At 62.0% G+C, this 205,769-nt stretch carries 194 protein-coding genes (1 of these 194 running past the window's edge); 98 read left to right on the top strand and 96 right to left on the bottom strand.

The window, feature by feature from the left end; all coding sequences use genetic code 11:
• The 9 genes from ACFT1A_RS14685 to ACFT1A_RS14645 form a co-directional block, all read right to left on the bottom strand.
• A partial coding sequence (locus tag ACFT1A_RS14685) for an ABC transporter transmembrane domain-containing protein (RefSeq protein WP_378447594.1) occupies nt 1–907 on the bottom strand: 907 nt, incomplete at its 3' end.
• 129 nt (nt 908–1,036) lie between these two features.
• Nucleotides 1,037–1,930 carry a hypothetical protein gene (locus ACFT1A_RS14680; RefSeq protein ID WP_378447593.1) on the bottom strand — a complete coding sequence of 298 codons (894 nt, stop codon included), beginning with the start codon at nt 1,928–1,930 and terminating at the stop codon, nt 1,037–1,039.
• A gap of 46 nt (nt 1,931–1,976) precedes the next feature.
• A complete protein-coding gene (locus tag ACFT1A_RS14675) occupies nt 1,977–3,749 on the bottom strand; it encodes a sulfite reductase subunit alpha (RefSeq protein WP_378447592.1) in 1,773 nt (590 codons plus the stop codon).
• A 34-nt stretch (nt 3,750–3,783) separates the two neighbouring features.
• Nucleotides 3,784–9,252, bottom strand: coding sequence for a glutamate synthase-related protein (locus ACFT1A_RS14670; RefSeq protein ID WP_378447591.1), 5,469 nt, complete (start codon nt 9,250–9,252; stop codon nt 3,784–3,786).
• Nucleotides 9,253–9,434: 182 nt separating this feature from the next.
• Nucleotides 9,435–10,478, bottom strand: coding sequence for a ParB/Srx family N-terminal domain-containing protein (locus ACFT1A_RS14665; protein ID WP_378447590.1), 1,044 nt, complete (start codon nt 10,476–10,478; stop codon nt 9,435–9,437).
• Between the two features lie 184 nt (nt 10,479–10,662).
• Complete coding sequence (locus ACFT1A_RS14660; protein ID WP_378447589.1) at nt 10,663–11,523, bottom strand: 3-hydroxyacyl-CoA dehydrogenase; 861 nt, start codon at nt 11,521–11,523, stop codon at nt 10,663–10,665.
• An 18-nt stretch (nt 11,524–11,541) separates the two neighbouring features.
• Nucleotides 11,542–12,153: a TetR/AcrR family transcriptional regulator gene (locus ACFT1A_RS14655; RefSeq protein WP_378447588.1), complete on the bottom strand. Its 612-nt coding sequence runs from the start codon at nt 12,151–12,153 to the stop codon at nt 11,542–11,544.
• 84 nt (nt 12,154–12,237) lie between these two features.
• Nucleotides 12,238–12,834: a hypothetical protein gene (locus ACFT1A_RS14650; protein WP_378447587.1), complete on the bottom strand. Its 597-nt coding sequence runs from the start codon at nt 12,832–12,834 to the stop codon at nt 12,238–12,240.
• A 4-nt stretch (nt 12,835–12,838) separates the two neighbouring features.
• Nucleotides 12,839–13,297 (bottom strand): hypothetical protein, encoded by a 459-nt coding sequence (locus ACFT1A_RS14645; protein ID WP_058038394.1) that lies wholly within the window; start codon nt 13,295–13,297, stop codon nt 12,839–12,841.
• A 101-nt stretch (nt 13,298–13,398) separates the two neighbouring features.
• On the opposite strand from ACFT1A_RS14645, the gene pip reads away from it, so the two are divergent.
• Nucleotides 13,399–14,358, top strand: coding sequence for a prolyl aminopeptidase (gene pip, locus ACFT1A_RS14640; protein WP_378447586.1), 960 nt, complete (start codon nt 13,399–13,401; stop codon nt 14,356–14,358).
• Here pip and ACFT1A_RS14635 read toward each other — a convergent pair.
• Entirely contained in the window at nt 14,346–14,489 is a 144-nt protein-coding gene (locus tag ACFT1A_RS14635) for a hypothetical protein (RefSeq protein ID WP_378447585.1), read from the bottom strand. The genes pip and ACFT1A_RS14635 overlap by 13 nt on opposite strands.
• A gap of 146 nt (nt 14,490–14,635) precedes the next feature.
• On the opposite strand from ACFT1A_RS14635, the gene ACFT1A_RS14630 reads away from it, so the two are divergent.
• Nucleotides 14,636–14,959 carry an alpha/beta hydrolase family protein gene (locus ACFT1A_RS14630; protein WP_378447584.1) on the top strand — a complete coding sequence of 108 codons (324 nt, stop codon included), beginning with the start codon at nt 14,636–14,638 and terminating at the stop codon, nt 14,957–14,959.
• On the opposite strand, the gene ACFT1A_RS14625 is transcribed toward ACFT1A_RS14630, so the two are convergent.
• A complete protein-coding gene (locus tag ACFT1A_RS14625) occupies nt 14,930–16,051 on the bottom strand; it encodes an endonuclease/exonuclease/phosphatase family protein (RefSeq protein ID WP_378447583.1) in 1,122 nt (373 codons plus the stop codon). The genes ACFT1A_RS14630 and ACFT1A_RS14625 overlap by 30 nt on opposite strands.
• 132 nt (nt 16,052–16,183) lie before the next feature.
• Here ACFT1A_RS14625 and ACFT1A_RS14620 point away from each other — a divergent pair, with 132 nt between their 5' ends.
• Nucleotides 16,184–17,476 carry an MFS transporter gene (locus ACFT1A_RS14620; RefSeq protein WP_378447582.1) on the top strand — a complete coding sequence of 431 codons (1,293 nt, stop codon included), beginning with the start codon at nt 16,184–16,186 and terminating at the stop codon, nt 17,474–17,476.
• Here the strand turns inward: ACFT1A_RS14620 and ACFT1A_RS14615 are convergent.
• Complete coding sequence (locus tag ACFT1A_RS14615; RefSeq protein ID WP_378447581.1) at nt 17,451–18,464, bottom strand: ABC transporter substrate-binding protein; 1,014 nt, start codon at nt 18,462–18,464, stop codon at nt 17,451–17,453. The two genes, ACFT1A_RS14620 and ACFT1A_RS14615, sit on opposite strands and share 26 nt — an antisense overlap.
• Nucleotides 18,465–18,552: 88 nt before the next feature.
• Between ACFT1A_RS14615 and ACFT1A_RS14610 the strand changes: the two genes are divergently transcribed.
• Both ACFT1A_RS14610 and ACFT1A_RS14605 read left to right on the top strand, forming a co-directional pair.
• Nucleotides 18,553–19,380, top strand: coding sequence for a transglutaminase domain-containing protein (locus tag ACFT1A_RS14610; RefSeq protein ID WP_378447580.1), 828 nt, complete (start codon nt 18,553–18,555; stop codon nt 19,378–19,380).
• Between the two features lie 13 nt (nt 19,381–19,393).
• Nucleotides 19,394–20,188 (top strand): 2-phosphosulfolactate phosphatase, encoded by a 795-nt coding sequence (locus tag ACFT1A_RS14605; protein WP_378447579.1) that lies wholly within the window; start codon nt 19,394–19,396, stop codon nt 20,186–20,188.
• Here the strand turns inward: ACFT1A_RS14605 and ACFT1A_RS14600 are convergent.
• The 4 genes from ACFT1A_RS14600 to ACFT1A_RS14585 form a co-directional block, all read right to left on the bottom strand.
• A complete protein-coding gene (locus tag ACFT1A_RS14600) occupies nt 20,143–20,934 on the bottom strand; it encodes an ABC transporter permease (RefSeq protein WP_378447578.1) in 792 nt (263 codons plus the stop codon). The two genes, ACFT1A_RS14605 and ACFT1A_RS14600, sit on opposite strands and share 46 nt — an antisense overlap.
• The gene (locus tag ACFT1A_RS14595) at nt 20,931–21,872 is read right to left on the bottom strand and encodes an ATP-binding cassette domain-containing protein (RefSeq protein WP_378447577.1); all 942 of its coding nucleotides are present in this window, start codon (nt 21,870–21,872) and stop codon (nt 20,931–20,933) included. The genes ACFT1A_RS14600 and ACFT1A_RS14595 overlap by 4 nt, the downstream gene beginning before the upstream one ends.
• Before the next feature lie 14 nt (nt 21,873–21,886).
• Nucleotides 21,887–22,762 (bottom strand): DUF4097 domain-containing protein, encoded by an 876-nt coding sequence (locus ACFT1A_RS14590; RefSeq protein ID WP_378447576.1) that lies wholly within the window; start codon nt 22,760–22,762, stop codon nt 21,887–21,889.
• Nucleotides 22,763–22,827: 65 nt separating this feature from the next.
• Nucleotides 22,828–23,343 carry a toxin-antitoxin system HicB family antitoxin gene (locus ACFT1A_RS14585; RefSeq protein ID WP_378447575.1) on the bottom strand — a complete coding sequence of 172 codons (516 nt, stop codon included), beginning with the start codon at nt 23,341–23,343 and terminating at the stop codon, nt 22,828–22,830.
• A 131-nt stretch (nt 23,344–23,474) separates the two neighbouring features.
• On the opposite strand from ACFT1A_RS14585, the gene ACFT1A_RS14580 reads away from it, so the two are divergent.
• Complete coding sequence (locus ACFT1A_RS14580; RefSeq protein ID WP_378447574.1) at nt 23,475–24,071, top strand: CHAP domain-containing protein; 597 nt, start codon at nt 23,475–23,477, stop codon at nt 24,069–24,071.
• Here the strand turns inward: ACFT1A_RS14580 and ACFT1A_RS14575 are convergent.
• Complete coding sequence (locus ACFT1A_RS14575) at nt 24,062–24,910, bottom strand: acyl-[acyl-carrier-protein] thioesterase (RefSeq protein ID WP_378447573.1); 849 nt, start codon at nt 24,908–24,910, stop codon at nt 24,062–24,064. The two genes, ACFT1A_RS14580 and ACFT1A_RS14575, sit on opposite strands and share 10 nt — an antisense overlap.
• 48 nt (nt 24,911–24,958) lie before the next feature.
• Between ACFT1A_RS14575 and ACFT1A_RS14570 the strand changes: the two genes are divergently transcribed.
• Nucleotides 24,959–25,303 carry an ArsR/SmtB family transcription factor gene (locus ACFT1A_RS14570; protein ID WP_378447572.1) on the top strand — a complete coding sequence of 115 codons (345 nt, stop codon included), beginning with the start codon at nt 24,959–24,961 and terminating at the stop codon, nt 25,301–25,303.
• The gene (locus ACFT1A_RS14565; RefSeq protein WP_378447571.1) at nt 25,303–25,974 is read left to right on the top strand and encodes a cation transporter; all 672 of its coding nucleotides are present in this window, start codon (nt 25,303–25,305) and stop codon (nt 25,972–25,974) included. The genes ACFT1A_RS14570 and ACFT1A_RS14565 overlap by 1 nt, the downstream gene beginning before the upstream one ends.
• Nucleotides 25,975–26,028: 54 nt before the next feature.
• On the opposite strand, the gene ACFT1A_RS14560 is transcribed toward ACFT1A_RS14565, so the two are convergent.
• A complete protein-coding gene (locus ACFT1A_RS14560; RefSeq protein WP_378447570.1) occupies nt 26,029–26,502 on the bottom strand; it encodes an SRPBCC family protein in 474 nt (157 codons plus the stop codon).
• Between the two features lie 145 nt (nt 26,503–26,647).
• Between ACFT1A_RS14560 and ACFT1A_RS14555 the strand changes: the two genes are divergently transcribed.
• Nucleotides 26,648–27,070 carry a hypothetical protein gene (locus tag ACFT1A_RS14555; protein ID WP_378447569.1) on the top strand — a complete coding sequence of 141 codons (423 nt, stop codon included), beginning with the start codon at nt 26,648–26,650 and terminating at the stop codon, nt 27,068–27,070.
• A 95-nt stretch (nt 27,071–27,165) separates the two neighbouring features.
• On the opposite strand, the gene ACFT1A_RS14550 is transcribed toward ACFT1A_RS14555, so the two are convergent.
• A complete protein-coding gene (locus tag ACFT1A_RS14550; RefSeq protein WP_003943015.1) occupies nt 27,166–27,378 on the bottom strand; it encodes a hypothetical protein in 213 nt (70 codons plus the stop codon).
• A gap of 258 nt (nt 27,379–27,636) precedes the next feature.
• On the opposite strand from ACFT1A_RS14550, the gene ACFT1A_RS14545 reads away from it, so the two are divergent.
• The 3 genes from ACFT1A_RS14545 to ACFT1A_RS14535 are packed head-to-tail and all read left to right on the top strand — an operon-like array spanning nt 27,637 to nt 30,722.
• Nucleotides 27,637–28,296 (top strand): GAP family protein, encoded by a 660-nt coding sequence (locus tag ACFT1A_RS14545; RefSeq protein WP_378447568.1) that lies wholly within the window; start codon nt 27,637–27,639, stop codon nt 28,294–28,296.
• Between the two features lie 15 nt (nt 28,297–28,311).
• Complete coding sequence (locus ACFT1A_RS14540) at nt 28,312–29,025, top strand: GAP family protein (RefSeq protein WP_378447567.1); 714 nt, start codon at nt 28,312–28,314, stop codon at nt 29,023–29,025.
• Nucleotides 29,022–30,722: a SulP family inorganic anion transporter gene (locus ACFT1A_RS14535; RefSeq protein ID WP_378447566.1), complete on the top strand. Its 1,701-nt coding sequence runs from the start codon at nt 29,022–29,024 to the stop codon at nt 30,720–30,722. Before ACFT1A_RS14540 ends, ACFT1A_RS14535 begins: the two co-directional genes overlap by 4 nt.
• Here ACFT1A_RS14535 and ACFT1A_RS14530 read toward each other — a convergent pair.
• The 3 genes from ACFT1A_RS14530 to ACFT1A_RS14520 form a co-directional block, all read right to left on the bottom strand.
• The gene (locus tag ACFT1A_RS14530) at nt 30,714–31,535 is read right to left on the bottom strand and encodes a hypothetical protein (protein ID WP_378447565.1); all 822 of its coding nucleotides are present in this window, start codon (nt 31,533–31,535) and stop codon (nt 30,714–30,716) included. The two genes, ACFT1A_RS14535 and ACFT1A_RS14530, sit on opposite strands and share 9 nt — an antisense overlap.
• A 14-nt stretch (nt 31,536–31,549) precedes the next feature.
• Nucleotides 31,550–34,249: a LuxR C-terminal-related transcriptional regulator gene (locus tag ACFT1A_RS14525; protein WP_378447564.1), complete on the bottom strand. Its 2,700-nt coding sequence runs from the start codon at nt 34,247–34,249 to the stop codon at nt 31,550–31,552.
• Nucleotides 34,250–34,436: 187 nt separating this feature from the next.
• Entirely contained in the window at nt 34,437–35,075 is a 639-nt protein-coding gene (locus ACFT1A_RS14520) for a TetR/AcrR family transcriptional regulator (protein ID WP_378447563.1), read from the bottom strand.
• 88 nt (nt 35,076–35,163) lie between these two features.
• On the opposite strand from ACFT1A_RS14520, the gene ACFT1A_RS14515 reads away from it, so the two are divergent.
• From ACFT1A_RS14515 to ACFT1A_RS14500, 4 genes are read left to right on the top strand one after another with little or no spacing between them, the layout of a single operon-like run.
• Nucleotides 35,164–35,946, top strand: coding sequence for an SDR family oxidoreductase (locus ACFT1A_RS14515; protein ID WP_378447562.1), 783 nt, complete (start codon nt 35,164–35,166; stop codon nt 35,944–35,946).
• Nucleotides 35,947–35,995: 49 nt separating this feature from the next.
• Complete coding sequence (locus ACFT1A_RS14510; protein WP_378447561.1) at nt 35,996–37,063, top strand: dihydrodipicolinate reductase; 1,068 nt, start codon at nt 35,996–35,998, stop codon at nt 37,061–37,063.
• Entirely contained in the window at nt 37,060–37,995 is a 936-nt protein-coding gene (locus tag ACFT1A_RS14505; protein WP_378447560.1) for an NAD-dependent epimerase/dehydratase family protein, read from the top strand. Before ACFT1A_RS14510 ends, ACFT1A_RS14505 begins: the two co-directional genes overlap by 4 nt.
• Nucleotides 37,996–38,033: 38 nt before the next feature.
• On the top strand, nt 38,034–38,783 hold the full coding sequence (locus ACFT1A_RS14500; RefSeq protein ID WP_378447559.1) for an ankyrin repeat domain-containing protein: 750 nt from the start codon (nt 38,034–38,036) through the stop codon (nt 38,781–38,783).
• Here ACFT1A_RS14500 and ACFT1A_RS14495 read toward each other — a convergent pair.
• Nucleotides 38,768–39,784, bottom strand: coding sequence for a helix-turn-helix domain-containing protein (locus ACFT1A_RS14495; protein WP_378447558.1), 1,017 nt, complete (start codon nt 39,782–39,784; stop codon nt 38,768–38,770). The two genes, ACFT1A_RS14500 and ACFT1A_RS14495, sit on opposite strands and share 16 nt — an antisense overlap.
• Nucleotides 39,785–39,883: 99 nt before the next feature.
• Between ACFT1A_RS14495 and ACFT1A_RS14490 the strand changes: the two genes are divergently transcribed.
• Complete coding sequence (locus ACFT1A_RS14490) at nt 39,884–40,690, top strand: alpha/beta fold hydrolase (protein ID WP_378447557.1); 807 nt, start codon at nt 39,884–39,886, stop codon at nt 40,688–40,690.
• A 30-nt stretch (nt 40,691–40,720) separates the two neighbouring features.
• Here ACFT1A_RS14490 and ACFT1A_RS14485 read toward each other — a convergent pair whose 3' ends face one another.
• From ACFT1A_RS14485 to ACFT1A_RS14470, 4 genes are all read right to left on the bottom strand, one after another.
• Nucleotides 40,721–41,911: a lipid-transfer protein gene (locus ACFT1A_RS14485; protein WP_378447556.1), complete on the bottom strand. Its 1,191-nt coding sequence runs from the start codon at nt 41,909–41,911 to the stop codon at nt 40,721–40,723.
• Nucleotides 41,908–42,381 carry a Zn-ribbon domain-containing OB-fold protein gene (locus ACFT1A_RS14480; protein ID WP_378447555.1) on the bottom strand — a complete coding sequence of 158 codons (474 nt, stop codon included), beginning with the start codon at nt 42,379–42,381 and terminating at the stop codon, nt 41,908–41,910. Before ACFT1A_RS14480 ends, ACFT1A_RS14485 begins: the two co-directional genes overlap by 4 nt.
• Before the next feature lie 211 nt (nt 42,382–42,592).
• Nucleotides 42,593–44,320, bottom strand: a complete 1,728-nt coding sequence (locus ACFT1A_RS14475) for an FAD-dependent oxidoreductase (protein WP_378447554.1) — start codon at nt 44,318–44,320, stop codon at nt 42,593–42,595.
• Between the two features lie 33 nt (nt 44,321–44,353).
• Nucleotides 44,354–45,361: a diiron oxygenase gene (locus tag ACFT1A_RS14470; protein WP_214880718.1), complete on the bottom strand. Its 1,008-nt coding sequence runs from the start codon at nt 45,359–45,361 to the stop codon at nt 44,354–44,356.
• 277 nt (nt 45,362–45,638) lie between these two features.
• Between ACFT1A_RS14470 and ACFT1A_RS14465 the strand changes: the two genes are divergently transcribed.
• On the top strand, nt 45,639–46,481 hold the full coding sequence (locus tag ACFT1A_RS14465) for an SDR family oxidoreductase (RefSeq protein WP_378447553.1): 843 nt from the start codon (nt 45,639–45,641) through the stop codon (nt 46,479–46,481).
• Nucleotides 46,482–46,547: 66 nt separating this feature from the next.
• Here the strand turns inward: ACFT1A_RS14465 and ACFT1A_RS14460 are convergent, their stop codons facing one another.
• The 3 genes from ACFT1A_RS14460 to lanKC all read right to left on the bottom strand — a co-directional run bounded on the left by ACFT1A_RS14460 (nt 46,548) and on the right by lanKC (nt 51,872).
• Nucleotides 46,548–47,786: a DUF222 domain-containing protein gene (locus ACFT1A_RS14460; protein ID WP_378447552.1), complete on the bottom strand. Its 1,239-nt coding sequence runs from the start codon at nt 47,784–47,786 to the stop codon at nt 46,548–46,550.
• A 59-nt stretch (nt 47,787–47,845) separates the two neighbouring features.
• Nucleotides 47,846–48,868, bottom strand: coding sequence for a hypothetical protein (locus ACFT1A_RS14455; RefSeq protein ID WP_378447551.1), 1,023 nt, complete (start codon nt 48,866–48,868; stop codon nt 47,846–47,848).
• 421 nt (nt 48,869–49,289) lie between these two features.
• Nucleotides 49,290–51,872 (bottom strand): class III lanthionine synthetase LanKC, encoded by a 2,583-nt coding sequence (gene lanKC, locus ACFT1A_RS14450; protein WP_378447550.1) that lies wholly within the window; start codon nt 51,870–51,872, stop codon nt 49,290–49,292.
• 372 nt (nt 51,873–52,244) lie between these two features.
• On the opposite strand from lanKC, the gene ACFT1A_RS14445 reads away from it, so the two are divergent.
• From ACFT1A_RS14445 to ACFT1A_RS14435, 3 genes are read left to right on the top strand one after another with little or no spacing between them, the layout of a single operon-like run.
• Nucleotides 52,245–53,438 (top strand): thiolase family protein, encoded by a 1,194-nt coding sequence (locus ACFT1A_RS14445; RefSeq protein WP_378447549.1) that lies wholly within the window; start codon nt 52,245–52,247, stop codon nt 53,436–53,438.
• A gap of 28 nt (nt 53,439–53,466) precedes the next feature.
• Nucleotides 53,467–54,228, top strand: a complete 762-nt coding sequence (locus tag ACFT1A_RS14440) for a 3-hydroxyacyl-CoA dehydrogenase (RefSeq protein ID WP_378447548.1) — start codon at nt 53,467–53,469, stop codon at nt 54,226–54,228.
• Between the two features lie 13 nt (nt 54,229–54,241).
• Nucleotides 54,242–54,868, top strand: coding sequence for a TetR/AcrR family transcriptional regulator (locus ACFT1A_RS14435; protein ID WP_378447547.1), 627 nt, complete (start codon nt 54,242–54,244; stop codon nt 54,866–54,868).
• Between the two features lie 72 nt (nt 54,869–54,940).
• Here ACFT1A_RS14435 and ACFT1A_RS14430 read toward each other — a convergent pair whose 3' ends face one another.
• Nucleotides 54,941–56,563 (bottom strand): long-chain fatty acid--CoA ligase, encoded by a 1,623-nt coding sequence (locus tag ACFT1A_RS14430; protein WP_378447546.1) that lies wholly within the window; start codon nt 56,561–56,563, stop codon nt 54,941–54,943.
• 101 nt (nt 56,564–56,664) lie between these two features.
• Complete coding sequence (locus ACFT1A_RS14425; RefSeq protein WP_378447545.1) at nt 56,665–58,350, bottom strand: dihydroxyacetone kinase family protein; 1,686 nt, start codon at nt 58,348–58,350, stop codon at nt 56,665–56,667.
• A gap of 54 nt (nt 58,351–58,404) precedes the next feature.
• On the opposite strand from ACFT1A_RS14425, the gene ACFT1A_RS14420 reads away from it, so the two are divergent.
• Both ACFT1A_RS14420 and ACFT1A_RS14415 read left to right on the top strand, forming a co-directional pair.
• Nucleotides 58,405–59,268 (top strand): patatin-like phospholipase family protein, encoded by an 864-nt coding sequence (locus tag ACFT1A_RS14420; RefSeq protein WP_378447544.1) that lies wholly within the window; start codon nt 58,405–58,407, stop codon nt 59,266–59,268.
• A complete protein-coding gene (locus ACFT1A_RS14415) occupies nt 59,265–60,119 on the top strand; it encodes an LLM class flavin-dependent oxidoreductase (protein WP_378447543.1) in 855 nt (284 codons plus the stop codon). The genes ACFT1A_RS14420 and ACFT1A_RS14415 overlap by 4 nt, the downstream gene beginning before the upstream one ends.
• A gap of 1 nt (nt 60,120) precedes the next feature.
• Here ACFT1A_RS14415 and ACFT1A_RS14410 read toward each other — a convergent pair whose 3' ends face one another.
• A complete protein-coding gene (locus tag ACFT1A_RS14410; protein ID WP_378447542.1) occupies nt 60,121–61,131 on the bottom strand; it encodes a threonine aldolase family protein in 1,011 nt (336 codons plus the stop codon).
• A gap of 334 nt (nt 61,132–61,465) precedes the next feature.
• Between ACFT1A_RS14410 and ACFT1A_RS14405 the strand changes: the two genes are divergently transcribed.
• A complete protein-coding gene (locus ACFT1A_RS14405) occupies nt 61,466–62,005 on the top strand; it encodes an HNH endonuclease (RefSeq protein ID WP_378447541.1) in 540 nt (179 codons plus the stop codon).
• A gap of 19 nt (nt 62,006–62,024) precedes the next feature.
• The gene (locus ACFT1A_RS14400; protein ID WP_378447540.1) at nt 62,025–62,282 is read left to right on the top strand and encodes a WhiB family transcriptional regulator; all 258 of its coding nucleotides are present in this window, start codon (nt 62,025–62,027) and stop codon (nt 62,280–62,282) included.
• 4 nt (nt 62,283–62,286) lie between these two features.
• On the opposite strand, the gene ACFT1A_RS14395 is transcribed toward ACFT1A_RS14400, so the two are convergent.
• The 7 genes from ACFT1A_RS14395 to ACFT1A_RS14365 all read right to left on the bottom strand — a co-directional run bounded on the left by ACFT1A_RS14395 (nt 62,287) and on the right by ACFT1A_RS14365 (nt 68,581).
• The gene (locus ACFT1A_RS14395) at nt 62,287–63,708 is read right to left on the bottom strand and encodes a DUF2252 domain-containing protein (RefSeq protein ID WP_378447539.1); all 1,422 of its coding nucleotides are present in this window, start codon (nt 63,706–63,708) and stop codon (nt 62,287–62,289) included.
• An 80-nt stretch (nt 63,709–63,788) separates the two neighbouring features.
• Nucleotides 63,789–64,112, bottom strand: a complete 324-nt coding sequence (locus ACFT1A_RS14390; protein WP_283306201.1) for a DUF6292 family protein — start codon at nt 64,110–64,112, stop codon at nt 63,789–63,791.
• 69 nt (nt 64,113–64,181) lie between these two features.
• The gene (locus tag ACFT1A_RS14385; protein WP_378447538.1) at nt 64,182–65,462 is read right to left on the bottom strand and encodes an NAD(P)/FAD-dependent oxidoreductase; all 1,281 of its coding nucleotides are present in this window, start codon (nt 65,460–65,462) and stop codon (nt 64,182–64,184) included.
• A 47-nt stretch (nt 65,463–65,509) separates the two neighbouring features.
• Complete coding sequence (locus ACFT1A_RS14380; RefSeq protein WP_372472416.1) at nt 65,510–65,992, bottom strand: acyl-CoA thioesterase; 483 nt, start codon at nt 65,990–65,992, stop codon at nt 65,510–65,512.
• A gap of 131 nt (nt 65,993–66,123) precedes the next feature.
• The gene (locus ACFT1A_RS14375) at nt 66,124–66,927 is read right to left on the bottom strand and encodes a class I SAM-dependent methyltransferase (RefSeq protein ID WP_378447537.1); all 804 of its coding nucleotides are present in this window, start codon (nt 66,925–66,927) and stop codon (nt 66,124–66,126) included.
• Complete coding sequence (locus ACFT1A_RS14370) at nt 66,924–67,583, bottom strand: FadR/GntR family transcriptional regulator (RefSeq protein ID WP_378447536.1); 660 nt, start codon at nt 67,581–67,583, stop codon at nt 66,924–66,926. The genes ACFT1A_RS14375 and ACFT1A_RS14370 overlap by 4 nt, the downstream gene beginning before the upstream one ends.
• 95 nt (nt 67,584–67,678) lie before the next feature.
• Complete coding sequence (locus ACFT1A_RS14365) at nt 67,679–68,581, bottom strand: Lrp/AsnC family transcriptional regulator (RefSeq protein ID WP_378447535.1); 903 nt, start codon at nt 68,579–68,581, stop codon at nt 67,679–67,681.
• Nucleotides 68,582–68,805: 224 nt separating this feature from the next.
• On the opposite strand from ACFT1A_RS14365, the gene ACFT1A_RS14360 reads away from it, so the two are divergent.
• Together ACFT1A_RS14360 and ACFT1A_RS14355 are read left to right on the top strand one after the other, a co-directional pair.
• Entirely contained in the window at nt 68,806–70,521 is a 1,716-nt protein-coding gene (locus ACFT1A_RS14360; protein ID WP_378447534.1) for an amidohydrolase, read from the top strand.
• On the top strand, nt 70,521–71,855 hold the full coding sequence (locus ACFT1A_RS14355; protein WP_378447533.1) for an MFS transporter: 1,335 nt from the start codon (nt 70,521–70,523) through the stop codon (nt 71,853–71,855). The genes ACFT1A_RS14360 and ACFT1A_RS14355 overlap by 1 nt, the downstream gene beginning before the upstream one ends.
• 177 nt (nt 71,856–72,032) lie before the next feature.
• Here ACFT1A_RS14355 and ACFT1A_RS14350 read toward each other — a convergent pair whose 3' ends face one another.
• The 3 genes from ACFT1A_RS14350 to ACFT1A_RS14340 form a co-directional block, all read right to left on the bottom strand.
• On the bottom strand, nt 72,033–72,566 hold the full coding sequence (locus ACFT1A_RS14350; RefSeq protein ID WP_378447532.1) for a hypothetical protein: 534 nt from the start codon (nt 72,564–72,566) through the stop codon (nt 72,033–72,035).
• A gap of 168 nt (nt 72,567–72,734) precedes the next feature.
• Nucleotides 72,735–73,601 (bottom strand): alpha/beta hydrolase family protein, encoded by an 867-nt coding sequence (locus ACFT1A_RS14345; RefSeq protein WP_378447531.1) that lies wholly within the window; start codon nt 73,599–73,601, stop codon nt 72,735–72,737.
• Between the two features lie 71 nt (nt 73,602–73,672).
• The gene (locus tag ACFT1A_RS14340; protein WP_378447530.1) at nt 73,673–74,737 is read right to left on the bottom strand and encodes a LacI family DNA-binding transcriptional regulator; all 1,065 of its coding nucleotides are present in this window, start codon (nt 74,735–74,737) and stop codon (nt 73,673–73,675) included.
• Between the two features lie 410 nt (nt 74,738–75,147).
• On the opposite strand from ACFT1A_RS14340, the gene ACFT1A_RS14335 reads away from it, so the two are divergent.
• Nucleotides 75,148–76,749, top strand: coding sequence for a N,N-dimethylformamidase beta subunit family domain-containing protein (locus ACFT1A_RS14335; RefSeq protein ID WP_378447529.1), 1,602 nt, complete (start codon nt 75,148–75,150; stop codon nt 76,747–76,749).
• A gap of 86 nt (nt 76,750–76,835) precedes the next feature.
• On the opposite strand, the gene ACFT1A_RS14330 is transcribed toward ACFT1A_RS14335, so the two are convergent.
• Nucleotides 76,836–77,522, bottom strand: a complete 687-nt coding sequence (locus ACFT1A_RS14330; RefSeq protein ID WP_378447528.1) for a nucleoside/nucleotide kinase family protein — start codon at nt 77,520–77,522, stop codon at nt 76,836–76,838.
• A 124-nt stretch (nt 77,523–77,646) separates the two neighbouring features.
• Between ACFT1A_RS14330 and ACFT1A_RS14325 the strand changes: the two genes are divergently transcribed.
• From ACFT1A_RS14325 to ACFT1A_RS14305, 5 genes are all read left to right on the top strand, one after another.
• The gene (locus ACFT1A_RS14325) at nt 77,647–78,240 is read left to right on the top strand and encodes a TetR/AcrR family transcriptional regulator (RefSeq protein WP_378447527.1); all 594 of its coding nucleotides are present in this window, start codon (nt 77,647–77,649) and stop codon (nt 78,238–78,240) included.
• Between the two features lie 45 nt (nt 78,241–78,285).
• On the top strand, nt 78,286–79,164 hold the full coding sequence (locus tag ACFT1A_RS14320) for a crotonase/enoyl-CoA hydratase family protein (RefSeq protein WP_378447526.1): 879 nt from the start codon (nt 78,286–78,288) through the stop codon (nt 79,162–79,164).
• A 14-nt stretch (nt 79,165–79,178) separates the two neighbouring features.
• Complete coding sequence (locus ACFT1A_RS14315; protein ID WP_378447525.1) at nt 79,179–80,822, top strand: AMP-binding protein; 1,644 nt, start codon at nt 79,179–79,181, stop codon at nt 80,820–80,822.
• Between the two features lie 81 nt (nt 80,823–80,903).
• Nucleotides 80,904–82,457 (top strand): acetyl-CoA hydrolase/transferase family protein, encoded by a 1,554-nt coding sequence (locus ACFT1A_RS14310; protein WP_378447524.1) that lies wholly within the window; start codon nt 80,904–80,906, stop codon nt 82,455–82,457.
• 37 nt (nt 82,458–82,494) lie between these two features.
• On the top strand, nt 82,495–83,718 hold the full coding sequence (locus ACFT1A_RS14305; RefSeq protein ID WP_378447523.1) for a PucR family transcriptional regulator: 1,224 nt from the start codon (nt 82,495–82,497) through the stop codon (nt 83,716–83,718).
• On the opposite strand, the gene ACFT1A_RS14300 is transcribed toward ACFT1A_RS14305, so the two are convergent.
• Nucleotides 83,719–84,546 carry an SDR family oxidoreductase gene (locus ACFT1A_RS14300; RefSeq protein ID WP_378447522.1) on the bottom strand — a complete coding sequence of 276 codons (828 nt, stop codon included), beginning with the start codon at nt 84,544–84,546 and terminating at the stop codon, nt 83,719–83,721.
• Between the two features lie 183 nt (nt 84,547–84,729).
• On the opposite strand from ACFT1A_RS14300, the gene ACFT1A_RS14295 reads away from it, so the two are divergent.
• Nucleotides 84,730–85,962, top strand: coding sequence for a PucR family transcriptional regulator (locus ACFT1A_RS14295; protein ID WP_378447521.1), 1,233 nt, complete (start codon nt 84,730–84,732; stop codon nt 85,960–85,962).
• Nucleotides 85,963–85,966: 4 nt separating this feature from the next.
• Here ACFT1A_RS14295 and ACFT1A_RS14290 read toward each other — a convergent pair whose 3' ends face one another.
• Nucleotides 85,967–86,314, bottom strand: a complete 348-nt coding sequence (locus tag ACFT1A_RS14290) for a hypothetical protein (RefSeq protein WP_182261544.1) — start codon at nt 86,312–86,314, stop codon at nt 85,967–85,969.
• 225 nt (nt 86,315–86,539) lie between these two features.
• Between ACFT1A_RS14290 and ACFT1A_RS14285 the strand changes: the two genes are divergently transcribed.
• Both ACFT1A_RS14285 and ACFT1A_RS14280 read left to right on the top strand, forming a co-directional pair.
• Entirely contained in the window at nt 86,540–87,625 is a 1,086-nt protein-coding gene (locus tag ACFT1A_RS14285; protein WP_378447520.1) for a TerC family protein, read from the top strand.
• A 175-nt stretch (nt 87,626–87,800) separates the two neighbouring features.
• A complete protein-coding gene (locus ACFT1A_RS14280; RefSeq protein WP_378447519.1) occupies nt 87,801–88,730 on the top strand; it encodes an alpha/beta hydrolase in 930 nt (309 codons plus the stop codon).
• Here the strand turns inward: ACFT1A_RS14280 and ACFT1A_RS14275 are convergent.
• From ACFT1A_RS14275 to ACFT1A_RS14255, 5 genes are all read right to left on the bottom strand, one after another.
• The gene (locus ACFT1A_RS14275; protein ID WP_378447518.1) at nt 88,713–89,366 is read right to left on the bottom strand and encodes a Dabb family protein; all 654 of its coding nucleotides are present in this window, start codon (nt 89,364–89,366) and stop codon (nt 88,713–88,715) included. The genes ACFT1A_RS14280 and ACFT1A_RS14275 overlap by 18 nt on opposite strands.
• A 10-nt stretch (nt 89,367–89,376) precedes the next feature.
• Nucleotides 89,377–89,724 (bottom strand): hypothetical protein, encoded by a 348-nt coding sequence (locus ACFT1A_RS14270; RefSeq protein WP_378447517.1) that lies wholly within the window; start codon nt 89,722–89,724, stop codon nt 89,377–89,379.
• A gap of 60 nt (nt 89,725–89,784) precedes the next feature.
• A complete protein-coding gene (locus ACFT1A_RS14265) occupies nt 89,785–91,275 on the bottom strand; it encodes an MFS transporter (protein ID WP_378447516.1) in 1,491 nt (496 codons plus the stop codon).
• Between the two features lie 154 nt (nt 91,276–91,429).
• Nucleotides 91,430–92,893, bottom strand: coding sequence for a benzaldehyde dehydrogenase (locus tag ACFT1A_RS14260; RefSeq protein ID WP_378447515.1), 1,464 nt, complete (start codon nt 92,891–92,893; stop codon nt 91,430–91,432).
• A gap of 92 nt (nt 92,894–92,985) precedes the next feature.
• Complete coding sequence (locus ACFT1A_RS14255) at nt 92,986–93,876, bottom strand: LysR substrate-binding domain-containing protein (RefSeq protein WP_378447514.1); 891 nt, start codon at nt 93,874–93,876, stop codon at nt 92,986–92,988.
• 124 nt (nt 93,877–94,000) lie between these two features.
• On the opposite strand from ACFT1A_RS14255, the gene ACFT1A_RS14250 reads away from it, so the two are divergent.
• From ACFT1A_RS14250 to ACFT1A_RS14240, 3 genes are all read left to right on the top strand, one after another.
• Nucleotides 94,001–95,368 (top strand): NAD(P)/FAD-dependent oxidoreductase, encoded by a 1,368-nt coding sequence (locus tag ACFT1A_RS14250; protein ID WP_317826081.1) that lies wholly within the window; start codon nt 94,001–94,003, stop codon nt 95,366–95,368.
• A 134-nt stretch (nt 95,369–95,502) separates the two neighbouring features.
• Nucleotides 95,503–96,255 carry an IclR family transcriptional regulator gene (locus ACFT1A_RS14245; RefSeq protein ID WP_378447513.1) on the top strand — a complete coding sequence of 251 codons (753 nt, stop codon included), beginning with the start codon at nt 95,503–95,505 and terminating at the stop codon, nt 96,253–96,255.
• A gap of 99 nt (nt 96,256–96,354) precedes the next feature.
• The gene (locus ACFT1A_RS14240) at nt 96,355–97,542 is read left to right on the top strand and encodes a 4-hydroxybenzoate 3-monooxygenase (protein ID WP_378447512.1); all 1,188 of its coding nucleotides are present in this window, start codon (nt 96,355–96,357) and stop codon (nt 97,540–97,542) included.
• A gap of 30 nt (nt 97,543–97,572) precedes the next feature.
• On the opposite strand, the gene ACFT1A_RS14235 is transcribed toward ACFT1A_RS14240, so the two are convergent.
• The 3 genes from ACFT1A_RS14235 to ACFT1A_RS14225 form a co-directional block, all read right to left on the bottom strand.
• Nucleotides 97,573–97,929 carry a DUF4440 domain-containing protein gene (locus ACFT1A_RS14235; protein WP_378447511.1) on the bottom strand — a complete coding sequence of 119 codons (357 nt, stop codon included), beginning with the start codon at nt 97,927–97,929 and terminating at the stop codon, nt 97,573–97,575.
• Nucleotides 97,930–97,977: 48 nt separating this feature from the next.
• Nucleotides 97,978–99,297: a ClC family H(+)/Cl(-) exchange transporter gene (locus tag ACFT1A_RS14230; RefSeq protein ID WP_378447510.1), complete on the bottom strand. Its 1,320-nt coding sequence runs from the start codon at nt 99,295–99,297 to the stop codon at nt 97,978–97,980.
• Nucleotides 99,298–99,403: 106 nt separating this feature from the next.
• A complete protein-coding gene (locus tag ACFT1A_RS14225; protein WP_378447509.1) occupies nt 99,404–100,024 on the bottom strand; it encodes a LysE/ArgO family amino acid transporter in 621 nt (206 codons plus the stop codon).
• Between the two features lie 75 nt (nt 100,025–100,099).
• Here ACFT1A_RS14225 and ACFT1A_RS14220 point away from each other — a divergent pair, with 75 nt between their 5' ends.
• From ACFT1A_RS14220 to ACFT1A_RS14200, 5 genes are all read left to right on the top strand, one after another.
• A complete protein-coding gene (locus tag ACFT1A_RS14220) occupies nt 100,100–100,993 on the top strand; it encodes a LysR family transcriptional regulator ArgP (protein WP_378447508.1) in 894 nt (297 codons plus the stop codon).
• Between the two features lie 132 nt (nt 100,994–101,125).
• On the top strand, nt 101,126–102,598 hold the full coding sequence (locus ACFT1A_RS14215) for a class I adenylate-forming enzyme family protein (protein ID WP_378447507.1): 1,473 nt from the start codon (nt 101,126–101,128) through the stop codon (nt 102,596–102,598).
• Between the two features lie 85 nt (nt 102,599–102,683).
• Nucleotides 102,684–104,531, top strand: coding sequence for a DUF3556 domain-containing protein (locus tag ACFT1A_RS14210; RefSeq protein ID WP_378447506.1), 1,848 nt, complete (start codon nt 102,684–102,686; stop codon nt 104,529–104,531).
• Nucleotides 104,528–105,961: a phytoene desaturase family protein gene (locus tag ACFT1A_RS14205; protein WP_378447505.1), complete on the top strand. Its 1,434-nt coding sequence runs from the start codon at nt 104,528–104,530 to the stop codon at nt 105,959–105,961. The genes ACFT1A_RS14210 and ACFT1A_RS14205 overlap by 4 nt, the downstream gene beginning before the upstream one ends.
• Before the next feature lie 35 nt (nt 105,962–105,996).
• Nucleotides 105,997–107,277, top strand: a complete 1,281-nt coding sequence (locus ACFT1A_RS14200; protein WP_378447602.1) for a PucR family transcriptional regulator — start codon at nt 105,997–105,999, stop codon at nt 107,275–107,277.
• 102 nt (nt 107,278–107,379) lie between these two features.
• Here the strand turns inward: ACFT1A_RS14200 and ACFT1A_RS14195 are convergent, their stop codons facing one another.
• Nucleotides 107,380–108,681 carry a DUF222 domain-containing protein gene (locus ACFT1A_RS14195; protein ID WP_378447504.1) on the bottom strand — a complete coding sequence of 434 codons (1,302 nt, stop codon included), beginning with the start codon at nt 108,679–108,681 and terminating at the stop codon, nt 107,380–107,382.
• Between the two features lie 295 nt (nt 108,682–108,976).
• Here ACFT1A_RS14195 and ACFT1A_RS14190 point away from each other — a divergent pair, with 295 nt between their 5' ends.
• The 7 genes from ACFT1A_RS14190 (at nt 108,977) to ACFT1A_RS14160 (ending at nt 120,480) form a co-directional block, all read left to right on the top strand.
• Nucleotides 108,977–110,278, top strand: coding sequence for an SWIM zinc finger family protein (locus ACFT1A_RS14190; protein ID WP_378447503.1), 1,302 nt, complete (start codon nt 108,977–108,979; stop codon nt 110,276–110,278).
• On the top strand, nt 110,275–111,759 hold the full coding sequence (locus ACFT1A_RS14185) for a DUF5691 domain-containing protein (protein ID WP_378447502.1): 1,485 nt from the start codon (nt 110,275–110,277) through the stop codon (nt 111,757–111,759). Before ACFT1A_RS14190 ends, ACFT1A_RS14185 begins: the two co-directional genes overlap by 4 nt.
• Nucleotides 111,760–111,836: 77 nt before the next feature.
• On the top strand, nt 111,837–112,907 hold the full coding sequence (locus tag ACFT1A_RS14180) for an AAA family ATPase (protein ID WP_283305493.1): 1,071 nt from the start codon (nt 111,837–111,839) through the stop codon (nt 112,905–112,907).
• Nucleotides 112,886–115,090 carry a DUF5682 family protein gene (locus ACFT1A_RS14175; RefSeq protein ID WP_378447501.1) on the top strand — a complete coding sequence of 735 codons (2,205 nt, stop codon included), beginning with the start codon at nt 112,886–112,888 and terminating at the stop codon, nt 115,088–115,090. The genes ACFT1A_RS14180 and ACFT1A_RS14175 overlap by 22 nt, the downstream gene beginning before the upstream one ends.
• A complete protein-coding gene (locus ACFT1A_RS14170; RefSeq protein WP_378447500.1) occupies nt 115,087–116,250 on the top strand; it encodes a VWA domain-containing protein in 1,164 nt (387 codons plus the stop codon). The genes ACFT1A_RS14175 and ACFT1A_RS14170 overlap by 4 nt, the downstream gene beginning before the upstream one ends.
• 42 nt (nt 116,251–116,292) lie before the next feature.
• The gene (locus ACFT1A_RS14165) at nt 116,293–117,915 is read left to right on the top strand and encodes an MFS transporter (RefSeq protein ID WP_378447499.1); all 1,623 of its coding nucleotides are present in this window, start codon (nt 116,293–116,295) and stop codon (nt 117,913–117,915) included.
• 237 nt (nt 117,916–118,152) lie between these two features.
• A complete protein-coding gene (locus ACFT1A_RS14160; RefSeq protein WP_378447498.1) occupies nt 118,153–120,480 on the top strand; it encodes a putative bifunctional diguanylate cyclase/phosphodiesterase in 2,328 nt (775 codons plus the stop codon).
• Nucleotide 120,481: 1 nt separating this feature from the next.
• Here ACFT1A_RS14160 and ACFT1A_RS14155 read toward each other — a convergent pair whose 3' ends face one another.
• Both ACFT1A_RS14155 and ACFT1A_RS14150 read right to left on the bottom strand, forming a co-directional pair.
• Nucleotides 120,482–121,606 carry a GGDEF domain-containing protein gene (locus ACFT1A_RS14155; RefSeq protein ID WP_378447497.1) on the bottom strand — a complete coding sequence of 375 codons (1,125 nt, stop codon included), beginning with the start codon at nt 121,604–121,606 and terminating at the stop codon, nt 120,482–120,484.
• Nucleotides 121,607–121,874: 268 nt separating this feature from the next.
• Complete coding sequence (locus tag ACFT1A_RS14150; protein WP_378447496.1) at nt 121,875–122,681, bottom strand: alpha/beta fold hydrolase; 807 nt, start codon at nt 122,679–122,681, stop codon at nt 121,875–121,877.
• Nucleotides 122,682–122,756: 75 nt separating this feature from the next.
• On the opposite strand from ACFT1A_RS14150, the gene ACFT1A_RS14145 reads away from it, so the two are divergent.
• Entirely contained in the window at nt 122,757–123,518 is a 762-nt protein-coding gene (locus ACFT1A_RS14145) for a DUF2127 domain-containing protein (protein WP_378447495.1), read from the top strand.
• Here ACFT1A_RS14145 and ACFT1A_RS14140 read toward each other — a convergent pair.
• Both ACFT1A_RS14140 and ACFT1A_RS14135 read right to left on the bottom strand, forming a co-directional pair.
• Nucleotides 123,502–124,641 (bottom strand): cation:proton antiporter, encoded by a 1,140-nt coding sequence (locus ACFT1A_RS14140; protein WP_378447494.1) that lies wholly within the window; start codon nt 124,639–124,641, stop codon nt 123,502–123,504. The two genes, ACFT1A_RS14145 and ACFT1A_RS14140, sit on opposite strands and share 17 nt — an antisense overlap.
• A 7-nt stretch (nt 124,642–124,648) precedes the next feature.
• Nucleotides 124,649–125,107 (bottom strand): hypothetical protein, encoded by a 459-nt coding sequence (locus tag ACFT1A_RS14135; RefSeq protein WP_378447493.1) that lies wholly within the window; start codon nt 125,105–125,107, stop codon nt 124,649–124,651.
• Nucleotides 125,108–125,256: 149 nt separating this feature from the next.
• Here ACFT1A_RS14135 and ACFT1A_RS14130 point away from each other — a divergent pair, with 149 nt between their 5' ends.
• Both ACFT1A_RS14130 and ACFT1A_RS14125 read left to right on the top strand, forming a co-directional pair.
• On the top strand, nt 125,257–125,706 hold the full coding sequence (locus ACFT1A_RS14130) for a cupredoxin domain-containing protein (RefSeq protein WP_378447492.1): 450 nt from the start codon (nt 125,257–125,259) through the stop codon (nt 125,704–125,706).
• Nucleotides 125,707–125,788: 82 nt separating this feature from the next.
• Entirely contained in the window at nt 125,789–127,579 is a 1,791-nt protein-coding gene (locus tag ACFT1A_RS14125) for a CocE/NonD family hydrolase (RefSeq protein WP_378447491.1), read from the top strand.
• Nucleotides 127,580–127,612: 33 nt separating this feature from the next.
• Here the strand turns inward: ACFT1A_RS14125 and paaI are convergent, their stop codons facing one another.
• The 4 genes from paaI to ACFT1A_RS14105 form a co-directional block, all read right to left on the bottom strand.
• Complete coding sequence (gene paaI, locus ACFT1A_RS14120; RefSeq protein WP_378447601.1) at nt 127,613–127,981, bottom strand: hydroxyphenylacetyl-CoA thioesterase PaaI; 369 nt, start codon at nt 127,979–127,981, stop codon at nt 127,613–127,615.
• 66 nt (nt 127,982–128,047) lie between these two features.
• Nucleotides 128,048–128,359, bottom strand: a complete 312-nt coding sequence (locus ACFT1A_RS14115) for an EthD family reductase (RefSeq protein WP_378447490.1) — start codon at nt 128,357–128,359, stop codon at nt 128,048–128,050.
• 6 nt (nt 128,360–128,365) lie between these two features.
• Nucleotides 128,366–130,408, bottom strand: coding sequence for a phenylacetic acid degradation bifunctional protein PaaZ (gene paaZ / locus ACFT1A_RS14110; protein ID WP_378447489.1), 2,043 nt, complete (start codon nt 130,406–130,408; stop codon nt 128,366–128,368).
• A gap of 88 nt (nt 130,409–130,496) precedes the next feature.
• The gene (locus ACFT1A_RS14105; protein WP_007730612.1) at nt 130,497–131,108 is read right to left on the bottom strand and encodes a TetR/AcrR family transcriptional regulator; all 612 of its coding nucleotides are present in this window, start codon (nt 131,106–131,108) and stop codon (nt 130,497–130,499) included.
• 107 nt (nt 131,109–131,215) lie between these two features.
• Between ACFT1A_RS14105 and ACFT1A_RS14100 the strand changes: the two genes are divergently transcribed.
• From ACFT1A_RS14100 to paaK, 9 genes are all read left to right on the top strand, one after another.
• Nucleotides 131,216–131,944 (top strand): enoyl-CoA hydratase/isomerase family protein, encoded by a 729-nt coding sequence (locus ACFT1A_RS14100; protein WP_378447488.1) that lies wholly within the window; start codon nt 131,216–131,218, stop codon nt 131,942–131,944.
• Nucleotides 131,941–132,798: a 3-hydroxyacyl-CoA dehydrogenase family protein gene (locus ACFT1A_RS14095; RefSeq protein WP_378447487.1), complete on the top strand. Its 858-nt coding sequence runs from the start codon at nt 131,941–131,943 to the stop codon at nt 132,796–132,798. Before ACFT1A_RS14100 ends, ACFT1A_RS14095 begins: the two co-directional genes overlap by 4 nt.
• Before the next feature lie 27 nt (nt 132,799–132,825).
• Entirely contained in the window at nt 132,826–133,611 is a 786-nt protein-coding gene (locus ACFT1A_RS14090; RefSeq protein WP_378447486.1) for an enoyl-CoA hydratase-related protein, read from the top strand.
• Nucleotides 133,612–133,702: 91 nt separating this feature from the next.
• Nucleotides 133,703–134,671, top strand: a complete 969-nt coding sequence (gene paaA, locus ACFT1A_RS14085; RefSeq protein ID WP_378447485.1) for a 1,2-phenylacetyl-CoA epoxidase subunit PaaA — start codon at nt 133,703–133,705, stop codon at nt 134,669–134,671.
• Nucleotides 134,668–134,970 carry a 1,2-phenylacetyl-CoA epoxidase subunit PaaB gene (gene paaB, locus ACFT1A_RS14080; protein WP_378447484.1) on the top strand — a complete coding sequence of 101 codons (303 nt, stop codon included), beginning with the start codon at nt 134,668–134,670 and terminating at the stop codon, nt 134,968–134,970. Before paaA ends, paaB begins: the two co-directional genes overlap by 4 nt.
• Before the next feature lie 29 nt (nt 134,971–134,999).
• Nucleotides 135,000–135,917 carry a 1,2-phenylacetyl-CoA epoxidase subunit PaaC gene (gene paaC / locus ACFT1A_RS14075; RefSeq protein ID WP_378447483.1) on the top strand — a complete coding sequence of 306 codons (918 nt, stop codon included), beginning with the start codon at nt 135,000–135,002 and terminating at the stop codon, nt 135,915–135,917.
• A gap of 65 nt (nt 135,918–135,982) precedes the next feature.
• Nucleotides 135,983–136,441 (top strand): 1,2-phenylacetyl-CoA epoxidase subunit PaaD, encoded by a 459-nt coding sequence (paaD, locus tag ACFT1A_RS14070; RefSeq protein WP_378447600.1) that lies wholly within the window; start codon nt 135,983–135,985, stop codon nt 136,439–136,441.
• A 4-nt stretch (nt 136,442–136,445) separates the two neighbouring features.
• Entirely contained in the window at nt 136,446–137,525 is a 1,080-nt protein-coding gene (paaE, locus tag ACFT1A_RS14065) for a 1,2-phenylacetyl-CoA epoxidase subunit PaaE (protein WP_378447482.1), read from the top strand.
• Between the two features lie 43 nt (nt 137,526–137,568).
• On the top strand, nt 137,569–138,903 hold the full coding sequence (gene paaK, locus ACFT1A_RS14060; RefSeq protein WP_378447481.1) for a phenylacetate--CoA ligase PaaK: 1,335 nt from the start codon (nt 137,569–137,571) through the stop codon (nt 138,901–138,903).
• A 3-nt stretch (nt 138,904–138,906) separates the two neighbouring features.
• Here paaK and ACFT1A_RS14055 read toward each other — a convergent pair whose 3' ends face one another.
• From ACFT1A_RS14055 to ACFT1A_RS14000, 12 genes are all read right to left on the bottom strand, one after another.
• The gene (locus ACFT1A_RS14055) at nt 138,907–139,530 is read right to left on the bottom strand and encodes a LysE family translocator (protein WP_378447480.1); all 624 of its coding nucleotides are present in this window, start codon (nt 139,528–139,530) and stop codon (nt 138,907–138,909) included.
• 92 nt (nt 139,531–139,622) lie between these two features.
• Nucleotides 139,623–139,820 (bottom strand): hypothetical protein, encoded by a 198-nt coding sequence (locus ACFT1A_RS14050; RefSeq protein WP_378447479.1) that lies wholly within the window; start codon nt 139,818–139,820, stop codon nt 139,623–139,625.
• 11 nt (nt 139,821–139,831) lie between these two features.
• Nucleotides 139,832–141,025 (bottom strand): globin domain-containing protein, encoded by a 1,194-nt coding sequence (locus ACFT1A_RS14045; protein WP_378447478.1) that lies wholly within the window; start codon nt 141,023–141,025, stop codon nt 139,832–139,834.
• A gap of 31 nt (nt 141,026–141,056) precedes the next feature.
• A complete protein-coding gene (locus ACFT1A_RS14040) occupies nt 141,057–141,506 on the bottom strand; it encodes an Rrf2 family transcriptional regulator (protein WP_003943059.1) in 450 nt (149 codons plus the stop codon).
• 119 nt (nt 141,507–141,625) lie between these two features.
• On the bottom strand, nt 141,626–142,756 hold the full coding sequence (gene galK, locus ACFT1A_RS14035) for a galactokinase (RefSeq protein WP_378447477.1): 1,131 nt from the start codon (nt 142,754–142,756) through the stop codon (nt 141,626–141,628).
• Entirely contained in the window at nt 142,756–143,856 is a 1,101-nt protein-coding gene (gene galT, locus ACFT1A_RS14030; RefSeq protein ID WP_378447476.1) for a galactose-1-phosphate uridylyltransferase, read from the bottom strand. Before galT ends, galK begins: the two co-directional genes overlap by 1 nt.
• A complete protein-coding gene (locus tag ACFT1A_RS14025) occupies nt 143,853–144,479 on the bottom strand; it encodes an SMI1/KNR4 family protein (protein ID WP_378447475.1) in 627 nt (208 codons plus the stop codon). Before ACFT1A_RS14025 ends, galT begins: the two co-directional genes overlap by 4 nt.
• A 21-nt stretch (nt 144,480–144,500) precedes the next feature.
• Entirely contained in the window at nt 144,501–145,085 is a 585-nt protein-coding gene (locus tag ACFT1A_RS14020; protein WP_378447474.1) for a TetR family transcriptional regulator, read from the bottom strand.
• On the bottom strand, nt 145,082–146,131 hold the full coding sequence (locus ACFT1A_RS14015) for a saccharopine dehydrogenase family protein (protein WP_378447473.1): 1,050 nt from the start codon (nt 146,129–146,131) through the stop codon (nt 145,082–145,084). The genes ACFT1A_RS14020 and ACFT1A_RS14015 overlap by 4 nt, the downstream gene beginning before the upstream one ends.
• Nucleotides 146,132–146,202: 71 nt before the next feature.
• Nucleotides 146,203–146,556, bottom strand: coding sequence for a VOC family protein (locus tag ACFT1A_RS14010; RefSeq protein WP_378447472.1), 354 nt, complete (start codon nt 146,554–146,556; stop codon nt 146,203–146,205).
• Between the two features lie 106 nt (nt 146,557–146,662).
• Nucleotides 146,663–147,430, bottom strand: a complete 768-nt coding sequence (gene lepB / locus ACFT1A_RS14005) for a signal peptidase I (protein WP_378447599.1) — start codon at nt 147,428–147,430, stop codon at nt 146,663–146,665.
• A 57-nt stretch (nt 147,431–147,487) separates the two neighbouring features.
• On the bottom strand, nt 147,488–148,039 hold the full coding sequence (locus ACFT1A_RS14000; RefSeq protein ID WP_378447471.1) for a transglycosylase family protein: 552 nt from the start codon (nt 148,037–148,039) through the stop codon (nt 147,488–147,490).
• Between the two features lie 588 nt (nt 148,040–148,627).
• On the opposite strand from ACFT1A_RS14000, the gene ACFT1A_RS13995 reads away from it, so the two are divergent.
• Nucleotides 148,628–150,115 carry an anion permease gene (locus ACFT1A_RS13995; RefSeq protein WP_378447470.1) on the top strand — a complete coding sequence of 496 codons (1,488 nt, stop codon included), beginning with the start codon at nt 148,628–148,630 and terminating at the stop codon, nt 150,113–150,115.
• Nucleotides 150,116–150,118: 3 nt separating this feature from the next.
• Here ACFT1A_RS13995 and ACFT1A_RS13990 read toward each other — a convergent pair whose 3' ends face one another.
• Genes ACFT1A_RS13990 through ACFT1A_RS13980 form a run of 3 tightly spaced genes read right to left on the bottom strand, consistent with a single transcriptional unit; the run spans nt 150,119 to nt 153,567 of the window.
• On the bottom strand, nt 150,119–150,868 hold the full coding sequence (locus ACFT1A_RS13990; protein ID WP_378447469.1) for a succinate dehydrogenase/fumarate reductase iron-sulfur subunit: 750 nt from the start codon (nt 150,866–150,868) through the stop codon (nt 150,119–150,121).
• Nucleotides 150,865–152,817: a fumarate reductase/succinate dehydrogenase flavoprotein subunit gene (locus ACFT1A_RS13985; RefSeq protein WP_378447468.1), complete on the bottom strand. Its 1,953-nt coding sequence runs from the start codon at nt 152,815–152,817 to the stop codon at nt 150,865–150,867. Before ACFT1A_RS13985 ends, ACFT1A_RS13990 begins: the two co-directional genes overlap by 4 nt.
• The gene (locus tag ACFT1A_RS13980) at nt 152,818–153,567 is read right to left on the bottom strand and encodes a succinate dehydrogenase cytochrome b subunit (RefSeq protein WP_378447467.1); all 750 of its coding nucleotides are present in this window, start codon (nt 153,565–153,567) and stop codon (nt 152,818–152,820) included.
• 156 nt (nt 153,568–153,723) lie between these two features.
• On the opposite strand from ACFT1A_RS13980, the gene ACFT1A_RS13975 reads away from it, so the two are divergent.
• A complete protein-coding gene (locus ACFT1A_RS13975; RefSeq protein WP_378447466.1) occupies nt 153,724–155,052 on the top strand; it encodes a lipase family protein in 1,329 nt (442 codons plus the stop codon).
• Between the two features lie 2 nt (nt 155,053–155,054).
• Nucleotides 155,055–156,305 carry a Tat pathway signal protein gene (locus ACFT1A_RS13970; protein ID WP_378447465.1) on the top strand — a complete coding sequence of 417 codons (1,251 nt, stop codon included), beginning with the start codon at nt 155,055–155,057 and terminating at the stop codon, nt 156,303–156,305.
• 50 nt (nt 156,306–156,355) lie between these two features.
• On the opposite strand, the gene ACFT1A_RS13965 is transcribed toward ACFT1A_RS13970, so the two are convergent.
• Both ACFT1A_RS13965 and ACFT1A_RS13960 read right to left on the bottom strand, forming a co-directional pair.
• The gene (locus tag ACFT1A_RS13965; protein ID WP_378447464.1) at nt 156,356–157,732 is read right to left on the bottom strand and encodes a spinster family MFS transporter; all 1,377 of its coding nucleotides are present in this window, start codon (nt 157,730–157,732) and stop codon (nt 156,356–156,358) included.
• Nucleotides 157,733–157,784: 52 nt separating this feature from the next.
• Nucleotides 157,785–158,660 (bottom strand): SGNH/GDSL hydrolase family protein, encoded by an 876-nt coding sequence (locus tag ACFT1A_RS13960; RefSeq protein WP_378447463.1) that lies wholly within the window; start codon nt 158,658–158,660, stop codon nt 157,785–157,787.
• A gap of 136 nt (nt 158,661–158,796) precedes the next feature.
• Between ACFT1A_RS13960 and ACFT1A_RS13955 the strand changes: the two genes are divergently transcribed.
• The 3 genes from ACFT1A_RS13955 (at nt 158,797) to ACFT1A_RS13945 (ending at nt 162,290) form a co-directional block, all read left to right on the top strand.
• Nucleotides 158,797–160,080: a PucR family transcriptional regulator gene (locus ACFT1A_RS13955; RefSeq protein WP_378447462.1), complete on the top strand. Its 1,284-nt coding sequence runs from the start codon at nt 158,797–158,799 to the stop codon at nt 160,078–160,080.
• Between the two features lie 23 nt (nt 160,081–160,103).
• A complete protein-coding gene (locus tag ACFT1A_RS13950) occupies nt 160,104–161,504 on the top strand; it encodes a serine hydrolase domain-containing protein (protein ID WP_378447461.1) in 1,401 nt (466 codons plus the stop codon).
• Between the two features lie 147 nt (nt 161,505–161,651).
• Nucleotides 161,652–162,290: a YdcF family protein gene (locus tag ACFT1A_RS13945; RefSeq protein ID WP_378447460.1), complete on the top strand. Its 639-nt coding sequence runs from the start codon at nt 161,652–161,654 to the stop codon at nt 162,288–162,290.
• Nucleotides 162,291–162,292: 2 nt separating this feature from the next.
• On the opposite strand, the gene ACFT1A_RS13940 is transcribed toward ACFT1A_RS13945, so the two are convergent.
• Nucleotides 162,293–163,201: an AraC family transcriptional regulator gene (locus ACFT1A_RS13940; protein ID WP_378447459.1), complete on the bottom strand. Its 909-nt coding sequence runs from the start codon at nt 163,199–163,201 to the stop codon at nt 162,293–162,295.
• 175 nt (nt 163,202–163,376) lie between these two features.
• On the opposite strand from ACFT1A_RS13940, the gene ACFT1A_RS13935 reads away from it, so the two are divergent.
• The gene (locus tag ACFT1A_RS13935) at nt 163,377–164,069 is read left to right on the top strand and encodes an alpha/beta hydrolase (RefSeq protein ID WP_378447458.1); all 693 of its coding nucleotides are present in this window, start codon (nt 163,377–163,379) and stop codon (nt 164,067–164,069) included.
• Between the two features lie 53 nt (nt 164,070–164,122).
• Here ACFT1A_RS13935 and ACFT1A_RS13930 read toward each other — a convergent pair whose 3' ends face one another.
• Together ACFT1A_RS13930 and ACFT1A_RS13925 are read right to left on the bottom strand one after the other, a co-directional pair.
• Nucleotides 164,123–164,554: a MarR family winged helix-turn-helix transcriptional regulator gene (locus tag ACFT1A_RS13930; RefSeq protein WP_378447457.1), complete on the bottom strand. Its 432-nt coding sequence runs from the start codon at nt 164,552–164,554 to the stop codon at nt 164,123–164,125.
• A gap of 209 nt (nt 164,555–164,763) precedes the next feature.
• Nucleotides 164,764–165,432 (bottom strand): DsbA family protein, encoded by a 669-nt coding sequence (locus ACFT1A_RS13925; RefSeq protein ID WP_378447456.1) that lies wholly within the window; start codon nt 165,430–165,432, stop codon nt 164,764–164,766.
• Between the two features lie 139 nt (nt 165,433–165,571).
• Between ACFT1A_RS13925 and ACFT1A_RS13920 the strand changes: the two genes are divergently transcribed.
• Nucleotides 165,572–166,399: a helix-turn-helix domain-containing protein gene (locus tag ACFT1A_RS13920; RefSeq protein WP_378447455.1), complete on the top strand. Its 828-nt coding sequence runs from the start codon at nt 165,572–165,574 to the stop codon at nt 166,397–166,399.
• Here ACFT1A_RS13920 and ACFT1A_RS13915 read toward each other — a convergent pair.
• Together ACFT1A_RS13915 and ACFT1A_RS13910 are read right to left on the bottom strand one after the other, a co-directional pair.
• Nucleotides 166,386–167,381: an ABC transporter substrate-binding protein gene (locus tag ACFT1A_RS13915; protein WP_378447454.1), complete on the bottom strand. Its 996-nt coding sequence runs from the start codon at nt 167,379–167,381 to the stop codon at nt 166,386–166,388. The genes ACFT1A_RS13920 and ACFT1A_RS13915 overlap by 14 nt on opposite strands.
• Nucleotides 167,382–167,387: 6 nt before the next feature.
• The gene (locus tag ACFT1A_RS13910; protein ID WP_378447453.1) at nt 167,388–168,782 is read right to left on the bottom strand and encodes an MFS transporter; all 1,395 of its coding nucleotides are present in this window, start codon (nt 168,780–168,782) and stop codon (nt 167,388–167,390) included.
• 119 nt (nt 168,783–168,901) lie between these two features.
• Here ACFT1A_RS13910 and ACFT1A_RS13905 point away from each other — a divergent pair, with 119 nt between their 5' ends.
• Nucleotides 168,902–169,564, top strand: coding sequence for a TetR/AcrR family transcriptional regulator (locus tag ACFT1A_RS13905; RefSeq protein WP_378447452.1), 663 nt, complete (start codon nt 168,902–168,904; stop codon nt 169,562–169,564).
• 7 nt (nt 169,565–169,571) lie between these two features.
• Here the strand turns inward: ACFT1A_RS13905 and ACFT1A_RS13900 are convergent, their stop codons facing one another.
• Complete coding sequence (locus tag ACFT1A_RS13900) at nt 169,572–170,792, bottom strand: SfnB family sulfur acquisition oxidoreductase (RefSeq protein ID WP_378447451.1); 1,221 nt, start codon at nt 170,790–170,792, stop codon at nt 169,572–169,574.
• A gap of 98 nt (nt 170,793–170,890) precedes the next feature.
• Here ACFT1A_RS13900 and sfnG point away from each other — a divergent pair, with 98 nt between their 5' ends.
• Nucleotides 170,891–172,015, top strand: a complete 1,125-nt coding sequence (sfnG, locus tag ACFT1A_RS13895) for a dimethylsulfone monooxygenase SfnG (protein WP_378447450.1) — start codon at nt 170,891–170,893, stop codon at nt 172,013–172,015.
• 12 nt (nt 172,016–172,027) lie between these two features.
• On the opposite strand, the gene ACFT1A_RS13890 is transcribed toward sfnG, so the two are convergent.
• Nucleotides 172,028–173,548, bottom strand: a complete 1,521-nt coding sequence (locus ACFT1A_RS13890) for an aldehyde dehydrogenase family protein (RefSeq protein WP_378447449.1) — start codon at nt 173,546–173,548, stop codon at nt 172,028–172,030.
• A 127-nt stretch (nt 173,549–173,675) separates the two neighbouring features.
• Between ACFT1A_RS13890 and ACFT1A_RS13885 the strand changes: the two genes are divergently transcribed.
• Together ACFT1A_RS13885 and ACFT1A_RS13880 are read left to right on the top strand one after the other, a co-directional pair.
• The gene (locus tag ACFT1A_RS13885; RefSeq protein ID WP_378447448.1) at nt 173,676–174,818 is read left to right on the top strand and encodes an acyl-CoA dehydrogenase family protein; all 1,143 of its coding nucleotides are present in this window, start codon (nt 173,676–173,678) and stop codon (nt 174,816–174,818) included.
• Between the two features lie 9 nt (nt 174,819–174,827).
• Nucleotides 174,828–175,520, top strand: coding sequence for a GntR family transcriptional regulator (locus ACFT1A_RS13880; protein WP_378447447.1), 693 nt, complete (start codon nt 174,828–174,830; stop codon nt 175,518–175,520).
• 27 nt (nt 175,521–175,547) lie between these two features.
• Here the strand turns inward: ACFT1A_RS13880 and ACFT1A_RS13875 are convergent, their stop codons facing one another.
• Complete coding sequence (locus tag ACFT1A_RS13875; RefSeq protein ID WP_378447446.1) at nt 175,548–176,237, bottom strand: TetR/AcrR family transcriptional regulator; 690 nt, start codon at nt 176,235–176,237, stop codon at nt 175,548–175,550.
• Nucleotides 176,238–176,281: 44 nt separating this feature from the next.
• Between ACFT1A_RS13875 and ACFT1A_RS13870 the strand changes: the two genes are divergently transcribed.
• The 3 genes from ACFT1A_RS13870 (at nt 176,282) to ACFT1A_RS13860 (ending at nt 179,764) form a co-directional block, all read left to right on the top strand.
• Entirely contained in the window at nt 176,282–177,190 is a 909-nt protein-coding gene (locus ACFT1A_RS13870) for an oxygenase MpaB family protein (protein WP_378447445.1), read from the top strand.
• Nucleotides 177,191–177,294: 104 nt separating this feature from the next.
• A complete protein-coding gene (locus ACFT1A_RS13865) occupies nt 177,295–178,434 on the top strand; it encodes a serine hydrolase domain-containing protein (protein WP_378447444.1) in 1,140 nt (379 codons plus the stop codon).
• Nucleotides 178,435–178,669: 235 nt separating this feature from the next.
• The gene (locus ACFT1A_RS13860) at nt 178,670–179,764 is read left to right on the top strand and encodes a GGDEF domain-containing protein (RefSeq protein WP_378447443.1); all 1,095 of its coding nucleotides are present in this window, start codon (nt 178,670–178,672) and stop codon (nt 179,762–179,764) included.
• Between the two features lie 9 nt (nt 179,765–179,773).
• On the opposite strand, the gene ACFT1A_RS13855 is transcribed toward ACFT1A_RS13860, so the two are convergent.
• Nucleotides 179,774–179,986 (bottom strand): DNA-binding protein, encoded by a 213-nt coding sequence (locus tag ACFT1A_RS13855; RefSeq protein ID WP_378447442.1) that lies wholly within the window; start codon nt 179,984–179,986, stop codon nt 179,774–179,776.
• A gap of 32 nt (nt 179,987–180,018) precedes the next feature.
• Nucleotides 180,019–181,449, bottom strand: coding sequence for an MFS transporter (locus ACFT1A_RS13850; RefSeq protein WP_378447441.1), 1,431 nt, complete (start codon nt 181,447–181,449; stop codon nt 180,019–180,021).
• A gap of 63 nt (nt 181,450–181,512) precedes the next feature.
• On the opposite strand from ACFT1A_RS13850, the gene soxR reads away from it, so the two are divergent.
• Complete coding sequence (soxR, locus tag ACFT1A_RS13845) at nt 181,513–181,953, top strand: redox-sensitive transcriptional activator SoxR (RefSeq protein ID WP_283305409.1); 441 nt, start codon at nt 181,513–181,515, stop codon at nt 181,951–181,953.
• 12 nt (nt 181,954–181,965) lie between these two features.
• Here the strand turns inward: soxR and ACFT1A_RS13840 are convergent, their stop codons facing one another.
• From ACFT1A_RS13840 to ACFT1A_RS13830, 3 genes are all read right to left on the bottom strand, one after another.
• Nucleotides 181,966–182,772, bottom strand: a complete 807-nt coding sequence (locus ACFT1A_RS13840; RefSeq protein ID WP_283305408.1) for an ABC transporter ATP-binding protein — start codon at nt 182,770–182,772, stop codon at nt 181,966–181,968.
• Nucleotides 182,773–182,787: 15 nt separating this feature from the next.
• The gene (locus tag ACFT1A_RS13835; RefSeq protein WP_095972837.1) at nt 182,788–183,492 is read right to left on the bottom strand and encodes a FadR/GntR family transcriptional regulator; all 705 of its coding nucleotides are present in this window, start codon (nt 183,490–183,492) and stop codon (nt 182,788–182,790) included.
• Nucleotides 183,493–183,595: 103 nt separating this feature from the next.
• Nucleotides 183,596–184,156, bottom strand: coding sequence for a QsdR family transcriptional regulator (locus tag ACFT1A_RS13830; protein ID WP_378447440.1), 561 nt, complete (start codon nt 184,154–184,156; stop codon nt 183,596–183,598).
• A gap of 158 nt (nt 184,157–184,314) precedes the next feature.
• On the opposite strand from ACFT1A_RS13830, the gene ACFT1A_RS13825 reads away from it, so the two are divergent.
• From ACFT1A_RS13825 to ACFT1A_RS13800, 6 genes are all read left to right on the top strand, one after another.
• Nucleotides 184,315–185,286 carry a phosphotriesterase gene (locus tag ACFT1A_RS13825; RefSeq protein WP_378447439.1) on the top strand — a complete coding sequence of 324 codons (972 nt, stop codon included), beginning with the start codon at nt 184,315–184,317 and terminating at the stop codon, nt 185,284–185,286.
• 3 nt (nt 185,287–185,289) lie between these two features.
• On the top strand, nt 185,290–186,945 hold the full coding sequence (locus tag ACFT1A_RS13820) for an AMP-binding protein (protein WP_378447438.1): 1,656 nt from the start codon (nt 185,290–185,292) through the stop codon (nt 186,943–186,945).
• Nucleotides 186,946–187,196: 251 nt separating this feature from the next.
• The gene (locus ACFT1A_RS13815; protein WP_378447437.1) at nt 187,197–188,588 is read left to right on the top strand and encodes an MFS transporter; all 1,392 of its coding nucleotides are present in this window, start codon (nt 187,197–187,199) and stop codon (nt 188,586–188,588) included.
• Nucleotides 188,589–188,656: 68 nt separating this feature from the next.
• On the top strand, nt 188,657–189,331 hold the full coding sequence (locus tag ACFT1A_RS13810; RefSeq protein ID WP_378447436.1) for a TetR/AcrR family transcriptional regulator: 675 nt from the start codon (nt 188,657–188,659) through the stop codon (nt 189,329–189,331).
• Nucleotides 189,332–189,369: 38 nt separating this feature from the next.
• Nucleotides 189,370–190,002, top strand: a complete 633-nt coding sequence (locus tag ACFT1A_RS13805) for an HAD family hydrolase (protein WP_378447435.1) — start codon at nt 189,370–189,372, stop codon at nt 190,000–190,002.
• 56 nt (nt 190,003–190,058) lie between these two features.
• Nucleotides 190,059–190,346: a putative quinol monooxygenase gene (locus ACFT1A_RS13800; RefSeq protein ID WP_230817338.1), complete on the top strand. Its 288-nt coding sequence runs from the start codon at nt 190,059–190,061 to the stop codon at nt 190,344–190,346.
• 96 nt (nt 190,347–190,442) lie between these two features.
• Here ACFT1A_RS13800 and ACFT1A_RS13795 read toward each other — a convergent pair whose 3' ends face one another.
• A complete protein-coding gene (locus ACFT1A_RS13795; protein ID WP_378447434.1) occupies nt 190,443–191,945 on the bottom strand; it encodes an AMP-binding protein in 1,503 nt (500 codons plus the stop codon).
• 104 nt (nt 191,946–192,049) lie between these two features.
• Between ACFT1A_RS13795 and ACFT1A_RS13790 the strand changes: the two genes are divergently transcribed.
• Nucleotides 192,050–192,775: a TetR/AcrR family transcriptional regulator gene (locus ACFT1A_RS13790; protein ID WP_378447433.1), complete on the top strand. Its 726-nt coding sequence runs from the start codon at nt 192,050–192,052 to the stop codon at nt 192,773–192,775.
• A 74-nt stretch (nt 192,776–192,849) separates the two neighbouring features.
• Here the strand turns inward: ACFT1A_RS13790 and ACFT1A_RS13785 are convergent, their stop codons facing one another.
• Entirely contained in the window at nt 192,850–193,326 is a 477-nt protein-coding gene (locus ACFT1A_RS13785) for a MaoC family dehydratase (protein WP_003942878.1), read from the bottom strand.
• Between the two features lie 158 nt (nt 193,327–193,484).
• Here ACFT1A_RS13785 and ACFT1A_RS13780 point away from each other — a divergent pair, with 158 nt between their 5' ends.
• The 12 genes from ACFT1A_RS13780 to ACFT1A_RS13725 all read left to right on the top strand — a co-directional run bounded on the left by ACFT1A_RS13780 (nt 193,485) and on the right by ACFT1A_RS13725 (nt 205,615).
• Entirely contained in the window at nt 193,485–194,306 is an 822-nt protein-coding gene (locus ACFT1A_RS13780; RefSeq protein WP_347874960.1) for an SDR family oxidoreductase, read from the top strand.
• Nucleotides 194,303–195,106 (top strand): enoyl-CoA hydratase-related protein, encoded by an 804-nt coding sequence (locus ACFT1A_RS13775; RefSeq protein ID WP_378447432.1) that lies wholly within the window; start codon nt 194,303–194,305, stop codon nt 195,104–195,106. The genes ACFT1A_RS13780 and ACFT1A_RS13775 overlap by 4 nt, the downstream gene beginning before the upstream one ends.
• On the top strand, nt 195,093–196,313 hold the full coding sequence (locus ACFT1A_RS13770) for an acyl-CoA dehydrogenase family protein (RefSeq protein ID WP_019745701.1): 1,221 nt from the start codon (nt 195,093–195,095) through the stop codon (nt 196,311–196,313). Before ACFT1A_RS13775 ends, ACFT1A_RS13770 begins: the two co-directional genes overlap by 14 nt.
• Nucleotide 196,314: 1 nt before the next feature.
• The gene (locus tag ACFT1A_RS13765; protein ID WP_378447431.1) at nt 196,315–197,097 is read left to right on the top strand and encodes an SDR family oxidoreductase; all 783 of its coding nucleotides are present in this window, start codon (nt 196,315–196,317) and stop codon (nt 197,095–197,097) included.
• Nucleotides 197,090–198,124: a phosphotransferase family protein gene (locus tag ACFT1A_RS13760; RefSeq protein WP_378447430.1), complete on the top strand. Its 1,035-nt coding sequence runs from the start codon at nt 197,090–197,092 to the stop codon at nt 198,122–198,124. The genes ACFT1A_RS13765 and ACFT1A_RS13760 overlap by 8 nt, the downstream gene beginning before the upstream one ends.
• A 45-nt stretch (nt 198,125–198,169) precedes the next feature.
• Nucleotides 198,170–198,928 (top strand): 3-oxoacyl-ACP reductase FabG, encoded by a 759-nt coding sequence (fabG, locus tag ACFT1A_RS13755; RefSeq protein WP_378447429.1) that lies wholly within the window; start codon nt 198,170–198,172, stop codon nt 198,926–198,928.
• Nucleotides 198,929–198,962: 34 nt separating this feature from the next.
• Nucleotides 198,963–200,156 (top strand): acyl-CoA dehydrogenase family protein, encoded by a 1,194-nt coding sequence (locus ACFT1A_RS13750; protein ID WP_378447428.1) that lies wholly within the window; start codon nt 198,963–198,965, stop codon nt 200,154–200,156.
• Nucleotides 200,153–201,250 carry an acyl-CoA dehydrogenase family protein gene (locus tag ACFT1A_RS13745; protein WP_378447427.1) on the top strand — a complete coding sequence of 366 codons (1,098 nt, stop codon included), beginning with the start codon at nt 200,153–200,155 and terminating at the stop codon, nt 201,248–201,250. Before ACFT1A_RS13750 ends, ACFT1A_RS13745 begins: the two co-directional genes overlap by 4 nt.
• Before the next feature lie 31 nt (nt 201,251–201,281).
• On the top strand, nt 201,282–202,265 hold the full coding sequence (locus ACFT1A_RS13740) for an NADPH:quinone oxidoreductase family protein (protein ID WP_378447426.1): 984 nt from the start codon (nt 201,282–201,284) through the stop codon (nt 202,263–202,265).
• Between the two features lie 80 nt (nt 202,266–202,345).
• Complete coding sequence (locus ACFT1A_RS13735; protein WP_378447425.1) at nt 202,346–203,545, top strand: acetyl-CoA C-acyltransferase; 1,200 nt, start codon at nt 202,346–202,348, stop codon at nt 203,543–203,545.
• Complete coding sequence (locus ACFT1A_RS13730; protein ID WP_378447424.1) at nt 203,542–204,327, top strand: RhlG family 3-oxoacyl-ACP reductase; 786 nt, start codon at nt 203,542–203,544, stop codon at nt 204,325–204,327. The genes ACFT1A_RS13735 and ACFT1A_RS13730 overlap by 4 nt, the downstream gene beginning before the upstream one ends.
• 172 nt (nt 204,328–204,499) lie before the next feature.
• Entirely contained in the window at nt 204,500–205,615 is a 1,116-nt protein-coding gene (locus ACFT1A_RS13725) for a DUF4185 domain-containing protein (protein WP_378447423.1), read from the top strand.
• A 6-nt stretch (nt 205,616–205,621) separates the two neighbouring features.
• Here the strand turns inward: ACFT1A_RS13725 and ACFT1A_RS13720 are convergent, their stop codons facing one another.
• A protein-coding gene (locus tag ACFT1A_RS13720) for a YhgE/Pip family protein (RefSeq protein ID WP_378447422.1) crosses the window boundary here: on the bottom strand, nt 205,622–205,769 show its 3' end. Its footprint extends 1,895 nt past the window's final position; 148 of the gene's 2,043 nt are visible here — the last part of the coding sequence; the start codon falls outside the window, past its right edge; its stop codon occupies nt 205,622–205,624.

Here is a 205,769-nt window from a genome sequence, read left to right as displayed (position 1 = left end):
CTGCGAGTCGGACTGCAGCAGAGCGTCCCGCCGCGACGTAGTCGAGGCCGTGCCCGAGCCGCAGGGCCGGTGTCACGACTGCGAGGCTGAAGAGGATGGTTGCGGCTAACGTCGTTGCATCCCAGCGGAATCCGACGGCATAGGCGATCGCGAACGTCGCCGTCGCCTGCATGAGGGAAACTGCGACGGCCGCAGGGGTAGCCACGAGTCGAACGCGCTCCTGCATTCCGCGAGTGAACCGTGCCGTCGATGCTGCATAGTCGGCGGCAGCGCCGGTCTGCGCGCCGTAGATCCGACAGACGCGGATGCCGCGGGCATAGTCATCCACGGAGGTCACGATGTCGCCCATGACATCCGCGCTTTCAGCGCTGTGGCGCGCGGCCATTCGGGGGATCACGATCAGGTAGAACAGCGCGGCCACGATGCCGGGGACCAGAGCGAGAAGCGCCACGGGGCCGGCTGAGATGACCAGCACCGTGATCGTGACCGCGGGGACCACGATCAGCGTCGCGAACTCGGCCGGTAGGTGCGCAGTCATATGGTGCAGCGCCGAGATGTCGTCCGAGACGAGCCTTCTCAGTGCGTCGCCGCTGTAGCGGGACAGCGCACTTGCCGGCAGACGAACGAGGTGGGCTGCGAGCTGGCGTCGGAGCCTGGCCTCGAAGAGCGACTCGGCGTGGTGCGAGAGCCACGACGACGTGGCCGCGAGCGTTACGCCGACGAACCAGAGCGCACATGCCCATCCAGCCCAGCTCATCGACGGCTCACCGATGAGCTGCACGACGCACCAGAGCGCACCGAGCATCGCGATTCCCGACGCCGCCGCCGAGACCACCCCGGCTGCCAATGCAGGCAGCGCCGGGCGCAAGGCCGGGACCAGCGACGGTTCGACGAGAGGGCGGGGCATGGATAACTCCTTGAATCAGCGTCAGGATGCAGGCACGACAAGTGACCGAAACCCAAGGCTAGGCTTCGGCCATCCTGTTTGGTTATCGCGGTACGCCGATTTCTTACACTCGATCAGCAGCTGTCGGTGTCAGGACGCGGCCGAAATCGAACTCATGACGTCTTCCCACACACCCATGACCGCGGATTCGGTTGGGCCAGTCTGAGTGAGTACGGCTACGCACTTGCGGCGGAAGTCGTACACCTCGATCGAGCTGGTCAGTCCGTGAACGCCGTGGGTGCGGGTCAGCCAGCACTCCGAGACGCCGTTCAGATCGATCATCGTCCGGCAGGTGTCCGACGCCAAAGTCAACGTCCCCCCGAACATCGCTGCGGCGTCGAGATCGCCACGGTGGATCTGCAGGCAACCGTTGCCTGCGACGACGGTCGTGACGGGCAGTTGGTGGTAGGACAGGTGCTCCATCCCGGCAGCCATGAGGTGTGGATCGATTCGCCGGTAACCGAGGGCGCCCAGAGCGACCAATCCGCTGCGGCGTTCGCTACCGCCGTCCGCGAGGATGAAGTCGAGTTGTGTCAGTTGATCGGCTTCGGCCCAGAAAGCGGGTGTATTCACTGACTGGACGGGAGGGCTTGTCTCCCTTGCAGTCTCCGGTGCGGCTCGCATCGCCTCGAAGGCGAGACGATCTGACGTCGGGGTCAAATAGGTGGTGTGTGAACTGGATCCGTGGGCATCGAACATCCGAAGTGTTGGCGGGAGGTACTGCTCTGCATCAGTGGTCACCACCGAACCGAGGGCGGAAGGGTTCAAACGCAGAGAGACAAGTCCGGGCGTGCAGACCAGTGGATCACCGAGAAACGTGGGAACGGCGTACTTGCCCGAGTTGTTGACAGCCACTGGCCCCGCAACGGTGATGGCTACGACGTCGCCCAAGAGTGGCAGTATTTCGCCGACTACCGCGGGTGCAGTGTCGATCAGGCCACCGCGGAATCCTGGACGCGCAAGCAGCACGTCCAGGTCCGACATGCGCGCCAAAGCGGCGCAACGACATTCGCCACGGTGCGGGCACATCTCAGTAGACATCCCGTAGGTACCGCTTCGATCGTTTGAGGTTGTTGACATAGTCCTCAGCGGCATCCGCATCCAATCCGCCGTGCTCCGCGACCACTTCGTGCAACGCGTCGTCGACGTCCTTCGCCATCCGCGTGGCGTCGCCGCACACGTACACGTGCGCGCCCTTTTCGAGCCAGGCGAACAACTCCCGGCCCTGCTCGCGCATGCGGGTCTGGACATAGATCTTCTCGGATTGATCACGCGAGAAGGCCAGATCGAGACGCGTCAGGACGCCGTCACGGGTCAGCCCGGTCAACTCGTCCTCGTAGATGAAGTCGCTCGACTGATGCTGATCACCGAAGAAGAGCCAATTCTGCCCCGACGCGTTGCGTGCGCGACGCTCGTGCAGGAAAGCACGGAAGGGAGCGATTCCGGTGCCCGGGCCGATCATCACGACGGGAGCCGTATCATCCGCGGGTAGGCGGAACGAATTGTTCTTGGAGACAAAAACTCCGACCCGATCGCCCTCGGAGACACGATCTGCCAAATAGGTCGAGCAGACGCCACCGCGATCCCGCTCGCCGGAGCGGTAGCGCACACTCGCTACCGTCAGATGCACGGTGCCGTCGTGGGCCAGCGGACTGGACGAGATCGAGTAGACCCGATGCTGGAGCGGACGCAGAAGAGCAAGCAACTCTTCGGGGTTCAGGCGAATGCTGCTGTCCAACTGCAGGAGATCGAGAACGTCCTTGCCCCACAGCCACGCGTCGAGTGCTTCCCGATCTTCGGTGTCGAGAATGTGTTGCAGTTCGGCGTCTCCGCTGCGTCGGGCGATGTCGTCGATCAAATCGCGCGAGGGAATCGAGATCTCGTAATCGCTGGTCAATGCCTGGTCCAACGGTGCGGAAGAGCCGTCTTTCGCGGTGACGACGTAGTCACTGCTGACACCGAGCTGATGGATGATCGCCTCGACGAGAGCGGGGTCGTTGATCGGGCGGATGCCCAATCCATCTCCGGCCTCGTAATCCAGACCGTCCTCGCCGAGTGCAAAGGTGAAGTGGCGGACTTCCTTGGCGGAGTCCTCGCCGGACAACAGTCGGTTGTCGAGGACTGTTGCAGGATACGGGTTCTTGCGTGTCCATTGGGACTTGGTCTTCGTCGGAGCAGGCGCAACCGGCGAGACAGCCGCCCCCGCATCACCGTCGACGCCGGCCACCGCAGCGACTGCACGAACGATCCACTCGGCAGCGGCATCCTCGTAGTCGACGTCGCAATCGGTGCGGTCGACAACCCTGGTCCCGCCGAGCGCTTCGAACCGGGCGTCGATGTTCTTGCCCGACTGGCAGTAGCCGTCGTAGCTGGTGTCACCGAGCGCGAGCACGCCGAAGTAGAGACCGTCCAATCTGGGTGCACTCGCGGATTCGACTGCTTCCCAGAACAGTTGCGCGTTGTCAGGCATTTCGCCCTCGCCGTACGTCGAGGTGATTACCAGTACTCGGCGCATCGCCGAGAGGTCACCTATGTCCACGGTATCGAGGCCGGCGACGAGCGGTTCCAAACCGTGGGCACGGGCAGCAGCGGCTACGTCTTCGGCGACGGACTCCGCATTACCGGTCTGGCTTCCGTAGAGGATGTGCACGGCTGCGCCGGCGGTTCTCTCCACTGTTGCTGTTGCAGTACCGGTTTGACCGGGCATGACGGTTCGTGAGTGTAGTCCGGCTAGGAATCCGGAAAGCCACGCACGCTGGTCGCCGGTGAAGGGTGCGTATTCGGGGATGTACGGAATTTCCATGATGTGAAGCTCACCTACGTTCGGGGGGAGGAGGTCAGGAGACCAGGTCGGGGATCGCACGCGAGGCGAACAACTCGTCGAAGTTCGGCAGCGATCCGAGCTTGTCCCGGTTCTTGTTGTCTTGAAACAGAATCCACCCGTACGTCGCCGGGCTGTCCATCGCCAGCACGTTGCGCAGACTCAACGCCTGCTTGTAGTCGTCGACCCGCTTGGCTGCAATCAGCGCTGCCAATTGTTCGTCGTCGTAGCCGGCCAGAATCTCTTTCGAATACTTGACCAGGTGCTGGACGAGTGCGAAGTCCTCGGTCAGCACCAGGTTGCGGGCAGCTTTCTGCAGCGCCGGATCGTCGGGTCCGGAGGCACCCGGTGTGCGGGCGGCGGCGAGTTGTTGCGCAAAGTGAAGCACGGTGTACTCACTGAGCAGCGCATACATCGTCGCAGTATCGGTCTCGCCGTAGCCGGGGACCGCACCGCCCAGTGCAGGGCGCCCGTCGCGCACAGCGAGTTTGAACGTTCGAACCTGCCGTGCCGCGATGGCGGACGCCAATTCTTCGAGAAGTTCCTTGTGCGTTTTGGCAGCCAGGATGGAGTCGCTGTCCTGGTAGAGCATCAGCGCCTTGGGCATCGCGTAGACAAACGAGTGCTGTTCGACTTCCCAGTTCTCGAGCAGCCGGGTTCCGAGCGCGGATCCCGTTGCCTCCACATGCAGTTCGAGCAAGAGTTGCACTGCGTGGTTGTGGACGGCGGCAAGAGGGTCGGTCGCAGCGGTGATCGAACCCAGTAGCACGGAATCGGTACTTGCTCGCAGTGCCAGTTCGCCGCGAGGGTCGTACTGATAGAAGAACCCGCCACTCATGCCGTTGCCGACGCCTTTGCCGAACTCGCCGAGATTCACGACAGCACCGTTTGTCATGTATTCGCCGGCGAAGTCGCCGACACCTTCGACGACAGCACTGGCGCCAGAATTGCGGACCGCAAAGCGATCGCCTGCTTCACCTTCGACGAACACTCGTCCACCGGTGGCGCCGAAGAGCGCGAAGTTGCCGATCAACACGTTGCCGCCGGCGTCACTGGAGCCGCCGCCTGGGCTGCGCACGGCAATCACTCCGCCGCTCATGCTCTTTCCCACACCGTCGTTGCACGTCCCGGTGTGCTCCAGGTGCATGCCGTCATTGCAGAATGCGCCGAACGAGAGGCCCGCAGATCCGGTCGTCAGGACGCGCACGCTGCCTGGAGCCAGATACCGTCGCCCGCGCTCGTCGGTCAGTACTCCCGGAGCGAGAAGTCCGGCCGCTCCGTAGTTGAGTTCACGTTCGAGGTCGACCGCCAACTGCCCGCCGACGCTCTTGTTCCCGTTACCCAGGTGCAGTGCACCTTCGGCGAATTCGGGTCCGGACACGGTGACCGAGGCCTCGCCGCGGTCGAAGAGCGCCGCGCGAACCTCGTCCATGATCTTTTCGTCGAGCGCGTACTCGCGCTCGAGGTACACGGGATTGGCGATAGTGATGTCCGGCGCCGACGCGAACATCGCGTCCAGGTTCAGATTTCCGACGATGGACGGGTGATCGATCAGATGCAGGAGATCGGTTCGGCCTCGCGCCTCCTGAAGGGATCGCATTCCGAGATTTGCCAACAGTTCCCGAGTTTCGTGGGCGATGTTGAGAAGGTACTGCGCCATGGCGCGGGGATCGCCGTCGAACAGTTCCGGGTTGGTGGTCAGTCCTGCCGGGCACTTGATGTTGCAGTTCTTGGCCATGACGCAGCCCATCATCATCAGCGCCGACGTACCGAACTCGAAGCTGTCCGCGCCGAGTAGTGCAGAAGTGATGATGTCGCTACCGGTCTGATGCGCGCCCGAGCATCGCAGAACAACCTTCTGGCGAAGTCCGTTGGCGCACAGAGCTTGATGGACCTCGGCGATACCGACCTCCGCCGCACGGCCCGCGTACTTGAGGCTGGTGACCGAGGCAGCACCGGTGCCACCGGTGTTTCCGGCGACATTGATGACGTCCGCGCCGGCCTTGGCAACGCCGACGGCGATGGTGCCGATTCCTTCCGAGGACACCAACTTCACGATCACTCGGATGCGCGCTGCTTTGCAGTCGTGGATGAGCTGAGCGAGGTCCTCGATGGAGTACGTGTCATGGTGCGGCGGTGGAGAAATCAGTTCGACGCCGGGCGTTCCGCCGCGGGCCGCAGCGATGTCGACGGTGACCTTGGCGGCCGGAAGCTGTCCGCCCTCACCGGGTTTTGCACCCTGGCCGAGTTTGATCTCGATCTCTTCGAGCATCGGATCGGCGAGGTATCCCGCCCAGATTCCGAAGCGGCCCGATGCAAACTGCTTGATACGCGAAGCTCGAATTGTGTTGTAACGAGACAGGTGTTCACCACCCTCGCCGCTGTTGGACATCGCGCCGACCATGTTCGTGCCATGTGCGACTGCTTCGTGTGCCGGAGCATTGAGAGCGCCGTGACTCATGGCTCCCGATGCCAACTTCGGGGTGATGTCGCTGGCACTCTGTACTTCGGAGAGTGGCACGCCTGCCGGTGCGACCCTCAGCTTGGACAGGAACTCTGCCGCAACACCGGTTGCCTTCAGCATCAGATCCGGCGCGGTGGCTTCGATGGTGACGTCGTCGGCAAAGGCGACGGAGAGAGCATCGCCGAGTGCTACCACTCGAGCGGCGTCGTCGGCCAGGGGACCGTCCAGGCCAAGCGTGTACCGGTCGTCTGCGTCGGATTCGCACTGGATTCCGCGCATCACGATCGTTGTGTTGCCGTGCACCGAGAATCGGCTGATCTGCTCGGCGAACTCGGCTGTCGTCACTGCAAACGTGACATCGGCGGGAACGGAGATGACGTCGCGCAACGCTGCGGGACGACGCGATCGTTCCGCAGCCATAACTGTGGAAAAGTCTCGGTACCCGGCGGTGATGTCGAAGTCGTCGATCTGCTCGGTGGTCAACCGGTCGAAGCTCGTCGCCCGGTATGCCCCGGCGTCGAGGCGGAAGGCGTCGTCGAGCCGTCCGAGGGGAAGGAGACGCAGAGCCTCGAATTGTTCTGTTCCCGAGGGGCTGTCGAACGCGATCTTCTCCTCGGTGAGCTCGACGTACTTGCGGACCGCGGTGGTACCGAACGAATGCCCTGCGCCGTCTGCACGCTCCTTGAACAGGCCGAGCAGTGGCAGGTCCTTCTCACCCCCGACTTCGCTCGCACGCTCGTGCCACTGCTTCGAGGTCACCGCAACCGTCTCGAATCCGACGCCGCCCACCGGTGACTTCATGTTGGGGAACCACTGGCGCAGAACAGGGTCGGACGTATCGAGGAAGTTGGGTTCGAAGAATTCGCCGCCGATGTAGCTCTCGACGGTGCACAGGCCGACGCGTCCCATCGTCTTCATGAGGGATTTTTCGGCAGCTTTCGCGAAGCGCCGGAACGCGGCATCCGGGTCGGCCGCGAACTTCTCCTCAGCCCGTAACTGAACGGAGAGCGGGTAGACAGCGGAAGCGCCGAATCCGAGTGCAGCCGCAACGTGGTGTGAGGACTCGATCTGGCCGCTCTCCACGATGAGCGAGACACGCAATCGCAGGCCTGCGTCGATGAGGCGCTGGTTCAGTGCTCCGACGACCATGATCGCGGGAAGTGCTGCACGCTCGTGAGATACGTGGCGGTCGGTCAGGACTGCGATTCCGCCCTGCTCGGCCGCGAAAGCCACAACTGCGTCGCCGAGTGCGGTCATCGCGTCGACCATCGCCTGCGCGTCACCCTCGGCGGGGTAGAGCATTTCGAAACGGCGGTGCGGCGTGTGGTTCTGCTCGCGGATCTTGAGCATGTCCAGATGCCCGAGGATCGGTGACGAGATGACGATCTGCTTGCCTTGTCCGGCCGTCATCTTCGCTCCCAATGCGACCCGGAGAGTCATACCGTCCGCCTCACGGATGCTGTCCAGCGGAGGGTTGGTGACCTGGGCGAATCGTTGCGAGAAGTACCGTGCCACACCACCTTCACGGTCGCTGAACGCGTTGATGGCGTTGCCGTACCCCATGGCCGATACCTTCTCGGCTCCGTGCGTGAGCATCGGATCCATCAGGAATTTGAAACTCTCCTGATCCAGGGAGTACGCCATGTAGCGCTGATGAACCTCGAAAGTGCCGTTGTAGCGCGTCGGAGAGCTCACCTTCTCCGCAGGTACGGCGGGAATGTCTTCGATCAGGATTCGCGAGTGTGCGAGCAACGACTGGTAGTCACGCTGCGCGGCAATCTTCTCCAGAGCTTCACGAGCGGTGTAGGTATGGCGATCTCGATGATCGAAGTAGAGCATTCCGCCGGCTTCGACGCGGCCACGGTGGATCACCGTCTCGGGTGGGAATGCGATCTGACCGGCTTCGGAGAATGCGCATACGTAGTCGTGTGTCTCGATCGTGCGCAGTGGACGCAGACCGAGGCGATCCAGGCGCGCACCGATGATGGTGCCGTCGCCGAACACCAGCGCTGCCGGTCCGTCGTTCTTCTCCTCGTACAGCGAGAAGTACTCGAACATCGACCGCACTGCGGGGGAGAGGGTGGTGTCGTTCTCCCAGGCCGGCGGCATCATCGAGACCACAGCCGTCACCAGGTCGACGCTGTCCTCGATGACGCGAGCTTCCAGAGTCTGATCGAGTCGGCAACTGTCGGACTGGCCGGGCGGACGGACGATCGCACGTCGTTTTGCGCTGGCGACTGCAGCTTCGGAGAGCCGATTCTTCTTGTCGGTGTTCAGTTCTCCGTTGTGAGCCATGAAGCGGAACGGCTGCGCCATCGTGGGATGCGGGTCCGTGTTGGTCGAGAATCGCGTGTGGAAGTACATCGTGTGCACCGCGTGATCGGGGTCGACCAGGTCGCGGAAGTACGGGAGCACTTCGTCGGAGTTCAAGCGGCCCTTGAGAACCTGAGTTCTCGCGCTGAGTGACAGCGGGTACAACCCGCGCAGCGCAGGCGTGTTGTACGCGATGGCTTCGATGGCGAGCAGAGCTTCGTGCACGAGGCGATCGACGACCGCAGGTTCGGGACGCGGAGTGGGGACCTCGAAGATCCACTGCCTGATCGGAAGCTGATGTGCGATCGCGGCCGGCCGAATCGCCGAGTTGTCGACCGGAACGTCGCGCATTGCGAGAGGGGTGAATCCTCGGTCGAGTAGTTCGCGTTCCACCAGTGCTGCTGCGCGAGCATGCTGAGCGTCGTCGTCGGGAAGGAAGAAGTTGCCGACGCAGAAGCATCCGGCACGTAGGTCGGAGCGCCCGGTGACCTTGCGGAAGAACCGGAGGGAGAGGTCCACCGAGACGCCGCCGCCGTCGCCGACGCCCTCGGAGGACATACCGCCGCGGTGCGGAACCGAGCAGAGAGCTTCGCTGCCCTTGATCAGGACATCGTGGGTCTGCACGCCGTCCTTGCGCGTGATGAACCCGACCCCGCAACTGCTCTTGTCATCTGCGGGGTCGTACAAACCGACGATGGACGTGCTCACTGCAGCAACCTTCTCCCTGTCCTGGTTGCCCGGAGATTGTTCGACCGGGCAGATACGACGGCATGTATTCCGTCAGGGCAGGGCGTCGCTGCTTCGATGAAGCGGCACCCGAATGGGATCAGACTACTGAGTAGAGGCTTACCTTAGTCAAGTCTGTTGGGTGTGACTTGGATCCGAGCAGGTCAGAGGGTTGCTTGGTAGGCAAGTGCGTAAGCGATCTTGCCCGGCTTGTCGTCGGTGTACGGCTTCGACAGCTTTGCGAACTCTCCCTTGGACTCGGCTTTGCCGTCGTTCCAGGCCGACAGGACGCCAAGATCGGTGGCCGTGAACCCGCTGTCGACGACGGCATCGCCCGTCAACGCAGTCTGTGCTTTGGTCACCGACTTCACGGTGCTCAGGTAGCTGGAGAGATCGTCGCGATTCCAGTTGGTGAGGTCGACGGGCGCGGTGTCGCGGACCCACGCACCCCAGTAGAACTCCTGGAACGGGATCGAACCAGCGGCAAATCCGATGTCGCGGGAGAAGTACATCAAGCTGCGGTACTTGTCGTCGGCGAAGTTCGCGAGGCCGACGCCCTTCGGCAAGGACTGGACCGGTACCTGGTTTCCGTCGACGTCACGTGACCAGACCCACTTGTTCTTTTCCATCTCGGTCCAGAAGGCGCCTTCACTCAGTCCGCTGAGGTTACCGAGAACTCGAAGTCGCACGTGAAGGTCGGGACCCCCGTCTGCCGTCTCGATGAAGGACGTGAGGGTGTGGTGGCCGTCGGTCAGGTAGAGATCGCCGCGGGGGCCGACGACCACGGTCTTCACGGGTGCGATGCTCTCGGCGGTTTCCTGACCGACCGGGAGCTGGCAGGTGAAGGACGACGGGTCCTTCAGCGTCGACGCCGCAGTGGCGGTCGCGGCCTGGAGCTGGCCGTTCGCCTCACACCAGTCGTCGAACTTCTTGTTGATCGTGTCTTTTCCGAGCGTGTATCGCCCGAGCTTGTAGTACACCTCGTCGTAGCCGAGGGAAGGTTGCGTCGCGTGAACGTCGCCGATGCGCACGTCCAGGAGGTCACCTTCCTTGGCGCACAGGTACTCCGAGCCGCCGGCGGACCCTGAGAACGAACCGGTGGAGATGCCGCCACACGCGAGGGGAGCGGCGACGGCGGGTGTACCGGCCAGTGTTCCGGCACCGAGCAGTGCCAGTGTTGTGAGTGCCGAGATGGCGGAACGACGCATGTGGGGATCTCTCCTGAGGATGGGTTCGCACGTGAAGAAGCTTGCGTCACAATCGCTCAGGGTGGTTTCGGACTTACTGACAACAGACGTCCGCGCGGTGGCTACCACGTGAATTCACGTCGTAGCCACCGCGCGGTGAGCCGGTAAGTCGGTCAGCCCTGCAGTCGGTCAGCCCTGCAGTCGGTCAGCCCTTGTAGTTGTAGAAGCCCTCGCCGACAGCAACGCCGAGCTTGCCTTCGTCGATGTAGTTCTTCTTGATGTAGTCGGCGAATTCGCGCTGCTTCTCGCCGCCCTGGGAGGAGATGTTGTAGACGGTGGTCAACCCGACGACGTCCATGATCTGGAAGGGGCCGAACGGGGCTCCGGTGCCGATGCGCCAAGTCTTGTCGACCATGTCGGGATCAGCGATGCCGTCGATCAGCAGGTCGGAGGCCGCGTTGAGGAGCGGGACCAGGAGCGAGTTGAGTACGTAGCCCGCCTTCTCCTTCTTGAGTTCGATCGGCACCATGCCGATGTTCTTCGCGAACTCGACGACCTCGCGGTACACGGCGGGGTCGGTGGACTCGGTGCCCATGACCTCGGCAGTGTTGTTGACCCACACGTGATTTGCGAAGTGCAGTGCGAGGAACTTCTCGGGGCGGCCGGTGAACTCCTTGAGGTCGCTCGGCAGAAGCGTCGAGGAGTTGGTTGCGAACACCGTGTGCTCAGGGGCTACTGCGGCGAGCTTCTCGTAGGTGTCGCGCTTGATGGCGATGTCCTCGGGAATTGCCTCGATGATCAGATCGGCCTTGGCGACGGCTTCGGTGAGATCGTACGAGTACGTAATCCGTTGCAGCGCTTCGTCGGCCTTGCCGTCCTTGGCGCCCTCGACGTTCTCGGCCTTGTAGGCCGCGGCCAACGAATCGAACCGAGTCTTGGCCTTCTCGATGACCTCCGCATTGATGTCGTACGCGACGACGTCGAAGCCGTGGTAGGCGGTCTGATAGGCGATCTGCGAGCCGAGAACTCCGGTACCCAGAACGGTGATCTGCTTCAGTTCAGTCATTTTCGATCCTCAATCCTTTTAGGTGGGTAGTCCGGCAAGGGTCAATCGGACCTGTGCGGCAACGATGTTCGTGAGCTCGTCTGCCGTGATCCGGTCCAATGCCGCGCGGGCTATTTCGAAGTGCAGCACGTTGGAAATCGTTCGCGCTGCAGTGGTGGTTCGGGTGGGGTGGTGGGGGTGACCCTCGTGCAGGATTAGTGCAATCCGCGTTTGCAGGCGTTGCGAGAGTTCGAGGCCTTCGGCCCGGAAACATTCGCTGGGCTCGCCGAACAGCACTTCGCGTTGGTAGATGCCGGTGTTCTCGTCGTTTCGGCGACTTGCGATCAGCAGGGGTGAAACAAGCTCGAGCACACGGTCTTCTGTGCCCGTCGACTTGGCCTCACGCTCTTCTCCCAGTTCGATCTGCTTGCGGTACTCCGCGTTGTACACCATGAGGAGTAACTCGGCTTTGCTTGCGGCGTAACGAAAGAGTGTGCCGCCGGCTACATCGGCGCGGTCGGCGATTTCTTGAGTTGTGACCGCGCTGTAGCCCTTTTCTGCGAACAGTTCGGCTGCGGCGTCGAAGATGCGTGTCTGCTTCTCGAGCTTGTTGCGTTCGCGACGGCCCAACTCCTGGTCCGGCTTCGTCATCCCGCTCACCTCGCTTCATTTCGGATCACGCTCATAAATGAGTCTACTCCGAAATGTCGGGAGGGTGGAGTCTCCTCCGTCACATCACCGCAGTCCGCTGACCCAACCGGCGAACACGTCGGAGAACACGTCCGCTTCGCACGCATGCGCCGATTCGGGGTAGGCGCATTCCGGGTATCCGGCGACGACGGTGGCAAGTTCGACGTTGCAACACTGTGCCAAGAGGCCACGCAGGAGATCTGCAGCCGACCAACCGGCAACGGATACCGCAGGGATCCCCTCTTCCTCGTACACCTTCACCAGATCGGCGTGCCTCCAGGACAATTCCTCGGCTACCAGTGCATCAGGGTTGAAAGACATGGCGCGGTCGAGTGATCCGCGCAAAAGTGAGTGTGGATCGTCCTCGCCGCGAAGCCTGGTCGCGAGATCGGCCGGCGCCTTCTGCATGACGAACATCCAGGGTTTGCCGTCGGGAAAGACTCCGCCGAAGCCTGCCACGTTGAACGGTAGGTGGCTACTGAGAAAATCGGTCTCCACGTCGACGTGCTGATCGTCGCCCAGATGAATGAAGTGACCGGACGCAATCTCCTCGCCCATTGCCGGCTCGGTCCATGTGTTGTTCCACAGATCGGTCATCCGACTGCCGTCGGGAAAATCGAGTACCTCGAAGAGAAAACCCATGTCTCTACAACTCCCCGTCGAAGTGGGTGGTTACTCCACCGGTCAATCGAGAAACCGTCTGCGCCGAGGTCGCGAGGACGACTCGGCTTGTCTCGAAAGTCATCTCGTCGCGTTCGGTGTCCTCCGATTCGGGATCCTCGGCCAGTGAGAAGTCGAGTTCCACCTCTCGATCAGTGCTGGAACAGACCGAGATCATCAGCCCGAGTCGTTCGTCGGTGAACGACGGGAGCGAATTCTCGGGATGGAAGTCTGCAGCCGCGTGAAAGAAGAACGCCGCCAGCCGTTCGACAAACCCCTCGTCCGTGTGCCGGCTGAGGTACTGATTGAACCGATCGGGGCTGAGCAGTCCGACGTCGAAAACAAGTGTGGGCACGTCGGATTCGAAGACAGTGGCGGGAACCGCATGACTGCGAAGGAAGACCGCGGCGCCGCCGTACCCCGGCAACCTGAACCCATCACGCATCTGGTGTACTCCCGTCGCAGAGGTGTCCTGTCCACGCTAGGCCATTGCCCGGCTGCGTGCTGCCTACTCGAGTAGGGGGCTTGATGGAAGAATCACCGCCTATGAGTGCTGTCCTGTACCCGCCTGTCGAACCGTACGAGTCCGGTCTGTTGGAAGTGGCGGATGGTCAGAGCCTTTACTGGGAGACCGTCGGCAATCCGACGGGCATTCCTGTTCTCTATCTCCACGGCGGTCCAGGTTCGGGATGCACTGTCGGTGCCAGGCGCTTCTTCGATCCCGAAGCCTTTCGCGCAGTTCTGTTCGATCAGCGGGGCTGTGGGCGCAGTCTTCCGCTTGCGAGCAGTCCGGACGTCGATCTGACCGTGAACACTACGGCGCACATCCTCGACGATATCGAGCGTCTTCGTGAGCATCTCGGTATCGAGCGATGGATCGTCACGGGACTTTCCTGGGGCGTCAGTTTGGGTCTGGTGTACGCCCAGGCGTTTCCCGAGCGGGTGATCGCGATGGCCTTGGGCGCGATCACCGGCGGGACGAGGGTCGAAATCGAGTGGATCACCCGCGCTATGGGCAGAGTGTTTCCGCGCGAGTGGGAAGAGTTCGTTGCGCCGCTGCCCGTGGACGAGCGTGACGGAAACCTCCCCGCGGCATACGCGCGACTGCTCGCCGATCCGGATCCTGTTGTGCGGGAGAATGCTGCGTTGCAGTGGTGCCGTTGGGAAGACGTGCACGTGTCGCTGATGCCGGGTTGGACTCCGAGTGTTCGTTACCAGAATCCGGACTTCCGCCGCGTGATGACCAGGCTGGTCACGCATTACTGGGGTAACGACTGCTTCCTGGCGCCGAATCAGATATTGGACGGAATGGACCGTCTCGCTGAGATTCCCGCGATTCTCGTGCACGGACGCTATGACATTTCCGGGCCACTGGACACTGCCTGGGCGATCCACCAGCGGTGGCCGGGTAGTCAGTTGGTGGTGCTCGACGACGCCGGGCATGGCGGTGGCGGATTCAACGAGGCAATCGTGGAAGCTCTGAATTCACTGGCTCATTCGGTCTGATCGAGTGCACCGGCGCGGGCCGCGGCGAGCGCGCCGGCAGCAGCACGATCGGCAACCGACTGGTCGACGGGTAGATCGGCGACCAGCAGGCGATAGTAGATGGGGGCGGCGACAGCTCGCGCTCTCGGCAATGGCCAGGTAGCGCACCTGGGAGTCTCTTCGGTGGCAACTTCGCCGTGCGGTCGGGGCTGACCGGTGCCGTCGATGCGGGATCAACATCGGCGCCCCGGTCAAGGGTGCATTCGAGACCGCGAACGCGGAGCGCCTGGTCTACGGCATGGGTGACATCGTCGGAAACGCACTGGGTTTCGATGCACCGGCAACCAAAGAGGCACTGGTACAGGGTCTCCGCGCATTCGATCGCAGTGCATTGATGGCCGCAGACGACGGCCGGACCCCGATGCTTGTGGTCAACGGGGCCGACGACGTTCACATTCCGCTCTCGGACACCACTCTCTTCGAGGAGCGTCCGAACACGCAGGTACACGTCATCCCGGATGCGGGGCACTGCGCAGTGACCAAGCTGCCCGAGTTGACGCCGATGATGATCGACTGGCTACGAGATGCCCTGTCAGGAACCGCTCCACGAGCCGGTAGATGATCCGCCGCCGAACGTGGCAAAACGATACGTCGCGAGAACGGCCTTGTGATCGGTCGGCCACGGCGTCGGCGAAGCGATGAAGTTGTCCTGGGAGTTCTCTTCCACTCTTTGGTTGTGCACGATCGTCTTTCGCGGACCGATGATTCCGACAGATCCCAGCTTCAGGTCGGAAGCGCGGTCGGCGAAGATGTAGTCGATCCGATCGCGTTCGTCCGCCTCGGGTGCCCAGGTGAGCTGTGATGTGTCGACGTCGGGATTGTCGGACGGCCAGGTGAAGCCCGGGTGTGTGGCCGGGTTCGGATACTTACTGCGGTAAGCGTCGGCAAATCCGGCTTGGTCGAGTAGACGAGTGGATTCCCAGGGAATGACGACACCGTTGTGGTCGAACAGATTTCGCGTGCCGTCGGTCCAATCCAGGGCCGACGGTTCGTTGAAATCGCCACCGAGGATGACGGATCTTCCCTTGGCCCGTTCTTTGGCCGCATCGTCGATGAACGTCGAAATTGCCTTGGGTCGTCCGGAATTGACGTTCACACGCTGAACCGTCTCGGGGTCCGTGACCGGACCGGACGGCATCTTGTTCCAGCCGAACTCGGAGAACTCTCCTGGCTTGGGAACGCCCGCGCCGTATCCGCGCGGTAGATACGTCGCGTAGGACGTGTAGGCCAGATGTGCCGAGTAAGCAGCGATTTGTTTGCCGTCGACCGTCACGACTGCCTTGATCATCGAGTTCAGGTCAGCTGTTTCCTCGATCGGAAACTTGGAGAGAATCCCCACGTCGGAGGACGCTGCTCCGTAGAAGGTGGTTCCTGATTTGGTCAGCATGTCGGCCAATACAGTTGTCGCAGTGCCGGCTTCCGACAGGAGAACTATCGACGCCTGTGTCGAGATGATCATGTCGGCGATCAGCTGCAGGCCACCGTTGATCTTGGTTCCGCCGTGCCAGGTATTGAGGGAGAGCACTTTGATCTCCTGTGCGGGGTTCGCCCCCGCGACGGAGGTATTGGCACCCAATGTAAATGCGCTTGCGGTGACTGTGCCCGCGGCTACCGCCATCGCCTTGACCATCTGGCGGCGCGTCAATCCATTCATCAAATCCCGGCTCTCGTTGTTGTGTGCTCGAACCCCCGGAAGATGATTACCATCGCTACCTAAACGGACAGTTAACCAATTGCAAAATGGTAGATTTCCACAGAACGCCGTGCGGGCAATAGTCTTCTGATCGTGGTACTCAGTGAGCGTTTCCCCGGTAACAAGACCTTCGCGAAGGTTCGTGTCCTGCCGCCGGTGGTGAAGCTGCTCCTGCTCTCGATGGTGCTGTTCAACATCGGGTTCTATCTGGTTGTCCCCTTTCTGGCGGTGCACCTTTCGGAGGACCTCGGATTTGCGGCCTGGATTGTCGGCCTGGTCCTCGGGCTTCGGATGTTCAGTCAGCAGGGCATGTTCTTCATCGGTGGAAGCCTCGCCGACAGGTTCGGCAAGCGTCCGATCATCCTGCTGGGCATAGCCGTTCGTGTGGTCGGTTTCCTGATGCTCGGTCTGGCCGAAAGCATGACCGCCGTGATCGTCGGCGTGCTCCTGGTCGGCTTTGCTGCCGCGCTCTTCGCACCCGCAGTGGAGTCGGCCAACGCGGAATACGGACGCGAACTCGAGTCCGCCGGAGTTATGCGTCGTACCGATTTGTTTGCAGTGGAACAGATGTGCAGTCGACTGGGAACCGTGATCGGTCCCGCGCTGGGAGCTGCTCTCCTGATGTTTCCGTTCTCGTGGACGGCGTCGAGCGCCGCGTTGCTCTTCGCGATCATGTGGGTCGGGTTCTTCATCTGGTTCCCCCGACCGGGCGATGCACACGACGGCCCGGTGTCGACCTATACGCTGCGCGACGTCTGGCGAAGCGTCCTGACCAACAACAACTTTCTGCTCTTCGCGACGCTATGCAGCTTTCAGCTGGTCGCGTACAGCCAGCTGTACCTGATGCTTCCGGAACAGCTCGAGCGCGGAGTCGGTTCGCAGGCGGCGCTGGGATGGTTCTACGTGGGCGCAGCGGTGTTGGTGATCGTCGGGCAAGGACCGACGGTCGCGGTTGCCCACCGCATCGGCCATCGGCGCGCGATCACCTTCGGGCTTGTACTCATTTCGGTGTCGTTCCTGGTTCCGCTGGTCACCGGCGTCAGCGCCGCAGCTTCGGCGTCGACGCAGATAGTTGGTCTGGCGGTGTGGATCGGGCTGCTGCACCTGGGACAGATGTTGATGGTGCCGCCGATGAGGGACACCATCGCGATTCTCGGTCGTGAAAGCAACCTCGGAGCGCACTTCGGCATGCTCAACACGATCGGCGGTCTGCTCGCGCTCCTGGGAACGGTGGGAGTCGGATTCGTGTACGACCTTGTCGACAACGGCCGCGCAGCGCCGGCGTCACCGTGGGTGATGGTTGCGCTCTGCGTGGCCGTGTCGGCTGTGGTGTTGTGGGTGTGGTCCGGCCGAACGAAGGTTATCGACCCGCGATCGTCTGATTGATCTTTGCTACGAAATCTTCCAGCACAAACGGAATGGTGAGCGGGTTCGGCATGGACACCGCGTCGCTGACGATGGGGTCCAAGCTGATCAGGCCGCCGGTCTTGACCACGTTCAGATTGGTGAATGCCGGCTGCGACTCCATCTCGGGACGAGCCTTCTCGTAGTTGTCGAAGAGCAGGTAGTCGCACTCGAGAAGGTCGTAGTTCTCCGCGGAGATCTCGTAGTTCAGCTTGCCCGCGAACCGATCCTTCAGTGCGGCAGGCGCCGTGAACCCCAGTTGCGTGAGCAGCTGAGCGCGGGCTGCCTCGGGGCTGAACGCTCGAAGATTTCCGTCACTCCAGCGAATGACGAGAGCTGCTGTCTTGCCCTCGAACTGGGGGTTTTCCGTGCGGGTACGGACGATGAGGTCCTCCACTTCCCGGACCTCCTGCTTCGCCTGCGCGGGTACGCCGACAGCGGTGCCGATGCGGGTCGTGACCTCTTGCCAGGGCAGAACCCAATCCGTCTGATCGGCGGCGTGCAGCACTGTCGGCGCGATGGCGCTGAGTTGCTTGTACAGATCCTCGTCGATCGCATTGTTGACGGCGATGATCAGGTCAGGCGCTGCGGCGACGATCGTTTCGATGTCGAAATCGGTGGTGGCGTTGGCCAATGGCGTCGGCTCGGCGCCCTGGACGGCCGAGTCGGCCCAGACGCCGATTCCGTCGTCGGTCGATCCTTTCCACACCGGGACCAGGACGGGAGTCAGTCCGAGGGAGAGCAGTACGTCTGCGTCGCCGATGCCGACCGCTGCGATGCGGCTGGGAGCTTGCTCGATGGTGGTGGAGCCGAACTTGTGGTCGATGGTCACCGGGAAGGCATTCGCCTCGGCGTGCCCGCTCTCGGCACCGGGAGCGGATTCGTCCTTCGCGCTGTCGCCGCAGGCAGCAAGGGCAAAACCTGCTGCCGTGGCGAAGGTGACGGACAGCATGGCACGGCGGCTCAACATGGGATTCACAGCAACCTCGGGTTTCATTGTTATGGGACCCTAACCATAGTGGAATGGCTGTGTCGGCAGTGTTTGTTAACCTCCGCCCATGACGGCGGTTTTCGACTACGCAACAGCTGGACCGTTTACCCGCGTCGACGGGGTAAATGTGCTCGCCCTCGAACCGCTCGCCGCCGATCCCGTGGACATTTGCGGGGTGGTCCCGTTCCTGGTTGTCCAACCCACCGATGCTCAGTCGCTGAATCTGCCCGCCGACCGATTCGACGAAAACCAGATCCGGCCTGCAAGCGTTCTGCTCGAACGGTTGCTTGCGCTCGATCCGGCACCGGTCACCACCGCCCGAGAACCCGACAAGCGGGTTGTCGGAACCTGTCGGCACTTTGCTGTCTTGAGTTGTGCGTTTCTGCGTTACCGCGGTTTTGCCGCCCGGGTCCGTTGTGGTTTTGCCACCTACTTTCAACCGGGACAGGGCGTCGACCACTGGATCACCGAGTACTGGGACGACGCGGGCAAGCGGTGGATCCGCATCGATTCCGAGATCCTCGGACAGAACGTCCTTCCTCACGCCCATGACCTGCAGCCTGGAGAATTCCTCAGTGGCGGCGAGGCGTGGCTGGCGTATCGACGCGGCGAGATCGACGCGTCCCAGTTCGGGGTGTACGGAACCCAGAACTGGGGAGCAGCCGAGATCCGCGGCAACGCTGTGAAAGATCTTGCCGCGGTGAACAAAGTCGAAACTCTGCCGTGGGACGAGTGGGGCCGGATGACCGATGCCTACGACGGAAAGACCGGTGAGGAGTACGACGCACTGCTCGACGACATCGCCGCCGTGTGCGCCACCGACGATCCTGTGGCCGTGCGAGCACTGTACGAGCACGAGGATTTACGCGTGCCGGAGAAACTGCTTACTTTCTGAGAGACTTGCCCACATGAATCAGGAGCACCGCCAACTCGAGTACGGACTTCGATTCGACTGGGGCCTGCGCGGCGCCGAGGCGATCGCGGCGGGCGTCGATGTAGCCGTCGTGGTCGACGTCCTCTCGTTCACGACCACGCTGAGCGTCGCCGCCGACGCGGGAATCGACGTACTTCCCTTTTCCTGGAATGACGAGAGTGCGGTCGACTACGCACGCGATGCCGATGCGGTTCTGGCTGTACGACGAAGTGTGGCCAGAGAGGGTCAGATCAGTCTGTCTCCCAGGACGATTCGCGAGACCGAGGCGCCAAGTCGGCTGGTACTGCCGTCTCCGAACGGGTCGACTATCGCGTTTGCGTTGGCGTCCGTGGTTGCGGTGTGTGTCGGCGCTTCCTTGAGGAACGCTTCTGCCGTCGCGGATTGGATTGTGCACGAACATGGTCCGGGATCGCGGGTTGCGATAGTCGCATCCGGGGAGAAGTGGCCCGGTGGAGAGTTGCGCCCGGCGGCGGAGGATCTGTGGGGTGCCGGTGCGGTTGTCACGGCGCTGACCTCTGTTGGTTGGGACGGCCACGTATCGCCCGAGGCTCGGATGGCGGCGGATGCGTGGGCGGCGGTGGCGGATTCGTACGAGGACCGCCTGCGGGACTGTGCCTCAGGACGCGAGTTGATCGTCATGGGGTTTCCACACGACGTCGCCATCGCCTCGGAACTCGACGACAGCGACACCGTACCTGTTCTCGAAGAACGTGTGTTTCGCGGTCAGCGCACCGGGCGTCGGTTGAACAAACTCCGCGCCCAGAGGTAGGAGAGGAAGGTTATTGCGACGCACCATCCGATCGCGAGTATCGCGTTGTTCCCGATAGCTTCGCCGAGAAGAAGTCCTCGAAGCGTCTCGATGATCGGAGTGAACGGCTGATACTCGGCGAACCATCGCAACACGGTCGGCATCGAGTCGGTGGGGACAAATCCGCTTCCCAGGAAAGGTAAGAGGATCAACACCATCGGGAGATTGCTGGCCGTCTCGACGCTCTTGCTGACGAGGCCGAAGGCAACCGACAACCAGATCATGGCGATGGAGACCAGGATGAGAAGTGCAAACGTCGCGGCCCATTCCACGAAGCCTGCAGTCGGCCGGAAGCCGACGGCTATCGCCACGGCGATGACAACAACGAGGCTGACAATCGTCTGAAGGAGACTGCCGATAACGTGACCGGTCAGGACGGACGTGCGCGTGATCGCCATCGTGCGGAATCGTGCAATGATCCCCGCGGTCATATCGGTTGCGACGGAGATGGCCGTACCTTGTGCCGCTGATGCCACGGTCATCAGAATGATCGCCGGTGCAACGTAATTGACGTATTCGGCTCGGCCACCACCGCCGGGGCCGAGGCCGTTCCCGAGAGTCCCACCGAGCACGTAGACGAACAGCAGCAGGAAGACGATTGGCATCCCGACAAGCATCACAGTCATCGACGGATATCGAAGGATGTGTCGAATACTGCGACGCAGCATGGTTTTCGAGTCCTGATAGGCAAGCGTCATGGTGGTCATCGCGCGTCGGTCCTTTCGGTGGCGGTCAGAGTCAGGAACACGTCGTCCAGGTCCGGTGTGTGTACGGAGAGTTCCTTGACGTCGATCGAGTGGGCGTCGAGTTGGTCGAGAAGAGAACGCAGCGAGCGGACACCCCCGTCGCTGGGGACCTGGAGGACATAGGCGGCGTCATCACGCGATGATTCGTCGAAAACGGCTGCAGCAGTATCAAGTTGATCTCGGTCGAAGAAATGGAGTCGAATGTGGCCGCCGGGGATGTGCCGCTTGAGTTCCGCCGCCGTACCTTGGGCGACTATCCGTCCCTGGTCGAGGACGGCGATGTGGTCGGCCAACTGATCAGCTTCCTCGAGGTACTGCGTCGTGAGGAAGATGGTGACACCGCCCTTGACCAACTCCCGGATGATCTGCCACATGGTGCGTCGACTCCGGGGGTCGAGACCGGTGGTGGGTTCGTCCAGGAAGATGATCTCCGGCCGCCCGATCAACGTCATTGCCAGATCGAGCCGTCGGCGCATTCCGCCCGAGTAGGTCGAAGCCAGCTTGTCTGCGGAGTCGACCAGATCGAACTTCTTCAGGAGTTCGTCAGTGCGAGTTCGGCGTTCGTCCTTGCCGAGATGATGTAGGTCCGCCATGAGGAGAAGGTTCTCCTCACCGGACAGATAGTCGTCGACCGCCGAGAACTGCCCGGTGACGCCGATACGCGAACGCACCGCGTCGGGATCGTCGGAAGGGTTGTACCCGGCGATGCGGATGTCACCCCCGTCTGCGGGAACGAGGGTCGAGAGGATTTCCACGATGGTGGTCTTGCCGGCGCCGTTGGGACCGAGGAGCGCAAAGACGGTTCCGCGGTCGACGGAGATGTCGATTCCGTCCAGTACCGTCTTGTCGTCGTAGGCCTTCTTCAGGCCCGTCGCGGTGATGGCTGGTTTACGGGACATCAGCGTTCCTTTCGCTAGATCTTCTTGGTGGATTCTTCTCGAGGCTCCGAACGTCGAATGACGATGTCGCCGTAGCTGGTGTGCGCCCGGACGTCTACCCGGCGTTCGGTCGAAGCCGGTCCGTGCGTGGCATTCATCTGGTTGTCGACGCGACCGAAGGACGTGTGAGCGTCGAATCGCGCGGCGGTTCCGGATCGAACGCCGATATGGATTCGCCCGGCAGCCGTCTTTGCAGATACGACTCCGCTCTCGACGGTCTCGAAACGTATGTCGCCGTTGGCGGTTGCGGCCGTTGCGTCGGACTCGGCGTGCTCCACGGCGACACTGCCGTTGGCGGTCTTTGCCTTCAGCGCGCCTGTGATCGTGCCGATGTTGATGTCGCCGTTGGAATTCTTGACCTCCGCGTTGCCGTCGACACGGCCGATGCGGATGCTTCCGGACCCGGTGCTCGTGTCGATGTCGCCAGCCACATGCTCGACGGTGATCGCGCCCGCCCCCGTGCTGACATTGAGCGGTCCCGTGGTGTCCAGTGTGCAATCGCCGGCCGAGACCTTCACGCGGGATCGTCCGAGAGTGCCGTCGGCGCGGAGGCTGGCAACTGCGGCAGTGCCTTCGAGTTCCGAAGCGGAGGGAAGTTGAACGGAGATGTCGACAGATCCTGTCTTCCCGAAAATGCCGAGGCCGCGCTGTTTCGGAGTCTTGATCTGCAGCCGGCCACCCGCGAATTCGACGCGCGTTTGTTCAGCGATTCGAACGTCGACCTCGCGAGACGAGTTGCTGGGCAGCACTTCCACGACAGTGTCGTTGCGGTCGCTCGCCGTGATCCGGATGTGCCCGACTGCCACGTCGAAGCTCAAGGTGATGGGGTCAGGTGTGCTGAATGTAGGCATGGTGATACTCCCGATGAGGTTGTCTCGGTTGGTGAAAGAGGGTGGAGCGAAAAAGTAGGCCGGTGTCAGTGCACCCAGCCGGTGAAGCTTTCGGAACCTTGGGACGTGCGCTGTCTCGGAATGCTTCTGTTCATGCCGCCTTCCAGAGCGGTCGCAGCCGAGCGAACCAGCCACGCGTTGACGGAGATCCCGGCTTCCCGGGCCGCCGCCTCGATCCGGTCTTTGAGGTCTTGCCCCAGACGCAGGTTGATTCGAGTCATCGAGGCGTCGTCGGACTCCGTGACAGGGCGCGGAGTCGGGGTCGGTTCTTCTTCGACGGGAGCCGGCGCCGGTTCGCTGATGGCCGGTGCCACCACGAATTCGGGTTCGCGTCCCCGCAGGCGCAGGTCCACCGAACCCGGGGCGAGGTCACGCGTGATCTCGGCCGCTGCCGCAGACAATGCGTCGAGAAGGGTGAGTCGCACTGCTGATTCCAACGGTGCGGTCAAACGATCGGCGAGTGCCTTTGCGTCTTCTCCGCCTGCTTCGGCCGCCACCGCGAGTTCGTGGCGAAGGTTGTCGACGTACGGTGTCAAATCCATGGCATCACTATGGCACCACTTTGGTGCCATGGCAATAGTCCGGTGGCACCTTCGTGTGGGTTTGTTGTGAATGGCCAGGTCAATCGCACGGTCGGGGATTTAGTGCGAGGCTAACTGGCACACTCGTAAGGGTGAGTCCTGCCGAACCCAATCGTCGCCGCCGTATCTTGCTCTGGATTGCCGGAGTGCTCGGCGTCGTCATCGTGGTTGGTGCGGTGGCCGTCGCGGTCGCGCCATCGCGATATCTGCCCTGGGATACCGCCGAGTTCCCGACGGTCGACGCCAGTTCGGTGACTTCGGACCAGGCTCGTGTGCTCGAACTACTCCGATCCGAGCACGAGCAGGATCGTCCGGGCACCTTCTATTCCGACGGTATCGACGAAGAGTGGTGCGCCGATTTTGTCAGCTGGATCATGAGGGAAGCGGGTCGACCTTTGTCCAACCCGAACTCCGGCAGCTGGCGCGTCCCGGGGGTGTACACCTTGCAGGAGTACTACCAGGGGATCGGTGCCTACGCCGAGAACGGCAGCGGATACACCCCGAACGTGGGTGATGTGGTGATCTACGACAGTTCGAGATGGGTCGGTCAGCACACCAACATCGTGGTGGCAGTGGACGGCGATACAGCGATCACGGTTGGCGGCAACGAGTTCGGCAAGGTGAGGGTGCACGATCTGGACTGGCAATCCGACTCTGCCGTTGTGGGATTCGGAAAACTTCACCCCTGATCGCTGCTCTTCGGAGTCAAGGCGAACCAGCGCGCCGACGCACGTGCCTCGCCGCCGGCGTCGATGTGCAGGATGTTCGTGCCCCCTCGCGCAGTTACCTGCTCACCTCTCTTGATGGGCTGCGTGTACTCGAGGATCGCCCGAAAGGGTCCGCGCCTCAGGTCGTCGGTCAGCGCGTCTTCCACAGGCTGCCAGTAGATCGCGTTGTTCACGTGATCGAAGGGGTCGAAATCGCTCGAGCGCAATGGGAACGGCGTATCCGTTGACGGCGTCGTGTCAGGGGCCGGGTCGATCCACCGACGCCAGTGGAGATGCTGGTCGATTGCGGTCGACGCCAGCGCGGCGGTGAACTTTTCACTGATGGTTGCGGGCATTCCCGTCTTCGGGTCGATGTTGATCCAGAACGCCTCGGTTTCGATCAATCCGCCGGCATCGGACCTGATGCGAACCCGCATCGAACACCACTTGCTGGAGAGTCCGGAACACCAGCGCTGCAGGTGAACTCGATCCGGCCAGACGACGGGTTCGAGTACGTCGATCACCGTCCTCCGCACCATCCACAGTGGATGGGTCTCCATGGCGCCGCGGTCGACAAGATTGTCGAAGCCCGCGTCTTGGAGGTATCGCGCGATCGCGTCGAGGCGCAGGCTTTTGTCGGTGTGAATGTCCCCTGTTCGCACCGGCCAGGAGGCATGAAAGATGCTGCCGGCCGTCGGAAGTTCTGGCATCGCCATGTGATCGTCGATTTTTGTGCGGTTCATCTGATGCGGGCTCCCGCTGGTCGAAGTCTGGTCGAGCGTTCCAGGCTTGCGGTACCCGATGGCCGGATCTTGAATCATTGGAGTTCACTGTTTTCTGAATACAGATTTCGATGTACTGTCGTTCGCATGGATGTCGAGGGCATGAATGTGGTGACCAACGTGGCGGTGCTTGCGAGGTTTGGGCATGCTCTTTCCGACGAGACTCGAACACGGATACTGCTCGAGCTGAAGATCGCGCCCCGGTATCCGTCCGACCTCGCCGAAACATTGGCTGTGACCAGGCAGAAGCTGTCCAACCATCTGGCCTGTCTGCGTGGCTGCGGCTTGGTGGTGGCCGTCCCCGAAGGGCGCCGGACCAGATACGAACTCGCCGACGCACATATCGGTCAGGCTCTCGACGACCTGCTCGGGGTCGTTCTCGCGGTGGATCCGTCGTACTGCCCGGACAGCGAAGCAGAGGGGTGCTGCTGATGGTTGCGCCGCTCGATCACGTCGGTCAGTCGGCTGCCCGACGAGCGCTCTTGTCGAGAAGAATTCGCATCTTCGTGGCGATCACGATCAGCTACAACGTCGTCGAGGCGATCATCGCGTTGACGGAGGGGACGCGAGTGTCTTCCGCGGCCCTGTTCGGGTTCGGTCTTGATTCGGTGATCGAAGTGTCCTCAGCGGCAGCGGTCGCCTGGCAGTTTTCGGCTCCGGATCCGGCGAGTCGTGAGAAGACGGCACTGCGAGTGATTGCCTTCTCGTTCTTCGGGCTCGCTGCGTATGTGTCGTTCGACGCGATTCGGTCACTGTTCGGTCTGGGTGAAGCGCAGCACACAACTGTCGGAATAGTCTTGGCTGCAGTGAGTTTGGCGATCATGCCGGCCCTGTCCTATGCGCAGCGCCGAGCGGGTCGGGAGTTGGGTTCGCTCTCGGCGGTCGCGGACTCGAAGCAGACGTTGCTCTGCACTTACCTCTCGGCGGTGTTGCTCGTCGGGTTGTTGCTCAACTCGCTGCTCGGCTGGTCGTGGGCGGATCCGATTGCGGCACTGGTCATCGCCGTCATCGCGGTGAAAGAAGGCATCAACGCGTGGAAGGGTGATCCGTGCTGCCCGGTTGTGGCTGTGCCTGAGAGCGGACACGAGTGTGACTGCTGCTGAGTGGCCACTGGTTCTATCGAGTGAGCACTCTCTGCGGCGCGTCAGAGAGGGTGCTCACTCGGTGAAAGGGGTGCCGGCTTCTGCACGGCTCTTGATGTGCGCGGCCCGTTGCTCGAGAAGACGCCGCAGATAGGGGGCGACAGCCAACCTCAGTGCCAGGTGCCCGAGCACGCCGAAAGGGGCCGTAACCGTGAAGCGGTCATGCATCCGCGTCCAGTCGCCCGGCTGACTGTCGAAGATATGCTCGTGCTGCATTGCGGCAAATGGCCCTCGGACCTGCTCGTCTGTGAACGAGTGCGGACGGTTGTACTGCGTGATCCGGCTTGTCATCGAGAATCTCCACCCGAAGTGCCGAGCAGTGAAAGACACCTCGTCGCCCTCTCCGAGCGTTGATCTACCAGTACTGGTGACGGCCACCTCATCTGTTGCTCGGAGCGAGGCGGAGTGTTCGTCCATGTCGAGTTCGAGATCGAAGATCACCGCAGGTGGAGCGTAGATATCGGTGATCACGACTACGGTGTGTTGCACAGTGCCAGTCTGCCAACATTGGTTTGCATTGCCGACAAGCGGGTAGGGGTCGGTGACCTGCGGTTCATCCGCGACGGGTGATGTTTTCGCTTTCCAGCCCCTCGAGACTGAGTAAGGGAAGTGCATTCTGTCGAAAGGAACGCTGATGACTGCTCCACCGCGGGAACCCGCGAATCACCCTGTCCGGCAGGGTTTCGCGGTCGGTACGACGTTTGCAGCAGCAATTCTGCTGCTCACCGCAGGCATTGTCGCTCTGCTTCAGGGCATCGCGGCCGTCGCCGACAACAATCTGTTTGTCGTGGGTATCAACTACACGTACAAGTTCGACATCTCGACGTGGGGTTGGATCCACATCATCTTGGGCATCATCGGAATCTTGGTGGCCCTCGGCCTCTTCACCGGTGCAGTGTGGGCCAGGGCGGCGGCAATCGTCATTGCGTCGCTCTCGATCATCGCCAACTTCTTGTGGATGCCGTACTACCCAGTGTGGTCGATCCTTGTCATCGCACTCGATGTCGTGGTGATCTGGGCCGTCGCGACCTGGGACAGGGACAGGGACAGGGTCTAGGCACCGAATAACTGCGAGAGCTGTTGGTCCCGACCGAATCGACTCGGTCGGGACCATCGCTCGTGCGCGGGCAATCCGTCGGATGGCGTCTCGGATCAGTCTGGGAGTCGACGCATTTCGGCGACGGTCAAGCCGAGGGAATCGAGGCGGGCCATGATGCTTCGCATAGCCGTGTGGTCCGCGACGGGTCCGTACAAACTGGTGAATCCGCCGGCCGCACTGGCAACACTGAGTTCGGGAAACGCGGCTTTGACGCGGTCCGACACTTCGCCGTCGATGAGGAATTGATACCGAGTGGGAGCATTCATCAGTGTCCGCTCCATTTCGTAGGGCCATGAGGTCCGGGACGGCACCGCTCCGAGCCTCGAAATCACATGTCGTCAAATGTAATCGGCGTCGCTGCCCGATCCAGGACTCCGCATCCGTGAGATCCAGTCTTACTCCCGCACGCTTCCGAGGCGTCATCCCCAACGGGTGAAAGTCGTCGCGGTTCCGTTCATCCCTTTTGTGTGAGGCTCCGCAGAGCCGTCACCCCTAGTGTCGACCGGGAGAGAGAAGAGGTCGGCATGGGATCTGTCATCGGGGATCTGTTACCCCTCGCGGTCGGCGTTGCGGTATCGCCGATCCCGATCATCGCGGCAATCTTGATGTTGTTGTCCAAGCGTGCCGGCAGTACCAGCGTCGGATTCGCCTTGGGCTGGATACTCGGAATCATCGTCGCCACTGTGATCTTCGTGCTCCTGTCCAGCAAGCTCGGCGACTCCGAGGGCGATCCGTCAGCGACGGTGTCGTGGATCAAGCTGGCGTTGGGTGTGCTGCTACTTGCGTTCGGAGCCAAGCAATGGCGCGGCCGCGGAGGTGAGCACGAAACCCCGAAGTGGATGCAAGCCATCGACGACATGACTGCTGCCAAGGGCCTGGGCTTGGGCTTCGCTCTGGCCGCGATCAATCCGAAGAATCTCATGATGTGTATCGCGGCCGGAATCTCGATCGGATCCGCCTCGCTTGGATCCGGAGAAGTGATTGTCGCTGTTGTGGTCTTCACGATCATCGCCGCCTCCACGGTATGCGTACCCGTGATCGGCTATCTCGTTGCCGCGGAGCGACTGCGCAGTCCGTTGGCGAAGCTGAAGGTGTGGTTGCAGGACAACAATGCCACCGTGATGAGCGTGCTGATCCTGGTCATCGGCGTCGTTCTCATCGGCAAGGGCATCGGCGGTCTCTGACAACTGGAGGTAGTTATGGGATCGCTGCTACTGCAACAGATCCCGCTGGCACTCGGGATCATCATGAGCCCGCTGGCGGTTGTCGCCGTTGTCGCCGTGCTCTTTTCCGAACGAGCACGCGTCAACAGCATTGCGTACCTGATCGGGTGGTATCTCGGAATAGTTGTCGCGCTGGCCGGTTCGTACATCATCTTGACCGCACTCCAAGTTCACCAGCGCACACACCCGCCGCTGTGGGTCCCCATCCTCCATCTCGTTCTCGGGGCGACGCTGCTGGCCGGAGCCTGGTTCGTCTACTCGCGCAGTCGCCGCGGCGTCCAGGCGATGGCGGCCGCAGTGGCGCCCGGCGACGTCGTGGCTGCGGCCCCTCAGCTGCCGAAAATGCTCCAGTCGGTGGAGCATTTTCAACCGGCGCGGTCAGGTGTGCTCGGTTTCGCTCTCTTCGTTCTCAACCCCATCGACATGTCGTGTGCCATCGCCGCCGCCATGAACTTTCGTCTCAGCACCGTGGCGCCCACGTCGCAGATCGTCTCGGCTGGGATCTTCTCGCTGGTGTCCGTGACCTCTGTTGCGGTGCCCGTCGCCCTCCTTCTGATCAAGAAGGAGGAGGCAACCGAACCGTTGCAGAAGATCCGCACCTGGATAGCCACCAACACGCACTTGCTGAACGTCGGGCTCCTCGTCCTGATCGCAGCGATGCAGATCAGTAAAGGAGTGCAAGGACTATGAGTGCTCCGCATAGACGGACGTGGTGGGTCTTCGGATCGCTGTCCGACTACCAACGCGCTTGGCTTCGCCCCGACATCATTGCGGGCCTTACGGTGTGGGCTGTCCTTGTCCCGGAAGCGCTCGCGTACGCCACCATCGCCGGAGTTCCACCGGTGGTCGGACTTTATGCTGCGGTGCCGTCGTTGATTTTGTATGCAGCAGCCGGCAGTTCGCGCCATCTGATCGTCGGGCCGATGTCGGCGACCGCAGCCCTGTCCGCGGCGATGATCGCGCCACTGGCCTCGGGTGACGACGAGCGTTTCATTGCGTTGTCGGCCGGGTTGGCGATCATCACCGGGCTCGTCGGGCTGCTGGCGGGGTTCATGCGCCTCGGATTCATCGCCTCCTTCATCTCCGAACCGGTTCTGAAGGGATTCATCGTCGGTCTGGCGCTCACGATCATCATCGGTCAGGTACCCAAACTTCTGGGCGTGGACAAAGGTGAGGGAAACTTCTTCGTCCAGGCATGGACAGTGGTGAAGGAACTGGGCGAGGTCGACCTACCGACCATGATCATCGGATTGCTCAGCCTGGCAATGGTCCTGGGCGTCAAACGATGGCTTCCGCTCGTGCCGGGTTCGCTCCTCGTTGTACTGCTGGGCATTACCGCAGTAGCGTTGTTCGGCCTCGATGATCGGGGCATCGACATCGTCGGGCACATCGACTCGGGCCTGCCGTCGATGGGTCTACCGAGCGGGGTGGGAGCTGAGGACTACCTCGATCTGGTCGGACCGGCGGTCGGCGTTCTGCTCATCGGATTCGCTGAAGGTCTGGGCGCTGCAAAGACATACGCGGCTAAGGCTGGTTACACAATCGACGCCAATCGTGAACTGACTGGACTGGGCGCGGCAAACCTCGGATCGGGCCTCTGCTCGGGAATGGTGGTCAACGGCAGCCTTTCGAAGACTGCTGTCAACGGGGGAGCGGGGGCCAAATCCCAGGTCAGTGGATTGGTGGTTGCCGCACTGACTCTGGTGACGCTGTTGTTCCTGACCGGGTTGTTCGAGAAGTTGCCAGAGGCGACGCTCTCGGCGGTGGTCATCGCAGCAGTGATCGAACTGGTCGATTTCTCTTCTCTCGCAGCGCTGTACCGAGTGTGGACGAAGCGGTTGGGCAGCATCTACGGGCATGCCGCGCGGGCCGATTTCGCCGCGGCGATCGCGGCGATGTTCGGAGTCCTGCTGTTCGACACCTTGCCCGGACTGATCATCGGAATCGCCGTCTCGATGTTGCTGCTCTTGTATCGAGTCTCCAAACCACATGTGGCAGCGCTGGCCAAGGACGGCACGCGCTGGGTGGACACCAGCAGTCATCCTGATCTGAAGACACTCGACGGCGTCGTAGTGGTCAGGGTTGAAGCGGGGATGTTCTTCGCCAATGCCGACCACGTGCGTGATCAGATCACCGGTCTGGTGACTGCCGGCACCACCATGGTCGTCCTCGACGCCGAGACGTCACCGTTCATCGACGTCAGCGCGGCTCAGATGCTGGCCCAGCTTCGAGATTCGTTGGCTCGCAAGAATGTGAGTTTCCGTGTGGCACGCGACATCGGACAATTCCGGGACGTTCTTTCCGGCGCCGACCAGGGCGCGCTGAAGGTCGACGTCTACCCGACCGTCGCGCAAGCGCTTGCAGGTCGGGACAACACCTCAGCGTGAGGTTCGCAGCCAGATTCCCAGCGGACCGGAATCTTTGGCCACTGATCCGACGATCGACGACGCGACAACCACGATGGCCGAGAAGATGAACAACCAACCGATGACGGTGAACATCACGCCCAGGAGGCCAAACTCGTCCTGAGACGTCTTGGTCATCCGCGGCAGAAAAAGAGTGCCGGCCACGTGCAGCCCGGTCAGACCCGTCGCGGTGAGCAGTCCGGACCCGACGCACATACGAGTGGTCATGCGATTGGCCGTCAGCAGCATGGGCACGGCAGTCCACACGAGTGCCCACACCACATAGACCGCAACAAATTCCAGGAGATTGCCCACTCCCGGAACGCTGTTCAGTTCGCGGCACAGGGCCGCGCCGACCACAGACCCGGCCACGACGAAGACGACAGCGATCCACCGCCACGCCTGACGAAGCGTCGCGGTCGGCACGCTCCAGATACGCCCGTACATGCGGCCGAGAGCGCGCGCGTAGGACGTGGAACTGATCAGCAGCATGAGCAAGCCGACGATCCCGAAGGCGGCCGCAGTAGAGGTACTCGTGATTTCGGCGTCGGGGAGTTGGACGCCGAGGTCGTCCTTGGCCGCATCAGCCAACGGCTTCAACTTCTCCAGGGTGGACGCCGCGATCATGACCGGGAGCAAGGACGTAAAGGCCTGGGCTGCCAACGTCATGGCGCTGTCCACGAGTCCGACTTCGAGGACCCCGACGGTTGCATCGGTCGCCAACCGTCGACTCGGTGTACGTCTCGCCCACACGGTCAATCGATCGCGCGTATCGGAATACAGCTTCGAGGGCATGGAAGCAGTCTTGCTCAGATGAGTCCGCCGCGTCGCGCAGCCTTGAGTGCGTCGCGTCGGTTGCTCACTTCCAACTTGCGATAGATCCCGCGAAGATGCGTCTTGATGGTGTTGACGGAAAGGAACAGTGTGTCGGCAATCGACTCGGTGGTGTCTCCCGAAGCGAGTTCACGCAGCACGGTGTATTCGCCCGGCGTGAGGATCGGTGCACTCACCAATTCTTGTGGACGAATGCGGTTGCGTACCTGTTCGGCGAATGCTTCCTGATCGCCGAAATGTCCACTGAACTCGTCGAACACCGGCCGCAGGGATGCGCCGTAGTCGAGGAAGGGTCGCAGCAAGTTACCGGCTTCCGCGGCGCGCAGCGCTTTGTGGAGGGAACGAAACGACTTGCGCTCGTGACCTGTTGCAGCGTGGATCCCGGCTTCGAGTGTCCAGGCGTAGACGTGATGTGCGAGCAGCGGGATCTCCGAAGACCCGAGAGCTTCGGAAACTTCGGCGAGTGCTTCCGCGAACTTGTTGGACGAGAAGGCGACGGCACCCCGCGCGAGATGTATCTCCGCGGTCTCGCCGAACCGATCGGCCGCATCCCGTACGAGTCTGCCGGCCCATTCCACTTCGCCGACGGAAAGGCACGCGTTGACGACGGGCGGTAGAAGAGCCAAGGTTGCGAACGCGAAGGTACGTAATTCGATCGCGCTGAGCATCGCGTCGCGGACATCGGCGGCGGTCGAGCGTCGGTCGGTCGAGCCGTCGAGACTGTGAAGGCCGAAGGTTACGACGGAGTGCCACCCGAAGGCAGGAGCGCTGGCGCCGAGAACGTCTGTGCTCCGGTAATTTCCGATGGTCGGGATGCGGTACGGAAGCTCACTCGAAGCGCAGAGATATGCAGCAAAAGCGGCCACCGACGCGGACAACTCGTACTCCGCAGTCGTCGTGATGCGATGTTCGACCGCGTAGTCCAGAGCGTAGATGGAGTGAGCCCTCATGGCCCCGATGTCTCCGCTGAGGGAAGCGACGTAGCCCAGTCCGGTCAGCGACTTCAAGACGAATCGCGCCCTGCCCCGTAGCGTCCCAAGTGCGACGGCTTGAGTGTATTCGACAGTCGCCCTGTCGAACTCACGTCGCAGTAAGTGCGCCGTCGCCAACTCCATGTGTGCGTAGGCTTCGACGTCGGAGTGGGTGCTGTTCTGACGCCGCTCCAGACGTGACGCCAGCGGTTCGCTGTCGGAAGTTGCCGTAACGCAGGAGATTTCCAGGCTCATCGCCTGAAACAGTGGGTCGTCTGCAATCGGTGGATGAGTGGCTTCGAGAAGATCGAGGCACGTCGTCGCCGAGGTCACGTCACCGGAATGGAGGGCGGCCGCCGCCAGCACCAGGCGGGTGATCGGGGATTCCGAGACCTGCGTCGAGACCGATTCGAGGATCCGCACTACGTCGCCACAGTGCCCGTCGAGTACGAGGCCCAGCCCGCAGCGTTCGAGAAACGCGATAATGCGGCGTGGGTCGCCGATCGACACCTCTAGTTCGAGCGCTTCGAGTTCGAGGTGATTGCTTTCGAACCAGGACGCGGCTCGCAGGTGTGCGCGATTTCTCTCGTAGTGATCGACGCGACGGAACTCTGCCCGAAGATGTTCGCGCAACAGCGGGTGATAACTGAACCACGTTGTGTGATCGGCGGAATCGGTACGGGTGACAGGGAAGTTGAACTGAATCAGCGAGTCGATCTCGGACCGTGCGTTCGAGTCGGTCAGAGTTTCCGCCAGTTGGGCTGAGAAAGAATCGACCACCGATGTCCGCAGCATGAACGAGGTGACATGTTCGGGCAAGGACGTCAGTACCTCGTCGACGAGAAAGTCTGCGATCGGGCGGGGCGTGTGCGTGAACTCGTCGAGCGCATCGCCGATGTCGGTGCGGCCCGCCAGAAACGCTGCGGTGAGGCGAACGACGGCGCCCCACCCCTTGGTGAAGTTCTCGACGATTGCAAGCTCGTCGTCGCCCAGCGTGATGTTGTACTCACCGAATATCGCGGTGATCTCGGAGCGGTCGAAAGCAAGATCGGTGGATGCAAAGCGGGTGAGTCGGCCGTCGAGAGCCAGGCGATGCCACGTGAGCGGTGGTTCGTAGCGGGCGGCGACGATGATCGACAGGTTGCCCGGCGTCTGGGTGAGTATCCGATCGAGAAGACTGATCGACATCGGATCGTGGAGGGTGTGAACGTCGTCGAGGATCAGCGTTGTTCGGCGCTCATGCGTTTCGAGGGTCTCCGCGAAATGCGCGAGCCATTGATCGACAGGTTGCCTGGATCCCGTCTGCGCGGGAAGCCTCTGGCCTGACGTATCGACGGAAGTAGCGATCGCTTCGGCGAGGGATTCACACAGTATCGACACGTTGTTGTCGCGTTCGGCCAGTGTCAGCCAGGCCAGCGCAACATCAGGGGAGGCTCGCGAATGTTCGCGAGCCCAATCAGCCAGCAGCAAGGTCTTCCCCGCCCCGGCCGGAGCCGACAGCAGTCCGACGGGCCCGGGTCCTGAGCCTGTGGTGGCAGTGGAGGCGGTGAGTTTGCGATGCAGGCGCGGACGCGGGACCAGTCCCGTGACTGCAGATGGAGGGTGAAAACGACCGTTGAGTACGGCACCTGGCACGTGCGCTTGCCCGACGCGGTGTGACGCGTCGAGCGTTACTGCAGCGGCATCACGAAATGGGCTGCTCATCCGACTCCTGTTCGACTGGCTGCACTGGACGTGACCGCTGGATCGAAATTTTGAACGAGTTAGATGATGTGAAACTACCCAATTCGGACACCGGTTAAGCGTCCAAATCAAAAATTCGGACCAAAGTCCCTGATTTAGCGAGTCCTGACTTCGAACTCCAGGAAGCGTCCGTTCGGCTCTGCCGCGCTCAGGTGATCTCCGGGTCCTTCGGCGTGACGCCATGGAGCAATATGTCCGGCATTCGTTCGACCAGGGGTGCGGATTCGTCCTCGGGCATCAGCATTCTCAGGACCATCGTGCCGCCGACGATGAACAGCATCGTTGCCTGAGCGTCCCGCATCGCGTCGGCATCACCGTCGCCGCGGTTCAGCATCTGCGCGAGCATGGCGATGCCGGGGCCGCCGAACTCCGACCACAATGTCGACGGCAGGTCGCCGCGCTCGGCGAATGCGGAAAGTAGGCCCGGCAATGCGGCCTTCACCTCCGGCTTTGCAAAGAGTTCCAGGGTGTAGTTGCACGAAGCCCGTACCCATTCTTCGGGGTCGGTGGCGTCGGCGACGGGCGGAGACTCGTCGACCCAACCGAAGACTGCTTCGAAAACCAGGTGAGTCTTGGACGGCCACCGACGGTACAGGGCGGGCTTGCCGACGCCGGCGCGCTCCGAGATCGCCACCATCGTCGTCTTGTCCCAGCCGACCTCGGCGAGCAACTCGCGTGCTGCGGCCAGGGCTGAATCACCGATGGCGGGATCGCGGGGCCTCCCGCGTAGCCGTTCGGTGTCTTCGTCTGGGGTGACGATGTCTGGGGTGACTTCTTCGAAATCCATTGTGAATAGCGTAACGCAGTGTTACGTTTCTCCATATTCGTAACACGGCGTTACGTTATCCCTCGGGTGCCCTGTGGAGGTGCGCGTCATGACTCAATTGCTCGAAGATTCGACCGTGGTAATTTCCGGCGTCGGAACCGGTCTGGGGCGTGAAATCGCTTTGGCTGCAGTCCGTGACGGGGCCAATGTGGTGCTCGGCGCAAGAACCGAAGAGAATTTGAAGTCCGTCTGCGAGGAGATCGATCCGACCGGCGCTCACGTCGCCTATTCAGTGACGGACATCGCCGATCCGGAGTCGTGCTCGCGCTTGATCGATACTGCCACCGAACGTTTCGGCCGGGTGGATGCGCTGGTCAACGTCGCGGCCAAGGAAGACGTCTTCGGCGGACTCGAAGGCGCTGATCTGAGTGCCTGGAAGGCGATGCTGGACGTCAACGTCATCGGAACTCTCACTTTGACGCAGGCGGCGTTGCCGGAATTGAAGAAGCGCGGCGGAGCCGTCGTCATGATCGGCTCGCAGGCCATGTTTCATCCGCAGTTGCCCCAATCGGCATACGCGACGTCCAAGGGTGCGCTGTACGCAGCGATGTGGTCGCTGGCAAAAGAGCTGGGACAGTATCGAATCCGTGTCAACACCGTAGTTCCGACGTGGATGTGGGGACCGCCGGTACAGCTCTACGTCGGCCTCGCGGCGGCCGACCGTCGGGTTCCTGAAGAAGACATCATCGCCGAGATCAGCAAGAACATGCCGCTCGGTGAAATCCCGGCAGACGACGACGTAGCGGATGCCGTGGTCTTCTTCGCGTCCAATCGCGCGCGAATGTTGACCGGGCAGACGCTGTTCGTCAACGGGGGCGAGTTCTTCCGCTGATCGTCGATACACCATCCGTTGACTCTGCTCTGGAAAGGACTGTACTGCAATGAAACACAAGGTCATCGTCTGGGGAACGGGCGTCGTGGGGAAGTTGGTCATCCGCGAACTGCTCGATCATCCCGAATTCGAACTGGTCGGCGTGATCGTGCACAATCCGGAGAAGGACGGCGTCGACGTCGGCACACTCATCGGAGTCGAGCCGGTGGGGTTGGCCGCCACGATCGACAGTGAGGCAGCACTCGCCGTCGATGCCGACGCGGTTGCATACTTCGGTCCGACTGCGGAATTCGCCGTCGAGAACATCGCGAACATGTCTCGCTCTCTGCTGTCGGGTAAGCATGTGGTGTCGACGTCGATGACGCCGTTGGTCTACCCGCAGGTGTGCCCGAAAGAAATGCTGGAGGAACTCGAAAAGGCTTGTCGTGAAAGCGGAAAGTCGTGCTTCACCACGGGAATCGATCCGGGATTTGCCAACGACCTCTTCCCGATGACGCTCATGGGTGTCTGTGGCCGAGTGGACAGCGTCCGTGTGCAGGAACTGTTGGACTACGCGAATTATGCAGGCGACTACAGCTCCACGATGGGAATCGGCGTGTCGGTCGACACTCCAGCGGTACTCGAGATTCCCGAGGTGCTGATCTTCGCCTGGGGTCACACCATTCCGATGATCGCCGACGCCGTCGGAGTCAAGTTGGACCGTATCGACACCGTGTACGAGAAGTGGGCGGCCACCGAGCCGATCACATATCCGTTCGGTGTCATCGAACCCGGTCAATGTGCCGCAGTGCGATTCGAGATCCGCGGTTGGGTGGGTGACGAGGCGAAGATCGTGATCGAGCACGTCAACCGCATCACCAACGACGCGGCAACACACTGGCCCAGAGCAACTTCCGTGGAGAACGACGTCTACCGCGTGATCATCAAAGGCAATCCGGACATCACGCAGGAGACCGCGTTCCGTGGGGCGCTCGACGGTGATCCGATCACCGGAGGTTGCCTGGCGACGGGAATGCGAGCGATCAACGCCATTCCGATGCTCGACGACATCGAAGCCGGGCTCGTTTCAGCGCTGGATCTTCCCCTCATCGCCGGGCGAGGCACCATCCGATCATGAAGGTGCTCTTGACGGGAGCCTTTGGGAACATCGGTTCGCACGTTTTGGTGGAGCTCGTGCGCAGAGGTCACGACGTTCGTTGTCTTGCGCTGGCAACTCCCGAGGATCGCAAGCGGGCGAGCGCCTTTCACGGAATCGAGACGATCTGGGGCGACATTCGTGACTACCGGACCGTCGAGGCCGCGGTGGCAGGGGTAGATGTCGTAGTTCACTTGGCCGCAGTCATTCCGCCTGCCAGTGAACTCGACGTTGCTGGTGCGGCGAAGGTCAATGTCGAGGGAACTCGAAACGTCGTCACGGCAGCGCTGGCGCAGAGCGGTCCACCGAAAGTTCTCTTTGCGTCGACATTCGATGTTCACGGCCGAACGATGCATCGGAAACCGCCTCGTAGAGTGGATGATCCACTCGAGGCGACGGATGGCTACACCGCCCAGAAGATCGAAGCCGAACGCATAGTGCGAGAGTCCGGTCTGACGTGGTTCATCCCGCGGTTCGCCGACGTTCCGATCATCGCCGCACGTGGGGCCGATCCCATCATGTTCGAGATCGGCTTGGACAACAGGATCGAGGTGCTGCACCCAGACGATGCGGCCGTCGCTCTCGCCAACGCACTGGAGACGCCACAGGTGTGGGGCCGGGTGCTGTTTGTCGGTGGTGGTGAGTCATGTCAGGTGACCTACCGTGACTATCTGGCGAGGATGCTTGGCGCCATAGGGTTGGAACCGTTGCCCGAGAGAGCTTTCAGCGGCAACGAATATGTGACGGACTGGGTGGATACCGAGGAGAGTCAGCGGCTGTTGCGGTATCAGAGCCGTAGCTTCGACGACATCACCGCCGACATCGCAGCGACGGTCGGATGGAAACGGTGGATCATTCCGGCGATCAAACCGGTGGTGAGACGATCGATGTTGAAGATGTCGCCCTATCTGTGATTCTCGGGCCATTCGGCCGGCTGTGGAAGACTGGTTCCATGAAGCGGATGTCGAGAGCTGTCCTCGCAGGCGGAATAATCGCAGCGTCGGTAACCGGAGCCTTGGTGGGTTGCAGTTCTTCCGACACCTCGGTTGCGCCGACCACCGCGTCGTCGTCAGCGACGGCACCGCCTGCAGATGCCAAGCCGCCGTCGACGCCGGAATCCGAACGGGCACTCTTCGATGCGGTGGACCGCAATGATCCGGCAGCGATCACCGCTGCCCTGGCTTCCGGTGCGAACATCGAAACCCGCGATCAGGACGATCGGACTCCGCTCGTCGAGGCCACCAAGAACAACGCCGTTGCTGCGGCGTCCACGTTGATTCTTGCTGGGGCAGACGTGAACGCGAAGGGTTCCATGCAGGATTCGGCCTTCCTGTATTCCGGAGCTGAGGGATTGAACGAGATTCTGGCGCTCACGCTCGCCCACGGCGCGGACGTCGACAGCGTGAACCGTTACGGCGGTACGGCTCTGATTCCCGCGAGTGAACACGCGCATGTCGAGACCGTCCGGATGCTGATCGCTGCCGGGGTCCCGGTCAATCACGTCAATGATCCGGGGTGGACGGCGCTACTCGAAGCTGTTGTCTACGGCGACGGTTCCGCGCGCTATATCGATGTGATCACTCAACTCCTGGACGCTGGGGCAGATCCCTCGATCCGGGATGCGTCAGGAAAGACTGCGTTGGACAATGCCGAAAGTCGTGGTCAGTCAGACGTTGTGGCGCTGCTTCAATCGCGGAGCTGACGCCAACGAGTCGGGCTGATTCCGTAGGCCAGGCGAAAGCGTCGGCTGAAGTGGCCGGCGTCGACAAAGCCCGCCCGGTGCGCGATGGTCGCGATCGGCAGGTCGGCGGTGGCCGGTCCGCGAAGTTCTTCGCGAGCTTTTTGCAGACGCTGGGTGATGATCCACTGCTCGATCCGAAATCCGTTGTCCGAGCAGATCTTGTACAGCTGTCGCAGTGAGATGTTGTGGGCGTGAGCAATTCGTGCGGGATGCAGCGCCGGATCGTGAAGGTGTTCGCGGATGTATCGACGGATCGAAGCCGCGGCGAGTGTCGATCTCGGGGCCGAAGCGTCGGGATTGGAATGCACGATGGATGTGACCAACGCGCGCGCGAGTTCGATCGAAGCCTCACCCAGTTGTTCGGCCGCGGGATCGGTGTCCAACAGGTCGGCGCAGCGGAACAATTCGCGAACGTGCGCGATCATCAAGGGGTACAGATTGCTGTGATGAGGCCGGGTCGCTGCGTCGCGGACGGTGTCGATCGGCAATCCCAGACGATCCATCGGAACGTAGAGGCACTGGGAAGCGCCCGTTCCCGACCAGGAGAAATCGTAGGTCGACGTCAGGTCCGTCATCAACAGTTCACCGGCGGGCACTCTGCGTTGTCCGTCGTGTTGGTCGAGATGGCCGATCCCGCTCTCCTGCAGGGCAATCGCAAGGACGGGCATCGACGCGGACCGGACGTGGCGTGGTGTTCGGGTCAACCGCATACCAGTCGACTCGGAGCGGAACAGTGATGCTGCACCGAGGTTCCAGACGTTCATTCTTGCGCTCACCCGTTCCGGGGTCTCCAAGTGGATTGCGCACGGAACCGAGGCACGACCCATCGCGTCGACAAAGGCGTCCGTGCGTTGGTCAGGCTCCAGCACGGATGTATCCAGGAGCAAAGCCATGCAGCCCTGATACCCCGCGATGCGGACGCTCAACCAGAAGTTGTGCAGTGTGAGCCCAGAAGTCTGCACGGACAGTCACGTCCGTCGCACCAGGTATTTCTAGGATCGAAACGGGCATGTCCCGGCTTACCGCAGTTTCTCGCTTTTCGACGAGAGTGAAGGAAACGCATGAAGATCTCACGTGTATTCACAGCAGTTCTGGCGTTGCTCATGACAGTTGCGGCCGGACTGATCTTCGGCTCTGGTGCCGCGGCGGCAAGCCCCATGCCAACTGTCGTGCTCGTTCACGGCGCCTTTGCCGACGCGACCAGTTGGGACGGCGTTGCCGCCGACCTCCGTTCGCGTGGCTATCGAGTCGTGGTGCCGGACAATCCTCTACGCGGGCCCGCTTACGACGCATCCGTGATCGAGAAGACGGTTGCGGACATCGACGGGCCTGTCGTGCTCGTCGGCCACTCGTACGGCGGCGCGGTGATCACCAATGTCCACGACCCAAAGGTTCAGTCGTTGGTGTACATCGCGGCGTTTGCTCCGGTTCAGGGTGAGCCGGTGCAGATCACGATCGATCCCGTCAGGTTCCCGGGCAGTCAATTGCTGCCTCCGGCGTTGGGATTGAAGATAGTGGACGATCCTCACGCGATCGGCGGTAAGAACGTCGACGGCTACGTCACCGACGAGTATTTCCATTCCGTCTTCGCTCAGGATGTTTCCGACGAGACAGCGGCAACGATGTTGGCACATCAGAAGTCCGCGGCTTTGTGGGCGAACCTCGAACTCGGCGGGCCGCCGTCCTGGGCGAACACACCGAGCTGGTATCTGGTCGCCGGCGAAGATCGCGTGATCCCGGCGACGGCACAGCGGTTCATGGCAAATCGCATGGGCGCGAACACCAGCGAACTCCCGACGTCGCATGCCTCGCTGGTTTCAGAGCCAGGGGCAGTGGCAGACGTGATCGTGGCGGCCGCTCACGGTTGAGTGAGCGACCGCCACGAAAGCAGAACAGGGTCAGGCGGAAACGATCACCGAGGAGCCGTGGCCGAACAGGCCCTGGTTGGCGGTGATGCCGATGCGAGCACCGTCGACCTGGCGGCCTTCGGCCTGCCCGCGAAGCTGCCAGGTGAGCTCGCAGACCTGCGCAAGTGCCTGTGCGGGAACGGCTTCGCCGAAGCACGCGAGACCGCCGGACGGATTGACCGGGATGCGGCCCCCGATGCTGGTGTCACCCGCACGCAGTAGGTGCTCGGCCTCGCCTCGCTTGCACAGGGCGAGGTCTTCGATCCAGTCCAGTTCCACCGAGGTGGCGAGGTCGTAAACCTCGGCAACGTCGACATCCTCGGGAGAAATCCCGGCTTCTTCGTACGCGGCATAGCCGATGGATTCCTTGAACGTGCGCTCCGGAGCGGGGACGGCGGAGCTGGAATCGGTGGAGAAGTTCGGCATGTCCATGATCGTCTGCGGGAACGTCGGCGTGACTGTCGAAATAGCCTTGATTCGAACAGGTTCCGCGATGCCCATCTTGCGGGCGTATTCCATCGACGTCAGCAAGATTGCGGCGCCGCCGTCCGAAGTCGCGCAGATGTCGAGCAGGTGCAGGGGATTGGACACCACGGGGGAGGCCAGAACGTTCTCGACGGTGACTTCCTTGCGGTAGCGCGCATTCGGATTGCCCAGCCCGTGCTTGGCGTTCTTGACCTTCACGTTGGCGAAGTCCTCAGCGGTTGCGCCGTAGAGGTCGATGCGACGACGCGCGTTGAGCGCGAAGTACGCCGGGTTGGTCATACCCATGAGTCGGAAGCGCAGCCAGTCCGGGTCGTCCCAACGCTCACCGGCAACGGGAGCGAGGAAGCCCTTGGGCGTGGTGTCGGCGCCGACGACCAAGGCAACTTCGCTGAGGCCGGCCAGGATTCGAGCGCGGGCGGTGTCGAGTGCCTGGGCACCCGTCGCACACGCGGCGTACGACGTGGCGACGCGAGCGCCGTTCCAGCCGAGTGCCTGGGCGAAGGTGGCTCCGGCGACGTATCCGCCGTACCCGTTGCGGACGGTCTCGCCGCCGACGATGAAGTCGACGTCCTGCCAGTCGACACCCGAATCGGCGAGCGCGGCGCGAGCGGCGGCAACGCCGTACTTCACGAACGACTGGCCCCACTTGCCCCAGGGGTGCATGCCCACACCGAGTACTGCGACGTCCTTGCTCATGACTGCGACTCCTGATCGGCGGCGACAGGCTTCCAGCGCCACGTCGTACGAACTCCGGTTTCGTCCGTGTACAGCGGCTCGACAACCAATTCGACGGTATTGCCGACCTTGAGATCGTCGACGCCGTATCCGTCGGCCACCTGGCCGAGGATGACGATGCCCTCGGGCAGCTCGACTGCGGCCAGAGCGAAGGGCTCGTACGGATCCGAGCGCGGGATGTACGGCGGCGGCGGCTGGTACTGCGCGTCGGTGTACGACCAGACGGTGCCGCGGCGGGAGAGTTCCACGTCGTCGAACTCCTCGCTGAAGCAGCTCGGGTTCTTGCAGAACGTCGCCTCACGAGGGAAGGAAATGGTGCCGCAGGATTGGCACTTCGTGCCGATCAGAGCAGGTTCGTCGCCGGTGGTGAACCAACCCTCTACTGCAGGTGTCACACTCCCGTTCGGCGCCGGCGTTGCAGTCTCGCTCATGCAATCCTCATCTGGTTGGCGCGCCTGATCCTGAGATCGTGGCCCGCTGTGCCGCTTACTGGAACAGGTTGCAGTATTACACGATTTCCGCCGCTGGCGGGCAAAAATTTTCGCTGAGTGGGACGCCCGGCTCAACGCAGACAGCCCCGCCGAGCAGACGAGTCTGCAGGCGGGGCCGTGTGCGTGAAAGTAGCTGTTTACCTGTGGTGGATCAGCGAGCGCGAACGGGTCGACCGAATCGACGGGCCGGCCTCACCCGAGCTGCGGCTTGGAGGATCGACGTGACCTCGCCTTGATCGAGAATCTTCTCGCGGACGCGATCGTGTGCAGCGCCGCGTTCCAACTCTGCCTTGTCGATGGAGTGCCAACCCTCGCGGTCGACAACGTCGGACTGCCGAGCTCGGACCAGACGATCGACGGCGGAGTCGTCGGCGACCGGGTTGGTCAGGCGACCGTCGTTGAAGTCGTCGACGAGCATCCTGATGGTTTCCTGCGCACAGGACTTGTTGGTGCCGATGAACCCACTCGGTCCACGCTTGATCCATCCGGTTGCGTAGACGCCGGTGGCGGGATCACCGTTCGGAGCTTCGAGGACGCGGCCGTGCTCGTTCGGAATGACCGAACCACGCTCGTCGAACGGGACGCCGGCGATGGGCACTCCGCGGTAGCCGATCGAGGTGAGAACCAGCCCGGCGTCGATGGTCTCGGTGTCGCCGGTCGCCTCGATCTGCACGGTTCCGTTGACGTCGACCAGGGCGTTGCGAGCGAATTCGATTCCACTGACCTGGTCGTCGCCGGTGATCGACGTCGGCGTGAGCAGGTAGCGCAACGTGATGCGCTTGTTGCCGACGTCGACGTGATCGCGGTTCTTCAGGGCTTCGAGTAGACGCAACTTCTGCTCGATGGCGTGGGGAAGCTCGCCGCGTTTTGCCAGTTCTTCGGTTGCCGAGTCGAGAACCATGTCGTCGGGTCCGACGGACAGTTCGATGTCCGGCAGTGCCATCAGACCGGTGAACTCGGGAACTGTGAACGCTGACTGCGCGATTCCGCGGCGACCAACGATGACAACTTCTTCGACACGACTCTTCCGCAGAGCGGCGAGTGCGTGAGCGGAGATGTCGGTACCCGCCAACTTCTCGGGATCGGCCGTCAGGATGCGAGCGACGTCGAGGGCGACGTTTCCGTTTCCGATGATGACCGCGCGGCGATGCGAGAGGTCGAAGACGTCGTCGGCGTGATCGGGGTGGCCGTTGTACCAGGCCACGAAGTCCGTGGCCGAAGCCGTGCCAGGCAGATCAGCACCGGGGATCCCGAGGCCACGATCGGACGAGGCGCCGACCGCGTAGAGCACCGCATGGTGATTCTCGAGCAGTTCGCTGTGCGAGATGTGCTTGCCGATCTCGACGTTGAGGTAGAACTCGAAACCCTTTTGTGCGGCGATCTTGTCGAACAGGCGGGTGACCTGCTTGGTCTTCTGATGATCCGGAGCAACGCCGGCTCTGACCAAGCCGTACGGGACCGGAAGGCGATCGAAGACGTTGACCTGCACGTCGGGCTGAGTGAGCAACTCGTCCGCGGCGTACATCGCCGACGGGCCGGAACCGACGATCGCTACTCGCAACGGCGGGCGGCCCTTGTCGACATGGGCTGCCGGGATGACCTTGGCGAGAAGCGGCCGAGGCCGCTCTTCCTTGTAGAAGTCCGCGTTGATGGACAGGAAGACCCGCTGCGGGTCGGTCAGCTTCGACTCGGGGACGATGGCATCGACCGGGCAGGCCGAGACACATGCCCCGCAGTCGACGCAGGCCTGCGGATCGATGTGCAGCATCTCGGCGGTGAGGAAGTCCGGCTCGTCCGGCGTCGGATGGATGCAGTTGACCGGGCAGGCGTAGACGCACGAGGCGTCGCTGCAACAGGACTGCGTGACTACGTGTGGCATGGCGCTTTGGGTCCGATCTCGACTGTCCGGGAGCTATGCAGCGGCGTTGTGCGAGCTGCGGTGGGGTTCGCTACGGAAGCGTGATGCGCGGCCGTCCATCTTGCAGGCCTTCCACACCAAGCGCGAGGCACGGTTCATCAGTCCGGTGTCGGTGGCCAGCATGCGGACGTCACCGAAGTAGTTGCGCAGGGTCTGACGCGATTCGGGCAGATCCCAGAACAGGTCCTTCTTCACGGACTTGGGGATGTCGAACTGCTTCCAGAACGACTTCGGCGGGATGACGATGGCGTCACAGAGAATGCGCATGACGATCGGGAACAGCAGCGAGAGGACAAACCGGTTCGGGCGTGACATCAGCGGGATGCGACGGCTCAGAAGCTTGTGCGCGAACGAGATGTGGCGCGCTTCCTCGGCCACGTGGATGGCCATGACCGACTGCATGATCGGGTGGATCTGGCCGCCGGCGCGCAGGATGCTCTTCTGGATGTGGTCGATCGGCTCTTCACCGGCGAGGACACCGACGAAGAACAGTTCGGGGAACGGACCCGCAGCGAGGGGGATGAAGGGTGCAAGCATCTTCATCGGACGGCTCATGCCCGGAGCGTCGGCACCGATGCGGTTGACCATCTCCTGGAACATCATCGTGTGGTTGCACTCTTCGACGGACTCGTGCGTGCAGTAGCGCGCCTCGGCCGAATCGTTGGGCAGCGAGAAGACGTACTGCATCATGCCGCGGATCAGGATGTTCTCGAACTGGAGACCGACCTTCGCGACGTTGGCCTGGCGCCACATGCCGATCTCGATCTGCTTGGCCTCGGACTGCGCCTGGTACCAGGGGTGTGCACCCAGCGGGTCAGTCTCGGCCGGGAGGATCCAGCGGCGATCGTTCGGGACGACGGCGAACTCGGGGGAATCCCAGTCGATGTCGAGGTACGGGTCGAAGTGCTTGTGCACCGAGCCCTCGGACAGGAGTCGAAGCGTCTCGTTGTACGAGTCGTCGGATGCTTCTGCGCGCTTGTCGAGCGGCGATGTGAGCGTCATGGCGTCTCCTCTTCATTTCGGTCACCGCTGGTGTTTCTCGCGGTATTCGGTGGAATCGAGGGCCGGTTGTGTGATCGCTGGCACTCGGTCTGGGTTTAATGTAACCCGAGGTATCAGGAAAAGCTAGTGGCAGATACTCCTGGATCTCGACGAATTCTTGACACGGCCGAAACCGCGCCATAACTTACTTTTGAGTAATTTCCGCGGTGCGTCCGAAGTGGGCTGTTCAGGGACGGGTTCGCACCGAATCGCACGCGAAGATCGAACCGAGGCCGACGTGATCAGATCGATTCTCAGCAATCTTGCATTGAGTCCGCCGACGCGTCTGCGCTCACTTGTTCCGTCGCGTGGCGTCACGCTCTCCGACAAGACAATCGTTCTGACAGGAGCCTCCTCGGGGATCGGTGAGGCGACTGCCCACCTCTTGGCCCGCCGAGGAGCCGAGATGATCCTGGTCGCGCGTGGTGAGGAAAACCTCGAACACGTGCGGGACGATATCCACCGACAGGGAGGGTGGGCGCACATCGTGCCTGCGGACCTCTCTCGAGGGGAAGCTGTGGACGAACTCGCGGAGACCATCGCCGATCGATTCGGGTCGGTCGACATACTCGTCAACAATGCGGGTCGCTCGATCCGGCGTACCGCGTTGGATTCGGTCGACCGATTCCACGACTACGAGCGCACCATGGCACTGAACTACTTCGGACCTACACGACTGACGTTGCGTCTGCTGCCCGCGATGCTCGAGGCGAAGTCCGGGCACATCATCAACGTCGGAACCTGGGGAGTTACTGCCGGGGTGATGCCCAGGTTCAGCGCCTATCACGCGTCGAAGTCTGCTCTCAGTGCCTTCGGCCGAAGCCTCGGAGCGGAGTGTCACGGCACCGGCGTCGATGTCACCACAGTGCAATTCCCGCTCATACGAACACCGATGATCGCGCCGACGGCGGATTACGTGAGCCAGCCGGCGCTGACAGCCGATCAAGCTGCGTCGTGGATCTTGCGGGCGATCAATACTCGCCCCGCCGAGATGTATCCGCGATATGCGGGGCTTCTCCGAGCGATCGATGTTGTATCCCCTTCTGCTACTGACGCTCTCGTGCGTAGGGCCGGGATCTGACCTGAACGCACGTCGAGCACCGGGGCATGGTGATGCCCCGGTGCTCGCGTCTTCAGTTGTGGAGGTTCACGCCGCAGTCGGTGGGCTGTTCCCGCCGATCGGCTGCTGGAACGGATCAACAGACATCGGCGGATAGAACACCGCCTTCCGATCCGGGCCTATCTCGACACTCCATTCGGTGTGGTGCAGTGTCCGATGATGGTGACCGCACAACAAGACCAGATTGTCGAGATCCGTTGGGCCACCATCACCCCAGTGAACGATATGGTGAGCATCGCACCACCCCGATGGAGTCCCGCACCCCGGAAACGCACACCCACCATCACGGACAGCCAACGCGCGCCGCTGCGGAACCGTCGCCGTTCGTACTTCCTTGCCGCAGTCGAGCGGAACACCGTTCTCATCCAACAGAATCCGGGTCACGGTGCAATCGCACGCCAACATCCGGGCAGTGTCGATACTGATCGGCCCCACCCAATCCGTCCACGCAAATCCGAGTTCCTCCGTCGACGGCAACAGGTCCTTCAGCGCCTGCATATCCGTTATGTCTTTTGCGCTGGCCGTGACAGTGATGTGCGGTTTCACCCCACCCTCGATCGGACCCAACCCCGCCCGCTCGTACCGGCGCAACAACTCGCAGAACCCGTCCGCCCGTCGTAGCGCCGGCGTGCGGGTGTCTTTGACGCCGTCCTTCTCCGGTGTCGGAGCCGACAGGCTTGACAGCAACGTGATCAGACGGGCCCCGTTCACCGCATCCAGATCACCCTTCACGGTCACCCGCCCGTACAGGCCTTTCGAGGCGTAGAACTCGTTGCGCTCCGAATCTTCCCCGACCGGGACGCCATCCTCGCGTTTTCCGTACTGCTTCTCGATTCGGCGGATCGCTGCCCGCACCGCATCACAATCGGCAATGTTCTTCGACGCCAACCCCAACAGAATCCCGCGAGCCTTGTCGACATCCGCCGGCGTCATGTTCTTGGGCGGATGCTGACAGAACGACGCCACCTGGCGGGCTTTCAACGCATCAACGTCACCGCGATGAAACGCATCGCCCACAACGGGTTCGAGCATCAACAACCGCGCCAGACTGACCAGCAGACTGCACTCACCGATCTCCAGATTCGTCGAACCGTGCAACCACTGCGTGATCGCCCGAAATCCCTTCCCGCCGAGAACGTCCCGGGAAAACATCTCCACGATCAGCAGCACCATCCGCGACTGCAGCTCGTGCCGGGCGCGCACCAGATCGAGAACCTCACTCTTGAGGCCCTCGCCATCCAGTTGCCACGCTTCCCGACTGTCCATGCTCAAAGTCTAATCGAACAAAGTTTCGAACACAAGGGGATGTGGATCGAAAATTGCTGCTATCGAATCGATTTCGACATTTCCGACATTCGGTTATAGGCGGGTCGCCGACGTCGTCCACGTGCGCCGACGAGTGCGAGCGCCACCATCAACCCGGAGCACAACAGCATCACGGCAGTCTCGATGAACTGAAATTGCCAGTACCGGCTCTGTGGGTGATAGATCACGGCATAGTGATCGATTCCCTGTTCTCGAAGGCAGTTGTCGACCTCGAGGTCTTGCTGCTTGCGATCGGAATTGTCTGAGCCCCAGCACATTGTGTAATCGGCGTCGATCATGTTGCCATCCGTATCGGCGAAGCCGGCACCGATGACCCACCTCGGGTCGAGATTTTCATACGGCGACGTTGCATATTCCGCTGCACGTGCCAGTCCGTCGATGGGTTGCACTTCAGTGTCGGGGGCCAAGTAATGCTCGCGCATCGTCGCGCTCAGTGCGACGGGCACGATCAAGAACGCGAGAAGAGTCATGACCATCGCGAAGACGGTGTTGCGTACGAGCAAAGCGGCCGCGCTGCCGGTGACCATGGCGACAAAGGTGTAGGCGCCGAGGACGATTCCCGTCGTGTGAAAATTGGGGAACTCCATCAACGAGAACGAGGTCATTTCATCTGTTGCGGTTGCTCCCCGGCCCAGCGAATGGGTCCAGCCGAGCACCAAACCCAGGAGTGTCATCGCAAGTGTGACCGGCACGAAGACCACCAGTATCCGCAAGAAATACCACCGAGCGAGGCCGCGACCATCGGCGCACAGAACTACGCTGGTGGATTCCCGAAGATCGAGATTCTCGGGCCCCTGCTCGAAGTCTCTCGAGAATGTGGTGACGCCGACCAGCATTCCCGAGACGAACGGTAGTAGGAGTGCGAGAAGCGTCGTCAAGGTGAGAGCGGTGTCGGCGCGGCAACCGCCACCTCCGTCGTGCCAGCGTGAGCAGATCTCTCCGAAAACCCAACTCTCGCCTGAACGCTGAACGAACCAGCCTGAAATTGCGACGGTCAGGATCAGGAGGAATATCACCGCCAATGACCATACGATTTGCCCTCGGCATTGCCGCCAGGTCGCGTAAATCATCGGCGTATGCGGCTCGGTGAAGTGTGGATGCGTCTCATGATCAAACAATACTGTTCGTTTGGTGATATGCACTGATTCCTAAAGCCGATACCCCGGACCTGCTCCGAGGTATCGGCCTGAGGTCATCAGCAGAAGAAACTGAGCGAACTGATTGCCGCGTTCTGCTCGAGCTGACCGGCGTCTCCGACGTTGCCGGCGGCGACTGACAGATCTTGAAGGGAGAGAATGGCGTCCATTGTCATTTCCTTTGTTGATCGGCGTTCTTGCCGATGGATTTGATCGATCGAATTTTCTTTGCGGTGCTGATTTCATTTCAGGTTCTTGGCCTGATACTTCTGTGCTCCAATCTTCCGGGGTGATTACTTCCGAACATTTAGGAGATGTGGCTGTTTGACGCGCACATCAGTGGAAACGACTGTCGGACAGTTGGCAATCCGGCATGACGGAGCAATGCCAGTATTCCCGCGGATCCGGTTGCCCAGTCTGTCGAGAGTCTCAGGTTCTGTTCACCTGGAAAGTGCAGGCCTCCTGCGTGATTGAGGCTGTGCAAGCCCAGAAGCTGAAACTGCTGTGCAAGCGTCTGTTCACAATCGGCGCCGGCGTATGGAGTCTTGGAGAGTTCGCTGAGGAAGAGAATCAGCCCGGCTCGCCCGTTGAGTAGTCCGGCTTGGGCAGTGAATTCGACTGTGGCGGCGCGGGATATCGCACGCACCGCAGCTGCGTAACGCGGTTCGTCGACGTGGCGCAGAAGTTGTAGAAGTACCAGGCCCACACCGACAGACCCGGATCCGAGATACGGCATCGTCCGGCGCTCCTCTCTCAGTTGCATCGACCCGTCAGGGCACATCGACATCACAGACAGATCGATGTCAACGAGCTGGCGTGCGTGTTCCAGCGATCGAGGATCACCGCTCAGTTCGTAGTGGCGAGTCCAGAACAGCGCTTGTCCGCTCGGTCCCCGCATCAGCCCACCTCGGCCGGCCACTGCCCAAGGTGTTCCGCCGGCGTCGCGGACATGCAAGCGAGCAGCTGAAATTCGTTCGCGCAGAGTCTCGGTCACGACAGCGAGAGTGGGTGACACCATCGGTCGTGAAACCGACTCCTCGAGTAGAAGGCAACCGATTCCGGAAAGGCCGCTGAAGAGGCTGGAGTCGAGCTCGTCGAGTGGAGCTCGACGCAAAGTCTCGACCCACCTGTCGGCTGTCGAATGTCGCCCGTGATGCCGAAAGGTATGCACCGCACCCGCGAGCCCGTCGAAGAAGCCGAACTGTGGTTGCGTGTCCGAATCAACTTGATGTTCAGTCCATTCCAGAACTGACTCCAAGGTGTCGGTGGGAAGATCATCGGCGAGCAGGTTTCCGCACGCGCCGTGCGCAATGCCGTAGCCGTTCACTTCGAACTGGGCGATGTCGCCGGGAAAGAGTCGATCAGCGCGGGCGAGATCAAGCGAGGCGAGGATGCCGCAGCGCAATAGAGCGGCCGTGCGTTGCAGAGATTCCTTCGACGACGTGTCCCAACGATGCGGGCGATTCTCCGGTTCCGGCGGGAGTACGTCGAGCATCGAGTAGAGCGAGGCACGGAAGGCACGAGGAAGATCGAATCGAGACACCGCATAGTCGATGAGTTCGGGGATCTTGTTGCAATCGAGAGGGAACAATGTAGTAAGTGGAACAAAGAGTCCCAGCTCGATGCATCCCAAGGAGTATCGATCCGCCTCGATTCCTGTCAACTGTCGAGGTGCGGTGTATCCGGGAGCTCCGGTGGACCGGGGCGGATGCTCGTCGATGTTGTGGGCCATCTCGAAGTCGATGATCCGAATACCGGACGGTGAGCACATGACATTGCCAGGGTGGAGATCGGCATGAACGATTCCGGCGTTGTGGAAGCTCTCGACCGCGGTGGTCAACTGTTGTGCAATATCGAGTGCCCAGGTTCTGTATTCCGTTCGGGAACCGAGTGTCTGGTCCGCGCGTATCAGTGGGTAGCGGAGCGCAATTTCCTGATTCAGGGGAGTGCCGGGAGCGCGCGAGGTGACAAGGAAGTGGTGTCCCTCGCGCTCGAACAAGCTGATGGCAGAAGGTGAGTACGGGTTGTCGGCGAGGTGTGTCAACTTGTCGTACTCGTTACGGATGCGCTCGATTGCGTACCGGCCGTTGGCGTCCGGGGCGGTGAAGGGTCTGCCTTCTTTGATGACCAGATTGACGCCATTGTTGTCGAACGCAGAGTAGATTCCTCCACTGTTGCTGAAGTGCAGGGCTTCTCGAATCGAGAAGGGGAACTCACCTGGTGATTTAAGTTTGTCTTGTTGCGCACGAACAAAGTCCGGGATTTGTACCCAGTCGGGAGTTCTGAAGGAAGTGCCGCGCAGATCGGGTTCGAGCGATCCGTCAGGACGCCGGATTGCCGGGACACGATCGCCGGATGAATCGTAGGTCTGCATGGGCAGGTACGCGCCGTATCGAAGGTAGAGCGGTCCACGGTTCCAGCGCACATCGCTGAGGATGTAGGGCCCGTCGGCACCCGCGACAAGCCCGTCCAGTTCGGTGATGACACGTTGTGTGGCAACACCATCCGACGGATAGATCGTGATGAATTTTCCGCTGGAAGTTCGATTGGCCTGCTTGCTGTTGGACAACATGAGGTCTGTCGCCGTCCGAAGAAATTTGAACGGCACCAGATTGTGGCCGCAATACGCGGACACAGTATCGAGCAGTTCCTGTGCATTGGCTTGGGTAGCGGAGCAGTGAATCTTCCATCCCTGCTCGGGTAGCGGGGCGCCAGGCGGTTGCAAGTAGTTCCACGGTCCGCCTTGGGGGCCGCGCCGCCAGAGTGACCACTCCACCGACTTTGCGGGGACAAAGTGCTGGTCAGTCGGTGTGTCAGGTCGAGTGGCAGTTCTGATTCGGTCGTAGAAATGCGAGTCGGCACGTGTGAAGGCAACGTATCGCAGGTCCACGCTCAACCTCCCGGTCAGTCCCCCTGCGGTTTGTCATCGATTGGTGCCACGTCCCGAATCCCCATGTGGCTTGGATTGCTTGTGGCGGAAGGTTATCCGATTCCGGACATTTCGGGCGAAGATTGAAAACCTATCATTCGAAAGTACTAACGGATGGCTCGGGGCCTGGCGAGGCTACTGATCGTGCGAACCGTCGTTGGTGAGCATCTGCTTCGAAGCCCGGCAGCTCCTCTTGACGCGCGGGTCACGTCGATGGTAATTCTTTAGCGAGCGCTAAGTCAGGGTGCTCCCTCGATCTCGGTCCGGCGCTCGGCGCCACGAAACTCGGGTGCCGGACCGCCCCAGCAGTGCACGTCCTCGAAGGGAACGAAGATGACCAAGGCAGTGATCGTCGATGTAGTCCGGATCGCGTCCGGCAAGGGCAAGCCGGGTGGAGCACTGTCCGGGACGCACCCTGTCGAACTGATGGCCCACGTTCTGCGTTCCATCGTCGATCGAAACGGCCTCGACCCCGCCCTGGTGGACGACGTAATCGGCGGTTGCGTCGGACAGGCCGGTGAGCAGGCTCTCAACATCACCCGCAGTGCGGTCCTCTCGGCCGGATTCCCCGAATCGGTACCTGCCACCACGATCGATCGCCAGTGCGGATCAAGTCAGCAAGCTGCGCACTTTGCGGCGCAGGGCGTGATCGCCGGTGCATACGACATTGTGATCGCGGCGGGCGTCGAGTCGATGAGTCGTGTCCCGATGGGCACTACGACGATGGGGAAGGACGCTTCCGGTCCGGGCATCGCGGCTCGCTACCCCGAAGGCCTGGTCAACCAGGGAATCTCCGCGGAGTTGATCACCGCGAAGTGGAAGTTCGACCGCGAGGCTCTCGACGCATTCGCTGCGCAGTCCCACCAGCGGGCAGCGGAGGCAGCGGCGAAGGGGCTCTTCGACAAGGAGATCCTGCCGATCTCGGTGACCGACGCCGCTGGTGAGACCGTCTCGCACACCGTCGACGAGACGGTTCGCGCGTCCACTACCGCCGAGGGCCTCGCCGGCTTGAAGCCGTCGTTCTACTCGGAGAAGTACGCGCAGCGTTTCCCTGAGGCACCGTGGTCGATCACTCCCGGTAACTCGTCGCCGCTCACCGACGGCGCGTCCGCGGCACTGATCATGAGCGAAGAAATGGCGTCGAAGCTGGGGCTGACCCCGCGAGCACGCTTCCATTCCTTCTCCGTCGCGGGCGACGACCCGATCTTCATGCTCACCGCGCCCATCCCGGCCACACACAAGGTGCTCGCTCGCGCCGGTCTGAGCATCGACGACATCGACACCTACGAGGTCAACGAGGCATTTGCTCCCGTGCCGCTCGCCTGGGCTCACGAGTTCGGCGCCGACCCGGCAAAGCTCAACCCGTGGGGCGGCGCCATTGCTCTCGGCCATGCCCTTGGGTCCTCGGGCACTCGTCTGCTGACCACGATGGTCAACCACCTCGAGGCCACCGGCGGACGCTACGGTCTGCAGACCATGTGCGAGGGCGCCGGCATGGCCAACGCCACCATCATCGAACGCATCTGAAACACACAACCTTTCGAAAGGAACTCTCATGATCGTCAACGACAGCGTCGCCGTCGTCACCGGTGGAGCATCCGGCCTCGGCTTGGCCACCACCAAAGCCCTTCTTGCCGACGGCGCCAGCGTCGTCATCATCGACCTTCCCTCGTCTAACGGTGAAGCCATCGCCAAGGAACTCGGCGACCGGGTCCGCTTCGCGGCGGCAGATGTCACCGACGAGGTCGCGGTCACCGCTGCACTCGACGTGGCCGAGTCCCTCGGTCCCCTGCGGGTGGCGGTCAACTGCGCCGGAATCGGCAACGCAGTCAAGACGGTCAGCAAGAAGGGTGCATTCCCGCTCGACGCGTTCAAGAAGGTCATCGACGTCAATCTGATCGGCACCTTCAACGTCCTTCGTCTTGCTGCGGAACGTATTTCGAAGACCGAGCCGATCGACGGTGAACGTGGCGTCATCATCAACACTGCCTCTGTCGCAGCATACGACGGCCAGATCGGGCAGGCTGCGTACTCCGCGTCGAAGGGCGGCGTCGTCGGTATGACGCTCCCGATCGCCCGCGACCTCGCGTCGCTGCTGATCCGCGTCAACACCATTGCGCCCGGCCTGTTCAAGACCCCGTTGCTGGCCGGACTGCCCGAAGCAGCCCAGACATCGTTGGGTCAGCAGGTGCCCCACCCCTCACGTCTGGGTGATCCCAGCGAGTACGGCGCGCTTGCTGCGCACATCGTTTCCAACCCCATGCTCAACGGTGAGACGATCCGCCTCGACGGTGCAATCCGTATGGCACCGCGGTAATTTCGGGCATCACATGACTGGCGAGGTGGAGTCGGTGAATTCGGTGGCAGTGGACTGGCGGTCCTTCCCGCCGCTGGTGATGACCGACATCCTGACGGCTTCGCTCGAGCTGTTCGACGAGAACGGTTACCACGGTACGACGGTGCGACAGATTGCCAATCGCGTCGGGGTAACCGTTCCCGCGCTCTACTATCACCACGCGAACAAGGAGGCGGTCTTGGTCGCTTTGTTCGAGATCTCGATGAGCGAACTGAATACCAGAACCGAAGCGGCAGAGGCGGAGGCCGGTGAAAATCCGGTACGACGCTTTGCCTTGGTGGTGGAGGCGATTGTTCTCTACATGACCCACCGGTCGCGGCATGCAGCGTTGGACACCGAGATCCGGCATGTCTCACCGGAAAGTCGAAGCCGATACGCCGCCAGCCGTAAACGGCTCGAGTTGCTGATGCGCAGGATCGTCGACGACGGTGTTGCGTCAGGTGATTTTTCGGTCACCGATACCGAAGAGACTGTCCGGGCCATACTCGGTATGGCGCAGTCACTGCCGCGTTGGTTCCAGACCGGCGGTCCGATGTCACCGTCGCAATTGGCGCAGAAGTACGTCGACATCTCTTTTCATACGGTCGGGTATCGACCGTAAGGTGTCTCGTCCGTAAACGAAGGCGGGCAACAGGTCGAAAACCTGTTGCCCGCCTTCAGTATTTGATACGTGTCAGAGTCGCGTGACTTCGAGTCCGCCCTCATGGTAGTCGGCCCGCAAGCGCTTCTTGTCGAACTTGCCGACGCTCGTCTTCGGGACTTCCTGGACCACAGCCCAGTTCTCGGGCAGCTGCCACTTGGCAACCTTGTCCGAAAGATACTGTTGCAGTTCGGACATGGTGGTTTCGGAACCGGCGCGAAGAACAACCGCAACCAACGGGCGCTCGTCCCACTTCTCGTCCGGCACGCCGATGACGGCAGCTTCGGTGACGTCGGGGTGGCCCATGACGGCGTTCTCGAGGTCGACCGAGGAGATCCATTCGCCGCCGGACTTGATGATGTCCTTGGAGCGGTCGGACAGGCTCAGGAAGCCGTCGGCCGTGATGGATCCGACATCGCCGGTCTTGAGCCAGCCGTCGTTGAACTTGTCTTCCGCGTCGACGCCGTAGTACGACCCGGTGATCCAAGGGCCGCGCACTTCGAGTTCGCCGACGGAAACTCCGTCGTGTGCAACAACTTTGCCGTCGTCGTCGATGAGACGCGCCTCGACGGATGCCGGGAATCGACCCTGCGAGTAGCGGTACTTCCACATCGCGTCGCCGGTGACACCGGCCGGCGGACGGGCAACGGATCCGAGCGGGGAGGTTTCGGTCATGCCCCAGGCGTGCAGGACGGAGACGTTGTGATCGGCTTCGAACGCGTGCATGAGGGCGGGCGGTACCGCGGAGCCGCCGATCAGAACCTCACGCATCGAGGAGATGTCCTGAGGGTTCTGCTCGAGGTAGAGGTGCAGGCCCTGCCAGATGGTGGGTACGGCCGCGGCGAACGTCGGCTGCTCGCTGGCGATGATCGCAGCCAATGGGGCAGGCTGGAGGAAGCGGTCGGGCATGATCAGCGAGGCGCCGATCATGAACGCGGCGTAGGGAAGTCCCCACGACATGGCGTGGAACTGAGGCACCACGGCGAGCGCACGATCGCCCTGGGCGAGGTTGGGGCCGTCGCTCATGCAGACCTGCATGGAGTGCAGGTAGATCGAACGGTGGGAGTAGACGACGCCCTTGGGGTCGCCGGTGGTGCCGGACGTGTAACACATTGCGGCAGCGCTGAGTTCGTCGACCTCGGGCCAGTCGAACTCGGTGGGCTGATCGGCGATCAAGCCCTCGTAGGTATGAACCTGCACGCCCTCGGGAACTTCGAGTCCTGCAGTGGAGGAGCCGGTGACAATGATGTGCTTGACGGTCGTCAGCGACGGAAGCTGCGGAGAGAGAAGCGGAATCAGGGACGGGTCGACGATGATCACGCGGTCCTCGGCGTGATTGGCGACGTGGATCAACTGCTCGGGGAACAGACGAATGTTCAGCGTGTGGAGCACAGCGCCCATCGAGGGGATCGCCAGGTACGCCTCGAGGTGCTCGGAGTTGTTCCACATGAATGTGGCGACTCGCTCGTCACCTTCGACGCCGAGTCCGCGCAGGGCGTGCGCAAGCTGTGCACAACGCTTGCCGACGTCTGCGTATGACACGCGTCGCGGGCCGGACTCGGTCCACGTGACAACCTCGGAGGCGCCGTGAACGGAGGCGCCGTGGCGGAGAAGTTGAGCAATGGAGAGGGGGGCGTCTTGCATTGTGCTCAGCATGGGCTGCTCCTGTTTGGTGTGTGAGACCGGTGCTTTTGCCCACGGGCCGTCACAAACGATGTGCTGTGGCTGCCAGATTAGTCACAGCACAGAAGTGCTCGCTAGTGCCCCACTGCACAAGCGAAGAACCACGCTATGAGTAGCGCTCCCGGATCGACCACTCCGCGAGCGGCTTCGCCTACATAACTTGCACGTCCGCGGTTTGCGAGCATGGTTTCGGTCGACTCCGCCCCGGCCGCTGCGGCTTCCGCTGCGCTCGCCAGCGCAGCATCCCGATCGGCTTCCGAGCTCACGGATTGCTCCAACGACTCGACCGCCGGAACTATCGCGTCGACCATCGTCTTGTCGCCGACGCGTGCGCCGCCGAGCGAGGTGATGTTGTCGAGCCCCGCCCGCGCTGCAGCCGCGATCGCCCCGAGGTCGAGTTCGGAGTCCGCCGAGCCTGCGGCAACGCGGAAGAAATGCCTGAACCAGATGCCGAACAACGCGCCGGAGGTGCCGCCGGCGTGGCCGAGGTATGCCTGCGAGACCGCGTCGAATATCGTTGCAGTGGAATATGTGTCACGGATCGACGAGATGTCGAGCTGATCCAGCGCGGCGACCATGTTGGTCCCGAAATCGCCGTCACCCGCTCGTCTGTCGAGATCGGTGAGGGCCGGTTCCTGCTCCAGTACCTTCTCGGCCCAGTCCGCAATCCAGCCGCCGACGAAGCTGCTTTCGGCAGTGCGTGAGATGTCGGGTGTGAATGTGGGACCGAAAGATTCGCGCTTGCCCATGCCGGTGTACTCACGCGCCATAGCATTCGGCCAGGCGGGCGCTTTTGTTGGTGCGTCCCATAATTCGAGGATTTCTTTGTCTGTGCGAACAAGAGTGATGGACGCCCCGGCCATGTTCAATGCAGTGACAAAAGTTCCGATCAATGTCCGCTCGATGTGAATTCCCTGTTCGTCCAGATAATCTCCGAGTTCGGCGAACAGTAGTTGCAACTCCAGCGGGTGGGTGGCGCCGAGACCGTTGACGACGGCGATGACGCGATCACCTTCGGCAAGACTCAGGGATGCAATGATCGGATCCGTCAACCGGCGCACCAGTTCCGGCGCGGGCAAGGCGTCCACACGCTCTGTACCGCGTTCACCGTGGATTCCGATACCGAGTTCCATCTGGCCGTCCGGTAGGTCGAACGACGGCTCGTCAGCCCCCGGCAAAGTACAAGGGCGAAGAGCGACGGCCATGCTTCGCGCGGAGTGCGCGACGTGTTGGCCGATCCGGGTCACCTCCGCGAGGTCGTCTCCGCGGGCGGCGGATGCGCCGCACACCTTCTCCACCACGATGGTCGCCGCAGTACCACGTCGACCCGGGCCGCTACCGTCTGCGCGTTCGGTCGCGACGTCGTCGTCCACCAGTACGACGTCGGTATCGATCTTGTCCTCGCGTAGCAACTCTCGCGCGATACCGAAGTTCATCACGTCGCCGGTGTAGTTCTTCACGATGTGCAGGACGCCGCCTCCTGCATCGGCAGCCTTGGATCCCTCGTGGATCTGAAGTGCGTTGGGTGAGCTGAAGACCAACCCGGGGCAGACGGTCGTGAGCATTCCTTCGCCGATGAATCCGGCGTGCATGGGTTCGTGACCGGAGCCGCCGCCGGAGACGAGTGCGACCCGTCCGCGAGGAAGTGGCCTCGCGCGTGTGAGGTATCCAGGGTCGGGATTCCAGGCGATGTCGTCGGTGGATGCGATCAACCCGCGGAGTGCGTCGGGAACAAATGTCTTTGCGCTGCGCATGAACATCACTTCAGAGTAGGTCTAACGTCGACTTCGGGCACGGATCACGATCGACGAGAGGTGGACGGCGTGAAATTGGGGTTGGTACTTGCCGGCGGCGGCGTTGCGGGAATCGCCTGGGAAACCGGTTTCCTGTTGGGCGTTCAGGACAAATCGCCTGACACTGCAGCATCGCTGCTGACGGCGGACGTGTTGATCGGCACGTCCGCAGGTTCCACGGTGAGCGCTCAGATTGCGGGCGGTGCAACACTGCAAGAACTTTTCGACGCACAAACAGCGGAGGCGACCGGCGAGATCGATCCGAAGGTCGATGTCGAGGTACTCGGTCAGATGTTCGTCGACGCGATCGCAGGATCGCAGGACCGGGCCGAGCAGCTCCGTTTGCTCGGCGAGGCAGCGATGAGAGCCGATACCGTCGAACCCGCCGTGCGTCGTGCGGTCATCGAGGCGCGGCTGCCCAATCGGTTGTGGCCCGACCGGGAGTTGCGCATCCCGGCGATCAACGCGCAGACCGGTGAGTTGAGGGTGTTCGGCAATGCTTCCGGCGTCGACCTGATCGACGCAGTCGGAGCGAGTTGCGCTGTCCCCGGGGTGTGGCCGGTAGTCACGATCGACGGTCACCGGTACATGGACGGCGGAATGGCGAGTGGCTCGAATGTTCATCTGGCTGCCGACTGCGATGTAGTCGTGGTTCTTTCACCCGCGGCAGACCCTGCCCCGAATCTGCTGGGCGGCAGTCTACGAGAGGAAATCGATGTGTTGGCGCCCGCGCGCGTACTGCCGGTCTTCGCCGACGACGCCGTCGTGGAAGCGATCGGAACGAACTCGCTCTCGCCGACAACCAGGCGCCCGGCAGCTGAACTCGGCCGTGAACAGGGCCGGCGAACAGCCGACGAGATCGCCGCTTTTCTGGTGACGGCATGAGTACCGCACGGATTGCTGTCGTCCTGCGCCCGGAACAGCCCCCGGAGGACCTGGTCAGCCATGCGAGGTATGCCGACGAGTGCGGTATCGGTGAGGTCTGGTTGTGGGAAGACTGCTTCTTCGGCGGAGGAATAGCCACTGCTGCAGCTGTATTGGCTGCAAGTGAGCGTCTGGGAGTAGCGATCGGCGTGCTGCCGACCCCGATGCGCAACACCGCGATCACGGCGATGGAGATTTCGGCGCTGGCCAGAGTTCATCCGGATCGACTGCGGGTTGGCTTCGGTCACGGCGTTCAGAGTTGGATGCGGCAGATCGGTGCCAAAGCCGAATCGCCGTTGACTCTCCTGCGGGAGCAGTTCGGAGCAGTCGAGCAGCTACTGCGCGGTGAGTCGGTGACGGTGTCCGGTCGATACGTGAATCTCACGGACGTCACGCTGGCGTGGCCACCGGAAAAGGTGCCGCAGTTGCTCGTCGGCGCCACGGGGCCAAAGACTTTGGCGCTCAGTGGCGAGTTGGCGCAGGGCACTGTGCTCTCGGGTGGGACGACCCCGGACGGCGTGCGTCGGGCGATCGCTCACATCGGGGCGTCGGATCACGAGGTTGTCGTTTACGTCATCTGCGCTTTCGGTTCCGGCGGTCGCGAGCGCGCCCTTGCCGAGGCCGCAGCGTCCGGTAGCGAGTCGCCGGAGGATGCGATTGCCGCGGGCACCGCGGCCGAAGTCGCGGCAGCAGCACGGCGATGGGTGGCAGCAGGTGCAACCACCGTGGTACTACAACCGACTGTTGACGAGCCGGATGTCCGCGAGTTCATTCACTTTGTCGCGCAGGAGGTTCAACCCCTGGTGGCGTAGCTCAGAAGGTTACTCTGGACAGAACCGCGTCGATGTCGGCAGTGCTCACGTCGCGATGTGTCACGAACCGAACCTTCCCGGCAACAGTGACCGCGCCGACGTCGACAGCGGCGAGCTGTGCAACGGTGGCCGACGGATCGGGTGTGGCGGCGAGAACGATGTTGGTGGCGGGTTCGTCGACAGCCCAACCGCGTTCACGAAGCCCCGACGCGAGGCGCTGCGCGTTGTCGTGATCGTCGGAGAGGCGAGCTTGTGAGCGCAGCGCGACGATGCCGGCTGCGGCCAGCACTCCGCCCTGGCGAACACCGCCGCCGAGCATCTTGCGGATCCTTCGGGCTTCGGTGATCAATTCGGGTGATGCGGCGAGTATCGAGCCGACGGGCGCACCGAGTCCCTTGCTCAGGCACACCTGAACGGTATCGGCACCGGAAGTCAATTCGGTGGGCGAAACATCGAGTGCAGCAGCGGCATTCCAGAGACGGGCGCCGTCGAGGTGAATCTTCAAGCCGCGTGATCGCGCCGCGTCGACCAGTGTCGTCCACTCGGTCGGATTCATGACGGCGCCGCCGGCGAAGTTGTGAGTGTTTTCGAGACAGAGCAGCGTGGTGTTCAACGTGAAATACGGGCCGGGGGAGCCTGCCGCCTTCACGACGGTCTCGGGGCTGGGACGCCCGGGTCCGCCGTCGTGCGGCAAGGCCATCGGCATTCCCTGGGCGAGCCAGGCGGCGGTGCCCAATTCGGAACCCAGGACGTGAGAGTGCTCCGGTGCCAGGAACTGATCGCCGCGGCGAAGGTGCAGCATCAGCGCAATCAGGTTGCCCATCGATCCGCTCGGCACCCACAGTGCGGCTGTGAACCCCAGAGTGTGCGCCACTTCTTCCTCGAGCGCCGCCATGGTCGGGTCGTGATCGAGGACGTCGTCACCGACCTCTGCGTCGGCCATCGCCTTCCGCATCTCCGCGTCAGGCTTGGTGACGGTGTCCGAGCGAAGGTCGATGTACGACGAAGTCATGGCTCATTCGATCAAGCCGCGTGTTCCGGCGTCAAACCGCGGTATTTCCAGGACGGCTCTTCCGGCCTGATAAATCGATATCGCTGAGGATGCCTTCCGTGTGATGATGAGCGCCGGCAATCGCCGGTGAAGAGAACAAGAGTGGAAGGGGACAGGCATGCGCGACTGGAAGCACGCGTTGCACCTGCGTGGGCACTCACCCCGCGGCATTTCCCATCCCGCATTCGGGGAACAGAGTGGCGCTGAATACATGCCGTTCCCCATTTCCTGCACTTGCTCCTGACCCGCCGTCGTGTCCAGGAGTTTCACTCCTCGACACGAACTGAGAATTCTCATGCGGAACCCGAACCGCGCACCCGCCGCCGCCTCTCACAGTTGGATGAACCGGTCCGTCCACGTACTCAACGCCACGTACGAATACCTCGGTGAAGTGAGCGCCGATCGGGCGGTCGTCCTGATCGCCACCGGTTCCGCGCAGTCCACCGAAGACGTGATCCCGATATTTCCGGTGCGCTCCAAGCACATCGAGATCCCACTGCCTCGGACGATTCTGCTCGCCGAGTACGTGTACGTTGCTCACCGGGTGACGGTCACCGATTCCAGTCGGGCCACTTTTGCCGGTGTTTTCGACCGGGACGGTCGTCAATGTGCGTACTGCGCCGCCCGGGCGACAACCATCGACCACGTCCAGCCACGAAGCCGTAACGGCCCGAACACGTGGGGAAATCTGGTGGCGTGCTGCAGTTCCTGTAATCAGCGCAAGGCGGATCGCACACCGGCTGAGGCTGGTATGCGGCTGCTGTGGGAACCAAAGGCACCTCGGCGCATCGAGAAAGTGCAGCAGAAGATCTGGCGTGAATTGAGTCGGACGTGACGGTCGAAGGGAGTAAGTGATGTACGCAGACGTGATCTCGAATCTGGCTGAGCTTCTGCCGATTTCGGACGACCGGGTCTGGTGTCAGGCGGAATGCAGAGGGGACCCCGAGCCGGACCGCTGGTTTCCTTTTCCGTCCGAGGGATACGCCTACGCGACCGACGTGTGCAGCAGGTGCCCGATTGCGGATTCATGTCGTGAATTCGCCTCTGCCACTGGCCAGACCGGAATCTGGGGTGGAGTGAAATTCGAGCAGGGCAGGATCGTCGCGGCGTGAGGGATCAGATTCCCGGCTCCGCGGCGATCGTGCCGGCAGATACCGCTCGGGACAAGGCGTCATGGTCACGTTCGGTCTGATCGGCGTAGAGCCGAGCAAATCGGGTGAGGGCGGTATCGACCGCATCCGAGGTTCCCAGGTAACCGGAAATCAGTGACGCGCCACTGGTGCGGGCGTGCCCCTTCGCCAGGAGGCGACCGCAGATCGCGACATAGTCGGTCAACGCTGCTGCGTCGATATTGTTCAGGTCCACAGAACCTTTCATGTTCCGGAACTGACGGACGTAGTACTGGCGGTCGTCGACGGTACACCAACCGAGCAGTGGATCGCTGACCGTCTGGAGTGCTTGCTGGTATTCCGCGACGCGTCGTCCTTGGTGGTCGTGCCAGGCCGAGTCGCCGTGGACAAAGGGCGCAACTACGGATCTGCGAGCCTGTTTGAGCTGCAAGAAGATGACGTCGTCCGGGATGCTCCCTTCGCACAGAGCGACATAGGCTCGCAGGGCGACGCTTCCGACTCCGACGACTCGGTGCGCCACGTCGATGACGTTGTAACCCGAGACAACTCGACGCCAGTGTGGTGCAAGGGTTTCGAGATACTCGTCGAGACCCTCCAGGAGGAAGTCGGTGTCCTGCGGGGTGAGTCGTGTTGTGAGCGGGGGGTTCTCGAGTAGCTGGCGTCGGCCGTGATCCTCGACGGTGAACCTGGGGACCGCGTGATCGCTTGTACGCCGTCGTGCCCGCTCCGCGGCGCGGCGGATCTCGGCCAGCAATCCGGGATCGGTGACGTGATCGGTGAGTCCGTCTAGATCGACCCGGTCGAAGGAACGATCGAACAGTGGACGCTCGGAGAGCTTTGCCAGGTGGAGGCGATACGCGGACACACACGAGGTCGTTGCTGTTTCACACTGAGCTTCGGTGAGGCCGTTCTGCCGACCGGCCACCCAGATGCTCGCAGCCAGCCTTCTCAGATCCCATTCCCAGGGGCCTGGGTGTGCTTCGTCGAAATCGTTGAGGTCTATGACAAGTTCGCGTTCCGGGGATCCGTAGAACCCGAAGTTTCCGACGTGTGCATCTCCGCAGATGACGGGAGTGATGCCGGTGGACGGGAGCTGCGCCATGTCTTCGGCCATCAAACCGGCAGTACCGCGCAGGAATCCGTACGGTGAAGCGACCATGCGTCCCACACGAAGCGGGACCAACCAGTCGAGTCTTCCCTCGTGTGCGGTGTTGACCTGATCGACCGGGTCACGTCGGTTGAGTGGTGGCGTCCAATCACCGAGCGACGATCGTGCCACTCGCTTGCGCAGGCCTTTCCCGATCTTGCGACGCTCACTGCGGGGTGTCTGACGCGCCCGCAAGGTCGCCCTGCCGTCCGGTTCGTTCTCGAGAGCCAACTGACCGGCAGGCCTGCTCAGCGGGTCCATGTCAGGCTCTCTTTCGTCGGGCGTGCGAAACTCGCGCTCGATCTTATGCCCGCTGGACTGAGCGCCGCGCGACGAGTTCCTTAACTACCCGCCTGTGCAATCAACTCGACGGCGCGGTCGGCGCACAGTTCGGGATCCGGCATTCTCCCGATACCGAGGCATTCGACAACGGCGAACGACGTATCCGGTGTGGTTTCCACACCGAGAGCCCACCCGAAGTAGTGATTCCAGGCGAGTACCGCTCGGTGGCCGCTGTGCTGCGGAATTTCGCTACCCAACACGATCACCGCGTCGAACGCGGGACCGTCGCACCAGATCACCGATTCGGCGAAGGTGGAGCTGGCGACAGCGACTACGTACCTGTGACAAGTCGATTCACTCGGAATGGCGATGTGTGCACGCATGGTCGCTCCTCCGGCTCGGTTGCGATCGGAGGGTTCCCCATTGCCGGCGCCGAAAAAACGCTTGGCAGATTACGTCCCGGCCACAGATCTACGACGCAGACGGTGCCTGAGATGTTTTTGTGCTGCCCGAGCGACCGAGCGAGCCGAGAGATACTGCTCGGCAGGTATCAACCGGGAACCGAACAGGTAGAACCTTTGGGCTTCGCCTTGGTCATGGGTGGCCGCGGAGATGAGCAGACGTTCGAACACGGTGAACTTTCGCCCACCAGCGTAACCACTCATGTAGTCGATGTGACTCGTCATACTCGCTCTGGCACTGCGGTATTCGGTCAGTGCAGCATTCACGTTGCGATGTGAATCGAGTGTGTGTGCCGGCGTCTCCACCAGCATTCGCGCCGTTGCGTCGACCAGCATCTGCGCGGTCTCGAGTGCCCACGAGCAGCCGATGCCCCACAACGGGTCGTTGGTCGCCGCGGCGTCGCCGATGAGTGCGAACCCGTTACCAACCGGTTCGGTGAGGGTTGTGGAGAAGTGTTTGGTACCAACGATCTTCCCCACGATGTGCTCGCGACGAATCGGCGGAGCGCCGGGTAATGCGTTGGCGTATTCGAGGAAAGCGGTAGACAGGTCGTCAGTGAACGAACCGAGCTTGTCGAGGGCGGGGAAGATGACCAGCACGCTGATTCCGCCGTCGTTGGGGAGCAGATAGGCGACGTCGGGATCCATGAACCACGACAGTGAAGATTCTCCGTCGGGTCGTTCGAGTCCGGAGAGTTGGGCGAAGTAGCTGAAGCGACCGTTTGTCACGGTCTCCGAGTCGCATCGCGCGGATCGTGCGACTGTCGAATCCTTGCCGTCCGCTCCGACGGTCAAGTTCGCTTCGAGAGTGAATGCCGAGCCCTGCGCGGTTCCGTACACACCGGCCGTGGTGCCGTTCTTGGTCAGCAACCCGGAAACGCGATGTCCGAGAAGAAGGTCGACGTTCGGGTAGTCGTTCGCGAGTTGCCGCAGGAGCGGGTCGAGCGTCTCCCTCCGGACGTTGAATCCCGGTGGCGACGAGTCGTCGGTGGCGTCAGGGGTGATCCATCCCCACGGAGTCCAGAACTTCGGAACGGTTTCCACCATTCCCAGGGCGAGCAGTTTTTCCGTGGCGCCGAGCCTTTGCAGGATCGGGGCGCCGCACGGTTGTAGATGGTGAGTGCACAGGACCTTGTGGGCCCGGGCGTCGGAGCGAGCGTCGAGAAGCGCTATTCGCAGACCTTGCTGGGCGTACATGATTGCGGCGGCGCATCCGGCAATGCTCGCGCCGACAATCACGACGTCATATTTGTCCTGCGCTCTCGAAGTCACGCCGGTCAGTTTAATGCATAAGGTTATAACTTAAATGCTTGCAATATTCAGTCATCGTGTTCGGGCGTTAGGTCCCGAACTGCGGCCCGGATGGACTGTTCCCGAAGCTCGTTCTCCCTTCGCAGCTCACGGCGCCGACGCCCGGCCTCGAACCGTTGCCTCGCGATTGTTCCGGTCGGTCGGAGTTGGGGCACCTCAGCGGGTTTTCCGTCGCTGCCCATTGCCACCATCGTGAAGTAACAACTGTTGGTATGTCGAGATTTTCCGAGAAGAATATCTTCGGTTTCGACGCGTATTCCGATTTCCATCGACGTGCGCCCGGTGTAATTGACGGAAGCGGTGAAGGTGACAAGTTCACCGACGTGCACCGGCTCGCGGAACACCACACGATCGACGGACAGGGTCACGACGTACGTCTGGGCGTATCGACTCGCGCACGCGTAGGCAACCTGGTCGAGGAACTTCAAAATCGTTCCGCCGTGCACGTTGCCCGAGAAGTTGGACATGTCCGGCGTCATGAGGACGGTCATGGACAAGGTGTGTTTCGACGCTTGCTTCGTTTCAGGCAGCGGCTTCGATTCAGACAGGGAGTTCGATTCGGACATCGAGCGGGCCTCTTCGGGTTGGTGGACGGTGAAGAGACCGTATCCGGCCCCACGGGTTACCCGCGCGTTCGAAGGGGTGCGGTCCTAGGGTTCGGGACAGTCCCGACGTGCAGGATGTATTCACTGGTGGCGACGGGTCCGGTTGCGCTCGACCTGAGATAGGGCGCAAGCGTCGAGTGCAGGTGAGCGGACATCGAAGCCCAGCTGCCTGTTTCTCTGACTGCCTCGCGAAAATTCTTCAATGCCGGTGCCTGGTCGCACAGTTCCTCGATGGGATCCGACCCGGCTGGTAGTTGCCATTCGAGCACATGAGAGGACGAGCTCACCGACTCCAATCCAGCTGCTGCCTTCTCGAATTCGCGGGAGTTCGCCCACGTCGTCGGCAGCGGTGTGATGCCGTTCCATGCTGAGGCTGCTTCTCTGCGGAGTGCTGCTGCCCACCCGTTCTCCGACCACGTTGCGACGCAGATCTTTCCGTCTGGCCTGGTCACCCGCATCATTTCTGCGAGAGCGATCGCGGGATCGGGGCAGAAGATGATCCCGAAGATGCTGACGCAGGCGTCGGCGCTCGAATCCGGCCACGGCAAGGACTGTGCATCGCCGATCGTGAAGGTGGGTTCAGTGATGCCGGGGCGGGGAATCCAGCGTTCGCGCGCGGCCTCGAGCTGGCTGGCGGAGAGGTCGAGTGCGTGGACCGTCATGCCGCACTGGGCCGCCGGGAGCGCAAAGTTTCCGGTTCCGGCGCAGACGTCGTACACCGTGCTGACGTGTCCGATCGAGCGCAGTGCCTCCAGTGATGCAGGTGAGAGTTGTTCGGCAAGAGTCGAATACGTTGCACCGTTCCAGTTTCCCCGAGTCATGACAAGCTCCTCTCGATTGCGTCGATGACCGTATCGAGCGCTGCGCCTGCCGCGCGTGCTGCTTCGTCGGGGTTGCGTTCCTCGATAGCTGCGATCAAGGGTCGATGCTCGCCGACGTGGAATCCCGGACCGATGCTCACGGCGGACAGTGAATCCGACACGGCGGCAAGAACTCCCCGATAGACGTCGATCAGGGCGGAATTGTGTGACGCCTCGACGATCGAAAGGTGCAGGGCCATCCCGGCTTCGGTCGTACCGGAGCTGCCGGCGTGATCGGGGTGTGCGTTCCATGCTGCGTGGATCCGTGCGAGGTCTTCGGGGGTGCGGCGCTGCGCTGCGAGCCGTGCGGCTTCGACCTCGAGTCCGCGTCGCAAGCTCAGTACGTCGAGAACGTCGCCTCTGGCGAGTCTGCGCCCGAGTAGTCCTTCGACCGGCGACGCCGCCGTCACGTACACGCCGCCGCCGTGGCGAACGGACAGAACTCCGGCATGTGCAAGCGCCCGTACCGCCTCGCGCATGGTGTTTCGGGCGACTCCCAATTCCTCGACCAGCGCGGTCTCCGGTGGGAGTTTTGATCCGACGGGCCATCGTCCGGAGGCGATGGCCTCCTCGATCGTCGCGGCGACAGTGTCTACCTTGCGTCCGGAATCGGACATGTATGCCGCCTCGGGTAAGTGGGTCAATGACTTGTCCGAGGCTAGCGTGCTCGACCAAGTGGGTCAATGACTTGCGGTCTACCTGGACTTGCCAGCTATCCCCGTACGTCCAGGCTGCGGGCGTAGTGCTCCTTGAACACCTCGAGATGTGCCCAGGATTCCAAGCCGCTGACACCGTCGATCCCGCGGATCCGCTCGGACAGGGAATGAAGGTCGTTGGAGGAGTTGGCGGCAACGGTCGCGATCACGTCGTACCGCCCCAGGGTTCGGGCGAGGAACTCGATTCCGGGCAGCGACTCGATCTCCGACACCGCGTTGTCGTCCCGTGAGCCCAGGTTGACGCCGATGCCCATCGCCAATGTCCGGCCACCGCCTCGCCGCTTTACGACGGCTCCGACGCGAAGTGCCGTGCTCGCGATCAGGTGATTGACGCGGTTGCGTACGGCACTCGGCGACAGACCGGTGTGCTCGGCCAGCTCGAGAAATGGCATGCGCCCGTTGCGTTCGAGTAGTTCGATCAACGCGACATCCGTCGAGTCGAGTCGAATGTCGGCTTGTAAAGCGCTCTCGGGCATGAAGATTCCCTTGATGACGTCGACGTAGACCAGCGTGCTCACGGATCGAACGCCTCGCTGTGAGCGTAGTTCGGCGATGGCGCGATACAGATCGTCGTGACTGGGCACCCGAAGTTCCGCAATCACGTTGTACTGCCCGCTGACTGCCGAGATGTAGACGGCGGCCTCGGACTCGATCAACGCGTTCAGCACGGGGGTCATCGGTCCGGACACGGCGATCGAGACGTGTGCGAGTGCCTTCAATCCGAGAAGTTCGGGATGCGCGACCGCAACCACGGACACCGTTCCCGAGTCGAGCAGTGCCTGCACTCTGGTGGACACCGCTGCACGTGGTGCGTCGACCGCCGCGGACAGTTCGCGGTACGTCGCTCGCCCATTGCGCTGAAGTGCGGCAATGAGCTTGGAATCGAGATCGACGGTCATGGATGTCCCAACTTTTCCAGAGATTTTTCTGTACCCGCTTCCTATTAGAACAGTCGCATGTGGCCATGAATGATGCGGATAAGTGCAGAAATGCTCGAAAACCACTACAAAAAAGTTGTATACCGCCTGGTCTGAAACTTTGATGCATTGCATAGCTCCAGGTCAGGGCGTAGTTTTCGCTCAATACGCAGTGACCTGCACCACCATCTCGACGAAGGACCACCATGCGCAAGTTGCACACGCACGAAGCCTCGCCGCTCGACGCCACCGCCACGATCTTCACCGGCGCCAAGATTCACACCGTTGACGACAGCACGGCGGGAGCCGAAGCGTTCCTGGTGTTCGGAAACCGCTTTGCAGCGGTGGGGACACTCGAGGAATGCCGCACCGAGGCGCGTCGCCTGAGCACTCGCACAATCGCGGTGGTCGAACTCGACGGCGCCACCGTCGTCCCCGGCTTCGTCGATCCGCACGCACACCCGCTCATGTACGGGCAGATGCTCAGCTGGGTGGACTGCGGTCCGGAGAAGGCTCACTCGATCCCCGGAATCATTGCGCTGCTTCAGGAAGCGGCACTCACAGCACCTGCGGGTGTCCCGATTCGCGGATACGGCTACGAGCACCGCAACCTGATCGAAGGGCGTCATCCGCTCAAGGAAGAGCTCGATCAGGTCGCCACCGATCGCGAGGTCTACCTCATGAACGCGAGCGGTCACGGTGGCGTCGTCAACTCCTTCACTTTCGACAAGCACGGCATCGATGCGAGCACCGAGAACCCGGCCGGTGGAGAGTTCTTCCGAGATTCGGACGGCGAGCTGACGGGCGAGCTGTCCGACGCCGCGTGCAACATCCTCACCGGCGTCAACGGAGTGAAGGTCGGTCATCACGGACCCAACTTCCATCTCGAGGACGAGCCCGACGAGCACCTTCGCCAGCTGTCGGTCGCTCAGGACAAGTTCCTGGCCGGCGGCGTCACCACCATCGGTGACTGCCAGGTGACCCGTCGTGAATTCGACATGTACCTGCGTCTGGCCGAGCAGGATCAGCTCAAGACCCGCGTCTCCATGTACATGCTCAGCCACCTCCTCGATCACGTCATCGACACGGGAATGCACGGCGCCTTCGGCAATTCCAAGCTCGCGTTCGGCGGCATCAAGTTCTATGCCGACGGCACTCTCGGTGGCTGGACCGCGTACTTCCCCGACGGATACGTGGGCGACCCGTGCCGCACCGGGCAGCTCTACCACGAGCCGGCGGACTACTCGGAGCTGATTGCCAAGGCACACTCGGTGGGTCTGCAGACCGCCACGCACGCTCAGTCGCCGACGGCCATCGACATGGTGCTCGATGCCATCGAAGCTGCGCAGAAGGCTCACCCCGACGCCGACGCGCGTCACCGCATCGAGCATTGCGGACTCCCGACGGCCGAGCAGATCGCCCGGATGAACCTGGCCGGTGTCTACCCGGTGAACCAGCCGCAGCACTACTACAACTGGGGCGAGGGCGTCACCGCTGCGATCGGGACTCCGGGTGAGCGGTTCAACCCGCTCGGCGAGTTCATCGCTGCCGAGGTTCCCGTGACCATCAGCTCAGACGCCCCAGTGGCCGAGCCCAAGCCGCTCGAAGCGATTCAGGCTGCTGTCACCCGTGTGACGCGTCAGGGCCATCAGCTCGGCTCCGATGCACTCCGCATCACCGCCGACCAGGCACTGCAGGCTCACACCCTCAACGGTGCGCGTGCGCTGGGCCGTGAAGCAGAACTGGGCAGCATCTCGGTCGGCAAGCGGGCCGACTTCGTGATTCTGGGCGCGGATCCCCTCGAGGTTCCGGCCGACGCGATTGCGCAGATCGATGTCCGCGAGACCTGGATCGACGGCGAACTCGCACATTCAGGTCATAACCACCTATTGTCGAGCACTTCGACCACCGAGGAAAAGTAATGAACCGAGAGCAACAGATCGTGAAGGCCCGCAAGGCGGGATTTGCAGCCTTCGTCGGTACAACTATCGAGTGGTACGACTTCTACGTATATGCCACGGCAGCCGCGCTGGTGTTCGGTGACATCTTCTTTCCACCCGGAACCGACCGCCTGACCGGTGTTGCGGCGGCGTTCGCGACGTACGCCGTCGGCTTCTTCGCTCGCCCGCTCGGCGGAATCGTGTTCGGCCATGTCGGTGACAAGATGGGCAGGCGCACCGCCCTTGTCGTGACTTTGACGCTGATGGGCGCAGGCACCTTCCTCATCGGCATGTTGCCCACCTACGCGTCGATCGGGTTCTGGGCGCCGTTGCTCCTGGTTGTTCTTCGCTTCGTCCAGGGCTTTGCCGTCGGCGGCGAATGGGGCGGTGCCGTCTTGATGGCCGTCGAGCATGCTCCCGAGGACAAGAAGACCTTCTACGGCGGATTCGCCCAGCTGGGCAACCCGGCCGGCGCGCTTCTGGCCACCGGTTTCTTCAGCATTCTCTCCACCTTCGGCGACGACGCTCTGCGCGAGTGGGCGTGGCGTCTGCCCTTCCTCTGCTCGGCGCTGTTGATTCTCGTCGGCTTGGTCGTTCGCCTGAAGGTCGAAGAGTCCCCGGTTTTCGAGTCCGAGGTGAAGTCCGCGGACGTACCGGAAATGCTGCCGCTCAAGTACGCGTTGGTGACCAACTGGCGCCCGATCATCCTGGGCATCGGCATTCTGCCCGTCGCAGTCGGCGGCTACTACCTCGTGACGACCTTCATCACGGCGTACGCAACCGACCCCGATGTCGGGTTGTCCGAGACGTTGATTCTCAACGCGCTCAGTGTCGCGGCAGTGGTCGAGTTGATCGCGACTCTCGGAGTGGCGTGGCTCGGCGACAAGGTGGGACGCGTCCGAGTCGTCATCTGGGGTCTTGCCGCGGTCGCAATACTCGCAGCACCGCAGTTCCTGGTGCTGAAATCCGGATCAGTGTTCCTGATCTTCTTGACCTTCGCCGTCATGCGACTGGTGCTGGCTGCCACGTACGGTCCGATCGCCGCTGTTCTGTCGCAGATGTTCAAGCCGCAGGCGCGCTATACGAGCATCTCGTTGGCGTACCAGGGTGCCGGCGCTATCTTCGGCGGCTTGTCACCGCTGGTGTCGACGCTGATGTACAAGGCAACCGGCAGCATCTGGCCGGTCATCGCACTGCTGATCGGCATGTGCATCCTGAGCATCGTCTGCCTGCTCTTCGCTCCGCAGCACGTGGACGAGGCGACCGATACCGACGGTGCTCAGCAGGGCCTGAACAAGGAATCGGCTTCCGCCTGACTGCCGAGGGTCGGCTTCCGCCTGACTGCCGAGGGTCGGCTTCCGCCTGACTGCCGAGGGTCGGCTTCCGCCTGACTGCCGAGGACCGGCCGCCTGTCAACTGAAAACACAAAGCTGGGGCAGTACACGATTTCCGTGTACTGCCCCAGCTGTCGTTCAGCTGTCCTTCAGGGCCGGTTACGCGCCGACGAGATGGCGATGAAAGTGATCGCTGCGTCGGTGTGCCTGGCTGAGATTCCTGATCTCACGCAGCCAGAAGTGAGACGCCAGTGCGTTATCGCTTCCATAGCCGGTGCCGGACGTGTCCTCGTCGATCAGGGCGACAAGCGCCTTGATCAGGCTGGTGACCTTGAGGTTGTTGGTCTGAGAATGTCGGACCAGCAGGTCGGCAGCTTCGTCGGAGCTGCAACGGTAGAGGGTGCAGACGATTTCGATCCCGCGCTCGCGGATCCGGCCCGAAGTTGTCGGGATCCGTAGACCGTTTGTCGAGTTGCTGTTCGTCTGGTTGTTCGTGTTGTCGGGGTGAATCATGGTGTTGATCAAGGTATTCCTTTGAACCACGCAGGTTTTGGACCTGTGCGGTGTGTAGCGCATGTTGATACTGGTGCAGTCGGTACGCGATTGGCGGCGGACTCCGTCGGAGCCTTCGGCCTGGTCAACAATCTGCGGGACTGATGAAAGTGCGTAGTGATCAAAGGCGCGGATTTGCACCGAACTGGAAGTCTGCCCCTGGAACGAATACTGGAACCGTTGTTCCGGGCGAAGCGACCGGCTGCCTGACTGACGGCTGCCCTCTGATTACCCCACCGTACGTCATCGATGCGGTTTCAGCTAATTCTTTATCGGGCGATCGTGATCACAGCGCGTGCTTTTACCTGCTCAAGAGGCGTTTACATGGTCGATTATTGCTTGCTTGGTGATAGCCCAGGCGTTGGTTGTCGGGTTCCCGAAGTCGCCGTGGCCGACTCCGGGTAGTTCGATCAGATCGACCGCATCGCCTGCTGCTCGGGCGGCACGGGTATAGCGTCGGCTCTGTTCGATCGAGACGACCTTGTCGCCGAGTCCGTGGATCGCCGTGACCGGGAGGTCGGTGGGGAGGTGTTCGATCGGTGATGCGATGCGATAACGGTCCGGATGGTCGACGGGCATGCCGCCCAGAAGATTTCGAACAAATCGATCTTTGCCAGCGGTTGCGGCGAGCGTCATGTCGAAGACGCCGGCCATGATCGTTGCCGAGCGAACCGGCACGGTGAGCTCTGGTTCCGGAGCGTCTGCACCCTGCTGTGATCGCGACGCGACCCAGGCGGCAAGTTGCCCGCCCGCGGAGTAGCCGGCGATGTGTACACGGCTCAAATCCAGTCGCCCGGAAGCTCTTTCCTGAACAACGCCGGCCAGGGCGTTGGTAGCCGCAACGGTATCGGAGAGTGTGGTCGGCCAACCGCCCTGGCCGCCTACGCGCCTGTATTCGATGTTCCAGACCGCAATTCCGTACGGGGTCAACGTTTTTGCCCACGCACCCGCGTATTCGAGATTGCTTTTCTGAGCCCAACCGCCACCGTGGATCAGGACAACGACCGGCAGGTCGCCGTCGGATCCGGTTGGAAGATACAGATCGCCGAACGTGTCTGCGGTTGCGGAGTAGGCGATGCGTACGGGAGCGACTTCTCGGTCGAGACCTGCCGCACTGCTGACAGACAGGAGGAGAGTGAGAACACAGGCGAATGCTGTGGCGAGGTACCCGGCCAAGCGGTCGCGGGAGCGGTGCGCGATGGCTTGATTCCTCTCGGCGTGTGACGGACGATATTTCGGAAATCAGTCTATCGGTGCCGAGTGAATTCATGGGGTGAGCGAAGTGCCGTGCTTGCTCGTATGCGTAGTTCGCTACGCGTGTGGGTCGGCGCAGTGGGTTCATCGCCGTTGATCAGTGCAAGAAGTGCATCCACCGCCGACGCTGCTTGTTCTTCGGGGAAGAAATCGAGTGCGGTGATCGGGGGATCGGAGATCAGTAGAGCGGGCTCGTCGCTGTCCTGGGCGATCAAGATGCTTCCGGGAATTGACAGGCCGAGATCGAGCGCCGCTCGAGCAGCGGCGGGGGCGCAGCCGAGGATGACCGAGAGAATCGCGTCAGGTGGGTTCTCGGATGACAGTGCTTTGTGGGTCGCCGCGTATGCCGCGGAGACGAGTTGTTCGACGGAATTTACGCCCTCGAACGACGGCAGTTCGTCGGTGGCTCGGGGCGACACGCCGCGGGTGCGGCACCATTCGAGGTAAGCGATGGTCGTTGCGCGAGTCCACGCCGAATCCATTCCAGGATGCAGGACGAGGATATCCGTTGCGCCCTGTTCGGTCAGGTGGTTCAAGAGCGTTTCGGTAGTGGCGACGAGATCCGGCGAAATGCTCCATCCGAACTGCTCGGGATTGCCGGGACCCACTGCGACAGACGGTATTCCAAGTTTTTTCAAGATGTCGACCCGTGGGTCGTGCATCACCGGGTCGACGACGATCACACCGTCCATCTCGATGCGCCGCAGTCCGTTCGGGTCTTTCATCGACGGCAACAGTAGGAGTGAGTGATCGGCGCGGAACGCGGCTTGCGTGGCGGCGGCCGCTACGCGTCCGTACCAGTCGAAGTTGAGGTATTCGGCCGAGGACAACTCGTCCGGTGCCGGGAGCATCAGCCCGAGGGTGGAGGTTCGGCCTGTTCGGAGGCTCTGTGCCGAGCGGTTGGCTCGGTACCCCAGCCGGTCGGCAACCTCTTGAACTCGGGCCCGGGTCGCCGAATCAACTCGACCTTTGCCGTTGAGTGCGTAGGAGACCGTCGATACCGCGACTCCCGCAGCCGCCGCTACGTCGCGAAGCGTCGGGGAGTTGGGTGTGGACATCGGGGCCGGTCCTTCACTTGCTGGTCGGTTTCTACTCAAGAGTAACGCCCAATCGTCAGGTGTTGCCTCACCTTGTGGACGTTTGTCTAGAAAGACTGCCTCGTCGAATCGTTTCACCGCAGCGCTTGACAGTGCTGAAACGTTTCGGCACGCTCAGTGGGTGCGGAGGTAAACGTCGAATGAAATTCGGGTTGACCCCGGCACCTCACCCAAGTCCAAGCGCATATTCGCGATAACGCACGGAGTCACTTCATGACCGACCACACCGACCTTCGAAGGGTGAACACAATTCCCGCCAGGTATGCGACGGTGCAAAATCGATGGTTTGCAGCTCCTCTGGTCATTGGATTCGCGGTAAGCGATATTCGTGGTCTGCGGGTTCGTACCCACTCGATCGAATTGGCTTCGGCGTGAGCGAATACGCATGGTCGGTCCCCGGTGGTTTGGTCGAACGGCCGGGGATTAGTCCGGGAGAGCCGGAGATCTGGGTCTACGCCGACAAGTTCTCGTACTTCGCCGGCGAGACTGTCTCCATTCGAGTGCACACCACCGCTGACGAATACGACCTCGAAGTGGTGCGAGACGGCGCGCGTCCGCAGAGCATCGTCAAGTACCTCGGTCTACCGGGAAAACAGCAGTCGACGCCCGACAACGCCTATGCGGTTGGTTGCGATTGGTCGGAATCCGTTGCCTTCACAGTCGCCCCGAACTGGGCGTCGGGGATGTACTTGATCGTGGTCCGAATGCGCCATGAAGGTGTGGTCGTGGAACGGGAGGGTTTCTTCATAGTCAAGGCGCGTGAAGCCGACCACGCCGACTTTGTTCTCATTCACACGACGAGCACGATGTTGGCCTACAACGACTGGGGTGGGGCAAACCAATACCGGGGTGTTCCGGACGGTTCCGGCGACGTGGCGACACCGATCTCCTCGACGCAACGTCCCATTGCGCGAGGTATGTTGCGCAAACCCGAAGGCGCAGCGCGTAATACCCATACCGATACGCCGGGAGTTGGATGGATTCCGCGTCACCCGCCGTACGAGTGGGCCTGGGTGAACGGCTACTCGCGCCACCACGCTGACGCGTTCTGGGCCACGTACGAGCGACCCTTCACGGTGTGGGCGGAAGAGCAAGCCTTTCTTGTGCACCACGTCACCCAGCATGACCTGCACGAGGATCCTTCAGTACTGCAAGGGTATTCATGCGCCGTCGTCGTCGGCCACGACGAGTGCTGGTCGTGGGAAATGCGTGACCGTATCGACGCCTTCGTCGAAGGCGGAGGTTGCTTGGCGCGATTCGGCGGGAATTTCCTGTGGCAGATACGCATCGAAGGTGAGACGCAGGTCTGCTACAGGGACCCTTTCGAGGATCCGATGCGAGAGGTCGACCCGACCCGGGTGACAACTGCGTGGGATTCGCCCAGGATCGACCGGCCAGGTGCATGGACTATGGGATCGACCGGCATGGCGGGCGCCTACAGTCGTTACGGCGCAACAACTCCCAGGTCTTCCGGCGGGTTCACGGTGTATCGCCCTGACCATTGGGCGTTGAACGGAACCGATCTGTACTACGGCGACAACTTCGGAAACTCCCTCTGTATTGCCGGTTTTGCCATGGACGGTGTGGATTACACGTTCAGGAAGGGTCGGCCGTACGCCACCGGAGTCGACGGTGCACCCGAAGATTTGGAGATCATCGCGATGGCGCCAGCGGTAGCCGGTTCACGGGACAGGTGGAACGGAACGAGTCCGATCGGTGCACCCTTGGCGGCCGCGCGGGGAATCGTCGAATGCTTTTACGGGAGTGAGCCACCCGAACATCTTCGGGAGCTCGAGTACGGATCGGGAATGGTCACCTGTCACAGCCGAGGTCGCGGGACGGTGTTCAACGCTGGTTCTGCCGAATGGGTGAACGGACTGATCAATCACGATCCCTTTACCGAGCAGATCACCGCAAACGTTCTGAATCTGTTTGCTGCGCAACTGTCGAGGTTCAACGTGGAGAACAATTGACATGATCCTCAACCGTGAATTAAATACGAACGTATGTATTGTCATTAAAAAGCATGCGTAAACTGTGTCTTTATCCCTGCGGACGGTCATTTCCGGGGTGATGCAGGATGGTGAGTTGGTTGAGGAGAAAGTGCAGGCACGATCTCGACGATCAGATCCGCGCGTGACCTGACTGCCCTGATCAGGTCGGCGTTCGGTTGATCCACCCGTTCCACCCACTCGGCAGCCGCTTCGGAACTCTTTCCGAAGCGGCTGTGGCGTTTCACCAAGCGTTCCGTGCGAGTTGCCTCCGGAACGTCGAGATACCAGACCTCGTCGAGTGCCGCACGCACGTCCGGCCACCCACCGGTCGGGAGGAGGAGGTAGTTCCCTTCGGTGACGATCAACGGTGTATGTGGTTCGACGGCGGTTGCGCTGCCGATTGATTCGTCGATCTCGCGATCGAAGACGGGTGTGTAAACGGTGGCATCCGAGGCTTGGAGTCGGCGTAGCAGAGCCGCGTATCCGCCGGCGTCGAAGGTGTCCGGAGCGCCTTTGCGCTCGCGCCTGCTCAGCTTGTCGAGTTCCCGATTGGCAAGATGAAAACCGTCCATCTCGACTATGGCGCAACGAGAACCCAGTTTCGCAGCAATTGCCTGTGACGCCGTCGATTTTCCGGCTCCCGGCGCTCCCGTGATGCCGCGTATCCGCCGGCGGTTGTCGGTGATCAGGGAATCGGCGCGTGAGGCAAGTTCATCGAGCGTCAGTGAGACGGTCGGCGGAGTGGTCTCCACGCGAAGCTCCATCCTGTATGCGGGTCGGGTTCCCCGAGCGTACGCGCGGAGCCGAGACCTATTGACAGTCTAAATGGACTGTGAAACTGTGAGCCATGCCACTCGGGAAGCTGGAGGTGTGACCGTGACTCTGCGTGATGTGCAGCGCGAAGCGACACGCCATCGAATTCTCGACGCGGCAACGGATTTACTGATTGAGGACGGGTATTCGTCGTTGACGACGCAGTCGGTGCAAACCGCTGCCGGGGTCAGTCGAGGCGCTCTGCTGCACCACTTTCCGAACATGCAGGAGTTGACTGCGGCATTGGTGTCGAACATCGTCGTGCGGAACGAGGCGGCGGTAAGGGCGGCGATGTCTCGGCAGGATCCGACGGTGGACACGATCGAGAACTCGATCTCCGCTTTGTATTCGGCGTTGACTCGGCCACCGTTTCAAGCCGAACTCGAACTGTGGTCCGCAGCTCGGACGGATCCGGGTCTGGCAGAGGTTCTCCGAGAATCGGAGCGCGTCGCCGGGCGGGATCTGCAGAGAGTTGTCCACGACGCTTTCGGTCCCGAAATTGTTGCTTCCGAGAACTATTCGCAGATTGCAGATCTGACGGTGCTGATGCTCCGTGGTTTGGCGCTGTCCCGGGCAGTGCAGAAGAGCGACGCCTCTGCGCGTCGTTCGATCAGTCAATGGGCAGGCGTCGTTCGCCTGCTCCTCACCCAGAACTAGCGCAACTCGTTCCGATCGAGGTGTGCTCTGTCGACAGGACCGATGATGACGGATTTTGCGACCCTGAAGTACGAGACCTCGGACGGTAAGGCGTATATCACGCTGAACCGACCCGATCGGCTCAACGCGATCGACGACGTGATGCCGTCGGACATTCGAAATGCGGTGGCAGCAGCCAACGACGACGACGATGTTCGCGTGATCATCTTGCAAGGTGCGGGCAAGGCGTTTTGCGCCGGGTACGACCTCAAGAAATTCGCTGAAGGAGACCTCGACGGAAAGTGGAACCAGGGCCCGGTATGGGACCCCATCAAGGACTTTCGGGGGATGAAGCAGAATACCGACGACTTCTTCACGCTCTGGCGATCACTCAAGCCGACGATCTGCAAGGTTCAGGGTTACGCAATCGCCGGCGGGAGCGACATCGCGCTGTCCTGCGACATGCTGATCATGGCCGACGACGCCCGCATCGGATACCCGCCTGCGCGCGTCTGGGGTTGCCCGACGACGGCGATGTGGGTGTATCGACTGGGAGCCCAGCGGGCCAAGCGAATGTTGTTGACTGGCGACACTATTGACGGTGTTACCGCGGCCGATTGGGGATTGGCGCTCGAAGCGGTGCCGGCCGATGAATTGGACTCGGCAGTGGAAGCGTTGGCGGATCGCATTGCCGGTGTCCCGCTCAATCAGTTGGCTATGCAGAAGATGATGATCAATCAGGCGTACGACAATATGGGGCTGCAGGGCACTCAGGTGCTGGCAACCCTGTTCGACGGAATCACGCGTCACTCCCCGGAAGGTCGCTGGTTCAAGGATTTTGCCGAGCGCGACGGATTTCACGCCGCGGTGCAATACCGCGATTCCGGGCGCAAGATTCCAGACGGAGGCGGGCCGCTCCCCGCGTCCGACACCCCTCCTCGATAGAAAGTAGATGTGAGATGAGCAGTGTTCTCGAAACGTCGTACTTCCCCGCTGACGTGTCGGACCCGATTGCGGAACAAACGGTGGGCGGGCTGCTGCGAGAGTGCGCCGCGGACTCGCCGAATCTGGTTGCAATCAGAGAAGTAGTTCCGGCGCAATCGCATTCGTTGTCCGGGGCCGCCGAAACCGATCGTACGTGGACCTTCGCGCAACTGCTGGACGAAGCGGAGGGGTGTGCGCACTACCTCTTGTCCCAGTTCGATCGCGGAGACAGGATCACCGTCTGGGCTCCGAACGTTCCGGAGTGGATGATCCTGCAATACGGCGCCGCGCTCGCCGGAATGGTTCTGGTGACTGCCAATCCGGCGTTGGGTGCGGAGGAACTCGCGTACGTCCTGTCGCAGTCCCAGTCCCGCGGGCTCTTCCACACCGGAAAGTTCCGCGGCGGTGACATGGCAGCGGTGGCGTCCGAGGCGATTTCGATTGCGGGAGAGGAGGTTCTGGCAGTCAACTTCGAAGACTGGGATCGTCAGGTTCGAGGTTGGACGGGCGAGCGAGGCGCTCTGCCGGAAGTCTCTCCCGATGACAATGCGCAGATTCAGTACACGTCGGGAACCACCGGTGTGCCCAAGGGTGCATTGCTGCATCACCGAGGTTTGGTCAACAACGCCGATTTTGTCAGCCAGAGAGGTCAATTCCCCGAACGGGGTTCGGTCGTCTCGGCCATGCCACTGTTCCACACGGCCGGATGCGGCATCCTGGTTCTCGGTGCCGCACAGCGAAGAATGTCCATCGGCCTGATCCAGTACTTCGATCCGACTGCGGTTCTCGATGCGGCAGAACGCTTTCACGCCGACGTCGTCAGTGGAGTGCCGACGATGCTGATCGCCATGATCAACGACGCCACCTTCGCCGACCGCGATTTCTCGGCGTGCTCAGTGGTCGTATCCGGTGGATCGTCGGTACCGCCCGAACTGGTCAGCACGGTGGAGTCGGCATTCGGTGCGGGATTCAGCATCGTCTACGGACAAACCGAAGCCAGTCCCGTGATCACACAGACCAGTCCGGCCGACACCCCCGAAGACAAGTCGGAGACGGTCGGCCTCGCATTGCCACAGGTCGAGGTGAAGATCTCCGACGTCGTGACCGGAGACAGCGTCCCACTCGGCGAACAAGGTGAGATCTGCGCTCGTGGGTACCTCGTCATGACCGAGTACTTCCGCAATCCAGAGGCCTCGTCCGCGACCGTGGACAAGGACGGGTGGTTGCATACCGGCGACTTGGGGACGATGGATCAACGTGGATACGTCCGGGTCACCGGGCGCCTCAAGGACATGATCATCCGCGGCGGGGAGAACATCTATCCGCGTGAGGTCGAGTCCGTGATCTTCACACATCCGAAGATCCTCGATGTGGCGGTCGTCGGTGTTCCCGACGAGGTGTGGGGTGAGCGCGTGGTCGCCGTCATCCGCTGGAAGGACGAATCCGATCAACCGACTGCCGCCGAACTGGTCGAGTTCTGCAACGAACGACTGGCGCGCCACAAGGCACCCAAGGAATGGTTCAGCGCGGAAGCGTTCCCACTCACAGGGTCGGGCAAGATTCAGAAGTATCGGATCGCGAGCTTGGTCGGCGAAGGCGTGTACGGCGTCGTCAGCTGATCGGAGTGCATAGCACGTCGGAGCGATTCTGTCTGGGTATCCCCGTAAATCGCTTCGACGTGCCGTGTTTATCCTGATGGCGTGAATTCAACCTTCGGTGAGACCGGACACAAAGCTATCTCCAACCGCATTCGCGCCACAGCCTTTGCGTCGAAGGTGATGTCCGCGTCCGACGCCGTGAAATTCATCAATCCGGATGACACTGTCGCGATCAGCGGTTTCGCAAGCGCCGGTACACCCAAGGTCGTCATTCCGGCCCTGGCCGAGCGTATTCACCAGACCCGCGGCAACGGATCGAACTTCACGATCAATCTCCTGACCGGTGCTTCGGTGTCCACCGAGACCGAAAGGCTGCTCGCCGAAGTCGACGGAATCGCGCTACGCATGCCGTATCAGTCCGAGGCCACCGCACGTCGCCGGATCAACGACGGTCGCATGGACTACGTCGACATCCATCTCTCCCACGTGGCTCAGCAGGTGTGGGAGGGCTACTACGGCAATGTCGACGTTGCGGTGGTCGAGGTCGCCGGTATCACCGAATCGGGTGAACTGATTCCCTCCGCGTCGATCGGCAACAACAAGACGTGGCTCGACGTCGCCGACAAGGTCATCCTCGAGGTCAACTCCTGGGTGCCCGAGGCGATGGAGGGTATTCACGACGTCTATTACGGCACGGCGTTGCCGCCGCATCGCAAGCCGCTCCAGATCATCCGCGTCGAGGACCGGATCGGCCAGACCACGTTCCGGGTGGACCCGGCCAAGGTGGTGGCCGTTGTCGAGACCAACTGCCGAGACAGCGCGAGTCCACTGTCTGCTCCCGACGCCGTCAGCGAGGCGATCGCCGGGCACGTACTGGAGTTCTTCGACTTCGAGGTGCGCGCCGGACGGATGCCGGCCGATACGTTGCTTCCGCTGCAGGCGGGCATCGGCAATGTCGCCAACGCGGTGCTCGGAGGTCTCGATCGCGGACCGTATCGCGGGTTGACCTGCTACTCCGAGGTCATCCAGGACGGGATGCTGAAGCTGATCAAGGACGGCACCGTCGCGCATGCGTCGTCGACGGCTTTGGCGCTCACCGACGAAGGCATCGAGGAACTGACTGCGAACATCGCCTTCTATCGCAACCACATCACGCTCCGTCCGCAGGAGATCAGTAACCACCCGGAGGTGGTGCGCAGACTTGGAATCATCGCCATGAACGGGATGCTCGAGGCCGACATCTACGGCAACGTGAACTCGACGCACGTCATGGGGACGAAGATCATGAACGGAATCGGCGGGTCGGGGGACTTCGCCCGCAACGGCTACGTGTCCATGTTCTTGAGTCCGTCGACGGCCCGCGGTGGTGAGATTTCGGCGATCGTTCCGATGGTTCCGCACGTCGACCACACCGAGCACGACACTCAGGTGTTGGTCACCGAGCAGGGGTTGGCGGATCTGCGCGGCCTGTCACCGCGGCGTCGCGCACGCCTGATCGTCGACAAGTGCGCTCACCCGGAGTTCCGACCACTCCTTCACGATTACATCGCTCGAGCCGACGCCCAACCTGGTGCCGGACAGACGCCGCATCTTCTGGGTGAGGCATTCGCGTTTCATCAGCGCTACATCGACACGGGTTCGATGCGGCTTTCCTGACGCCAAACAAGGCCGCGCACAGTGAGAGAATGCGAGGGTGAGCCGAACCGGGGTACCTGACGACGCCATACGCCGGGTAGCCGCGGCAGGGGCGGACGACGCCGGTGGCCTGCCCGTCGAACTGCTGGGCGACTTCCTCGACGTGCTCAGCGACGCTGTCTGTGACGGGAAACCGCTGCAGCGTCGTCAGTTGCACCGTTTCCGTGCCCGCGGTGAAGAAGCAGCGCAGCAGGGTGTGGCCCTGAGAGCGCTGCTCGATCTGTATCTCTCCTCGGCCTGGCGCCTGTGGCGTGAGCTTCCCGCTGTTGTTGCGGCGCAATCGGATCCGAATGCCGTCGTGGCGGCCGGCGAAGTCATGCTCCGCGCCGTCGACGACGCCGTGGCCGAATTGGCCGAAGGATTTCAGTTGGCGAGGCGATCGCTGGTTCGCTCGCAGGTATCGGCACGCCGCGAGTTCGTCGACGACTTGTTGACCGGCGGCGCTGACGTCGTCGGATTGTTGGGTCGCGCTTCAGGATTCGGTCTCCACCTCAGTGGTCCGCATGCCGTGGCAGTAGTGACCGCAGCCCGCGAGTTCACCGACGACAACCCTTTGGTGCGGGCTGTCGAACGTGCCGTTCTGGGCAGCAAAGGTGACGCCGACGCGCTGGTTGCCAGCAAGAGCGGCAAACTGGTCGTCGTTTTCGCCGCGCCGGATCGCGATGCCGTCGACCACGTGCTGGCCGGTATTCGGTCGGCTCTCGGACCAGGAACAGGCGCCGTAACCGATAACGACGGGCGAGTGCAGCTGCAGCGACGCGTATTGGACGGCAATTGGCAGATCGCGGTCGGGCGCCCGCGCGCCACAGCTTCGGGCGTGTTGGCGTCGTACCGGGAGGCACTCGACGCACTCGACCTGGCGCAGCGACTGTCGTTGAACGCACCGATCATCGACGCTCGCGATCTGCTGGTCTACCGCGTCCTGGTCAACGACAGACCCGCGGTCACCGACCTGATCCAGACGCTTCTCACGCCGCTGCTCGAGGCGCGCGGCGGCGCGGGGCCGATGATCGACACACTGCTTGCGTACTTCTCCGCCGGCGGCAACACGGCGAAGACCGCCCGAGACCTGCATCTGTCTGTCCGGGCGGTGACGTACCGCTTGGACCGCATCCGCGACCTCACCGGCCAGAACGTCAACGACCCCAACGACAGCTTCGCGCTGCACGCAGCTGTGCTTGGCGCGAAGCTGCTCGATTGGCCTGCCACCGAGCTGACCTGATCAGCTTGCGCGGGCACGCTCCTCGTAGGCAGCGCGCGCTGCGGTGTCGACATCGCCGAGAAACTGCGTCTCGACGCCGAACAGGCGGCTCAATGCCTCGTACGGTCGCCGGGGAAAGAACCCTTGCGCCTGGACGAGCAGTCCGGACGCTCGCGTAATGCGCACGCGTGGCCGAGGTTTGGTGATCAGGCCGACGATGGCTTCGGCGATTTCTTCCGGCTGAACCTCGCGGAATCCCTTCATTCCCGAAGTGCCCGAGGTGAGTTGGGTGTTGGTGAGCGTCGGCAATACGGACGAGACGTGCACTCCGGTGCCACGAACTTCCTTGCGGACCGAATCGGTGAAGCCCAAGACCGCATGCTTGGCGCCGCAATACGTCGACAAACCCGGGCAGGGGAGTTCGCCGGCAAGCGAAGCGATGTTGATGACGTGTCCGCGCCCCCGCGGCAGCATCCGCCGCAATGCGAGCTTGGTTCCCGTGATCACGCCGAGGACGTCGATCTCGATGATGCGCCTGGTCACGGTGTCGTCCTCGTCGACGATCCGGCCGACCGGCATGATGCCCGCATTGTTGACCAGTACGTCGATCGGGCCGAGTTCACCTTCGACGGTGTCGAGGAAGTCGAAGAACGATGCGGGATCGGTGACGTCGAGGCGCCCGAACGTGCGGATGCCCAAATCCTGCGCCGCCTGCATCAAAGTGCCTTCGTCGATGTCACCGATCGCGACCGTCGCACCGAGGCTGATGAGCCGCTTCGCGGTGGCGTATCCGATGCCTCGGGCGCCGCCGGTGATGACCACTACCTGACCGTCGAAAGGCTTGTTCATTTGCTCCAGCGTCTCCAAAGATAGGGGATGGGGTTGCAGTGAGGTAAATCTGCAGCGCCGTGAAACTGCAGTGAGATGTGATTGTGGACCAGCCGAAACCGGGTTACTAGGGCTTGATGCCCGAACTCGAACGCTAGGTTTGTGACAAAGTCACAATCGGGGTCACGAATCGGGGAGACGGATATGGACACATCGGAGTTGGACGGCTGGATTGCAAATCTCGCACCCATCTATCTCCAGCCGGAGGTGATCGACGGTTTCGTCCAACGCATCGACGACGCCATTGCCCTGGCCAATCCGGAAGTCGCAGCGGACAGGGAGCTGCGACGCGATGTGGATGCAAGCACCGCGGCGCAGCTCCGCGTCATCGTGGCCGCGATCGCGGGTGGTTCCCAGGAGGTCACGCCGCCGGCGGAGTCGGTTGCGCTCGCGCTCACCGTTGCCAGGCGCGGAATGGATCTTCGAGTCCTGCTCAAGATCTACGGTGCCGGACGCCTCGCGATGCTGGGCTTCGTCGACGAGTCGATCGAGGCACTGCCGATCGGTCCGGAACTCAAGCGCGCGCTTCTTGTTCGGGTGTGGGGTTCGGCGATGCGATGGCTGGAGGTGACCACCGAATTGTTGGTGGCCACTTACGCGAAGGAGCGGGAGAGTTTGGCGCGCGGCGCTTTTGCGCGTCGATCCGAGACCGTTCACGCGATTGTCGCCGGCGAAGCTCTTCACTCCGAAGAGGTTTCGCAGATTCTCGACTACCCGATGCGGCGCCACCACACCGCATTTGTTCTCTGGACGGACGACACCGACCCGGCTGCAGACGTATTGACGCGATTGGACTCGTATGCACGTTCCTTGGTGGGGGAGTCGAACGGCGAGCGAGTGCTGACGCTACCTTCGGGTGCGCGCGAGGTGTGGTCGTGGGTCGCGCATTTCGGCCACCTGGAGTGGGCGTCGCTCGATCATGCTCGGAATGCGGATCTTCGTGTCGCAGTGGGGGCCAGCGGTTACGGAATGGAGGGATTCGCTCGCAGTCATCGCGAGGCGCTCGCCGCGCAGCGCGTCGCAGTCCGGTCGACGGGTTCTTCGCCCGTCACCGTCTACGAGGACGTTCAGGTTCCCTGTCTGCTTACCGAAGATCTGGGCGAACTGCGTGCGTTGGTGGCTCGGGAACTGAAAGGCCTGGCGGGCGCGGACACCGTCACGACGCGTATCCGTGACACCGTCCGGGTCTATTACGAGAACAATTGCACTGCAGCCGCTACGGCCGCGGCGCTCGGCCTGCACAAGAACACTGTGCGGTATCGACTCGATCAGGCCGAAACGCTACTAGGTCGCAGCGTCGACGATCGGCGCCTGCCGACGGAGTTGGCGCTCATCGCTCTGGAGAGTTACGGGGTCAGTGTCTTGCCCGCCGGGTGATTCGCTACTGCATGTCGTCGAGGCCGGGGAGCGAGTAGCCGGAGTTGTCATCCCAATCGGCAGGGGTGTCGTCGAGTGAAACGTCCCAGTCGGCGTCCGGCACTGCTCTGCGAAGCTCGGTCAGAGCGTTGAACCAGTAGACGAGCGAAGGAATTACCTCGGTCGGATCGCTCGAGATCTTGGTCGAACCGTTGAGCAAAGTGTTGGGGATATCCGACGGGTAGAGGTCCAGGACCTCGTAGTCGAACGGAAATTCGTCGTTGTGGACGGCGATGAGTCGGTCGACTTCGGCCTTCTCGTCATCGGTCAGCGGTGTAGTGCGGACGGCGGAGTAGTACAACGAGGTGCTCATGCTTGCCAGGCTAGAACAAGATGCCTTCCAACGGCGGTTTCGGACGCAACACCCTAAGATTGCATGGTCTCGGCAACTTCAGGTCGAAAAGTCGTCGATATTTCGACAGGGATGGATAGAAGTCGGCAAGGAACACTGGAGAAGACGGCGAGACGGCCGTCCGAACCCAGTGAAGGAGCTCCCCGTGACCGCAGTCATCAGTGCCATTCGGGTAGGTGGTCAGCGATGAACGTTCCCATGTGGGCGTGGGCCGCGTTCGCCGCAGTCATCGTCGTCATGTTGCTCATCGACCTGCTCGCCCACCGCGGCGCGCAGGTCATCGGCTTCAAGGAAGCGGCCTGGTGGAGTGCACTCTGGGTCGGTTTGTCTCTCGTGTTCGCGGTGGTTGTCACCCTGACCTTGGGGGTGAACTCGGGCGTCGAATTCACCACGGCCTGGCTGTTGGAGAAGAGCCTCTCCGTCGACAACCTCTTTGTGTTCGCCCTGATCTTCGGTTACTTCAAGGTGCCCCGTGAGTACCAGCACCGTGTGCTGTTCTTCGGTGTCATCGGCGCCCTGATCTTCCGCGGCATTTTCCTCGCCGCCGGCGTTGCCGTGGTCAGCAAGTTCACGGCCGTGCTGTTCGTCTTCGCCGCCATCCTGCTCTACAGCGCGTACAAGCTGCTCAAGGATGACGACGAGAGCTTCGATCCGGGAACCTCGCTGGCAGTTCGCCTGCTGCGCAAGATCATGCCGGTCCGTGAGGAATACGCCGGAACCAAGTTCTTCGTCAAGGAAGCCGGAAAGCGCGTCGCAACACCGCTGTTCGCCGTCGTCGTCGCCATCGAAGCCGCCGACCTCGTGTTCGCAGTCGACAGCGTCCCGGCAGTGCTGGCAGTGAGTGACGATCCGTTCATCGTCTACTCCAGCAACGCGTTTGCGATCTTGGGACTGCGTGCCCTGTACTTCCTGCTCTCGGGTCTGCTCGAGAAGTTCCACTACCTGTCCAAGGGTCTGTCGATCATCCTCGCCTTCATCGGCGTGAAGCTGATCATGCAGGCAAGCCACAAGGTGATCAGCACGTCGATCCCCGAGATTCCCTCATTGGTCAGCCTCGCGGTGATCATCGTCGTATTGGCAGGCTCGATCATCCTGAGCCTCAAGAAACCGCTACCGGAAGCGCCTGACGCCGAGGAGGTTGCGCCCGGTGACACTCCGGTCGAGCTCGGGAAGGCAGGCAGTGAAGCCGAGACAGAGGCTTCGGGCATCGAGCTCGCGGCCGGCGATCGTGATGACGACGACGACAAGGTGGATGCTCGCAGTAGGAGCTGACACCTGATCGGCTGAACCGAATCGAAAAGGGAGACCACACAACGAGGTGTGGTCTCCCTTCTCGTTTCTCACGACTCTCGCTACAAAACAGACCACTGATCGGGAAGGTGTGTTCTCACTCGGCAGTGGGCGATCTACCTTGGCGAATGCCCGACGTCCGAGATCAGGAGTGCCCATGACAATTCACGCGGAAGTCGTCACAATGCTGGCCACGCTCAACGCAGCATTCCCGGACGTCACCAGCTTCGACCCGTCGGAGTTACGCGCTTTGCTTCGGAATCGACGAGCTCCGCTGGAGCGGCTTCCCGATATGCGCGCGGTCGACGATCTCGCAATCGACGGCCCTGGGGGGGATCTGTCGATCCGCGTCTACCGCCCGCACGCTTCCTCCGATGCCATTCCGCTGGTCGTCTTCGCTCACGGCGGAGGCTTCGTGTTCTGCGACCTGGACAGCCATGACGAATTCTGCCGGTCCATGGCGGAAGGCGTCGGCGCCGCTGTGGTCTCCGTCGATTATCGTCTGGCCCCTGAACATCCCGCCCCGGCAGCACACGACGACGTCTATGCCGCAGTGGAGTGGGCAGCGAAGCACGCGGCAGAGTACGGCGCTGACCCGAGCAGGATCGTGCTTGCCGGCGACAGCGCGGGTGGCAATCTTGCTGCGACAGTTGCCATCGCCGCCCGCGATCGTGGAGGTCCGGAGGTTGCGGCGCAAGTTCTCATCTATCCCGTGATCGACGATGATTTCGACACCGAGTCCTACCGTCTCTACGGCACCGACCACTACAACACGACCACGGCCATGAAGTGGTACTGGGACCAATATGCGCCCGAACGCCGAGATGACGTGCGGGTGATACCTACTCGGGCAGAGTCGTTCACCGATCTTCCAGCGGCAGTCATCGTGACAGCTGAGCTGGATCCGCCGTGCTCGTCCGGCGACGAGTACGCGAAACTGCTTGCCGCGGCCGGCGTCCCGGTGCAGCATCATCGCTTCGACGGGTTATTTCACGGGTTCCTCACTATTCCGTCGCTGTCGCTCACGGAACCGGCACGACAGAAAGTATGGGCGATGATCCGCGAGGCGTCAGCCGTCACTCGATAGGAGCTCTTCGCTCAATTCGCCGAAGGTATGACAGATTCTGTCCCGCACAATGACTTCGGTGCATTCGGGGTCGAACCATCGATCAACGACGCCCCAATGGATCGGATGGTCGAGGTATTGGGTCTGCAGTGACACGAGATCGGTGAACTCCTGCTCCCACACGTGGGTCCACGGTGCTTCGTCACATGCAGATGGTGCGCCGGTCGCGGCGCTCACTCGACTGAGCCGCCAGGCAGCGATCGAGGAGATATGCCCGGGCATCTTCAGCAAGTCGCTTTCGAAGCGTTCGATTGCGTCCTCGGGGGTATGGGGTGCAACGCGAATCAGCAGCGCTCGGTACACCCCGTTCGGGCCGGTGGCGCGCGAGCGACCCTCGGTTCCGGAAGCGTACTCGGCGCCGTGAAAGCGCTCGACGGCGTCGTGGTGAAGTCCGGCGTCAACGGCACCTCGACCGGCCTGCCACGACGCTTCGTCCTCGAACTGGAGATGCATGATCAGATCTCCGCCGTTGATGACGCCGGGCAGTGTGGCGGTGACGAGATGGCGAACTGATCCAGACGATTCTGCCACTGCTGCAATGGTGTTCATCGCATCGACCCAGCTGGCCGAGTCAGCGGTGTCGGCTGCAAAAACCACCCTTGTGACGTTATACATCGGCCAGTCCCTCGACGTCGTCGGCAGCGGCAGCCATGGTGCGGCTTCGTTCGGCAATGAGCGGAGCCATTGCGTCCCACCATTGCCGGAGAGTGGCGTCACCGCGGCTCGAACGAGTCATCGCCCACCAACCGGCGGTCCCTTCGACGGTCCACGTGATCGTGACGATGTTGGACTCGTCCTCGGCCCACAGCGGCGGACTGACAAGCATGTTGTCGAGAGTCAGGTTGCGGCGACTGGCATTCGGCAGGTAGCCGGCGCGAAACTCGTCGACGAACTTCTGCCCACATCCGGGATTCGTGACTATCCGGTCGATCACGTAGAGCGTCTCACCTGGCATCTGCGCAGGCTACGGTGCGCTTAACCCCCTGCGGTACTTCCGATCTCACGCAGCGGGAGGTTATTCCGTGGAGGCTGGGGAACGCGCCGGGCGCAGACCCAGCCACCCGACCAAACCGACGAGGGCGAAGGCCACGGCGGCGGTCACGAACGTGACGGTGAAGGCGGATTCGCTGGGCAGAGCGGCTACGCCCTCGGGAAGGTTCGCGATGGTCATCGAGGCGAGAATCGTGGTCACCACTGCACTGCCCATGGCGCTGCCGGTGGAGCGCGAGATCGAGTTGATGCCGTTGGCTATTCCACTCTGGCGATGCGGAACACTCGACATGATGATCGCGGGCATGGCCGCGTAACCCAGGCTGACGGCGGTGCCGATCACGATGCCGGCACCGATGACCGATGCGGTGTGCGTGTGGTCGTACGCGAGCCAGGCGAACGGCACCGCACCACAGATCGCGGTGAGTCCCAGGACGAAGCGTGGCCCGCGCACTCTGATGAGGCGCCCGCCGATCGGTGCTGCGATCAGCGAGGCAATCGCTCCCGGCAGTAGGAATTCCACCGACGCACGCAGAATGCTGGCGTCGAATCCGTATCCAGTGAGGGCGTGGGGAAGTTGCACGAGATAGGAGATGCCCAGGAAGTTGGCGAACATTCCGAAGCCCAGCATGACCCCCGCCAGGTTCGCCATCATCACGGGCCGGTGGACGAACATCCGCATGTCGACCAGCGGTTCGTCGACGATCTTCTCGATCCAGACCCAGACTGCGAACATCACGATCGAGCCCAGGAAAACACCGATGGTCAAGGGCGAGATCCAACCCCATTGGTGGCCTTGCGAAATCGACAACAGGAGCAGAAGGAGTGCAGCGCCCAGGCTCAGCGCACCGATGACGTCGACGCGCCCACCGCTCTTGTGCTTGGTTGCCGGCACCAGCGTGATGACGGCGACGAGAGCAAGCAACGCGAACCCGGTGGCCATCCAGAAGGCGTTGCGGTAGTCGGCATCCGGAGCCGATGTGAGAAGTCCGGTGGCGACGAGGGCGAGTCCACTGCCGAATGCAAGAGTTCCGCTGACCAATGCCATCGCACCGGGGAGCTTGTGCGGGCGAACCTCTTCGCGCAGAACCGAAAGAGCCAGCGGGAAGATGGCGGTGGCAGTTCCCTGGAGGACGCGTCCGAGAATGAGAAGTGGCAGATTGTGTGCCAGCGCGGCGACGATCGAACCGATGACCATCACGATCAGAACGCCGACCAGCGTGCGCTTCTTTCCGTGCTGATCGCCGTAGCGACCCAACAGGGGAGTGAAGACGGCGGCCGAGAGCAATGTCGCCGTCGTCACCCAACTGATGCCGGCCGCGGATGCGCCCAGATCGGACTGAATGCGTCCCAAAATCGGAACGGGCAGCGTCTGCATCATCGAGACGATCATCGCGGCCAGGCTGAGGGCCCCGATGATGACAGCCTCGCGGCGCGGGGATGTTACGACGGATATATCCGGGGTGTCGCAGACCGTTGGTTGCGCAGCACTGTCGGTCGTCACTGAATTCGTCAAGTGGGTCCTTCTCGGGAATTACAAGAGAAAATGCTTAATGTGGCGAAGTAATTTTCTCTGGATGGTAAGTCCGCGAGATCGATCCCGTCAATGCTGGTCAGTGAGCCACCGGGACACGCCTGGTATTTGTCGGATCAGCTCGGTGTTTGTCGAACTAGAAGGGGTAGACCGGGAGTGTGCTCTGGGCCGTCACCCACTGCGTTTCGGTGAAGGCGTCGAGGTTTGCGCCGATACCGCCGACGCGGCCGCCGTTACCCGAAGATGCCATGCCGCCGAACGGGATGACGGCTTCGTCGCCGACCGTCTGATCGTTGATGTGTACGAGGCCGGTGGGGATCTGTTGAGCGAGTTCGAGTCCGCGCATGGCGTCGGAGGTCAGAATGCCCAGCGACAATCCGTATTCGGAATCGTTGGCTATGGCGACGGCTTGTTCGACGGTGGCAAAGGTGGTCACCGGTGCGACCGGCCCGAAGACCTCGTCGGCGAAGGCCGGGGCGGTCAGTGGGGTGTCGGCCAGCACGGTGGGCCGGTAGAAGAGATCTTCGTAGGTGCCACCGGCAGCCAGTTTTGCTCCGGCCGCGATGCTTCCGGTGACCAGGGAGTGGATGTGGTCGCGTTGTTTGGCGTCGATGATGGGGCCGAGTGCGACCTGACCGGTGAACGGGTCGCCTACCGGAAGCTTGTCGGCGCGTTCGGCAAGGAGTGCGGTGTAGTCGGCAGCGATACTTTCGTGGACCAGTTGACGGCCGGTGGTCATGCAGATCTGCCCCTGGTGCATGAACGAGCCGAAAGCGCCGACAGATGCGGCCTTTTCGAGGTCGACGTCGTCCATGACGATCAGCGCGTTGTTGCCGCCGAGTTCGAGATGTGCTCGTTTGAGGTGGCGGCCTGCCAGTTCGCCGACAGCCCGTCCGGCGCGGGTCGACCCGGTGAATGCGATGACGCGAACGCTCGGATGAACCACGATTGCCTCACCGGCGTCAGCCCCGCCCGGCAGCATGCTGAACACTCCGGCGGGCAAGCCGGCTTCTTCGAAGATGCGAGCGAGAACCACACCGCCACAGATCGCCGTGCGCGGGTCAGGCTTGAGGATCACCGAATTACCCAGTGCCAGTGCGGGAGCGACTGCCCGGATCGACAGGATGATCGGAAAGTTGAAAGGCGCGATGACGCCGACGGTTCCGACGGGTACGCGACGAGAGAAGCTCAGTCGAGGTTGCTCCGAGCGCAGCACTTCACCTACGGGGTGTGCGGCCAGGGCTGCGGCGTTGTAGCACTCCTCGGCAGCGGTATGGGTTTCCAGTCCGGCCTTGGCCGGGATGCTGCCGGCCTCCCGGATCACCCATTCGCCGATTTCGTCGGCGTACTGCTCGAACAATTGACCGGCGCGGCGCAGAACAGCGGCGCGTTCGGTGTAGGGGCGTGCTGCCCAATCCTTCTGAGCTGCAGTAGCTTTTGTTGCAGCGGCTGCCACGTCGTCGGGTGTTGCCATGCCCACCGTCGTCAGCTGCTTGCCCGTGGCCGGTTCGACGACGATGCGATCTTCGGCGTTACCGCGGACCCATTCACCGTCGAAGATCTTCGATTCCCACACAGGTTCGCTCAACAAGCTCGACATGGCTGCTCCTCGAGAAAGGGATGCGACTGCGCGCCGCATCACATGGTTACCCACCACGTTGCTCTGTGAGGAGGTCGATCACCATCACACTTTCATTCAGTGAAAGACGGGTTCATTGCGTCCTTGAGTGCTTGGATCAGATCGGCGAACTCGGTGGAGAAGGTGATGCCGCTACGGGTCACCCCGGACACCGGAATTCGCAAGCGGCCGTGCGATTCTCGCATGAAGCTGATTCCAGCACGTGGAGATTCGCCTGCGGTGATCGAATACAGCAGGGTCCAGGCGCGAGGGTTGGTGATCACGTCCAGCGTGGCGGTGTGATCGCTGGGAATTGCGGGGCCAAGTTGTACGCGTCGATCTATTTCGCGAAACGCGTCCTCGACCACCTTGTGGATGAGGACCTGGCTTTGGCGTGGCGGCAGGAGCAGGGGATATGCGGCCAGATCGTTGAGGTCGACGCTTTGCTGACCGGCCAGGGGGTGCCGGCTCGACATGACGACCAAGAGATCCTCGACGCCGAGGTCCAGGGGCTCGAGCCCGGGGCGGTCGACGCCGCCTCGAATCAGTGCGATGTCCGCATCGCCGGAGGCCACGGCGTCCATGCGGTGGGCGAAACTCTTGATGACGAACTCGACGTCCAGGTCGGGGTGAAGTTCGCGCACGTGTGCGATGGCGTCCAGCGTCTGAGCGGCAAAGCTCATGTTTCCGGTGATCCGGATCCGGGCTCGCGGGTCGCGTGCGACGGAGTACGCCATCGTTTCGAGGCTGAGGACTTGCTGCGCGATGGGCACCAGTCGCGATCCTGCCGGGGCCAGCCGAACAGCTCGGGTCGAGCGTTCGAAGAGCGTCGCGCCCAGCTCCTTCTCCAGTCGCGCGACCTGATGGCTGATCGCCGACTGCGAGATGAAGCAGCGCTCGGCAGCTCGACTGAAGCTCAGTTCCTCGCTCACGACGAGGAAGTACTTGAGTTGGCGGAAGTCCATGAAGACAGCTTACTTATGAGCAATCGAGATAACAGTCTTGCGAATACTCCAGCTAGCTGGACCGGACCCATGATCAGTCCATACCGTAATAGTCATACTTTCAATTTGGTTGAGGAGATTTGTTGTGGATAGAACAGCTGCGGGTCGCGCAGACATCGACGCGACTGGACACGAGCAGACTCAGGTAGTGATCGTCGGTTCGGGATTCGGAGCCCTCGCCGCGGCCAAGACCCTCGCGAAGTCCAAGACGCCGTTCGTCCTCATCTCCGCCACCACCGAGCACCTCTTCCAGCCGCTGCTCTACCAGGTGGCAACGGGTGTTCTGTCGGCCGGCGAGGTTGCTCCGCCCATCCGCACGATCCTGCAGAAGTACCCCAACGCCGACGTGCGCCTCGGTCGCGTCGTCGAGGTCAACGCCGAAGAGAACACGGTCGTCTACGAAGCCTCGGGCACCCGCCATACGCTCGGATACCGCTCGCTCATCGCAGCCACCGGTGCCACGCAGGCGTACTTCGGTCATGACGAGTTCGAGAAGGTCACCTACAAGCTCAAGACCGTCGAGGACGCCGAGGTACTGCGCAAGCAGATCCTGCGCTGCTTCGAAGAAGCTCACACCACCAACGACGCGCTGGTTCGCCGCAACCTGCTCAGCTTCGTTGTCGTGGGTGCAGGCGCGACCGGCGTCGAGCTCGCCGGACAGATCAAGGAACTGGCGCGTCGCTACTTTGCGAAGGCCATCAACAACATCAGTGCCGACGAGGTCACGGTCACCATGGTCGAAGGCGCCGGCGTTGCGCTTCCGGCCTTCGGCGGCAAGCTCAGTGAGTACACGCAGGCCTCGCTCGAGAAGTCGGGTGTCGAGGTAGTCCTCAACACCATGGTCACCGCCATCGACGAGCACGGCGTCACCGTCTCTTCGGCAAAGACCAAGGAAGAGAAGCGCATCGACGCCGAGACCGTCATCTGGTCGGCCGGTGTACGCGCCAACGACTTCGCCGCAGTGCTCGGAGAGGCAACCGGTTGTGAGAGTGACCGCGCAGGTCGTCTGCTCATCAATCCGGACTTGACCGTCGGCGGATTTGCCAACGTCTTTGCCATCGGCGACATGACTTCGCTGAACGGTCTACCGGGTCAGTCGCCCGTTGCAATGCAGGGTGGCCGTCACGCCGCGAAGACTGTGAACGGAAAGGTCAAGGCAGGAACGCCTTTCAAGTACTTCGACAAGGGCAGCATGTCGATCATCAGCCGATTCAGCGCTGTGTGTCGCGTCCGCAAGGTCGAGTTCAAGGGCACGATCGCCTGGTTCATGTGGTTGGCCGTGCACGTGATGTACCTGGTGGGCTTCCGCAACCGGTACGTCGCCGTGATGTCGTGGTTCGGATCGTTCATCGGTCACCGTCGTCCGCACTTCCATTACGCACAGGAGCCGATGAAGATCGAGGCCGCGCCGCCGGTGACCGAACGCGAACCGGAATTGGCGCACTCCGCGTAGCTCTGCACCGCTCGAACACGTTTCGCCTGATGTCAGTCACACGGCTTTGTCAGTCACACGGCTTTGTAAGTCACACGGCTTTGTAAGTCACACGGCTTTGTAAGTCACACGGCTTTGTGAGTCACACTGTGTGAATGGCATCAGGCGACCGTTCGTTGATCGGCCGGGCATTTATCGTGCTCGGTGCCTTCGATGCGACGTCTCCTCGGTTGACTCAATCGGAGATCAGTCGCCGCACCGATCTACCTCTGCCCACCGTCCATCGACTGTGCGGGCAGTTGGTGGCTGCCGGCGCCCTCGAGCGTCGGAGCGACGGCAAATACCAGGTCGGAGTCCGGTTGTGGGAGATCGGCGCTCTCGCTCCCGGGGCGCACGGTCTGAGACAGGTGGCGTTGCCGTTCCTCGAGGACCTGTACGAGGTCACCCGGGAGAACGTGCAGTTGGTTGTCCGTGAGGGCACCGAGGCGCTGTACCTCGAGCGCTTGTCCTCGCGTAGCGCCGTCACCGTGGTCGGCCGCGCCGGCGGTAGGTTGCCGTTGCACGCGTCCAGTGGTGGCTTGATTCTCCTGGCGCACGGCGGAACCGAGCTTCTCGACGACGTCCTCCGAGCCGGCCTCGAGGCGTTCACACCCAAAACCATTACGTCCGAGCGGATCTTGAGAGCAACTCTCGACGAGATCAGACGCACCGGATTCGTGGTGTGTCGTGAGTATCTGAATGTCGGAACTCTTGCCGTTGCCGCTCCGGTCCGCGAAGCCGGCGGCGACGTTGTCGCAGCGGTGTCGACAGTTGTTCCGGTGGAGCAGGATCCGGCTCCCTTACTGCCGGCCTTGGCCGCGGCTGCTCGCGGAATATCACGCGGGCTTGGTGGCGGCGGGCTTCGATAGCTCATTTTCGGTCTTTCACTGAGTGAAATTGCAGCTGTTCAGGGGAGCGGTCGTGGTTGAGGGTGGTCTCAATCGCCACTCACCTCAGGAGTTCTCTGTATGTCTTCGTTGCGCACCCAGGTCGGAATCGTCGGTGGTGGTCCCGCCGGGTTGATGCTCTCGCATCTCTTGCATCTGAAGGGGATCGACTCGATCGTCCTGGAATGCCGCACCCGTGAAGAGGTGGAAGGCACCATTCGTGCGGGTGTGCTCGAACAGAATACCGTTGATCTCATGGTCGAGACCGGACTCGGTGACCGACTGAAGCGAGAAGGTCTCGAACATCACGGAATCGAGTTGCGATTCGGTGGGCGAGGGCACCGCATCGCATTCGACGAACTGACCGACGGGCGCGCAGTCACGGTGTACCCGCAGCACGAGGTGCTCGTAGACCTGATTGCGCGACGCCTCGCCGACGGCGGGGACATTCGATTCGGAGTGACCGACGCGCGAGTGCACGATCACGAATCAGGTCGCCCGAGTATTACTTTCGTCGACTCGGACGGAAGCGACCAGAAGCTCGAGTGCGTCCTGGTGGCCGGTTGCGACGGGTCACGAACCGAAACACGAAAGCTGATTCCCGAACCGTCGATCCGCACGGATCATTTCCGGCAGTATCCCTTCGCGTGGTTCGGCATCCTGGCCGAGGCGCCGCCGTCATCGGAAGAATTGATCTACGCCAACCACGAGCGTGGGTTTGCGCTGATCAGCACACGGACGCCCGAGGTGCAGCGTCATTATCTTCAGGTCGATCCGGACGACTCCGTGGACAACTGGTCCGACGATCGAATCTGGGACGAGCTGCACAGGCGGGTCGACGGTGAGGGTGCAGAGATCAAGGACGGCAGGATCTTTCAGAAGTCGATCCTTCAGTTCCGCAGTTTCGTGTGTGAGCCGATGCAGCACGGCAACCTCTTTCTTGCTGGGGATGCGGCACACACCGTGCCGCCGACCGGCGCGAAGGGAATGAATCTCGCGATTGCGGACGTCTACGCCTTGGCAAAGGCAATGGACAGTTTCTTCACCTCGTCCGACCGAAAGATGTTGGACGGGTACACCGAAACGGTGCTGCCGCGTGTATGGCGGACGCAGCACTTTTCGTGGTGGATGTCGTCGATGCTTCATCGCTTGCCAGACGACAGCGGTTTCGGCCATCGTCGTCAGTTGGCTGAGTTGGACATGGTCACGCGCTCGGTGGCCGGACGAACGTTGATCGCCGAGAACTACGTCGGAACGCCCTTCACCTAGAGGGCTGTTCGCAGGTTGAACATTGTGCAATCAGGGGAGCGGGGTGCCTTGATGGTGTACCAATTGCCATCCGCTCGGTGTTCGACGCCACAAGGATGTGCGCCGCGCGCGACGCATCCCACGAACTGAATCCCACTGCGTGAGGACGTATCCGTCGTCGATGATTCGAGCGGTCATATTGTGAACTTCGATGCGGTCGCCGTCGATCGGCTCGGTCCGCAGTGATTCTACGGTCGACGGGAGGTCCCAGACGCTACCCGACGCGCCTATCTCGATGAAGTCTTCGGCGAGCAATGCGAGCACACGTGCGCTGTTGCGCCTGCATTCGACAGTTTGCAATTCCCGCTCCAGGGCGAGGACTTCCCCGACGTCGGTGCGTGGGGTCATGGATGCTCCTCTGCCTACACATCATGGCGCTGACGATGTTGATCATGATCATCCCAGAGGAGGGCGTCGAGCTTCCAGCATCCGTTCTCGGAGACTGTCGTAGATGGGGGCCGACCCTGCCACGGTAGCGACGAATACCGCTGCGGCCGTGGCCGCAAGCATCGGGACCAGCGTCGACGTCACCGCTGTCATCTCGACCACGATCACGATGCCGGTGAACGGTGCGCGCACCACGGCGCCGAAAAACGCAGCCATGCCTACGGTGGCCATGGTGATCGTGAGTCCGGCGCCGACTCCGGGCACGAAGCTCGACAGTCCGGTGAAGATCGACCCCCACAGTGCGCCGAGTGCGAGTAGGGGCGCAAAAAGCCCGCCGGGAGTTCCAGCAGCGTACGACAGCGGGCCCGTGAAGAACCGAACCACCAAGTACAGCAGCAGAATCGGCAGAACGAAGGTCCTGCCACCGACGATCATCTGTGCAAGAACGTCACCGCCCCCACTTGCCAGTGGGTCGAGGAAGAGCGTCAGGCCGATGACGGCGCCGATCGTTGCGCCGATGACTGTCGGTGGGATCCTGTCGAGTCGTGCAACGATATCGAGTAGTCCCAGAATCAAGCGGTTGTACGCGATACCCAGTAGCCCCGTGAGGATTCCGAAGACGACAAACAGTGGCAACAGTGCGAGTTGAGGTGTCGGGACGGTGCCGACCTCGAAATCTGGTTGATCGCCGATGACAAGTCGTGCACAGCCCACCGCGACCGAAACACCGAAAAGCGTTGGCAGAACAGTGCGTAGCCGGAACGAGTGCGTCACCTCCTCGCAGACGAACAGTGCGCCGGCGATCGGAGCGTTGAACGCAACGGCGAGTCCTGCTCCGGCCGTTGATGTTTGCAGCATGGCGACGTCCGGTTCGGCAAGGTGGGCCCGTCGTCCCGTTTCCGCGCCGATTGCAGCGCCCATGTGGACGGTGGGGCCTTCGCGGCCGAGGACCAGACCCGAGCCGATCGCCAAGAGGCCGCCGATGAATCTGGCGGGCACGAGATTGATTCCCGGCGGCTTCGCTTCACCGCGGGACACTGCCTCTACGTGCTGGATACCGCTTCCCTGTGCGAGGGGTACTCGTCTGACGATCAGAACAGCAAGGACGGTGCACAGCGCAACCAGGACGACCGGCACGAGCCACCCGACGTACGGAACGTGATGCGCCCAATTCACGATCGTCTGACGAAGTTCATCGGCTCTGATCAGACACCATCGGAACGCGCCGCCGACAAATCCGACCACGACGCCGGCGGCCGTAGCGAGTAGACACAGCAAACCCAGTCCGCGGTAGGAGTCACGCGGTTCGGAGTCGACATCCTCGGTCATCGTGATCAGCCCTACCTGATGGTCACAACTCTCGACAGGTGAATTGAGCCTTCCTCACCTTGGACGGTAACCCATCCCGATACCGGACAGTGCTTGTATCGCCGGGTCACAATTCGGTGAGCAGACTGATTCCGAGAACTGTCATCATCACGGCGATCAGAGCGTCGAGAACCCGCCAGGCGCTGGGTTTTGCAAAAAGCGGTGTCAGCAGACGCGCGCCGTAACCGAGGGCGCTGAACCAGACTGCACTTGCGGTGACGGCGCCGACTGCAAACCACCACCGTCCGATCTCGCCGCGACCGTTGGCAATTGAACCCATCAGCACGACGGTGTCGAGATAGACATGTGGATTCAGCCAGGTGAGTGCCAATGCCATCGTGACGGCGGTAAGTCTCGACCCGTTGCCATGTTGATCCGGTGCCAACGTCTGCGGTCGAAGTGCTCGTTTGGCGGCGAAGAGTGCATAGCTGAGCAGGAAAAGGGCACCGGCGATGCGAACGGCAGTGATCAGTGACGGTGCGTGTTCGAGGAGGGCACCGATTCCGCCGATGCCTGCAAGGATCAGAACTGCGTCTGAGACGGCGCAGACTGCGACGATCGGGAGTACGTGCGAGCGCGTCAGGCCTTGGCGAAGAACGAATGCATTCTGTGCGCCGATTGCGACGATCAGAGAGAGTCCGACTCCGAAACCGACGAGGGCCGACGCAGGGTCGGTGGTGCTGAGCATGTTGTCGAGCCTGCCCCGCAGATTGTAATCAGTCCAGCTAATGATTCTTAGGATGCATCAGAGTAGCTTCAGATTATGTTGGACTTCGAGCAACTGAGGGCATTGCACGCTGCGGTCGACGAGGGGACCTTTGACGCGGCGGCGCGGAAGTTGCACATCACGCCATCGGCGGTCAGTCAACGGATCAAAGCTCTCGAGACCTCGGTAGGCCGGATCCTGGTGCAGCGCACCAAACCCATCAGGGTTACCGATTCCGGGCGGGAAGTCCTGCGTCTTGCCCGTCAGATAGATGCCCTTTCGCGCGATACCGTGCGAGAACTCGGCCTTGAAAACGGTTCGGGAACATTCGCCCGCGTCTCTGTCGCGGTCAACGCCGATTCGCTGTCCACCTGGGTTCTGGGTGCTCTCGCGGAGTTCACGCACGAGGTCAGTTTCGACTTCCACCTCGACGATCAAGACCACACCACCGAACTGCTGCGCGACGGTTCGGTCATGGCCGCTGTCACGTCGGTCGCGTCGCCGATTCAAGGGTGTTCTTCGAGTCGGCTCGGCATAATGCGGTATCGGCCGATGGCGAGCGCGGAGTTCTGCCGTCGTTGGTTTGCGGATGGTGTTACGGCAGAATCTCTTTCCGTCGCGCCGCTGGTGGTGTTCAATCGGAAAGATCTGTTGCAGGATCGGTATCTCGATCAAAAAGTCGGCCATCCCGTCGATCCGCCCCGCCATCTTGTTCCTTCGTCGGCAGATTTTGCGGACGCGGTTCGGCGGGGATACGGCTGGGGGCTGATACCGGACCTGCAGCGTGGCGACGACGAGCATTCCGGGGCGCTGATCGAATTCGACCCGGACTTCGTGGACGACGTTCCGCTGTATTGGCAGCAGTGGAAACTGTCGTCGCCAGTCTTGCGCCGGATCTCCGAAGTGGTGACGCAGCGGGCTCGCGAGGTGTTGCATCAGCCCTTGATCTGACGTGCGCTGCACATGCGGCGTTGTGCTCCGGGAACAAAGAACCTGGATAAGTTGATCTCCTGGGACCGTTTCTTCGACCACGGGACACCGATAGTGTTTTGAGTCACACACGAATGAAAGGTGCTGACTCTCGTGGCGGACATCGGATATCTGGCTTGGGATCTTGCAGAGAAGTACGGGAAGAAGCCGTGCCTGCGGGACGACCACGTCGAACTCACCTATGAGGAGTTCGCAGATCGCACGGAAGCTGTTGCCGCGCAATTGGCCGGACTCGGGATCGGACTCGGTGACGTGGTGGCGATCATGCTGCCCAATCGCGTCGAGTTGCTGATCGCGATCATGGCTGCCTGGCGCGTAGGTGCTGCGGCTACACCCATCAACCCGATGTTCACTGCAAACGAAGCGGATTACCAGATCGCGGACTCCGGTGCCGAGTTGGTCATCACCGCCACTGCCGACGCGCCCTCGGGTGGCCGTGCGGTATTGGTCGTCGACGATTTGGCGACAGTGCCGCCGACGGATCTGCGGCCCGGAATCGATGTTGCAGCAAACGATCTGGCTTTGCTCATCTACACCAGCGGTTCCACCGGGCGACCCAAGGGAGTGATGCTCTCGCATGCCAACCTGCAGTTCATGGCTTCGTCGATGGGCAAGAACATCGGTGTCACCGGCGCGGATCACTGCCTGCTGATCTTGCCGCTGTTCCATGTCAACGCGATCTGCGTCAGCGTCTTGACGCCCTTGCTCGTCGGCGGGCAGGTGAGTGTCACCGGCAAGTTCTCGGTGTCGAGATTCTTCGGCGACGTTGCGCGGCTTCGTCCCACGTATTTCTCGGCGGTGCCGGCAATCTACGCGATGCTGACCTCACAGCCGGAAGACTCCTCGATCGACACGTCGTCCTTGAGGTTTGCCGTGTGCGGTGCGGCGCCGATCAGCAAGGAACTCCTCGAACGCGCTGAGCAGCGTTTCGGTTTCGTGATCGTGGAAGGTTACGGACTCACCGAGGGGACCTGTGCGTCGGCCTGCAATCCTGTCGAGGGGGTGCGCAAACTCGGCACGGTCGGACCGGCGCTGCCCGGCCAGCAGATTGCGATTCTCGCCGAGGATGGAACCTTTGCGCCCGTCGGTACCGCCGGAGAGGTAGTCATCAAGGGCGGCAACGTGATGCGTGGCTATCTGGGTAAGCCGGAGGAGTCTGCGAAGACTGTCAAGGACGGTTGGTTGCACACCGGTGACGTCGGTGTCCTGGACGAGGACGGCTACCTGACGCTGGTGGACCGCATCAAGGACATGATCATCCGTGGGGGCGAGAACATCTACCCCAAGGAGATCGAAAACTCTCTCGCCACACATCCTTCCGTGCTCGAAGCCGCCGTCATCGGCGCTCCGCACCAGGTCTACGGAGAGGTACCAGTTGCCTATGTCGTCGCCTACCCCGATGCGCCCGTCACCGAAGACGAACTGCTCGAACATGTCACGGCCTTGCTCACCCGAGTAAAGGTGCCAGTGGCGATCTACGTCGTCGATACGCTTCCCCGAAACCCGGTGGGCAAGATCGACAAACCTGGAATGAGACGAGCTTTGAGCGCAACTCCCGCTCACTAGTCCCTTCCCAGTAGTACCAGCACAACTCGACGACGTCCGTCGAGTCGATCCGTCATGCCCACATTCCGTATTTCAGGAGCACATCATGGGATTCAAAGAAGGAAACTTCCCTCCCGTCGATCCGGCAACGTTCATGGACAAGCCGTTTCTCGAGCGTCTGCGTGACATGTCCACGCACTGGGTGGATTACGGCTTCGGTACGCCGAAGATGGTCCACACCGTCTACATCATGAAATTGTTGTTCCTCTACCTGGCAGCTGGAACAGCCGTTGCCACTTTGACTTCCGGCCTCTCGTGGTTCGACATCGGATCGTGGTGGAACCAGCCGATCATCTACCAGAAACTCATCATCTGGACGATGATGCTCGAGATGCTGGGCCTGGCAGGATCCTGGGGCCCGCTCGCCGGCCACTTCAAGCCGATGACCGGTGGAGTTCTGTACTGGATCCGCCCCGGCACCATTCGCCTGCCACCGTGGCCGGGCAAGGTGCCGCTCACCTCGGGTGACACCCGCACGATGTTCGACGTTGTCATCTACGTTGCCGCAGTTGCGAATCTTCTTGTTGCGGCCGTGCTTCCGGGTGTGCACACTGCCGGAATCGATTCGGCCTTCGCTGACAGTGCCGGACTGGTACGCCCGACGGTCTTGTACTCCTTCCTGGTACTCATGGTTATTCTCGGGTTGCGTGACAAGGTGCCCTTCATCGCGGCACGTAGCGAGCAGTACCTGCCGGCAATCTTCTTCTTCACGTTCCTGCCCTTCGTCGACATGATCCTGGCGCTCAAACTGCTGATCGTCATGGTGTGGATCGGTGCCGGTGTCTCGAAGTTCGGTCGCCACTTTTCGCTGGTGGTCCCCCCGATGCTCAGCAACACGCCGTGGATCCCGTCGAAGAAGATCAAGCGTGCGCACTACCGGAACTTCCCGGAGGATCTGCGGCCTTCGCACCTGGGCGGCGGCGTCGCTCACGTGGCCGGAACGATGGTCGAAATCGTCACCCCGTTGATACTGCTGTTCTCGACGAACAAGACCCTCACGATCCTTGCCGTGATCCTCATGGTCGGATTCCACCTGTTCATTGCGTCGACCTTCCCGCTTGCCGTCCCACTCGAATGGAATCTTCTGTTCGCTTACGCCTCGGTCTTCCTGTTCCTGGGATTCCCGGCGTGGGACGGCTACGGACTCGGCGCCATGTCCTCGCCGTGGATTGCTGCGGGAATTGTTGCAGCCCTTGCCTTCTTCCCGATTCTCGGAAACCTTCGACCCGATCTGGTGTCGTTCCTGCCGTCGATGCGTCAGTACGCCGGCAACTGGGCATCGGCGACGTGGGCCTTCGCGCCGGGCGCCGAAGCCAAGATCGACCAGTTCATCAAGCGTCCGTCGCCGGATACCCGCAATCAGTTGATGACGATGTACCCCGAGGACGTGTCCGACGTCGTTCTGCATCAGCTGTTGGGATGGCGTTCCATGCACAGCCAAGGGCGTGCGCTGTTCTCTCTGATGATCAGGCACCTCGGCGACGACATCAACACGTACTCGCTGCGGGAAGCCGAGTTCATGTGCAACTCCATCGTCGCCTTCAACTTCGGGGACGGCCACTTGCACGACGCGAAACTGATCGCCGCGATTCAGCGTCGCTGCAACTTCGCGCCCGGTGAGTTCCTGGTGACCTGGATCGAATCGCAGCCCATCCACAAGGGAACGCAGGAGTACCAGGTGATCGATGCGGCTCTCGGCGTCATCGAACGGGGTACGTTCAAGGTCGCCGACGCAGTCGCCGAACAACCGTGGTTGCCGAACGGGCCCATTCCGTTCGACGTTCAGTGGACACTGGACGTACGGGCCGACCGCGCGGCGACAGATCCGCAGGTTGTCTCCGAACCGAAGATGCGTACGAGGATCAGCGGTAGCGAGCAAGAGGTGAGTAAGTGACAAAGGCCGTAGTCGTCGGCAGCGGGCCCAATGGGCTCGCTGCCGCGGTACACCTTGCGCGTAGCGGTGTGGACGTGCAGGTGCTCGAGGCCGCCGACCAGATCGGCGGAGGCACCCGCTCCGGTCCGATCGACGTCCCCGGATTGATTCACGACCACTGCTCGGCGTTTCACCCGATGGGTATCGGATCGCCGTACCTGTCGAAACTGGACCTCGAGCGATACGGGCTGATCTGGAGATGGGCAGACGTGGACTGTGCGCATCCGCTCGACAACGGCGACGCAGGTGTTCTGTACCGCTCGCTGGAGCAGACCGCGGCGGGGTTGGGTGCGGACGGGCAGCGATGGCAACGGATGTTCGGTGACTTGTCGACGGGATTCGACGCTCTGGCGTCCGATCTGATGCGCCCGATCGTCAACGTTCCACGCCATCCGCTGCGGCTTGCGGCTTTCGGCCCGCGAGCACTGCTTCCGGCCACCGTGACCGCGAAACTGTGGAAGACGGAGAAGGGCAGAGCATTGTTCGGCGGGGTCGCCGCGCACGCGTTCTATCCACTCAACCGTCCGGCGACGTCGGCGGTGGGGTTGATGATCACGGCTGCTGGTCACCGCTACGGGTGGCCGGTCGCCGAGGGAGGTTCGCGTTCGATCACCGACGCCATGGCAGCGATGCTCCTCGATCACGGTGGCAAGGTCGACACCGGCGTTCGGATACGCACCGCCTCCGAGATTCCTGACGCCGATGTTGTTCTGCTGGACGTCAATCCGGGTGGTGCGCTCGAAATCCTGGGCGATCGCCTTCCCGCCCGAGTAGCGAAGGCCTATCGAAAGTTCAAGCAGGCTCCCGGGGCCTTCAAGGTTGATTTCGCCATCGAAGGCCACGTGCCGTGGACCAATCCGGATTGCGCTCGGGCCGGAACAGTCCATCTGGCAGGTGGTTTCGAGGAGATCGTGGCAGCTGAGCGTGACACGAATTCAGGCCGTATGCCGGACCGACCGTTTGTGCTTCTCGGTCAGCAATACCTGGCTGATCCCACCCGCTCTGCCGGGAACATTCATCCGTTGTACGCCTATGCCCATGTGCCTCACGGTTACGCCGGCGATGCTACGGAAGCGATAACTCGTCAGATCGAGAGGTTTGCGCCGGGGTTCCGGGAACAGATCGTCGCGACGTCGAGTCGTAGCACCTCTGATCTGGCACAGGACAATCCGAATCAGGTGGGCGGCGACATCATCGGAGGTGCCAACACCGAACTGCAAGTTGTCTTGCGTCCGCGCATTGCAGTCGATCCGTACAGCACTGGGATCGCGGGCACCTACCTGTGCTCGGCCTCGACCCCGCCGGGCGCCGGAGCACATGGAATGTGTGGGTACAACGCGGCCGAATCGGCTCTGAAGTACCTGCGACGGAAGGGCGCGGAAGTTCTGTGAGTAGCCCATCGCACAAGGAGCGAGGCGCCGGTGCAATGCGGCGCCTCGCCCGGGTGCCTGCAGCCGCGGAACCGGAAGTGCTTGCCGTGGTTGCCGAATTGGCCCGGCGACTCGACGCGCGCAGCGCCGATATCGCGCGTGAGATGGCTTTCATGATGGCTCACGAAATCGACCAGTTGGACGCCGATGCCAATTTGCTCGAAATGCTCGAAGCGAGCGTGCAGGGAAATATCACGACGATCATCCACGTGTTGGCCAACGACATTCCGATCGATCATCTCCAACCCACCACTGCCGCGGTGGAATACGCTCTGCGGCTGGCGCAGCGGGACGTTCCGTCCAACTCTCTCGTTCGCGCCTACCACATGGGCCAAGGCGATCTGATGCGGATCTGTCACGACGAGATCAGCACACTGGACATTCCGGCACGACTCACTTTGGCTGTCCTGAAACACACTTCGGATGTGGTCTACAGCTACATCGACTGGATCACGCTCTACGTCTTCGACGCGTACGAGCGGGAACGCAGTCGATGGATGGCAGCGCAGGGAAACCTCCATTCGGCCGCGATCCACGCGCTCTTGTCCGGCACCAACGCAGATACCGTTGCTTTCGAAGCGGAGACCGGATACCGGCTTGGTCAGAACCACGTCGCCCTGGTGGTCTGGTCGACGTGGGATGCGGACGTCATGGGCATCAACACCCTGGACCGACTCGTACGCGATCTCGGCGCGGCGGCGGGAGCAGACAAGCCGCCGATCATCACCGCCATCGATCGACGCACCGTGTGGGCGTGGCTGCCCTTCGGTCGCCGGGTGCCTGCGGCGGATCCGGCAGTTCTCGCGGCGGCAGTGCCGTTGGACGGCGGAGCGCGGGTGGCAATCGGACTGCCAGGGTCAGGGGTCGAAGGATTCAAGCGGTCCCACGAACAGGCCACGGCAGCCTATTCCGTTGCTGCCGTACCGGATACACCGCAACGCCCCGTGGTGAGTTTCGGGGACCGAGGCATCGCCGTGGTATCACTCCTGTCGGAGAACATCGATTCTACGAAGTCATGGGTCTGGGAGGTACTTGGTCCGTTGGCGGACGATACACCTTCTGCCGCATCCTTGCGGACGACGCTGAGCGTGTATTTCGCCCACGGGGAGAGTCATCTGCACACGGCCAATTACATGAACTTGCACCGTAATACGGTGAAATATCGCATCAACAAGGCTCTCGGCGATCCGGTCGCCGCGGGCCGAGACAAGTTGGATCTCGCTCTGGCCCTGCAGGTTTGTGAGTTGTTGGGTAGATCGGTCTTGCGCCCCGCATGAACGCCGTGAGTATTGGATGCGGCACGGCCTGTGGGCTCCGTATCGGGTGCTGATGTCCGATGCGGAGCCTGGCCGTATTCTGTTGCGCCTGAGAAGCTGTTCTCAGGTTTTGAAGGTGGTGTTCGCCGGCCTGGGGTGCTGCCCGGGGTCGATCGAGGGCGGCGGGATGAACCACGGTTTGTTGTCGACGCCTATTCGGATTTCCCATTTTCCGACGAACCCGGATTTTCGGTGCATCAGTCGGTGGTGTGAACGGCAGAGTAGGACAAGGTTGTTCATCACCGTCGGGCCGCCGTTGGCCCAGTGCTTAATGTGGTGCGCATCCGTCCAGGCCGGTACGCATGTGCAGCCCGGGAACGCGCAGCCCTTGTCGCGGGCGATCAGGGCGACGCGTTGTTCGGCGTTGACCAACCGTTTTCCGGGTTTCGCATCGAGGGGCGCGCCGTGGTCGTCGAGTAGGACGGTCGACAGGAAGCAGTCGCACCCGAGGAGCCTCGTCTGCGAGACCGACAGCGGTCCGAGCCATGGCATGTGCCCGACATCAAGATCCGACGGGGACTCTTCACCGTCGGAGGGCGCGGCGGCGCAATCGCGGTGCTCAGCGAGATCGCGGGCGTTGATGTGTACGTTCACATGTGGGCGTTGCCCACCATCGGTTCCGGTTTTGGCGCAGTCGAGGTAGCGGCGGATCAGTTCGGTGAACCCGTCCGCGGTCCGCTTCGCCGCCGACCGTGCGTCGGGAGTTCCATCGGGCGCCGGGGTCGGCATCGTCAGATTCGAAAACGCCGACAGCAGCATTTCGCCGGTGAGGGCGTCGAAATCACCGCGCACCACCACCCGACCGTTCAACGTCGAGGCGATCCGCAGTTCGTTCCGATCGACATCTTCGGCGGGCGGAATCTCATCGGATTCGAAAACGCGCTCCAAGGTCGCGATGACATGCCGAACCTTCGTCGTCGTCGCTTCCACGCCCGACGCTGCTGCGAGCAGCAGGTCGATGCAGCGAGGTAGCGCCTCCTCCGGCATCCCCTTCGGCGGGGACTCACAAAACGCCACGATCAAAACGGCGTGATCGAACGAGCAATCCCCATCATCGAAGCCTGCTGCCACGGCCGGGAACGCGCGCAGCGCGGCGCCCAGGGCGGCGATCTTCTTCCCGTCCCGAACCTGCAGCATCGTGTTCGCCGCCAACCAAGAACCGACACCGCGGCTGGCAATCACCTGATCATCCGGACGCATCGCCAGTTCGTCTACCACCGCCACCCGAACGGCTTCCAGGCGCAGAATCTCCGCACTCGCCTCGACAGCAGCCTCACGTAACTCGGCAGCAGTCAACCGCCACAACTGCCCGCGTAACCCCACCGCAGAACCCGACACCACGTCTGATGATGTGTCGATACTCATTGAATCCCCCGATCCCCAACCTCAATAATACTCGAACAGACGTTCGAGTCAATAGTCCGTCGAAGCTCAACTTTCCAGGAGTGTTTCTCGGGTCGCATTCCGAGAATTACAGAGGGACTGCCTATTTGAGGTGTTGCGCGACTGGCATATTCTTCCCGTGCCGGCTATCTGAGGCGGATTGCCATGCTTGGCAAGTGAGAGCACATCGGGGCCAAGAGGTTGATGTAAGTGGGCCGTGTCGCGCATGGGATCGGCCTGACTCTGCGATGTCAGCGGGTTGTCATACTGTGGTCGAGTGACTTCGCCGTGGACAGCTGGGCAGGTGGCATCGGTAGCTCCCGACGCCGCATCGCTGGCTGCTGCGCGCAAGTTGGTTGGATCGTGGAGCCACACCGGTAACAAGGGTCTCGCGCTCTGGGGGCTGTGCCAGGGAAGCGGCTCGAAGCCGTATCAAGCTGTGGTTGACCTGCGCGGCCCGGCATACAAGTGCTCGTGCCCCAGTCGGAAGTTTCCGTGCAAACATGCCCTGGGGCTGCTGGTGGAATGGTCGGAAGGGCGAGTGCCTTCGGCGGACGAGCCGGCCGACTTCGCCGCCGAGTGGTTGTTGCGCCGTGAGGAGAAGGCCGATGCCAGCGCCGAGACCACCGGCGACGAGGCACCCAAGAAGACTCCCGACCCGGCAACAGCGCAGAAGCGCGCCGACCGGGTTGCGAGCGGTCTCGTCGAATTAGACCTGTGGATCACCGATCAGATCCGGAGTGGTCTGGCGGCGATGGACACGTCCTGGGCGGGCCTCGACGCAGTCGCCGCTCGAATGGTGGATGCTCAGGCACCCGGTGTTGCAGGCACGCTTCGAGCATTGGCGGGAACCGTTGCGTCTAACGAAAACTGGCCCGAGAAAGTCCTCGACGAGTTGGCTCGGTTGCGCCTGCTGGTCGCTGCGCATCAGAAGCTGCCAGAGCTGCCGGAAGATCTTGCCCATTCAGTGAAAGCGCACGTCGGCTATCCCGTCTCCACCGACAGTGTGTTGGAATCGATTCCGGTGAAAGAGAACTGGATGATTCTCGGTTCCGGGATCACCGAGGAGAAGCGACTGTTCACCCGAACGGTGTGGATGCTCGGCAGGAATTCGCAACGGTGGGCCATGCTGCTCGACTTCTCCCACGGGTCACCGAACTTTTCCACCGAAACGCCGCCAGTCGGGTTTCTGGTGGATGCCGATGTCTATTTCTATCCCGGTGCGTCGGCTTTGCGCGCCCGGTTGGGGGCAACGCATGGCGAACCGGAGCCCTTCACGACCATGCCGTCCGGAAGTATCGACGCTGCGTTGCAGCAGTTTACCGATGCGCTCGCGGCAGATCCGTGGTTGCGGTCGTGGCCGGCAGTGATCAGTTCGGTGGTCCCCTCATTCGTCGATGGCGCCTGGTTTCTCGTCGACGAATCGGGCACAGCGATTCGGGCAGAGGGCGATTCGGACCTACTGTGGAAATTGCTGGGCATTTCCGGTGGCTACCCGGTCACGATCTGTGGAACGTGGAATGCGCAGGCTCTTACCCCGATCTCGGTTTTCACGGGAGGACAGGTGATCGTGCTGTGAGCACATTGATCTCGGCTGCGCTTCTCGGGACGGCCAGAACAGCAACAACATTCGAGGACCTTCCGGCCGATGTGCATGCCTACGCGCGCGAACTCGACGGAGATCCTGCCGAATTGCTTCTCGCAGCAGTCGCGCTGGAGCGGGCGTACCGCCGTGGCGGTGCGGGCTCCACCACGGCGACGGTGCCGACGCCTGCTCCAGACGATGCGCGATTCACCCTGCCGGAATCGTCGTCCGCACATCTGCTGTCGATGCTCGCTGCCAAGGCGACCTTGCTCGACGAATGGTTCACCGTCGCGTTGGCGCGCAACTACCGTGCGCCTGATCATCTTGTTGCCGAACTGCTTTCCTACGCTCGGACGAGCGAAACTCACCGCGAGAGTATTCTGCAGCTGGTCGGCGAGCGAGGTCGCTGGCTCGCCGCGCAAAACCCCGAGTGGAGCAAGCTCGTCCGAACCAGAGATGCAAACCCGGACGTGTGGCGTCACGGAAGTTCGTCCCAGCGCACGCAGTGGTTGATAGACACTCGCCGAACAGATCCTGCACTTGCTCTGGCCGAACTCCGAAAGTCCTGGGGCGCCGAGCGTGGAGAACAGAAGGCTGCGTTCGTCTCGGCGCTGGCAAACGGATTGAGCGCGGATGATCAACCATTGTTGGAGGAAGCCCTCGACGAGCGTCGCAAGGACGTGCGACGCGCAGCAGTGGAGGTACTCGGACGACTACCCGAATCTGAGTTCGGGGAGAGAATGGTTGCTCGGGTTCAGAAATGGGTGCGGGTGGAACGGAAACTCCTTCGGTCCACGCTTGTCATCGTGCCGCCTGAGGAAGTCGATGCAGCGGCCAGACGGGACGGCATCGAAGACCGGCCGAATCCACACACCGACTATCGCGCCGAGTACGTCCGTCAAGCGATCAGTTCTGCGCCTTTGTCGTTGTGGAACAACATGATCGGTGGACCCGACAAGGTTTTGGGGATGGGCGTCGACGAAGGTTGGGAGCCGATCCTTCATGGCGCTTGGTCCAATGCTGCAGTGGCGCAGAACAATGTGGAATGGGCTTTGGAACTCTTTCGCACGCGAGGCGTAGCCACCGATCGTCGACTTCTCCCGTTGGTGCCCGCCGAGGCGCTGGCGGATCTGTTGAGGTCCGGAAACGGCGACGCCAATGTTCTGCATCCGGGCCGGGCAGCGATCTACGACGCTCTGCACGGTCCATGGCCCGAGGACATCACCCGGGCAGTCGTGGCACAGTGGGAACGAGTTGCGGCCAGACGCGCCGACGGCGGCGCCAAGGCCGGCGAATTCTCGCGTTACAAGTACGTGGCGTCGCTGCGCCTCGCCGAGACTCGATTTCCCTACAGCGCAGTAACTTTGCTGGACCGGGCGGCGGAGCGTGCTCGTGACCCGGACTGGCGGCAAACCTTCGCCAGAACGGCCAGTGCCATCACCCACCGCAAGACTCTGCTCGAGGAGCTCAAGTGACTGACAGCGTAACCGCGCCCGCCACGGAATCGGCAAAGCTCGCGGAACCGGCAAAGCTCGCGGAACCGGCAAAGCTGATGCGGCCTCACGCAGAGCAGGAGTACGCGCTCGAACTCGAGGCGCTTGCCGCGCAGGACACCCGCCCACGCCCGCCGTCGTGGAATTTGTCGCCGTGGGCTGTGGTGACGTATCTGTTGGGCGGCACTCTCGATGACGGAACGGTCATTTCGCCGAAGTACGTCGGTCCCCGGCGGTTGATGGAAGTGGCCGTCGCAACTCTTGCCACCGATCGGGCTCTATTGCTGTTGGGTGTGCCGGGAACAGCCAAGACCTGGGTCTCCGAACATCTTTCGGCGGCAATCTCGGGCGCGTCGACGCTCCTGGTTCAAGGTACGTCAGGTACTCCCGAGGAAGCTATTCGCTACGGCTGGAATTACGCCCGCCTTCTCGCGGAAGGGCCGACGGCAGGGGCGTTGGTGCATTCTCCGGTGATGACCGCGATGGAAACCGGGAAGATCGCTCGCGTCGAAGAGTTGACGCGTATTCCGGCCGACGTGCAGGACGCGCTCATCACCATTCTCTCCGAGAAGACGTTGCCGGTGCCGGAACTGGGCATCGAGGTGCAGGCAGCCAAGGGCTTCAATCTGATCGCAACCGCCAACGATCGTGATCGCGGTGTCAACGATCTGTCGTCGGCGTTGCGTCGACGGTTCAATACCGTTGTCCTGCCGTTGCCGGCCAGCGAGGAGGACGAGGTGGCTATCGTGGCGCGCCGAGTCGAACAGTTGGGCGCAGCATTGGAATTGCCGACGACCCCCGCAGCGGCCGAGGAAATTCGCCGAGTCGTCACAGTGTTCCGGGAACTACGCTCGGGAACCACTACTGACGGCCGCACCAAGCTGAAGTCTCCGTCTGGAACCCTCTCGACGGCGGAGGCGATCTCGGTAGTCACCAATGGTCTGGCGCTGTCCGCGCATTTCGGGGACGGCGTATTGCGGGCGTCCGACGTCGCTGCCGGAATCCTGGGTTCGGTGATCAAGGATCCGGTCGCAGACAAGGTGGTGTGGAACGAGTATCTCGAGGCCGTAGTGCGTGAACGCGGAGAGTGGTCCGACTTTTACCGAGCATGCCGCGAGGTCACGGGGTGACCATCGCCATTCCGGACCTACGTGTCAGGGTCTTCGGTATCCGTCACCACGGCCCGGGATCTGCCCGTTCGGTTCGGCAAGGCCTGGAAGAGTTTTCACCTGACGTCGTCCTGATCGAAGGGCCTTCGGATGCAGATCCGTTGGTGATGCTGGCGGCATCGGAGTCGATGGAACCGCCGATTGCGTTGCTCGCGTTTGCCACTGGTGAACCGTCGAAGGCGGCTTTCTGGCCATTTGCGGTGTTTTCACCCGAATGGCAAGCGCTGCAGTGGGCTGCGAACAACGGTGTGCAAGCACGTTTCTGCGACCTACCGGCGTTCAACGTGTTGGCGGATCAGGGGATTCGTACTACACGTGATGGTGATCCTCTGGCGGAGCTGGCCGCGGCCGCGGGTTTCGACGATACCGAACGCTGGTGGGATTCGGTGATCGAATCGAGCTCGGACGCAGACTCTTTCGATGCGATCACCGAGGCGATGGAGGCGCTGCGTGAAACCGTACCGATCGACGAGGAGACAGCGCATCGTGAAGCGTACATGCGCCAAGTGCTGCGAAAGACGTTGAAAGAAGGCGCCGAGAGGGTTGCCGTCGTCTGCGGTGCGTGGCACGCGCCGGCTTTGGTCGGTGCCTTGGGGCCTGCGGCCCCCGATGCCCGTATTCTCAAAGGAATGTCCAAGGTCAAGACCTCGCTGACGTGGGTTCCCTGGACACATTCTCGCCTTGCATCGGCATCGGGTTACGGCGCCGGAATCACGTCGCCGGGTTGGTATCACCATCTGTTCACCGCGAACGACAAGACGATCACCCGGTGGCTCACCAAAGTTGCCCGGGTGCTCAGAGACGAGGACCTCCCGATCTCGAGTGCCCACGTCATCGAGGCTGTCCGGTTGGCAGACACGTTGGCGGCACTGCGTTCTCGCCCCTTGGCGGGATTGTCGGAAGTTACCGAGGCCACGAGGTCGGTGATGTGCGACGGCAACGATGTTCTCCTGGACCTGATCACGCGAAGACTCGTTGTGGGCGAGGCACTGGGCGCGGTGCCCGAGGAGACGCCGACGGTCCCGCTCGAAGCAGACCTGCGCGCACGTTCGAAGACTTTGCGGCTCAAACAACAAGCAGGGGCGAAGAATCTGGATCTGGACCTGAGACGCGACATCGACGTCGAGCGTTCCCAGTTCCTGCACCGGCTGGGAATTCTCGAGATCGATTGGGGGACTCCGGCCGACAGTGAGATCCGTTCCACCGGAACTTTCCGGGAAACCTGGGCACTGCAATGGAAACCCGAATTCTCGGTGTCGGTGATCGAGGCGTCGCTGTGGGGTACGACGGTGGCCCAAGCGGCAGCCTCGCGGGTCGTCTCGAAGATTCACGAACCGGAAATCACTCTTGCTTCACTCATCGAACTGCTGGAGAACTCGCTGCTGGCAAACCTTCCCGCCGCGCTGTCCGCCGTGCTGGAAAGCGTGAAAACGGTTGCAGCGCTGGATCATGACGTGTCACATCTGATGGCCGCGCTGCCCACACTGACCCGAACACTGCGGTACGGCGACGTGCGCGGAACCGACGTGTCGGCGTTGGTCGACGTCGCCGACAGCTTGCTGATCCGCATCTGTACCGGCCTCGCAGTCGCCGTCACCGGGTTGGACGATCCCAGCGCCGAGGAGTTTCGCGATCACCTCGACAAGGTGCACTCGGCAGTCATGGTCCGTGACGACAGCGATGCAAGCGCACGGTGGTTGCAGGCGATGGCCGGAGTGATCGACCGTGACGACGTCAACGGACTTCTCGTCGGCCGGATGGTGCGGCTACTGCGCGACAGCGGTTCCGTCACGGAAACCGCTGCAGCTCAGCGTTTGTCTCGGGCCCTTTCGGTGGGAAGTGCGCCAACCGCCAAGGCTGGCTGGGTCGACGGGTTTCTCGGCGGAGGAGGGCTTGTGCTCGTTCACGATCGAGCGTTGCTCACGCTGATCGACACCTGGGTTCGCCAACTTCGTGAGCAGGATTTCATCGACACGCTTCCATTGCTTCGACGCACGTTCGGAGCCTTCGAAGCCGGGGAACGTCGGGCGATCGGTCAGGCGGTCAGAGGCGGCCGCCGCGTCGAAACGACAGTGGAGACCGATGCTCGACGCGGCAGAGCGGCAATGGCGGTCGTTGCGGACATCCTGGGGGTGGGCGCATGAGCGACGACGATCAGCGCCTTCGACGCTGGAGATTGATGCTCGGGGAGTCCGCCGAAGAGTCGACGGGTGGGCTCGGTCAACCAGGCGAGCGCCGAATGGACGCAGCTCTTGCAGCGCTTTACGACTCGTCCGGCCCCAGCAAGGGTCGACGCCGCTCAGCCGGATTGGGGGCGTCGGCGCCGTCCGTCGCCAGATGGCTCGGCGACATCCGGACGTACTTTCCCAGCACGGTGGTGCAGGTGATGCAGAAGGACGCGATAGATCGGCTGGGTTTGGCCCAGTTGCTGCTCGAACCGGAACTGCTCGACGCGGTCGAACCCGATGTGCATCTGGTCGGGACGCTTCTGAGCCTCAACCAGGTCATGCCGGAGGCCAGCAAGGCAACTGCTCGGATGGTCGTCGGCAAGGTGGTTCGCGAAGTCGAGGAGCGAATCGCACAGAAAACGAAGGCTGCAGTTACCGGCGCACTCAATCGCACGGCCCGAACTTCGAATCCGAAGCTGCGCGACATCGATTGGGACCGAACCATCCGAGCAAATCTGTCGCACTACCTTCCGGAGTATCGAACCGTCGTCCCGGAGCGGCTCGTCGGATACGGCCGAAAGTCGAAATCCGTGCAGCGCGACGTGGTTCTCGCGATCGATCAATCGGGTTCGATGGCGTCCAGCGTCGTCTACGCATCGGTGTTCGGCGCAGTGTTGGCGTCGATGCAGGCGCTGAAGACTTCGCTCGTCGTTTTCGACACCGCCGTCGTTGATCTGACAGACAAACTGTCCGATCCGGTCGACGTCCTGTTCGGGACCCAACTCGGTGGGGGCACAGATATCAACCGCGCGATCGCGTACAGCCAGTCCTTGATTTCGCGTCCCGCCGAGTCGATGTTCGTCCTCATCTCCGACCTCTACGAGGGCGGTATCCGCAACGAGATGTTGCGCCGCATGGCCGCCATGAAGAACTCCGGCGTTCAAGTCGTGGTCCTACTGGCGCTCTCGGACGACGGGGCACCGTCGTTCGATCACGACAATGCGGCGGCGCTGAGCGCCCTCGGCATTCCCGCGTTTGCGTGCACGCCGGACAAGTTTCCGGAACTGCTGGCGGTGGCTCTGGAACGCGGGGACGTGTCGGCCTGGGCGGATCAGCTCACTCTCGAACAGCACTGACCGGTCTGCTTCGAGGACCTGAACACCGGGTACACCCGCACGATGGGTGACGGACAGGTTGCTGGTTCGACTACGCAGGCGGGTTCGGGACTGGTCCTCACGGTGTTGGCATCCAGCCAATTCCTGATGACCTTGGACAGCTCGGTCATGAACGTTTCGATGGCAACCGTCGCCGAGGACGTCGGCACGAGCATTACCGGTATTCAAACCGCGATCACGCTGTACACCCTCGTCATGGCGACTCTGATGATCACGGGCAGCAAGGTGGGGTCGATGATGGGTCGTCGCCGAGCCTTTGCGCTCGGCTTGGTCATCTACGGCGCAGGTTCCCTGACAACGGCGCTCGCTCCCAATCTCGCGGTCCTGCTGATCGGATGGTCGTTCCTCGAAGGCGTCGGTGCGGCGCTCATCATGCCCGCGATCGTCGCGCTGGTCGCCACCAACTTCCCTGCTGTGAAGCGTCCGGGGGCCTACGGCCTGGTTGCTGCGGCGGGCGCGATGGCTGTGGCTGTCGGCCCGCTGATCGGCGGCGCAGCGACGACTTTTGCGTCATGGCGTTACGTGTTCGTCGGTGAAGTCGTGATCGTTGTCCTGATCTTGCTGGTGCTGAGCAAGGTGGTCGACGTCCCACCGTCGAAGTCGCGCCTCGACTACGTCGGATCGGTCCTGTCGGTGGTGGGCCTGGGCATGATCGTCTTCGCAGTTCTGCGTTCGAGCGAGTGGGGTTGGGTCCAGGCGAAACCCGACGGGCCACAGCTGGTGGGGCTTTCCCCGGTGGTGTGGCTGCTGATCGCCGGGCTACTTGTCGTATACGGATTCCTGCGCTGGGAGGGGCGGCTGGCCGCTGCGGGGAAGGAGCCGTTGCTTGATCCGGCGATGCTACGAAACCGTGAGCTCAGTGGCGGACTTTCCATGTTCTTCGCGCAGTTCCTGGTCCAGGCGGGCGTGTTCTTTGCGGTCCCGCTGTTCTTGTCTGTAGTTCTGGAACTCAGCGCCCTCGAGACGGGAGTTCGCATCCTGCCGTTGTCGGCGGCGCTCGTGTTGGCTGCCATAGGTATTCCGAAGCTGCGGCCTACCGCGAACCCGCGGCGTGTGGTCCGAGTCGGATTGTTGGTCATGATCTTCGGCATCTTGATGCTCGTGGCGGGCATGGACCCCGGAGCCAACGCGGCGGTCGTGATGATCCCCATGCTTTTCATGGGTTTCGGCTTGGGCTGCCTGTCTTCGCAGCTCGGAGCAGTCACCGTGTCGGCTGTCCCGGACGACCGCAGTACCGAGGTCGGCGGACTGCAGAACACGGCCACGAACCTGGGCGCATCATTGGGGACCGCGCTGATCGGATCGGTTCTCATTGCCACTCTCACGACATCAGCGATTGCCGGGATCGAAGACAACCCGGCAGTTCCGCTCTCGGTGCAGCAGCAAGCGAGCACCGATCTGGCCTCGGGCGTGCCCTTCTTGTCGACGACGCAACTTCGATCAGCTCTCGGTGACGCCGGCGTCGCCGAACCCGCGGCGGACGCGATTGTGGATGTGAACGAAGACGCCAGGCTGGACGCGTTGCGTGTCGCCTTTGCCGTGGCTGCGCTGCTCGCGATCGCAGCGTTGTTCCCGACCTCTCGTATCCCCCGCGTCGCGGTCGGCGACAAGCGCGCGTCGAGCTAAGAATCAGCAATCGTTTACCGACCTGGAAGATCGATTGATCGACCTCTGGATATAGTGATCTGCGCCCAATCGTTTCGTCAGATGGCTACCGTTGTGAAGGAAACAAGCAGCGAGTCTGAAACACTGACGTTTCACCGGATAAGGGTTCGGTGCGGAGCCGGGGGAGGTTCGGATGGCCAGGCGAGCGGATTCGACGCCCGCTGATGGCGCCTGCGCAGATGTCAGGATGCCTCGCGGATGAACCGTCTGACTCGATTGGGTAGGCAAGATCCTGCTTCGGAGGCCGACTGTAACAGCCTGTTTCGCCGTCAGATCAACGAAGCTGCGGCCGTCGCACCGTTCGCCAATCTTGCGTACATGGCGAGTTTGGTGGTGATTTTGGCGTATACCGTTCCGCCTGGACGTCAGACGCTCAGGTGGCTGGGTGGCGCGCTCATCTTTCTTGTCCTCGCGAATTCGATTCGAGTATGGATACCGCTTCGCTGGCGACCGTCGAAACACACACCGCGCTACGACTACGCGGGGCTGCTCCTCGAGGTGATCGTGGTCGCGAGCCTCGACGTCACACTTTTTGCCCTGCTTTTCCACGACGTGGACGTCTTCCGCGATTTGGTTCTGATCGCGACGATGGCAGGAATCATGGGCGCCGGGACGGTGACGTTCTCCAGTCTGAGATCGGTGAGCCTGACCTGGATCTATATTCACGGCCTCGGCGTATTCACTGTTCTCATCGTCCACGCTGAATCCCACTTTCGCGTACTTGCGATTCAGTTGTGCATCTACATGTTTGCGCTCACGGTGGGTGCGGTCTATCTGTCGGCCTCGTTCCAGCGCCGTTGTCTCGCTGAGTTTCAGGCGGAATCCGAGCGTCAGACTGTGGCACTGTTGCTCGACGGTTTCGAGGGCGGTTCCCGAGACTGGCTGTGGGAGTGCGACACCAACGGTCGGTTCTCCCACACCTCGGCACGTCTCGCCGAGGTCGCAGGTATGACGGTGGACGAGTTGCAGCAACTCACCTTCGGGCAACTTCTCACCAGACTCCAGATCGCGTCGAGCCCGGAGGGGCGTGCGGCCGCAGCCCAGCTGATCGACAAACTCGAATCGAGTGCTCCCTTCCGGGACACCGTCGTTGCAGTGCAGGTCGACGGTAAGCGACGCTGGTGGTCACTCTCCGGTAATCCCCGCGTCCTCGAGTCCGGGGTGATTCTGGGTTGGCGCGGTGTCGGATCCGACATCACGGAGAGGTATGTCCACGAGCAGGAGATCCTTCGACTTGCCGCCACCGACTCCCTGACCGGGTTGCCGAACCGTCGCGCCTTTGGTGAGGCGCTCGAGGAGGCCATCAGATCTCGGGTGCCGGAGAAGCAGGTTCTCGTCGGGATTCTCGACCTCGACAACTTCAAATCGGTGAACGACACCCTCGGCCATCCGATCGGGGACCACTTACTTCTCGAAGTCACGAAACGCCTGCGCGACGTCATCGGTTCGGACATGTGCTCGCGGATGGGCGGCGACGAATTCGGGCTCATCGTCTGTACCTCGGCCGGCGACGATCCCGGTGTCATTTTCGATCGGTACCTGGCAGTGCTCCATGAGCCCTTCTTCGTCGAAGGCAATCGAATCGAGGTGCGGGCCACGATCGGTTACTCCAGCGCACCCGAGGATTCCACCGACGCAGACGGACTGGTGATGCTGGCGGATCTGGCTCTGTACGAAGCAAAGTCGACGGGACGGAATCGAGTAGGCAAGTTCTCGCCGTTACTGCGAGCGCGGGCATCGGCGCGGGCAACAGCGCTGCACGAGCTGGACAGAGGGATCGAGGAAGGGCAGTTCGATCTCCACTACCAACCCCAGGTCGACACTCAGACCGGTGAAGTGGTGGGCTTCGAGGCCCTTCTCCGGTGGAACCATCCCAGTCGCGGCCTCATCGGGCCCAGTCAGTTCATCTCGGTGGCAGAGGAAACCGGAATGATCATCCCCCTCGGCGCGCAGGCAATGGCGATGGCGACCGCGGCTGCTGCGGGGTGGCCGAGCGGAATCGGCGTCTCGGTCAATGTTTCACCAGTGCAGTTGGTGTCGCGAGAGTTCGGCGCGATGGTGAAGAAAGCCCTGACGGATTCGGGCTTGCCTCCGCATCTGCTGCAACTCGAAATCACCGAGACCGGTGTTGTGGACGATCGGGCAATCCGGGATCTCTACAAGTTGCGTGAACTCGGTGTCACCGTCGCACTCGACGATTTCGGCACCGGCTATTCGTCTTTCGCCACGCTCCAGAGACTTCCGATCGACGTGCTCAAGATCGATCGCATGCTTGTCACCGACTCGGACGATCCGAAGATGTCCGTGGTGAAATCCATCGTCGAGTTGGCTGCGGCGCTTGGCATGAAGTCGTTGGCCGAGGGAGTCGAGACCATCGAGCAGTTCCGCCGCGTTCAGTGGGTCGGCTGCGACCTGGTCCAGGGCTATCACATCAGCAAGGCTCTGACGGCTGAGCGCGTCGATGTGTATCTGGCGGCAACCGACACCGAATCCGGTCGGAGCGTTCACCCGTTGACGTGGCTGTGAATCAGATCTGAGCCGAGCGGATGGTATTGCCGCCCGCCGCTTTCGCTTGGTACATCATCGAATCCGCGACATTTGTCGCGGCCAGGATTGCGGAAGCGCCGCCGCTCCACGCCTTCGATTCGGCGGCCATGATCACCGCTCCGACGCTCACCGTGGTGGGGATGTCGTCGGAGTGATCCGACAGCGCCGCGTTTATCCCTTCGACCAACAGGGTCGTAGATTCGGGATTCCCGGCGATGACAGCCAGATATTCTTCTCCGCCTGTTCGAGCGATAACGCCGCGCTCCCCGAGATGTGTGCTCAATCGGTTCGCGGTTCTTCTGATGACATGATCGCCTTCGGCGTGGCCGTGAAGATCATTCACCGTCTTGAATTTGTCGATATCGACGACGATGAAAGCGAGAGACGAAGAATCATCTCGGGCGCTCTCGAAGAGGTCGCCGACTGCCCCCTCGAGCCCTCGACGGTTGAACAGCCCGGTAAGAGGATCACGATCCGAATACTGGGCATCGCGGTACAGAGTGCGCCAGGTCAGGTGCGCAAAAATGGGAACAAGTGTGACAGCTCCGAAAAGAACGGTACCGCGAGCGAGAAGCGTCGTGATATCGACTTCGCCTTGTAGGTATGCGAGAACGAATACAGCAGTCGTGACAGTCGTCGACCAGACGACATGAGCGACAAGCCATCTTGCGCTGACAAAAAGCGTCGCAAAGGTTCCGGTGACCGCAAAGACGATGCAACCGAACGTCCCGGACGAGCGATCCGGTACCAGAAGTACCGCGGCCGCGATCCCGAGATCTGCGAATATCCCGAATGCGAGCAGGCCGCGGCGACCTGGAAATGGTTGAGTGAACCAGCACGCGGCGATCGCCACACATGTGCAGATCATGAAAACCGACAGTGCTTTGCCGAGTGTGGTCGGCGGTGTATCCGGTCCGATCAATTTGTAGAAAGCGGAAAGCCCGAAGATCATCGTCATAATTCCGAGCAAGGTCCGGAAGATCGGAATGATCGCTCGGCCGGATCTCTGGTGCTTTATCCACTCGTAGTCGTGTGGTTCGTTGAACCATTCCTGGAGCGTTCGCCAAGAACTGTGCCCTTCGGAGGCGATGACAGTGCTCGGCATGCTGTCTATTTTGCCCTGAATTCTGATAAAGAGAAAATTTCTGCTCGATCGGTTTTACCGTCTGAAGATTTTTCGGGGAGAAGGTCCAACCGATCGAGCAGAGAGTTCACTCGATGCCTGTTTCAAGCGTTGTCCGAACTGCTGTGCACGTTGTCCGGGACAGTCACGAACGATCCGACTTTTCGCGTACGAGACTTTTTCACACCTTAAGCGACGAGGTATTAGTCCATTCCGGTCCGGACAGGTAGCCGAATTTCGGCAGTTGCGGCTATCGCGCGAAACTGCCGAGGAACCTTTGCAGCAGCGGGTTGTACACCTCAGGGGCTTCCCAGAACGCCGCATGCCCGACTCCCGGGATGAGGTGATAGGTGCCCTCCCAAAGATTCGCGAAGGACAACGACGCGACATACGACGTGTTCACGAACGGGTCCCTGGCACCGTCGATCACCGCGAGCGGCACGGTCGCTGTTGCGACGAGAGCTTTCTGATCCGATTCGCGGCCCGCGCCGAATGCGTCGAACATGATCTTTCGAGCGCGACCGTCCGTGCGAATCGCGGCGTCGAGGGCCGCCTGTTCGAAGGGAACTGCGGTCATCCGAGCGTAAAGTTCGGCTTCCTGTTCGGTGATGACCTCGGTACCGCCGATGGACAATCCGTCGCCGGCATTGAACGCGACGCCCAGCGTCTCGGGATTGGCCGGTGGCGTACCGGTGATGACGATTCCAGCGAGCCCAAGGAACTTCGCGATCAACTCGAGGGCGATGTGTCCGCCGAGCGACCAACCGACAACCACGGCCCGTTCGACTCCGAGTTCGGTCAGAACATCGACGATGGCGTCGGCGTAGCCGTTCTGTGTGTACGCGGCTTCGGGATCGCTCGCGTCTTCGGAATCACCGTGACCGAGTAGGTCGAGGGTGATCATCCGGTAGCCGCCGGCCCAGTCGGCGTCGACCTGGTTGCGGAAGATGGAGCGACTGGCCGAGTTTCCGTGGATGAAGACAACCGGGAAACCGTCGGTGGCACTGTCGTCGACGGCCATGACGCCATGCCGGGTTTCGATCTTGGTGGTAGTCATCGGAATCCTCGTCGTTCGAAGTGCACGGTCAGCGGGTATCCACGCTACCGGGCATATGCGGCATAGAGTTCACCCGTGGACTTCGCATTGCGCTCGTGCAGTTGGCACGGTCACGAGACCTACGCTCCGGACGAACCGGAACTGCGGGATCGACTACATGTGGATACTGCGGTGGGTCAGGCGTGGCGGTGCCTACGTTGCGGCAACTTCGTCCCGGGAGCGCCCCGAGCATCGGGACCGGCGGACGCCGCCCCCGAGGTTCCGCGGGGACGGCTGCTTCGCGACAGATTGATCATGCGACTTCTCGCCACCGAGAGAATGTTCCGCGCTCTGGGTTTGGTTCTTCTGGCGATCGGTGTTTTCAAACTGAGATCGTCGAAGGGACGCGTCGAGGACGCCTTCGAGAACGAATTACCGTTGATCAGGCCACTCGCCCGCCAATTGGGTTGGAACATCGACGATTCCAAACTGGTCCATCACATCGAGCAGGCGTTTTCGTTGTCGGCGACGACGCTCACCTGGATCGCAGTCGGGCTGTTGGTCTATGCCGGCCTTCAAGTGATCGAGGCAGTCGGTCTGTGGATGGTCAAACGCTGGGGCGAGTACTTCGCGGTGGTGGCGACCAGTTTGTTCCTGCCCCTCGAAATCTACGAATTGACCGAGAAGATCACGTGGTTGAGGGCCGGGTTGCTGCTGGTGAACATCGCTGCCGTCGTGTGGCTGATCTGGAGCAAGCGACTCTTCGGTGTCCGCGGCGGCGGCGCGGCATATCACGCCGAACATTCGGAGGAGAGCTTGCTGACGGTGGAGAGGGCCGCGGTCAAGCAGGCTTCGTGAGACCAGCTTTCGACGCGGCAGCACCCGCCAGCGTTGCTGCACCGATCGTGATCATGGCGGCGAGGAGGATGGCAGCGGGTTCACCGTCGCCCATCACCCCCAATTGGGTGCCCACCGTTACTGCGGCAACGGGCACCCCCAGTTGTGCGGCGGACAGCACTCCCAAGGGGAGAGGTAGGCCGAGGATTCGTATCACTGCGTGAACTACGAGAGTTGCGCCGCCCAAGGCCAATCCGAGCCAGATGGCGGACGGATGGGTCACGAGGTCGCGCAGATTGATCGCCGCTCCCAGCCAGACGAAGAAGAGGGGAGCGAAGAAGCCGTCGGTGATCGCGAAAAGCTGTTTGGCGAGGCGGCGGGGTTCACCGATCGCGGCAAGAACGAGCCCGAAGGCGAAGCCCGCGAGCATGATCGACACGTGGGTGCTCGACGCCAGCGCCGCCAGGGAGAAGAGGATCACGAGATTGATCCGGAGTTCGAGTGCAAACTTTCGTTTCTCGGAGAACTTGTGGAGCTTTCGCCAATGGCCGGAACGATGGAAAGCTCGCAGTACGAAGAACAAGGCAACCGCACACGCCGCCACAGCCAGTGCGCCGAGGCCAGCGCGAGGGGCATTGTCGGGATCGATTACCAACGGCAGCGCGACAATGCAGACGGTGTCCGCGATTGCGACTTGGGCCGTCATCTGCAGGACCGACGTTCCTCCGAGCGCCAGCGAATCGACGATGGGGAGAATCAACGCTGCGGACGACGACGCGATCAGGACCGCGTACAGCGCGGCGTGACCGGTGCCGAATACCGTCGCCGCAGCGTAGCCGGCAACAACCGACAGGAGTCCGACGACGACCGAGCGAGCGGCACCCTTGCCTATTGCCGCCCGAACTGCCGGATCGCGGACCGGGACGTGCGAGCCGGCCACCATCATCGTGAGCGCGAAACCGATATCGGCCAGGAATGTGAACGTCCGGTCGGAGGAGTCGAGCAGCCCGAAACCGGTGACACCGAAGATGACACCGGCGGCGAGTTCGCCGACCACCACGGGGACATGCCAGCTGACGCGGGCGCCGAGCAGTGGGCCGAGAATGCCGGCCAGGGCGACGAGGGCAAGGATGCCGAAGGTCATCGACGACCTACGAAGTAACTGTCGAGGGTGCGATCTTCGCGGGGATGGCGGTGTTCTCGTCCACGTGGTAACTCGCACAGACACGGTGGTAGCCGTCGGCGATCTGCGCCGGTACTCCGGCGCGGAAGTCTCCCTGCACCAGCAGGATCGGTGACAGCGCGATCCTCTTGCGGATCTTCTTCAGGTCGGCAGCCACGTGTGGGTTGTCGACCGGAAGCAGAGGGAGCCCCGCCGCCCGCAGGATGTCCTTGGCCTTCTTCGAGACCAGCGTCGCCGTCTTGAGGGCGTACACGAGAGCTTGGACCTGGACCGGTGTCGCGCCCAACTGAAGGTAATCGCGGGCCGCCGGGTAGTCGTGCTCGTCCGGTAGGTCCTTCCAGAGGACTGCGGGCGCCTTCGCCGCGGGTGCTTTTGACGCTACCGGCGCCTTCGACTTGGCTGCCTTCGACGTTTTGATCTTGGCCATCTGTGCTGTGTCCTTCAGTGTCGGTCCTCGAGTGGAGCTGGTGCAGAAATCGTGCACTATCAGCGTCGCAGGCACCACATCGGAGCTGTTTGGCCCTCTAGGCGGCGGGTAATCAGCAGACTGCGGGGGAACGAGCAGGAGGCGAAGCAATGAAGCGGATTCTCGCGGTGCTCGCAGCGCTGATCCTGGCGGTGTTCGCACTGACCGCGTGCAGTGACAACAACAGCGATTCGTCGGACAACGATTCGGCAGATCACGACGGCATGGCGATGACCAGCATGACGATGACGAGCAAGCCGACCAGTATGTCGATGCCGAGCATGCCTCTGGGTATGTCGACGCCGGGAGCGTCGTCGATGGGAATCGTGATCAGCGGCTTCGAGTACTCGACGCCGGAGTCGGTTATGCCTGGACAGGTGCTGACCATTCAGAACAACGACACCGTCGAGCACTCGGTCACGTCCGATACCGCGGGGTTGTTCAACGAGGACATCGAAGCTGGTGAGACGGAAACCATCACGGTGCCGAACGAGCCGGGAACGTACACGTTCCACTGCACCTATCATCCGAGCATGCATGGCACCTTGACGGTCAAGTAGACGTCGACCCGGCCTGGCGTAACGTTTGTTGCGGAAACTTCGGCGGCACGCGCCCGATCAGGCTGGTGGAGAACAGGTCCGGGTGTACGGTTTTCAGGTGCGCCGGAGAATAGCGATCAGTGTCGTCACGCTCGTGGTTTGTGCCCTCGGCTTTTCGCCGCCGGCGCTCGCGGATTCGCCGAACGGCTCGTATTCGTCACAGCTACTGTACTTCTCGGTCGATGTCGGGCCTGAACTCTCGACGCCGTGCACTGTCATCGGTGAACTTTTTGTTCCCGACGGCGTCGACGCGGACAACCCGGCTCCCGCGATCCTGACCACCAACGGGTTCGGTGGTTCGTACAAGGATCAGATTCCCGCTCTGCAGAACTTCGCCGAGAACGGGTATGTCGGACTGACGTATTCGGGACTGGGCTTCGGCGGCTCGAGTTGCAAGATCACACTCGACTCTCCCGCATACGACGGCGTCGCCGCTTCGCAGTTGGTCAGCTTCCTCGGCGGCCAAGAGGGGATTGCCTACACGGATCAGGCTCTGACGCAGCCCTATCCGGCGCTCACCGCGGTGGTGCAGGACGCCGTCGATCACAACGGTGCACCGTCGACGAACGACCCTCGGGTCGGCATGACGGGTGGTTCCTACGGCGGTGGCATTCAATTCGCCGCCGCGAGTGTGGATCCCCGTATCGACACGATCATCCCCATGATCACCTGGAACGACCTCTCGTATTCCTTGGCGCCCAACAGCACCGGCATCATCTCCGGTGTGTCGACTGCTGAACCGGGAGCCGCGAAAGTGCTCTTTGCGTCACTGCTCTTCGGTGCCGGCATTGCAAACCCCGGTGTGGACGGTTACATCGCCGACCCCGCACGACTTCCCGGCTGCCCGAACTACGTGCCGTACATGTGCAACGCGATCGCCGAGGCAGTGGTGACAGGTGACATCGGACCCCAAGTAGTGAGTGAACTCCGAGCGTCGTCGGTGTCGTCGTTTGTCGACCGGATCAATATCCCGGTGCTGCTTGCGCAGGGACAACAAGACACCCTGTTCGATCTGAACGAGGCAACCGCGACCTACGACGCGTTGAAAGCCCGTGGCGTGGACGCCAAGATGATCTGGCATTCATGGGGACACAGTCACTTGGCTGCTGCGCCGGGCGAATTCAGCTTCTCCGCACCCGACGAAGACGCCCAGTACGAAACCGGTCGCTTCATGGACTGGTTCGATCACTACCTCAAGGACGAGAACACGGAGACCGGACCGGAATTCGCATACTTCCGTAACTGGATCGACTACGAGGGGAACGCGGCGCCGGCCTACGCGACGTCCGACACCGTCGATGTCGGGACCGCCCGCTCCTTCCATCTGTCCGCTGACGGGGGACTGCTGCCGGACGGTGCGCCGGTGGTACCTGGTTCGAAGACAATTGTCACTGCACCGGGTGGGCTCCCGACGGGCGTCGAGCCGCTCAATATCAATCCGGCCGGAAACATTCCGAGTGCACAGATTCCGGGGACCGAGGCGCTGTGGACCACTACGCCGATGTCCGAGGCGATGGACGTGGTGGGCGCTCCCACCGTGACGTTGCGTGTCGCGGCCCCTGGGCAGCCGGTGGTGTTCGCGAAGCTCTACGACGTGGCGCCGGACGGAACGTCGTCCCTGATCAACGGGCTCATCGCACCTGTTCGCATCAGTGACCCGTCGCAGCCCGTACCGGTGACGATGCCGGCGATAGTGCACAGATTCGAGCCGGGGCATTCTGTACGTCTGGCAATCACCGGTGGCGACATCAGTTTCCGTGGAGGACTGCAAGGCATGCCGGTGACGATCTTCGCCGACGGGTCCGGCCCCTTGGAGCTTCCCGTCGTGGGTTGAAACGTCGTGGGTTGAAACGTCGTGGGCTGAAAATTACCGGGAGATGGTTCGACTGTCGCCGCGGAACTCGGCCACGACGGTCTCGCCACTGCGAACCGTCACGTCGTAGATCCCGCTTCGGCCCCCTCGAGCCTTCTCGGACGCGACGGCGGTCAACGTGTCGCCCAGACGTGTTGGACGGAGAAATCGAATGTCCGCGCGCGCTGCAACGGCTGAATCCTCGTAGCCGTTGCAGGCGAGCGCGAACGCGGTGTCCGCGAGCAGGAAAACATAGCCGCCGTGTGTGATTCCGTGACCGTTCACCATGGTCTCACCCACAGTGACGGTCACGGTTGCGCTACCTGGCGCCAGTTCGGCAATCTCGATACCGAGCGCCCGAGACGCCTGGTCCGCGTCGAACATCTCTCTGGCGGTGATGCTTCCTGTACTCACGAGACAACTCCTGTGGGATCTGAGAACTGCAGGGGTCTAGAGGACCGAGACAACTTCCTGGACGTACATGTCGACCTTGCCGGTGGCAAAGTTCGCGACGTCCTTTCCTGCAGCGCGCATTTCCGGTGACTTCAGACCGCTCTGCATGGTCTCGAGGTCGGGGAAGACCAGGTTGGCGACGGCGTAGAAGACGGGATCGGAGCCATCCATGGACGAGCATGTGCTGAAGGTGAAGTCCGACAACCCTGGTACCTCGCGGACGAGTGGGATGTGGATGTCGTTGTAGTACTTCTCGAAAGCCTCCGGATCGGTGGGGCGTCCGTAACACACTGCTACGCGATAGGTCATGTGCTTTCAATTCCCTTCGGGGAGAGTCTTGGCTACCAGCGTCAGGACGTCGTACGTTGCGACTGGATCGCTGTCCTGGTTCGTCACGACGGCATCCCAACGAACTTCACCGTAGTCGGCGCTGCTGCGGGGTGTGATGGTCTTGGCTGTGAGGGTGACCGTCAGGCTGTCTTCGGCTTTGACCGGGGTCAGGAAACGGAGGCTGTCCACGCCGAAGTTCGCGAGAACCGGGCCGGGAGCCGGGTCGACGAACAGACCGGCAGCGAGCGAGACAACCAGGTATCCGTGCGCGACGATGCCACCGAAAAGTGGATTCGCGGCTGCGGCAACCGGATCGGTGTGCGCGTAGAAGGTGTCACCGGTGAACTCTGCAAAATGATCGATGTCCGCGAGCGTGACCTGGCGCGGCCCGCCGACAATTGTGTCGCCGATCTTCAACTCGGCGAGACTCTTTCGGAAAGGGTGCTCGGATCCGACGGTGCGCTGAGAACCGGTGAACCAGCGCTCGCCGACCGCGGTGAGTACGTCGGGTGTGCCTTGAACCGCGGTGCGCTGCATGTGGTGCAGAACTCCGCGGATGCCGCCCAACTCCTCACCTCCGCCGGCGCGGCCGGGCCCGCCGTGTACGAGAACTGGGAGGGGAGAGCCGTGACCGGTTGATTCCTTGGCGTCGTCGCGGTTCAAGACGAGAACTCGGCCGTGAAAAGCTGCCAGGCCCAGTACCAGTCGACGTGCGACGTCCGTGTCGGCAGTTACCACCGAGGCGACGAGGCTGCCCTCACCGCGGGCCGCGAGCTCGATCGCATGATCGATGCCGTTGTAACCGATGACGGTGCTGACAGGCCCGAATGCCTCCACCTCGTGCACCTCGAGTGCATTGTCCTCGGCACGCAAGAGGATCGGTGAAAGGAAGGCTCCGGACCGGGCGTCGGCGCCGACCACGTCGAGGTTCTCCGGGTCTCCGAACACGATGGACGCCGACTTCGTCAGGCCGCGAATAGATTTCAGGACTTCGTCGCGCTGTTCGATGCTGGCGAGCGCCCCCATCGTGACACCGTCGGTATCGGGGTGCCCGACGACCACTTTGCTCAGTCGCTCGGATGCGGCATCGACGACGGCGTCGACCAGGGAGTCCGGGACCAGTGCGCGCCGGATCGCTGTGCACTTCTGGCCCGCCTTGACCGTCATCTCGGTGACGAGTTGCTTGACGTACAAATCGAATTCGGGAGTTCCAGGGACGGCGTCCTCGCCGAGGATGGACGCGTTGAGTGAATCGGCCTCGGCATTGAAGTGGACACCCTTGCCGACGACGTTCGGGTGAGCGCGCAGTGTTGCTGCGGTATCGGCGGATCCGGTGAAGGCCACCGAATCCTGTCCGCCGAGGTGATCGAGGAGTCCGCGTGCGCTACCGGAGAGCAGTTGGACGGAACCCTCGGGGAGCAAGCCTGATTCGATGATGCGCCGGAAGACGAGTTCGGTGAGATATGCCGTGGAACTGGCAGGCTTGACGATGGACGGCACACCCGCGATGAATGCCGGCGCCAGTTTCTCCAGGAACCCCCACACGGGGAAATTGAAGGCGTTGATCTGCACGGCGACACCGCGACGTGACGTGTAGATGTGTTGCCCGAGGAAAGTTCCGCCCTTGCCCAGAGTTTCGACGTTGCCGTCCAGAAATACCGTGCTGTCGGGCAATTCGCGCCGGGCCTTGCTCGCGTAGCTCAGCAGCGTCCCGAACCCGCCGTCGATATCCACCCCGGAGTCTCGCGTCGTCGCCCCGGTGGCGGTGGAGAGTTCGTAGAACTCGGCCTTTCCTGCCATCAACGTGAGAGCCAGAGCCTTGAGTGCGCCGGCGCGTTCGTGGAAGGTCATCGCTGACAGTGCGGGGCCGCCGACCTCGCGTGCGTACGCAACCATCTCGGCGAGGTCGACGCCGGTGGCGGAGATCCGGGCCACCTCGGATCCGTCCACTGCACTCGGCAACGCGGTACCTGCGTCCGGTGCGGCGTACCAGCGACCGGCTACATAGCTTTCCAACAGTCTGCTCACGACATCTCCATCTCACCGTACGTTCGGTCGGTAATTACGATCGCCCGGTAACGCCGCGTTGTCAAGGATTCGGCAGAACTGCCTGGAGTCAGGCCTTGCGAAGTCCGTCGAAAGTGACGGCGACGACCGCGTCGGCTATGTCGGAGACGGACTCACCCGCTCGGGGTTTGTACCACTCGATCAGCGAGTTGACGGTGCCGAACATCAGCTTGCTGGCGAGGGCGGGTTCGATGTCCGGACGCAGGTCGCCCTCCGCTGCGGCTGACGCGACGAGGCCTCCGACGAAGTTGTCGAATTCGCGTCGGCGGGCGAGCGCGGCCCGTTCGACCGTCGTGTTGCCGCGGACGCGCAGGAGCAGGGTGACGTACGGAAGCTCTGCTACCAGCACCTCTACGCTGCGCCGGACCAGGTATTCGAGCCGGTCGATGTAGGGGCCGGTGGTGGCACCCTCTTCGGTCGTGACCGCAAACAGTGCGTTGAGCGCACGGGAAAGAGCAAGTTCGAGGAGTTCCGACTTTCCGGACACATGGTGGTAGATCGAGGACTTCGTGATGCCGAGTTTCTTGGCGAGCACCTCCATGCTGGCGCCGTCGTAGCCCTTGTCGTTGAACACCTTCACGGCCACGGCGAGGAGCGAATCGAGGTCGTAGCCGGGACGTCCGGGGAGGCCGGTGCGTCGAGTAGGGCGTGCCGTAGTCATGTCCCCATCTTCTCAGTTCGGACAAAGCTGTGCATCATTCTCGATCTCGCTATTGCCAAACTACCGAATGTTCGGTTATTAATGTAGGACAGCAAGAAGGAGTGAATGTGAACACCCTGCACGTGGACGAGCGTGAGGATCGCGTCGTGGTCACCCTCGACAGGCCCGCGCAACGCAACGCGATCAACGCCGAAATGATCGACGAACTACATCAGGTTTGTCGGCACCTCGAACAGAATCCGAAGCTGCTCCTGCTTGCCGGGCGCGGAGACCACTTCGCTGGTGGTGCCGACATCGCAGAGCTCCGTGAGCGCGGGCGAGACGAAGCGTTTGCGGGTATCAACCGCACGCTGTTCGACCGCATCGGAAAGCTCCCGCTACCCACCGTGGCCGCCGTGAGCGGGTACGCGCTCGGCGGTGGGGCCGAATTGACCTATGCCTGCGACATTCGCATCGCGACGACGACGGCGGTCTTCGGTAATCCCGAGCCCAATCTCGGGATAATGGCGGCTGCCGGCGCGAGCTATCGGCTGCCGAAGCTCGTCGGCGTCTCGATCGCGAAGCAGGTGCTCCTCGGTGCCAGGAACCTCGACGCCGAGCAGGCGCTGCGAGCGGGGCTTGTTGTCGAGGTGACCGAACCGAAGTGTCATGTCGACGCTGCACATAAGCTGCTCGACCGTATTTCCCGACTGTCCCCGCTGGCATTGCGGCTGACGAAGATCATCGTCGACGCGCCCGGATCCCATCCGTTTGCTGACGACATCGCCCAAGCCGTCCTGTTCGAGAGTTCGGACAAGCGTGATCGCATGACGGCCTTCCTGGAGAAGAAATCATGACTGACGTAGTTGCACCGAAGGCCGTCGGCGTCATCGGCGGTGGACGCATGGGTGCGGGTATCGCCCAGGTGTTCGCCGCGCTCGGCGGGTCGGTCACCATCGCGGAGAGTGGAGACGCCGAAGCGGCGGTGCAGCGTGTGTCCACCGGCCTCGATCGAGCCCATGAACGAGGGAAGCTCGACGGCCAGGACCCTGCGACGGTGCTGGCGCGCGTGAACGTCGTGGACGCAGTGACCTCCTTGCCGTCGTCGCTCGACCTGATCGTCGAGGCGGTCCCGGAAATCGCGGCGCTCAAGGTCGAGGTTCTCGCCGCTGCCGAAACCGTTGCCGGAGAACACACCGTGATCGCCAGCAACACCAGTTCCATGTCGATCGCCGAACTCGGCGCTGCACTGACGGACTCGGGGCGATTCATCGGTATGCACTTTTTCAATCCCGTCCCGGCGTCGCTGTTGGTAGAGATCGTTCGGGCACCTCACACCCGCCCCGACGTGGTCGACTCGGTACGAGCATGGGTGTCGATGCTCGGCAAAGCCGAGGTTCTCGTCAACGACTCACCTGGTTTTGCGACCAGCCGGCTTGGTGTCGGTCTCGGGCTCGAAGCCATCCGGATGCTCGAAGAGGGTGTGGCGGACGCGGAGTCGATCGACCGGGCAATGGAACTGGGGTACCGGCATCCGATGGGGCCGCTGCGTTCCACGGATCTTGTCGGGCTGGATGTTCGCCTGGCGATCGCCGAGCACCTCGCGAGCACGCTCGGTGATCGATTTGCTCCACCGGCACTGCTGCGGGAGAAAGTCGCTCGCGGCGAGTTGGGGCGCAAGACAGGACAGGGTTTTCACACGTGGAACTGAACCGAACCGCCTGCGAAAGGAATATCGATGACTGACGTGATCCACACGGAGATCGAGCAAGGTCTGGCGACAATCACTCTCGACCGGCCGAAGGCCGCCAATGCCGTCAACGGCGAGATGAAGGCTCAGCTGCTCGAAGCGTTGCTGCAGGTCCACGCGGACGCGGACGTGCGAGCCTTGTTGATTCTCGCCGAAGGCAAGAACTTCTGCGTCGGCCAGGATCTCGGCGAGCACGCGGCAGCTCTGAACGCTGATCCGGGGCACGCGATGGACACGGTCGAGGCGCACTACAACCCGATGGTCACGGCGCTGTCGACGCTTTCCGTCCCGGTGGTGGTGGGCATCGGCGGCGCTTGCGTCGGGGCCGGGCTGGGAATTGCGTTGGCCGGTGACATCCGGGTGGTCGGGGCTCACGCGAGCTTTGCGACTGCATTCACCGGCATCGGTTTGGCGAGTGACTCCGGGCTCAGTCATGCGCTCGTGCACGCGCTCGGACCGAGCCGCGCCAGTGGCCTGATGTTGCTCGGCGACAAGTTCGACGCGCAGAGTGCGTTGGAGTGGGGATTGGTCCATCGGGTGGTGGCCGACGAGGACGTTGCGGCCGAGGCTCGCTCGGTTGCCCGTCGACTTGCCGACGGACCCACCGCCGCCTTCGCGCACGTGAAATCACTGATCAGGGCAGCCGCTCCCGGGCTTTCCCAGGCGTTGGAGGCCGAGGCGAGTGCGCAGGTGGAGTTGGGTTCCACGGCAGATCATCAAGGCGCTGTCGCGGCGTTCCTGTCGAAGCAGAAGCCGGTTTTCGCGGGCCGCTGATTCGATTGCGCTGAAAGATTCTCTTGTGTGCTGGGACACCTCGGTGCATACTAGTTACCAACCGATCATTCGGTAATAAAAGGTAGGTACGATGACCAACGTGGAAGCTCCACAAGACCTGCAGAACTTGTTCGACGAGACGATTGCGGCAGACCAGCGCATCGAGCCTCGCGACTGGATGCCGGACGGCTACCGCAAGACTCTGATCCGTCAGGTTGCCCAGCATGCGCACTCCGAGATAATCGGGATGCAGCCCGAAGGAAACTGGCTCACCCGGGCGCCGTCGCTGCGACGCAAGGCGATCCTGATGGCGAAGGTGCAGGACGAAGCCGGGCACGGTCTGTATCTCTACTCCGCGGCCGAGACGCTCGGTGCCGATCGCGGTGATCTGACCACCAAACTGATCGAGGGAAAGCAGAAGTACTCCTCGATCTTCAACTACCCGACACTGACCTACGCCGACGTGGGAGTGATCGGATGGCTGGTCGACGGAGCCGCCATCTGCAATCAGGTTCCGCTGTGCCGCAGCTCCTTCGGGCCGTATGCACGCGCGATGATCCGTGTGTGCAAGGAGGAATCGTTTCATCAGCGGCAAGGCTTCGAGTTGTTGGCGACGATGATGCGAGGCACGGACGCTCAACGCGCGATGGTGCAGGAAGCCGTCGACCGATGGTGGTGGCCCGCTCTGATGATGTTCGGACCCCCGGACGACGAGTCGCCGAACACCGAACAGTCGATGAAGTGGCGCATCAAGCGACACACCAACGACGAACTGCGACAGCGATTTGTCGACATGTCGATACCGCAAGCCGAGGTACTCGGTGTGAGCTTCCCCGATCCCGATCTGCGCTGGAACCCCGAACGTGGTGCACACGATTTCGGTGAGCCGGACTGGAGTGAATTCATGGACGTGGTCCGCGGTAACGGTGCCGCTAGCGTCGAGCGGATCGCCAATCGGAAAGCTGCCCACGACAACGGAGCCTGGGTCCGTGACGCCGCCTACGCCTTTGCACAGCGCGAGAGAATCGCGCACGATCTCACGACTGGGGAAACATCATGAGCGAAAACGATCAGGTACGGGGCGAATGGCCTTTGTACGAGGTGTTTCTGCGGGGAAAGCGCGGACTGAACCACGTGCATGTCGGGTCACTGCGTGCGGCGGACGATCAGATGGCCCTACGCCACGCGCGCGACGTCTACACCAGACGTAACGAAGGCGTGAGCATCTGGGTCGTGCCTTCCACGAACATCGTGGCTTCGAGTCCGGCGGAGAAGGATCCGTTCTTCGCGCCGAGCGGGGACAAGGTCTACCGGCACCCGACCTTCTACGACATCCCGGACTCCGTTCCCCACATGTGAGACACCACTTCGACTTCGAGGACCAACAGATGAACGATCACGACAGTGCCTACGACGGCCTGGTCGACGGCGACGGCCACGGTCAGTGGGCGTTCGGAACCAGCTTCGACGACCCCCTCGCCGGAGTCGACACCACGGTGCCGGATGACGTCGATCTCGGTGCTCTGGCGCGCTACTGCCTCATGCTCGGCGACGACGCGCTCGTCAGTTCGCAGCGCCTCGCCGAATGGTCGACGCGGGCACCGGAACTCGAAGAAGAGGTGGCTCTCGCCAACGTCGGCTTGGATCTGATCGGACAGGCCAGGCTGCTGCTGGCTCGCGCAGCAGCAGCCGATTCCACTGTGGTTCCGTTCATCTCGGACACATCGCCCGTGCCGGCTGAAGATGCGCTTGCCTTCTTTCGTGATCAGTTCGGCTTCCGCAACGTGAGACTGGTGGAGCTCGCCAACGGCGACTTCGCGCACACGGTCGTTCGGCTCCTCGTGTTCTCGACCTGGCGGCTGGCGCTGTTCGATCGGCTCCGCACGTCGCGGGACCCGGTCCTCGCGGCAGTGGCGAACAAGGGCGTCAAAGAACTGACCTACCACCGCGACTACGCGGCAAGGTGGGTCGTCACGTTGGGCGCCGGCACAGCAGAATCCAAGCGTCGGACCGCCGCCGCCCTGCTCGAGATCTTCCCCTTCGTGGACGAGCTCTTTGTTCCCACACCGGACGAACTCGTCTTGGCCGAAGTTGGTGTCGGAGTGGATCCGCGCACTGTTCGGCCGGAGTTCGACGCCGTACTTGCCCAGGTCCTGCACGCTGCCGAAATGGAAGAGCCCCCTGCACGTTTCTCCGGTTTCGTCGGCGGCCGCGGCGGGCGTGCCGGACTGCACACCGGGGCGCTGGGGCTGCTTCTCGCCGAAATGCAGAGCGTTGCTCGGGAGCATCCGGAAGGGGTGTGGTGACCGTGACTGCCACTACCGTCTCTTCCACTACTGTCTCTTCCGCGCAGGAGATCGTCGCCTCGGTGATGGATCCGGAGATGCCACTGTTGACCTTGGCCGATCTCGGCGTCATCCGATCGGTCGACGTCGAAGCGAACTTCGTCTGTGTGACAATCACTCCCACCTATTCCGGGTGCCCCGCCATGGCAACGATGCGAGACGACATCGAGCACAAACTGACCGACGCGGGGTACGGCAGCGTCCAGATCAAGACTCAACTGTCGCCGCCCTGGAGTTCGGATTGGATCAGCGAACAGGGACTGGCGAAACTGCGGACGGCCGGGTACTCGGTGCCGGGGGCCGCGCCGCGTCGCACCTCCGGCCCGATCGCCTTGACCTTGACGGCCAAGCCGCGCGACATCCTGTGCCCCCAGTGCGGTTCGGCAAACACCAGACTGAGTTCGGAATTCGGTGCGACCCTGTGCAAAGCGCTCTATCGCTGCCTCGACTGCCTCGAGCCGTTCGATCACGTGAAGGAGATCTGAACAGATGAGTACCGCAACGACGAACCGGAACAAACCCTTTCACCCGTTGACGGTGGCAGATGTCGAATCACTGTGCGACGACGCAGTTGCCGTCACCTTCGACGTGCCCACCGACATCGCCGATCAATTCGATTTCGGCGCCGGGCAGTCACTGACACTGCGACGGATGATCGACGGCGTCGAGCACCGTCGTTCGTACTCGATCTGTGCACCGGTAGGGGCGTCTCCCCGGGTGGGGGTCCGCGAAGTAGCGGACGGACTCTTCTCCACCTGGCTGGTGCACGACGTGAAGGCCGGGGATCAAATCGACGTGCAGGGCCCCTCGGGCAATTTTGTCGCCGATCCCGCATTGGGAGGACGACACGTTCTTATCGCAGCAGGTTCCGGCATCACGCCCATGCTGTCCATCGCTGCAACACTTTTAGCGAACCCCGAGGCCGACGTCACCCTGCTGTACGGGAACAGACGTACGCGCTCGGTGATGTTCGCCGAAGAGATCGCCGACCTGAAGGACCGGTACGGTGCGCGTCTGGACGTCATTCACGTTCTCTCGCGCGAGCCACGGGAGGTCGAGTTGTTCTCGGGCCGTCTCGACGCCGACCGGTTGCGTGAGATCTTCACCTCTCTGGTTCCCTGCGACCAGGTCGACGGCTTCTGGTTGTGTGGCCCGTTCGGGATGGTCAACGACGCCCAGGAAGTGCTGGCCGGCTTGGGAATTGCAAAGGACCGCATTCATCACGAGCTGTTCTACGTCGACGATGTCGCGCCGCCGGTCGCCGTGCATCGTGAGCCCGGAATAGTCGGACCAGGCAGTGAAGTCACCATCACGCTCGACGGTCGATCGACCACCGCGACACTTCCGCGAGATCAGTCGATTCTCGATGCAGCGGAACAGTACCGATCGGATCTACCCTTCGCGTGTAAGGGCGGAGTCTGTGGCACCTGCCGTGCCAAGGTCACCTGCGGTGACGTCGAGATGCGAAGGAACTACGCACTCGAAGACTACGAAGTCGACGCGGGTTTCGTGCTGACCTGCCAGACCTTTCCTGTCGGTGAACAGATAACAGTCGATTTCGACGCCTGACCGCCCGTACCCCGCGCACTCACTGAGCCCACCGGAGACAATCATGACCGAACTCGCCACCGCTTCATCGGATCCTGCTGTGTCATCAGATGCTGCTACCGCGCAGAAGATCGAATTCGCCAGCCGAGACCGCATCGCAACGCTGCAACTCGAGCGGATGCAGTGGTCCCTGATGCACGCGTACACAAATGTTCCGCACTACCGCAAAGCGTTCGACGACGCCGGCGTTCACCCGAGTGACTTGAAGGACCTGAGCGATCTCGCGAAATTCCCCTTCACCACGAAAGCGGATCTGCGCGAGAACTATCCGTTCAAGATGTTTGCGGTGCCACAGGACCAGGTTTCGCGGATTCACGCGTCGTCGGGAACCACCGGGCGCCCGACGGTGGTGGGATACACGAGCAACGACCTGAACAACTGGGCCGATCTCATCGCCCGCAGTCTCTCGGCCGGCGGCGTGCGATCTTCGGACAAGGTGCACGTGGCTTACGGATACGGACTTTTCACCGGCGGGCTGGGAGCCCACTACGGCGCGGAGCGATTGGGCTGCACGGTCATTCCCATGTCCGGTGGCATGACAGAGCGGCAGATCCAGCTGATCGAGGATTTCGAACCCGACGCCATCATGGTGACTCCGTCGTACATGCTGACCATCGTGGATGCGATGATCAAGAAGGGTATCGATCCCTCCAAAACCTCACTGCGGGTCGGTGTTTTCGGAGCGGAACCGTGGACCGAACAGATGCGGACCGAGCTGGAGCAGCAACTCGACATGCATGCCGTCGACATCTACGGACTCTCCGAGATCATGGGCCCGGGCGTGGCAATGGAATGTGTGGAAACCAAAGACGGGCTCCATATCTGGGAGGATCACTTCTACCCGGAGATCATCGATCCGGTCACGGGCGAGGTGCTGCCGGACGGGGAGGAAGGTGAGCTGGTTTTCACCTCGCTCACCAAGGAGGCGCTGCCCATCATTCGTTACCGCACCAGGGATCTGACCCGACTGTTGCCCGGCACGGCGCGCTCGATGCGGAGGATGCAGAAAGTCACCGGCAGGACCGACGACATGATCATCCTTCGCGGCGTCAATCTGTTCCCCACGCAGATCGAAGAACTGATCCTGACCGTCCCCGCACTGGCGCCCCAATTCCAGTGTGTACTGGACCGACCGGGCCGTATGGACACCCTGACGGTGCGCGTCGAGGCCCGCCCTGATGCGGCGGTCTCGGATCACGCGGCAGCGTCTTCCGCGTTGCAGAAGCTGGTGAAGAACAAGATAGGTGTCACGGTCGAGGTGAACGTTCTCGAACCCGGCGGACTCGAACGCTCGATCGGCAAAGCGCGTCGCCTGATCGACCAGCGTCCGAAGGACTGAAGACTACTCGAGTGCCATGCGGGTGGCGAAGATTCCGAGAATGCCACCCGCAAGCCACTTCTGAGCGCGCATCCACACCGGACGTGCCACGAGGAAGGTCGACACGGCTGCCGCACTGCATACGATCAACGCGTTGACGGTGACTGCCACCAGGATCTGCACCCCGCCGAGTATCAGCGCTTGCTGCCAGACGGGGCCGGCAGAGGGATCGACGAACTGGGGGATGAGCGCCGCGTACATCAGAGCGATCTTGGGATTGAGCAGATTGGTGGTCAAACCCATCCCGAACAGACGCCCGCTGCCGTGGCGATCGACTTCGCCCACCTCGAAGGCTGACTTCCCACCCGGTCGTAGCGTCGACCAGGCGAGATAAGCGAGATACACGGCGCCGCCGATCTTCACCGCGGTGAACACCGTGGGAACGGCAAAGAGAACCGCTGTCAGACCGGCACACGTGGCGGCGAGGTAGAACAGAAAACCGGTGGCGACGCCGCCGAGTGAGATCAAACCGGCTCGGCGACCCTGGCTGATGCTGCGGGACACCAGGTAGATCATGTTGGGGCCCGGTGTCAGAACCATCGCGAGGGCGATCAGCGCGACACCAGTCATCGACGCTGACGTGATCATGTCGGTCTCCCACTACTCGGTATGAATGTCTCGTCGAGTACACAAGGGGTTGCGGTCGCGCGCCAAGGTCCAGTTCGCAGACAGTGGTCCGGTCAGTCCTCGCTGCCGGAGCGGTCACCGATCCACGCGAGGAGATCTGGATCGGACGATGTCAGCCGGTCCACTTCCTCGCCGTCGTCGCAGCGTCGTAGTGACACCGTGATCGATGTGGGGGTTCTGTGCAGAACCCGCCACATCGCTCCCGAATCCGACCACCGCGAAAGAGTTTCCACCGGTTGCTCTTCCGTCATGTCGGCTCCGCTCAGGTATTGGCCCAGCTGTCCGGTCCGAAGACCTCGTAGTGGATATTCTGCGCCGGGACGTCCCGTTCGAGCAACGATGCGCGCATCGCCAACATGAACGGCATCGGCCCACAGAGGAACGCCTGGGTGTCTGGTTCGACAGTGATATCGCGCAGATCGGCCCGTCCTTCGTGTACCGATCCGAACGGTACGTGCGTGCCGAGATCCTCGTACCAGCGGTGCAAGGTTGCGGCGGGAATCTTCTCGACGAGCGTGCTGAGTTCTGCTCGGTGAGCATGATCGGCGATGGATCGATCAGCATGAATGACGGAGACGGAACGCTGTGCACCGGTGTCCGCAAGGTGATTGAGCATGCCGATCATCGGTGTGCAACCGATTCCGGCCGACGCGAGGAGCAGTGGTGAGTCGTCGTCGGGCATCGTGAGATCACCGAACGGTGTGGTGACGGAGAGCTCTTGTCCTTCGAATACGTTGTTGTAGAGAAAGTTCGACACCTCGCCGTCGGGAGTTCCCGAGATTCGCTTCACACTGATCCGCCAGTCTGCGCTGCTCGGCACCGAACACAAGCTGTACTGACGAATCTGGCGAGCGCCGTCTGGAAGCACCACGCCGACCGAAAGGTACTGTCCGGGAGCGAAGGTGGGCAGTGCACTGCCGTCGAGCGAGGTGAGGGTCAGTGACACGGTGTCGGCGGATTGAAGGACGCGCTCACTGATTCTGACAGTTCGCCACACGTCACCGGCCTCGACCCCAGCGAGCTGATAGAGGCCCCGTTCCATCGTGATGAGAGTTTCGGCCATCAGCCAGTAGACTTCGTCCCATGCTGCCGCGACCTCGGGAGTGACTGCTTCGCCGAGTATTTCGACGATTGCGGCGAAGAGGTGTTCGTGGACGATCGCATACTGGTCAGGGGTGATGCCCAACGACGCGTGCTTGTGAGCGATACGAGAAAGGATGAGATCAACTTTGGCACTGTCGGGTTCGAGCTGCAGTGTCGCGAATGCTGCGATAGCGCCCGCGAGTGCTTTCTGCTGTTCACCCTGCTTCTGATTGCCTCGATTGAACAGATCGCGCTCGAGTTCGGGATGTGCGTCGAACATCTTGCGGTAGAACAGGGTTGTGATATCGCCGATGGCAGCGCCGACCACGGGAAGGGTGGCGCGAATGACCTCGGTTGACTGTGGGGAAAGCATGAGCTGCTCCGTTCGGTCGAAATTCGGTTGATCAGCCTGCTTCGTCGCTCCGGGTGGTGAGGCGAAGCAGAACAGTTTTGGACGGCTGACGGATGACGTCTTCGATCGTGACCGCGTCGAGTGAGACGAAAAACGCTTCCTGAGCTTCGCGCAACGCACTTCGAAGGAGGCAACCGCCGCGCAGTGGGCACGGCTTGTCGCCTTCGCAGTCGACGACCTCGCCTGGCCCCTCGAGGCGTCGGGCCAGCCAGCCGATGGTGGCGGTGCGGCCGAGTTCGGTGATGGACAGTCCACCGCCGCGGCCGCGCCTGGTTGTGACGATGCCCAACTCGCCGAGTCGTGTAACCACCTTGGTGGCATGGGAGTACGACACGTTGAGCTGCTGCGCAACATCCCGGGTACTGGGGGAGGCATCCGCGTCGAGTACGGCCAACCGCATGACGACGCGCAATCCCAGATCGGTGAACTGCGTCAGTTGCATGACCTGAACCTACATAATTCGCATCTGAGATGACTATTTATGTGAGGGGGATCTCGAGGCGCCCCAACCGGAGCGAACGGTACGTTTGGCGCCGTCAGTGCGCTGAAAGTGCCGTTCGCTCACAGCCGGGTGGCCGAACCCCCGGCAACGGCGGTGAGAAAGTGGGGCGCTCGCCAGCCCCGCGCTGCAAATTCGCGGTTCACCGACGCGGTGACCTCCGCACCCCTTCCTTCCGGAACCAATGCGATGGCCGAACCTCCGAAGCCGCCACCGGTCATCCGGGCGCCGATCGCACCGCCGCGTCGTGCTGCGGTAACGGCGACGTCGAGTTCTTCGCACGAGACCTCGAAGTCGTCACGCAACGACGCGTGGGAGTTGTCGAACAGCTTTCCGACGCCACTGAATCTGCTGTTGCGTAGGAGTTCTGCTGCTTGCCGTGTTCGTGCGATCTCGCCCACGACGTGCCGTGCCCGTGTCCGGAGAAGCGGATCTGGCAACGATTCGGCCTGATCTGCAGTTGCTTCTCGCAAACTGTCGACGCCGAGAGCCTTTGCAGCGTCGACGCATTGGGAGCGGCGCAACCCGTACTGTCCGTCCGCGAGCGAGTGTTTGACCCGGGTGTCGACGACGATCAGTTCGAAGCCGGCATTGTGGAGATCGAATGGAATGGGTTCGGTGGATCCGTCCTGGCAGTCCAGCAGCAACGCAGTCGAGGGTCTGGCAAAGAGGGCGATGGTCTGGTCCATCCCGCCTGTCGGTGCGCCGACGCCCTCGTTTTCCGCTCGGATGCACATCTTCACCAGCTGATCTCGGCTGAACGGAGAACCGTGAAGATCGTTGACGGCCAACGCAACAGAGCAGGTGAGGGCAGCGGAGCTCGACAGCCCGGCCCCGACCGGCACCGACGAGTCGACCGCCAGATCGATTCCTTCGAGGGAAAGACCTTCGCGCGCCAGCGACCACATCACGGCCGTGGGGTAGGCGGCCCATCCTGCTGCGATGTCGCCGACGGACCCGAAGTATGTCTCGTCGGATTGCCGACTGTGTACGCGCACGGTCCTGTCGTTGCGCAGCGCGGCGGCTACCAGCGTTCGCTGCTCGAGAGCGACGGGCAAGCACAAGCCATTGTTGTAGTCGGTGTGCTCGCCGATGAGATTGACTCGACCGGGCGCCGCCCAGACCCCGGTTGCCGGATATCCGTAGGTGTCGTGGAACTGTTGGAGTACAGATTCTTTCGAGACAGGATCCACTATTTCAACTCCCGCAGGCGGGCCGCGACTGCCTCGGGAAGTGTGTCGTTCACCCATGCGCCCATCGCCGACTCGGACCCGGCGAGGTATTTGAGTTTGCCGGGAGCACGCAAGATCGAGAACAGTTGAAGATGCAGGCGACCCAGAGTTCGGTCCATGCGCACCGGGGCTTGGTGCCAGGCCGCGATGTACGGTACCCGGGCAACGCCCGGATAGAAGCGGTCGATACGACGGAGGAGATCTTGGTAGACCACCGCAAGCTCTTCGCGTTCTGCGTCGTTCAGCGACGGAAGGTCCGGGATGTCGCGGTGCGGCGCAAGGTGAATCTCGATGGGCCATCGTGCAGCAGTCGGAACGTAGGCGCTCCAGTGGTCGCCGTCGTAGATCAACCGCGTCTGGTCTTTGCGCTCGAATGCCAGAACGTCGGCGAGCAGTGAGCGACCGGTGCGCTCGAAGTGCTTGCCTGCCCGCGTCAGCATCGATCGGGTGCGTGGCGTGAGAAAAGGGTATGCGTAGATCTGTCCGTGCGGATGGGTGAGTGTCACCCCGATCTCTTCGCCCCGATTCTCGAAGCAGAAAACCTGTTCCACATCTGGATCCGCCGACAACTGTTCGGTCCGAGAAATCCAGGCACCGACAATCGTGCGCATGCGTTCGAGCGGAAGTTCGGCGACGGACGCCGTGTGATCGCTCGAGAAACACATCACCTCGCAGTGGCCGACAGCTGGGCGATCGCTCGGGTCGTCTCCGGGACTGTGGGCGGCATCGCCGGGCGGCGACGCAAAACTCGGAAACCGATTCTCGAACACTGCAACGTCGTAGTCCGATTCGGGTATCTCTGTGGGCGTGCGTGTTTCGTTGGTCGGGCACAGCGGGCAATCGGCGGCCGAGGGGAGGTGGGTTCGCGTCATACGATGTGAGGCCATGGTGATCCACTCGCCGGTGAGAACGTCGAACCTCATCCGAGAAGAGTGGTCGAGCGCCGGCAATTCGCGTGAATCTCGCGCAGTGTGGGCGCGGAAACGGTCGGAGTCGTCGAAGTAGAAGATCTGGCGACCGTCGGCGAGGATGCGGCGGGTCGGGTTGCGATCTGACGTCATGCGTCGACTTCCCATTCCAGAACACCCTTGCTGACAACGGGTTTCCACACTCCTATCGTGGATCCTGTTTCCAGCGCAGTGGCGTGGGCGGCCAACATGACCGAGATGGACGCCCAGATCGGACCCCCGTTGTCGGTGGCGTCCGACGCATATTCGGTCACACAATGATGAAGTGCACCACTGCGTGTGTCCACGAAGTAGTGGTACTCGTCCAGTCCGGCAAAGGGAACGAACGAGGGGATGAACATGGTTGCGGTAGTGCCTGCGTCGCGTTGATCGTGTCGATCCATCTCGTCCTCGGCGTAGAGGTCCGGATTCTCGTAGATCGTCTCGTCCCACGTTTCGAGGAGTGTGAGGCGAACTTCGGTTGCGACGTCGATGGGGTAGAAGAACTTGTCGGGAAGCACACTGCCGAGAAAGAGCCCCGTCCGGTCGTCGTGGGTCAGGCTGCCGTTGTGCACCCGATACAGGTCGCGAAGTTCCTCGGGCCACGTGACGCCGGTCGACGCCTCGAATTCCTCGATGACGGTCTCACCGAGTCCCGGTTGAAACGCTGCAGCCGTCACCCGCGCGTGTGTACGGCACCACGCTTCGATTCGGCTCCATTCGTTTGCAACGCTCATGGGCCTTACGATACGTCCGAGTCAGGACCCGTGAATCAGGTACTGCAGCGTGTTCACCAGCTTTCGGTCCGAAGCCTGCGACTTTCGGCCGGCAATGCCTGAGCGGAGAACGGCGGAACCCTCGAGCAGGCTCACGATGGTCTGCGCCGTTGCACCAAGGCCCGCAGCATCCAGATCCGGTTGTGCACACGCAACAGCGCGCTCGACGTGTGCGACGTACTGCGCGTAGAAGTCTCGAACCACCACCGCCACTTCCTCGTCTGCCGCAGCAATCGCCCACACTTCGACGTACAGACGCACGGTGGCCTGGTCATCCTGTTCTCCGAGCAGGACTGCGATGAAGTGCTCGGATTCCTTGCGGGAAAGGCTCTGATCCGTATCCGTTATGGCGGCGAGACGATCCAGTGAACGGGTCAATGCGCGTGACATCACTGCGCGGATCAGGTCTGCACGGGTGGGGTAGTAGTGCTGCAGATGCCCCACCCGCACGCCGGCCGCGGCCGCGAAATCGCGCATTGCCGAGTTGGCATTGCCCTGCGTGGTGAGGACCTGTTCTGCTGCGTCGAGAAGTGCTGCCGCGCGGGCGGCACCCTTGGAAGGGGTCATGCCCGCAATACTGCCACCCCGAAGTTCTCCAACTCGGAGACGGTGCTGCGCGGGTTCGGAAGCGACTCGGGGAAAGCAACTCCCGGCTGAGCATCGTCGGCCAAAGCATGTCTGACGGCCAGCGCGCCACCCACCGCAGTGAGGTGGGCTTGACCTTGAGGATCGACGATCGTTGCGCTTGCCGCGGCGTCCGGGCCGGTGACGTCGATGCGTACTTGCGCGCTCCCGCCCTTGCCTGGTGAGTACAGGAGACCGCGTCGTAGTGGCGTGAAGCGGTCGCCGCGACCCCAACGGAACAGACCCACCTTCTTGGCGGCAAGCAGGGCAGTTGTGGATGCATTGGAACTGAAACCGATTCGAGTACTGGCAGTTTCGGCGCCCAGGGTCATGGGAAATGTGAATTGTTCCGGAGTGTCGATTCTTCCGACCTTGGTGCGCGATCCGGGAAAGTCGATCCAGCGTGTATCCGTCAACGGGCTGACGGTGATCGGGTTGCCTTGCTGCATCACCTCGAAATCCTGGCCGAGACGATCGATGAAGTCGACGGAGTCGATCCCGGCAATGTCGTTGACGTCGTAGCGAATCGAGACGTCGATCGTGGTTGCGCCACCCAGTTCCTCGGCCAACGCTGCGGCGACGACGTTGGTGACTCCGCCCATCCAGCCGGACGAGAGGTACACCGGTGCGCTCGGCGACATCTGACCCGACAGAGTTGCGGCGCGGGCGACGCGGGTTGTCCAGCGAGTGATGTCGACGTAGGGGATCCCGGCCTCGACGGCAGCGGACAGCACACGATCGTGGGGATCGTTGACCGTCGATACGACCGCGCGTACGGACGCATCGAATGGCGTCGGGTCGAGGAGGTCCCAGCGGCGGACGGTGGCACCGTGACGGCGCGCCAACTCGTTGCCGCGGTCGGGGGTACGCCCGGTGAGGAGCAGTGGGAAGTCGGGGGCGAGCAGGGCCGTCAGGGCGCTGCCCACGGTTCCGTATCCGCCGGCCACGAGGATCGGGCCGTCGGCTGAATACTGCAAAGAATCGGTCATGCACTCAACTCTAGGTCAAATGACCTAAAACGTCGAACGGCGTCTTCCACGTGCTCAGTCCCGGTGTTTGTTCAGCCACGGTGTTGCACGATGTTGACGACGTTCCCGTCGGGCGCCCTGACGAGGAATCGGCGAACACCCCACTCTTCGGTCGTAATGGGGTGCACGATTTCGTAGCCGAGTCTGCGGGCCTCTTCGTAGGCGCCGTCGACGTCGTCCGCGTGGACGGAGATGACCGAATCCTCGGCTGCCGTCGCGTCGTGCGTGACGAGCTGTACGTGCGCACCGGTGTCGGGTGAGGTGTAGCGAGCGACCCACCCCATGTTGAACTCTTCGGTACTCAGGCCGAGATAGTCGGAGTAGAAACTCCTGGCGGTTCCGACATCGGCGACCTTGAGATTGGCGGTGATGCGTCGTGCACGCATGCGGTTCTCCTACCTTCGGCAACAGATGTGCTCGATGATCGTCCGAATGCGGAGTCGTGTCGACCGCGTAGTCCGAAGATGCCTTCCAACTGGCTGATTCGGTCGGTCACTGCGGATCGAACGAACTCACAGTCCCCCACCGTGAGAAGGGAAGAACGATCAATTGAACCTTGCCGATCACATTGTCGATAGGCACAGTTCCGTGTTCGTCTTCGAGATGGAATCGTGAATCCTTCGAATGTGCGCGGTTGTCGCCCATCACCCACAGGTTCCCGTCGGGAACGGTGACCGGACCGAAATACATTCCTTGGCAGGGGATGCCGTTGCCGGGAATACGCTCGTCGACGTAGGGCTCCGTCAACGGTTTGCCGTTCACTCTGAGCCCCTCGTCCTCGGACAGACACTGTACGGTTTGGCCTCCAACCGCGACTACCCGCTTCACGAGGTCGTTTTCGTCCGGCGGGACCAATCCGACGATGGACCCGAGTCCCTGAAGCGCGCGAACCACCGAATTGTCGGATCGAATGGATCGATACTCGTCGTTCCAGGATTCGGGTCCCTTGAACACGACCACATCCCCAGGTTGTGGATCCCCGAATCGATAACTGATCCGGTCGACGAGGATCTTGTCTCCGGTGCAGCCAGTGCATCCGTGAAGTGTCGGTTCCATGGACTCCGACGGGATCAGAAAAATACGTCCGACGAAGTTCTGAATGACAACACTCAGCACGAGTGCGACGACAACGAGGATCAGAATCTCACGCCACAGTGGGCGTTTTCTCGGGTGATCGGCCACAGTCGATTCAGGAGATTCAGCCGAGTCTTCGGGGGCGTCGGATTCCGTCACACTCCCGACAATAGATGGAGCAACCAGTCGACGGCCCGATACGAATGTTCTCGATTCGTGGGTCTGCCTCTCGGCCGTTTTGCTTCAGAATTGGATCACATCACCCGCGAAGATCAGGTGGGGATCGGTGATCCAGGCATTCCTGGCCCAAACATCCTGCCAACGAATCCCTTTCGCAGAAGCAAGGTTGAACAACGTATCGCCCGCGGAGACTGTCACCGTGTCGCCCCTTGAACCTGCCGACGAGGGCGCCGAGGTGGTCGAATCAGGGGTGGTTCCGCCCCAGCCGAGGTAGGCGCCGCATACCGGCCACGCGCCGATGCCCTGAGCTGAGAGGGTTGCTTCTGCAGCCGCGACTTGATCAGCTGTCGACGCCAGGTCGGCGCGGGCCGGTGCGCCGTCCGGCTTGTATGCATCCCACGTCGACTGTGTGAACTGGAGCCCTCCGTAGAAGCCGTTGCCGGTGTTGATGTTCCAGTCTCCGGAACTCTCGCACATGGCAACTTGCGACCAATCGTGCGCACTGGCAACGCCCGTAGTAACGATGGTGCAGGCAAGCGCGAGAGCACCTGCTCCTGCGGCTGTCGTGACGGATCGTTTGGTGTGAGAACGATTGTTTCTCCGGTGAATTCCCATGATTCTTTCCTTGATCGGTCTGAAGGGACAGCGATCTCGGCTCGGCGTGGCGCTGCAGTGGTTTGCGGCATATCGCGGCACTCGAAATCGTCAGTGCTGAAATGTGATTGAGGTGAGCCGGGCGCTCGTCGCCAGATCGTGGTTCCGAGGTATGACCAGATTGGCGGCGCCGCACGCTTGCCGACAACGGCTCAATTACCCGGTGGCATACCTGTTTGTGGGCCGATACAAAACGTCGGCGTACTCGGTGCCGAGCGGAAAACAGGTAGACGAATCGGCCATTCGACCCGTGTGCGGACGAGCACCGATCGGCATGCTGGAGCAACACCGAAACAGGATCTCTTCGAGATTCGAGCTTGCGGCACGCCGGCGCCTCCTGTCGATCGATTGGCGCACCCTTTTGAGGGAGATGTGTCGCGCCCCGAGGGGCGCAGTCCGCGCCCGGGGATGAGCCCTCCTGCGGAATCCAGAGAAACGGATATCGCAGGAGGGCATTCTCTCGAACTTCGATTGACCGCACGAAAACCGGACGTTTGGGGGACAATCATCTGGGGCGATCACCTGGGGCGAGAAGTCGAGGAGATGCACATGTCCGAGGCCAAATCCGAGAGCACCGAGTCTCTCGCTGGAACGACAACGACACCGCCGTCGGAGCCGTCGAAACAATCGGTGCTGAGGCGGTACTACCCGGCTGCTGTTCCCGTCATCCTCGGCTTGATCATCTATTTCATGCCTGTTCCGGACGGTGTGGATCCCAAGGGCATGCACATGCTGGGAATCTTCGTCGGCACCATCGTGGCGTTGATCTTGCAGCCCCTGCCGACGGGTTCGGTGGCGCTGGTCGGTCTGTCGATCGCCATGATCACCCAGACCGAGACACCGAGCGAAGCGCTGGCCGGGTTCAGCAACACGACGATCTGGCTGATCGTCGCGTCGTTCTTCATCGCCGAAGGCTTCCTGGTCACCGGACTCGGCAAACGGGTTGCGCTCATGTTCGTGACCAAGCTCGGCAAGTCGAGCCTCGGTTTGTCGTACGGAATGGCGTTGACGGACTTGATACTTGCTCCGGCGACGCCGTCGAACACCGCCCGAGCGGGTGGCGTCGTCTATCCGATCATCGTCTCGCTGAGCAAGTTGGAGGACTCCAATCCCGAGCCCGAGGACTCTCGCAAGAAGCTCGGAGCGTATCTGCTGCTCACGTCGTTGCAAGTCAACGTCGTCACCTCGGCGATGTTCATCACCGCCATGGCGGGTAATCCCGTGGCCGTCGATGCGGCAGCCAAGATCGGCATCGACATCTCCTGGGGCAAATGGGCGCTCGCAGCCTCGGTTCCGGGAATTGCGAGTCTCATCGCGATTCCGTGGGTGATGTCGAAGATCTTCCCGCCCACGATGTTGAAGACACCGAGGGCGCCCGAGCAAGCCAGGGAGGAACTCCGCAAGGCAGGCCCGATCAGTCGCAACGAGAAGATCATGGCCGCCACCTTCGTTCTGCTGCTGGTGCTCTGGTGCCTCGGATCGCAACTCGACATCAACGCCACCACAACAGCCTTCGTCGGGATCGGCATCCTGTTGGTGACCAAGGTGCTGACGTGGAACAACCTCGTCCACGACACCGGGGCATGGCAGACGCTCGTGTTCTTCGCCGTTCTGGTCGGCATGGCGAGTCATCTCGAAGAACTCGGCGTGATCTCGTGGATCGGAACGCAGGTCTCTTCGAGTGTCGACGGATTGCCGTGGATCTGGGCTTTTGCGATCCTGACGCTGGTCTACTTCTACGCGCACTATCTGTTCGCGTCGAATACCGCGCAGATCGTCGCGATGTACGCGGTATTCCTCGGCGCGGCAGTGGCAACCGGTGCACCGCCACTGTTCTCGGCCTTGGTGTTCGGCTTCATCGGCAGCTTGTTCGGCGGAATCTCGCACTACGCTTCCGGCCCAGCCGGAGTGATTTACGGATCCGGATACATCAAGACTTCGGAATGGTTCCGAATCGGGTTCGTGATGAGCGTCGTGATCATCCTGATCTGGACGATCATCGGTGGCGCGTGGATGAAGCTGATCGGCGCGTGGTGACGGTCAGTTGTCCTTGCGCCGCAATCCGAATCGCATGGATTCCTTGTTGACAGCGGCAATCGCGGTCAAAGGTATCTCCGCGGGGCACACGTCGGCACACTCACCGTAGGTCGAGCACGGCCCGAAATCGGCCTCCATCTGGTGCGACATCGCTCGGGCCCGCTTGCCACGTTCGTTGCGTCCCTGCGTGACGAGGGACAGATGGGTCAGTTTGGAACCGGTGAAGAGGTGCGCGGCGCCGTTGGGGCAGGCCGCCACGCAGGCGCCGCAGCCGATGCACGCGGCGAAGTCCAGTGCCGCTTCGGCACTTTGATGCGAGAGCGGCTGACTGTCCGCGTCCGGCGCGGTTCCTGCATTGACCGAAACGTATCCACCGGCTTCGAGCACCCGGTCGAGCGCCGAACGATCGACGACGAGGTCTCGGACCACGGGAAAGGCTGCGGAGCGGAACGGCTCCAGTTTGATTCGGTCACCGTCGGAGAAGCTTCGTAGGTGCTGACGGCACGTGGGAGTGTTCGCAACCGGCCCATGGGGAACGTCGTCGACCGTGATGCCACAAGATCCGCAGATCCCTTCTCGGCAGTCGGAATCGAAGGCGATAGGTTCGTTGCCACTCTCCACGAGTTGGTCGTTGAGTCGGTCGAGGAGCTCCAGCAGCGACATCTCCACTGTCGCGTCGTCCACCTGGTAGGTGTCGAACGTTCCGGACGAATCGGGTCCGGACTGGCGCCATACGTCCACGGTGATTTTCATACGTAGTTCCTCGTCTGCAGTGGAACAGCGGTGAAGGACAACGGCTCGTCGTGTCGAATGTGTCTGCCGTCCTTGGCGGTTTCCCACGCCGAAACGAAGCACCAGTCCTGATCGTTGCGTTGTGCTTCGCCGTCGGGAGTCTGATGTTCGGCCCGAAAATGCGCTCCACAGGACTCGTCACGATCGAGAGCGTCGACGCACATCAGTTCGGCGAGCTCGAGGAAGTCGGCTACCCTGCCGGCCCTTTCCAACTCCTGGTTGAACTGGTTTCCGCTGCCGGCAACTCGTAGGTTCGACCAGAAATCTCCTCGTAGTGCTCGGATTTCGGCGATCGCCTTCGTCAAGCCCTCGGCCGTTCGGGTGACGCCGCAACCCGCGTAGAGGATCTCGCCCAGTTGACGATGGAACCTGTCGGGGCCGTGTGTTCCGCCGACCGAGAGCAGCAGGTCCACCCGACCGCTCACGTCACTGAGCGTCGACGTCACTGCGGGATCGGAAAGTTCGAGAGGTGCTGATCCGAGCAGCGGCGCAAGATAGTTCGGAATCGCGTACGGAAGGGTGAACCATCCGTCGACGCAGGCCGAGAGCAGCGAATTGGCGCCAAGGCGGTTGGCACCGTGATATCCCCACCCGGCCTCGCCGCCGACGAACAGGCCAGGGATGGAGGTCATCTGGTCGTAGTCGTTCCACAGTCCACCCATGGTGAAGTGGGCTCCGGGGGCGATTCGCATCGGCACGGTGTACGGGTCCTCGCTGGTGGCGTCGCGATACATCGAGAACAGATTTCCGTACCGCTCCTCGATGGTCTTGCGGCCGAGCCGTGCCAACGCGTCGCGAAAATCCAGGTACACACTGTTTTTCAGCGGGCCGACGCCGTGACCGGAGTCGATTTGCTCGCGTGCGGCCCGTGAAGAGACGTCGCGGGGAGAGAGGTTCCCGAACGCCGGATACTTGCGCTCGAGGTAGTAGTCGCGTTCATTTTCGGGAATGTCGCCGGGCTCACGATCGTCTCCGGGCTTGGCCGGCACCCAGATCCGACCGTCGTTGCGTAGGGATTCGCTCATCAGAATGGTTTTCGACTGCCACTCGGAGTTGACGGGAAGCGCCGTCGGATGGAATTGGATGAACGAGGGCGAAGCCATCAGGGCACCGCGTCGGTGCGCCCGCCACGCGGCCGTGGCGTTGGAGTTCTTGGCGAGAGTGGACTTGTGGAACACGGTGCCGTAGCCACCGGAGGCCAGTACGACGGCATGGCCTGTGGTGGCACCGATCTCGCCGGTCACGAGATCGCGTGTGACTATCCCTTGTGCTCGGCCGTCCGAAACGATGAGATCGAGCATCTCGGTTCGGGTGTGGAGGTTGACCGTTCCGGCTGCGATCTGACGTTGCAACGCCTGCGACGACGCTATCTGCAACTGCTGGCCCGTCTGCCCGCGCGTGTAGTAGGTGCGCGAAACCTGAACGCCGCCGAAGGATCGGGTGGCCAGAGTGCCGCCGTACTCGCGAGCAAACGGTGCCCCGATGGCATTCATGTGATCGATGACGCGTACGGATTCTTCGGCGAGACGGAAACAGTCGGCCTCGCGGCCCCGGAAGTCGCCGCCCTTCACCGTGTCCTTCACGAAGCGGGCAAGGCTGTCGTTGTCGACCTTTCGAGCGCGAGCGGCGTTGATGCCGCCCTGCGCGGCGACGCTGTGTGCACGGCGTGGCGCATCGTGGAAGGTGAAGGACTCGACGTGATAGCCCAGTTCGCCGAGTGAGGCGGCGCAGGCCGCGCCGGCGAGTCCGGTACCGACGACGATGACCGTGAACTTGCGCCGGTTGAGTGGGCTGACGAGCTTGTAGTCGAGCTTGCGAGTGGGCCAGGCGGTCTGTGGATCGCCGGCCGGGACCTTACCGTCCACCGGCGCCCCGATGGTGCGCAGATCGTCGAGTTCGAAGCTGTTCACTTATGACGCTCCTGTCTTCGAGATGACGCCGGTCATCACTGCGATGGGGATCGACATGTTTCCGACCATCACGACGAGCGCAAAGACTCCGGAGAGTGCAACGGCAATCTGTCGCAGCCGTTGACCGGTCACGCCGAGATCGTTGACCGCACTCCAAAGTCCGTGCGCGAGGTGCATTGCCAGCAGGGCCATCGCGACGATGTAGAACGCCGCCACCAGTGGGCGCTCGAAGCTGGCGATCAGATTGTCGTATGCGTAACTCTGTGTACGCGTGGCCGCTTCGTACTCGCTGCTGCCGATGGGTCGGGTTCCGGTCGTGAGGTCGAGTATGTGGAAGATGACGAAAAGCAGCAGCACTGCTCCGGTGACGGGCATCGTGCGCGCTGTAAAGGACTTGATTCCCAAGCCTTTACGTCGAAATTTTCCTCGCGCTCGGCGTCCGCGGACGGTCAGCAGCCAGGCGCACCAGACGTGTGCGACCAACGACGCGAGCAAGACGATGCGAAGAATCCACAGAAGTCCCTCGTACGGCAGGAAGGGCTCGAACACCGTTCGTAGCCAGTGCGCGTAGTCGTCGAAGTGATCGGCTCCGGTGTAGACCTTCAGGTTCCCGATCATGTGGACGAGCACGAAAGCGGCGAAGATCAGTCCCGTCACGGCCATCAGAATTTTGCACGTGATGTTGGACGGCCGCGGTCGAGCTTGCAGTGAATCGCCGGTAGCTCGCGATACACGGGTCGGTGCACTCACAGACGAACCTCCCACGCCAGACTTGCCGGACAGGTGCCGTCAGCCTAAGCCCGATCGAGGTTTTCGGCCAACGGATAGGTGCCCGACTTGTCTGTTAGTGCAGGTGAATGGGAGTGTAGGGGTGCTCATTACCCGAAAGTAAGGAACTCGTGAACGATGTTTGACTCGACGTGGCGACGGTGGTCATGGCGCGCCGGAACGGCATCGGCCCTGGCAGTCGCCTTGTTTGCGGTGGGGTCGCCGGCTGGTGCGCAGGAGACCGTCGATCTGGCCGACGTGTTCAACCCGTTGGTCGTGAAGGCACTCCAGGGCGCTGATATTTCCACCGAATTGACTCCACTCGGGCTCTCGTCCGACGATCCGTGGTTCGACGAGCCCGAAATCGCGTCGGGTACCGCGCCCGGCACTCTTCTCAAAGCGCGTCCGGTCAGTGTTCAGGTCTACCAGGTCCGCCCGGACGTGGTCTCGGCTCACCAGCTCATGTACACCACCACTGATCACTTCGGTCGGCAGGTGATCAGCACCGGAATTCTGATGATTCCCGAGGACGGAACTGCGCCAGGTGATCGCAAGATCATCGGATACGCCGAGGCGAACGACAGCCTGGGCGCGAACTGCGCGCCCAGTCATCAGTGGACCGGTGGCAACCAGAGCGACCCTGCGATGTTCTCGGCGCTCGGCCCGGTGGCAGAGATGTTCGGTCACGGCTGGGCAGTGATGATGAGCGACGTCGGCAACGACGGCGACACTTCACCTCATCCGTTCTCGATCGGACAGTTCTCGGGCAAGGCAACGCTCGACGGTGTGCGGGCAGCACTTGCGCTTCCTGAAGCCGGCCTCGAATCAGATACACCGGTGGGCATCTACGGGGTCGCAGGAGGCGGTGTCGCGGCGGGGTTTGCCGCGGAACAGGCGCATGACTACGCGCCGGAATTGAACGTCCAGGCCAGCGCCATCCAGGCGATGATGATCGACCCGGCAACGTTCGAGGAGACGGCTGCCGGTGGGATCGGTTCGGGATTCGTCTTCTCGAGCATTCTCGGATTCGACGCGGGCTACCCCGACATCCGGCTCGACGATCACCTCACTCCGATCGGTCACAACGTGGCCGCAGCCTTCCGCACGTCCTGTCAGGCGCTGTATCTCGGACTTCCGTTTGTTCCCTTCGACGTCCTGCTCACGAACCCGGCGCCCCGAACGATCCCGGCACTGGCCGAGGCGTATGCGGACAACACGTTGGGAAAGCAGGCGCCGGCTTCCAAGCTTCTGATCTCCTCCTGTGAGGACGATTTCCTCGTCCCCTTCAGTGAGGCAGAACAGTTGGCACAGACGTATCGAGCCGACGGCGGTGACGTGGACCTGATCCCGTCGCAGTGCGGGCCGCTCGACTACGTGACGAATCTGTACAAGACTGTGACCGATCAGTTGGGCATGCAAGACATCGCCTGGCTGGCAAAGACGTTCGACGAAGCCGAGGGACGATGAGCATGCGGAAGTCTCTGACGCGCAGGGATTTTGCGCGCACGGTTTTCGTCGCCTCGGCAGGTGTCGGCGGAGCGATCGTACTCGGCGGCCGGGCGTCCGCGGGCACCGGTGGCCTCGACAGCTACCTCGACCTGGAGGCAGTGAACGCAAACGCCGAAGCCGCAGGTGGTCTGCATCCGTCACTCCCGTCGGATTCCGCAACTCTGCGGTCTTTGGTGGATACCGCCCGAGCATCGGGAGTGAATCCGCACCGCTATCAGACCCTGCTCAAGCAGTACTGGCTCGCGGTCGGGACCGAGTCGGCAGGTATCGATCTCGCTTCGTGGACACCGTTCGACGGTGTGCATGCGAATCTCGGAAACCTCACCAACACCTTCCAGTTCTACGAGCGACTCCAACTCGAGCATCAAGAACTGCAGTGGGCAGGCATGGGCGGCATGGTGGGGCCCGCCTTCGCCGGTGGGCTCCTCGACTTGGACTACGGGCGGGTTGTGCTGGAAGCCCAGGCGATCAGCGAAGCGATGGCACTGGTGTGGCGAGAGATCGACCGCGTCGGGTCGCCGGTCGCTACGTCGATGGGAGCACCCGAGGACATTGCGGCGCTTCTCCAGGTCGGCCACGAGATTCGTCCCGAGGACGTGATGTGGTTCCAGGGCAAGGTGATTGCGATGAGCAAACACATCTTCTCGGATCTGATTCCCATGCACATGGCGTGGGTTCACGACGGTGTCGACGGCATCGCCGAACTCGATCGCGCGGGACTGCTCGACGAGAACGCCCGCATCGCGTGGAACAACATTGCTTCGGGGACACCGGAGGCGGTCTTCGACGGCAATGTGCGTCTGCTGCGACGCGAGCAGTACCAGTCGGTGGGTGATCAGTGGGACGAGGCGAAGGCGTACCGCGGCAGCGTCGGTCGCTCGTTGACCTACCTGACCACCTTCGCCGCGTCACCGTCCATGCCGGGCGTCGTGCCGCCACGCGAGTCGAACCCGCTCTCGTTCGCGGTGGGCAATGTCGTTGTGAAAACACCGCTTCCGGACTTCAACTGGGCAGACCGTGACGGTCGGTGGACCTACATCAACGATCAGCTGCTCCCGGTCTACAACAACCTGATGAAGAATCAGCCGGAGCTGTGGCGAGCGACGCTGGCGGCGCCAGTCTCCGTTCGGATAACCGAGCAGCGAATGATCGCTCGCTTGCCGGACATGTTGCGGTCCATGCTGTCGACTCTGGCGATCACGGTGAACTGACCTCGATGGCGGGGCTTCGGAAGCCCCGCCACCGTGCGTGAACTTGTCGATCAGGCCTGGCTCAGCTCCGCTTGCATACGCGCGGAGTCCTTGCCGACAGTGCGGGTGGCCAGGTAGATGAATACCGCGGTGAGTGCCAACATGATCGGCACGAGATACATGGCCGAATTCAACCCGTCGCCGGCGTACTGAGCCAACTTCCCGGTACCGGCGTCGGCAAGAGCGCGTTTGGCAAACCAGTCCGAGATCGCACCCACGGCAACCGGTCCCGAGAATCCGCCGAGAAGGTACATGGCAGCGAAGAACAACGCCGTCGCAGTGCCGCGGAGCCTGGGAACCACGACGTCGTGAATGGCAGGGTAGACGCTGATGTAGAAGCCGTAGGCCAACAACCAGCCGGCTGAGAACAAGAGAGTGAACATCACGACGTTGTTGCCGTGCTGCAACAGCGCCAGTGCCGTGAAAGGTGCTGCCAATGCCGAGGTTCCGACACCGATCATCAAACGTGCCCGCGGCGAGCGGGCGCTGGCCTTGTCGGCGTAGCGTGCACCGAGAAGCAATCCGATCAGGCCCGTGATTCCGACGATGATGCCGGTGACCGATGCCGCAGCAGTCAGTTTCAGGTGGTACTGACGCATCAGAAGCGGAACGACAAACGAATTGACCGCGTAGGCAGCGAAGTTGAAGGTCAGTCCGGCAAGGATGAGCCAGCGAAGCGTCGGAATTGCGAGCAGACGACGAATCGGCCGGGTGATCGGGGCCTGCGAAACAGCGGCGGCGCGAGCCTCCGGACTTTCGGAACCACCGCGAACCGGATCGGCCATGCGGTAGAGGACAACTGCCAGAAGGACACCGGGAATCGCGGCGAGGAAGAACGGGGCGCGCCAGCTGTCGAAGGCCTCGGCGATCTTGCCGACCGTGAAGTACGCGAGCATGAGGCCGATCGGCAAGCCGAGCATGAAGACACCGAGGGCACGTGAGCGTCGTTCCGCCGGGTAGATATCACCGATCATCGAGTTGGCGGCGGGTGTGAAGGTCGCTTCGCCCACACCGACACCCAAGCGCGCGAGGATGAACAGCACGTAGCTGCCGGCAGCACCGGTTGCCGCTGTCAGGCCGCTCCACACCAGCAGGCCGATGCCGATGATCTTGGGACGATTCTTCGTGTCGGCCAACCGGCCGAGCGGCAGCCCGGCGATTGCGTAGACGAGGGTGAAGGCAGAGGTGATCAGTCCCAATTGCAAGTCGCTGAGCGAAAACTCGTTCTTGATCGGCTCGGCGACGACCGAGGGGATGGCCCGGTCGAAGAAGTTGAGCATGTTTGCGAGAAACAGTGCGACGAGTGTGCCGCCGAGAAGTTTGTCACGCGTTCCGACAGGCGCGCCGTCGACGGACGGTAGCGGCGGAGCGTCTCGTTGAATTGACATGGTTGTTCAACCCTTTTCGCGAGTACTGAATGAATTGTGCTGGGGGAGAGGCTCAGGACAGAGCGTCGGCGACGGCGTTGCCGATCGCCTGCATTCCGGCTGCAGTGGGATGCAGCGGAACCGCCGGCTGGGTTGGGATGATTCCGGTGTAGTAGGCAGTGGCGGGATCCGTGCAGATGTCATGTCCGGCAGTGGCTTCGGTGATGTCGATGTACTCGATACCGTGACTCGCCGCGGTGGCTGCCATCACAGTGTTGCCGTAGTCGATGACACTCTGGAGATAGTCCGCGTCGCGCGGCCAGAACGGCTGCGTGCCGGGGCATCCACCGTTGGCGATGTACGTCCCGTATCCGATCACGACGATGCGTGCCGAGGGTGCCCGGTCGCGAACTGCCTCGATCATGGAACTCCAACCTGCGGAGGCATTTTCGATCATCTGTCGCTGTTGATCGACGCCACCGGTGGTGAACTTGTCACGGCAGGACGTTCCGGTGGGTTCGGGGAGTGGATTGACGCAGCTCAGAACTGTCGGGAACAACGAGATGTCGTTGGCACCGATGGTGATGGTGACGAGGTCGGTATCAGGACCCAATGCTGTTGCCTGCGGTGATACTTGACCGGAGAACGTCGATTGTGCGGTGTCCGTGACGTTGGCGGATCGCGCCGACGAGCAGGTCATATCCGTGAGTTGAGCGCCGAGTTCTCGCGCCACCACGGACGGGTAGTTGTCGAGTGATCGTAGACAGCCCGGTGACGACGAGTCCTGCGCGGTGACCAGTGGGCCGGCCGCCGCGGAATCGCCGAGTGCGACGTACTGGATAGTGCTGACAGGTGTCTCGGCGCTTGATACACCGGTCCCGAGAGCCGCGATCGAACCGGCAGTCACGACGCCTGCCAGAATGGCTGCGCTGCGCGTCTTCCACGTCACTCGGGGCTCCTATTGGTTGAAGGTGAGACTTCCAGTCATGCCACTGATTGTGAATTCGTGAGTGGCGTGGGTTACATATTGATAGGAAAAAGGCAGGTCGGCCTTGTGGTGGCAATTCAATTCTGTGGAGGGTTTTGTGTCTGGAAACAAAGATCTGCCGTTCGAGCCGATCGTGGTTGGTGGCAGATCTCTGGCCGACCGGTTGGCGCAACGCACCCATCCGCTGGTCATTGCGACGGTCGATCTGGTCCACCGCGACGTCACCTTCTACCGATTGCTCCCTGACGAGGCATTGCGCAACGACGTCACCACCATCGTGAGGCGCAATCTGGAACTGTTCATCTCGATGCTGCGGACGGGTGCCGATCTGGCGCCCGAGTTGCTCGCCGACATCAGCGAATCGGCTCGCCAACGGGCTCAGGAATTGGTTCCGCTCGGTGAGGTGCTGCGTGCATATCACCTGGCAGCTGGGCTGTGGTGGGAGACCATCAGCGAATGGGCGGTCCCGGAAGACGGTGTTGCACTTGCCCGCACCGGACGACTCTTGAATGCATACACCGCGGCCTCCGCGTCGGCTGTTCTTGCCGGCTACGGTTCCGACCATGCCACCCAGACGGACGAGGATTCTGCGCGAAGATCATTGTTCGTAGCACTTTCGACGGGTGTCGATGTTGATCGGGTCTCCGACGATGTGGGCATCAGGTTGGCGCGCCTGTACTGGGTGGTGGCACTGCACGTCGAGCGCAACGACGACGAGTCCTCGACCGAGGTGGACACTGCCGTCGCCGAGCGGAGAAAGGTGCGCCACCTGCAACGAGAGTTGGATCAGGTGGGGCGGGACAAAGCCCTCGGGGTGCTCGGCAGCAGCGGCGGAGCCGTCCTGATTCCCATTGTGGAATCGGAACCCGCAGAGGGAAACTGGACATCGAGTCCGCAGTATCTCACTCTGTGTCGCCGACTGGGTGATCTCGAGAAGGTTATCGGTGCATCGACGGTTGCCGCCGTCGACGTCGCGGCACCGGCGGCAGTTCCCGCGGCGGTGACGCAGGTGCGCGAGGTGCTGAACGTTGCCCGAAAGTACGGACGTACCAGTGGGGTCGTCCGTCTCGAGGATCTTGCAGTCGAGTATCAACTGACTCGGCCAAGCGCTGCGCTGCCGATCCTCGCAGATGTGTTGTCGCCGTTGGAGTCCGATACTGCTGTGCTCGAGACACTCGAGTCTTTCATCGACTCCGGATTCGATCGAGCCGCCACCGCCCGGCAGTTGCACGTACATCCGAACACGGTGGTGTACCGCCTGCGTAAAGCGAGTTCCCTGACGGGACTTGACCTGTCGTCGCCGAAAGATCTTGTGCAGGTCACCATGGCGCTGGGAGCGCGTCGCGCAATCGGGATGGAGGCGGATGCTTCCCAAACGTGATGCGTCTGTGGTTCTCTGTGAACGTGTCTGATTCTCGCGGTTTTCGCCGCGCTCTTTTGATTCCCCTGTTCGGTGCATTGATTGCCGGTTCAGTCGCGGCACCTGTCGGAGCTTCCCCGCCCTCTTGTGAGAACCCCGGTACGGCTGGTGAATTCACACAGCTTCCCGCGGCGGAACTGGGTTTCGATGCTGCGGCGCTGCAGCAAGCAGTCGACTTCGGCACAGCCAAAGCGTCGACTTCCATACGCGTGTTGCGGCATGGGTGTCTCGCGGCGTCCAACGTCGACGGCGTCGCAGATGCGATTCCGTTCCCGTTGGCTTCGTCGTCGAAAGGCGTAGTTGCTCTCGCCGTCGGCAGGGCGAACACACTCGGATTGTTGGGACTCGACGATCGAGTCGGTCAGTACATCGGGGGACTTGACCAGGAACACGCTGACATCACGGTGCGGCAGTTGCTGACTCAATCGTCCGGGCTCGACTTCTCGTGGGGTGCTGACATTGCGGGCTACTACACGGACGCGGTGCAACAGACGCTGCACCTTCCGTTCGTGGCCGAACCAGGAACCAAGTTCGCGTACGGACAGACCACTGTCACGGTGCTGACTCGGATCGTCCAGAATGCGGCGGGACGGGACTTTCAGGATTTCGTGCAACAAGAGTTGTTCGGCCCCTTGGGTGTTCCGCGTGACCACTGGGTGTGGGTGCGTGATCGTTCCGGTGACACCATCGGAGCCGGTGGGTTGGCGATCCGGCCGGGAGACATGGCCAGACTGGGGCAGCTGATGGTGCAACGAGGCGCGTGGCGCGATCAGACGTTGATCGACTCCGCCTACATCGACGAGTTGTCTGCGCCCTCTCCGTCCAATGGTGGGTACGGCTTCTTGACCTGGGTGAACGCGGGCGAGAACTTCTATTCCGTGAATGCGCCGGTGAGCAAGTACGTTTCGCATCCGGTGTGGCAGAACGCGCCTCGGGATCTCTACGGTTTCGTCGGAATGCTCGGGCAGTTGATCGTCGTGGTATCCAGCCGTGATCTGGTCATCGTGCGGGACGGATTGTCGAGTTACTTTGACCCTGCAGACCCATCGGCGGGATTGACCGGTGAATCGAATCCCGATCTTCAGGAGTTCTTGCGTCTTGTCGTAGCTTCCATCATTGACGTTCCGCCGCCGCCGTACGTCGGGCCTCCCGCACACGGTTCGGGCGGTCCGCTGATCGACGATCCGTCACAGCTTGTCGGCTTCGCGAATCCCGAACTGATCTTCGACACCATGGTCGGGACGGGGCGAGCAGGATCACCTGGATGCAACATTGTGATCTGCAACAACGAATTGTTGCCGTTCAGTGTTGCCGACCTGCTCGGGGATGCTGCAGCTCAGATCGGAAATGCGGCGGGCGCGTCGATTCGAGACGCTGGAAGATGACGGTTTCGAAGCCAAATCGTTGTGAAACCTTCATGTTTAGTCTGTGTGACGGTAAGTCAATAGTAAAAGTCGCTTAAATCACACAATTAGGACAAAACGTTCGTTACCGTGTGCTGGACAACCGACAATTTTTGGGGGTTCGGCTTCATGGCAAATGTTCGTAGGTCTCTGACGAAGGGATTGATTGCTGCTTCGGTAATCGCCGCAGCCGGTGTGGGATTGTCGCCGGCGACAGCGAGCGCCGACATTACTCCGACGACGGTCGTCAACGGCATCCTGTCGACGGTGGGTGGGTGCCAGACGCCGGTGCGATCCCTCATCCTTACGTGCACGAGTGCTGAGACGCTGACGCGTCAGTCGCCCGTGTTGCTGGACCTCAATCCTGTGGGCACCAACATCGTCGTTCTCGGTGCAGGACTCTTCGACGACGGCACGATGCGTCCGATGCTGGTCGACCGACTTCAGGCGGCACTGCAGCTAGCTCGTCAGTACCCGCAGTCTCCGATCATCACGAGCGGTGGGGCTCCGAAGGCCGGGGTAACGGAAGCCAGGGCGATGCGGGAGTGGCTCGTTGCCAACGGCGTTCACCCGGGCCGGATCACCGAAGAAGGCACGTCGTGGTCCACGGTGGAGAACGCGCTCAACTCTGCGCGGATTCTCGCCGATCGAGGCGCGACCGGCGTGGTTGTGGTCTCGAGCGCCAATCACGTGGAGCGCGCGATGGTGGACTTCCGGGTTGCAGTTCTGGGCCGGATCCCGGTCGCAGGTGTGATCGCGGCGACCTGAGGTCAGCGATTGTGGGAGTTGGATTTCCGCCAGTTCAACGGTGACGCGTCGAATCGTCGACGGAAGGCGCGGCTGAAGGCGGCATCGGATTCGTAGCCGACAGTTATTGCAATGGTTCCGACCGGCTCGGTGGTTTGCACGAGTAGTTCGGCGGCGCGGTCGAGTCGGCGCTCGGTGATGTAAGCACCGGGCGTCTGGCCGACCAGTCGCGAGAAGCGCTCTGCAAAGGACGATCTCGACAGTGTGGACAGCGCGGCCAATTCGTCGATGCTCCAGTTGCGTGACGGGTCGTTGTGGACGGCCTCGAGAGCCTGCCCGATTCGTGGATCCATGGCTGCGGTCAGCCATCCGCCGTTCGATCCGTCTGCTCGTGCCCACGCTCTGAGGATCTGGACGAAGAGAAGGTCGAGAATCCGGGAAACCATCACGGAGGAACCAGGTTTCGGATCGTCCACCTCGGCACCTAACAATCGGCTGCTCACCTCGAGCCACTCGACCGGGGTTCCTGGCGTCGCACGCAATTCGACGAAGTCCGGCAGAACTGAGAGCAGTCGCTGCGCTGCGACGTCGTCGAGTGTGAAAGTCCCGAACAGCCAACGAGTCTCGGTGATCGGATCGATCGGAATCGCATTCTCGATCGTGTGGGCAAGTCCGTGAGGTAGCAGTACGAGTTCCCCTGGGCTGAGTTCGATCGGGGTCTTGCCCTGCGTTCTGATCACGATGTCGCCGCGCTCGGCAATGTGAAGTGCTCGCACCCCGGCGGGTACCTCCACGGTGAAGTTCTCGCCGTGGGCGCAGCGATGTATCTGGTCACCGCGTAGGTGAACGACTTCGAGAACGTGCGAGAGGGTGTCCCGGGTTCGAGTCTCGTCGGTGGTGGGTACGTACCGCTGTGATGATGTCGTTGTCATGGATCGATCACTCCGGTGGTCTCGCGCGTCCGGCGTTTCTGCACAAAAAATTGGCAATCTGGTCATGGTTATTGATCCAGGATCCCCTTAACGTGGGTAACAGGCAAGGCCTTGATTTCGAAGGCTTGCCGATCGTCGGAGTATTCGTCGCACTGCTTATCTGGAGGAGTTGGTCATGGCAGAGAAGGTAAACATCGTTCTGGTGCACGGAGCCTGGGGAGACGGTTCTCATTGGCGTCACGTCATACCCACCCTGCACAACGCCGGGCATCGAGTGGTCGCGGTTCAGAATCCACTTACTTCGCTCGCCGACGACGTGGACCGCACCAAGAAGTTGGCCGAATCGATGGACGGCCCTACCCTGCTGGTCGGACACTCGTACGGCGGCGCGGTGATCACCGGCGCGGGCCATGCGGAAAACGTTGTGGGACTGGTGTATATCGCTGCCTTCGCGCCGGACGAGGGTGACAGCTTGGGAAGTATCTTCGCCCGCACGGATCAGCCGGCGGGAGCAGCGAACATCGCGCCGGATGCCGAGGGCTTCTTGTGGATCGCCCCGGACAAGTTTCAGGAGAGCTTCAGTCAGGATCTCGACGACACCGAAGCATTGGTTATGGCATTGACGCAGAAACCCATTGCAGGTCAGTGCTTCTCGGACCCGTCAGGACCGCCGGCATGGCGCGGGAAGCCCAGTTGGTATCAGGTTTCAGGGCAGGACCGAATGATCCCGCCGGAGACCGAGCGATGGATGGCAGAGCGCATCGGTGCCCGCGAGATCGAGGAACTCGACGCAGGCCATGCATCGTTGGCGTCCCACCCGCACGAGGTCACCCAGTTGATTCTGCGTGCTGCCGCCGAAGTGTCGTGAACAGGTAAGTTCGTCCGACTGTTCGAATTGGCCGTAACCCGCAACTGTTCTCGTCAGTCCTTGGCCTGCCCGAGTCGACGCAAGAGGGTGGTCAAAGTGGTGATGTCATCGGTGTCCCACTGCGCCAAACGAGCACGCCAGCGTTCGAGCTGCTGGGTGCGGTAGGTCGTGAGCTTCGCTCGGGCTTCGGGCGTCAAAGCGACCAACTTTGCGCGGGCGTCGTCGGGATCAGGAATGCGTTCGACCAGACCAAGCCTGGCCGCTGCATCGATCTGCCGGGTCAGTGTCGACTTCTCGATGTTGAGTATCGAGATCAAGTCGGCCATCCGGACGGCGTCGGACCGGCTCAGGATCACGAGAACGGGGTACAGAGCGGGGTCGAGTTTGGGATGAATCGCGCGTGCGTCGTCACGCGAGCGCGCACGTCCCTTCTGCCACATGTCGGTAAGTTCCATCTCCAGGCCGGTGATCGGATCTGAAACCACAGGTTTTCCTCCCCTTCGTGCAATTTGTTCCGATGTTCATCAAACCAGAACGGGGAGGTGTGTGAATTCGGTGAACCGCCGCTGAGTGAAGGTACGGCTGAGCGAAAGGTACGGCTGAGCGAAAGGTACGTTCGGCGCACTGAAGGCGCTGAACGTACCTTTCGCTCGGAAACGGGGTGGTGAGGACGGGGTGGCGAGGACGGGGTGGGTCAAGCCACCGCAAACGCCCGCACACAGGTGTGCAGATCGCGGGTGAGATCGGCCGCGGTACTGGTCGGCGAACCGAATTTCACGACGGACCCGTCGCTTCCGTGGAACAGCAGCGTCGGAAACGAAGTGGCGCCGAGCCTGCGTGCTCGCACGAAATCGGAGCGGGCGGCATCCTTCGAAGCGGCGGTGAACAGGGAAGACACCGCGGCAGAGGGGTCGAGTCCGAGCGATGTCGCAACAGTTCGGTACGTCTCGGGATCGGAGAGGCTGCGACCGTCTCGGTAGAACGCGGTCTGCATGGCCTCCGCGATGTCGAGTGCGCGTGTCGGATCTTGTGCGCGCAGCGCCCCGAGTCCGATCGCGGCATCCGTCGAATCCATGACGAACCGTCCGTCAGCCACCAGTTGTGAATATCCGTCACCGAAGACGGCGCCGGTCTGGGCCGCGATTGTGGCATTGGTCGATTTCAGGAACGGAGCCGAGGACATGGGTGCGACGCGCTCGCCGGTGAACAGTCCGCCGCTGACTACGGACAAGTCGATCGAATCGGCATTTCGACGGACGAACTCCGTCAATGCAGGGCCGAACCCGAAACACCATCCGCAATAGGCGTCGAAGACGTAAGTGAGTTGTGTCTTGCCTGCTGTTGTCGGGCCTGCTGATTTCACTGTCGATTCCTATCCGAGCGCGAACTGATTGATACTGTGACGGTATGTCGCATTCGGGTATTCGGTCACGGTGAAGATGAGTCCCGAACTAGTGAAAAACAGACAAGTCCCCGTCCGGGACGTCGGGTTCGCATCTTCCGTGGCTGACGCGACCGAGATCGAGGTTCTCAGCCTGGACACCATTCGCATCAACGGGGGCAGTGCCGAGTTCGTCGGCCCTCAACGTCCGCAGTTTCACCTTCTCGCGCTGGTGACCGAGGGATCGGCACTACACACCATCGACTTCGTGAACTACGCGGTCAGCCCGGGGACTGTGTTCTGGGTCAGGCCGGGGCAAGTGCAACAGTGGGGTCGAATCCAGGATTTCGAGGCGACGGTTGTTCTCTTCACGCCCTCGTCGCTCGATGCCGTCAGTCAGCAGTTGTTGGACGGTAACGCTCACAGTCGGCAGGCCGCGTGGCAGTTGTCCGGCGAGAACCTCGAGACCATCAGCACGGGTATGAAACACCTGAACCTGAACTACGGCTGCCCGGATACTTCTGCGCCGGTCGTTCGCGCGGCCATTCTGCGGCACACGCTGACAGCAATTCTGTTGAAACTGACCCATCTCGGTGGACAGGAACAGAGTTCCGTGCTGGCGCACAATGACGTTTTCGAAAGGTTTCATGCCGTTGTCGAACGTGACTTCGCCACGGTCCGTTCGGTTTCGGAGTACGCCAACAAGATCGGGTACTCCGAGAAGACTGTATTGCGGGCTACCCGAGCCGCTGCCGGAATGACGGCAAAGCAGTACATCGATCAGCGTGTGGTTCTCGAAGCGAAACGTCTGCTGTCTTTCGGTACGGACACGGTCACCCAGGTGGCGTCGAAGTTGGGGTTCGACGATTCTGCGAACTTCACGAAGTTCTTCGCCACCCGGGTGGGTGTTTCTCCGCTGACCTTCCGTCAGGACGTCAGAGCGCGCTGAATGCCGCCCATCGCGCGTCGGCATTGTCGAGGGTTCCGATGCTGCTCTGCCCCTTGCCATGTGCGATGCCGTCCAGGTCTTGGATGATCCAGTAGATCGCAAACGGATGGCTGCCGAACCAGAGATCGCCGCTGACGTCCAGAGCGTGCGCCGGATCGGGCGCCAGGTTGTCGAACAGTGGAGTGTTTCGCACGATGGATGCGTCGTACTGCTGGCCGGACAGCACGGCGACGGTCTGCGCCGCATGCTCGGGCAGAAGCTCCGGGGAGACGGGTGAAATCGTGCCGGTGTCTTGATTGTTGGTCGCGTTGACTTCCGAGACCGGCCTGGTGAAACCCGCCTCGGTGACCAATGTGGAGATGGGAGTGGTCGGTGGCACGGTGAACAGGTTTCCGCTGTAGCCGAGAAGTATTGCAAGGCTCTGGCCGGCCGCCGCGGTCTTGACGTCTTCGAGACCGGATTCCAGCTTTTCGATCATCGCGGTTGCTTCGCTGTCTCGATCAAGCTGTGCCCCAGCCTGTTCCAGCACATCACGCCACGGTGCCGAGTAGGGGAGCACCAAGGTCGGCGCCACGGCGTTGATCTGAGCGAACAGACTCGGTAGTGGGCCGGCATTACTCATCAAGATCTCGTCGGGTTCGACCGACGCGATCTCCTCGACGGCTGGGTTGGCAAAGAAGGTCGGCTTGTCGAGAACTTCGACGCCCTGCTCGCGCAGAATCGTTTTGGCGACGTCCGATCGCAGGGTGCTGTAGACGACGGTGGGCTTCACGCCGAGTGCGAGTGCACTCAGGCCCGCATACTCGTCGAGCGCGAGAATGCGCTGCGGTGATGCCGGAACTTCGACGGTGCCGAGTTCGTGTGTGACGGAGCGAGTGGCAGAAGCGGTGTCGGACTCGGCGGAGCTGCTGCATGCGCTTGCGCCGGCAACGGTGAGGAGAAGCGCTGAGACGATGCCGAATGCGGTTCGGGTGGTGAACATCTGAGGTCAACGATCCATTCGTGGGAAGAAGAAGGACAGGAGGGTTCCGGCCAGTAGCAGGCCGGAGCAGACGAAGAGGGCTTGGGAGTATCCGGAAACCAGTGCTTCGGTCGGTGCGCTGTCCGAGTGCGCCGTCGAGGAAGCGGCGACGCTCACGAGAACGGCCAGTCCGAGTGAACCGCCGATCTGACGTGACGTGCTGAGCAGTCCGGATGCCATGCCGACTTCCTCGGGCGGAGCGTCGGCGGTGGCGACGTTGCTGAGCGGCATGAACGACAGACCGATGCCGATGCTCGCCAGAAGCGAAGGCACCAGGATGACGGCCCAGAAGGGGCTGTCGACGTTCATGGTCGAGAACATGAAAGTTCCGATCGCTGCGACTGCTGTTCCGACTACGAGCAGCGGCCGAACTCCGTAGCGCGGAAGGAGTTTGGTGGACGCGAGGATGCCGATGACCAGGCCGAAGCAGAAGGGCAGGAAAGCCAGACCGGTGGTGGTCGGCGAATAGCCCAGTCCGCGTTGCAGGAAGAGTGAGACGAAGAAGAACGCGCTGAACTGTGCCGCACACACCAGGCACATGATGGCGTTGGCCAGCCCGATTCGGGGTCGAAGCAGGGTGGACAGTCTAACCAGTGGGGTGGCGCAGCGGCTTTCGACCACAACGAAGGCAGTCAGCAGGGCGATCGTGAGCGCGAATCCGCCCAGCACGTAACCTGAAGTCCAGGAATGTGATTCGGTGGCGATGACGGTGCCGACCAGGGCGGTGATGCCCGTCGTCGCCAAGATGGCGCCGGGGAGATCGAGGGAGCCGCCTCTGGCGGTTTGGCCGGCCGGGAGGCCACGGGCGCCGGCAACTGCGGCGAGCAGGGCCACCGGTGCGCCGGCGAACATCACCCAGCGCCAACTGAGCCCTTCGGTCAAGATGCCGCTCAGTACGACACCGAGTGCGCCGCCGAGCGCTGACGACATTGCTCCGATGCCGAATGCCTTGGCCCTGGCGCGTCCGGTGGGAAAGGCTTGGCTGAGGGCGGCGAGTCCGGCCGGCGCGATCATCGCAGCGCCGACGCCTTGAAGTGCCCGAGCTCCGACAAGCATCTCGGCGGACACGGAGAAGGTGCCGACGATGCTGACGAGGGCGAACAGCAGAAGCCCGGAAACCAGAACCCGACGAGTGCCCATCACGTCGCACAGACGACCGCCGAGAAGCAGCAGTCCGCCGAAGGCGAGGGCGTACGCGTTGACGACCCAGGACAACCCGGCGTCGGAGAAGTTCAGTGATTTCTGGATGTCGGGCAGTGCGACGTTGATGACCGACATGTCGAAGGCCACCAGAAACTGTGCTGCCGCGGCGGCTGTGAGGACCAGTGCGGGGGCGGCTATCGCCCGGGTTGTTGTTGTCATTGCAGGTACCCAATTTGTATACGCGTTCTCATAAGTAGTTAGGTTTACCTTGCAGGAGGCTGAGATGCAAGGGGTTCCCCGGGCGAGAGCGTCGTAGCCGGGGCGCGCACAATCGACGGATGGCCGAAAAGATGGAACCGCGATCACCGCGGCTCGGACGTCCCCCGACGATCACGTCGGAGCAGATAGTCGACGAAGCGAAACGGCAACTTCAGTCCGGTGGCGCCGACGCATTGAGCATGCGAGCGTTGGCGAAGTCGCTCGGCACCACACCGATGGCGCTGTACCGGCACGTGGGCGACAAGGAACAGCTGATCAGTGCGGTTCTCGATGTGTACTCGCAAGACCTCGGTTCACTGGTCCTGCCACAGGATCAGGTCGAGCGCCTTCGCATGATCTTTTCCGCGATCTTCGAAAAGCTGGCGTCGGAGCGCTGGATCATCGAGTTGCTTCAGCGAGGAGGGCGCGGCGGGAGCGGCGCTGTGGTCTTGGTGGACCGGGCCATGGCCGCGTGTGTCGAACTCGGCATGTCGCCGCGTCGCGCACTGTTGGTCTATCGAGCGCTGTGGAACTACACGCTCGGTGCGCTGCTCAACATCTACGACACCACGACGCGGACGGAAGGCAGTGTGTCGCCTCTTGCGGTCAAGATCCGGGAAATCGGGCCCGAGAAACTGCCGGTACTCAGTGAGGTGCTCGAGGACTGGCCGGGAGGGACGACGACTGAGAGCTACCTGGAAGGTCTTGACGTCTTGATCAGCGGATACGTGAATTCCGACTAGTTGGCGCTTACAGTAGGCCGTGTCTCGGTGGGATTGTCCCGGACAGCGTCCAGCGGCCGATATGTTGGACCTTCCACCGGGTCGGATCGTGGAGAGTGTGTGTGCGTGCGTCACGCCAAAATCGTGAGAGGTTCGCCGATTCGCCTGCGCTTCGGGTACCGCCGATTTCGAACAGCGTGCTCGTCGCCGCCAATGACGCCCTGGCACCGACCACCTTGGCAGTTGCGGCGTCGATGGACGCTCGGGCTGTGGAGTCCTCCGTGGGATCACGACGCGCCACGTCGATCGATCGCGCTGCCTCCGCCAAGAGGGATCGGGCAGCGCGAACCTCGATGGCCGCTTCGCCTGCGAGTTGAACGAGCAGTGGATCCTCCACCGCCGTATCGACTTTCGCCTCGAAGAAGGGACGCGCTTTCGCGGCGAGTTCCACGGATTCGCGCAGTGCGGCCGACGCGATGCCGGTGTCGATCGCGGCGTGCAGAATCTGGGCCTGTGCACCGTAGGTGGTCGGATGAGCGAACAGCGACGTGAACGGGACGACGTTGAACCGCGGCACCGACACGGATTCCAGGGTCACGGTTCCGCTCGCAGTTGTCTTCTGCCCCATGCCGTCCCAGTCGTCGACGATCGACAGTCCGGGAGTATCCCGAGGTAGGTAGACCACGGATTTCACTTGCGCGCCGGTCTCGGTGAACTGGTCCGCATTGGCCGCACGCACTACGATCCAATCTGCGAAGAGCGCTCCCGTGCAATAGAACTTGCGACCTTCGAGCACAAAGTTGTCCCCGTCGGGGGTGAGAGTGGTGCCGTCGATGTCGATGGTCTTGTTGCCGCGCTCGCTCTGGGCGTTGGCGAACTGCTTACCCGACAAAGCCTCGGCGTAGAAGAACTGCTTCTGCTCGTTCGACCCCTGATACCGGAGCGCTTCGAGGAAGGTGAAGTGGCTGTGCGGAATCTGCGCGATGCTGGGATCGCCTTCGGCGAGTAGACGGAAGACCTCGGTCAACGTCTCGGTGCTCGCGTCGATACCACCGAACTCCCTCGGCACCGAGAGTCCGAGCAGGCCGGACTGCGCCAGCGCGCGGACCTCGTCGTGGGGAAGAAGGCGCTGCGCATCGCGGACGCCGGCACCTGCCGCGAACTCGGCGGACAGCTGCGACGCCACCGAGAGAGCCTCGTCTTCGCTGGTGATGCGGTGCGCGATCTCCTGAATGTCCACAGCAGTCATGCTGCCACCGTTTCACGGTCGTAGCACCCACCCAACACTTACAACCTGTGTGATCGCTACCCTGGAAATAGCCGGGAACTGCATGTTTGCTGGACATTATGTCTACTGAACGTATCGCCGACGAGATCAAGTTCGCCTACTGGGTGCCCAATGTCAGTGGTGGTCTGGTCACCTCCGACATCGAGCAGCGGACCAGCTGGGACTACGAGTACAACAAGAAGCTGGCGCAAACCGCCGAGAACAACGGCTTCGAGTACGCCTTGAGTCAGGTGCGCTACGAGGCGAGTTACGGGGCCGAGTTCCAGCACGAATCCACGAGCTTCAGCCTCGCGCTACTCCTGGCAACGGAGAAGCTCAAGGTGATCGCCGCGGTACACCCCGGACTCTGGCAGCCGGCAGTATTGGCGAAACTGGGTGCTACCGCTGATCATCTGTCGAACGGTCGATTTGCCGTCAACGTCGTCAGCGGTTGGTTCAAGGACGAGTTCACTCACCTCGGTGAGCCATGGCTCGAGCACGACGAGCGCTATCGGCGTAGCGCCGAATTCCTTCAGGTTCTTCGCAAGATCTGGACCGAGGACGACGTCGATTTCCGCGGAGACTTCTACCGCATTCACGACTTCACGTTGAAGCCGAAGCCTCTCAACACTCCGGAGCGTCCCAATCCCGAACTGTTCCAAGGTGGTAACTCGGCGGCAGCCCGAGAGAACGCCGGCCGCTATTCGGATTGGTACTTCAGCAACGGCAAGGACTACGACGGAGTCACCGAACAGTTGGTCGACGTTCGCCGGGTTGCTCGCGAGAACGATCGGGAGGTGAAGTTCGGGCTCAACGGGTTCATCATCGCCCGCGACACCGAGGCCGAAGCAAAAGACACGCTGCGGGAAATCATCGCCAAGGCCAACCGCCCTGCGGTCGAGGGATTCAAGAATGCAGTTCAGCAGGCAGGCGCGTCGACCGCGTCCAAGGACGGCATGTGGGCGGATTCGACGTTCGAGGACCTGGTTCAGTACAACGACGGTTTCCGCTCGCAACTGATCGGCACGCCAGAACAGATCGCCCATCGGATCGTCGAATATCGCCGTCGCGGTGTCGATCTGATTCTCGGTGGGTTCCTCCACTTCCAGGAAGAGATCGAGTACTTCGGGGCCAAGGTGCTTCCGCTGGTTCGTGAACTCGAAGCAGCCGACAGTGCCGAACAGGTGCTCGTCACTGCCGGCTGATCGGCTGACCTCTCAGGACTTTGCGTGGCGCTTCGCCAGCATCCAACGAGAGATCTTCATGTCTCGAGCTTTTCTCTCGATCGTCAGCAGGTCCAGCGGAGCGCTGAACTTCTGAACGGCAAGTGATTTCACGCTGCTGAACTCACGCAGACCGTCAGCTCCGTGGATGCGTCCGAATCCGGAATCGCCGACCCCGCCGAACGGCAGGGCGGCGATTCCGGCGAATCCGAGAACCGAATTGACCGTGACGACACCGCATTCGAGCTTCTCGGCAATCGCTCGACCCTTCGACGAACTCTTGGTGAACACCGAGGCGCCCAAACCGTACTTCGACGCGTTGGCGCGCTCGACCCCCTCGTCCATGTCGGCCACCTTGTTCACCACCACGCTCGGGCCGAACGTTTCCTCGGTGATTGCAGTGGAATCCTCCGGAACGTCCGTCAGGATGATCGGATCGATGAACGGACCGTTGAACGAATCAAGTCCGCCGAGTACAGCTTTAGCACCGCGTCCGAGGGCGTCTTCGATCTGGCCGCGGACTATCGCAGTCTGCTTTCCCAGCGTCATCGGCCCGTAGGTCGAGCTGTCGGTGGCGCCGGCGTGGGCGTCCCGTAGTGCGGCCGTGAGTTTGGACAGGAAAGCGTCGTACACGGGTGCTACGACGTAGATTCGCTCGACGCCGGCGCAGGTCTGTCCGCCGTTGCCCACTGCCCCGAACGCGGCGAAGCTGACGGCTGCATCGAGGTTGGCGTCGGAGTCCACCAGCATGGCGTCCTTGCCACCACATTCGGCGACCAGGGGAGTGAGGGTGTCCGCGCAGGCGGCCATCACACGCTTCGCGGTAGCGGTCGAACCGGTGAATGCGATCTTGTCGACACCGGACGAACACAGAAGTGCGCCGGTTTTGCCGTCACCGGTAATGGTCTGCAGGAGAGGGTGTCCGGGTGCAGCGATGTTCCACAAGCGGGCCAATTCGACGCCGACGCCCGGTGAGAGTTCGCTCGGTTTGAACACGACGGCGTTACCCGCGGCCAGTGCGTAGCCGATCGACCCCATCGGTGTGTACAGCGGATAGTTCCAGGGACCGATCACGCCGACGACGCCCATCGGCCGGTAGCCGACTGAGGCAGACTGGTTGGCGCTGATCAGTCCTGCGCCGACGCGTCTGCGGCGCAACACTTTCTGTGCGTTGCGTGCCGCCCAGTCGAGATGTTCGACGGCCAGCATGACTTCGAGTAGTGCGTCGTCGCTGGGCTTTCCCGTCTCGGCGGAAATGATCGCCGCCATCGATTCGGCGTGAGTGGCGATTGCGGCGCGGAAATTGCCGAGCACCTTCCGGCGGCCTTGGAATCCGAGTTGATCCCACCACTTCGATGCGGTGCGAGCTGAGGAGACTGCCTTCGCGATCGCCTGCTGATCGGCGATGGGGTGCTGCGCGACCACGGAGTCGTTGCGAGGGTCGAGGCTCGCGAAGGTGTGGTCGTCCGATTTCGGATCTGTAGACGTGCTCTGGCGGCCGAGCTGTTCTGTCATGTTCTTCAGATCCTCCACATGTCGGTGCATCACATATATGTGATGTGATTTACTGTGCTGGTAGTCACAGTATGCGTCGGACGGAGCTCCGACAAGCCTCCAGCCTCATCTCACTCGGGAGTTTTCGATGTACATGGATTTCACGCAGGAGCAGTCTGATTTCGCCAAGTCGGTAGCGGCGTTCTGCAAGAAGGAAAGTGGGACCCGTGAGCAGCGAGATCTGCTGACCGATCATGGTGCCCATAACCACAACCAGGCGTTCTACGAGAAGATGGCCGAATTGGGATGGCTCGGACTGACCGTCCCGGAGGAGTACGGCGGATCGGCCGGAAGCACGGTTGACCTGTGCATCTTCCTGGAGGAGGCCGCCAAAGGGATGGCGCCGATCGGTGGACTCGGCCCGACCGTCATCACCGGGGCCGCGTACGAGAAGTTCGGAAGTCCGGAGCAGAAGGAGGCAGTGCTCGGCGGGATCGTCCGCGGCGCGTCCCAGTCGATCTCGATGTCCGAACCCGAAGCAGGTTCCGACGTGGGCAATTTGAGTTGCCGCGCCGAGAAGGTCGACAGTGGGTGGCTGATCAACGGCCAGAAAACGTGGTGTTCCAATGCGCACTTCGCCGAGAACATCCTCCTGGTGGCTCGTACGTCCAGAGGCGAAGGCAAGCATGAGGGCCTGACGATGTTCCACGTCCCGGCGGACATCTCCGGACTGAAGATCAGTGGAATCGACACCATGGGCGGCAAGGAGGTCAACGATCTGTACTTCACCGACACGTTGCTGCCCGAGGACGCGGTGGTCGGGGAAGTCGGCAACGGCTGGCGTCAACTCATGGCCGGGCTCAACATCGAACGCCTCATCCTCGCGGCGATGATGCTCGGCACCGCACAGCGCGCTTTCGACGACACCCTCGAATTCGTCACCACGCGTAAGCAGTTCGGCCGTCCGGTCGGATCGTTTCAGGCGCTTCGCCACCGGATTGCGGATCTCGCCACGGAGATCGAATGCGGCCGTCTGTTGGTCTACAGCGTAGCCAGGATGGTCGACGCCAACCCGACGAAGATGTTCCCGCGGGAAGCGTCTATGGCCAAGCTCAAGCTGACCGAGACCGCCAAGAAGGTCGCACTCGAGGGGATGCAGATGATGGGTGGGTACGGTTACGCGACTGAGTTCGACATGGAGCATCATGTGCGAAAGACTCTTGTGTCCTCCATTTATGGTGGTACCAACGAGATTCAGCGAGACATCATCGGCAAAACGTACGGACTGTGAGGATCGGTTGTGGCAACGTCTGCACGCACTCGGAGAGCGACATCTGAGCTGAGGAGACGGCCACAGTTGTCGGAGGACGTGGCCAACCACGTTCGCAACCTGATCATGTCCGGCTCGGTCCGTCCGGGCGAGTTCGTCAGGCTGGACGAAACCGCAGCCGACCTCGGGGTCAGCGTCACGCCGGTACGAGAAGCCCTCGTTGCATTACGCGGCGAGGGGATGGTCGAGTTGGTTCCGCATCGCGGCTATCTCGTTTCGCCCCTCAGCCGCCAGGACATCGAAGACATCTTCTGGTTGCAGGGGCAGATCGCGGTCAAGCTGGCCTTGCGGGCGATGGACAGCATCACCGCTGATCAACTGGTGGAACTCACGGAACTCAATGCCGATTTGCGAGCGGCGGTCGACGCCTCGGATGCAGCTGCGATCGAGCAGTGCGAATTCGAGTTCCATCGCCTGATCAATCGCGCTGCAGGCGGAGCGAAACTGGCGTGGTTCCTGTTCGGCGCGATTCGGTACACCCCTGCTCGTCTCTACGCGACCGATCCCGGATGGGGTGAGCTTGCGGTATCGAGTCACGACAGCCTGATCGAAGCGTTCGAAAAAGGTGATCGCGAGCAGGTCGACGCGCAGATGGGTCTGCAGTTCTCCGACGGCGCTGCCCGACTGCTGGCGCACCTCGACAACATCGGTATCTGGGACTGAATCAGGAGCTCAAGACGGAGCAGGAACTCAAGACGGAGGCAGGGCGGGAGCGAGCAGGATCGCCGCACACTCGGCGACCAGTTCTTCTTCCTTGACGTCGATGTATCCGTCGAGCCATGCACTGAGGGTCTGCGCCAGGCCGCCGACCAGGAACGTTGCCGTCAGGGTCAGATGACCGCTGTCGTTCAATCGGTAGAAATTCTTGGCGTTGGCAGCCAGGAGACCGACGAATATCGTCGTCGACGCTTGGCGTTTCTCGGCCAGGACAGGGCTCGTCAGGGCGCTGGAGAACAGAAGACGTCCGCGACGGGGATCGTTCGCGATAGTGCGGACGATGTTCGCGATTCCAGCGAGCGCCTTGCCGCGTTCGGTCTCGGCGGCGTCCACCGCAGCCTGGGTTGAAACGGCGATATCCGTGATGACGGTGTCGTAGACGGCCGACATCAATGCATCACGATCGGTGAAGCTCTCGTAGAAGTACCTCGCCGCGACACCGGCCTGCTTGCACACTCCTCGGACCGTCAGTTCGGGTTCGGTCGACCCCATGAGTTCCAGACCGGCCTCGATCAGCGCCTCCCGTCGTTGGGCTACGCGCAGCGCGCCGTCGACGCCACCGTACGAACGCGGTTGGTCATTCATGAAGACCATCTTGGCATCTCGGTGTCGTTTGAAATCTCGGCGTTGCTTGACATCTCGGCGTTTCAGCGTTTCACTCATCTGAGAACGTGCGTTCGCAGATATGACTTCGAAGGGGTTCTGCCATGACGACGAGTAGGGATTCGATGGACGGGCGCGGGGAAACGGCGGCGGGCGTCGACACCAACACGGTCGACACCAACGCGATCGGCACCAACGCGATCGACATCGAGGCGGAAGTCGAAAAGGCGATGTCCGGACTCGGGTTGTTGGCCGCCGGTGCAAACGTCATCATGCAGTTGGCGCGTCCGGCGGTGGGGTACGGCGTGTACGAAAGCAAGGTCGAGACAGGCCGGTTGGACCGACACCCGGTGAAGCGAACCCGGACGACGCTGACGTATCTCGCGGTCGCGAGCCTGGCGACGGACGAAGAAAAGAAGCTGTACCGGCGCGCAGTCAACGGCTCGCACAAGCATGTTCGCTCCGACGAGAACAGCGCAGTCGAGTACAACGCGTTCGATCCCCAACTGCAATTGTGGGTGGCCGCCTGCCTGTACCGAGGCTTCGAGGACGTGTACAAAATTCTGTACGGCGATCTCGATCCGGTAACCCAGGATGCGTTCTATCAGCGCAGCGCGACCTTCGGTACGACTCTTCAAATGCGCCGCGACATGTGGCCGGCGGACCGGGATGCGTTCGAGGTCTACTGGAACGAGAACCTCGACAAGGTGTCCATCGACGAGACGATTCGTGAGCATCTGTACGGGATCGCGTCGGCGACATTCACGCCGAAGTTGTTGCACCCCGTGGTCGGCCCGTTCAATCGATTCGTCACCACCGGGTTCCTTCCTCAGACCTTTCGTGACGAGATGCGGCTCCCGTGGTCAGTGCGTCGGCAGCGTAATTTCGACCGATCCATGCGCGTCGCCGCGCTGGTCAATCGGTTCAGTCCGAAGATTCTGCGGATGTTCCCCTACAACTTCTATCTCTGGGATCTGCGTCGGCGCATCGCCAAGGGAATCCCGTTGGTCTGAGCCGACTCTGGGACTTGAAGTGATTGACACCACAGGCAAATCGGACACATACTCAACATAGTTGAAGTTGACGTCAAGTTTCATCATTCCTGTGGAGGCTGTCAGTGGCGAACATCGAAGGCGTATGTGACCAGCGATTCTCTGGCTTGAAGGAGGCGCTGGCACGCAATCTCGATTCCGGCGAGGACGTCGGAGCAGCGATCGCACTGACGATCGACGGCGAATCCGTCGTCGACATGTGGGGCGGTTGGGTCGACGTCGAGCACACCGCTCCTTGGGCCCGCGACACCGTCACCAACGTCTGGTCCTGCAGCAAGACCGTGACCGCACTGGCCGCACTGATGCTCGTCGACCGCGGCTTGCTGGATCTCGATGCTCCGGTCGCGCAGTACTGGCCGGAGTTCGCCGCAGCAGGCAAGGATCGTATTCAGGTCCGTCAACTGCTGTCGCACACCTCGGGTGTGTCGGGGTGGGATCAACCCTTCACCTTGGAGAACATCTGCGACGACGAGTACGCCACCGCCCGGTTGGCGACCCAGGCTCCCTGGTGGGAACCGGGTACGGCATCCGGATATCACGCCCTCAACTACGGTCACCTGATCGGTGAGGTCGTCAGGCGCATCGACGGACGAACCCTCGGCCGCTTCATCGACGAGGAAATTGCCGGTCCGCTCGATGCTGATTTCCGCCTGGGCTTGCCGAAGTCCGAGTACGGGCGAGTCTCGAATGTCATTGCGCCACCGCCGTTGCCGATCGACATCGCGGCACTCGGGATGGACAGCATCATGGTGAAGACCTTCACCGCACCGCCGGCCGACGCGACAGGTTCATGGACCGACGGGTGGCGCGCCGCCGAGATCGGCGCGGCCAACGGTCATTCGAATGCGAGGGCGCTCGCACGCATCCAGTCGGTGATCGCGTGCGGCGGCAAGGTCGGTGACGTCCGTCTGCTGTCGGAAGAAACCATCGACAAGATCTTCGAGGAGCAGTCGTACGGGGTCGACCTCGTCCTCGGTGTGCCGGTTCGCTTCGGCGTCGGATTCGGCTTGCCGACGCCCGAGTCCGTCCCGTTCATTCCGGAGGGGCGGATCTGTTTCTGGGGTGGCTGGGGCGGCTCGCAGATCATCATCGATACCGACAAGCGCATGACGTTTTCGTACGTGATGAACAAGATGGGGCCGGGCCTGCTCGGTTCGGAGCGATCGGCGCAGTACGTATCGGCTGCCTACGACGCCTTGAACTGATCGATGACGGCGTTGATCGATATGACAGGGAGGGTGGATCGCTACTCAAATCCTTGCTGATCAGTAGCCGAGGGCCCTGAGTGTAGGTTGCGCTCGCTAATCCAGCAGATCGGTTTGTTTGCCTGCCTCCGCTGACTATGCTGCCGGATATGCCAGTGTGTTCCGGGGGGAAATCAGCGTGTCCGCTACGTCGAAGTGTGCCCAAAAGTTGCAGACCTGCGTCGGCTGAACAGTGATGAATGGTCTCGTCGAAGTTGTCATGCGCTGGTGGCGGTTGCCGGACCAGTTTCACAGTTTCAGTCGTTACCTCGAGGACCGCGGGTTCTTGATTTCCAGCCGAGCTCTGGTCGGCGGAACTGCGTTCTGGATGGGGTTGGTGTTGCTGTCGGCTCGATTCAGCGAGGTCGGTCCGCAAGGTGCGTTTTGGCGAGCGGTCAATCTGACAGTCATCGTGCTGTGCCTCGGCGCAGCGCTGATCTGGTGGTTGTTTCCGCCGACGCCGCTGTGGTCGTACACCTTTGTCGTGGGTTCCGACGCGGCTATTGCGGCGGCAGCGGCAACCGACACGGAACCGTTGGGGCGGCTCATCGCGTGCGTCGTTTTTGCGTCGATCGGTGGCTACATTGCGTTCTTCCACAATCCGCGACTCCAAGTCGGTCACCTGATCTTCGCCTCGATCGTCACGGTGCTTTCGGGGTGGGCTCTGTTGTTCGGCCCAACGGTCGACGTCGGGTTAGGACTGGCGAAGATTTCGGTTGTGCTGGCCACGATCATCGTGATTCCGGTTGTGTCACAGCTTGTTCTGGCGGTCCTGGGTTCGGACGCCACTACCTCCGACATCGACCCGTTGACCGGTCTGCTCAACCGTCGCGGACTGGCGCGTCGGGTGAACGACTTGATGGGCGCTCCGGTCAACGAAGCGAACGCACTGCTCGTGGTGGTGATCGACCTCGACCGATTCAAGACGATCAACGACGTTCACGGCCACGACGTGGGAGACAGCACGATCATGCGAACTGCACTGCGCATCCGTTTGTGGGCAACCCAGTCCGCCTTGACAGCTCGTATGGGCGGTGACGAGTTCGTCGTGGTGGAGCGGGTACCGGTCAGCATGATTTCCAGGCTGGAAGGACAGATCCGCTCGGCGATGGACGGGGCGGCCGATGATCCGCCGACGAGTGCCAGTGTCGGAATGGCGGTCCGCACCGCGCCACGGAATTCGGACGAGTCGGTCGACGAAGCCTTCGCCGAACTGTTCCGCGTTGCAGATTCGGCAATGTACGAAGCGAAGCGGGAAGGTGGCAACCAGGTTCGCGCGAGCCTGGTCTGATGTGAGAGCTCAGTCGGCGAAGCTCAGGCCACGTTCGGTGAGTGCTTCGCGCAGAATCCTCAGGGCCTTAGGCCCCATCCCGTGCAAGGCGCCGAGTTCTTTCTCGGACACGGACGTCAGTTGTGCGAGGTGGGTGTAACCCGCTCCGATCAGCGCCCGCTGGGCGGGAGCGCTCGTTTTCGGGAAGTCGGTTTCCGCTGTGTCCGGATCCGGTTCTGTCACTGGCCAACTCCTCCGCGTGGGTTTTCCACAGTTTAGCGAGCGTCGTGAACGATTTCGGGTTGGTCGACTGTGACGAGCGTTCGCGGAAGTGCGCGAACGGCCACGGCAATGCCGATGATCGCGACAGCGGCGAAGGTGAAGAGGAGCAATTGTGCAGAACGAAGCGTCGACGGTTCGCCGATGTTCACCAGCACTCCGGCCAGTGCTGCGCCGAAAGCATTGGCGATCAACTGCACGGTGTTGATGGCAGCCGAGGCCCGCGCACCTTCCCCGGGATCGGCGACCGAGGTCATCGCGCCGACTGCAAGATGAGGCCAGGCGATGCCGATTCCGACGCCTGCGATCAGCAGTCCGATCACCCACGCGACCATCGCACCGGCGCCGGCGTGCTCGGTGAGAAATGCTGCCATGATGCCCAACCCGATCGCGACGAGGATCGGACCGCTGACAACGATTCGACGCACGATACGAGGGGTCGTGGCCGAGGCGCTCGGGATTTCGCCGAGAGTCCAGCCCAGAGCGAGTGCGGCGCCGAGGAATCCGGCGGCGAGCGGTGCCAGTCCGGCAAGTCGTTGGCCGAAGAGTGGAATGAATGTCTCGACGGTCGACGCGACGGCGAGGACGACGATGGTCAGGTACACCCATTTGAGAGACGACGCGTTGAACGTCGACGGTGGCAGTACGCCGTGGCCCGAGCGGCGGTCTGCGGCGACAAAAGCGATCAGTAGCAGCACAGCGGCGAGGACCATCCCGGCGGTCACTGCGAGGTTGGACAGAATTCCGGCGACGCTGACCAACAATGCTGCCGCGGTCAGCAGCGCCAGTGAGAGGACCGGCACCGGGCTACTGGTGGTGCTGCCCGGTTCATGCGCTGGTAAGGCGCCGGGAACGAGAGCGGCAACCGCCATCGTCGCGATGACCAGAACCCCGAAAGCCCATCGCCAAGCACCGAATTGAGCAAAGACACCGCCGATTGCGGGCCCGGCGAAGGTGCCGACTCCCCACATCGCCGAAACCAGCGCAGCCCCGCGCGTCCACAGATGTTTTGGGAGCGCGGCGTTGATGACGGCGTAGCCGAGACCGGCCAGCAGGCCACCTCCCGACCCTTGGATCGTGCGGCCGACCAACAGCAACTCCATGGTCGGGCTGACTGCACACACGACGGTGCCGAGCGCGAAGATCGCGAGGCCGATCAGGTAGGCCCCGCGCGGTCCCCTGGCTGCGAGAACATTGGTGACCAGCATCGAGGAGATGACGGAAGCGATGAGAAAGACCGTTGCGGTCCAGGCGTAGTACTGCTGACCACCGATGTCGTCGATGGCAGTCGGAAGCAGGCTGGTCGTCAGGTAGACGTTGGTCGCATACAGCGCGACGCCGCCTGCGAGGACGGTAGCGGTGCCGAGGTATCGACCGCTCAGGAGCTGCCGCCAGGTTCCGGCGGGAGCATCGGTAGGGGAGTGCATGTTGTCGAAGGTAGAATCTCAAGTGCGCTTCAGGTCAATGTTGCGCAGCCATTGGGAGGCAAAATGATCCGCAAGAGTGACGAACTTCTCTCGATCGGTGAGGTATCGGCGCGAACCGGCGTCGCCGTGTCGGCGGTGCGTTACTACGAAACACTCGGTCTGGTTCCTGCGGAGCGGACGGCGGGAAACATGAGGAAGTTCCCGCGTCACTCGATCCGGCGGGTGTCACTGATCCAGTTGGCAGTCAGGTTCGGGATACCGCTTGCCGAAGTTGCCGAAGTATTCGGGTCGTTGCCGCAGGGGCGAACTCCGACGAAGAAGGACTGGCGCAAGATCTCGACGGAGTGGAATCAACGCCTCGAGGATCGCAAGCAGGCCATCAATCGGATGCAGGACGAGCTGACGGGCTGTATCGGCTGCGGATGTCTCTCACTCAAGACCTGCAACCTGCTCAACCCGGGAGACGAACTGGGCCGGGAGGGTCCCGGCGCCAGACGTCTCTGAAATGCCTGTCGGTCAGACTCTTTCGCGTGGCCGAGACTGTGCATTCCACCGACCACCGCGACGCTCGATCTCGATGGGATGCGAGAAGCACTCGCTGATGTTCTGGGTGGTGATCACATTCTCGGCGAGACCGCCGGCGGTCACGACGCCGTCCTTGATCAGGAGAGCGTGCGTCGTGGTGCTCGGAATCTCTTCGATGTGATGCGTCACGAGGATGCTGGCAAGTGACGGATTCTGATTGCGGAGGTCGTCCAGTGCCGTCAAGAGTTGTTCGCGTGCAGCCAGATCCAGCCCGGTCGCCGGCTCGTCGAGCAGTAGCAGGCGTGGTTCGACCATGAGCGCTCGGGCGATCAGGGCTCGTCCCCGTTCACCTTGGGACAGGTTGGGCCACAGTGCGTCCGAACGCGGGCGCATACCGAGGAGATCGATCAGCGCGTCGGCATGAGCTTCTTGCTCCGGAGTCGGTGACCACCGCGGCATCACCTCGGTGGTGTTGGTGAGACCGGTGATCACGACGTTGCGGACCGTGATCGGCACCCCGATCGTGTGACGAGGGTTCACGTGCCCGATGTCCATTCGCAATTCCCGCATGTCGACGCGGCCCAACTTGTGGCCGAGGACGTAAACGGAACCGCGAGTCGGGTGGGCGGTTGCTCCGAGCAGGCTCAGAAGCGTGCTCTTGCCCGCGCCGTTCGCGCCGAGGAGGACCCAGTGTTGTCCGGGTTCGATCGAAATGTTGATGTCTTTCAACAAGTATCGGCCGTCGCGGACGAGATCCACGTGTTCGGTCGACAGGACTGTGCCGGTGGGGTGTTGCACGAGAACTAACCTCTCTCAGGCGTCGAGCACACGCAGGCGTCGTAGGACGGTGTCGATGTTCGCTCGGGTTGCCGCTACCGCGGCTTCGGGGTCGGCATCTTGAAGTGCTTCGACCAACTGATCGTGGGCATGCGAGGTGTCGGGGACGCCGGCCTCGTGGGCCATCATCTCGACGAGGGATTCACGAAGGAGCGGACGTACCGACGTGAACAGTGAGAGCAGAACCGCATTTCCGGACAGTCGAACGACTTCGGTGTGAAAGTCGAGGTCGACGTCGACAAACTTCTCGACATCGCCTTCGAAATGGCTGTGTCGCATGGTCAATCGTCGCCTCAGGCCGTCGAGGTCCTCGGGTTGTACGCGCTCCGCGGCCAGCCTGGCGGCCTCGATTTCGAGTGCGCGACGCACTTCGAAGACCTCCAGGATGCGTGAGCGTCGCAGAAGCTTCGTGAATTCGTCGACGTGCTCGAGTTCGGACGCGGCAGCCACGAAGGTTCCGACGCCGTGCCGAACCTCGAGAAGCCCGTCGCGAGCGAGGAGACGGATGGCCTCGCGAATCGAGGAGCGTCCGACGCCGAGTTCGACGGCAAGGGCCGCCTCGCTGGGGATGCGCTCGGACGGTGCCCACGTCGCTTGCATGATTCGCCCGCGCAGTAACTGTTCGAGTTGCGGTACCAGGGGACCACTGCGAAGTGTGAATCCTGTGTGGTCGTCGGACACGGCTTGCCTCTCGTGGGGGGTACCGACAGGGTAGCAACTCCTCAGACGTCTGAGGACTTGGGTTGGCGGGTGTGTCGCAGCAGCGCTCACTCGGCCGGTCCCGTCAGATGCGGGTGACGCCGAGAAGCAGTGCGATCAGGTCGAGGGCCGTCTCGATCTCGGCCTTCTCTCGTCCGAGTAGGGGCGCGTAGAGGTGTACGTCGCAAATACGAACGAGGGCTTCGCCCAGCACTTGTGGCGAAAGTGTGATGGTCAACTGGCCCGCGTCGACCTGGGACTGCAGTATCTCGGCGGTGATGGAGGCGGAGATCGACTCGATCGAACCGGGCATCATCGCGAGCTTGATGAACACCATGGGTTCACGTTTGGTCAGCGCGCGCAGTTCGGTCGATGATTCCACCGAGCGCATGACGCGGCCGAAGACGTCGAGGATGTACTCCGGACCTTGGCCCGACGCCTGTGACATCGCTTTGCGGTAAGTCCGTTCGGTCGCTTCGGCCAGCACTGTTCCGAGCAGTTCGTCGCGGTTGCCGACCCAGCGGTAGAGCGTCGCGCGGCCTACCCCGAGACGGTCGGCAAGCAGTGACATGTCGAGTGGTTCCTCCGCGAGGTACATGCTCGCGGCGGTGTCGATCGCGCGTCGGCGTTCGAGGTCGGTAGGCATCGGGACATTCTCTCCGGTTGTCCGGTACTGCACAATTTCGGCGGTCGTACAGAGGTGGGTTTCGGGTGGATCGAGCCTATTGACGAACCAGGCGACGTGAGACACACTAGCTCATTGTCTCATGTTAGTGATGGCGATCACAGTCAGGGGTTCGATCGATGAGTTCAGTACAAACCGTTCGTGGGCCGGTGGACACAGCCGATCTGGGAAAGGTGTTGATGCACGAGCATGTCTTCGTTCTGGGTGAGGAGATGCGTCAGAACTATCCCGACTACCCGGAGCCTTGGGACGAGGAGGCTCGAGTAGCCGATGCAGTGACCAAGCTGTCCGAGCTGAAGTCACGAGGGATCAGCACGATCGTCGATCCCACGGTCATCGGACTCGGTCGCTACATTCCGCGTATCGCCCGGATCAACGAGCAGGTCGACCTCAACATCATCGTCGCGACCGGCGTCTACACGTACAACGACATTCCGTTCCAATTCCATTACACAGGACCAGGATTGCTGTTCGACGTTCGCGAGCCGATGGTCGATCTGTTCGTGAAGGACATCAAGGACGGCATTGCCGGCACCGACATCCGCGCGTCGTTCCTCAAGTGCGCCATCGAAGAACCTGGTCTGACTCCCGGCGTCGAGCGGGTGATGCGAGCGGTCGGTCAGGCACAGGTCGAAACCGGGGTACCGATCACGGTTCACACGAACCCGCATACGGAATCGGGCCTCGTTGCGCAGAAGGTTTTGGCCGAGGAAGGTGCAGATCTGAGCAGGGTAGTCATCGGGCATTCGGGTGATTCGACCGACCTCGACTACCTGTGCGCTCTCGCCGATGCCGGCTCGCTACTCGGGATGGACCGCTTCGGTCTCGATGTTCTGCTCCCGTTCGAGGAGCGGGTGAACACCGTCGTGGAACTGGCTCGTCGTGGCTATGCCGAGAAAATGGTTCTGGCACATGACGCCTCGTGCTTCATCGACTGGTTCTCCAGTGAAGCAAAGGCGGCCGCGGTACCGAACTGGAACTTCACCCACATCAGCGATCAGGTCATCCCCACTCTGCTCGAACGTGGCGTCACCGAGGATCAGATCAACATCATGCTGGTGGACAACCCACGTCGGTACTTCGAGAGCTGAGTTATGACCAACGTGTACGAGAGCGAGCCCTGGCTCGCCAATTACGACGCTGACACTCCGCCGAACGTAGACATCGAGCACGTCAACGCCCTCGAGATGTTTCGTGCATCGCTGGAGCGTGATCGCAACGCCCCGATCATCCGGTACTTCGACAGGTCTGTCAGCTTTGCCGAACTCGACGAGATGTCGGACGCGCTTGCCGTAGCCCTAGCCGAGGACGGAATCGGGTTCGCAGACAGAGTTTCCTTTGTCCTGCAGAATGTTCCGCAGTTCGTGATCGCCACGGTCGCGGTGTGGAAACTCGGCGCCGTCGTCGTTCCGGTCAATCCGATGTACCGGGACCGTGAACTGTCCACCGTTCTCATCGACAGCGGCGCGGTAGCGGTCATCTGTCTGGAGTCTTCGGCCCAGACGGTTGCGACTGCGTCTGCGGGCACCGAAGTGCGACGGGTCATCACTACGTCCGAACTGGATTTTCAGTCGCGCGACGACGAACGGATCTTCAGTTCGGCGTCCAGGATTCGCCACGAGGGATTTCCTGACCTACTGGAATTGATCGAGGCTCATCGAGGACAGACGCCCGGGCGGGTCGAGCTCGGCCCGGAAGACCTCGCCTACCTTCCCTATACGTCGGGAACAACCGGCCCGCCGAAAGGTTCGATGAACACGCACGCGAATGTCGTGTTCGCGGCACAGATCTATCGGGACTGGCTGGGACTGCGGCCAGGCGGCGCGATGTTCGCGGTGGCGCCACTGTTCCATATCACCGGATTGATCGGGCACGTTGCGGCTCCACTCCTGGCCGGCGCACCCACGATTCTGACCTGCCGATTCCATCCCATCGTTGCAGCGGAATCGATTTCGGAGCATCGGGCCACCGCGATCATCGGTGCGATCACCGTGTTCATCGCGTGGACGGACAGCGCCGCAGTCTCGAAGGAATCGCTGAGCACTCTCGAGTCGGTGTACTCGGGTGGTGCGCCGATTCCGCACGCGGCGTTGGAAGCGTTCCGGTCGAAGTTCGGTCACTACATTCACAACGGCTACGGGCTGACCGAGACGAACAGCCCGGCAATCGTCGTACCGAATTCTCGTGAAGCGCCAGTGGATCCGGCGTCGGGAGCGGTCGCCGTCGGTGTGCCGGTATCGAATACGTACGCGGAGGTAGTGGACGAGAACGACAAGCCGGTACAGATCGGTGAGTACGGCGAGATCGTGGTCTCCGGTCCACAGGTCGCACTCGGTTACTGGAACAAGCCGGAGGAAACCGCACATGCCATGCCGGGCGGGCGTTTTCACACCGGAGACATCGGCTTCATGGACGGCGACGGCTGGTTCTACATCGTCGACCGGATGAAGGATCAGATCAATGCCTCGGGCTTCAAAGTGTGGCCGCGCGAAGTGGAAGATGTTCTCTACGAACACCCTGCCGTGCGGGAAGCTGCCGTCGTCGGTGTCATGGACCCGTATCGCGGCGAAACTGTGAAGGCCTTTGTCTCCTTCAAAGACGGCTCCGAGGCGACCACCGAGGATCTGGTCGAATTCTGCAAGGAAAGGCTTGCAGCATACAAGTATCCGCGCATCGTCGAGATCATGGATGACCTACCGAAAACGTCGAGCGGCAAGATTCTTCGTCGCGAGCTGAGGGTTCCGAACTAGATCTACCTGACAAACGAATTGCCGGCCGCCGTCAAGGTGAGTCGGCCATTCGTCGTGGTTGCTGCCGGGAATTGGTAGGGGATTAAGTCCCTTATGCGGCAATGTATTTCAGTGATTGACATCACTCTTTTTGTATCGCAGACTGATCGCAACGCCACAGAGTTGAAGTTGGTGTCAGTTTCTACTTCTGGCTCCGATTCGACTTCTCAACTCCCGGCGCGACGAGCGTCCGACCCATCGAGGAGTAACCCATGACGAGATCGGCAGTGGATTCGAGCACGCAGGCAGGGGGCCTGTCCGATCAGGACCGAAAGAAGAAGCGAGCGCACCGCAAACTTCTAGGCGCCGGACTGCTCGGCAGTTCCATCGAGTGGTACGACTTCTTCTTGTACGGAACGGCTGCAGCACTGGTCTTTCCGCATGTGTTCTTCCCCGATTCCTCGGCACTGATGGGCACACTGCTCTCGTTCAGTACGTTCTGGGCCGGGTTCGTAGCTCGTCCCATCGGCGGGTTGGTCGCGGGGCATTACGGTGACAAGTACGGACGCAAGCCCGCGGTGGTCACCTGCCTGCTGCTGATGGCTGTCGCAACCTTCCTGATCGGCGCGATTCCGAGTGCATCGGCGATCGGCGTCGTCGCTCCGATCCTTCTTGTGACGCTGCGATTCATCCAGGGTCTTGCCTGCGGTGGGCAGTGGGGTGGAATCGTCCTTCTTCTCACCGAATCCGCGAGTCCCAAGAAGCGTGGTTTCTCAGGCACTTTCGGTCAGATGGGTGTCTCCTTCGGTGTTGTCCTGGGCAACCTGGTCTTCCTCGTCGCGACCGCGACCATTTCCAACGACGCGTTCCTGAGTTGGGGTTGGCGGGTTCCGTTCTTCGCCAGCGCGCTGCTCTTCCCCGTTGTTCTGTACATCCAGACGAAGGTCGAGGACACGCCGGAATTCCTCGAGTTGCAGGAAGACGCAAAGAAGAATCAAAAGGATGTCGTCGTTCAGGCTCCGTTGGCTCAGGCGCTCAAGGATCACTGGCGCAAGATTCTGCTCGGCTGCGGATTGCTCGCTGCCACCAACGCGCTGTTCTACATCAGCATCGCCGGCGTGCTCAGCTACGGCACAACCGAACTGGGGTTGAAGCGGAACTCGCTGCTCATCATCTCGCTCCTGAGTGCGTTGCTGACCGTCGGAGTGGTGCTGTGGTCCGGGAAGATGTCCGACAAGATCGGGCGTCGTCCGATGATCTTGATCGGCGCTGCGGCGATCGTTGTGTGGGCGTTCCCGTACTTCTGGTTGATCAACACCAAGTCCCTGCCGCTGTTCTTCATCGCAGTCACGGTCGGCAGTGTGTTCCAGTCGATGACCTACGGGCCGATCGCGGCGTACATGGGTGAGCTGTTCGCGCCCAACGTGCGTTACTCGGCCGCATCGCTGGCATACCAATTGGCTGCGATCACGGTCAGCGGCGGCACTCCGTTCATCATGACAGCACTTATCGCGAAGACCGGAACCACGACGTGGGTTGCAGTGTTCGTAGCACTCATGGGCTTGGTGACCTTCTTCAGTGCCTGGGTGCTGAAAGAGACCAACCCGAAGGAAGTTCGGGACGATCCGAACGCAATTCCGGGCGCGCACCTGTACGCCAAGTAACTCTTTCGGATTCGAGCAGACGCCCGCTATCGGTCACCGGTAGCGGGCGTCTGACGTATAACTGGAGCATGGCTGCAGCGCGCACAGGCTCCGAAGATGCTTCGTCGACAGTGTCACGGGAACTCCCCTCCACTCAGCGTGGTTTGCGTACGCGTCGAGCGTTGATCGATGCGGCCCGCACGGTCTTCGAACGGTCCGGCTATCTGGACTCGCGGCTGATCGACATCACGGTGGAGGCGCAGTGCTCGGCCGGTACCTTCTACACATACTTCGCGAGCAAGGAAGAGATCTTCGCAGCAGTGATGGAGTTGGCTCGCGAAGACATGATGCATCCGGGTATGCCGCACACTCCGAAAGGCGCGGATCCTGCTGAGGTCATCGCGGCGAGTAACCGCGCGTACCTCGAGGCGTACCGACGGAACGCGAAGCTGATGGGGCTGCTCGAGCAAGTCGCAAGTATCGATCCGGAGTTCCGGGTTCTCCGCCTCGAGCGCGCTGATGCGTTTGTACGTCGCAACGCCCGCAGCATCGAGAAGCTGCAGAAAGCCGGTCTGGCGGACGCGAATTTGGATCCGCTGCTGACCTCTCGCGCGCTCTCCGGAATGATCAGTCGACTTGCGTTCGGTTACTTCGTGTCCCGCGGTGGCGCGGACGGCGCCGCCGGAGTGACCTTCGACGGTCTGCTCGATACGGTCAACAGGTTGTGGATCAACACTTTACAATTCTCGCTGCATCAAAATTGATGTTGACGCCGAGTTCATGTTTGGTGTCTGATGGAGTAATGACACTCACGCGTACGGCAGTGCTCGTCGATTTCGGTGGAGTCCTCACCTCCAGTGTTCTGCAGGCCTTCGCGGACTTCGGAGCCTCGCTTGGCGGTGACCCGCGGCTTCCGTTGACCCTGCTCTCCCGCGACGACGTCTCGAAGAGGCTGCTCGCCGATCATGAATCAGGAAAGATCGACCAGGAAGCATTCGAGGCCGGATTCGGGGAACGTCTACGTGCGCACGGCGCCGTCGTCGACAGCGTGGGGTTGGTCGACCGGATGCAGGCCGGGCTGATTCGAGACGAGGAGATGGTGCGTCTGCTCGCAGACGTGCGGGCGGCGGGACACCCTGTTGCGCTCGTGTCCAACGCTTTCGGGCGTGATTGTTATGCGGGATTTGTCCTCGAAGACCTGGCCGACGAGGTGGTGATCTCGTCGGAAGTCGGGATTCGCAAGCCCTCTCGTCAGATCTACACCATCGCGTGCGAGCGCCTGGGTGTCGCGCCCGAAGACGCCGTGATGATCGACGATCTGCAACAGAACCTCGACGGAGCGGCCCGTTTGGGGATTGCGGGCATTCTCCACACCGACGCGGAAAGTACTCGTAGGCAATTGGAATCGACGTTCGGACTACTGCCCACGCAGTGAAACTGTAGGTTGCTCGGTAATACTCGAATACTGCTGGAACACTTTTGGAGGAATGAATGATTGCTGTTATCGCGGATATCACCGTCAAGGACGGAAGCGGCGAGCAGTTCGAAGCCGTAGTCGCCGAACTCGCCGAGAAGGTGCGCACGGAAGAGCCCGGAACGGTTCTGTATCAACTGATCCGCTCGAAGACGGACACGAACTCCTACAAGTTCATGGAGCTGTATCAGGACGGCGCTGCCATCAAGGCGCACGGAACGTCCGAGCATTTCCAGGCTGCCGGAAAGGCGATGGCGCCCTTCCTGGCTGGCGCCCCGCAGATCGAGTACTTCGACGCTCTCTGAGCGCATGGGCGGAGCTCTCTGAGTACATTGACAGCGCTCTCTGCGCTCGTGAACAGGTGAGCCCCGGCGAAATCTCGCCGGGGCTCACCTGTGTTTTCAGTTCTGCTTCTGGGCGAGGAGTTCGGACCGGTCGATCGATCGCTTGAGGATCTTTCCCGTCGACCCCTTGGGGAGTGCGTCGATGAACTGGACGACCCTGGGAATCTTGTAGGCGGACAGACGTTCCCGAGCCCAAGAGGTGACGTCATCTGCTTCGAGGTCGGAGCCTGGGCGCACGGCCACCACCGCCGCAACCTCCTCGCCGTAGTAGTCGTCGGGTATACCGATCACCGCGGCCTCGATGATGTCGGGGTGCTGGTAGAGCACCTCTTCGACCTCGCCTGGATAGACGTTGTATCCACCGCGGATGATGAGGTCCTTGACGCGGTCGACGATGCGAAGGTCACCGTCGGCGTCGGTCTCGCCGAGGTCTCCGGTGCGGAACCATCCGTCGTCGGACAGGACGGCGGCAGTGTCGTCAGGGCGCTTCCAGTATCCCTTCATGACCGTCGGTCCTTTGATGAACACCTCGCCCACTGTGCATGCCTCGCAGACATTTCCGTCGTGATCACGCACCTCGACCTCGGTGCGCGGTACGGCGCGGCCGGTGTAACCGATCTTTGCGACGCGGTCGATACTGTTGAAAGTTCCGAACGCGCTCGTCTCGGTCAGGCCGTAGCCCTCGAGGATCGTGCAGTTGAAACGTGCTTCGAAGGCGCGTGCCACTTCACCGGGCAGTGACGCTCCGCCGGAGATCGCGATACGCAGTTGTTCGAAGTCGGAGCTGTCCACGTCGGCGGCAGCGTGCAGCATGGCATTCCACATTGTGGGGACGCCGGCCATGATTGTGAGCTTGTCTCGACGCACCAGATCGAGCATGGCGGCGGGGTCGAACCGGGCGAGCAGGGACAGTGATCCGCCGCCGGTGAAGGTTGCCATCATGACCGAACCCTGGCCGAAGATGTGGAAGAGTGGCAGTCCGGTTCCGGTGCGGTCGGCGGGGTTTCCGCGGCTGCTCTCGGCGCCGATCTCACCGGCGGACAACAAATTCCCGACTGTCAGCTGAGCGCCCTTCGGGCGTCCGGTGGTGCCGGAGGTGTAGAGAATGGCCGCGGTGTCTGCTGCGTCGCGGTCGACCACGGTTGCCGGTGCATGGTCGGCCTTCGCCGATTCTTCGGTGAGCGTCCACACCGGGACGCCACGCGCAGTCCCTGCGTCCTGGACTGCGGGGCCGAGCTGATGCCAGGCGATGGCCAGGGAAATCTCCGCGTCGTCCAGAACGTACTCGACTTCGGGTTGCGCCGACATCGTGTTGATCGGTACCACGACACAACCTGCGGCCTGAATCCCCATGTACGCCACGATGAATTCCGGCACCGACGGCGCCGCGAGCAGAACGCGGTCGCCGACGCTCAACCCTTCGTCGCGAATGCGGCCGGCGAACGCCAGCGACGCGTCGTGGAGCTGTCGGTAAGTCCAGTGATTGTCCGTGCCGCGAATCGCAATATTGTCCGGAGTGGCTTCCGCGTGACGGGTCACCGGGTCGAGAACGCTAACCATGGTTCTGCCTTTCGGGAGGAATCGACCGATTGTGTGTCCTGGGTCTCACCAGAGCGTACACTTGAATCCGGCGTCAACATCGAGTCTGCTGGGATTGTCCCAAAATGATGTCGGCCCCGAACGATGGCTCAAAGGATGGGGAGCGCACTGTGCTCGACGACGAATCGCGAATTGCCGCCTTGCCGGTGGCTCCGCCCGCGCTGCTCCGGGATCGGCCCACTACCGAGCGGGGAACTCGTACGCGCGCAGCATTAGTAGCTGCTGCCCGTACGGTTTTCGAGCGCAGTGGCTATCTCGACGCCCGCCTCATCGACATCGCCAAAGAAGCCGGCTGCGCGACGGGATCGTTTTACACGTACTTCGCGAACAAGGAAGAGGTGTTCGCCGCCGTCCTCGAGGTCGCGCGAGACGACATGATGCACCCGGGTATGGGACGTGTTGCCGGCGCGGACGATCCCTATGCGGTGCTCGAGGCGAGCAATCGGGCGTATCTGGCCGCGTACCAACGCAATGCAAAATTGATGGGTCTCATGGAGCAGGTTGCCCACATCGACCCGGAGTTCCGGAAGTTCCGCAGCGAGCGCGCCAATGCGTTCATTCGCCGTAACGCCCGCGGGATTGCCGATCTGCAGTCCCGCGGCATCGCGGACACGACGCTGGATCCGATGACGTCGTCAATTGCTCTGTCCGGCATGGTGAGTCGCCTCGCCTACAGTCTGTTCACTCTCCGTGAGGGTGAGGTGGACGGGCGTTCGCCGGAGTTCGATCAGATTGTCGCCACGGTGACCGACCTGTGGGCGAACGCTCTCAAGTTCCCTGACCGATCCTGACGTGGCGAGTTGCCCCGGCTGCATCGATGTTCGAGCGGCCGGGGCATACCAGTCTCGGTTCAGCTCTTCTCGGTTCAGCTCTTCTCGACGACGCGAGCGACAGATTCGGCGACGACGACGGGCTTGTCGGAACCTTCGCGCTCGACCACCTGGCTCATCTTCACCTGGATTCCGCCGGGCAACTGCTCCGCGGACACGACGGTTGCGCGCATGCGGACCCGCGATCCCACCGGGACCGGGGCGGGGAAGCGCACCTTGTCGTAGCCGTAATTGAGGCTGTGTGCGAAGCCGTCGAAGTGGATGAGTTGGTAGGAGAACTGTGGGCCGAGCGAGAGACTGAAGAGTCCGTGCGCGATGGTGCTGCCGAGCGGGCTCGATGCAGCGCGTTCCGGGTCGACGTGGATCCACTGATGATCGTTCGTGGCTTCGGCGAACGCGTTGATGCGCTCCTGGGTGATGTCGTACCACTCCGTCGGGCCAAGCTCCTGGCCGATGAGCTTCTCGAGCTCGGCGAAGGTGGACGGGCGGACGGGCAATTGGTTTTCAGTCATCGTTGATCCCTTTACTCGCAGTTCAGGAGGACGGAACGGGCCGTTCGGGTGAGCGTCACGATTCGACGGTTGAAACTGACGCCGGATTCAACTATACATGAGGGGAGACGTGGATCACTGTCAGCGCGTAGGTATGACGCAAGCGAGAGGAATCGCTCATGAAGGTTGCCCAGAAGGTAGCAATTGTCACCGGTGGCGGCGGGGGAATCGGCGGTGCGCTGGCCGAGCGACTGGCTGCCGAGGGCGCTCGCGTCGTAGTAGCCGACCTCGACGGAGCGGCAGCGTCAGCGGTGGCCGAGGCGATCAATGCGGAGCATCCCGGAGCGGCCGTGTCTGCGGGTGGCGACGTCTCCGACGAGACAGTCATTGCGGGCCTGATCGCGCAGGCGGAAAAGGAATTCGGCCCGGTCGACCTCTATTTCGCCAATGCCGGCGTCACCGGAGGCATGGGCCTCGACATCAGCGAGGACGTCTGGGACACGACGATCGACGTCAACGTCCGCGCCCACATTCGCGCTGCCAGGCTCCTCGTCCCCGGGTGGACCGAGCGCGGAGAGGGCTACTTCATCAGCACGGCCTCTGCAGCCGGCTTGCTCAGTCAGGTCGGATCCGCCGCGTACTCGGTAACCAAGCATGCTGCGGTCGCGTTTGCCGAGTGGCTCTCGATCACCTACGGAGATCAGGGCGTTCGTGTCAGTTGCCTGTGTCCGATGGGCGTCAACACCAAGCTTCTCTACGAGGGCGAGAACTCCGGAGATCCGGTCGGAAAGGCTGCAACCGGAGCTGTGCTGGCGGCAGGCAATGTTCTCGAGCCTGCCGAATGCGCCGAAATCGTCCTGGCTGCAGTAGATGCCGAGGAATTCCTCATCCTTCCGCACAAGAACGTACTGGACATGTACCGGCAGAAGGGCGCCGACTACGACCGTTGGCTGCGCGGGATGCGCCGGTACCAGGCTTCGCTCCTCGCGGGAACGCGATGACCGAGGAACTTGTCCTCTCCGAGCAGAGAGGAGCGGTGCTGGTTCTGACATTCAATCGGCCCCGCGTTCTCAACGCGTGGACCAACGAGCTCGAAGATCAGTACTACGACTTTCTGGCCGTGGCAGACCAAGATCCCAGTGTCCGAGCAATTGTCGTCACCGGCTCCGGCCGCGGATTCTGCTCAGGGGCCGACCTCGGCAATCTGAAGAACGTCGGCGAAGTCTCCGAAAGTGATCTGGTCCGACCGCGAGACCGCGATTTTCCGACCACCATCCGTAAACCGCTGATCGCTGCCGTCAACGGCGTGGCTGCCGGCCTCGGTATGGTCGAGGCCCTTTACTGCGACGTTCGTTTCGGCTCGAGCGCAACACGATTCACCACCGCATTCGCGCGCCGGGGACTGATTGCGGAGTACGGCATCTCGTGGATGTTGCCCCGCTTGGTCGGTCACAGCCGCGCTGTCGATCTTCTGCTCTCGAGCCGAATGGTCGATGCCGACGAGGCGTACCGCATCGGATTGATCGACCACCTGGTCGCCAGTGGTGACGTCCTGGACGCAGCGGTTGCCTACGCCGAGGACATCGCGGCCAACTGCTCACCGACGTCACTCTCCGTCATCAAGTCTCAGATGAGTGCCGACGCGCACTCGACCTTCACCGATTCCGCCAGGCGTACGGAATCATTGATGCTGAACGCATTTCACGGCCCGGACGTCGTCGAGGGCGTCAACAGCCATCTCGAACATCGAGCCCCCAAATTTCCTTCCCTCTCTGTCAGGAGTTCACATGTCAGTGTTTGAGTTCTCGGATCGCACCAAGAAGTACCAGGCCGAACTGCTCGATTTCATGGACAAGCACGTTTACCCGGCCGAAGCGGTCTACGAAGAGCAGATGCGTGAGTCCGGTAACCCGCACTTTCAGCCGCCGATCATCGACGACTTGAAGAAGGAAGCCAAGGCCCGCGGGCTGTGGAACCTCTTCCATCCCCATCCCGAATGGGGCCCCGGCCTGACCAACCTGGAATACGCACCGCTCGCAGAGATCATGGGCCGCAGCCACCTGGCCTCCGAAGCCACCAACTGCGCCGCTCCGGACACGGGAAACATGGAGGTGCTCACGCTCTTCGGCACCGACGAGCACAAGGAGAAGTACCTCAAGCCGCTTCTCGAAGGCGAAATCCGCTCCGCTTTCGCGATGACCGAGCCCGAGGTTGCCAGCTCCGACGCCACCAACATCCAGCTCCGCATGGACCGTGACGGCGACGAGTACGTACTGAACGGCCGTAAGTGGTTCGCTTCCAACGCCTTGCATCAGAACTGCAAGGTTCTGATCGTCATGGGCAAGACCGACTTCAACGCCGCGACGCACCGTCAGCAGTCGATGATGGTCGTGCCGATCGACGCTCCCGGTGTCACGATCCTGCGTAACCTGCCGGTCTTCGGTTACCAGGACCGCGAAGGACACGGCGAGATCACCTTCGAGGACGTGCGTGTCCCGGCCAAGGACATTCTCGCTGGCGAGGGTGAAGGATTCGCGATCAGCCAGGCCCGTCTCGGCCCCGGCCGCATCCACCACTGCATGCGTGCAATCGGAATGGCCGAGCGCGCACTGGAACTGATGTGCAAGCGCGCATCCACCCGCATCACCTTCGGAAAGCCCGTCAGTGACAACGCCAACATCCAGGACTGGATCGCCGAAGCTCGTATCGACATCGAGATGGTTCGACTCCTCACGCTCAAGGCCGCACACATGATGGACACGGTGGGCAACAAGGAAGCGCGCACCGAGATTGCGGCCATCAAGGTCGCGGCGCCGAACATCGCGCTCAAGATCATCGACCGCGCCATCCAGGTTCACGGCGGCGGCGGCGTCACGGACGACTTCCCGCTCGCGATGGCTTACGCCCACATGCGCACTCTTCGTCTGGCCGACGGCCCGGACGAGGTGCACAAGCGCGCCATCGCCAAGCAGGAGCTGCGCAAGTACCGCGAAGTCAAGGCGAACTGACATGGCAGGACTGGATCTCACAGGTAAGACGGCGATCATCACCGGCGCATCGCGGGGCATCGGCCTCGCGACCGCGCAGGCGATTGCGGCGGCGGGCGGAAACGTCGTACTGACTTCGCGCTCACAGGAATCCGCAGATGCGGCCGCCGCACAGGTGACCGGTAACGCGATCGGTGTCGGCGCACACGCGACGGACGAGGATGCTGCCCGCAAGTGCGTCGAGCAGACCATCGAGCGTTTCGGCAGTCTCGACATCTTGGTGAACAACGCGGGTACCAACCCGTCGTTCGGGCCGATCATCAATCAGGATCACTCGCGCTTCGCCAAGACCTTCGACGTCAACGTGTGGGCTCCAGTCCTGTGGACCGGCCTGGCAGCGCGGGCCTGGATGGGCGAGCACGGCGGTTCCGTGGTCAACACCGCCTCGATCGGCGGCATGGCGTTCGAGGCCGGGATCGGTACGTACAACGCGTCGAAGGCTGCTCTGATCCACATCACCAAGCAGTTGGCGCTCGAGTTGTCGCCGAAGATCCGTGTCAACGCAGTCGCTCCGGGAGTGGTGAGAACCAAACTCGCCGAAGCACTGTGGAAAGAACACGAAGAAGCGGTGTCCGCGTCTACCGCTCTCGGACGCATCGGTGAACCCGAGGACGTCGCTGCGGCCATCGCCTTCCTGGTTTCCGATGCGGCCCAGTGGATCACCGGCGAGATCATGACCATCGACGGTGGCCAGTTGTTGGGCGACGCACTCCCGTTTCGGCAAGGAGCGTCGGTAGGTGGCTAGCGTCGGAGTCGTGGGACTCGATACCGAAGCGGTCACCGGGTGGATCGCAGGCCTGGGGATCGACTTCAGCGGGCCGCTGTCCTTCGATCGAATCGGCCTGGGGCAGTCCAATCTCACATACCTGGTACGTGATCAGGGCAGCCATCGCTGGGTTCTACGACGCCCACCGCTCGGCCACCTTCTGGCCTCGGCACACGACGTGGCGCGCGAAGCTCGAATCCTGAGCGCTCTCGAATCCACGGATGTACCTTCACCGCGAGTATTCGGGTTGACCGAGGACCCGGCCGTCACCGAAGTTCCCCTGCTACTCATGGAATTCGTGGACGGCGAAGTGGTCGATCGAATGCCTCTCGCGGAGGCGTTGTCGGAAGATCGTCGTCGGGCAATCGGCATCTCGCTGGCTCAGACGTTGGCGAAGATACACGCCGTGGATCTGAAGAAGGCCGGCCTCGACGACCTGGCAAGCCACAAGCCCTACGCTGCACGGCAGCTGAAGCGTTGGGGTGGGCAGTGGGAACAGTCGAAGACGCGGGAATGCCCCGATCTGGACGATCTCACGCGACGCTTGATTGCAGCTCAGCCTGCTCATACCGAAACCACGTTGGTGCACGGCGACTTTCACTTGCGCAATGTGATCACCTCCGCTCAGAACGGCGAAGTTGTCGCGGCCCTCGACTGGGAACTCTGCACTCTCGGTGATCCGTTGGCGGATGTCGGAAGCTTGTTGGCGTACTGGCCGGCAGCGGGGGAGAACACGGGCGGCGACTTCCCGGCGTCGGCACTCCCCGGATTCCCCTCGCGAGAGGAGATCTCCCGGATCTATCTCGAGGCCACCGGACGGGATCCAGCTGCGCTGAAGTTCTGGCACACCTTGGGACTGTGGAAGATTGCGGTGATCGCCGAAGGCGTGATGCGTCGTGCCCGCGACGAACCGCAGAATGCCGCCGAGAGCGGAACTCCCACCGTGGAACGTATTGACGCCTTGGTGGCCAAAGCCAGGGAAATTGCAGATCAGGCCGGGATCTGACGAGATCGTCCGGTGTCCGTCGAATCACGAAATTATGGAGGGCCAGTGAGCCAGGAACGTAGAACCGCAATTGTCACGGGTGCAGCACGCGGAATCGGTGCGGCAGTGGCGAAGCGACTGTCGGAAGACGGTTTTGCCATCGCCGTGCTCGACCTCGACGAAGCGGCGTGTGCCGGAACCGTCGACGCGATCAAGGCTGCAGGCGGCCAGGCGCTGGCCGTCGGCGCTGACGTCTCCGACGAGGCTTCGGTCGCCGCAGCGGTGGATCGTGTGGCCGCAGACCTGGGTGCACCCACCGTACTGATCAACAACGCCGGCATCACTCGCGACAACCTTCTGTTCAAGATGAGCGTTGCCGAGTGGGATTCGGTGATGAACGTCCACCTGCGCGGAGCGTTCCTCATGTCGCGTGCGGTGCAGAAGTACATGGTGGAAGCGAAGTTCGGCCGCATCGTAAACCTCTCGAGCACGTCGGCTCTCGGTAATCGTGGACAGGTCAACTACTCCGCTGCGAAGGCCGGAATGCAGGGCTTCACCAAGACATTGGCCTTCGAGCTGGGCAAGTTCGGGGTGACCGCGAACGCTATTGCCCCCGGATTCATCGAAACCGAGATGACCGCTGCAACGGCCGAGCGCATGGGCGTCGGGTTCGAGGACTTCAAGACCGCTGCCGCTTCGCAGATTCCGGTCAATCGCGTCGGACAGCCCGAGGACATCGCGCACACCGCGTCGTTCTTCGTCAGCGAAGGCGCAGGCTTTGTTTCCGGTCAGGTCGTCTACGTTGCCGGTGGACCCAAGGACTGACCGTCCGCTCACCGCTCGAACCGAAGGAATGGGCATGGCTTTCGACGAAGAGGCAGTATCGCGTGACCTCACCGACAAGGTGAACACGCTTCTCGCGGAGAACGATCCGAGCAGTGTGTCGGTATCGGATTTTCTCGGCGCACGATTCGACGCCGGGCTGGCGTGGGTTCACTTCCCCGAAGGTCATGGGGGACTCGGTGTACCGCAGAGCTTTCAGCGTCAGGTGAACGCTCAGCTGGAGGCCGCCGGTGCACCCGGCCCGGCCACCGGCAAGAACGGAATCGGCCTGGGCATGGCGGCACCGACCATCGCTGCCTTCGGTACCGAGGAGCAGAAGCAGAAGTTCCTGCGCCCGTTGTGGACTGCGGAGACGGTCTACTGCCAGCTGTTCAGTGAACCCGGCGCAGGTTCGGACCTCGCGGCCGTCGCTACCCGCGCTGTCCGCGACGGCGACGACTGGATAGTCAACGGACAGAAGGTATGGACGTCGGGTGCGCAGAACGCGCAGCTGGCGATTCTGGTGGCCAGGACTGATCCGTCGCGCTCCAAGCATGCGGGTCTGAGCTACTTCATCTGCGACATGACCGACCCGGGCGTCGACGTCCGTCCGCTGCGCCAGATCACCGGCGAGGCCGAATTCAACGAGGTATTCCTCACGGACGTCAGGATTCCGGACGCCAATCGCCTCGGAGCCGAAGGTCAGGGATGGAAGGTTGCGACCACCACCCTGAACAACGAGCGTGTTGCCATCGGTTCGGGCGCACCGCGTGAGGGCGGCATGATCGGAAAGGTTGCGCAGGCCTGGCGCGACGAGCCCGAGCTGCGAAACCCGGCGATGCACGACGAGTTGATGCGGCTCTGGACCGAATCGGAGGTCGCGCGTTTGACCGGTGAGCGACTTCGCCAGCAGCTCGCTGCCGGACAGCCCGGCCCCGAAGGCTCGGGAATGAAGCTCGCGTTTGCCGGTTTGGCCCAGCAGATTTCGGGTTTCGACCTCGAGTTGTACGGCGAAGCCGGTCTGCGTTACGACGACTGGACGCTGCGTCGACCGGATTCCGTCGACTTCACCGGCCGTGAACCCGGATACCGGTACCTACGAGCCAAGGGCAATTCGATCGAGGGCGGAACGTCGGAGATCCTGCGCAACGTCATCGCAGAACGCGTACTGGGGTTGCCGCCCGAGCATCGCGTCGACAAGGACATCGCCTGGAAGGACCTACCCCGATGAGCGCCGATCTGCTGTACTCCGAGACCGAACAAGATCTGCGTGCCAGCGTCAGACGACTGCTGAGTGAGCGGGCGGGCGCCGAGACCGTGGTCACGGCCTACGACGACGTGTCCGCCGACTTCACCGGACTGTGGAAGTCACTGGCGTCGGAACTCGGTTTGGCGGGACTGCTGGTACCCGAGGAGTTGGGCGGGGCAGGTGCGTCCACACGTGAGGCGGCAGTCGTGATGGAGGAGATCGGACGTGCGGTCGCCCCCGTTCCGTTCTTCACCAGCGCTGTGCTGGCGACGACGGCGTTGTTGAAAGCCGGTGAGACCGAGGTGCTCGGTCAATTGGCCGCGGGCGATTCGACAGCTGCTCTGGTCGTCCCGTTGTCCACTGCACCAGGAACGTTCACCCCCACTGTCAAGGCAACGGCTGGCGGACTCGTCGGCAGCGTCACGACGGTCGCCGGCGTCGCCGAGTCCGATGTTCTTGTTGTTCCGGTTGCCGGTGACAGCGGTGTGGAACTGCACACCGTTCGGATCGCCGACGCCACCGTCACTCCGGTTCTGTCCCTGGACATGACGCGCCGCTTGGCGGACGTCGAGTTCTCGGGGGCGCCGTCGGTGCGGGTCGACAGCGGCAATGCGGTTCAGGCGGTTGAGGAAGCGTTGCTCTGCGGAAGCGCACTGCTGGCATCCGAACAGTTCGCCGTGGCTCAGTGGTGCCTCGAAACAACACTCGCATATGTGAAGGAGCGCAAGCAGTTCGGCCGCGCGATCGGTTCCTACCAGGCGATCAAGCACCGCCTCGCCGATCTCTGGCTCGAAGTCAGTTCTTCGGGAGCGGCAGCACGATATGCGGCGGACACCTATGCACGCGGCGACGAAGATGCGGCGATCGCAGCGACGGTGGCCCAGGCATTCTGCAGCGGCGTCGCGGTTCATGCTGCCGAGGAATGCGTCCAACTCCACGGTGGAATCGGAATGACGTGGGAGTATCCGGCGCACCTGTACCTCAAGCGGGCGAAGAGCGATCAGTTGTCGCTGGGAACCGCGTATCAGCATCGGGCACGTCTCGCCGAGTTGGTCGACCTCCCGATCTCGTCCTGAATCTCACCCACTATCTGTCTGGAGAATTGTTGTGAAGGCTTGGCGCGTCAACGAACTCGGTGAACCCCGCGATGTACTCGCGTTGGAGGAGACCGCGGATCCCACCCCCAATGCGTCGGAGATGTTGGTCAAGGTGCTCGCCGCTCCGGCCAACTTCCCCGACGTCCTCATGTGCCGCGGTGAGTATCAGATCAAGCCGCCGCTGCCCTTCACCCCCGGCGTCGAACTGTGTGGTGAAGTGGTCTCGGTCGGTGAATCGGTGACCAAGTTCGCGGTGGGTGACCGTGTGATCGGTAACCCGAGTCTGCCGTCCGGCGGATTCGCCGAGTACTCGGTGCTGGATCAGAACAACACGTTCCCGGCGCCGTCGGCTCTCGACGACGCAGAAGCCTCCGCGCTGAGTATCGGCTATCAGACAGCGTGGTTCGCTCTGCATCGCCGCACTCAACTGCTCGAGGGCGAAACCTTGTTGGTGCACGCCGCTGCGGGTGGAGTGGGTAGCGCTGCAGTGCAACTCGGCAAGGCGGCAGGCGCCAAGGTGATCGGTGTCGTCGGTGGGCCGGACAAGGCAGAGTACGCGCGCAAGCTCGGGGCCGATCTGGTGGTCGACCGTCACAGCGAGGACTTCGTGGCAGCGGTCAAGGAGTTCACCGGCGGAAAGGGCGCCGACGTGGTCTTCGATCCGGTCGGCGGCGATGCCTACGCGAAGTCCACCAAGTGCATCGCCTTCGAGGGACGGATCGTCATCATCGGCTTCGCCGGTGGCACGATTCCGCAGCCGGCTCTCAATCATGCTCTCATCAAGAACTATTCGATCATCGGTCTGCACTGGGGGCTGTACAAGGCCTACAACCAGCAGGCCATCGACGATTGCCACGTCGAGCTCACCAGGCTCGCCGATGCCGGCCTGGTCAAACCACTGATCAGCGAGCGGTTGTCGTTGACGGACGTTGCCGACGGTATCGGTCGCCTCGGCGACGGCACCACTGTCGGCCGCGTCGTGTTCCAGCCCTGACTCTTTGCTGTGCGCCTTTATTAACCCCCGGCGGTTAATAAAGGCGCACAGCACTTCGTGTTCGACGAAAGGTTTCCCCGATGAGGCAAGCTGTCATCGTTTCCACCGCCCGTACCCCGATCGGTAAGGCTTACCGCGGCGCGTTCAACAACACTCAGGCTCAAGAGCTTGCTGCACATGCCATTTCGAATGCAGTGCAGCGCGCGGGCCTCGAGGGTGGTGAGGTCGAGGACGTCATCCTCGGCGCCGCGCTGCAGCAGGGATCCTCCGGCGGCAACGTCGCGCGGCAAGCTGTACTGCGGGCCGGGCTTCCGGACTCCGTTTCCGGAATGACGATCGACCGTCAGTGCTCATCCGGGCTCATGGCGATCGCAACCGCAGCCAAGCAGATCGTGGACGACGGAATGCAGATCGCGGTCGGCGGCGGCGTCGAATCGATCTCGTTGGTCCAGAACGATCACATGAACAACTTCCGTGCGGCCGATCCGTGGCTGAAGGAAAACAAGCCGTCGATCTACATGCCGATGCTGCACACGGCCGAGATCGTCGCCGAGCGCTACGGGGTCACCCGCGAGCAGCAGGACGAGTTCGCGCTCGTCTCGCAACAGCGGACCGCAGCGGCACAGGACGCAGGTCGGTTCGATCTCGAGATCGTCCCGCTGCCCTCGATCAAGCAGGTGCAGGACAAGGAGACGGGTGAGATCCGCAGCGAGTCCGTGACGCTGGCCCGGGACGAAGGCAACCGCGCGTCCACCACGTTGGAGGGGCTGGCGAGTCTGCGTCCGGTTCTGGCCGACGGGACTGTCAGTGCTCATTCCTCCATCACTGCGGGCAACTCGTCTCAGCTATCGGACGGCGCGTCCGCATCGGTCCTGATGGAGGCCGGTGAGGCAGAACGTCGCGGCCTGGCTCCTCTCGGCATCTACCGCGGCATGGCTGTCGCGGGTTGTGCTCCGGACGAGATGGGAATTGGCCCGGTATTCGCGATTCCGCGTCTGCTCGACCTGCACGGGCTGAAGGTCGACGACATCGATCTCTGGGAACTGAACGAGGCGTTTGCTTCTCAAGCTCTGTACTGCCGCGACAAGCTCGGGATCGATCCCGAGAAGTACAACGTCGACGGTGGTGGTATCTCCGTGGGTCATCCGTACGGAATGACGGGTGCTCGTCTGGTCGGCCACGCACTCCTGGAAGGCAAACGGCGCGGAGCCAAGCTCGTCGTCGTGACCATGTGCATCGGCGGCGGCATGGGTGCTGCCGGGCTTTTCGAGGTCGCATGAGCTTGATCGAGGGACTGTTCGACGTCAGTGGAAAGACTGTCGTGGTCACCGGCGGATCACGCGGTATCGGATACATGATCGCTCGTGGATTTGTCGAAGGCGGAGCGACGGTAGTTATTTCGGCCCGCAAGGCGCAAGCATGTGACGAAGCCGCGCGGGAGCTTTCCGAGTTCGGCACCTGCATCTCGCACCCGGCCGATCTGTCCACCGACGAGGGGATCGAGAGCCTCGCTGCGAAGGTCGCGGAGATTTCGCCGACGCTCGACGTACTGGTCAACAACGCCGGTGCCACGTGGGGCGCTCCCGTCGACGATTTTCCGGCTGCCGGCTTCGACAAGATCTTCGACATCAACGTCAAGGCGATCTTCCTCTTGACTCAGAAGCTGTTGCCACAGTTGCGTTCTGCGGCCACTGCGGAAGATCCCGCGCGTGTGATCAATATCGGATCGATCGACGGGCTCGTGGTTTCGGGTTCGGAGAACTTCTCGTACGGAGCCAGCAAGGCTGCGGTGCACATGTTGACGCGCAAGTTGGCGGCAACGCTTGCGGGGGAGCAGATCACGGTCAACGCCATTGCACCGGGTCCGTTCCCGTCGAAGATGATGGCCTTCCTTCTCGAAGACGAGCAGAGGGCAAAGGCTGTGGCGGACTCGGTCCCGTTGGGCCGGGTCGGAACTCCTCAGGATGCCGCAGGTCTTGCTATCTTCCTGTCTTCGCGTGCCGGGGCTTATGTGACCGGGACGGTGATCCCACTCGACGGCGGCGCGAGCGGAACGCGCTGAACCACTGACTGATCTCCGCTGTCCGAAAAGGCCTGAAAGTCTGAACTGCTATGACTTTCAGGCCTTTTCGCGTTTTGTCTGATTGGTTTATCTGTGACTGCAGTTGCTAGATTGTCCGAGGTTCGGGGGGAACGACGACGACAACACCAACAATCCCGGCCTTGGGGGAGTCATGTTTCGCGCGGCGAGATCGTTGGTGGTGAGTGGTGTCGGTAGTACCGGAGGGCCGGCCAATGCGGCGCCGTGGCTCAACGGCAACACCGGAGGGTTGCCCGGCCTGTCCGGGCGTACTGCCGCGATCGAAAAAGTCACCGGGACATACAGTCCCAACAAGACGGTCGATCGCTTCAACGTCCTGGGCACCGACCTCGGCATCATGTGGGACAACGGTGCCGGTCAGATTTTGACCGCTTTCGGTGACACCACCGGGCTCAGCCGCAACCCCGCCTGCGACGGTTTGGTGGGCGAGTGGCGAAGCAATGTACTTTTCCGCAGCTCGGACCGGGTACTGGCCGACGGGATGCGTATCGACAGCGCGCCGATGGACGGCGCCGGTCAGGCACGCGAGATCATCTCCGGTCTGAAGATTCCTGGCGTCGAGGCTTCCAGTATCCCCACCAGCGGCATCGCCGTGAACGGTGTGCAGTATCTGAGTTACATGTCGGTGCGAAACTGGGGCGAAGCCGGGCAGTGGAGCACCAATTACTCACAGATGGCCACGTCGTCCGACAACGGCGAAACCTGGACCACGCGTCCGGAAACACTGCGCCCCAACATCGGTGGAGTTCTTCCCGCCGGTGTCGGTCCTGTTGCCGGTAGTGAGAACTTCCAGATGAGCTCGATGGTGAAGGACGGCGGGTTCGTCTACAACTACGGAACGCCCGCGGGAAGATCCGGTGAGGTTCGACTTTCTCGCGTCTCCGAGCGATCGATACTCGATCTTTCCGCCTACGACTACTGGAACGGAAGTGGCTGGATCCGCGCCGATCCCGCTGCGGCCGTACCCGTCATGGACGGCCGCATCGGTGAGGTCTCCGTTCAGTACAACGAGTTCCTCGGCAAGTTCGTCGCGATGTACGCCGACGCGTTCAGTTCGATCGTGATGCGAACCGCTCCCAGCCCGGTCGGTCCGTGGACGGCACCGGAAACATTGGTCAATCTGGTCGAGGTTCCCGGTATCTACGCCGCATACATCCACCCGTGGTCCAGCGGTTCGGATCTGTACTTCCTTGCCACCACGTGGGCCGACTACAACGTCATGTTGATGCGTACGACGCTCGTTCGCTGATCCGACTCACGCTTGCGTTTGCTGGAGATACACGATCTCCTCGGTGATCGGCGCGTCGTCGTCGTCGGCGTCGGTCGGCGGTTCTTGTCGGCGGCGCCACCAGAAGGTGAACAGGACGGCTCCGATCACCAAGGCGGCCAGAGCGAATACCGCC

This window comes from Rhodococcus sp. NPDC057135 (assembly GCF_042670865.1).
GTDB lineage: Bacteria > Actinomycetota > Actinomycetes > Mycobacteriales > Mycobacteriaceae > Rhodococcus_F.
Note: the sequence above shows the minus strand (reverse complement) of the source record. Positions and strands in the feature narration are given on the sequence as shown.

Bases quoted from the DNA above. Each gene is read 5' to 3' on its own strand.
- ACFT1A_RS13735 (WP_378447425.1), top strand. From the start codon at position 202,346: ATGAGGCAAGCTGTCATCGTTTCCACCGCCCGTACCCCGATCGGTAAG.
- ACFT1A_RS14340 (WP_378447530.1), bottom strand. From the start codon at position 74,737: ATGTCCACACCCAACTCCCCGACGCTTCGCGACGTAGCGGCGGCTGCG.
- ACFT1A_RS13975 (WP_378447466.1), top strand. From the start codon at position 153,724: ATGTTTGACTCGACGTGGCGACGGTGGTCATGGCGCGCCGGAACGGCA.
- ACFT1A_RS14550 (WP_003943015.1), bottom strand. From the start codon at position 27,378: ATGAATGCTCCCACTCGGTATCAATTCCTCATCGACGGCGAAGTGTCG.
- paaC (WP_378447483.1), top strand. From the start codon at position 135,000: ATGAACGATCACGACAGTGCCTACGACGGCCTGGTCGACGGCGACGGC.
- ACFT1A_RS14135 (WP_378447493.1), bottom strand. From the start codon at position 125,107: ATGGCCAAGATCAAAACGTCGAAGGCAGCCAAGTCGAAGGCGCCGGTA.
- ACFT1A_RS14025 (WP_378447475.1), bottom strand. From the start codon at position 144,479: ATGAGCGTTGCAAACGAATGGAGCCGAATCGAAGCGTGGTGCCGTACA.
- ACFT1A_RS14280 (WP_378447519.1), top strand. From the start codon at position 87,801: ATGACAATTCACGCGGAAGTCGTCACAATGCTGGCCACGCTCAACGCA.
- ACFT1A_RS14545 (WP_378447568.1), top strand. From the start codon at position 27,637: ATGGGATCTGTCATCGGGGATCTGTTACCCCTCGCGGTCGGCGTTGCG.
- ACFT1A_RS14525 (WP_378447564.1), bottom strand. From the start codon at position 34,249: ATGAGCAGCCCATTTCGTGATGCCGCTGCAGTAACGCTCGACGCGTCA.
- ACFT1A_RS13795 (WP_378447434.1), bottom strand. From the start codon at position 191,945: ATGGTTAGCGTTCTCGACCCGGTGACCCGTCACGCGGAAGCCACTCCG.
- ACFT1A_RS14530 (WP_378447565.1), bottom strand. From the start codon at position 31,535: ATGCCCTCGAAGCTGTATTCCGATACGCGCGATCGATTGACCGTGTGG.
- paaA (WP_378447485.1), top strand. From the start codon at position 133,703: ATGACCAACGTGGAAGCTCCACAAGACCTGCAGAACTTGTTCGACGAG.
- ACFT1A_RS13820 (WP_378447438.1), top strand. From the start codon at position 185,290: ATGACCAACGTGTACGAGAGCGAGCCCTGGCTCGCCAATTACGACGCT.
- ACFT1A_RS13995 (WP_378447470.1), top strand. From the start codon at position 148,628: ATGTCCGAGGCCAAATCCGAGAGCACCGAGTCTCTCGCTGGAACGACA.
- ACFT1A_RS14230 (WP_378447510.1), bottom strand. From the start codon at position 99,297: ATGACCGAGGATGTCGACTCCGAACCGCGTGACTCCTACCGCGGACTG.
- ACFT1A_RS14475 (WP_378447554.1), bottom strand. From the start codon at position 44,320: ATGCCACACGTAGTCACGCAGTCCTGTTGCAGCGACGCCTCGTGCGTC.
- paaE (WP_378447482.1), top strand. From the start codon at position 136,446: ATGAGTACCGCAACGACGAACCGGAACAAACCCTTTCACCCGTTGACG.
- ACFT1A_RS13785 (WP_003942878.1), bottom strand. From the start codon at position 193,326: ATGACTGAAAACCAATTGCCCGTCCGCCCGTCCACCTTCGCCGAGCTC.
- ACFT1A_RS13945 (WP_378447460.1), top strand. From the start codon at position 161,652: ATGGCAAATGTTCGTAGGTCTCTGACGAAGGGATTGATTGCTGCTTCG.
- ACFT1A_RS14195 (WP_378447504.1), bottom strand. From the start codon at position 108,681: ATGAGTATCGACACATCATCAGACGTGGTGTCGGGTTCTGCGGTGGGG.
- ACFT1A_RS14140 (WP_378447494.1), bottom strand. From the start codon at position 124,641: ATGACCTTCGGCATCCTTGCCCTCGTCGCCCTGGCCGGCATTCTCGGC.
- ACFT1A_RS14490 (WP_378447557.1), top strand. From the start codon at position 39,884: ATGAAGATCTCACGTGTATTCACAGCAGTTCTGGCGTTGCTCATGACA.
- ACFT1A_RS14175 (WP_378447501.1), top strand. From the start codon at position 112,886: ATGCCGCGAGGTCACGGGGTGACCATCGCCATTCCGGACCTACGTGTC.
- ACFT1A_RS13830 (WP_378447440.1), bottom strand. From the start codon at position 184,156: ATGCCTACCGACCTCGAACGCCGACGCGCGATCGACACCGCCGCGAGC.
- ACFT1A_RS13805 (WP_378447435.1), top strand. From the start codon at position 189,370: ATGACACTCACGCGTACGGCAGTGCTCGTCGATTTCGGTGGAGTCCTC.
- ACFT1A_RS13910 (WP_378447453.1), bottom strand. From the start codon at position 168,782: ATGACAACAACAACCCGGGCGATAGCCGCCCCCGCACTGGTCCTCACA.
- ACFT1A_RS14575 (WP_378447573.1), bottom strand. From the start codon at position 24,910: ATGATTCAAGATCCGGCCATCGGGTACCGCAAGCCTGGAACGCTCGAC.
- ACFT1A_RS13965 (WP_378447464.1), bottom strand. From the start codon at position 157,732: ATGTCAATTCAACGAGACGCTCCGCCGCTACCGTCCGTCGACGGCGCG.
- ACFT1A_RS14315 (WP_378447525.1), top strand. From the start codon at position 79,179: ATGAGCAGTGTTCTCGAAACGTCGTACTTCCCCGCTGACGTGTCGGAC.
- ACFT1A_RS14500 (WP_378447559.1), top strand. From the start codon at position 38,034: ATGAAGCGGATGTCGAGAGCTGTCCTCGCAGGCGGAATAATCGCAGCG.
- ACFT1A_RS13940 (WP_378447459.1), bottom strand. From the start codon at position 163,201: ATGACAACGACATCATCACAGCGGTACGTACCCACCACCGACGAGACT.
- sfnG (WP_378447450.1), top strand. From the start codon at position 170,891: ATGTCTACTGAACGTATCGCCGACGAGATCAAGTTCGCCTACTGGGTG.
- ACFT1A_RS14515 (WP_378447562.1), top strand. From the start codon at position 35,164: ATGACTCAATTGCTCGAAGATTCGACCGTGGTAATTTCCGGCGTCGGA.
- ACFT1A_RS14415 (WP_378447543.1), top strand. From the start codon at position 59,265: ATGAGTACCGCACGGATTGCTGTCGTCCTGCGCCCGGAACAGCCCCCG.
- ACFT1A_RS14260 (WP_378447515.1), bottom strand. From the start codon at position 92,893: ATGTCGAGCTTGTTGAGCGAACCTGTGTGGGAATCGAAGATCTTCGAC.
- ACFT1A_RS14055 (WP_378447480.1), bottom strand. From the start codon at position 139,530: ATGATCACGTCAGCGTCGATGACTGGTGTCGCGCTGATCGCCCTCGCG.
- ACFT1A_RS14565 (WP_378447571.1), top strand. From the start codon at position 25,303: ATGGTTGCGCCGCTCGATCACGTCGGTCAGTCGGCTGCCCGACGAGCG.
- ACFT1A_RS14655 (WP_378447588.1), bottom strand. From the start codon at position 12,153: ATGACGAAGCCGGACCAGGAGTTGGGCCGTCGCGAACGCAACAAGCTC.
- ACFT1A_RS14220 (WP_378447508.1), top strand. From the start codon at position 100,100: ATGTTGGACTTCGAGCAACTGAGGGCATTGCACGCTGCGGTCGACGAG.
- ACFT1A_RS14235 (WP_378447511.1), bottom strand. From the start codon at position 97,929: ATGACCCCACGCACCGACGTCGGGGAAGTCCTCGCCCTGGAGCGGGAA.
- ACFT1A_RS14320 (WP_378447526.1), top strand. From the start codon at position 78,286: ATGACGGATTTTGCGACCCTGAAGTACGAGACCTCGGACGGTAAGGCG.
- ACFT1A_RS14370 (WP_378447536.1), bottom strand. From the start codon at position 67,583: ATGTCCGATTCCGGACGCAAGGTAGACACTGTCGCCGCGACGATCGAG.
- ACFT1A_RS14000 (WP_378447471.1), bottom strand. From the start codon at position 148,039: ATGGGAATTCACCGGAGAAACAATCGTTCTCACACCAAACGATCCGTC.
- ACFT1A_RS14480 (WP_378447555.1), bottom strand. From the start codon at position 42,381: ATGAGCGAGACTGCAACGCCGGCGCCGAACGGGAGTGTGACACCTGCA.
- ACFT1A_RS14270 (WP_378447517.1), bottom strand. From the start codon at position 89,724: ATGCCAGGTGAGACGCTCTACGTGATCGACCGGATAGTCACGAATCCC.
- ACFT1A_RS14395 (WP_378447539.1), bottom strand. From the start codon at position 63,708: ATGGACCCGCTGAGCAGGCCTGCCGGTCAGTTGGCTCTCGAGAACGAA.
- ACFT1A_RS14540 (WP_378447567.1), top strand. From the start codon at position 28,312: ATGGGATCGCTGCTACTGCAACAGATCCCGCTGGCACTCGGGATCATC.
- ACFT1A_RS13800 (WP_230817338.1), top strand. From the start codon at position 190,059: ATGATTGCTGTTATCGCGGATATCACCGTCAAGGACGGAAGCGGCGAG.
- ACFT1A_RS14485 (WP_378447556.1), bottom strand. From the start codon at position 41,911: ATGAGCAAGGACGTCGCAGTACTCGGTGTGGGCATGCACCCCTGGGGC.
- ACFT1A_RS13775 (WP_378447432.1), top strand. From the start codon at position 194,303: ATGACCGAGGAACTTGTCCTCTCCGAGCAGAGAGGAGCGGTGCTGGTT.
- ACFT1A_RS14660 (WP_378447589.1), bottom strand. From the start codon at position 11,523: ATGACTGAACTGAAGCAGATCACCGTTCTGGGTACCGGAGTTCTCGGC.
- ACFT1A_RS14520 (WP_378447563.1), bottom strand. From the start codon at position 35,075: ATGGATTTCGAAGAAGTCACCCCAGACATCGTCACCCCAGACGAAGAC.
- ACFT1A_RS14010 (WP_378447472.1), bottom strand. From the start codon at position 146,556: ATGCGTGCACGACGCATCACCGCCAATCTCAAGGTCGCCGATGTCGGA.
- ACFT1A_RS13770 (WP_019745701.1), top strand. From the start codon at position 195,093: ATGTCAGTGTTTGAGTTCTCGGATCGCACCAAGAAGTACCAGGCCGAA.
- ACFT1A_RS14290 (WP_182261544.1), bottom strand. From the start codon at position 86,314: ATGAGCACCTCGTTGTACTACTCCGCCGTCCGCACTACACCGCTGACC.
- paaK (WP_378447481.1), top strand. From the start codon at position 137,569: ATGACCGAACTCGCCACCGCTTCATCGGATCCTGCTGTGTCATCAGAT.
- ACFT1A_RS13765 (WP_378447431.1), top strand. From the start codon at position 196,315: ATGGCAGGACTGGATCTCACAGGTAAGACGGCGATCATCACCGGCGCA.
- ACFT1A_RS13900 (WP_378447451.1), bottom strand. From the start codon at position 170,792: ATGACTGCTGTGGACATTCAGGAGATCGCGCACCGCATCACCAGCGAA.
- ACFT1A_RS14645 (WP_058038394.1), bottom strand. From the start codon at position 13,297: ATGCGTGATGGGTTCAGGTTGCCGGGGTACGGCGGCGCCGCGGTCTTC.
- ACFT1A_RS14430 (WP_378447546.1), bottom strand. From the start codon at position 56,563: ATGCTGAGCACAATGCAAGACGCCCCCCTCTCCATTGCTCAACTTCTC.
- ACFT1A_RS14400 (WP_378447540.1), top strand. From the start codon at position 62,025: ATGTACGCAGACGTGATCTCGAATCTGGCTGAGCTTCTGCCGATTTCG.
- ACFT1A_RS14535 (WP_378447566.1), top strand. From the start codon at position 29,022: ATGAGTGCTCCGCATAGACGGACGTGGTGGGTCTTCGGATCGCTGTCC.
- ACFT1A_RS14460 (WP_378447552.1), bottom strand. From the start codon at position 47,786: ATGGACAGTCGGGAAGCGTGGCAACTGGATGGCGAGGGCCTCAAGAGT.
- ACFT1A_RS14600 (WP_378447578.1), bottom strand. From the start codon at position 20,934: ATGACCACCATGACGCTTGCCTATCAGGACTCGAAAACCATGCTGCGT.
- ACFT1A_RS14675 (WP_378447592.1), bottom strand. From the start codon at position 3,749: ATGGAAATTCCGTACATCCCCGAATACGCACCCTTCACCGGCGACCAG.
- ACFT1A_RS13990 (WP_378447469.1), bottom strand. From the start codon at position 150,868: ATGAAAATCACCGTGGACGTATGGCGCCAGTCCGGACCCGATTCGTCC.
- ACFT1A_RS14210 (WP_378447506.1), top strand. From the start codon at position 102,684: ATGGGATTCAAAGAAGGAAACTTCCCTCCCGTCGATCCGGCAACGTTC.
- ACFT1A_RS14090 (WP_378447486.1), top strand. From the start codon at position 132,826: ATGACTGACGTGATCCACACGGAGATCGAGCAAGGTCTGGCGACAATC.
- ACFT1A_RS14405 (WP_378447541.1), top strand. From the start codon at position 61,466: ATGCGGAACCCGAACCGCGCACCCGCCGCCGCCTCTCACAGTTGGATG.
- ACFT1A_RS14040 (WP_003943059.1), bottom strand. From the start codon at position 141,506: ATGCAACTGACGCAGTTCACCGATCTGGGATTGCGCGTCGTCATGCGG.
- ACFT1A_RS14440 (WP_378447548.1), top strand. From the start codon at position 53,467: ATGATCGTCAACGACAGCGTCGCCGTCGTCACCGGTGGAGCATCCGGC.
- ACFT1A_RS13890 (WP_378447449.1), bottom strand. From the start codon at position 173,548: ATGACAGAACAGCTCGGCCGCCAGAGCACGTCTACAGATCCGAAATCG.
- ACFT1A_RS13850 (WP_378447441.1), bottom strand. From the start codon at position 181,449: ATGCACTCCCCTACCGATGCTCCCGCCGGAACCTGGCGGCAGCTCCTG.
- ACFT1A_RS14595 (WP_378447577.1), bottom strand. From the start codon at position 21,872: ATGTCCCGTAAACCAGCCATCACCGCGACGGGCCTGAAGAAGGCCTAC.
- ACFT1A_RS14390 (WP_283306201.1), bottom strand. From the start codon at position 64,112: ATGCGTGCACACATCGCCATTCCGAGTGAATCGACTTGTCACAGGTAC.
- ACFT1A_RS14015 (WP_378447473.1), bottom strand. From the start codon at position 146,131: ATGACCGATTCTTTGCAGTATTCAGCCGACGGCCCGATCCTCGTGGCC.
- ACFT1A_RS14445 (WP_378447549.1), top strand. From the start codon at position 52,245: ATGACCAAGGCAGTGATCGTCGATGTAGTCCGGATCGCGTCCGGCAAG.
- ACFT1A_RS14375 (WP_378447537.1), bottom strand. From the start codon at position 66,927: ATGACTCGGGGAAACTGGAACGGTGCAACGTATTCGACTCTTGCCGAA.
- ACFT1A_RS14045 (WP_378447478.1), bottom strand. From the start codon at position 141,025: ATGCTTTCCCCACAGTCAACCGAGGTCATTCGCGCCACCCTTCCCGTG.
- ACFT1A_RS14380 (WP_372472416.1), bottom strand. From the start codon at position 65,992: ATGACCGTCCTCATGACGCCGGACATGTCCAACTTCTCGGGCAACGTG.
- ACFT1A_RS14650 (WP_378447587.1), bottom strand. From the start codon at position 12,834: ATGGGTTTTCTCTTCGAGGTACTCGATTTTCCCGACGGCAGTCGGATG.
- ACFT1A_RS14245 (WP_378447513.1), top strand. From the start codon at position 95,503: ATGGCATCAGGCGACCGTTCGTTGATCGGCCGGGCATTTATCGTGCTC.
- ACFT1A_RS14585 (WP_378447575.1), bottom strand. From the start codon at position 23,343: ATGGATTTGACACCGTACGTCGACAACCTTCGCCACGAACTCGCGGTG.
- ACFT1A_RS14625 (WP_378447583.1), bottom strand. From the start codon at position 16,051: ATGAATGGATTGACGCGCCGCCAGATGGTCAAGGCGATGGCGGTAGCC.
- ACFT1A_RS14240 (WP_378447512.1), top strand. From the start codon at position 96,355: ATGTCTTCGTTGCGCACCCAGGTCGGAATCGTCGGTGGTGGTCCCGCC.
- ACFT1A_RS14590 (WP_378447576.1), bottom strand. From the start codon at position 22,762: ATGCCTACATTCAGCACACCTGACCCCATCACCTTGAGCTTCGACGTG.
- ACFT1A_RS14020 (WP_378447474.1), bottom strand. From the start codon at position 145,085: ATGACCCCTTCCAAGGGTGCCGCCCGCGCGGCAGCACTTCTCGACGCA.
- ACFT1A_RS13730 (WP_378447424.1), top strand. From the start codon at position 203,542: ATGAGCTTGATCGAGGGACTGTTCGACGTCAGTGGAAAGACTGTCGTG.
- ACFT1A_RS14630 (WP_378447584.1), top strand. From the start codon at position 14,636: ATGGGTGACATCGTCGGAAACGCACTGGGTTTCGATGCACCGGCAACC.
- ACFT1A_RS13885 (WP_378447448.1), top strand. From the start codon at position 173,676: ATGTACATGGATTTCACGCAGGAGCAGTCTGATTTCGCCAAGTCGGTA.
- ACFT1A_RS13825 (WP_378447439.1), top strand. From the start codon at position 184,315: ATGAGTTCAGTACAAACCGTTCGTGGGCCGGTGGACACAGCCGATCTG.
- ACFT1A_RS13750 (WP_378447428.1), top strand. From the start codon at position 198,963: ATGGCTTTCGACGAAGAGGCAGTATCGCGTGACCTCACCGACAAGGTG.
- ACFT1A_RS13905 (WP_378447452.1), top strand. From the start codon at position 168,902: ATGGCCGAAAAGATGGAACCGCGATCACCGCGGCTCGGACGTCCCCCG.
- ACFT1A_RS14170 (WP_378447500.1), top strand. From the start codon at position 115,087: ATGAGCGACGACGATCAGCGCCTTCGACGCTGGAGATTGATGCTCGGG.
- ACFT1A_RS14410 (WP_378447542.1), bottom strand. From the start codon at position 61,131: ATGACTTCGTCGTACATCGACCTTCGCTCGGACACCGTCACCAAGCCT.
- ACFT1A_RS14095 (WP_378447487.1), top strand. From the start codon at position 131,941: ATGACTGACGTAGTTGCACCGAAGGCCGTCGGCGTCATCGGCGGTGGA.
- ACFT1A_RS14050 (WP_378447479.1), bottom strand. From the start codon at position 139,820: ATGACGGAAGAGCAACCGGTGGAAACTCTTTCGCGGTGGTCGGATTCG.
- paaD (WP_378447600.1), top strand. From the start codon at position 135,983: ATGGATCCGGAGATGCCACTGTTGACCTTGGCCGATCTCGGCGTCATC.
- ACFT1A_RS14255 (WP_378447514.1), bottom strand. From the start codon at position 93,876: ATGGACTTCCGCCAACTCAAGTACTTCCTCGTCGTGAGCGAGGAACTG.
- ACFT1A_RS14665 (WP_378447590.1), bottom strand. From the start codon at position 10,478: ATGCGTCGTTCCGCCATCTCGGCACTCACAACACTGGCACTGCTCGGT.
- ACFT1A_RS13860 (WP_378447443.1), top strand. From the start codon at position 178,670: ATGAATGGTCTCGTCGAAGTTGTCATGCGCTGGTGGCGGTTGCCGGAC.
- ACFT1A_RS14180 (WP_283305493.1), top strand. From the start codon at position 111,837: ATGCGGCCTCACGCAGAGCAGGAGTACGCGCTCGAACTCGAGGCGCTT.
- ACFT1A_RS14105 (WP_007730612.1), bottom strand. From the start codon at position 131,108: ATGACTACGGCACGCCCTACTCGACGCACCGGCCTCCCCGGACGTCCC.
- ACFT1A_RS13790 (WP_378447433.1), top strand. From the start codon at position 192,050: ATGATGTCGGCCCCGAACGATGGCTCAAAGGATGGGGAGCGCACTGTG.
- ACFT1A_RS14610 (WP_378447580.1), top strand. From the start codon at position 18,553: ATGACGGCGGTTTTCGACTACGCAACAGCTGGACCGTTTACCCGCGTC.
- ACFT1A_RS14285 (WP_378447520.1), top strand. From the start codon at position 86,540: ATGAACGTTCCCATGTGGGCGTGGGCCGCGTTCGCCGCAGTCATCGTC.
- ACFT1A_RS14505 (WP_378447560.1), top strand. From the start codon at position 37,060: ATGAAGGTGCTCTTGACGGGAGCCTTTGGGAACATCGGTTCGCACGTT.
- galT (WP_378447476.1), bottom strand. From the start codon at position 143,856: ATGACGTCAGATCGCAACCCGACCCGCCGCATCCTCGCCGACGGTCGC.
- soxR (WP_283305409.1), top strand. From the start codon at position 181,513: ATGATCCGCAAGAGTGACGAACTTCTCTCGATCGGTGAGGTATCGGCG.
- ACFT1A_RS14570 (WP_378447572.1), top strand. From the start codon at position 24,959: ATGGATGTCGAGGGCATGAATGTGGTGACCAACGTGGCGGTGCTTGCG.
- ACFT1A_RS13745 (WP_378447427.1), top strand. From the start codon at position 200,153: ATGAGCGCCGATCTGCTGTACTCCGAGACCGAACAAGATCTGCGTGCC.
- ACFT1A_RS13725 (WP_378447423.1), top strand. From the start codon at position 204,500: ATGTTTCGCGCGGCGAGATCGTTGGTGGTGAGTGGTGTCGGTAGTACC.
- ACFT1A_RS14605 (WP_378447579.1), top strand. From the start codon at position 19,394: ATGAATCAGGAGCACCGCCAACTCGAGTACGGACTTCGATTCGACTGG.
- ACFT1A_RS14200 (WP_378447602.1), top strand. From the start codon at position 105,997: ATGCGGCGCCTCGCCCGGGTGCCTGCAGCCGCGGAACCGGAAGTGCTT.
- pip (WP_378447586.1), top strand. From the start codon at position 13,399: ATGAGTGCTGTCCTGTACCCGCCTGTCGAACCGTACGAGTCCGGTCTG.
- ACFT1A_RS14510 (WP_378447561.1), top strand. From the start codon at position 35,996: ATGAAACACAAGGTCATCGTCTGGGGAACGGGCGTCGTGGGGAAGTTG.
- ACFT1A_RS13915 (WP_378447454.1), bottom strand. From the start codon at position 167,381: ATGTTCACCACCCGAACCGCATTCGGCATCGTCTCAGCGCTTCTCCTC.
- paaI (WP_378447601.1), bottom strand. From the start codon at position 127,981: ATGTTCGACGCGGACCAGGCGTCTCGGGCGCTCGGTATCGAGATTGCC.
- ACFT1A_RS14300 (WP_378447522.1), bottom strand. From the start codon at position 84,546: ATGAACAAGCCTTTCGACGGTCAGGTAGTGGTCATCACCGGCGGCGCC.
- ACFT1A_RS14295 (WP_378447521.1), top strand. From the start codon at position 84,730: ATGGACACATCGGAGTTGGACGGCTGGATTGCAAATCTCGCACCCATC.
- ACFT1A_RS13815 (WP_378447437.1), top strand. From the start codon at position 187,197: ATGACGAGATCGGCAGTGGATTCGAGCACGCAGGCAGGGGGCCTGTCC.
- ACFT1A_RS14155 (WP_378447497.1), bottom strand. From the start codon at position 121,606: ATGCCGAGCACTGTCATCGCCTCCGAAGGGCACAGTTCTTGGCGAACG.
- ACFT1A_RS13875 (WP_378447446.1), bottom strand. From the start codon at position 176,237: ATGAGTGAAACGCTGAAACGCCGAGATGTCAAGCAACGCCGAGATTTC.
- paaB (WP_378447484.1), top strand. From the start codon at position 134,668: ATGAGCGAAAACGATCAGGTACGGGGCGAATGGCCTTTGTACGAGGTG.
- ACFT1A_RS14360 (WP_378447534.1), top strand. From the start codon at position 68,806: ATGCGCAAGTTGCACACGCACGAAGCCTCGCCGCTCGACGCCACCGCC.
- ACFT1A_RS14225 (WP_378447509.1), bottom strand. From the start codon at position 100,024: ATGCTCAGCACCACCGACCCTGCGTCGGCCCTCGTCGGTTTCGGAGTC.
- ACFT1A_RS14470 (WP_214880718.1), bottom strand. From the start codon at position 45,361: ATGACGCTCACATCGCCGCTCGACAAGCGCGCAGAAGCATCCGACGAC.
- ACFT1A_RS14365 (WP_378447535.1), bottom strand. From the start codon at position 68,581: ATGACCGTCGATCTCGATTCCAAGCTCATTGCCGCACTTCAGCGCAAT.
- ACFT1A_RS14160 (WP_378447498.1), top strand. From the start codon at position 118,153: ATGAACCGTCTGACTCGATTGGGTAGGCAAGATCCTGCTTCGGAGGCC.
- ACFT1A_RS14435 (WP_378447547.1), top strand. From the start codon at position 54,242: ATGACTGGCGAGGTGGAGTCGGTGAATTCGGTGGCAGTGGACTGGCGG.
- ACFT1A_RS13780 (WP_347874960.1), top strand. From the start codon at position 193,485: ATGAAGGTTGCCCAGAAGGTAGCAATTGTCACCGGTGGCGGCGGGGGA.
- ACFT1A_RS14615 (WP_378447581.1), bottom strand. From the start codon at position 18,464: ATGTTGAGCCGCCGTGCCATGCTGTCCGTCACCTTCGCCACGGCAGCA.
- ACFT1A_RS14115 (WP_378447490.1), bottom strand. From the start codon at position 128,359: ATGACCTATCGCGTAGCAGTGTGTTACGGACGCCCCACCGATCCGGAG.
- ACFT1A_RS13935 (WP_378447458.1), top strand. From the start codon at position 163,377: ATGGCAGAGAAGGTAAACATCGTTCTGGTGCACGGAGCCTGGGGAGAC.
- ACFT1A_RS14555 (WP_378447569.1), top strand. From the start codon at position 26,648: ATGACTGCTCCACCGCGGGAACCCGCGAATCACCCTGTCCGGCAGGGT.
- ACFT1A_RS14680 (WP_378447593.1), bottom strand. From the start codon at position 1,930: ATGTCGGACCTGGACGTGCTGCTTGCGCGTCCAGGATTCCGCGGTGGC.
- ACFT1A_RS13870 (WP_378447445.1), top strand. From the start codon at position 176,282: ATGACGACGAGTAGGGATTCGATGGACGGGCGCGGGGAAACGGCGGCG.
- ACFT1A_RS14355 (WP_378447533.1), top strand. From the start codon at position 70,521: ATGAACCGAGAGCAACAGATCGTGAAGGCCCGCAAGGCGGGATTTGCA.
- ACFT1A_RS13810 (WP_378447436.1), top strand. From the start codon at position 188,657: ATGGCTGCAGCGCGCACAGGCTCCGAAGATGCTTCGTCGACAGTGTCA.
- ACFT1A_RS14130 (WP_378447492.1), top strand. From the start codon at position 125,257: ATGAAGCGGATTCTCGCGGTGCTCGCAGCGCTGATCCTGGCGGTGTTC.
- ACFT1A_RS14150 (WP_378447496.1), bottom strand. From the start codon at position 122,681: ATGACTACCACCAAGATCGAAACCCGGCATGGCGTCATGGCCGTCGAC.
- ACFT1A_RS13970 (WP_378447465.1), top strand. From the start codon at position 155,055: ATGCGGAAGTCTCTGACGCGCAGGGATTTTGCGCGCACGGTTTTCGTC.
- ACFT1A_RS14425 (WP_378447545.1), bottom strand. From the start codon at position 58,350: ATGTTCATGCGCAGCGCAAAGACATTTGTTCCCGACGCACTCCGCGGG.
- ACFT1A_RS14165 (WP_378447499.1), top strand. From the start codon at position 116,293: ATGGGTGACGGACAGGTTGCTGGTTCGACTACGCAGGCGGGTTCGGGA.